The organism is Marmoricola sp. OAE513 (assembly GCF_040546585.1).
Lineage (GTDB): Bacteria > Actinomycetota > Actinomycetes > Propionibacteriales > Nocardioidaceae > Marmoricola.
In genome coordinates this window covers 1,906,769-2,137,454 of the sequence record NZ_JBEPOC010000001.1, presented here as the reverse complement: position 1 = coordinate 2,137,454, position 230,686 = coordinate 1,906,769, and the positions used below count along the sequence as shown (strand labels likewise).

Sequence of the window (230,686 nt, the reverse complement as noted above, 5' to 3'; positions counted from 1 at the left end):
GTGTCCGGCGGCGACGTGACCGGGCCACCGGTGGGCGGGGTACCGGATGCCGTGGCGGTGTTCCTCACCGCAGCGGCGTCGACGTCCTGGCTCGTGATCGTGTAGCTGGACGCGGTGCACGTCATCGACTCGCCAGCCACCAACGTGGTCTTCGGGCACGTCACCGCCACGGTCGGGCCGGCCGGTGCGACGAAGGTGTCCTGGATGCTGACGGCCGTCAGGGTGACGTCGCCGACGTTCTTCACGTCGAAGGTGTAGGCGATCTTGTCGCCGGCATCGGTCTTGCCGTTGTCGTTCACGTCGGTGATCGACGCGACCTTCTTGTCGACGGTCAGTGACGGGGTCTGCGCGACCGGCGTGGTCGTGGTGTCGGGCGGCGTGGTGATCGGCGTGCCGGACGGGGGCGTGCCCGTCGCGGTGGCCGAGTTCTTCACCGCACCGGCTCCGACGTCGGCAGACGTCACGGTGTACGCCGACGACGTGCAGGTCATCGACTCACCGGCGGCGAGGGTCCCCTTCGGGCAGGTGACCGTCACGGCAGGGCCGGCCGGCGCCACCAAGACGTCGGACACGGAGATCCCCGTGAGGCTCACGTTGCCCGCGTTGGTCACGTCGAAGGTGTAGCTGATCTTGTCGCCCGCGTCGGTCCTCCCGTTGAGGTTCAGGTCGCTGACCGAGGCGACCTTCTTGTCGACCGTCAGGACAGCGCTCTGGACGACGGGCGTGGTCGTGGTGTCCGGCGGGGTGCTGATCGGCGTACCGGTCGGCGGGGTGCCCGTCGCGGTCGCCGAGTTCTTGACCGCGCCGGCGTTCACGTCGGCAGCAGTCACCGTGTAGGCGGTGGCGGTGCACGTCATCGACTCACCGGCGGCGAGCGTCCCCTTCGGGCAGGTGACCGTCACGGCAGGACCGGCCGGCGCCACCAGGACGTCGGACACGGAGATCCCCGTGAGGCTCACGTTCCCCGCGTTGGTCACGTCGAAGGCGTAGGTGATCTTGTCGCCCGCGTCGGTCTTCCCGTTGCCGTTGACGTCCGCGATCGAGGCGACCTTCTTGTCGACCGTCAGGGCAGCGCTCTGGACGACGGGCGTGGTCGTGGTGTCGGGCGGCGTTGTCACCGGGGATCCCGTCGGCGGAGTGCCCGTTGCGGTCGCCGCGTTCTTCACCGCACCGGCGTCGACGTCAGCTGCGGTCACGACGTACGGGGTGGCCGCACACGTCATCGACTCACCGGCCGCCAAGACCGATTTCGGGCACGCCAGCGTCAAGGCCGGGCCGGCCGGGGAGACGAAGGTGTCCTGGACACTCACCGACGTGAGGGTCACGTTGCCGGTGTTCTTCACGTCGAAGACGTAGCTGATCCGGTCCCCGGCGTCGGTCTTCCCGTTGCCGTTCGCGTCAGCGATCGACGCGACCTTCTTGTCGACCGTCAGCGACGGCGCCTGGTCGACCGTCGTGCTCGTGGTGTCCGGTGGCGTGGTGATCGGCGTGCCGGTCGGCGGGGTACCGGTTGCGGTCGCCGAGTTCTTCACCGTCGACGCATCGGCGTCCGCGGAGGTGATCGTGTACGGGCTCGCGGTGCAGGTCATCGACTCACCCGCGACCAGCGTGGACTTCGGGCAGGTCACCGCGACAGCGGGACCGGCCGGGGAGACGAACGTGTCAAGCACGCCCACCGACGTGAGGGTCACGTCGCCGGTGTTCTTCACGTCAAAGACGTAGTTGATCCTGTCCCCGACGTCGTTCTTCCCGTTGCCGTTGGCATCCGTGATCGACGCGACCTTCTTGTCGATCGTGAGCGACGAGCCCTGTGCCAACGGCGTGGTCGTCGTGTCCGGCGGCGAGGTGATCGGCGTACCCGACGGCGGAGTCCCGGTCGCCGTCGCCGAGTTCTTCACCGCACCGGCGTCGACGTCCGATCCCGTGACCGTGTACGGGCTCGCCGTGCAGGTCATCGACTCACCCGCGACCAGCGTGGACTTCGGGCAGGTCACGCTCACGGCGGGGCCGGCGGGAGCGACCAGGACGTCGACGACCGCGACCGCGGTCAGCGTGCTGTCGCCGGCGTTCTTGACGTCGAAGGCGTAGCTGATCTTGTCACCGACATCCGTCTTCCCGTTGCCGTTGACGTCCGTGATCGACGCGACCTTCTTGTCGATGGTCAGCGACGAGCTCTGCGCCAGAGGCGTGGAGGTGGTGTCCTCCGGGGTCGTCACGACGGGACCTGACGGGGGCGTGCCCGCCGCGGTCGCCCCGTTGTCGACCTTGCCGTTCGAGACGTCGGACGAGGTGACGGTGTAGGCCGAGGAGGTGCAGGTCATCGACTCACCGGCGGCCAGCGTGGTCTTGGGACAGGTCACCGAGACGGCGGGACCCGCGGGCGCGACCAGGGTGTCGTTCACGGTGACACCGGTCAGGGTGACATCACCCTGGTTCTTCAGGTCGAACAGGTAGACGATCTTGTCGCCCGCGTCGTTCTTGCCGTTGCCGTTCACGTCGGTGACCGACCCGACCTTCTTGTCGAGGGTCAGGAGCGGGCTCTGGACCAGCGGGGTCGTGGTCGTGTCCGGAGCCGTCGTGATCGGCGTACCGGTCGGCGGGGTGCCCGTCGCGGTCGCCGAGTTCTTCACCGCACCGGCGTCAACGTCCGCGGCGGTCACGACGTACGGGGTGGCCGCGCAGGTCATCGACTCGCCGGCAGCCAGCGTGGTCTTCGGGCAGACGACCGTCACCCGAGGCCCGGCCGGGGCGACGAGGACGTCGTCGACGGTGACCGCGGAGAGTGCGGTGTCGCCGGTGTTCTTCACGTCGAACGCGAAGCTGATGCGGTCTCCCGCGTCGTTCTTCCCGTTGCCGTTGACGTCCGTGATCGACGCGACCCGCTTGTCGAGGGTCAACGCAGAAGTCTGGACCAGCGGCGTGGTCGTCGAGTCCGGCGGCGTCGTCACGGGGGTGCCGTTCGGCGGAGTGCCGGTCGCGGTCGCGGAGTTCTTGACTGATCCGACGCTCACGTCACCCGCGGTCACCGTGTACGGCGACGCGGTGCAGGTCATCGACCCACCCGGCGCAAGCGACGTCTGGGGGCACGTCACCGTGACGGCCGGACCGGCCGGGGCGACGAGGACGTCGGCGACACCCACGGACGTGAGGGTCACGTCGCCCGCGTTCTTCACGTCGAAGACGTAGTTGATCCTGTCACCGGCATCGGTCTTCCCGTTGCCGTTGACGTCCGTGATCGACGCGACCTTCTTGTCGATGGTCAGCGAGGGCGACTGAACCAGGGGCGTGGTCGTCGTGTCGGGACCCGTCGTGACCGGCATACCGGACGGGGGCGTGCCCGTGGCGGTAGCGGAGTTCTTGACCGCACCGGCGTCGACGTCGGCGCCGGTGACGGTGTACGCCGAGGCGGTGCACGTCATCAGCTCGCCGAGGGCGAGGGTCGTCTTCGGGCAGGTGACCGAGACGGCCGGTCCTGCCGGAGCCACCAGCACATCGGTCACGGCCACGCTGCTGAGCGCGACGTTGCCGACGTTCTGCACGTCGAAGGAGTAGGTGATCCTGTCCCCGGCGTCGGTCCTGCCGTTGCCGTTGACGTCCGTGATCGACGCGACCTTCTTGTCGATGGTCAGCGAGGGCGACTGGACCAGCGGCGTGGTCGTCGAGTCCGGAGCGGTCGTGATCGGCGAACCCGTCGGGGGCGTACCCGTGGCGGTGGCGGAGTTCTTCACCGCACCGGCGGCGACGTCTGCCGTGGTCGCGACGTACCCGGAAGCCGTGCAGGTCATCGACTCACCCGGGACCAAGGCGGTCTTCGGGCAGCTGACCGCGACGGCAGGAGCTGCCGGCGCGACGAGCACGTCGGTGACGCCGACGGAGGTGAGGGTCACGTCGCCGGTGTTCTTCACGTCGAAGGCGTAGCTGATCCTGTCGCCGGCATCGTTCTTGCCGTTGCCGTTCAGGTCGGTCACCGAGGCGACGCGCTTGTCGAGCGTCAGCGCTGGCGCCTGGGCGAGCGGGGTGCTCGTGGTGTCCGGCGCCGTGGTGATCGGCGAACCCGTCGGCGGCGTGCCGGTGGCGGTGGCCGCGTTGTCGACCTTGCCGTTCGTCACGTCCGCAGCGGTGATGACGTAGGCGGACGCCGAGCACGTCATCGACTCACCCGCAGCCAGCGTGGTCTTCGGGCACGTCACCGTGACAGCAGGACCAGCCGGAGACACGAGCGTGTCCGTCACCGAGATGCCCGACAGGGTCACCGTGCCAGCGTTGCTCACGTCGAACGTGTAGTTGATCTTGTCGCCCGCGTCGGTCTTTCCGTTGCCGTTGACGTCCGTGATCGACGCGACCTTCTTGTCCAGGGTCAGCGACGAGGACTGCGCCAGCGGCGTCGTGGTCGTGTCAGGAGCCGTCGTGATCGGCGCACCGGACGGCGGCGTGCCCGTCGCAGTCGCCGAGTTCTTCACGGCTCCGGCGTCGACGTCGGCGGCAGTGACGACGTAGGCGGATGCCGTGCAGGTCATCGTCTCCCCCGCAGCCAGGGTCGCCTTCGGGCAGGTCACCGTGACAGCAGGACCGGCCGGTGCGACCAGGACATCCGCCACAGATACACCGGTCAGGGTCACGTCCCCTGCGTTCTCGACGTCGAAGACGTAGTTGATCCGGTCGCCGGCGTCGGTCTTACCGTTGCCGTTCACGTCCGTGATCGACGCGACCTTCTTGTCGATCGTCAGCGAGGGCGACTGCACCAGCGGCGTGGTCGTCGTGTCCGGAGCAGTGGTGATCGGCGCACCGGACGGCGGGTTGCCCGTGGCGGTCGCGGAGTTCTTCACAGCGCCCGCACCGATGTCCGAGGACGTCACGACGTAGGCGGTAGCGGTGCAGGACATCGTCTCTCCTGCGACCAACGTGGTCTTGGGACAGGTGACGGTCACGGCCGGAGCTGCCGGGGCGACCAGGATGTCCGTGACGCTGACCGAGGTGAGAGTGACGTCGCCGGTGTTCTTCACGTCGAAGATGTAGTTGAGCTTGTCGCCGGCGTCAGTCTTGCCGTTGCCGTTCGCGTCCGTGATCGATGCGACCTTCTTGTCGATCGCGAGGCCGGGCGACTGGGTCAGCGGGGTGGTCGTGGTGTCCGGCGGCGTCGTGATCGGTGCGCCGGTCGGCGGAGTACCGGTGGCGGTCGCGGAGTTCTTCACCGTCGTCGCGTCGACGTCGGCTGCGGTGATCGTGTACGCCGACGCCGTGCAGGTCATCAGCTCGCCGGCCGCCAGGGTGGTCTTCGGGCAGGTCACCGTGACCTCCGGGCCAGCGGGGGCGACCAAGGTGTCAGTCACGTTGACCGAGGTCAGAGTGACGTCGCCCGCGTTCTTGACATCGAAGACGTAGTTGATCTTGTCGCCCGCGTCGTTCTTGCCGTTGCCGTTCACGTCCGTGATCGAGGCGACCTTCTTGTCGATCGTCAGCGACGGGCTCTGCACCAGCGGGGTCGTCGTGGTGTCCGGAGGCGTCGTCACCGGCCCACCGGTCGGCGGCGTGCCGGTCGCTGTGGCCGAGTTCTTCACGGCGCCGGCGCCGACATCGGCAAGGGTCACGAGGTAGGAGCTGGCAGTGCAGGTCATCGACTCACCCGCGGTCAGCGTCGTCTTCGGGCAGGTCACCGTGACCTCCGGGCCAGCCGGGGCGACCAGGGTGTCCGTGACGCTGACCGAGGTCAGGGTCACGTCACCGGTGTTCTTCACATCGAAGACCCAGTTGATCCGGTCGCCGGCGTCGTTCTTGCCGTTGCCGTTCAGGTCCGTGATCGACGCGACCTTCTTGTCCAAGCTCAGGGCAGGCGACTGCACCAGCGGCGTGGACGTGGTGTCCGGTGGCGTCGTGACCGGACCACCGGTCGGCGGCGTACCGGTAGCGGTCGCTGAGTTGTCGACCTTGCCGTTCCCGACGTCGGCGCCGGTGATCACGTACGCCGAGGCGGTGCAGGTCATCGACTCACCGGCGACCAGCGTGGTCTTGGGACACGTCACCGTGACCTCCGGACCAGCGGGAGCAACCAGGGTGTCCGCGACGCTCACCGACGTGAGGGTCACGTCGCCCGCGTTCTTCACGTCGAAGACGTAGTTGATCCGGTCCCCGGCGTCGTTCTTGCCGTTGCCGTTCAGGTCCGTGATCGACGCGACCTTCTTGTCGATCGTCAGCGACGGGCTCTGCACCAGCGGCGTCGTGGTCGTGTCAGGAGCCGTCGTCACCGGCCCACCGGTCGGCGGCGTGCCGGTCGCGGTGGCCGAGTTCTTGACCGCTCCAGCATTCACGTCGCTGGAGGTCACCGTGTACGGCGACGCCGTGCAGGTCATCAGCTCTCCGACGGTCAACGCCGTCTTCGGGCAGGTGACCGAGACAGCAGGACCGGCCGGTGCCACCAGCACATCGGTGACCGAGACAGCCGTGAGCGGGACGTCGCCGACGTTCTTCACGTCGAAGGCGTAGGTGATCCGGTCCCCGGCGTCGTTCTTGCCGTTGCCGTTGACGTCCGTGATCGAGGAGACCTTCTTGTCGATCGTCAGCGAGGGGCTCTGCACCAACGGAGTGGTCGTCGCATCCGGCGGCGTGGTGATCGGGCCGCCCGCAGGCGGGGTACCCGTGGCGGTCGCAGAGTTCTTGACCGCTCCGGCGGTGACGTCGTTGCCGGTCACCGTGTACGGCGAGGCGGTGCAGGTCATGGTCTCACCCGGGGCCAACGCCGTCTTCGGACAGGTCACCGAGACCTCCGGACCAGCAGGGGCGACCAGGGTGTCGGTGACACCGACACTGGTCAGGGTCACGTTTCCGGTGTTGGTGACGTCGAAGACGTAGCTGATGCGGTCACCGGCGTCGTTCCGGCCGTTGCCGTTCAGGTCCGTCACGGACGCGACCCTCTTGTCGATCGTCAGCGCAGCGCCTTGGACGAGCGGGGTGGTCGTCGTGTCCGGCGGCGTCGTGACCGGGGTCCCGGACGGCGGTGTGCCCGTCGCCGTGGCGGAGTTCTTCACCGCGCCTGCGTCGACGTCGGCACCCGTCACCGTGTACCCCGACGCGGTGCAGGTCATCAGCTCTCCGACGGCCAGCGTGGCCTTCGGGCAGGAGACGGTGATGGCAGGGTTGGCGGGAGCGACCAGGACGTCGCTCACGGACACGGAGGTCAGCGGTACGTCCCCGGTGTTCTTCACGTCGAAGACCCAGTTGATGCGGTCGCCGGCGTCGTTCTTACCGTTCCCGTTCAGGTCCGTGATCGAGGCGACCTTCTTGTCGATCGTCAGCGCCGGCGACTGCACCAGCGGGGTCGTTGTCGTGTCCGGAGGCGTGCTGATCGGGCCACCGGACGGCGGGGTACCGGTGGCGGTCGCGGAGTTCTTCACCGCGCCGGCTGTGACGTCGGCCGAGGTAGCGGTGTACGCCGTCGCGGTGCACGTCATCAGCTCGCCGGCCACGAGTGTGGTCTTCGGGCAGGTGACCGTGACCTCCGGCGCGGCGGGGGCGGTGAGGACGTCCGTCACCGAGACGCCGGTCAAGGTCACGTCACCGGTGTTCTTCACATCGAAGACCCAGTTCACCCGGTCGCCCGCGTCGTTGCGACCGTTGCCGTTCACGTCGGTCACCGAGGCGACCCGCTTGTCCAGCGTCAGCGCAGGCGTTTGGACCAGAGGCGTGGACGTGGCGTCCGGGGGCGTCGTGAGACCCGCGCCGGACGGGGACGTCCCCGAAGCGGTGGCGGAGTTCTTGACTGCCCCCGACCCGACGTCCGCAGCCGTCACCGTGTACGCGGTCGCCGTGCAGGTCATCGACTCGCCGGCGACCAAGGTGGTCTTCGGGCAGGTGACCGTGATCGCCGGGCCCGCTGGCGCCACGAAGGCGTCCGTCACGGAGACACCGGTCAGGGTCACGTCGCCGGTGTTCTTCACGTCAAAGGCGTAGGTGATCTTGTCGCCGGCATCGTTGCGGCCGTTGCCGTTCACGTCGGTCACCGAGGCGACCCGCTTGTCGAGCGTGAGCGCAGGGCTCTGCGCAACAGGCGTGTGGGTCGTGTCCGGCGGCGTAGTGACGACAGGGCCACTGGGCGGCGTGCCGGACGCGGTCGCGGTGTTGTCGACCTGGGCAACGCCGAGGTCCGCCGTGGTGATCGTGTACGGCGCGGCGGTGCACGTCATCGACTCACCGGCGACCAGCGTGGTCTTCGGGCAGGTGATCGTCAGGGCAGGACCCGCCGGGGCGACGAACGTGTCGAGCACGCCGACCGAGGTCAGGGTCACGTCTCCCGCGTTCTTGAGGTCGAAGGCGTAATTGATCTTGTCGCCTACGTCGGTCTTGCCGTTGCCGTTCACGTCGGTGATCGAGGCGACCTTCTTGTCCAGGGTCAGGGAAGGACTCTGGGTCAGCGGCGTCGTCGTCGTGTCAGGGGGCGTCGTGATCGCCGTGCCGGACGGGGGCGTGCCCTTCGCCGTGGCGGAGTTCTTCACCGCTCCGGTGTTCAGGTCGGCAGACGTCACGGTGTAGGTGGACGCCGTGCAGGTCATCAGCTCACCGACGGCGAGCGAGGTCTTCGGACACGTGACCGAGACCTCAGGTCCGGCGGGCGCGACGAGCACGTCGGTGACGGAAACCGCGGTCAGCGCGACGTCACCCGTGTTCTTCACGTCGAACACGTAGGCGATCCGGTCACCGGTGTCGGTCCTGCCGTTGCCGTTCGCGTCGGTGACCGACGCGACCTTCTTGTCGATCGTCAGCGCCGGTGTCTGCGTGATCGGGGTGTGCGTCGTGTCCGGCGGGGTCGTGATCGCGGCGCCCGTGGGCGGGGTGCCGGTGGCCGTCGCCGCGTTGTCGACCTGGGCGACTCCGACGTCCGCAGCGGTGATCGTGTAGACCGCCGCCGTGCAGGTCATCAGCTCCCCGGCGACCAGCGTGGTCTTCGGGCAGGTGATGCTCAGCGCCGGGGCGGCCGGCGCCACGAACGTGTCGGACACATTGACCGAGGTCAGCGTGACGTCGCCGGCATTCTTCACGTCGAAGGTGTAGGTGATCCGGTCGCCCGCGTCCGTGCGCCCGTTGCCGTTGACGTCGGTGACCGACGCGACCTTCTTGTCGATGGTCAGGGCAGGGCTCTGCGCCAGGGGCGTCGTGGTCGTGTCCGGACCCGTGGTCACGGGAGAGCCGACCGGCGGCGTCCCGGTGGCGGTCGCGGAGTTCCGGACCGACCCGGCGTTCATGTCGGCCGCGGTGACGGTGTAGGCGGACGCCGTGCAGGTCATCTGCTCGCCCGGGACCAGGGTCGTCTTCGGGCAGGTCACGGTCACCGCCGGACCGGCGGGGGCGACGAGGGTGTCCGCGACGCTCACCGAGGTGAGCGTGACGTTCCCCGTGTTCTTCACGTCGAACGCGTAGTTGATCTTGTCGCCGGTGTCGGTGCGCGAGTTCGTGTTCGCGTCGCTGATCGAGGCCACGCGCTTGTCGATGGTGAGTGCGGGGGACGGCGGTGTCGGCGGCGGGACGCACGCGGCGTTGTCCGTACTGACGCCTTGCTCCTGGGTACCTGACAACGCAGCGGAGTTGTAGAGACCCGTGCCGGACCCGGCACACGCGGTCGCCTGGACCAGGTCGGTGTATCGGAAGGTCGTGGTCACGGTGTAGGTGTGGGTCACGCCGGCCGCGATCGACGTCGACGAAGGAACGATGGTGAAGGTGTACGGCGAGCTCGCCGGGAACGGACTGGCCGTCCCCGCGGCCGCAGCACCGCTGCCGCTGCTGCTCCAGCTCGCGGCCGTGGGCTTGAGGTTCGCGGCGAAGGCCGGCGTGTCGGTCAGGCCGGTGTAGGTACCCGTGGCGTTGCCGCTGTTGGTCACCTTGACGTCGTGCGTGACCTGGTAGTTGCCGTTCGCATCGGGCCCGGTGACCGTCCCTGCCGTCTTGGAGACGTTGAGCACGGGAGCAGGCAGCGCGCTGTTGCTGAGCGTGCAGGTGATATCCGCACCTGCGACCGGAGTCAGCGTCAGCGAGCCCGAGAATGCGGCACCGTTGGGGAGACCCGTCTGCAGGCCCTTGGAGTCGGTACAGGTGATCGTCGCGCCGTACGCGGGCAGACTGGTGGTGCCGGAGGCAGCCTCGGTGAGGAAGTACGGGGTGCCGGCGGTGGCGACGTAGGCGCCTGTGGTTCCGGTGCCGGAGGTGACCGTGGAGCCGGAACCAGCGGTCGTCGCGTTCGTCGCAGAGCTCACCACCGTGCCGGTGGCCGACCCCGTGCGGATCTGCATGGTGAACTCGTCGGTGTCGGCCTTGCGCGCGGTGCCGAGCGTCTTCACGAGCGTGATCCGCGGAGCGCGCACGACCAGGGTTGCCGGGGTCGGCGGCAACAGGTTCGTGTCCACGTTGCTGGGGCCGTTGGTGTAGGTCCCCTCGGCCGCCGCAGTCACGTCCACGGTGATGGTGCACGACGTCTGACCTGCGGGAATGTCGCCTCCGACGACGTTGATGGTGCTGGATCCGGCGGCTGCGGTGGCGCTGTACGCGACGCTTCCTGCTGCTGCGTTGTTCTTGCAGGTGCCGCCCAGGTTCGGCGCTGCGGCGACGACCAGACCGGAGGGCAGGTTGTCAGTGATCGTCCAGTCGTTCTTGGCCTGCAGATCAGTGGTGTTGGTGACGGTGATCGTCAGGGTCGATTTGCCACCAGGGCCGATCAGCGCCGGACTGAAGGACTTGTCGACGGTCGGGGTGACGTCGACGATCTGGGGGAGGTCGAACGAGACATCGTTGCCGCTGCCCGACGTGGTGTTGTTGTAGAGCTGGAAACCGAGGTTCGCCGTGCCGGTCAGGGGCATCCGGATGGCACCGGACTGAAGCTTCGCCACCTGGGTCTCCCCGATCAGCTGGCCTCCCGGGAAGGTGCACGGGTCGAGCGGGGTCTCGTTCGCGCCCGTCCCCAACGTGTCCGCAACCCCGTTCACGAGCAGCGAGAACGTCATCTTCGCGTGAGCCGCGAAGCAGTTGACCTCCGCAAAGTAAGCGGAAATCGCGTAGTAGTGGCCAGGCTGAGCGACGATCGTGGAGCTGGTCTTCAGCTCGTATCCCGCGGCGATGGTGCCCGAGGCCTTGTTCGTGTACTCGGTGAGCACCTGGTTGCTAGCCGCCTGAGCAGCCGTCATCCCCTGCGCCGTGCCGAGTGCGGCCGCCATCGCCTGCAGCTGCTGCCAACCGGCCGGCTGGTTGTTGTTGCACCCTGCGTCCTGGGCTGTCGTGGGCCTCGGGGTCGAGGAGTTCATCACCCAGCCGTTGCACTGCCCACCGGCCGGCAGGTACGGGGTGTCCGCGGTGTAGAGCATCCCGGAGGTGCCCACGTAGCTGGTGAGCGGAATCCCCGAGCTCGTGGCGCTCTGGTTGGAGAAGTCTTCGGAGAAGAGCGGGACGCCCGCCGCGGGAACGCCCGCGGCCACCGGCGTCGTCCGGTCCGCGGTGACCGACTGCGGCGTGGTGAAGGCGACCAGCGCCATCGCGACCACGGCAAGCGCCAGGCCCGAGTTCGTGAACCGGGTGACGAGGGCACGTCCACCAGAGCTTCGTCGAGTGCGGAGCATCATTTCTCGTGACTTCCTTCGGGCCTTGGGGGGCCCGGCGCGTCGAGGTGCCTCGGGCACGCACCAACCCCGGATGGCACGCCACGAGTCACCCTTTGCCGGGCTCTCGCGCAGAAAGACCGGAAGCAGGGTGCTCCGATTACGGGACGTGGGAAGAAAAGTTCACGTCCGGCTGTGGCCCTGGCCACACCGCGGAAGATCCCGAGGGATCAGGAGCGCCGCGAGGTCCGGGCCAGGTAGGCGAGGCCGCGCGGGGAGAGCTCGTAGCCGACCGGGTGGCTGATGGTGAGGCCCATGCCCTTGAGCTTGCGCACGTCGATCTTGAACGGCGCGGTCTCCCGACCCTCGATCTCCGCGAGGTCCGGGGCGCGGCGCTGCGGGTTCTGCGCGATCAGCTCGAGCGTGCGCATCGTCCAGGTGCCGAAGCCGGACGCCTTGTCCAGACGCCCCAACCGTGCGTCGATGGCGGCGACGTCCTCGTCGGAGAGCTCCGCGTTCTCCCGGAGCGCGATCCGCGGGTCCGGGCCGGCGTACTCGAGCTCGATCCGGTACGTCGTCCACGTCTCGTCACCTGCCAGCCGCCTGCGCACGGCGTCCGGGTCGGGGTGTCCCGCGCGGGCGGCGTCGATCCGGGTGATCTTCTCGGGGCGGATCGCCCGGACGGCGACCACCCGGATCACCCCCGCCGAGGTCTTGAACGAGTGGCCCGGCTTCACGGCCTGCTTCCTCCAGCGGCGGAACGCCAGCGTGAGGGTGCCGTCGGCGACGCCCTGAGCGACCTTGGGCGGGAGCAGCATCAGTGCTTGCGTCGTCGGTAGAGGGCGTAGCCGATACCCGCGGCGGCCAGACCACCAGCGATCAGGCCGGGGGTGTTGCGCAGGTTCTTGTACTCCTCCGACACCGTCGGCCAGACCGTCTGGTCCAGCAGCATCCCGGCGTGCTCCGGGGTCGCCTGCAGGTCGGTCACCGGGATCGGTTCGCCGAACACGATCCGCACCTTGCGGGGCAGGGGCCACTTCCGCTTCTCGGTGCCGGTCATCGCGGTCGGGATGATCACCGCACCGGTCTCGATCGCCAGGCGGGTCGCGCCGCGCTTGGGGTTGCCGAGCTTTTCCGGGTCCGAGACCCGGGTGCCCTCGGGAAACAGCGCCAAGACGTCGCCGCGGCGCAGAATCTCGCGCGAGGTCTCCAGGGCTTCCTGGTCCGAGGCACCGCGCAGCACCGGGAACGCCCCCAGCGCCAGGAAGAGGCGGCCTTTCCAGCCCGTGAACAGCTCGGCCTTGCCCATGAAGTGGAGCCGGCGCTTGACCACGGCGGCGAGGAAGAACGAGTCCCAGAAGCTCTTGTGGTTCGGGGCGATCACGACCGGGCCGGTCTTCGGGATGTTCTCGACGCCCTTGGCCTGCAGGCCGAAGAAGATCCGGAGGACCGGGACCAGGATCAGGCGGACGATGAAGTAGGCGACCGGGTTGCTGCCCTTCTCGCGGGCGATCTGGTGCGCTTCCTCGTGGGTGCGGGGCATGGGCTGATCCTGTCAGAGGACAGCCCCCGCGTCAGTCCGCGGACCTGCTGGCCCTGAGCGCCTGCCAGCCCCAGCGACCGAGGACAGCGGCGATCACGAAGTTCACGACGATGAGGATCGAGTGCGCGACGTAGTAGCCGGTCTTCTCGTTGTCGGAGTCGATGAGGGCCTTGATGAACCGCGTGTAGGTCAGCACGTTCCAGACGGCGACGGCGAGCAGGACCAGGGCGTGCTTGCGTTCGAACTTCACGCTGGCAAGCGTACGGCGGTCAGCACTGCGCCTTCCACGTCGCCTCCGCGCCCGCGTGGCCCACCCGGGCCGTCTGGACCAGGACGGTCCCCGCGGACAGCACGGAGAGGATGGCGAGGGCAGCCACGAGCGGCTTGCTCACGTCTCCCTTGCGGTGCAGGAAGTAACCCACGATCGCCAGCACCGCGAGGGGGATCACCAGCCAGATCAACCAGTCGGCGAGATGCTCGTGGTTCTCGATGGCGTCGTGGAGCCCCTTGCACGTCGGACCAGGGTCGACCTTGTCCTTGAGCTCATCGCCCGACGCGGTGGTGAGCGGGACCAGGACCACGGCGAGGACCGCGAGAATGACCGGACCGGGTCCGAACCAGGCGCGGAAGCGCGGGAGGACCGAGGCCAGGGCAACGGTCAGTGCCGCGAGCGGCAGCACGACCACGGTCGCGTGGATGATGAGCGCGTGGACCGGGAGGCCCTGGAACGTGTCGAGCATCGGTCCTCCTGGAGGGTGCAGTCCGGTTGAACCCGAAACTACTCCCTCCGACCGCGAGGATCGATCATCCTTCGGTACTAGTACCTACGCGGTGCGCTTCTTCACGATGATCTTCGCGCCGTGCTTCGGGACCGAGGTGATGTTGCGGACCTTCGCCTCTTCCTTCGTCCCCGGTGGCAGCGTGACGTCGTACGTCGAGAGCACCTCGCGCAGGACCGCGACGCCCTCCATCAGCGAGAAACCTGCGCCGATGCACCGGCGGACGCCCCCTCCGAACGGGATCCAGGTGTTCGTCGCCACCTCGCCCTCGAGGAACCGCTCAGGTCGGAAGGTCAGGTGGTCGGGGTGGTTCGCCTCGGACTCGTGGGCCAGGATGATCGAGGCCGCGACGTTCGCCCCGGCGGGCAGGTCGACACCACCGATCGTGGCGGGTTCCATGAGGTGGCGGACCACCATCGGGATCACCGGGTGCAGCCGCATGGCCTCCTTGAGCACCGCCTCGAGGTAGTCGTTGTCCCCCGCCGTGGCGGCGTCCCGTGCCCTGCGCTCCTGGACAGGGTCCTTGCCGATCTCGTGCAGTGCCCACGCCAGGGCGGTTGCGGTGGTCTCGTGGCCGGCGAGGAGCAGGGTGACCAGCTGGTCGCGCAGCTCCTCGTCCGTCAGGCCGGAGTCGGTGGGGTTGTCCTCGTCGCGGACCAGGAGGAGCCTCGACAGCACGTCGGTGCGGTGCTCGAGATCGCTGGCTGCACGGCGCTCCGCGATCTCGGCGTAGATCACCAGGTCGAGGGCCGCCTGGTTCTCGAAGGCACGGCGCATCATCGGGAGTCGCTGAAGCCGGGGGAAGCCCCAGCCCAGGAAGACCGCCGGGCTGACGTTGACCGTCCTGTTCACCAGCGGCCGCATCTCGGCGAGCCGGGCCTCGTCGGTCACGCCGAAGACGACCTGCAGGATGACTTCGAGGGTCAGCGCGTTCATCCGTTCCAAGGACTCGAACGCCGTCCCCTCGGTCCACGTACCGACCTCGGTCTTCGCGAGCCCGTCGATCATCGACTCGTAACCGCGCAGTGCGGCCCCGTTGAAAGCGGGCATCAGCAGCTTGCGGGCGCGCTTGTGCTGCGAGGAGTCCTGGAGCAGCAGCGAGTGCTCCCCCATCACCGGCCCGAGGATGGCGTTGCCCTTGCCGGCGTGGAAGACCTCCGGGTCCCCCGCGAAGATCTCCCGCACGTGCTCGGGACGGTGGAAGAAGACCATCCAGCGACCCTCGGGCAGGATCTTGATCGAGAACACGTCGCCGTACCTGCGGTGCAGCCGCGGCAGCCAGGTGTGCCGGTACCGCATCAGCATGACGCTCTGCAGCAGGCCCGGGTAGCGAGGGCCCGGAGGCACGTCCTCACCGGTGACCTTGGCGGAGGGGCTCGGACCGAGCGGGCGCATCTTCTCGAAGCGTGCCTCGGTGCGGGGGTCGATCTGGATCGTCATGTCACGGTTCCCTTCGGTCCGCCCATGCTAGGTCGACCGACCGGTCGGGAGTACCTACCCAGGTAGGAGCTTCAGAGCAGGCCCTTGCGCTGCGCGATCGCAGCAGCCTCGGTGCGGGTACTGGCGCCGAGCTTGCCGAGGATGTTGGAGACGTGCACGCTCACCGTCTTGGTGGCGATGAAGAGCTGCTTGCCGATGTCGCCGTTCGACCGGCCCAGCGCCACCAGGGCGAGGATCTCCGACTCCCGCGCGGTGAGCGCCTCGTTGGCCGACGAGGCCCGGGACCGCGGAGTCGTGCCGAGCGTGCGCAGCTCGGCCAGCAGCGGCTCCAGCCCGAGCGCGGTGGCATCCTCGCGGGCCGCGTCGGCCACGACACGCGCCTGCGACGCATCGCCCGCGGCCTGGAGGACGGCGGCCAGCCTGGTCCGCGTGCGGGCCACCTCGGAGCGGTGCCCGAGCTCGACGAAGCGGTCGACGGCTCTCTGCCACGCCTCGACCAGCTCGGCCTCGCCCGGCGGGTCGATGCCGAGCAACCAGCGCAGCCGCAGACCCTCGGCCGACAGCCGCGCTGCCCAGGCGATGCCCTCCGGGCCCCAGTGGGTCGCTTCCTCGGCCTGCAGGGTCAGGGTGCGCCGGCTGCCCTCGAGGATCCGGTCGGCCTCGGCAGCGATCCGTTCGCGGTCGGCCGTCGGGACGTTCACGATGCAGCACGCGAGCGCGCCCAGGGTGATCGCCCCGAGCCGGACGCGGGCGTGGAAGAACTCGCGCCACAGCGAGGTGACCGTCTCCACGATCCGGTCGTGCTCGGCGATGATCGCGTCGACGTCGCTGTCGAGCGCGTGGAACTCGATGGCCGCCGGGCCGGCGGTGATCGCGATCAGCGGGTCCTTGCGCCAGTGCGCCTCGATCTGCGGCAGCAGCGCCACGGCGGACCGGTCACCCCGGGCCGCCTTCACCGTCACGCCGACAGCCGCGAGCAGTGTCTCCGGAACGGCGGGGGGCGCCTGGCCGGTGACGTCGGCGAGGCGGAGCGCCAGGTCGTAGTCGCCGACGATCGCGGCGATCTGGGCGTGCAGGAACCTGCTGTCGAACGCGAACGGGGCCCACGGCTGTCCCAGCCCGAGGCCGACCGCGTAGGCCTGGTCGAACTTCTCGACCGACTCGGCGAAGGCGCCCCGGTCCTGGTACCACCGCCCGAGCAGGAACAGCGAGCGCAGCTCGGCACTGGCGGCACCGGTCTCCTGGGCGCGGCGTACGGCTTCTTCCAGGCCCGAGCGCACGTCTTCCGAACCGCGGGCTCCCAGGGCGGCCAGGGTGGTGATCACCTCGGTCGCCAACCGCGGCAGGTCCTGGGTCTCGGCCAGCGTCAGGGCCTCGGCACCGACCTCGCGGGCCTGCTCGGTGTTGTCGTTGAAGGCGTGCGCCCGGGCGTGCGCGGCGAGGACCGTGGCCCGCAGCCTGGACGGTTCGTCGGGCACCAGGCTCAACGCCTGCTCGGTGAACTCGAGCGGGTTCAGCTTGGTCTCGTCGACCATCACCGCGGTCGCCATCGCGACCAGGAGGCGACCGCGCTGCTCCGAGGGCCAGTCGTCGGCGAGGCCCTCGAGCACCTCGCGCACGACGGAGAACGCGCGGCCCGGGCGGCCCGACGCGATCAGGGCGTCCGACACGCGGTGCCCGAGGTACCCGAGGTCGACCACGACCTCGGTGCGCGAGGCCGGGTCGGCCAGCAGCTCCAGCGCGGTCTGGAAGTGGTCGGCGGCCTCGTCGGGACCGCCCACGGACATCGCCTCGTCGCCGGCCCGGATGCTGGCGCCGACCGCGGTCGCCAGGTCGTGGGCCGCGCGGGCGTGCCGGGCGAGCTCGGCAGCCGTGCCGCTGGACCGGACGTCCCGAGGCCAGTGCCTCGACGTACGCGGCGTGCATCCGGACCCGCTCGCCCGGCAGCAGGTCGCCGTACACGGCCTCGGCGAGCAGCGCGTGCCGGAAGCGGTAGAAGTCGTTGCTGGTGGGCACCAGGATGTTGAGCTCGACGGCCTCGCGCAGCGAGGTCTCGAGGTCGGAGGCGGACACTCCGGCCACCTCGGCGAGCAGCGCGTGGGAGACCCGACGGCCGGAGACGGACGCGGCCCGCACCACCTGGTGCGCCACCTCGCTGAGACGGTCCAGACGGACCAGCAGCAGGTCGGCCAGGTCCTCGGGCACCGAGCTGCCCGACATGGAGGTCGCGCCGACGAGCTCCTCGACGAAGAACGCATTGCCCTCGGCGCGCGCCACGATGCTGGCGACGTCCGCCTCGCGCAGCGGTTCGGGGTGCAGCTGCTTGACCAGCGTCCGCACGTCGCCGGGACCGAGCGGCTCGAGCTGCATCCGGCCGACCCCGGGCATCCGGCCCCACTCGGCAGCGGCGCTGCGCAGCGGGTGCCGTCGGTGCAGGTCGTCGGCCCGGTACGACGCGACGATCGCGACCGGGTTCTCGAACGGGCGGGAGAACAGGAAGCGGATCAGGTCGCGGGTGGAGGTGTCGGCCCAGTGGACGTCCTCGAGCACCAGCAGCAGCGGGGCGGAGGACGCGACCCGGTCGAGCAGTCCGTGCACCGCGTCGAACAGGTCACCCCGTCCGACCGACGCCGAGGCGTCCTGCTCCGAGCCCTGCATCGTCCGACGTCCGGGCTGGAGGGCCCGCAGCACCGGGCGCTCGCCGGCGGCCTCCTCGAGCAGGTCGGGGACCTGGGTCGCGAGCCGGCCCATCACCTCGGAGAACGGCAGGTAGGGCAGCGCGCTGTCGCCGAAGTCGAGGCAGTGCCCGGCGACCACCTGCCAACCCTCGGAGAACGCGACGTCGCGCAGCTCGGTGAGGATCCTGGTCTTGCCGACGCCCGCGTCCCCGGACAGCAGCACCGCGCGGTGGACCGCAGCGGAACGCCCGACGCCGAGGACGGAGGCGAGCTCGTCCAGCTCGGTCTCGCGACCGATCAGCGCCGGGACGTCGTCGGCGTACTCAGGGAGAGGCACGCCACCCATGATGACGGGTGCGACCGACAGCGTCGCCCCGTTATCGCGGACGGCGTCCGGAAAGGACAGGGTCTCGACAGGCACCAACGAGGAGCAGCCCCGCGGTGATGCCAGGCGAAACCCCGCCCCGTCAGGACGCAAGGCCCGGTCGGTCCTGGGTGTCGATCTGGTTGCGGGTCTCCGAGCGGGCGGCACGCCGGCCACGCAGGGGACGCCAGTCGCGGCGCAGCACCTCGCGGCGGTAGTTGGTCTCGGCCCGGTACAGGTCCTGGTTGAACATGATGTTTCTCCTTGTCCGCGGGCACGGCGCCCGATTCGATGTCTTGAGGTTCGTCCTCTGAGGTAGGGCGGGACATCGGGCAGGTGCCTTATTTCCGGTTCAGGCGGCCCGAGGACGTACTTAGGCACCCGCGACGGCGTTGACGGGAGCCCGCTCCCGACGGGAGGCTCTCGCCATGTCCGTGGTGCGCCGTACGTCCGTCGCCGCCCTCTCCGCTGCAGTCCTGGTCCTCGGCGGCTGCGGCGGCGACGACCAAGGGCCAGCGTCCTCCACCCGGGCCACGGGGGCGTCGGCGAGCAGCCAGCCTCCCGGTACGCCGACCGGCCCGGCCGCCTCCGCAGACGCCGACCCGAGCGCAGGCGCGAGCACCAGCGGCGAGCCGACGACATCGGTCGGCAGGGACTGCAGCGCGATACAGGGGATCCCGGACGGCACCTGGGAGGGCCCGCTCACCATGGACGTGCGCGGATCCGGTGGCGGATCCAGCGGCACGTCCGGTTTCGCGGACTCGAAGGGTGCCGGCACGCTCCGCGTCGTCGTCGCTCGCGGGAGGGTCACCGACGGGACCTGGACGCTGACCTGGAAGTCGGAGGGCCACGCCGACACCGGTCGGGCCGCGGCGAGCATCAAGCTGACCGGGAACGTGCGGGGCAGCGTGAAGGGCCCGGCCACCAAGCCGGTGCTGCGGGCGTCCTGGAAGGTCGACGGCACCGTGGAGGTGACCAAGCCGCAGAAGTACAGCGCTCCGGTCAACGAGTCGGGCGAGGACTCCGAGACCATGAAGATCGTCTCGGCCGACTGCGACGAGGTCACCGGGACGTTCCTGCCGTCGTTCAACAGCAAGGACGCGGCAGCGACCTTCACCGGCACGGCGGAGTGGAAGGGCACCCCTGCCGGCTGACGCCGGTCAGCCGGTGGTGAGGCCCCGGCACTGGTACTTCCGGCCCTCGACCGGCTTCCACGCGCTGCCGCTCCACTGGATGAAGCGCCAGCAGTCAGAGATCTTCTTCGAACCGACGTGCATAGGGGCGTGCATCCCGTTCGAGGTCCAGTTGTCGACCTTTCTCATCGCGGCGATCAACGAGGCGCGGCTCAGCTTGCCGCCCAGCTTGGTGGCCTGCTCGGCGAAGAGGCGGGCGGACGACCAGGCGAACAGGCCGAAGAAGGTCGGCTTTGCTCCGGGAGCGACCTGCTGCAGGTACTGGATGTAGAGCTTGATCTCCGGGTTGGAGGCCGCCTCCTCGAACGGGGTGAAGTTCAGGAAGACGTAGGTGCCCTTCGCGGCGTCGCCGGCGAGCTTCGGGTACTCGTCGTTGTACGCCGACGGGTCGAGCAGGAACACCTTCGGCTTGAAGTTGTTCTGGACGAACGCCTGGGCCAGCTTGGCGAACTGGGGCGACGCGGCGATGAACTGCACCGACTGCACCCCGGCCGACTTCATCTGCTGCACGTACGGCGAGTAGTTGAACTCGGCAACGTCGATGCCCTTGACGGTGGCGAACTTGATGCCGCGCTTGGCCTCGTGCTTGGCCTGGCTCTGGCCGTTCGAGGCTGCGGCGCCGATGTTGATGTACAGCATCCCGCCTCCCTTGCCGCCGGTGCGCCGGATGATGAAGTCTGGGACCGCGTTCTGGAACGCGTCCGGTCCGGCAGGTTGCGCCCCGAAGCAGGTCTTGCAGTTGCCGCGCTCGACGGTGGTCGCGATCGCCCGGATGTCCGGGATCCCGCAGCCCTCCGCGGTCTTGGCGCCGCCGGAGTCGAAGGACGACATGGACCCGACCATGGCGAAGTCGTTGTCGCAGCCCTTGGTGTAGCCCTGCTGGTCGCCACCGCCGTCGGTGCGGCTGTCGTAGAGGTCGAGCTGCAGCTTGCGGCCGCAGATGTTGCCCCCCGAGGCGTTGAAGTACGCGACGTACGCGCGGGTCGCCTGCTGGGCTGCGGTGAAGAGTCCGGGCACCGGCCCGCTGATGTCGGAGGAGTTGCCGATCTTCACGACGCTGTTGGTCATGCCGGGCCCGTTCTTGAAGCCGGCACAAGAGACTCCCTTGATTCCCGGAGGCGGCTGCTGGCCCGGCCCGGGCGCAGGGTTCTGCCCCGGAGGCACGGGGTCTCCGCTGGAGTTCGTCGGCTGCTCGCCCGGGCTGGTCGGGTCCGCACCCGGGGCGATCGGGTTGCCGTTCGGTGCCGTCGGATCGGCTCCCGGGACGACGGCGTCGCCGCCCTGCCCACCCTGACCGGGATTGTTCACCGACTGGGCCCGGGCTGCCGTCTTCGCGTCCACCGTGCTGCCTCCGCAGCCGGCGAGGATCGCGAGGACGACGGCGACCAGCGCCGCCGCGACCGCGCTACGAGCGAACCCGACCGTCACACCTTTGTGAGCCATGTCCGCGAACGTAACAGCGCAGAGGCGCTATGTCAGTAGTGACGAAACTATGGTCCCGCGCCGGTGCGGCCGGTGTAGACCATCGCCCGTCGCTACCCTCCACGTGTGGAGTTCCAGCAGGTCGTCGACCGCCGCCAGATGGTCCGCGACTACACCGACGTGCCGGTCGACCCGGCCCTGGTGGATCGCGCACTTCGCAACGCCACCCGGGCACCGAACGCAGGCTTCACCCAGGGCTGGGGGTTCCTCGTCCTCGACACCCCCGAGGACGTGCGCCGCTGGTGGGCGACCACAGCCGGCCCTGAAGCACTCGCCGCCCCTGACGCCTGGTTGCGCGGGATGATGCGGGCGCCGGTGGTCATCGTGCCGTGCTCGAGCCGAGCCGCCTACCTGACCCGGTACGCCGAGGTCGACAAGGCGTCGTCCGCCCGTCTCGCAGTGGTCGAGGGTGAAGCACCGTGGTCGGTGCCGTACTGGCACATGGACGCCGCGATGGCGTCCCTGCTGATCCTGCAGACCGCCGTCGACGCCGGCCTCGGTGGCTGCTTCTCCGGGATCCCGGTCCCGAAGCTGGAGGCCGTCCGCCGGGAGTTCTCGATCGCCGAGGAGTTCGAGCCGATCGGCGTGATCACCCTGGGCCACCCTGCCGGCGAAGCGCGTACGGGCTCGCCCACGCGCCGCGCGCGGAAGCCGCAGACCGAGGTGGTCCACCGCGGTTCCTGGATCTGACACCGATCCCCTGGGCGACCTCTTACGCTGGACCCATGACGACGACCACCGTGAGCAACCAGCGGCGTGCTGCCCTGGTCGTTCTCGTGGTGGCGACGACGATCGCCCTCGTCTGGACCTTCTGGCCCCAGGGCGAGCGCAAGTCGCCCGCTGCGAAGCCTCCGCCTGCCCAGGCCGTCTTGCCCGGGACGGTGCTGAAGTCCTCGGAGTGCGGGAACCAGGCGGACAAGCCGTTCCGCCCGACTCGGATCACCGTGAGCGGAGTCGGCAAGAACTCGCAGGTGCTGGCCCTCGGACGCGACGGCAACAACGTTCCGCGTGCTCCCTCGCTCAGCTCGGCCGGCAAGACCCAGTACGGCTGGGACGACCCGGCCCAGGCGACGAACTTCAGCGACACCCTCAAGCCGGCGGGGGCGCTCCCGGGCAGCGCGAAGGGCAACGTCCTTCTCAACGCCCACACCTGGCCCGACGGCTCCGCCCTGGGCAACCGACTGATGGAGCACCTCAAGGTCGGGGACAAGATCGTGCTCGGCGGCAAGCATGCCGAGCTCTGCTACCGGGTCACCAAGAAGATCGTCATCAAGGCTGCCGACGGCTCCGCGGAGTACTACCAGCAGGACGGTCCGCCGCAGCTCGCACTGATCGTCTGCTCGCCGCCGAGGATCGGTCCGGGCAACTGGGTGCACCGGACCATCTGGTTCGCCTCACCGATGGCGGCCTGACCGCGCTTCGGCCCGCTCGCTGCGCGCGAGCCGCATCACGATGATGCCGAGCAGGATCAGCCCGACCCCCGCGAACGGGACCCAGAGCGGGAAGCTTGTGCCCGTGCCGGGGAGGACGGATCCCGGACCGGCACCGGCCTGACCGCCACCGTCGTCGGGGTTCGCGCTCCCGGGCACCGGAGCGCTGCTCGGCGACGTGCTGGGTGCGTCGGCGGTCGGGACCGTCGAGGCCGTGATGCTGGGTTGGGCGCTGGGCTCGAGCGTCGGCGTCGGGTCGGTGGTCGAGGTCGGCTCGCCCGTGGGGGTCGGCTCGTCCGTTGGGGTCGGGTCCGCCGTGGGAGTCGGGGTCGGCCCGTCCGTCGGCGTCGGGGTCGGGGTCGGTGTCGGCTCGTCCGTCGGCGTCGGCGTAGGCGTCGGGTCCACCGTGGGAGTCGGGGTGGGCTCGAGCGTCGGCGTAGGCGTCGGCGTAGGCGTAGGCGTCGGGGTGGGGTCGAGCGTCGGGGTCGGCGTCGGGGTCGGGTCCACCGTGGGAGTCGGGGTCGGCGTCGGGTCCGGAGTGGTGTCGGCAGTGATCACGAAGACCAACGGCACCGGTTCGCCCGTGACGGTCGGTGCCAGGTTCTCCCGGTCGACGACCCCGTGCGTCAGGTCCTCCCCGGCGACCGCCGGCGCGACGTACGTCGCCGTGACGCTGTGGCTGCTCCCGAGGGTCGTCCCGCCGGCCAGGGCCCCGAGCTGCGCGTCGTAGGCGACCGGGAACCCGTCGAACGCGGCCGGAAGTGCGCCGACGGGCTCGTCGGTGACGCCGTCGGAACGAACCAGCGAGATCGTGACCGGGACCGACTCCGAGGTCGCGACCGGGACCCGGCCCTGGGAGTCCAGGGTTTTCCCGGTGGCCGCCACGGCGACGCGGATCCAGTGCGCAGCAGTGAACGACCCGATCGCTTCGTTGCAGTACGAGGACGTCCCGCTGGGTCCGTCCTGGCAGCCCCACCAGTCGTCCTCGGCAGAGACGACCGCGTTCGTCGAGTTGGCCAGGCCGACCCCGTTGCCGAAGATCCGGTTCTCGCGCAGATCGAACGACCCCGGCCGAGCCGTCCCCTCAGGCGCCACCGTCACACCGGTCTGCCAGCCGACGAGGTCGTTGCCCATAGCCATCACCGCGCCGACGCCACCGCGTACAGCGATCCCGGCGACCCCGGTGCCGTCCGAGCGGAGCTCGTTGCCGAGGATCGAGATCTGGCCGGCGTACTGGCCCTTGACCGGGACGACCGAGATTCCGGTCCCGGTCGCCGTGACCACGTTGTCCGCGACCCAGGAGCTCACCACGGCTCCCGCGATACTGATGCCCGTGCTGGTCGCCGCCCCCGTGCCGCTGATCGTGTTCCCGGTGACGACCGCTGATCCGATCCTCGTCGCGACGGCACCGTCCACGGAGTTCGTCGAGACCAGGATGCCGAAGTCGCCCGCACCGACGTCGGTGATCGTGTTGCCGGTGATCGTCACGTCGGCGTAGCCGCCCATCGCGGCCAGCGCCGCGTTGTAGTCGATGTTCTTGACCGCGACGAGGCGTCCCTTGCTGGTGTTGTCGCGGACGACGACGCGGTTCGTGATCTGGTTCGGCGTGTACTCGTTGAGGAAGACCACGGCCGAGATGCCGCTGCTGCCCTCGGTCAGCACGTTGCGCTCGATGGTCACGTCGCCGCGGTACCCGTCGATGCCGACGCCGTTGTAGTAGGTCGAGGAGATCGTGGAGTCGGAGATCGTCAGCGGCGGCGCCGTCCGGTCGCCCAGCGTCGCGGAGTAGCCGGCGTCGGCGTACACGCCGTAGCTGGGTCGGCTCGGATCCCCGGTGCCCTGGATGTCCATCCGGGTCAGGGTGATCGAGCTGATTCCGGTCGTCACCTGCTTGATCCCGATGGAGATCCCGAAGTAGGTCGTCGCGGTCGTGTTCTTCGACGGGTTGGTCACCGTCAGGTCGGAGATGGCGATGGCGCCGACGCCCTTGGCCGCGGCGCCGGGGAGGATCCGGAAGACTCCCGGCGTCGACCCGACACTGCCCCCGCCACCGTCGAGGATCGTCTGACCAGCTCCCGCGCCGACGATGGTGATCGGCTTGTCGAGGACCACCCCGAAGGTGCTGTAGGTGCCGGCGGCGATCTGGACCGTGTCCCCGGGAGCAGCTGCCGCGACCGCGGGCGCGACCGCCGTGAAGGCACACCCGCTCGGGCACACCTGGAGGGTGGCTGCCGCGCTCGCCCGGTCCGAACCGATGACGGCGACGCTGACGACCACCAACCACGCTGCTGCAAGAGCTCGTGAGTTCCGCATCCGACCTCCGAAGATCCCGAGGCACAGAAAGCGCCCTGGGCCAAGACGCGACCCGGATCGACGGATCACGCGCCCGCACCCTCTATCCATTATTCGAGACAAATCGTCTCGTGATTTGGACGCCGTGGATCAGCAGATCTACGGTTCCAGGGTGTCCGCGCGCCCGCACCCCTGGCTGATGCTGGCACTCTCCACGTTGGGTCAGTCGGCGTCCTCGGCGGCAGTGAACGGCCCGGCGTTCCTGATCCCCGCGCTCCACGACGGCGGGCTCAGCCTCGGAGAGGCCGGCTGGATCGCCGCTGCGCCGATCGCCGGAAGCATGCTCACGCTCGTCCTTTGGGGCGCCGTGGTCGACGCCATCGGCGAGCGCTTCGTCCTCGTGTCCAGCCTGAGCCTGACCGCGGCTTCCCTCGGTGCGGCAGCCGCTCTGCACGACTCGACGGTGCTGCTCGGGCTCCTGCTCCTGGTCGCGGGGGCTGCTGCGGCCGGCACGTCCTCAGCCAGCGGCCGCGTCGTGGTCGGCTGGTTCCCCCCTCGCCGCCGCGGCACGGCGATGGGCGTGCGCCAGATGGCCCAGCCGGTCGGGGTCGGGCTGGCGGCGGTCGCCGTACCGGTCGTCGCTGCGCAGTCCGGCGTCGGCGCGGCTCTGGTGCTGCCGACGGCTTTCGCCGCCGCCACGGCACTGGCCTGCGCTCTCTGGGTCCTGGACCCGCCGCGTCCGCAGCGACCGACCGACGTCGCGGCGTCCAACCCCTACCGGGGGAGCAGCTACCTGAACCGGATCCACGCCGTCTCGATGCTGCTGGTGATCCCGCAGTTCACGGTGTGGAGCTTCATGCTCGTCTGGCTCCAGGTCGGCCGTGAGTGGAGCCCCGGCGCCGCCGGTGGTCTGGTCGCCGTGGCGCAGGTCCTCGGGGCCGTCGGACGCATCGCCGCCGGGAACCTCTCGGACCGGGTCGGCTCCCGCACCCGTCCGCTGCGCTGGGTCGCCGTCGCCGCCGGACTGACGATGGTCTCGGTCGGCGTGACGATCCGTGCCGACTGGGCGGTCGCCGTCCCGCTGATCGTGCTGGCGTCGATGATCACCGTCGCCGACAACGGGCTCGCCTTCACCGCGGTCGCCGAGCGCGCTGGCCCGTTCTGGTCCGGCCGGGCCCTCGGGTTGCAGAACACCGGGCAGTACCTGACCGCCGCAGCCGTGCCTCCGGTGATCGGGCTCCTGATCCCGCTGTGGGGCTACGGTCTGGCTTTCGGCCTGACCGGCCTCTTCCCGCTGCTGGCTGCGCCGCTGGTACCCCGCGACGAGACCGAGATCGGGACCTGACCGCGGCACGTCCGGCACACTGAGCCCATGGACGGCCCCGACGAGCGGCGCAAGCTGCGGACCCGCGCCCGGACGCTGCTCACGGTGGACGAGACCGTCGAGAGCATCGGGCAGACCACCGAGGACCTCGGCCTCGCCCTGGCCGAGTTCAACCAGGCGCTCCACCGCTTCAACAACTCCCTCGACCGGTTCTCCGCAGCGGCCGACGAGCTCAGCACGGTGGCTGCCCGCCTCGACCGGATCGTCGACAAGATCGATCCGTTGCTGTCCGTGGTGACCGCGCCGCTGGGCCTGGCCAGACGGGTGCTGTCACCTCACGGGCGCTGACCCACGAGATCGACCAGCGCTCGGACATCCTTCCCCCGGCCCCCGTGGAGCCCTAGCCTACGTATCCGTAGGCCACGTGACCCGGGCCGCACACCACTCGTTGAGCCACCGACCCGTACTCCTCCCCCGGTGCCGATCAAGGGACAGAACCCTCATGCACGGAACTTTCCGGCTCGCAGCCGTCCGCCTCTCCGTCGTCGCGGCGGTCGCTGTCGCCCTCGTCGTGGCCACCGTGATCTACAACGGGACCGGAGGGCCGACGGGTAACGGCGCCGACAGCATGAAGAAGGCGTACGCCGCCGCTGCCGCCAACAACGCCGCCGCCAAGGCCGGCGACACCACGCTCTACAACGCCGACGGAACGCACTCCCACGACCCGGGGGCCCCGGCGCACGACGACAACGACCCGAAGACCAAGAACTCCGTCTCGCGCTCCGCTCCGACGACCGACAACGACTCCTCGGACCCGACCACTCCCGCCCAGGCTGCTCGCAGCATCGGCGCCGCCGCTGACCAGCGCAACCAGAAGGAGCCCAAGCTCCGCAACGTGTCGGTCGACCCGGCCCAGCCGAGCATCCCGACGAACCGCTACAACCTGTTCAACGCCTGCTACGGCCTGAAGTCGATCACGACCGGCCGCTGGCTCAACGGCCTCACGTTCACGGCCTCGAAGATGAGTGGCGGTTCGGCGATCTTCTTCAAGCCGACCTCGCTCGGCCACTACATGCTCTACACCAAGGCCGGCACCTACCTCGCCGGCGGGAAGGTGCAGGCCCGCTTCGGCACCGCTCCCGGGCCGAAGGTGAACTGGACGGTCACGCAGTCCGGTCCGGGTTCGTTCCGGCTCTTCCTCCCCGGTTCGGGTTACCTGCAGGTTCCCACTTCTGCGGGCGCGATCGCGACGTTCGTCGACTCCCCCAACGACCGGACCCAGTTCCAGCCGTTCCGCCGTACGGGGTGCAAGCCCTTCCCGGAGATCGGGACCGGGGTCTACGGCAAGCCCGCCGCCGGGACCACCGGCATCCAGGAGACCCGCGGCACCGTCGACGCGCACACCCACGGCATGGCCTTCGAGTTCCTCGGTGGCGAGCTGCACTGCGGTCGCCCGTGGTCCCCGTGGGGCGTCACGGTCGCCCTCAAGGGCTGCGAGAACCTCAACGCGGTCACCAGCGGTGCCGTCGAGTCGTTCTTCTCCGGCGAGGCCGGTTCCGACCCGGTGGGTTGGCCCACGTTCAAGAGCTGGCCGGCGCCGGACGCGCTCACCCACGAGGGCACCTACTACAAGTGGATGGAGCGGTCCTGGCAGGCCGGGCAGCGGGTTCTGGTCAACCTGCTGGTCGAGAACAACCAGCTCTGCACGATCTACCCGATCAAGCGCAACTCCTGCGACGACATGACCTCGATCCGGCTGCAGGCCAAGGACATGCACCTGCTGGAGAACTACATCGACGCGCAGCACGGTGGTCCCGGCAAAGGCTGGTACCGGATCGTCACCAACCCGGTGCAGGCACGCAAGGTCGTCAACGCCGGCAAGCTCGCCGTGGTGATGGGCATCGAGACCTCGGTGCTGTTCGGCTGCCACCGCTACCTGGGCAAGGCCACCTGCACGAAGGCCTCCATCGAGAAGCAGCTCACCGAGGTGCGCAAGATGGGTGTCACCCAGATGGAGCTGGTCAACAAGTTCGACAACGCGCTCGCGGGCGTCGCCGGCGACGAGGGCACCACCGGCAACCTGGTCAACGCCGCCAACATCCTGGAGACCGGGTCGGCCTGGAAGATGACCACCTGCAAGCCGAACGACCCCGAGGTGCACGACCGCGACCAGAACCTCGACATCCTGCCGAACCAGGACGCCCTGTTCGGTGCCCTCAAGGCGGCCCTGCCGCAGAGCGTGATCGACGCGCTGCCGGCGGTCCCGGTGTACCCGGCCAAGCACCACTGCAACACCCTCGGCCTGACCGAGCTCGGCGCGGAGACGATCAAGGGCATGGCGAAGCGGAACATGCTCTTCGACCCCGACCACATGAGCGTCAAGGCCCGCAAGCAGTCGCTCGACCTCGTCGAGACGATGCGCTACCCCGGCGTGGTGTCCAGCCACTCGTGGTCGACACCGGACGCCTACCCGCGGATCTACGACGAGAAGGGCTTCATCACGCCGTACGCCGGCGACAGCGAGGGCTTCGTCGAGAAGTGGAAGCGCCACCTGACCTGGGTGAACCCGAAGACCTACTGGGGGTTCGGCTACGGCGCGGACATCAACGGTCTCGGCGCGCAGGGTGCGGCTCGCGGTGCGGACGTGAAGAACCCGGTGAAGTACCCGTTCACCGGACTCGGCGGCGTGAAGGTCTACAAGCAGGTCAGCGGCAAGCGGACCTACGACATCAACAAGGACGGCGTCGCGCACTACGGCATGTACCCGGACTGGCTCCAGGACCTGAAGATGATCGCCGGGCCGAGCATCGTCAAGGACATGTACCGCGGATCCGAGGCCTACCTGCAGACATGGGAGCGGGCGTACGGCGTCAAGACCGACGCGTGCACCAGCCCCTCGCACAAGCACTCGCTGAAGTTCATCAAGGCCAAGGTCAAGAAGGGCGCGAGCTGGTGGAAGGTCGTCAAGACCGTCGGCCAGCCGCACCGACGGCTGGGGTCGAAGTACACGTACTGCACCAAGAACGGCAAGGTGACCGTGAAGTTCACCAAGGCCGGCACGGTGTCGACGATCAGGAAGTCCTGACCCTCGCGCGCGAGTCCAACCCCACCGAAACCGCAGGTCAGTAAGGGTTACCTAAGGTGTAACTCCAAGTTACTCGAAGGTAGCGTTTCTCACACACGCTTCGCGTGCGGCGCGTGATGCAGGGCAATAGTCTGTGCCCGACGCCGTACCTGACCTGACTTGCGCGAACGACCCGGCCTGCACGCCGGAGGGTTGGAGTGACTTCCCTTGGACACCAAGCTCACGCTCATCCTGGGCCTGATCCTCAACATCGCGATCTTGCCGTTCGCGCTGAAGCGGGTGCTGTTCCTGGTCCGGCTCATCACCGGCGGCCAGCCGGCGCCCGACCGCATCGCCGGTGTCACCGGCCGCGTCAGCGCCGCCCTGAAGAACCAGCTGGTCGAGGTCCTCGGGCAGAAGAAGCTGCTCAAGTGGTCGATCCCGGGCATCGCGCACTCGTTCGTCATGTACGCGTTCCTGATCCTCGGCACCGTGTACGTCGAGGCCTACGGGATCCTGCTCTCGACCGACGAGAAGTGGAAGATCCCGCTCGTCGGCGACTGGTGGATCCTCGGCTTCGGCCAGGACATGATCGGTGTCCTCTGCCTCGTCGGTCTGCTGACGTTCTCGCTCATCCGGTACAAGAACCAGCCCGCGAAGCTCGGCCGCAAGTCCCGGTTCAAGGGTTCGCACACCGGTGGCGCCTGGGTCGTCCTCATCATGATCTTCAACGTCATCTGGACGATGTTCCTGTTCCGCGGGGCCGCAGCCGCCGCCGGCAACCTGCCCTACGGCAACGAGGCCTTCTTCTCGCACGCCATCGGCGACGTGATCAACTCGATCGGCCTGCACCACGGGGACACCGGCCTGGAGATCCTCGAGGGCGTCGGCCTGCTGCTGCACATCGGCATCATGCTGGTGTTCCTCATCATCGTGCTGAACTCCAAGCACCTGCACATCTTCGTCGCGCCGATCAACATCATGTTCAAGCGGCCCGACAGCCCCGTCGCGCTCGGTGCCGTCAAGGAGATGATCTCCCACGGCAAGCCGATCACCCTCGAGGACGTCGAGGACATGGACGAGGACACCGTCCTCGGCATCGGTTCCATCGAGGACTTCTCGTGGAAGGGTCTGCTCGACATGGCCAGCTGCACCGAGTGCGGCCGCTGCCAGTCCCAGTGCCCGGCGTGGAACACCGAGAAGCCGCTCTCTCCGAAGATGCTGATCATGAACTCGCGCGACCACGCGTTCGCGAAGGCCCCGTACCTGATGGCTGACGAGGCGACCCGCGAGGCCATGACCCCCGAGCAGCTGACCGAGTACGAGGTCGACCGCCCGCTCGTCGGCGTCTCCGAGGGTGAGTACGCGTGGCACCCCGAGGGCGGCGCGATCATCGACAACGACGTTCTGTGGTCCTGCACCAACTGCGGCGCGTGCGTCAACCAGTGCCCGGTCGACATCGAGCACGTCGACCACATCGTCGACATGCGTCGCTACCAGGTACTCGTCGAGGCGAACTTCCCGGCTGAGCTCAACGGACTTTTCAAGGGTCTGGAGAACAAGGGCAACCCCTGGAACATGAACCCGAACGCCCGGATGGAATGGGCCCAGGGTCTCGACTTCGACGTCAAGGTCGTCGGCGAGGACGTCCAGGACCTGACCGAGGTTGACTGGCTGTTCTGGGTCGGCTGCGCCGGTGCCTACGAGGACCGCGCGAAGAAGACCACCCGCGCGGTCGCCGAGCTGCTCGACATGGCCGGCGTCTCGTTCGCCGTCCTCGGCAACGGCGAGACCTGCACGGGTGACTCCGCACGCCGCGCCGGTAACGAGTTCGTCTTCCAGGCGCTCGCCCAGCAGAACATCGAGACCTTCAACGAGCACAAGGTCAAGAAGGTCGTCTCGACCTGTGCGCACTGCTTCAACACGCTCAAGAACGAGTACAAGCAGTTCGGTATCGAGCTCGAGGTCGTCCACCACACCCAGCTGCTCAACCGCCTGGTGCGCGAGAAGAAGCTGACCCCGGTCGCGGCCCCCGGCCCGACCCGCAAGATCACCTACCACGACCCCTGCTTCCTGGGTCGCCACAACCAGGTCTACTCGCCGCCGCGCGAGCTGCTCCAGGTCATCCCCGGCTCCGAGGTCGTGGAGATGCCGCGGAACTCCGAGCGGTCCTTCTGCTGCGGTGCCGGTGGCGCCCGGATGTGGATGGAGGAGACGATCGGCGAGCGGATCAACGTGAACCGGACCGTCGAAGCCGTCGGGACCGGCGCCGACCAGATCGCCGTCGGCTGCCCGTTCTGCCGCACCATGCTCGAGGACGGCCTGACCAGCGAGCAGGACGCCGGCCGCGCCGGCGAGGAGGTCGAGGTCCTCGACGTCGCCCAGCTGCTGCTGGCCTCGGTCAAGGGCGAGGGCAAGAAGGTCAAGGAGGCCAAGCCGAAGGCGAAGGTCACCACCCCGGCATCTCCGGCCGAGGCGACGCCGGAGACGGCGGCCGAGGTCGAGGCGAAGGCTCCGGCTGCTCCGGCAGGCGGCGGTTCGCTGTTCGATGCCGCTCCGGCTGCGCCTGCCGAGTCGAAGCCGGCTGCATCCGGCGGTTCACTCTTCGACACCCCGGCTCCGGCTGCCGACAAGCCTGCTGAGACGCCGGCAGCCAAGGCCGACCTCGGCGGCGGGTCGCTCTTCGACACGCCGGCGCCCGAGCCGGCCAAGCCCGCGGAGGAGAAGCCGGCGGCAAAGGCCGACCTCGGTGGCGGCTCGCTGTTCGACGTGGCTCCGACCGAGGCGGCTCCCGCTGCTGAGGCTCCGAAGGCTGCGCCCGCCGAGGAACCGAAGGCCGAGGCTGCTCCGGCACCGGAGGCCGACCTCGGTGGTGGCGGCTCGCTGTTCGACATCGTCGCGGAGAAGAAGGCGGAGGCGGCCGCTCCCGCAGCAGCTGCCGAGGAGCCCAAGGCTGAGGCGCCTGCGCCGGCAGCTGAGGCTCCGAAGGCTGAGGCACCCAAGGTCGACCTCAACGCCGGCTCGCTCTTCGACATCCCGGCCGCTGAGCCGGCTGCACCGGCCGCTCCAGCTGCCCCTGTTGCCGAGGAAGCACCGGCCGCGGAGCCCGAGGCTGCCGAGCCGGAGGCCGCTGCGGAGCCCGAGGCTGCCGAGCCCGCGACTGCTGCCGAGCCCGAGGCCGAGAAGGCGCCCGAGCCGGAGAAGCCGAAGAGCTCGGGCGAGGCCAACCAGCCGAAGACCGATGTGAACATCAACGAGGCTGGATCGCTCTTCGACCTCTGACCTGGGCTGAAAGTGCAGGTCAAGCACGCCGACCCGGGCTGAATGTGCAGATACATCTCCACATTCAGCCCGGGTCGGCGCTTTCGGCATTGCTACGGTTCCGTAACTTCGCGTCGTGAGCTCTCGTTGATCTCGCGACACACCGGGAGGAATCACTTGATGCGCCGTTCACTCACCCGTCTGACCGCTGCCTCGGTCGCCGTCCTGACCCTGACCGCCGGCACGGTCGCTGCGGTCGCCGTCGTCGACCACGGGGTCGAGGACGCCCGAACGACGTCGACGTCCACGACGACGCGCTCCGCGTCCGCCCCCGCGCAGGGGACCGTCGAGCGCGGCAACGCCTCGGCAAGGAAGAGCGAGAAGGCCGGCGCCGCCCGTACGACGAAGGTCGCCCGCGCCGCCGCCTGGAAGCCGCGCCCCGAGCAGTACCCCAAGACCGTCACGGTGCCCGAGCTCGCCATCCCGATGGACGACGGCGTCGTTCTGCGCGGCGACCTGATCCTGCCGGCCGATGCGAACGGCAAGGCGATCAACAAGAAGTTCCCGGTGGTCACCACGATCACGGCGTACAACAAGGGCGTCCAGCAGTACGCCGGCGGCCTGGCCGGCGGAAACCCGACGTACCTGGTCAAGCGCGGGTATGCGCAGCTGACCGTCGACGCCCGCGGCACCGGCACCTCCGGTGGTCGCTGGTGCGCGTTCTGCACCCGCGAGGACGTCGACTTCACCGCGGTGATGCAGTGGGCGCACGAGCAGTCCTGGAGCAACGGCAGCACGGCCATGGCGGGGCCGTCGTACATGGGCATCGCCCAGATGTTCGCCGCCGCAGGCCGCCCGGACGGCCTGAAGGCGATCTTCCCGCAGGTCCCCGCTGCCGACGTCTACCGCGACGTGGTCGCTTCCGGAGGACAGCTCGACGTCGGCTTCATCCCGCTCTGGCTAGGCCTGGTCACCGCGACCGGCGTGATCCCGCCGTTCACCAGCGCGCCGAAGGACGCCAGTCCGCTGGTCAACCTGGTCGACCACCTCGTCGGCGCCGGCACCTTCACGGTGCCACTGATCCTGAAGGCCTTCACCGGCGGCGAGCCGGCGTACGACGGACCGTTCTACAAGCAGCGCTCGCCGATCAACGTGGCCGGCAAGATCACCGTGCCCACGTTCTTCGTGAGTGGCGAGTACGACCTGTTCCAGCGCGGAACGCCGCTGCTCTTCGAGAACCTCCAGAAGCGCGGTGTCCCGACCAAGATGATCATCGGACCCTGGAACCACCTGCAGGCATCCGGCGGCGAGGAGGTCGGCAAGGCCGGGCTCGGCACCCTGTCGGAGCTCAAGCTGCGCTGGTTCGACCACTACGTGAAGGGCATCGCCGACCCGGCGCTGGACACCGACATCCCGCCGATCACGTACTTCGAGCAGGGCACGAGCGCCTGGCGCACGGCGAAGACCTGGGTCGGCGACCGCAAGGCCGCCAGCTACCGGTTGAGCGGTACGTCCACGACGGGCGGTACCGAGGGCGGACTCACGCAGGGCGCGGTGACCGCGGGCAGCTCGTCGGTGTACCCGATCCCGGTCGCCGGCCTGTGCACCCGGTCGACCGACCAGTGGACCGCGGGCGCGCTCAGCGCCGGCGGCTTCCAGAACCCGTGCCTGACCGACAACGCACTGAACGACAAGGCCGGCGCGGTCTTCCGGACAGCACCGCTCAGCAAGCCTGTCGCCCTCCAGGGTCCGGTGAACGCCCGCCTGTACGTCTCGAGCAACAGCGGAGACGGCATGCTCTCGGTCGCCCTCGAGGACGAGGCCCCCGACGGCACCGTGTCGCGCCTGACCGGCGGGTGGCAGGTCATCTCGCACCGCGCACTGGACAAGTCGCGGTCGCGCTACCTCGACGGCAAGCTGATCCAGCCGTACCACCCGTTCACCAGGGCGGCGCAGGTGAAGCTGGCCAAGGGCCAGGTCGCCCCGGTCGACGTCGAGCTGTTCCCGACGGGCGCGAAGCTGCTGCCGGGCCACCGGCTGCGCATCGCCGTGCAGGCGTTCGACGTGCCGCACCTGGCTCCCGTCCTGCCGGACCTGCTGAGCACGCTGACCGTCATCACGGTTCACAACTCGGCGAAGTACCCCTCCGAGATCACCATCCCGGGTCGGAAGGACTGACCCGACGCACTTGTCACGAAGGGCCCGTCGAGAGGTGTCTCGGCGGGCCCTCGTGCGTGGTGACGCCATGCTGGCATTGACATGACGTCATTGTGATGTCACAGTGATGTCATGGACATCAGCCCGTACGTCGACCGCCTCCGCCAGGACCTGACCGCCAGCGCCGCTGCCGGGGATGAGCAGATCCAGGCCGCCGCCGAGCGCCTGGCGCTCGCGCTGGACCCGAGCATGCGGCTCAGCCTCATGGAGGTCCTCTCGCAGGCAGCCGCCGAGATCACCAGCGAGATGCGCAGCGGTTCGGTCGACGTCCGGCTCGCCGGCCGTGACCTGGAGTTCGTCGTCGAGCACCCTGCTCCTGAGCCGGTCGCTCCTGCCGCACCGACCGCCGGGGACGAGGAGGACGACGAGGCCGAGGTCGCGACCGCGCGGATCTCGCTACGACTCCCTGAGAGCGTGAAGGCGAGGGCCGAGGAGCTGGCCGCCAAGCACGGCAGCTCGCTGAACACCTGGATCGTCAACGTGCTGCGCCAGGCGACGCGTGAGAACGCCATCACCGTCGACATCGACCTGTCCAGCGTCCCGTTCGGGCCTGACGGCTTCAGCGGCAAGAACCGTGCCACCAAGCGCATGACCGGCTGGGTCTGACCCAGGACCAGAGGAGAGAGAACCATGAAGAAGCAGTTCCCCACCCCCGCCCCCACGTCCCTGTACGTCGAGCTCGGCGCCGGCCTGCTCACCGCGGAGGCGACCGACACCGCGGAGACCACGGTCGAGGTCTCCGGACCCCGGGCGGAGGAGTTCAAGGTCGGGCGGACCGGGGACAAGATCTCGGTCGTCGCCCCCCACGGCCGCTTCTTCGGCCGCGACGCGCACACCGTGCGGGTGATCGTCCCCACCGGCAGCGAGCTGATCACCAAGGTCGGCTCGGCCGACACCGTGACCCACGGCGCTCTCGGCCTGGTGGCGCTGAAGACAGGTTCCGGGGACATCGAGCTCGACCAGGCCAGCGGACCGGTCGTCATCGAGTCGGGATCCGGCGACATCAAGGGCGCCGAGCTCGCCGGCGAGGTGCGGATCAAGTCCGGCTCGGGCGACATCGACCTCGGTGTGCTCCACGGGAAGACCGGTATCTCGACCGGGTCCGGCGACGTCGTCCTCGGCACCGTCCGGGCGCGCACGATCATCAAGACCGGCTCCGGCGACCTCAAGGTGGGTCGCGCCGAGGCCGAGGTGAACCTGACCACGGCGTCGGGTGACCTGACGATCGCCGCGGCGCCCCGGGGGAAGGTCACCGCACGGAACGTCTCCGGCGACGTGCGGGTCGGCATTCCTGTCGGTACACCGGTGTGGACTGACATCAACACGGTGTCGGGCTCGCTGAAGAACCGACTCACCAGTGTCGGCAAGCCTGCCGAGGGCCAGGACTACGTCGAGCTCCGGGCGACCACCGTCAGCGGTGACGTCCTGCTCGAGCACGTCTGAGAAACCGCGAACGAGACGACAGATGGGAGTCAGCGATGTGGCAGACGATCAACGGCACCGAGATGGCGAACGTGATCATCACCGAGCGGGTGCGCAAGGCAGCACGACGCCACCACGCCAAGCGGGTCCAGCGCCACGACTGATCCGGCTCTCGCTGACCCGGATCGGCCCGTTCGCCTGGCTGTGACCCGTTGGATGAGCCTGTCGAAACCCGGCGAGGCTCCGACAGGATCGGCCGACGATCAGATCTTCGTGCGGTGGAAGTTCGCGTACGAGCGCGAGGCCGTCGGACCACGCTGGCCCTGGTAGCGCGAGCCGTACTTCTCCGACCCGTACGGGTGCTCGGCCGGCGAGGACAGCCGGAAGAAGCACAGCTGCCCGATCTTCATCCCGGGGTAGAGCTTGATCGGCAAGGTGGCGACGTTCGCCAGCTCCAGCGTCACGTGGCCGCTGAAACCGGGGTCGACGAAACCGGCGGTCGCGTGCGTGAGCAGGCCGAGACGGCCGAGGGAGGACTTGCCCTCGACCCGCGCGGCGATGTCGTCGGGCAGCGTGCAGACCTCGTAGGTGGAGCCGAGCACGAACTCGCCCGGGTGCAGGATGAACGGGTCGTCGCCGTCCGGCTCGACCTCGCGGGTCAGGTCGGCCTGCTCCACCGCAGGGTCGATGTGCGGGTACTTGTGGTTGTCGAAGACCCGGAAGAACCGGTCCAGGCGGATGTCGACGCTCGACGGCTGGATCATGGCCGGGTCGTAGGGCTCGACGGCGATCCGCTGGGCGTCGATTTCGGCGAGGATGTCGCGGTCGGAGAGCAGCACGCGAGCACGATACCGCCACCGGGCGGTCGCGCAGGAGGACGTCCGGGGCAGAATCGGGCCCATGCCGTTCCACCGTTACGTCGCTCTCGGCGACTCCTTCACCGAAGGGGTCGGCGACCGCGACCCCGCCCGCCCCAACGGTCTGCGCGGCTGGGCCGACCGGGTCGCGGAGGTCCTCGCCGCACAGCCCGGCGCCGAGGACTTCGGCTACGCCAACCTCGCGATCCGGGGCCGCAAGCTCAAGCCGATCATCGCCGAGCAGGTCGAGCCCGCGCTCGCCCTCTCCCCCGACCTCATCAGCATCCACGCCGGCGCCAACGACGTGCTGCGTCCCAAGGTCGACCTCGACGACCTCGCGGCGGCGTACGACGAGGCGGTCGGGCGCCTGACCGCCTCCGGCGCCACCGTCGTGCTCTTCACGATCTTCGACCCGGGGGGATCCGGCATCTACGCCGCGATGCGCGGACGGATGGCGATCTTCAACGAGTGGGTCCGGGAGATCAGCGACCGGCACGGGACCACGCTGGTGGACATGTGGCGGATGCGGGACGGCGACCACGCCGAGGTCTTCGACACCGACCGGATGCACCTCAACGCGTTCGGCCACCAGTACATCGCGTTCGCGGTCCTCGAGGCGCTCGGCGTCGAGCACTCCACCGAGCGGCTTCCCCGGCCGACCCTGCCCGAGCTGACCGCCCGGGAGCGCTTCGCCGCCAACGCCACCTGGACCCGGGAGTTCCTCGGTCCCTGGGTGCACCGCCGCCTGACCGGCCGGTCCTCCGGCGACACGATCGAGGTCAAGCGGCCGACGCTCGCCCCGATCGACCCTGCTTGAGGGCACTACGCACAACGCGAGCGGGACGGACGCTCTCGCATCCGTCCCGCTCGTCGCGGTTCGAGACTCAGGGAGCCTTGGTGCTGATGATGTCGATGACGAAGACCAGCGTCTGGCCGACCAGGTTCTCCTGGTTGATCGCGCCATCGCCGTAGCCGTACTTCGGCGGCATGGTGACGATGACGCGGCTGCCGACCTTCTGGCCCGCGATCGCAGCGCCGAAGCCCTGGACGACGCCGGTGACAGCGAAGCTCGCCGGGGCCTTGGAGTAGCTCTCGTCGAAGACCTTCTTGGTGTTCCAGCTGACGCCGTAGTAGTTCACGCTGACGGTGTCACCCGCGCCGACGACGGCGCCGTTGCCCTTCTTGAGGACCTTCAGCTGCAGCTTGGTCGACGGCTTGCCGGTCAGGGTGACCTTGGGGGTCTTGCCCTTGAAGGTGACCTTGGGCGCGTTCGGCCACGCGGCCGGGGTGAGCGGCTTGACCGCGTCGACGATGTCGGTCACGACGACCATCGAGTCGTCGGCCTCGATCTCGAGGTCGGCGTTGCCGGAGTCGCCGTACAGGTCCTTGGCCGGGAAGGAGGTGACCACGCGCGACCCGATCGGGACGCAGTCGAAGCCGGCGTCCAGGCTGAGCGGCAGGGTGACGTCACCGACGCTGAGCTTGGCGTTCTCGGAGCTGAGCTTCTTGCCGGTGCGTCCGTTGTACGCCGTCAGCACGACGTTGAGCGAGTCGCCCTTCTTGCTGGTCGCCTTCTTGCCGGTGGTGACGACGGTGCGCTCGAGCTTCTTGGTCGAGAAACCCTTCTCGAAGTTGACCTTCGGGTCGACCTTGCCGAAGGCGCCGGAGACCTTGATCTCGCCGCTCTTGCCGCCGGTGGCCACCTTGCAGGGATCCTCGCTGCCAGCAGGCTTGTCGGTCGCGCCGTCGGTAGGCGTCGCGGTTGCGCCGTCGGACGCCGAGGCGGACGCATCGTCCTTGGCCTTGCTGTCCTTGTCCTTGTCGCCGCCTCCGCAGCCGGTCAGGATCAGGGCCGCGACGGCCACAGCCAGGACCGGGGCAGTCCGCCGCCGGGTGAGAGAACGCAACATGCTCAAGACTCATTTCGAAGAAGACAGGGCAGACCCCGGCACGGGGTCCCGGGACAGTCTGCCAAGTCGCCGCAACGTTCGGGCGGCGAACCCGCTTCGCGAGACCAACTCACAGCAAACTCCCAGTCGCCGCCGCGCTCGTGCCGTGAGGTCGGCTACGATCAGTCCTCGTCGCTGGTTCGCCAGGGGCATGCGGATGTAGCTCAGCTGGTAGAGCGCGACCTTCCCAAGGTCGATGTCGCGAGTTCGAATCTCGTCATCCGCTCCATTTCCCCACCAACCTCCCGGATCCGGGCCTAGCCTGGATCGGCGCGTGCGTGAGGGACGCACGCCTCGTCTCGTGGGAGAAACGCATGCGTACTCGACTTCTCGCTGCCCTGGTCGCCGTCGCGGCCCTGCTCGGCACGGCGTTGGTGACCTTGCCGACCGGTACGGCGGAAGCGGCGCCTCCCGCAGGCTGGCCCACGGGAGGTAACGACTGGCACCTCTGCAACGGCTCCACGTACACCCGGTACTGCGTCGTCAGTGCGCAACGCAACGGCGTCGACGTCACGCCGTACGACACCCCTGTCGGCAACATGCTCAAGCCCTGGGTGCGCGGCTTCTCCGTGGGCCACGGGGTCGGCTTCGGCGTCGACCTCTACAGCTCGGGATCGGCGAGCGACAGCGACCTCGGCAACAACACTGACCTGTACAAGCTGGTCGTCAATGTCGGCGAAGTCCGACCGAGGGAGATGGACGGCACCTTCCGCGACGCGTCGTTCTTGATCGGTCGCTACCCCAGTGGCGACTGGAACTTCACCATCACCTTCCGTCCGTCGTCCCGTCACACCAACAGCTCGATCACCTGCACGCTGGGAAGCTGCGGCGACGACTCGACCAAGGCGACGTTCGATCGTGTCGGCTGGGCCGCCGGCGCTGTTGAGGATCTCTCCGGCTACCCGGCTCGCGAAGCGATCAACCGCACCGGATCGATCCGGGCGACCAGCGCGCAGTACGAGAACACCATGTACGACCCGGACACCGACTCGATCATCGTCGACCTCTCGAACCCGCACCGGAAGGGCAACGGCGACGTCATCACGGACGGCACGTACGAGGCGTTCCTGCCGAACGCGTACCTGGTCAACGAGATGAGCATCCCGGACCCGTCGACCGTTTCGCTCGCGTCGTTCGCGATCACGAAGCCGGGCAGCTCCGCGGCGACGTTCTCCCTCGTGCGCGAGACCCGCGGCATCCGGATCAAGATCGCGAACATCAGCTACTCGGCTCCGCGCTTCAAGTTCCGGACCAAGCCGACCAAGCCCGGCAAGCCGCGCCCGTACAAGGTCGTGAAGACCTCCAGGACCACCGCCAAGGTGAAGTTCTCCGCACCGCTGGCCAACGGCAACGCCAAGATCGACAAGTACCAGGCGCGCTGCCACAAGGCCGGCAAGCCGTGGCACTACAAGATCGGCAAGGGCAGTCCGCTCAAGGTCACCGGCCTGAAGTCCGGCAAGGTCTCCTGCCAGGTCCGCGCGCACAACGCCAAGGGCTGGAGCAAGTACTCGGCGTCGGTGAAGAGCTGAGCCTCAGGCCCTCAGGACGAACCTCAGCTCGTCCTCACCCGCCTCGTCACAGGTGAAGCCGGCCTTCTCCAGGACGCGGATCGAGCCGACGTTGTGCGCCGCCACGAACGCGTGCAACGGCCGGCTCGCGACCTCGGCGACGAACGACCTGAGTGCCGAGGTCGCGACCCCGCGGCCCCAGTGATCACGTCCGACCCAGTAGCCGACGAGGTGCAGGTCCTCGTCGATCCAGCTGCCGATGTTCCCCGCGACCTCGCCGTCGACCACGATCGCACGCGTCACCAGTGTCGGGTCGGCCAGCAGCTTCGCCCAGTGCGCGTCGAACTGCGCGCGGTCGCGGCTCGGAAACCCTGCCATGGCGGCCGCCTCCGGGTCTGCCTGGTCGTCGAAGAGGATGTCGAGGTCGTCCGACTCGACGCGGCGCAGGAGAACTCGGTTCTTCAAGGACGCGATCAGTACCTCGACGCGACGACGGATCTCGTCGCGGATCGGGCGCACCGACTCGAGGCCCTGGCCGGCCGGGTCGTCGAGCTGCCAGTCCTCGTAACGCTTGCCGGGGAAGAAGGGGCACTCGTCCCCGCAGCCCATGGTGATCACGACGTCAGCCTTCTGGACGGCGGATTCCGTGAGCACCTTGGGTTGTTCACCTGCGATGTCGATGCCCTCCTCGGCCATGGCTGCGACGGCCACCGGATTGATCTGGTCGGCAGGCTGCGAGCCGGCCGAGTAGACGTCGACGCGGTCTCCGGCAAGGTGCTGAAGAAACCCTGCTGCCATCTGGGAGCGGCCGGCGTTGTGGACGCACACGAACAGGACGGACGGGCGGTTCTGGGCAGTCACGGGGTCTCCTGCGGCAGGGCGGGGTGGGAGTAGAGGAAGCGAACAGCGAGGTAGGCCAGCACTCCACCGCCCACCTGCGCCAGGACGAACCCGGGCACCGAGCCAGGACTGATGCCGGCAAAGGTGTCGGAGAACATCCGGGCGACGGTGACTGCCGGGTTGGCGAAGCTCGTCGAGCTGGTGAACCAGTACGCCGCGGCGATGTACCCACCGACGGCGAAGGCGGTCGTCTCGGTGCGTCCGGAGCGCACGCTGCCGAAGACGACCAGGAGAAGTCCGAAGGTCGCGACGACCTCGCCGAGCCAGAGGTGGCCACCGGTCCTGTCGTGTCCGGAGATGCTGATCGCGTCGAGGTCGAACATGACGTTGGCCACCAGGGCCCCGAGGAACCCTCCCGCGAGCTGAGCGACGACCAGCACCCCGGCGTCCCGGATCCGGACCAGTCCGAAGCCCACCTCGACCAGCGTGACGATCGGGTTGAACGCGGCGGAGACAGGCTGGAGCGCCAGGATCAGGGCGATCAGCGCGGCGCCGGTGATCAGGCTGTTCTCGAGGAGCTGCAACCCGACGTCGTCAGGCGACAGGCGGCTCGCCGCGATCCCGGATCCGATGACCGCCGCCACGAGGAACGCCGTACCGAGAAGCTCGGAGGCCGCTCGACGCCCCAGCGTCACGGGGCCACGCCGCCCAGGAGGTTCGCCAGGTCCGCGAGCGCCGCGGGACGGATCCGGTAGTAGACCCAGACCCCGCGCTTGCTGCGATCCAGCAGACCCACCTCGTGGAGCACCTTGAGGTGGTGGCTGATCGTGGGCTGGGACAGGTCGAAGGCCTCCTGCAGGTCGCACACACAGGCCTCGCCGTCCTGGTGAGATGCGACCAGGGACAGCAACCTGAGGCGCACCGGGTCGGCGAGCGCCTTGAGCAGCGGTGAGATGCGGAGAGCAGCGTCCGCGGACAGGGGCTCGCGGGTCACAGGAGAGCAGCACGCCACCGCCTCGACCGGGGTCAGCGACAGGACAGACTTCGACATATATCTATGTTGACACACGTCTATGTCTTCCTGCATCCTCGTCCAGACATTGACAGTTATCTATCTCTAGGAGTTCCCATGTCCCGCCTTCAGCTCGCCCTCAACGTCGACGACCTCGACACCGCGGTCGCCTTCTACTCGACCTTGTTCGCGACCGAGCCCGCGAAGACCAGGCCCGGCTACGCGAACTTCGCGATCGCCGAACCACCCCTGAAGCTGGTCCTCATCCAGAACGGCGGTCACGGCGGCACCCTCAACCACCTCGGCGTGGAGGTGGAGGACGTCGAGCGCGTCGACGCGGAGCTCGAGCGGCTCACCGCTGCCGGTCTCGCCTCCACCGAGGAGCGCGACACCACCTGCTGCTACGCGAAGCAGGACAAGTTCTGGGTCGAGAACACCCCGAGCGGCGAGCGCTGGGAGGTCTACGCCGTCCTGGAGGACTCCGAGACCTTCGGGGGCGGCCGGACGAGCTCGCAGGACACGTGCTGCGGGAGCGCAGTGTCCGAGGAGCTGCACGCCGACGCGGCGGCCTGCTGCTGACCCTGGTCCGGCTGTCGGCCGCCGCCGACCGCCGGACTACCCTCGGCGAGGTGACCGAGTTCCAAGGCTTCCCCGAGGCAGCGCTCGACTTCTACGACGACCTGGAGATGGACAACACCAAGTCGTTCTGGGAGGCGCACAAGGCGATCTACGCCGAGTCGGTGAAGGCCCCGATGGTCGCGCTGACGACCGCGCTGGAGAAGGACTTCGGGAAGGCCAAGGTGTTCCGCCCGTTCCGCGACGTCCGCTTCGCGAAGGACAAGACGCCGTACAAGGTGCACCAGGGGGCCTTCGTCCCCGCCGGCCCGGCGTGCGGCTGGTACGTCGAGATCTCCGCCCGCGGCGTACGCACCGGGGCGGGTTTCTACGACGCCAGCGGCTCGGACCTCGCCCGGATCCGCACGTCCATCGACGTCGAGGCGACCGGCAAGCAGCTCGAGCAGATCCTCGCCAAGCTGCGGAAGGCCGGCTTCACCGTCGGCGGGCAGCAGCTCAAGACGACCCCTCGCGGGTACGACGCCGACCACCCTCGGATCGACCTGCTCCGTCACAAGTCGTTGACGGTCGGGAAGGACTACGGCTTCGAGCCGGTCATCCACTCGGCCGACCTGGTGAGGGCCGTTCGGGCGGACTGGAAGGCGAGCAGGCCGCTGGTCGACTGGGTCGCCGAACGTCTCGGTGACTAGTACGTTGCGGGACATGACCCTCGTGGCCGTGAACGGCATCCAGCTCAGCATCTCGGACTCCGGCGCCCCGGCGGGCAAGCCGGACGCGCCCGTGCTGGTGCTGGGCCACGGACTGCTGTTCGGCACCTCGATGTGGCGCCACCAGGTCGAGGCCCTCCGGGACACCTACCGCTGCATCGCGGTGGACTGGCGCGGTCAGGGAGCGACCCCCGCGACCGCGGACGGCTACGACATGGACACGCTGTACGCCGACCTGGTCGCCCTGATCGAGCTCCTCGACGTCGGCCCGGTGCACTACGCCGGGCTCTCGATGGGCGGCTTCGTCGGCCAGCGCCTCGCCGCACGCCGTCCCGACCTGGTCCGCTCGCTGATCCTCATCGACACCAGCGCCGGTCCCGAGGACCCCGAGAAGATCAAGAAGTACCGGCTGATGGCCGGTGTCTACGGCCTCTTCGGCATGAAGCCGCTGCTGAGCCAGGTCGCGCCGATCATGTTCAGCCAGGCGTTCCTGGACACCGACGAGGGCAAGTCCACCGTGGCCACCTGGACGGCCGAGCTGGCCACCCAGCAGCGCAAGGGCGTGAAGCAGGCGATCCGCGGCGTCACCGACCGGCTGCCGATCACCGACGAGGTCGGTTCGATCACCGCACCGACGCTCGTCATCGTCGGGACCGAGGACCTCGCCACGCCGGTCGCGAAGGCCCAGGCCATCGCCTCGGCGATCAAGAACTCCCGGCTCGACATCCTCACCGGGGTCGGTCACGTGAGCACGCTCGAGGACCCGGCCCGTGTCAACGCGCTGATGACGGAGTTCCTGGCGGCCCACTAGGTGCTTGCGTCGCCACGTCTCGGCAAGCTCGACGACCGGGACAGTCGGCGACCGGGACCGTCGCCGAAAGGGACAGTCGCCGACCGGGGCGAGTGGGGCACCTCACGCCCGCCGTACGCCGGACACACCCTCCGCGTTCACCCGCCGTCCACCTGCCCGGACCACGCTCGTGGCATGACACGACGCAAGGTCATCTGGCACATCGGCCCCGCCGACCCCGGGACGGCGTTCCTCGCCGACGCCCTGCAGGGGCGTTCGCTCGAGCTCGCCGAGCGGGGTGTCTCCGTGCCCACCGGCGCCTGGCACGAGATCGAGGACCAGATCTGGAAGCACAAGGGCGTCTCGCTCGTCAGCACGCCGGACATCTCTCGCGCCGACGCCGACAAGATCGCGCTGCACCTGACCGGTCTGCGTGACCTCGAGGTACACCTGGTCCTGCTCGTCCGCGACCTCCCCACGCAGGTGTACGCCGCCTGGCAGGCCGGTCTCGCGCACGGCAGCACCACCCCGCTGAAGAAGTACACCGCGCGACTCACCGATCCGTCCCGTGAGCACTGGCAGGCCGAGGAGTTCTGGGCCGGTCACGACCTCGGCCGGATCCTCCAGGGCTGGACCCGCGCGATCCATGCCGAGCGGGTGCACGTGATCTCCGTGGACCAGGACCCCGACGCCAGCTGGACCGCGCTCCTCGGCGCCGCCGGCGTCACCGACCTACCCCGCCCCGAGGCGTTCACCGCCCCGGCCCTGCGCGCCGAGCTCGACCCCGAGTGGGTCCTCGACGTCACCACCGCGTGGGCCAAGCTGATCGCCGACCGCGGTTTCGACCTGCAGGGTTCGGTCATCAACGCGAGCGCTGCCTCAGCCGGCGTCGGCGCAGGTCGCAGCGACCAGCTCGAGGCAGTGGCCGAGCTGCTCACCCGCGCGACCGCCGAGGTCGAGCGGCTCACCGCCGAGGTCGTCGAGCTCCGCGCCGCCAACGAACGGCTCGACGCCAAGAGGCTCAAGCACAAGCGCCGGGTCGAGCGCCTGAGGGCGGACCTGAGTTCCCCCAGCTGATGTCGGTGCCCCGTTCTGGCACTGGTCGGTCTCAGATCGTTCAGCAAACCTCTGAACTCCCCTGATCCCCTTGCGCACAGGGGATTTGGCCTTCGTCACACGACCTGCCGTTCCGCTTGCACGCCTGCTTCCCTAAGCGCATACTTGTTGTTACCGGTCGGTAGCAAAGTCGGCCGTGGCAGGCCCCGTCACGAGGGCACGAGACTGAAAAGGGTGGGTCAGTGAGCCACTACAAGAGCAACATGCGGGACATCGAGTTCAACCTCTTCGAGGTGCTCAAGCGCGACGAGGTCCTCGGACAGGGCCCCTTCGAGGCTGTCGACAGCGAGACCGCCCGCACGATCCTGGCCGAGATGGACCGGATGTCCCGCGAGGACCTGGCCGCGTCGTACGAGGACTCCGACCGCAACCCGCCGGTGTTCGACCCCAAGACGAACGCGGCGCCGCTGCCCGACGCCTTCAAGAAGTCCTACAAGGCCTACATGGACTCCGAGTTCTGGCGCCTGCAGATCAACGAGGACCTCGGCGGCACGCCGGGCCCCTCCACCCTGAACTGGGCCATGGGCGAGCTGATCCTCGGCTCGAACGCCCCGATCTGGATGTACGCCGCGGGCCCGAGCTTCGCCGGCGTGGTGTGGAACAACGGCACCGACCGCGATAAGAAGATCGCCCAGTTCATGGTCGACAAGCAGTGGGGCGCCACCATGGTGCTGACCGAGCCGGACGCCGGCTCCGACGTCGGCGCGGGTCGGTCCAAGGCCACGCTGAACGACGACGGCACCTGGAACATCACCGGCGTGAAGCGCTTCATCACCTCGGCGACCAACGACATGACCGAGAACGTCATCCACCTCGTCCTCGCCCGCCCGGCGGGCATCGAGGGCGTCGGCGGCCCGGGCACCAAGGGCCTGAGCATGTTCATCGTTCCCGAGTGGAAGTTCGACCTCGAGACCGGCGAGCTGACCGGCGAGCGCAACGGCGCCTACGTCACCAACGTCGAGCACAAGATGGGCATCAAGGTCTCCAACACCTGCGAGGTGACCTTCGGTGACTCCTCCGTCGGTGGCGGCGAGGCCGCCCAGGGCTGGCTCGTCGGTGAGGTGCACAACGGCATCGCGCAGATGTTCCAGGTCATCGAGAACGCCCGGATGATGGTCGGCACCAAGGCCATCGCGACCCTCTCGACCGGTTACCTGAACGCGCTGGAGTACGCGAAGAGCCGCGAGCAGGGCGCCGACCTGACCGAGTCGGCCAACAAGGCGGCCCCGCGGGTCACCATCACCCACCACCCCGACGTCCGCCGGTCCCTGATGACCCAGAAGGCGTTCTCCGAGGCGATGCGTGCGCTGGTGCTCTACACCGCGTCGTACCAGGACCGGATCCAGATCGCCGAGCACAACGGCGAGCGCGACGAGCTCGCCGAGAAGGTCAACGACCTGCTGCTGCCGATCGTCAAGGGCTACGGCTCGGAGCGCTCCTGGGTGCTGCTGGGCACCGAGTCGCTGCAGACCCTGGGTGGCTCCGGCTTCCTCCAGGAGTACCCGATCGAGCAGTACGTGCGCGACGCCAAGATCGACACGCTGTACGAGGGCACCACGGCGATCCAGGGCCAGGACTTCTTCTTCCGGAAGATCGTCAAGGACCAGGCGAAGGCGCTGACCCACATCAACAACGAGATCGACGCCTTCATCAAGAGCGAGGCCGGCAACGGTCGCCTCAAGGTGGAGCGCGAGCTGCTCGCGAAGGCTCTCGAGGACGCCGGCGCGCTGACCACCGGCATGATCGGCACCCTGATGAGCGCCGACGAGTCCGCCGAGGGTGGCGACATCAAGAACATCTACAAGGTCGGTCTCAACACCACCCGCCTGCTGATGGTCCTCGGTGACGTCGTCTGCGCCTGGCTGCTGCTCCGCGGCGCCGAGGTCGCGCTGGAGAAGCTCGGTGGCGAGGTCTCCGCTGCGGACAAGGCGTTCTACGAGGGCAAGGTCGCCGCTGCGCAGTTCTTCGCGCGCCAGCAGCTGCCGAAGCTCACCGCCGAGGTCGCGATCGCCGAGGCGACCGACCTGTCGCTGATGGAGCTGGACGAGGCCAGCTTCTGACATCTCGGCAGGCTCGATGACCGGGCTTGCTCAGACGGCCGCTTCACCCGCAAGGGTGGGGCGGCCGTCGTCGTTCTCCGAGGGAAGGACCGGCAGCAGCTGGGGTCTCTTGGCACCCGGTCCCTGCCCGCGGCCGCGCACCTGCTTGACCAGGAAGGGGCCGACGAAGCTGGCCACCCACCAGGCGTCGCGGCGTACGACGCCCAGACCGCGCGGGACCGCCCCGGTGACCTGCGCCCAGGAGTGGTCGCTACCCGGGAGGCCGAAGAGCTCGCAGGCACCTGCGGCGATCCGCTCGTGCCCGAGCGCGCTGCCGTGGATCCGGTCGTGACTCCACATCCCTGGATCCGCAGCCAGGTCGAGGCTGAATAGGTCGAGCACGTCGACGTCGTGGCGCGCGGCTGCCTCACCGACGCGGTCGTTCAGCTCGGCTTCGCGCGGTCGCAGCCAGCCCATCACCGGGAGCATCAGCGCGACGTCGGGGAAGCCGACGGTGAAGACTCGGCAGCCGGTCGCGCGCAGAGCGGCGAACGAGGCCTCGATCTGCGCTGCGGTGGCGGCGAGGTCGAAGTCGTGGCGGAGCAGGTCGTTCATCCCGACGCAGACCGACGCCAGGTCGGGTTCGAGCGCCAGCGCTGCCGGCACCTGGACGTCGAGCACGTGCTTCGCGCGACATCCGCCGACCGCGAGGTTGGCGTAGGTCAGGCCCGGACTGGTGGTCTCGGCGAGCCGTTCGGCGAACCGGTCGGCCCACCCCCGCCAGCGGCCGTCGGGCCCCACATCGTTGCAACCCTCGGTCTGCGAGTCGCCGAGAGCGACGAACCGCTCGTACTGCCCTGCCATGCCTCCGAACGTAACCGCGGACTGCGACTCCCGCACGCGATTTCGGTGTCCTAGGCTGCCGCCATGAGTGATGCCTCCCGCCTGTCCGAGCTCGTCGAGACCTGGCGCACCGCCATCGCCGAGTTCGTCGCGCTGGCCCGTGACGTCCCGGAGGACCAGTGGCACCTGCCGACCGACCTCGAGGGCTGGAGCGTCAAGGACAACGTCGCGCACACGGCCCACCTCGAGGGCGTCCTGGCCGGCGGCCCCGAGGAGACCCTCGCGGTCGAGGAGGCCCCGCACATCAAGGACCTCGGCGGTCTCTACACCGAGCAGGGCGTGCTCGCCCGCCGGGAGCGGAGCATGGCCGAGCTCACCGAGGAGATCGAGACGGCCGCCGCCACCCGGTACGCCGAGCTGCAGGCCGACCCGCCCACCGACGGCAAGGCGTCACCACCTCGCACCCCCGGCGGCATCGGGTGGAACAACGACACGTTGCTCTCCAACCGCCCCCTCGACATCTGGATGCACAACCAGGACATCCGCCGCGCCATCGGCGTACCGGGCGACTACGACACCGTGACCGCACGGCACACGCTCGCCAAGTTCGGCGGCGCCCTGCCGATGGTGCTCGGCAAGCGGGTCGCGCCGCCGGTCGGCACCAGCGTCCGGATCCGGATCACCGACGCGGACGCAACCTGGACCGCCGTGATCGGCGAGGACGGTCGCGCCGCGCTGGTCGAGGGCGTCGACTCGCCGACCGTGGCGATCTCGCTGACCGCCGAGGAGTTCGTCGTGCTCTCCGGTGGACGCCGCGGGATCGAGGCGACCAACCCGTCCTTCGAGGGCGACGAGGCCCTCGGTCGCGCCGTGCTCAGCAGCTTCACCGTCACGCCGTGAGTCCGCGTCGTACCGGCGCGCCCGGTTGGACCCTGGAGGACATGCCGGACCTGACCGGCACCCGCGCCCTGGTGACCGGAGTGACCGCCGGGCTCGGCACCAGCACCGCGCTCGAGCTCGCGCGCGCCGGGGCCGAGGTCGTCCTGGTGGCTCGTTCGCAGGCCAAGCTGGACGCGACCTCCGCCGACATCGCCGCGGCGGTGCCAGGGGCCCGGTTGTCCCCGGTCATCGTGGACCTCGCCGACCTCTCCTCGGTACGCCGCGGCGCGGCCGAGGCGGCAGCGCTCGGTCCGCTCGACCTGCTGGTCAACAACGCCGGCGTGATGGCGCTGCCCTACGCGCGCACGGTCGACGGTTTCGAGATGCAGCTGGGCACCAACCACCTCGGACCGTTCCTGCTCACCGGCCTGCTGCTCCCGCAGCTGGTCGCCTCCGGCGGGGGGCGTGTGGTCACCGTCGGCTCGCAGGCACACCGGATCGCCCGCCGGGTCCCGCTCGACGACCCCCGGGTCTCCGCCCGCCGCTACTCCCGCTGGGGCGCCTACGGCGAGTCCAAGCTCGCGAACCTTCTGTTCGCCCTCGAGCTCGAGCGCCGGCTGAGCGCTGCCGGCCTCCCGGTCACCTCGTTGGCCGCCCACCCCGGGTACTCGGCGACCGAGCTGATGGGCAAGTCCGGAGGCTTCCAGGGAGCGGTCATGGTCACCGCGACCAGGTTCCTGGGCCAGGCAGCCGAGCTCGGTGCGCTGCCGACGCTGATGGCGGCGACCGCGGACCTCCCGGGCGGAACCTACGTGGGCCCTGCAGGGTGGGGCCAGATGGCCGGGCTGCCGACGGTGGTCAGGCCGCGGAGGAAGTTCGTCGGTGACCCGGCTGCTCTCTCGGCGTTGTGGGAACTGAGCGAGATGGCCACCGGCATCCGCTATCCGTGATGTGCTGCAGCTGACGGGGGTCGCACGTAGGGTCGCAAGTCCCTTCTGAGACCGAGGCGGTTGGATCCTTGCTGCACCAGGGAACGCGGTGGGTGATGCGCGTGACCCGCCTGCGTGCGTGCAGCGACGACGTCGGCCGCAGCGAGTTCGTCGGGTCGTTCGAACGCCGACGTCTGACCGCCTCAGCGAGTCGCCTGAGCCGCTGGGAGTACGGCCAGTCAGGCAGCTCCTACCGGTTGCTGCGCGCCTACGAGGACGGCGCCGGCCTGCCGCCGTTCCTGCTGTTCGCGCTCAACGACCGGCAGCGGCGTGCGACCGAGGACGCGTTCTCCCCGACGCCGACCTTCGACGTGACCGAGGGTATCGGTGCCGACGACATCTACCTGATCCTCGACCGGGTCGTGCTGGGGCGCGAGGTGACCGGCTCGGAGTGGTACGCGCTGGCTGCCTTCGCCTCCAGCAACGGCTACTTCTACCTCTCGCCCGCGAACACCCGCCTGATCGCCCGGCGACTGCTCGTCGAGCTGGCGCGCTCGATCGGACCCGGTTACATCCTCCGGTTCGAGGCGATGCACCTGCTGGCCTCGATGCCTCGCGTCGACGTCGCCCTCATCGAGGAGTTCATGGCACTGGTCGCCGCGGACAGCACCGGGATGATCGGCGACGCCGTCAGCCTGGTCCTCCGACCGGCACCCGCAGTCGCACGCGCCCTGGCCCAACAGCTGCGAGACTCCGGAACCGCGGCCGCGCAGCAGAGTGCGGCCTGGATCGAGGACGTCCTCCGCGACCGGAGCGCGCGCCCCGATCCCGCGGTGAAGCGGTCCGAGCTGATCGCCCGCCGCGACCAGATCTGCAGCGATCTTCCTGCCTGGGCCTCCGCGAAGCTCGAGGACGAGATCACCAAGCCCTTGGTCGACACCGCCCTCGGCGGACGGTCCCGCTTGCAGCGGCACGAGGCGTCCTTGCTGCTCATGGTCGCCGGCGTCCAGGAGACGGTCGAGGCGGCGCTCCTCGACGTGTTCGAGGTCGAGAAGGATCCCCTCTGGCGGATGCGGCTGGCGAACCTGCACGAGTACCTCATCCCCCCGGGGGATCCCGGCCGGCTGGAGGCGCTGGCACTGGCCGAGCAGCACCCCGAGGTACGCCGTGCGCTGTGGAACTCCCGCGGCCACTCGCCGGAGTCGATCGAGCCGAGCGAGGAGCTCCTCGACCAGCTCGGAGACCCGGAAGCCCGGGGCAGCGTCACGGTCGCCCTCGGGCTCAGCGGGTCGGTCGACGAGAACCTGCTCGCGCGCTCCGAGGTGGCCGCCGTACGGCCGGTGCTGGAGTGGTGGCAGGAGCAGGGGCCCGCCCTGAATTCCTGAACTGTCCGGTTTTCAAAATTATCGGGGTCGTGAAAAAGCCTTTCCACCCCCTGCGGACGCCTGCATGACTGGCCCGAGCACCACCATTCCCCCCAGTCACAGGAGTGCCATGAAACTCGGAAACCAGGCACGGAGTCTCCGTCGCCGCCTCGCTGCAGGAACCGTGACCAGTGCGGTGGTCACCGGCTTGCTGCTGGTCGCACAACCAGCACCCGCCACGGCCGCATCGATCACCGTCAACCCCGGCGACATCCGCGGAGACGAGAGCACCTACGCCGGTTGGCACCAGGGCTACGCCGACGCCGAGCTCAACGCCGCGATCACGGCGGGGGGCCTGTCGCTGCGCGGGAAGTCCCAGATCATCAACGGCTACGCGAACAACGACAACGCGAACCTGGCCATCGGCGGCGTGAACGCCAACGTGAGCGCCCTGATCGGCACGACGTACAACGTGACCGCGGGCGCCGCGCACTTCCAGCTGCCGCTCTTCGTCGACACCGACGACAGCGACGCCACGGCCGGCGTCTTCACGACCCTGCGCCCGGAGGCGGCGCACAGCGGGAACGCGCCGATCGCGGGCACGGACTCGTGGATCTCCTCGAAGACGATCGGCACGATCACGGCGAACACGCCGACCTCGTTGAACACGATCATCGCGGCGGTCAACGCGCACAAGTCGAAGACGTTGGCGTTCGGTGTCCTCACCGACACCGGCGGCTCCGCGACGGTGCAGGGCATCACCTTCAACGGCGACACCTACACCTTCGCCGCGACGCCGACCACGCAGGTCGCGGTGGACAACAGCGACCTGCAGCCCGAGGAGACCCCGTCGAACTACGTCGACTGGCACCAGGGTTACGCCAACGCGACCGCGCGCGCCCAGGTCACCAGCAACGGTCTCGTGCTGGCCGGCAAGTCGCAGGTCATCAAGGGCTTCAGCAACAACTCCGACACCCTGAACGCCGTGAACGCGAACCTCCAGTTCGTGCTGCCGGAGGCCAGCTACACCGTTGCCGCCGGCTCGGACCCGGTGTTCTTCCAGGTGCCGGTCAAGTTCGACGACGGCAGCGGCCTGAAGTTCACCACGTTGCGCAACAACGGCGCCGGCGCGGGCAAGAACACGTTCACGCTCAACGACAACTGGCAGTCGAGCAAGGCGCTGGACGGGATCCCGGCCAACACCGACGCCAAGCTCAGCGACATCATCGCCGCCCTCGGTGACTACAAGGTCATCGCGGTCGGCGTGCTGACCAACCCGGGCACCTCCGGCACGGTCAGCAACATCACCTTCGGCACCCGGAGCTACAACTTCTCCGACACCCCCGCCGCAGGCACCACGTCGCTGGTCAAGGTCCGTGACATCGCCCCCGACGAGAGCACGTACGCCGGGTGGCACCAGGGCGCCGTCGGCGGCAACGCGACCGCTGCCACCGACTCGAACGTGCTGAACCTCGGCGCGACCAAGTCGCAGGTGATCAAGGGCTACGCGAACAACTCGAGCACCCTGGACGCCCGCAACGTGAACCTCACCGACGCGCTCACCTCGGCGTCGTACACGGTGACCGCGGGCACGGCGTACTTCCAGGTGCCGCTGTTCGTCGAGGACCCGAACTCCGGCAGCACCGTGTTCACCACGCTGCGCCCGGCGAACTCCGCCGCGGTCGGCGCGACCCAGCGGGTCGACGTCGGACAGCAGTGGGTCAGCAGCAAGGCCGTCGGCGACCTGTCGGCCAACACGCCGTACCTGCTGGGCGACATCCTGTCGTCGTTCAAGACCTACAAGGTGCTGGCGTTCGGCGTCTTCTCCGACACCGGCGGCAACGGCCAGGTCACCGACATCACCTGGGACGGCGTCCGGTACACCTTCACGGGCAACCGCTCGCCGATCGCGCTGAGCACGAACCGGACCTCGCCGGCCGGTCGCGCGTACACGCTCACCCTGCCGGGCAGCGACCCGGACGGTGACGCGGTCACGTACTCGACCAGCGCTCCCGGAGCCGTCGTCAACGGCGCGGTGATGACCTACGCACCGCCGTCCGGTTTCGTCGGGAAGGTCAACCTGGTCTACACGGTGACCGACAGCCTCGGCGCCTCGAAGAACGGCACCGTGTCGATCACCGTGGTCCCGGTCAAGACGACCCTCAAGATCTCGTCGAAGACCTACAAGAGCACGGACAAGACGTTCATCCGCGTCACGCCCTCTGCTCCGGGCGGCCTCGTCAACGGAGCCACCGTCGACATCCGGCGCAAGGGCAAGGCCGTCGCCAGCGGCAAGATCGTCAACGGCACGGTGCGGATCAAGGTCGGCAAGGACCTGCCGAAGGGCACCCGCACCTACGGCGTCTACTACCGGGGCACGAAGACGACGACGCCGGTCCGGGTCGTCGCCACGGTGAAGATCAAGTAGCAGCCAACCTCCTCCCCCGTGAGGGCCCGGTCCGCATCGCGGGCCGGGCCTCGTGGTGTCAGTAGGGTGCTGAGGGTGACCGAGTCCTCGCTGCTGCGCCCCATCACGCCGGGCGACCACGCCCTGGTGCTCGACCTCAACGAGACCAACGTCGAGCTGCTCGCGCCGCTGGACGAACCTCGTCTGGTCGAGCTCGTCGCTGCCGCCGAGACCGCCGCCGTCATCTCCCACGAGGGGCGCGACGTCGGCTTCGTGATCACCTTCGCCGACGGCGCCGGGATCGACGGACCGAACTTCGAGTGGTTCTCAGCGCGCCACCCCGGCTTCCTCTACCTCGACCGGATCGTCCTCGACGCCTCGGCGCGACGGACCGGCATCGGGTCGCGGGTCTACGACGAGCTCGAGGCGCGTGCCGCCGAGCGCGGCCCGGTGCTGTGCCTGGAGGTGAACATCGAGCCCCCGAACGACGCGTCGCTCGCGTTCCACCGGGCCCGCGGTTTCGTCGAGGTCGGGCAGCAGGAGGCCAACGGGCACGTGGTCAGCCTGATGGAGAAGCGGGTCGGACCTCCCGGGTCATGAAGATGCTGTTCGGGTCGAGCACGTAGTCGGCGAACGGCCCGCACTCGACGAAGCCGTGGCGCGCGTAGAGCCGCCGGGCCGGCGCGAAGTAGTCCTCGGCCCCGGTCTCGAGGTTGAGCCGGTCGTACCCGCGCTCGCCGGCGACCCGGACCAGCTCGGCGAGCAGCGTGGCCGCGACACCTCGACCGCGGGCCGCCGCCGTGGTGCGCATCGACTTGATCTCGGCCTCGGTCACGCTGTGCTCCTTGAGAGCGCCGCACCCGAGCAGGACGCCGTCGTCGTCGCGCACCGACCAGAAGGTCACCGCGGGCACCTGGAGCCCGGCGACGTCGAGGGCGTGCACGCTCTCGGCGGGCGACGTCGCGAACATGTCCGCGAGGTGCTCGGCGAGCAGGGCGGAGATGTCGTCGCGCGCGGGGTCCTCGACACTGATCAGCACGGGTCCATCCTCCCAAGCCGCGCCGATGATCGTCACTTCGTTCCTCGACGCTGCTCGCACCGCCGCCATCCGAGCAAGCTCGTCTGCGACTCCACTGGGGCGCGTACCCTCGGCCCATGCCCCGCCTCAGCGCCCGCGACCTGATCGGACTCGTCCTCGACGAGGGGTCCTGGACGACGTGGGACACCCCGCCCGAGTACGGCGAGATCAACGAGACCTACCGCGCGGATCTGGCCTCCGCCCGCGAGAAGTCCGGGGTCGACGAGTCGGTGATCACCGGCGAGGGCACCATCCGCGGACGCCGGGTCGCGGTGATCGCGTGCGAGTTCGGCTTCCTCGCCGGGTCCATCGGGCAGGCATCGGCCACCCGCCTGGTCGCCGGCATCACCCGGGCGACCGCCGAGGGCATCCCCCTGCTCGCTGCACCGGTCAGCGGCGGCACCCGGATGCAGGAGGGCACCCCCGCCTTCGTGCACATGATCCGGATCTCGGCCGCCGTCTCGGCGCACAAGAGCAGCGGCCTGCCGTACCTCGTCTACCTCCGCAACCCCACGACCGGCGGAGTGATGGCCTCGTGGGGTTCTCTCGGCCACGTCACCATCGCCGAGCCGAAGGCCCTCGTCGGCTTCCTCGGTCCACGGGTCTTCGAAGCCCTCTACGGCAAGCCGTTCCCCGAGGACGTGCAGACCTCGGAGAACCTCTACGCCCACGGGATCATCGACGGTGTCGTCGAGCCGTGGGAGATCTCCGACCTGCTCGACCGGACGCTGTCGATCCTGCTGTCCCGGCCGGCGGCGCCGGACGAGCCCGCCCCGGACGAGGAGATCGACGAGGTGGACACCTGGGACGCGGTGGTGCGCTCCCGGCGACCGGACCGGCCCGGCGTACGACGCCTGCTGCGGTACGCCGCCACCGACGTGGTCCCGCTCAACGGCACCGGCCAGGGGGAGGCCGACCCGGGACTGATGATCGCGCTGGCGCGCTTCGGTGACGCCCCGTGCGTGCTGCTCGGCCAGGACCGCCGCGGCCAGACCACCGACCGCCCGATGGGTCCCGGCGCCCTGCGCGAGGCCCGCCGCGGGATGCGGCTGGCCGTCGAGCTCGGCATCCCGCTGCTCACGGTGATCGACACCCCGGGCGCAGCGCTGAGTCCCGAGGCCGAGGAGGGCGGGCTCGCCGGCGAGATCGCCCGCAGCCTCGCCGACCTCGTCACGCTCGAGACCCCGACGCTGTGCCTGATGCTCGGCCAGGGCAACGGCGGTGGAGCGCTCGCTCTGCTGCCGGCCGACCGGGTCGTCGCAGCCCAGCACGCCTGGCTGTCCCCGCTGCCACCGGAGGGCGCGAGCGCGATCGTGCACCGCGACACCGTGCACGCCCCGGAGATGGCGCGCGCTCAGCGGATCCGAGCGGTGGACCTGCGGGCCGCCGGCGTCGTCGACCGGATGATCCCCGAGAACCCGGACGCGGCTGAGGAGGCCGAGGCGTTCTGCAAGCGCGTCGGCGCGGTCCTGGAGCACGAGCTCTCCGCGTTGGCGCACTCCGACGTCACCTCGCTCGTCGCCGTACGGTCGCTGCGCTTCGCCACTCCGCCGCCCAGCTGACCCTTTCGGTCAGCACCTAGACACTAGAACCTGTTTCAGTTTCACTAGGCGCGTGAGTACCTACGTGATCAGCGGCGCCGCCTCCGGGATCGGCGCGGCGACCAAGAACCGGCTCGAGCGCGACGGACACCGGGTGATCGGCATCGACCTGCGCAACGCGGACGTCGAGGCCGACCTGAGCACGCCGGCGGGTCGCGTGGAGGCGGTCCGCCAGGTGACCGAGCTGTCGCCGGACGGCATCGACGGCCTGGTGCCGTGTGCCGGGATCGCCGGCTTCACCGGCACGGACCCAGCGCTGCTGATTTCGGTCAACTACTTCGGAGCGGTCGCGCTGGCCGCGGGGCTCAAGCCGTTGCTCGACCTGCGCGACGCCGGATCGGTCGTCCTGATCGCGTCGAACTCGGTGACGTGCCAGCCGGGCTGGGCCGCCGACGACATCGTCGCCGCGCTCCTCGCCGATGACGAGGACACCGCCCGGCGTCTGGCGACCGAGCACGAGGCGGTGAACCTGTACCCGGTCTCGAAGTTCGCGCTCGCCAGCTGGGCCCGCAGGGAGTCCGTCAAGCCGGAGTGGGGCGGCCGCGGGATCCGGATCAACTCCATCGCGCCGGGACTGATCGCCACCCCGATGACCGACGAGCTGCGCAAGGACCCCGTGTTCGGCCCGTTCGCCGACGTCTACCCGAACGCGATGGGCCGGCCGGGCAGGGCCGAGGAGGTCGCCGCACTGATCGCCTTCCTGCTCTCGCCCGACTCGAGCCTGATCATCGGCACCATGATCCTGGTCGACGGCGGCACCGACGCGATCCTCAACGTCGTCCCGCCCCGCAGCGACGAGCGGACGACGTTCCCGTCCTGACACCGTTGTAACAACAGGCTTTGTTAAAAGGAGCCTCCGGGCCCGTACCCTCGGGCCGTTCCAGCCGTTGGAGATGACATGAACCGCCCTCGCCTCGCCGCTGTCGCCCTGCTCGCCTCGATCGCGGTGCTGGTGCCCGCACAGATCGGCGCTGCCAACGGCCAGCTGCCGATCCCGGCGTTGCCGACGGACTTCCTCACCCAGCCCTTCACCGGCACCGCGGTCACCGCCAACCCGCTCCCGCACGAGGCGATCAAGCAGAACCCGCACCTCGCCGCCAACGGCACCAACTCGATGCACAACGACGCCTACGCCTCGGACGCCTACGAGGGACTGGGGCCGCTGGGGCACAAGCTCAAGGCACGGTCCGCCTGGTACGGCGTGTCCGAGTGCGCAACCGTCGCGTTCGACTCCCGCGGCCGGATGGTCGGCCTCTGCGGGGATCTGGGCGGATTCAAGATGCGGCTGATCAACCCGACCAAGCTGACCACGATCGGGTCCGACCTCACGACCTCGAAGCGCAACCTGCTCACCCTGCAGAACCCCTTCACCGACATCTGCGGCGGCACCTACTTCTCGCTCGACGACAACGACGTGGCCTACGTGCTGACGATCGACAAGCAGGTGTGGAAGGTCCGCGTCGACGAGGCCGGTTTCACCAAGCTCGGCAGCTTCGACGCGTCCCCCAAGATGGCTGCTGACGACTGCATGGTCGCCACGCTGCCCGACTGGGACGGCAACATCTTCTACGTCACCCAGAAGGGCCAGGTCGGCGTCATCAACCCGGAGACTGGTTCGATCAAGACCATGCAGTTCCCGGCCGGCGAGGGCATCTACAACTCGATCTCCGGCGACGAGTCCGGCGCGATCTACATCGTGACCGACCACAAGCTGTACGCCGTCGAAGCCGACGCCTCCGGGCAGCCACGCACCCGGTGGGAAGCCGCCTACGACCGGGGCACCCAGCAGAAGTCCGGCCAGCTCTCGCAGGGTTCGGGTACCACTGTGACGGTGATCGGCGACGACCTGGTCGCGATCACCGACAACGCCGAGCCGCGGATGAACGTGCTGTTCTACAAGCGCGACGGCGCCAACCCGGGACAGCTGCTCTGCAAGGTCCCGGTCTTCGGGGCCGGCGCCTCGGACACCGAGAACAGCCTCATCTACGCCGGAGGCCTGCCGAACGGGCCGCGATCGGTGATCGTCGAGAACAACTACGGCTACGAAGGTGTCCAGAGCACCATGTTCGGCGCCACCTCGACCGGCGGTGTCGCCAAGGTCTCGATCAACCCCGACAACTCGTGCCAGGTCGACTGGACCAACCCGATCGTCTCGCCGACCCCGGTCCCGAAGGTGTCGCTGGCAGCAGGTCTGCTCTACGTCTACGCCAAGCCGAAGTCGAACTTCCTGGACGACTCCTGGTACTTCACGGCCATCGACGTCCGCACCGGTGCGACGAAGTGGCAGCAGCGCACGGGCAACGGCATCCAGTGGAACAACCACTACGCCGCGATCTACCTCGGCCCCGACGGGACGGCGTACATGCCGACCCTGACCGGGATGATCAGCTTCAAGGACTCGTGACACCGCACACCAGCGCGTGACCTGCCCCGCCCTCCGTCGTTGGAGGTATGGCGGCGGGACACCTGCACCGTGACCCGTCGGAGAAGCGTGGGGATTCCGGTCCTCCGCGTTCAGCACCTGGTTCGGGGGAACAGGGCGCCGTTCGCGGAGGGCCGGTTCACGCTTTTCCGAGTTGTGTGCCTCAGCGCGTCGTCCGCGACGCGCTGAGGCACACAACTCTCCCGGGCCTAGAAGAGCAGCGCGGCGGCCGGGTCCTCCATCATCGAGGCGACGTCGGCGAGGAACCTCGACCCGCTCTCGCCGTCCACGTGCCGGTGGTCGAAGGACAGCGTCAGCGTGCACACGTCACGCACCTCGATCGACTCGTTGCCGTCGCCGTCGGTGACGACCCAGGGCTGCCGCTTCGTCGCACCGAAGCAGAGGATCGCCGACTCCCCCGGGTTGATGATCGGGGTGCCCCCGTCGATGCCGAAGACGCCGACGTTGGTGATCGTGAAGGTGCCGCCGGCCATCTCGGCCGGCTGCGTCTTCCCCTCGCGGGCGACGGTGGTCAGGTCGCCGAGCGCGCCGGCCAGCTCGAGGAGCGAGAGCGAGTCGGCGTCCTTGATGTTGGGCACCACCAGACCACGGGGCGTGGCCGCCGCGATGCCGAGGTTCACGTAGCTCTTGAACACGACCTCCTGCGCGGCGTCGTCCCAGGTCGAGTTGATCACCGGCGTACGGCGCATCGCGCGGATGCAGGCGGCCGCCAGGATCAGCAGCGGCGAGACCTTGATGTCGGCGAACTCGCGGCGCCCGCGCAGCCGTTCGACAAACTGGCTGGTCCGCGTGACGTCGAGGGTCACCCACTCCGTGACGTGCGGTGCGGTGAAGGCGGACGCCACCATCGCGGCGCCCATCATCTTGCGGACACCCTTGATGGGTTCGCGGTACTCCCGGTCACCCGTCGCCGTGGGGCCCCCACTCGTCGAGCGGCCCCCGGTCGTCGAGCCCGTCGGGACGTCCTGAGCCGCCACGCCCACCGCCGCCTCCACGTCCGACCGCGACACCGAGCCGCCGGGTCCCGTCGCGCGGCAGGTCGTCAGGTCGACGCCCAGGTCGCGGGCGAGCTTGCGGACCGGGGGTTTGGCGAGCACGTGGACGGGGGTGTGTGCGCGGGAGGCGGGCGTCTCGACAGGCTCGACGACCGAGGGGGCGGCCACCGTGGTCGCCGAGGCCGCCAGGCGCTTCCTCCGTACGGCGCCACGCTCGGCCTTGTTGCGGCCGACCAGAGACTCGCCCTCGACCCGGCCGGTGGCGGCAGGGTTCGACAGGTCGAGCGTCTCGGCAGGCTCGCCGACCGGGGAGCCAGGCTCGACGACCGGGGAGCCAGGCTCGACGACCGGGGAGGCGACCCCGTCGTTGATCCTGATGATCGGCGTCCCGACCTCGACGGTCATGCCCTCCTCGACCAGCAGCGCCTCCACGACGCCGGCGTACGGGGAGGGAAGCTCGACCAAGGACTTGGCCGTCTCGATCTCCACGACGATGTCGTTGATCTTGATCTCGTCGCCGACCTGGACCTTCCAGGTGACGATCTCGGCCTCGGTGAGACCCTCGCCCACGTCGGGCAGCAGGTAGTCGCTCATCCTCGGTCCTCGCTTCGCTCGTTCACGTCAGCTCCTCAGAACTCGAAGGTGCGGTCGACGGCGTCGAGGATCCGGTCCAGGTCGGGCAGGTAGTCCTCCTCGATCCGCGACGGCGGGTACGGGGTGTCGTAGCTGCCGACCCGGAGCACGGGTGCCTCCAGCGAGTAGAAGCACGACTCGGCCAGCCGGGCAGCGATCTCCGCCCCCATGCCGAGGTTGCGGTGCGCCTCGTGCGCGACCACGGCGCGACCGGTGCGACGGATCGACTCCTCGGCCGGACCGAGGTCCAACGGGGAGAGCGACCGCAGGTCGATGACCTCGATCGAGCGCCCTTCGAGCGCGGCCGCCTCGGCGACCTTCAAGCAGGTCTTCACCATCGGTCCGTAGGCGAGCAGCGTCAGGTCCGAACCCGGCCGCGCGACCGTCGAGGTGAACAGCGGCGCGATGTCGGACATCTCGGCTCCCTCATTCACCTCGACCTTGTCGGCGTGGTACTGCCGCTTGGGCTCGAGGAAGATCACCGGGTCGTCCGAGGCGATCGCCTGCTGGATCATGAAGTAGCCGTCCACCGGGTTCGAGCAGGTGACGACCTTGAGGCCCGGCGTGTGCGCGAACTGCGCCTCCGGTGACTCCGAGTGGTGCTCGACCGCGCCGATGCCGCCGCCGTACGGGATCCGGATGACCAGCGGCATCGTGACCATCCCGCGGGTGCGGAAGTGCATCTTCGCGACCTGGCTGACGATCTGGTCGTACGCCGGGTAGACGAACCCGTCGAACTGGATCTCGCAGACCGGCCGGTAGCCGCGCATCGCCATGCCGACCGCGGTGCCGATGATCCCGGACTCGGCCAGCGGGCTGTCGAGCACGCGGTCCTCGCCGAAGTCCTTCTGCAACCCGTCGGTGATCCGGAAGACTCCGCCGAGCCTGCCGACGTCCTCCCCCATCAGCAGAACCTTGTCGTCCTTCTCCATGGCGGCGCGCAGTCCGGCGTTCAACGCCTTCGCCAACGTCATCCTCGTCATGCCACGACCTCCGCGAACGAGTCGCGGTAGGCCACGAAGTCCGCCCGCTGCCGGGCGAGCTCCGGGGTCTGCTCGGCGTACACGTGGTCGAACATCCCGACGGGGTCAGGATCCGGCAGCGCCTTGCACCCCTCTCGCAACCGGTGGCCCAGCTCGTCGGCCTCCTCGTCGACGTCGGCGAACCACTCCGGAGCAGCCAGGCCGTTGCGGCTCAGGTACACCCGCACCCGCGCGATCGGGTCCTTCAGCTTCCAGTGCTCGACGTCGTCGCTCGTGCGGTAGCGCGTCGGGTCGTCGGTCGTCGTGTGCGCTCCCATCCGGTAGGTGAACGCCTCGATCAGCATGGGCCCCTCACCGTCGCGGGCCCGCTGCAGCGCAGCCCGGGTGACCGCATTGACCGCGAGCACGTCGTTGCCGTCGACCCGGACACCCGGGAACCCGAAGCCGCTGGCCCGCTGGTAGAGCGGGATCCGGCTCTGCCGTTCGCTGCCCGCCGAGATCGCCCACTGGTTGTTCTGGCAGAGGAAGACCACCGGCGCGTTGTACGACGCCGCGAAGACCATCGCCTCGCTGACGTCACCCTGGGAGGACGCACCGTCACCGAAGTAGACGCCGACGGCGGTGTCGCGCTCCGGGTCGCCCGTGCCGACCAGGCCATCGCGCTGCACCCCCATCGCGTAGCCGGTGGCGTGCAGCGTCTGCGCGCCGATCACCACGGTGTAGTTGGCGAAGTTGTACTCGGCCGGGTCCCAGCCGCCGTGCTCGCTGCCGCGCCACAGGGTGAGCACCTGGAGCGGGTCGAGACCGCGGCACCAGGCGACGCCGTGCTCGCGGTAGGTCGGGAAGACGAAGTCCTGCGGCGCGAACGCGCGACCGGACCCGATCTGCGCCGCCTCCTGACCGAGCAGCTGGGCCCACAGCCCGAGCTCGCCGTGCCGCTGCAGCGCAGTCGACTCGGTGTCGATCCGGCGGGTCAGGAGCATGTCGCGGTAGAACCCGCGGATCACCTCCGCCTCGTCGGTACCGTCCGGCACCGCGAAGGCGTAGTCCGGGTGATCGACGCGTTCGCCCTCGGGCGTCAGCAGCTGGACGAGGTCAGGCTCGGGGTGCACAGGGTCGTTCAGGCCCATTCGACTTCTCCTGAGGATCAGCGACGACCGGGGTTTCCGCTCGACGCGTCGGCAGTTCTGGTCCGGATGCCCCGTACATCGGTGGCGCACGAGGTGTGATCCAGACCACGTGTCCCCCTCACCGTAACCGGGCCGGGTGCCGGGAGACGAACCAACCCGTCGGTAACCTTTCTTCTGTCTACCTACTGTCGCCCCGCCGGGAATTCACGTGCGTGCCGACGACCCGGTGCGGCATGGTGATCCGGTGACCGCGACCCCGACCGTGCCTGCGCGAGCAGCCGCAGCAGCCGGGCTGGTCATCACCGCGCTGGTGATCGTGTACGTGGTCTGGGGTTCGACGTACCTGGCGATCCGGGTGGTCGTCGAGGAGGCGCCGCCGCTGACCGGCATGGGCGCGCGCTACCTCGTCGCGGCGGTCCTGCTCGGACTGCTGCTGGCGCTGCTCGGGCGCGGGCAGGGCGGCTGGCGACGACTTCTGGTCACCCGGCGCCAGCTCCTGGGGTGCGCCACCCTCGGCCTGCTGCTCCCGGTCCTGGGCAACGGTCTCGTGTCCGTCGGCGAGGACGAAGGAGCCCCGTCCGGCGTCACGGCCCTGCTGATCGCGATCGCCCCGCTGGTCATCGCGGTGCTGCGGTTCTCCGCCGGCGATCGCCCCCGTCCGTTGAGCGTGCTGGGCATCGTCCTCGGGATGGCCGGCCTCTGCTACCTGGTGTTGGCCGGGCGTGCCGGGGCGGCTGACGAGCACGTGCCGTTCTTCGCTGCCTGCATCGTGCTGTTCGCCAGCATGTGCTGGGCGTTCGGCTCCTGGGTCCAGCCGAAGCTCCCGCTGCCCGAGGACGCGTTCGTGATGACCGTCCACGAGATGTGGACCGGCGGCGCGATCCTCCTCGTCGCGGGGCTGGTGCGCGGCGAACGTCCCGACCCGTTCAGCTACTCGGCCGACACCTGGCTGGCCTGGGGCTACCTGGTGGTGTTCGGGTCGATGGTCGCGTTCTCGGCGTACGTCTGGCTCCTCGGCAACGCCCCGATCTCGCTGGTCGCGACCTACGCCTACGTGAACCCCGTGGTCGCGGTGGTCCTGGGATACCTGATCCTCGACGAGCCGGTCACCGGTGCGATCCTGGTCGGCGGAGCGGTGATCGTCGTGGCGGTGGCGATCGTCATCACGGCGGAGCGGGTGCGCACCCCCACCGAGGCGAACGCCTGACCCGATCGGACTATGTCCGGTTTAGCCATTTCGGCATTCTTTCGCATGATCTGGTCCGTTAGTCCCTTTCCGGACTACCCTGAACGCAGGGGCCGCCGCATCGGGGGATGTGCGGTGGTGGGAAAGAGGGAACCGATGAACGTGCTGTCGGTCGGTGCGGGCTCGCTCGCGCACGGCGTGCACTACGCCGTCCTGGTGATCGGCCTGCTGGGCCTGGGAGTGCTCCTGGGGCCGCAGCTGGTCGGAGGACGGCGGCTCCAGCCACCCCGCGACGAGCACGAGGGTCGCGTCGCCGAGCTGCACCGTCAGATCGCTTCCGGTTCGCTCGGCGTCGCCACGGTGGCGCCGCCGCTGGTCTTCTCGACCGTGCGCCGAGCGACCGGCGCCGCACTGCTGCCGATCGCCGTGATCAGCTCGACGGCCGCGTCCGGCGTGCACGCCGCGATGGGGCCGGCGCACTTCCGCGAGCTCCCGCTCTTCGGTCTGTTCTTCGCCTTCTCGGCGATCGCGCAGATCCTCTGGTCCGTCGCCGTCGTGCTGACGCCGTCGCGCAGGCTGCTTCTCGTCGGCCTGGTCGGCAACGCCGCCGTCGTCGCGCTCTGGGCCGCGACCCGCACCGTCGGGCTTCCGCTCGGTCTGATGCCGACCCCTGAGGCTCTCGGTCCCTGGGACCTGGCCTGCGCCGGCTGGGAGATCGCTGTCGTCGTCGCGTGCGTCCGGATGCTCCGGCTCGGCCGCGCGGTCGACCTGCGGTTGTCTTCCTTCGACTTCTGGCCCCGCTCGGCGTGCGCCTGGATGATCGCCTCCTCGGTCCTCCTCGGGGCCCTCACGGTGAGCGGGGCCGGAGCATGACGTCCTGGCAGATCGGTATGGCCTGCAACGCCGTCATCATGGTCGCGTACTTCCTGATCACCCTCGCGATCGTCGTCCCGCTGGCGAAGAGCCACCAGCTGCGGACCAACCCGCTCGGCGCCGCCACCGGCGCGATCTTCTTCACCTGCTCGGTCCACCACGGTGCGCACGCCCTGCACATGCTGCTCCCGACCTTCGGGATCAGCGACACCCAGGGACTCGCGATGCGGACGGCCTGGGGCTGGCCGCTGGCGATCTGGGACGTCGTCGGCGCGCTCACCGCGATGTACTACTGGACCCTGCGCCGCAACTACTCCTCGCTGATGCACGGCGCCCAGCTCTTCGACGACCTGCGCCAGCGCGAGCGTCAGGCCCTCGAGCTCAACGACACCGTGCTGCAGGGACTGGTCGTCGCCAAGATGGCCCTCGACCTCAACCAGCCGGGCCGCTCTCAGGAGGCGCTGACGTCCTCCATCGCCGCAGCGAGCCGGATCATCACCGACCTCCTCGGGTCCGCCGAGAGCGGGCACGGCCTCGTCCGCAGTGCTCCTGCCGCTCTCGACATCCCTGAGCCGACCACCTCACCTGCAGAAACGAGCACCCGCGAATGACCTCCGAGATGGTGCAGACCGACACGCTGCGCGTCGTGATCGTCGACGACACCGCCGACCTCCGCGAGCTGCTGCGCTTCGCCCTGATCCGGGGCGGCATGACCGTGGTCGGCGAGGCCGGCGACGGCCAGGCCGGCATCGAGATGGTTCGCGAGACCGTCCCGGACATCGTGCTGCTCGACCTCTCGATGCCGGTGATGGACGGGCTCGAGGCGTTGCCGCACATCCGCGCGCTCGCCCCGGAGGCACGCATCATCGTGCTGTCGGGCTTCGAGGCCGCGCAGATGGCCGAGCGCGCCATGGCGACCGGTGCCGACGGCTACCTGCAGAAGGGCACCTCGCTGGGGCGCATCCTCGACACCATCCGCGACATCGTCGACGGCCGCCCGATCGGGCCAGTCCCCGTCGACACCTCGACGCGCATCTCGTTGGCGCCCACGACGTCGCGGCCCCGTGTCGCGCCGGCGCCGGTGGTCGAGCCGTCCGCGCTGGACGCCTTGTCCCTGGCACCGTTCGGTGTCATCGAGGTACGCGCTGAGCCGCCGTACCGGCTGGTCTCCATCAACGAGGCCGCCCGCGCGATCATCGACGCCGAGGCCCGGGTCGGCGAACCCCTGCACAGCATCAACCCGGAGATCGCCGCTGCGATCGTCAACACCAGGCTGACCGGTGACGTCGAGTTCGAGGCGACCCTGCACGACAGCCCGATCCAGGTCACCCTGCGGCACAGCGCGACGTCGCTGCTGCTCTACCTCCAGGAGATCGGCGAGGCGCTCGGTCAGGTGCGCAACGCGATCGCCACGACCGCGCACGAGATCCGCGGTCCGGTCGCCGTGCTCTGCGCGATCACCGAGACGCTCCTCGAGGACGACCTCGAGCAGGTGCACGTCGACCGCATGCTGCACTCGATCTCACGGCAGGCCCGCCTGCTCGACGGCATCACGGGCGACCTGCTGGTGGCCGCCCAGGTCCAGCGCGGCACCTTGCGCATCGACAGCCAGGACATCGACCCGGCCGTCGTCGTCGAGGCGGTGATCGAGGACCAGCCGCTGCACACCTCCCTCGTCGAGGTCAGCGATCGGCGCTGGATCCGCGCCGACCCGCTGCGGCTCCAGCAGATGCTCGGCAACCTCATCTCCAACGCCCACAAGTACGGCGAGCCACCGGTCCGCATCCGGATCCGGCCGAGCACCGAGCACGACTGCCTGGTCTGCATCGACGTCGAGGACCAGGGCAGCGGCGTGCCGGAGGAGTTCCGGCCGCACCTGTTCCGCGAGTTCTCCCGTGCCGGTGGCACCGCCAAGGTCGGCACCGGCCTGGGCCTGCACGTCGTGCAGACGCTCGCGCAGGGGCAGGGCGGACTGATCTCCTACGCACCCGGGCGCAGCGGCGGGTCGGTCTTCACGCTGAGCCTCCCCGAGGCGCTGCACCGCAACGACGAGCGCTGAGGCGACGAGCTGCCAAGCAGACGAACGCGCCGCGTGCCCGGGAGCTCCCACTCCCGGGCACGCGCCTTTCCGAAGCCGCGTTGGAGCGTTTCAGTGACGGCCGTGCACCATGGGGGGGTTGGCACTGACCGCCCGATCCAACGTCTGGGGGCTAGCTTCGGCGTCTGTGGTGCTCCCTCCCCTGGCGTCGCGGCTGCTGCTTGGGGTCACTAGATTGCAGGCGACCGGTCCGGCGCAAGAGGCGGCCTGCCCGGGCCTGCTGCTGGCCTAGCCCGGCCAGCCGCCCGGGTGACACCCGAAATCACCCGCAACCGGGACTCGCCCCGCCAAATCGCCCTCCCCGGCACGCCCCTAGAGTGGTCGGGTGACCCGTCGCAGCCCCACTCTCGGAGTCGGGCTGGTCGTCCTCGGGGCGACGCTGTTCACGGTCAACGCGGGCGTCTCGCGGGTGGCCCTGCGTGCCGGTGTCGACGCCGCGATGCTGACCTCGATCCGGGCGACCTTCACCTTCCTGATCCTGCTCGTCGTCGCCCTGGTGTTCCGCCGCAGCTCGCTGCAGCGTCCTACCGGCCGACTGCTCGTCCTCGTCCTCGCGCACGGCCTGGTCGGGGTCGCCGCACTGCAGTGGACCTACTTCGTGGCCATCGACCGGTTGCCCGTCGGGATGGCTCTGCTGCTCGAGTACCAGGCACCGATCCTCGTCGCGCTGTACGCGCGGGTGGTCCTGCGCGAGCAGGTCAGCAGGTCGCTCTGGGTGGGTCTCGTGCTCGCGGTCGGCGGTCTGGCCGCAGCGACGGAGGTCTGGCAGGGAGCAAAGTTCGACGGGCTCGGCGTGCTCGCCGGGCTCGCGGCTGCGGCGTGCTTCGCGGCGTACTTCGTGATCGGCGAGACGGCGATGTCCGGCGACGGCCCGAGGCTCGAGCCGCTCCAGCTGATCCTGTGGTCGTTCGGTGTCGCCACGGTCGCGCTCAACGTGGTCGTGCCGCTGACCGGGTTCGACACCGGCTCGCTGGGCGACCGGGTCTCGCTGCTCGGTCGTCTCGACGGCGGGCACCTGCCGTTGTGGGTGGTGCTGGGGTGGGTCGTGGTGATGGGCACGGTCATCCCGTTCTTCGCCGAGCTGTTCGCCCTCGGGTTCGTGCGGGCCACGACCGTCACGGTGATCGCGATGCTGGAGCCGATCGGCGTCTCCGCGCTCGGCTGGGCCTGGTTCGGGGAGTCCCTCGGCGTGGTCGCGGTCATCGGCTGCGTCGCCGTCGTGGCCGGCATCCTGGTCGCGCAGGCCGCCCGCAACGCCGACCCGGAGCACGTCCACGAAGCACCGCCGGCACTGACCTGACCTCCGGCCTGATCGCTAGGGTGAGGTCATGACGAAGTTCGTGATCTGGCTCATCGCCAACGCCCTCGCCGTCGGTGCGGCCGTCTGGCTCTTCGACGGGATCAGCCTCGCCGGGGCGGACACCGACACCGACAAGATCGTCTCCCTGGTCATCGTCGGCGCGATCTTCGGAGCGATCACCGGGTTCGTGCGCCCGGTCGTCAACCTGCTCGCCCTGCCCTTGATCGTGCTCACCCTGGGCCTGATGCTGTTCGTGACCAACGGGCTGATGCTGCTCCTGACCAGCAAGGTCGCCGACACCTTCGGGCTGCACTTCCACGTGGACGGCTTCTGGACCGCGGTCTTCGGCGCCATCGTGATCTCGATCGCCGGCGTCATCGTGAACGCGATCCTCCCCGAGACCAGCTGACCCGTTGAAGATCGCCGTCGTCTGCCTCGGCAACATCTGCCGCTCCCCCACCGCCGACGTCGTCCTGAACGCTCGCCTCGCCGAGGCCGGGCTCGACGACCGGGTCACCGTCGAGAGCTGCGGCACCGGTGGCTGGCACGTCGGCGAACCGATGGATTCCCGGACCGCCGCCGTGCTCACCGATGCCGGGTACGACGCGAGCCGGCACCGGGCGCGGCAGTTCGGGCCGTCGTGGTTCGACCACGACCTGATCCTGGTGATGGACTCCAGCAACGAGGCGGACGTCCTCGACCAGCTGCCGACCGGGCTCCACGACCGGGTGCACCTGTTCCGCGAGTGGGATCCCGAGGTCGTTCCGGGCGGCGCGGTGCCCGACGTGCCGGATCCCTGGTACGGCGGTACCCAGGGCTTCCGCGAGGTCCTCGCGACGGTGGAGCGGACCTCCGACGCACTGGTCGCCGAGCTCGAAGCCCGCCTGGGCGACTGAGTCAATCCCCGCCCCAGGGCTGGTCACGTCACCAGCCGAGGGCAAGGATGACCGTATGACCCGGATGAGGACGGTCGCAGAGCGCGCCGAGCAGCTGCTCGGAGCCGCGGTCGTGTCCACCTCCCCGGTCGCCGGCGGCGACACCTGTACGTCGACACGCCTCCGCCTGAGCGACGGCCGCTCGGCCCTGATGAAGACCCGGGCGCACGCACCCGTCGGCTTCTTCGAGTCCGAGGCCCGCAGCCTGGAGTGGCTGGCCGAGGCCGGGGCCGCTCCGGTTGCTGAGGTGCTCGGCGTCCAGGAGGACTGCCTGATCCTCGGCTGGATCGAGCCGACCAGGCCGTCCCCGGAGGCGGCGACCGAGTTCGGACGTGCGCTCGCCGCCCTGCACTCCTCAGTGGTCGCAGAGTTCGGCGCCGAGGCCGACGGCTTCATCGGCGTGCTGCCGCTGCCCAACAAGCCGGCCCCGACGTGGCCGGAGTTCTTCGCCGTCCGCCGGATCCTGCCGTACCTGCGGCTGTGCACCGACCGCGGCCAGATCTCTCCGGAGGACGCGAAAGCCGTCGACGGCGTCGTCCGCCGGATCGTCGACCTCGCCGGCCCGAGCGAGGAGCCGGTGCGCCTCCACGGCGACCTCTGGTCCGGCAACCTCGTCTGGAACGTCGAGCGGCACGCGGTGCTCATCGACCCGTGCGCGTACGGCGGTCACCGCGAGACCGACCTCGCCATGCTCGCGCTCTTCGGGATGCCCCAGCAGGCGCGCGTGCTGGCGGCGTACGAGGAGGCGAACCCGCTGGCCGACGGCTGGCAGGAGCGGCAACCGCTGCACCAGCTGTTCCCGCTGCTCGTCCACGCGGCCCTGTTCGGCGGCCGGTACGGCGGGCTGGCCGGCGACGCCGCGCGCAAGCTCCTCTGAGCCGTCGACCCCGAGTCTCAGCGCACTCTCAGCGGCTAGTGGCACTCTTGAGCCGTGAGTACTGACGCGAAGCCGCACGTCCTCGTCGTCGACGACGACCGCGCGGTCCGGGAGTCCCTGCGACGCTCGTTGGAGTTCAACGGCTACACCGTCTCGATGGCAGCCGACGGTGCCGAAGCGCTCGCCGGCATCAGCAGCATCAACCCGGACGCCGTCGTGATGGACGTGATGATGCCGCGGCTCGACGGCATCGAGACCACCAAAGCCCTGCGCTCGGTCGGCAACCACGTCCCGATCCTCGTGCTCACCGCCCGCGACGCCGTCGGCGACCGGGTCGAGGGCTTGGACGCCGGAGCTGACGACTACCTGACCAAGCCGTTCGCGCTCGACGAGCTGCTCGCGCGCCTGCGGGCGCTGCTCCGACGCGTCTCCACCGAGACCACCGAGCCCGACGAGCGCCTCGAGTTCGCGGACCTGACGATGGACCTGGCCTCGCGCGAGGTCGTCCGCGGCGGACGCTCGATGACCCTGACCCGGACCGAGTTCACCCTGCTCGAGCTGTTCCTGCGCCGACCGCGCCGCGTCCTCGAGCGCTCCTTCATCCTCGAGGAGGTCTGGGGTTTCGACTTCCCGACCACCGCGAACAGCCTCGAGGTCTACATCGGCTACCTGCGCCGCAAGACCGAGGCGGAGAACGAGCCGCGTCTCCTGCACACGGTGCGCGGGGTCGGCTACGTCCTGCGTGAAGAACCGACGTGAGCCCAGGAACGGACGCCGCGTGAGCAACGGCGACAAGACCACGGGCAGCGCCTGGACCGGCCTGCACTACCGGCGCTCGCTGGCCAGCAGGGTCACGTTGCTGACCACGGTCGCCGTGGGCTTCGCGGTCAGCGTGGTGGCGTTCGCGGCGTACGCGACCGTGCGCACGCAGACGATCAATTCGCTCGACGAGTCGCTGCGCTCACGGGCCAACCAGGCGGCTTCGCGCGACACCCTCGACGTGCTCGCCGAGCAGCGGATCCCGTCCTGGGCGCTCGGCGCCGCCGACGTGAAGATCATCTTCATCAACGCGAGCACCAACCCGGCGTTCCTGCAGAGCGCGGACACCAGCGACACCTTCGGCCTGGGCCGCACCGAGATCCGCGTCGCCCGCGGCCTGGAGGAGGACTCCGCGCGAACCGTGTACGCCGCGGGCGAGCGCTGGCGGGTGGTCGCGGTGAACGCCGGCGAGGACCAGGCCCTCGTGCTGGCGCAGTCGTTGGAGTCGACCGACCGGATGCTCGACCGGCTGGGTCTGGTGATGCTGCTCTTCGGCATCGCCGGCATGATCATCGCCGGCCTCGCCGGCTGGGCGGTGGCCCGCAACGGTCTGCGGCCCGTACGACGCCTGACCGCCTCCGTCGAGGCGATCGCGCGCACCCAGCGTCTCGAGCCGATCCCGATCGAGGGCAGCGACGAGGTCGCCCGGTTGGCGTCTGCCTTCAACGAGATGCTGCGCGCGCTCGCGGCTTCGCAGCACCGGCAACGACAGCTGGTCGCCGACGCCGGTCACGAGCTGCGGACGCCGCTGACGTCGCTGCGGACCAACCTCGACCTGCTGGTGCAGGCTGACGCGCAGGCAGGACTGTCGGCGGAGAGCCGGGCCGAGCTGCTCGACGACGTGCGTGGCCAGATCAACGAGATGACCACGCTCATCGGCGACCTCGTCGAGCTCGCCCGCGAGGAACCGGTCACCCCGACGGTCGAACCGGTCGAGCTCACCGCGGTGGTCCAGCAGGCGATCACCCGGGTACGCCGCCGCGCCGACATCGAATTCAACGTCCGGATGGCGCCCTGGTGGGTGACCGGCGACGCCGACGCGCTGGAGCGTGCGGTCACCAACCTGCTCGACAACGCGGCGAAGTGGAGCCCCGCCGGCGGGACCGTCACGGTCACGCTGCACGAGGGCACCCTCATGGTCGGCGACGAGGGCCCCGGCATCGCTCTGCAGGACCTGCCGCACGTCTTCGAACGCTTCTACCGCTCGACCGAGTCGCGCTCGATGCCCGGCTCGGGACTGGGTCTGTCGATCGTCCGGTCGGTGGCCGAACGGCACGGCGGCATCGTCCGCGCTGGCACCGGGCCGGGCGGCGGAGCCGGGTTCTGGTTCAGCGTCCCGGGCAGCTCGGTGCCCCCCACTGACAACGACCGGGAAGTCTTGGTCGGGTCGTAGGGACCTCAAAGCGTGCTCTCAGGATCGCTGGGCACGATCGAGGCATGACGGATCAGAACACCCCCGAAGGCAGCGAGAACCACTCCCCGGCTGGGAACGCCGACGGATCGGGTTGGTCCGTCTCGCCACCGCCCCCGGCTGAGACCACGTCGAACCTGTTCGACAAGTTCACCCAGCCGCTGCCGCCGTACCAACAGCCCGTCTCCACCGCGACTGCGACCGCACCCGCACGTCGTACCGGAGGCATCGCGGCGTCGGTCCTGGCGGGTGCTCTGCTGATCGGCGGAGCGGCCGGGGTCGGTGGCTCCGCCTGGTACAACGCGTGGCAGGGCGACGACCCGGTGGTCAACGTCGGCGCCTCGGCGTCCGACCCGGTCAAGGCCACGAACGCGGCCAACCTCCCGGCCGGCTCGGTGGAGAAGGTGGCCGCCTCGGTGCTCCCGTCGGTGGTCAAGATCAACGTCACCGCGCGGTCCGGATCGGGATCCGGCTCAGGGGTCGTCCTGGACGAGGACGGCACCATCCTCACCAACAACCACGTGGTCTCGCTCGCCGGTGACGGCGGCTCGATCACCGTGAACTTCAACGACGGCAAGACCGTCAAGGCCAAGGTTCTCGGCACCGACCCCGTCACCGACATGGCGGTCATCAAGGCCGAGGGCGTCTCCGACCTCACTCCGGCCAAGATCGGGAAGTCCAGCGCGCTGCAGGTCGGCCAGGCGGTCGTGGCCGTCGGGTCGCCGTACGGGTTGAACGCCACGGTGACCACCGGCATCGTCTCGGCGCTCAACCGGCCCGTGTCGGTGCAGACCGAGGAGCAGCAGACGCCGAGCAACCCGTTCGGCTTCGGACAGGAACAGCAGCAGTCGTCCGGCGCGGACAGCACCACCTACCCCGCGATCCAGACCGACGCGGCGATCAACCCCGGTAACTCGGGTGGTCCGCTGGTCGACATGAGCGGCCAGGTCGTCGGCATCAACTCCTCGATCCGCACCGGCGACTCGACGGGGTCGAGCTCGGGCGGTTCGATCGGTCTCGGCTTCTCGATCCCGATCGACGAGGTGCTGCCGGTCGTCAACCAGATCATCAAGGGCGAGGACCCGACCCACGCGCGGCTCGCGATCACCGTCTCCGACGTCGAGTCCTCGACGCTGGCCCAGGGCGCGCTGGTCCGCAGCATCGAGAAGGACGGCGCCGCCGACAAGGCCGGCCTCAAGGCAGGTGACGTGATCACCAAGGTCAACAGCGACCTGATCGACGGCTCCGAGTCGCTGATCGCCACCATCCGTGGGCACCGACCCGGCGAGGCCGTCGAGCTGACGGTCCTGCGGGGCGGCAAGACCCAGAAGATCACCGCCACGCTTGGCTCCGACGCCGACTCGGCGCAGAGCTGACCCGGTCGTTCGTTTCTGGACGTTCGACCTCACGCCGGTCGTCATGTCAGGACGCCTCTCCCACCCCCTGGGGGCGTCCTGGCGGGACGGCCGGCGTTCGGCGTTCCAGGCGCCGTGCGTTCTAGGCGCGCAGCACCTTCTCCATCGCCTTGCCCTTCGCGAGCTCGTCGACGAGCTTGTCGAGGTACCGGATCTTCTGCATCAACGGGTCCTCGACGTCCTCGACGCGGATCCCGCAGACGGTGCCGGCGATCAGCGCGACGTTCGGGTTGAGCGTCGCGGCGTCGAAGAACTCCTCGAAGGTGGTCCCTGCGTCGAGGTGCTGATCGAGCGCCTCCTGGTCGAAGCCGGTGAGCCAGGTGATCACCTGGTCGAGCTCAGCCTTCGTGCGGCCCTTCTTCTCGACCTTGGCCACGTAGTGCGGGTAGACCGAGGCGACGCTCGTGGAGAAGATCCGGTGCACGCCGTCAGCGTAGGCCATGATTGCCGGTCGCCGGGCCGGGTACCTGAGGCCCGGTCGAGGTCGGACCAAGCCGGGGTTCTACCGCGCCCAGGGAGGCGATCAGGGTGACCAGCGTGAACCGAGCCCGTGACGGCCTGGCTGCCGCCGGCGGCAGCGTCCTGTCAGGTGCGGTGGCCGTCCTCGGCGCCGCCACCGGCAGGATCAAACCGTTCCATCCGCATGGGCAACTGCACGCGGCTCGGCTCGTCCGACGTGGCTCCCCCCGGGGCGGGACGCCTTCGGGCGTCGCCTGGATCGACGAGGTCGGGGAGGATGAGGCTGTGGTGCGCCTCTCGGGCGGCGTCGGCCTTCCGCAGGGCTGGCCCGACATCCACGGCCTGGCCCTGGCCACCGGGAACGGAGCCGCGCGTGCAGACGTCCTGCTCGCCGGGACAGGCACCGGCACGGTGACCCGGCACGTGCTGCTTCCGACCCGGCGGGCGTCGGCGCACACGCTCACGACGTTGCTGCCCTACCGGGCTCCGACCGGACCGCTGTACCTCGGAGCCGAACCGCAGGGCGAGGACTTCACGTTGACCTGGGCCAGGTCGAACGGTCCGTGGCACGCGTTCGCCCGCCTCGAGGTCGGCGACGTGCTCACGTCGGGGGACACGATCACCTTCGACCCGGTCCTGCACGTGCCTCAGGGACTCGCGCAGTACGGCTGGGTGCGCTCGCTGCGGGAACCGGCGTACGCCGTGGCGCGGCTGCGCTCAGGACGCTCCGTCGCCGAGAGCTGACCTTCAGCCGAGGTAGTAGTCGGGAGGCATCTGCCGAGTGGACGGCGCGGGCGCGTCGCTCCGTGTCGTGGTCAGGTCGTCGGCGTCGCTGTCGCGGGTCATCTGCACTCCGGTGAGGAGGAGGAGCGACGCTGGTTCTGAACGCCGGCGACGGCTTCTTACCCTCGGCGGTGAGAACCATGCGCGGGCTCGCGTACGTCGCCGTAGGGGACGGGAAAGCTCGGGTGAAACACTTCGCGTGGTCCCGACATGGAGAGGGTATGAACTCGATGACCTTGTCCCCGTCGGAGCGCGAGCAGCGCTTCCGGGCGCTGTACGGCGCGTCGTACGCCGACCTCCTCCGCTTCGTGCGCAGACGGGTGCACCCGACGCACGCGGAAGATGTCGTCGGTGACGTCATGCTCGTCGCGTGGCGTCGGCTGGACGACGTGCCCGACCAGATCTCGGACGCCCGTGCCTGGCTCTTCGGCGTCGCCCGCAAGACGCTCCAGAACACGCGGCGTCGTGAGGACAGGCACGATGCCGTCGCGGTACGCCTCGCCGAGCTCCGGTACGACGACGCCCACGGCGACCACCCGGACCTGGTCGCGTTCCGGAGCGACATCGCCGCGGCCTGGCCCGCGCTGAGCGCGAAGGAGCAGGAAGCGATCGCGCTCTCCGCCCTGGACGGACTCAGCGCGCCCGAAGCGGGGGCCGTGCTCGGCATCTCGGCCACGGCTTTCCGGATCCGACTCTCCCGCGCCCGCCGCGCTCTGCGACGGCACGTCGGGACGACCACCTCCAGCTCTTCCGCCCCCGGCAATCCCGCCTCCGAGAGGACCCTTCCATGAGCAAGCACGACACCGAAGCGGTTACCGCAGCGCTGCGCAGTCTCGACCCCGCGGCCACGGCCCAGCTCTCCAGCGAGGAGCGCCTGAGGGCCGAGGAGACCTTCACCCGGATCGTGGCGACGCCGCACGACCAGCCGGTCGCGTCCGAACCGGCTCGTCCTCGACGGCGCCGTGCCCACCTGCTCGTAGCAGGAGCGCTCGCCGGCGCTGCCGGGATCGCCGCCCCAGTGCTCCTCAGCGGAGGTACCGCCTACGGTTCCTGGACGAAGACACCCACGACGCTCGACGCCTCCGAGGCGGCCGAAGCCGCCGCCACCTGCCGGTCGGTCCAGGACCTGCCGAACCGCGGAGAACGTGTCGCCGTGGCCGAGCGACGCGGTGGGTGGACCTACGTCGTCCTCAACGGTGCGACCACCGAGACGGTGTGCCTGATGCCGCAGGACCTCATCGGCAAGGATCCGGCTGATCGCAGCCAGTTCTTCGGCAGCCACGACACCGACAGGCCGGCGCCCCCGTCCGTCGAGGCGGACGGGATCGAGGAGACCGGCAGCATCCAGGGAAGCACCGACGAGGGCTGGTTCGTCTCGGTCGAGGGCTACGTCGGCGCGGACGTCACCGGCGTCACGGTGCACACGTCGTCGGGACTCGAGATCGAGGCCTCGGTGACCGACGGCCGGTACGCCGCGTGGTGGCCGTCGGAGGAGCAGAGCTCGGAGAACCCCGCCGAGACCTGGACGTACACCGTGCACCTGACCGACGGGACCATCCGAAAGGTCGGCTGACCTGGGGACAACCAGATCGGAGAACCAGATCGGCCGTACGCCCGGACATCGCGTCCGGGCGTACGGCCGGTACTTCTCAGCGCTCGATCAGCACTTTCGGATCTTGGAGATCTTGATCGGCCCGCCGTTGCCGGCGTTCATCCCTCCGACGCCGCCCTGGAGCGAGTAGCCGCCGGTCTTGGGGACCTTGACCGCGCCGACCTTGGAGTACTTACCCTTCGCGATCATCGCGGAGCGCCAGGTGTCGGTCGGCATGTCCTTACCGGCCTGGATGACGAACAGCGAGCCCATGTGCTTGCCGCTCGCGACCTTGCGGGTGTCGAGGCGTCCGTAGACCTTCCACGCGTCGCCCTTGTCGACCTTGCACACGCCGAGCTTGGCCTTCTCGAACTTCTGGACGACGGTGAAGTGCTTCTTCTTCGCCTTCGCGGCGTCGGCGTGCGTGCTGGAAGCCGTGGCGGCGGTCGGTGCGAGGACGGCCAGGACTGCAGCCGATCCGACGATCGCCGTGGTGAGGTTCTTCAAGTGCTCCTCCTGAGCATCTGTGACCCTGATGGTCGGTGAGCGTCGAGCGTAAGCGCGACGACGTCTCCATATGCCCGAATCGGGTGAATCGGACATCGGACAGCGCGCACGTCGGGGATCAGTTGCTGAAGCTGACACCGCTCAGCTGCTCCGAGGCCACCCACATCCGCTTCGCGGCGTCCTGGTCCTCGAGCGGCTTGTACAGCTTCTGCTCCGCCGGCTTCCCGGCCGAGGTTCCCCAGGCCGGAGGGGCCGTAGAACCGACCGCCCACGGCCTCCGGGGAGGTGGCGGCGTACAGGGCGGCCATGCCTGCCGACTCCACGGTCCCCACCACCCCGAGCTTCGACATCAGGCGGACGACGCGGCGTGCGCCGGTGTCGCGGGAGCGGCCGAGCTCCGGCCGAGCAGCCAGCAGGTTCGTCGGCGCAACACCCGGGTGCGCGATGTTGCTGGTGATGCCCCAGCCCTCGGCCAGGCTGCGCCGGTGCAGCTCGAGGCCGAACAGGCCCAGCGCGATCTTGGACTGGCGGTAGGCCTTCATGCCGTCGTACTCGCGGCTCCAGGACAGGTCGTCCCACCGGATCTCCCCGCGGGCAGCGGCCACGCTGAGCTGGGAGGTGACGCGCGCGTTGCCCGCACGCAGGCTCGGAAGCAGGTGCGCGACGAGCGCGAAGTGGCCGACGTGGTTGGTCGCGAGCTGCACCTCGAACCCGTCGACGCTCGTCTGACGCTCGGGCGGCGTCATCAGCCCTGCGTTGTTGAGCAGCACGTGGATCGGCTCGCCCTCGTCGTTCAGGGTCTTGCCCAGCTCAGCGACCGACGTGAGCGAGGAGAGGTCGAGGTCGCGGAGAGAGACAGTCGCGTCGGGGTGCACGCGGCGGATGGCAGCGACGGCGGCGGCGCCCTTGGTGCGGTTGCGCACCGGCAGGATCACCTCGGCACCCGCGCCGGCGAGGTGCGTCGCCATCACGAGTCCCATCCCGTCGCTGGCTCCGGTGATGACCGTGCGCTTGCCGGTGAGCTCGGGGATCTTCATGTCAGGCTCCTTGCCGTCGGTTCGTGGTTGCACGACGAGTCTGCGCAGAGGAACAGATGCCGATCCACGGTCGGTCGATCCAGGGATCGGCGGTCCCTGGATGGCAGCGCCGGGGCCTGCGAGGGTGGGGTCCTCACGAAAGGAGGCGCGGTGGTCGACCGAGCAGAGCTGGCAGGTTTCCTTCGCGGCCGACGCGAAGCGCTGCAGCCCGAGGACGTGGGTCTCCCCCGCGGGCAGCGTCGGCGCACCAGCGGCTTGCGGCGCGAGGAGGTGGCGGTGCTGTGCCACATGTCCACCGACTACTACTCCCGCCTCGAGCAGGAGCGCGGACCCCAGCCGTCCCAGCAGATGATCGCGTCCATCGCGCAGGGGCTGCACCTGAGCCTGGACGAGCGTGACCATCTCTTCCGGCTCGCCGGCCACCACCCACCGAGCCGCGGGGCGGACAGCGAGCACGTGAGCCCTGGGATGCTTCGGATCCTGGACCGACTGAGCGACACGCCCGCTGAGATCGTCACCGAGCTCGGCGAGACCCTGCGGCAGACCCCGATGGGCGTCGCCCTCGTCGGCGACCTGTCCGTGCACCGCGGGCCGGCCCGCAGCATCGGCTTCCGCTGGTTCACCCAACCGGAGACCCGGAACCTCTACGTCCCCGAGGAGCGGGAGTTCCTCTCCCGGATGTTCGCCTCCGGCCTGCGCGAGCTCGCCACCCGGCGGGGACCCGGCTCCCGGGCAGCCGACTTCGCCGCCCGCCTGCGGAAGGAGAGCGCCGAGTTCGAGGCCCTGTGGCAGCTCCACGAGGTCGGCATCCGACCGAGAGAGGTGAAACGTTTCCAGCACCCGCTGCTGGGTGTTCTCGAGCTGAGCTGCCAGACCTTGCAGGACCCCGAGCAGGCGCACCTGCTGCTGGTCTACACGGCGGTGCCGGGCAGTGAGACCTACGAGAAGCTGCAGCTGCTGTCGGTGGTGGGCGCTCCCTGAGAACGCGCACCACCCCGGGACCGGACGCCCCGGGTGCACCCGCCCCGGTCACCCGTCCCGGTCCTGCCCGCGTGCCAACCTGCTGCGGCGGTCCTCCTCCCTCTTGGAGTAGGTCGCCGCCCGGATGGCCTCGTCCGACTCCAGCCCGCTGCCGAGGGTTCCGCGCCCGCGCTCGTCCAAGACGCGTTCCCGACGTCGGTTTGGTCCCCGCTCCTGGAACGCGCTGCCGGCCTGGACGGCACCGGGTGGTCGTCCTGGTGCGACGGCCACGCCGCACACCGGTTCGCCGCGGCCCTCCAGCCCGACGTCGTGGAGTCGGGCGGGCGACGAGGCACGGGGACACGATGACGGGGACGCGATGACGGGGACAGCAGTGGTCACCCTCGCCCACGGTCGGCACGACCACCTGATCCGCCAGATCCGGTCGCTCGCCCTCGGCCGTCGACGCCCCGACCTGCACGTGGTGGTCGCCGTTGCCGACACGCAGATCCGAAACCTCCCGGAGCTGTGCAGGCACAGCGTCGTCGTCCTCGACACGGCCACGGACCCACGGGGCCTCCCGCTGGCCGCCGCGCGCAACCTGGGCCTGCGCGCCGCGACGGACGCGGGGTGCGACGTCCTGATCGCCCTGGACGTCGACTGCCTGGCCGGTCCTACCCTGGTGAACGGCTATGCCGACATCGTCCGTGCGCGTCCCGACGCGGTGTGGTCCGGTCCGGTCACCTACCTGCCGCCTCCCGGCCCCGAGGGGTACCCGTTGCAGGATCTGGGTTCGCTCGACTCCCCCCACCCGACACGCCCCGCACCCGAACCCGGGGAGTACCTGGAGAACGCTGATCCCTGCCTTTTCTGGTCCTTGTCCTTCGCGCTGTCGGCGGACGCGTTCGACCGGTCGGGCGGCTTCGATGAGGCGTACGTCGGCTACGGCGCCGAGGACACGGACTTCGCCCAACGGGCAACCAGGGCCGGGCTCGGACTGGGCTGGGTCGGATCGGCCCGCGCCTACCACCAGCACCACCCCGTCAGCGCTCCCCCCGTCGAGCACCTGGACGACATCCTCCGCAACGCCCGGCTCTACCACGATCGATGGGGCACGTGGCCGATGCACGGCTGGCTGGTGCAGTTCGAGCGGTGCGGACTCGTGCGGCGTACCGAGCAGGGCTGGAGCCGGGTCTGATCGCGTACCGCGAGGACCCCTAGAGAGCCGCCCGCACCCGAGCCGCCTTCCACAGCGTCTCGGCGTACTCCTCGTCGACATCGGAGTGCACGGTGATGCCGCCGCCGGTGCCGAGCCTCCACGGGCCTTCGGCACCTCGGTAGAGCGACCGGATCACCACGCCCAGGTCAGCACGGCCGTCGCCCGAGATCCACCCGAAGGCGCCGGCGTAGATGCCGCGCGGCGCGGTCTCGACCTCGTCGATGATCTCCATGGTGCGCAGCTTCGGGGCGCCGGTCATCGAGCCGGCGGGGAACATCGCGCGCAACGCGTCGACCGTTCCGACGTCGTCACGCAGGCGACCGGTCACGGTGGAGACGAGCTGGTGCACGCTGGGGTAGGACTCGACCTCCATCAGGTGCGGGACCTGGACGGTTCCCGGCTCGCAGACCATCGACAGGTCGTTGCGCAGCAGGTCGGTGATCATCAGGTTCTCGGCCCTGAACTTCGCATCGGTGGCCAGGCGCTCGCGCAAGGCCGCGTCCTCGGCTGGCGTGGCGCCGCGCGGGGTGGTGCCCTTGATCGGGCGGGTCTCGACCCGGCGGTGCCGGTCGATCGTCGCGAAGCGTTCAGGAGAGGCCGACAGCAGCCAGACGTCGCCGTGCCGCAGGACGCCGGCGTACGGAGCGGGGTTGGAGGACCGCAGCCGCCGGTACACCTCGACCGGGTCCCGGTCGGAGGCCTGCTCGACGCGGTAGGTCAGGTTCACCTCGTAGGAGTTGCCGGCGTGGAGGTGCTCCTGGACGACCGCGAACGCGTCGGCGTACGTCGGCGGGGTCGGGTCCTCCGCATCGTGCAGGTCACCGGGAGCGGGCGCGGGAACGCGCCCCTCCTCGACCCGCACGGTCCGTGCGCGCATCCAGATCGCGTCGGGCAGACCCGGGGCGCTTCGGGCGGGCAGGTCGGCGCGGGCGGCGTACCCGAAGTAGCCGACCCAGCTCGTGCCGGCATCACCGTCGAGCCGCTCCTGCAGGGCGGCGAAGATGTCGTCGCCCACGACCTTGCCGCTCGGGTGCTCGACGACCTCACGGCGTGCGGCGTCGTAGACCAGGGACAGGTCATCGGGTTCGAGCCAGCCCATGATCGAGCGCTCGCCGGACCACGGCTGCGACCCGCCGCCGTCGAGCCAGAAGCAACGCTCGTGCTCGGCGGCGATCCGGGCGAACTCGTCGGCGGCACTCACGGTGCACCCAGGAAGTTCGCGACGAGCCGGGCGCCGTGCTGCGACAGGACCGACTCGGGGTGGAACTGGACTCCGTGCAACGGCAGGGTCCGGTGCCGCACGCCCATCACCACACCACCGGCGTGGGCCGTGACGACCAGCTCGTCGGGCAACCTCGTCGCGGCGAGCGAGTGGTAGCGGACGGCCTCGAACCTGGCGGGCAGTCCCGCGAAGACCGCGACGCCGTCGTGCTCGACGACCGCCACCTCGCCGTGCGCCGGAGCGATGCGCTCGACGGTTCCCCCGAAGGAGGTCACCAGCGCCTGCATGCCGAGGCACACGCCCAGAACGGGGTTGCCGAGCTCGAAGATCGCGCGACCCAGAGCGAAGTCGGCCGGGTCGGCAGGATGACCGGGCCCGGGCGAGAGCACGACGTGGGTGTACGCCGCCGCGCGCTCGAGCACGCCTGGTTGGTCGTGCTCGACGACGTCGGGGAGAGCGCCGGTCACGCCGGCGATGAGGTGCACCAGGTTCCAGGTGTAGGAGTCGTGGTGGTCGACGACGAGGACGTTGGCGTTCATGTCACCGGGTTTCGAGGCACCCGCTAGCGCGGCTGCACCTCAACCAACCTGTCCGACCTGACCCGTGCCGACGACGTCGAGGAGGAGACGCTGCAGCAGGGCGACGCCGTTCTCGGTGAGGATCGACTCGGCGTGGAACTGCACGCCGCGGAAGTGCGGGCCGGCGACCAGGTGGACATCACCGGTGGCCGGGTCCGTCTCGACGCGGACGCCCTCGGGGAGCGGGTCGCCCTCGTGCACCCGACCGACGAAGGTGTTGTAGAAACCGACGACCTCGTCGCGACCTCCGACCGACACCGTCGACTGCGTGCCCTGGAAGACGATGTCCTTGAAGGCCAACGGAATTCCGAGGCGGTGGCAGAGGACCTGGTGACCGAGGCACACCGCGAGGAACGGCTTCCCGCTCTCCAGCAGTCCGTCGACCGCGCCGCGGAAGGTGGCGATCTTGGCGCTCGCCTCGTCCCGGGGGTCGCCCGGTCCAGGGCCGACCACCGCCATGTCGTAGGCGTCGAACGCACCCGGGACGAAGTCCTCGTGCCGGATGATCGTCGGCTTCATGCCGAGCACCGCGAACACGTGGTGCAGCATGTTCGCGAAGTCGTCCTCGCCGTGCAGGATCGCGACCGAGCGGCCGACCAGCTCCGGGGCCGGCGCAGCACCGCCCTGGTCGGTCAGCCAGAACTTGGAGAGCCGCTGGTTGCGGGAGTTCAGCGCGATCAGCACGTCCTCGTCGGTGGTCAGGTCCTGGATGGCGGCCGGCGCTCCGGCGGCCGCAGCCGGCACCAGGCCGAACGCGGAGAGGATGCCGCTGGCCTTGGCCATCGTCTCGGCCACCTCCGAGCGCGGGTCGGAGTCGCGCACGAGCGTGGCGCCGGCGGTGACCTTGAGCGCGCCGGTCGCGGAGACGTCCGCCGTGCGGATCAGGATCGGGGAGTCGGCCGTCTGCGCACCGTTCTCGTCGCGGCCGATCAGCGCCAGCGCTCCGGCGTAGTAGCCGCGGCCCTCGGGCTCGTACTGCTTGATCAGCTTGCAGGCGTTCTCGACCGGGGCACCGGTGACGGTCGCCGCGAACATCGAGTCGCGCAGCACGTCGCGCACGTCGCGGTGGGTGCGACCGGCGAGCAGGTACTCCGTGTGCACGAGGTGCGTCATCGGCTTGAGGAACGGGCCGAGAACCTGACCGCCCTCGTGGCAGATGTCGCACATCATCTTGAGCTCCTCGTCGACGACCATGAAGAGCTCGTAGATCTCCTTCTCGTCAGCGAGGAACTCCAGCAGCTTCTCCTTGCGCTGCTCGGGCTCCAGGCCGCGGAGCCGGAAGGTGCCGGAGATCGGGTTCATCCGGACGTCGCCGCCCTGGACGCTGACGTGCCGCTCCGGTGAGGCGCCGATGAGGAAGCGCTCGCCGGTCCAGAAGCAGTAGGTCCAGTAGGCGCCGCGCTCGTTCTCGAGCAACCGGCGCAGCACGGTCAACGCCTTGGCCGCACCTGTTTCCGGGCCCCAGTCCTCGAGCTGCGCGCGGTAGTGCCGACCGACCACGAGGTTGGCGCCCTCCCCGTTGCCGATCTCGTCGGCGATGATCTGCTCGACGACGGCGGCGTACGCCTCGTCGTCGGTCTCGAAGCCGCCGCGGTCGGCGAAGCCGATGTCCTCGTCGGGCAGCGCCGCCAGCAGGTCGGCCAGCGGCACCTCGACCTCGGACTCGATCGCCACGACCGCCAGCGGAGCGCCGTCGTCGTGCACCTCGAAGCCGCGCTCGGCGACCTGGCGGAACGGCACCGCGACGAGAGCGTCGTACCGACGTCCAGGCTCGGCGGGGCCGTCCCCGACGGGAACGTCCGCGAGCTTCTCAGCCGCCACCAGCGGGCCGCCGACCAGCGTGACCGTCGCACTGTCGCGTACCCGGATGACCGCCCACGCCTGCTGCCCCGTCACCTGCTCGAGGGCGGCCCGGGCATCAGGGCGGGCGGAGGGCTGGGTCGCGGTCATGGCCAGACGCTACCAACGCCGCGCGGCACCCTCAGAGGGGTTTTGCCGCGGCGAGACGCGCCGGGGTGTCGTCGTCGACCGCGGCGAAGAACCCGCCCACCGCGTCGACCATGTGGCCGAACGACTCCGCGGCGAACAGGACCTGCTGGTAGTGGGTGATGTCGTAGTCGATCGTCGCCATCTGGGCGAAGTCGAGCGGTCGGATCTCCATCGAGCGGAACTCCTCGATCTCGCCGTACGACGACAGGATCCCCGCGCCGTACGCGCGCAGCTCGTCGCCCTCCCGGAGCACCCCGAACTCGATGGTGAACCAGAAGACGTCGGCGACGGCCTTGAGCGCCTCGGGTGTGCTGACCCGTCGGGCAGCCGCCCCCGCGAGCCGGTTGAGCTCGGCCACCTGCGGGTCGGCGAGCAGGTTCCCGTGGCCCATCACCTCGTGCAGGATGTCCGGCTCCGGCGTGTACAGCGGTGCCGCGTGGTGGCGCAGGTACTGGGTCGAGTGGAACACGCCGTCCTCGAGCGAGCCGTAGAACTCCTCGAGCGGCACGATGCCCGGCGCCGGCACGTAGCGGAACCCCGTCAGCGGCTGCAGGCCGGCCGACACCTCGTCGAGCTGCGGCACCCGGTCGCGCGGCAGGTCGAGCGCCTGGACGGCGTCGCGGAACGGCGTGCAGGCGTACTTCTCGTGCAGCGGCTCGAGGTGCTCGCAGACGGTGCGCCACACCTCGTGCTCGATGTCGGTGTAGTCGATCCGCGGCGTGGAGGCCGCCGGGTCCCACGCCAGCGCTGCGGCCGCGATCGCGTTGCGTCGGCGCTGGTACTCCGGGTCGTCCAACCCGGGGTGCCCCTCGACGAGGTGGACGGTGACCTCACCGTTCTCGTCGGTGGTCACGGGTGAGTAGAGCTGAGCTTCCTCGAACATGGCGCCTCCTGTCCGACGAGCACAGCATCGGGACCCGGACACGGCAACGTGTGTACCCACGGATGGGCAACGTGCGCAGATGTGCCAGTCGAGGGGATCCTCAACTAGGCAATCTGATCAGTCAGGACCGTCGGTACGCCGGCGCCCGCCGGCTCGGCAGCGGTTCGTTGCTCGCCAGCAGCGGCAGCATCCGCGGGGCGATCAGCACGGAGAGCACCATCACGCTGGTCGACCGCACCACCGAGGACGCCTGGTCGATCCGGACCAGGGTCGCCTGCAGCTCGGGGTGCGAGCGGGTAGCGACCCGGCAGAGCACGTCGTACGAGCCCGTGGTCACGTACGCCTCGAGCACCTGCGGGATGTCGGCGAGGTCGCGCGTCACCTCGTCGAGGGCACCTTGCGAGATCTCGAGCGTCACGTACGCCTGCACCTCGTACCCGGCGGCCGCAACGTCGAGGCTCGGCTCCCAGTCGGCGATGACACCCGCCTCGGTCATCCGCCGGAGGCGGCTGGCGACGGTGGCGCGGGCGACCTTGGTCTGCCGGGAGAGCTCGAGGTCGCCGGCACGCGGGTGCTCGGCGAGCGCGGAGAGCAGGGCGATGTCGATCTCGTCGAGCGCGGTGGCCTCAGGCATGGCACTTGCTTACCAGATTGTGCAGTTCTCACGCAGCATCAGCGCGAGATCTGCACACCTTGACCACCATCAGATGCACATGTTGCCGCCGTTACAACCGCGGTGCTGTGCTGCAGCCATGGCACTCGCAGACACCCTGACCAACGAGGAACGGCTCGCAGAGCTGGACCTGGCCACCCTCCAGCAGCTCGTCGGACTTGTCGAGTACGACGACGCGCAGGACCCGTTCCCCGTCACCGGCTGGGACGCGGTGGTGTGGGTCGTCGGCAACGCGACGCAGACGGCGCACTTCTTCGTCTCCGCCTTCGGCATGAACCTCGTCGCCTACTCAGGCCCGGAGACCGGTAACCGCGACCACGTCGCGTACGTGCTCACCAGCGGGGCGGTGCGCTTCGTCATCAAGGGCGGGGTGGACCCGCGCAGCACCCTGCTCGACCACCACCGCAAGCACGGCGACGGCGTCGTCGACATCGCGCTCGAGGTCCCCGACGTCGACCGCTGCATCGCACACGCCCGGTCCGTCGGGGCGACGGTGCTGGAGGAACCGCACGACGTCACCGACGAGCACGGCACCGTGCGCATCGGCGCCCTCGCGACGTACGGCGACACCCGGCACACCCTGGTCGACCGCAGCCGGTACGACGGTCCGTACCTGCCCGGGTACGTGGCTCGCACCTCGACGTTCGAGAAGCGCGACGGCGCGCCCAAGCGACTGTTCCAGGCGCTCGACCACGTCGTCGGCAACGTCGAGCTCGGCAAGATGGACGACTGGGTCGAGTTCTACAACAAGGTCATGGGCTTCACGAACATGGCCGAGTTCGTCGGCGACGACATCGCCACGGACTACTCGGCGCTGATGTCGAAGGTCGTCGCGAACGGCAACCACCGGGTGAAGTTCCCGCTCAACGAGCCGGCCATCGCGAAGAAGAAGTCGCAGATCGACGAGTACCTCGAGTTCTACGACGGCCCCGGCGCGCAGCACCTGGCACTCGCCACCAGCGACATCCTCGCCACCGTCGACGCCCTGCGGGCGGAGGGCATCGAGTTCCTCAGCACCCCGGACTCGTACTACGAGGACCCTGAGCTGCGCGCGCGCATCGGCGAGGTCCGGGTGCCCGTCTCCGAGCTGCAGAAGCGCGGCATCCTCGTCGACCGCGACGAGGACGGCTACCTGCTGCAGATCTTCACCAAGCCGCTCGGCGACCGTCCGACGGTGTTCTTCGAGCTCATCGAGCGGCACGGCTCGCTCGGCTTCGGGAAGGGCAACTTCAAGGCGCTCTTCGAAGCGATCGAGCGCGAGCAGGAAGCGCGCGGGAACCTTGACGTAGTCGAGAATGGGCGCAGCTGATGGCGCACTACCAGCGCGTCGGGAACGTCCCGCCGAAGCGCCACACCCAGCACCGCGCCGCGCTCGAGAACGGGGCCGGCGGCGACCTCTACTACGAGGAGCTGATGGGCGAGGAGGGCTTCTCCTCGGACTCCTCGCTGCTGTACCACCGCCACGTCCCCTCGGCGATCGTCGAGGCGCGCGTCTGGGAACTGCCCGACCAGGCCACCGTCCCGAACCACCCGCTGGTCCCGCTGCACCTGAAGCTGCACGACCTCTGGAACGACGACGACTGGCGCGACAACGACGCGGTCACCGGTCGGCGTCTCGTGCTCGGCAACGGCGACGTCCGGATCAGCTACGCCGTGGTCGGGGCCACCTCGCCGTACTACCGCAACGGCATCGGTGACGAGTGCGTGTTCGTCGAGTCCGGCACCGCCGTGGTCGAGACGGTCTTCGGCTCGCTCGAGGTCGGCAGCGGTGACTACGTGATCCTGCCGCGGGCGACGACGCACCGGTGGGTGCCGACCGGGGATGTCGCACTGCGGCTCTACGCGATCGAGGGCAACAGCCACATCGCGCCGCCGAAGCGGTACCTGTCGAGGTACGGACAGCTGCTCGAGCACGCGCCGTACTGCGAGCGGGACCTGCGGGTGCCGACCTCCCCGGTCCTCGAGCCTGCCGAGACGCCGACCGACGGGGAGACCGAGGTCTACATCAAGCACCGCGGCAACGGTCCCGGCGGACTGGCGGGCACGGTCCACGTCGTCCCGCAGCACCCCTTCGACGTCGTCGGGTGGGACGGCTGCCTCTACCCGTACGCGTTCAACGTCGCCGACTTCGAGCCGATCACCGGCCGCGTGCACCAGCCGCCGCCGGTGCACCAGGTCTTCGAGGGGCACAACTTCGTGATCTGCAACTTCGTCCCGCGCAAGGTCGACTACCACCCGCTGTCGATCCCGGTGCCGTACTACCACTCCAACGTCGACTCCGACGAGGTCATGTTCTACGTCGACGGCGACTACGAGGCCCGCAAGGGATCGGGCATCGGCAAGGGCTCGATCAGCCTGCACCCCGGTGGCCACAGCCACGGGCCGCAGCCAGGCGCGTACGAGAAGTCGATCGGCGTCGAGTCCTTCGACGAGCTCGCCGTCATGGTCGACACCTTCCGGCCGCTGGAGATCGGCGAGGCGGGCCGCGCCGTCGACGACGGCGTCTACCTGACGTCCTGGACGAGGGGGAACCAGTGAACGACGCAGCACTCTTCGGCCTGACCAACCTCCCGTACGGCGTGTACTCGCTGCCCGGGACCGCGCCGCGGGTGGCGACCCGGCTCGGCGACGACGTCGTGGACCTCGCGCTGCTGCTCGACGACGACGTGTTCGCCCGCCCCAGCCTGAACGCGTTCATGGCACAGGGGCGCCGCCGCTGGGACGAGGTCCGTACGGCGATCCGGTCCGCGCTGGCCGACGGCCTGCCCGCCGACGGCGTCCACCCGATCGCGGACGTCACGATGCACCTGCCGTTCGAGGTCGCCGACTACGTCGACTTCTACGCCTCCGAGCACCACGCCTCGAACCTCGGCCGACTGTTCCGACCCGACAGCCCGGACCCGCTGATGCCGAACTGGCGGCACCTGCCGGTGAGCTACACCGGCCGCTCGGGATCGGTCGTCGTCTCCGGCACCGACGTGGTGCGCCCGTGCGGACAGCGCCTGCCGGCTGGTGAGAGCGCGCCCACCTTCGGACCGTCGGCCCGCCTCGACATCGAGGCAGAGCTCGGCTTCGTCGTCGGCACCGGCAACGCGATGGGGTCGACGATCACCACCGACGACGTCGAGGACCACCTGTTCGGCGTCGCGCTCTTCAACGACTGGTCGGCCCGCGACATCCAGGCCTGGGAGTACGTGCCGCTCGGCCCGCACCTCGGCAAGTCGTTCGCCTCGACGCTGGGCGCGTGGATCACCCCGCTGGCTGCGCTCGACGCTGCGCGGATCGACGTACCGGGCCAGGTCCCGGCGCCGCAGGGGTACCTGGCGATGGACCCGCCGTGGGGCCTGGACATCGGCCTGGAGGTCTGGCTCAACGGCGAGCTGATCAGCTCGCCGCCGTATGCGACGACGTACTGGTCGCCCGCGCAGATGCTCGCCCACCTGACCGCGAACGGGGCGCCGACCCGAACGGGTGACCTGTTCGCCTCCGGCACCGTGTCCGGCCCCGAGCTCGACGAGGTCGGCTCGCTGATCGAGCGCGGCAAGGGCTTCCTCGAGGACGGCGACGAGGTCGTCCTGCGCGCCACCGCACCCGGAGCGAACGGCACCCGGATCGGGCTCGGCGAGGCTGCCGGGCGTATTCGAAAGGCACACGCATGACCACCACGATCGAACGCACCTCGATGAAGGACCTGCTGGTCCGCTACGAGAGTAAGGCACCCGAGATCGTCTTCGAGTGGAACGACGCGGAGACCGAGGCACGGGGCTGGGTGGTCATCAACTCGCTGCGCGGCGGCGCCGCAGGAGGTGGCACGCGGATGCGGCGCGGCCTGGACCGCAGCGAGGTCGAGGCGCTGGCCAAGACCATGGAGGTGAAGTTCACCGTCTCCGGGCCGGCGATCGGCGGCGCCAAGTCCGGCATCGACTTCGACCCCGCCGACCCGCGTCGCGCCGGCGTGCTGGAGCGGTGGTTCAAGGCGGTCACCCCGCTGCTCAAGGCGTACTACGGCACCGGCGGCGACCTCAACGTCGACGAGCTGCACGACGTCATCCCGCTGACCGAGCGCTACGGCCTCTGGCACCCGCAGCAGGGCATCGTCAACGGGCACTTCGCCGCCGACGAGCGGGAGCTGGTGCAGCGGGTCGGGATGCTGCGCCTCGGCGTCTCCAAGGTGGTCGAGGACCCGCGCTACACCCCGGACCGGGAGGCGAAGTACACGATCGCCGACCTGGTCACCGGGTGGGGCGTCGCGGAGTCGGTCGTGCACCACTACGGCATCTACCAGCCGACGGGGAGCGTGCGGGGCAAGCGCGTGGTCGTCCAGGGCTGGGGCAACGTCGGATCCGCGGCGGCGTACTACCTGGCCCAGGCCGGGGCCGTCGTCGTCGGGATCATCGATCGCGACGGTGGCCTGCTCGCGCCCCAGGGCCTCACGCCCGAGGAGGTGCACGGGTTGTTCCTCGGCAAGGTCGGCAACACCTTGGTCTCCCCCGACCTGCTGCCGTTCGACGTCGTCGAGGAGCAGGTCTGGGACCTGGGCGCGGAGATCTTCCTGCCGTGCGCGGCCTCGCGGCTGGTCAGCCACCAGCAGGTAGAGCGGCTCGTCGCCGGTGGCCTGGAGCTGATCTCGGCCGGCGCCAACGTGCCGTTCGCCGATCCCGAGATCTTCTACGGTCCGACCTACGAGTACGCCGACCAGAACGTTGCGGTGATCCCGGACTTCATCGCGAACTGCGGCATGGCCCGGGCGTTCACGCTGCTCATGGGCGGCATCGGCGAGGTGAGCGACGAGGTCATCCTCGGCGACGTCTCGCGCACGATCCGCGTCGCGCTGGAGAAGTGCCACGAGCGGTCCGCAGCGCCGACCGGACTGGCGGCGACCGCACTGACGCTGGCGCTCGACCAGCTGGTCTGAATTTCCGTCGCGGGGGCGGTCGGGCCTGGGCAGAATCAACCCATGACCGACCGCACCCGGATCCGCCGGCTCCCCGAGAAGGCGGCCACCGAGCTCGAGGACCTGTGGGCCGTGCTCGACTCAGCCCGGGTCGCGCACGTCGCCTTCGTCGCCGACGGCCGACCACTGAACATCCCGACGGCGTACGCGCGCGACGGGGACCGGCTGCTGCTGCACGGCTCCACCGGCAGTCGCCTGTTCCGGACGCTGGCCGCCGGGATCGAGGTGTGCGCGACGGTGACCATCCTCGACGGCATGGTGCTCGCGCGGTCGGCGCTGGAGTCCTCGATGCACTACCGCTCGGCGATGGTCTTCGGGAAGCCGGAGACCGTGGCTGCCGAGGACAAGACCGCGGCGCTCGAAGCGATGTCGGAGGCGTGGATGCCGGGGCGCTGGCCCGGCCTGCGACAGCCGACCACCAAGGAGCTCGCCGGCACGATGGTGCTCGCGCTGCCGCTGACCGAGTGGTCGGTGAAGATCAGCGATAAGGACGTCGAGGACCTGCCCGAGGACCTCGACCACCCGGTCTGGGCGGGCACGCTCCCGATCCTCACGACGTACGGCGACCCCGTCCCGGCCGACGACCTCCGCCAGGACATCGCGGTCCCGGACTACCTGGCGGGGTGGACGCCGTGAGAGCGCTTCACCGCGCTGCCTGAGCGGTGACCGCTCGCCGCACCTCGGTCACCCCGGAGACCATCAGGCCGTCGGCGCCCTTGCCGAGGGCGACGTTCGCCGCCCGCGCGTCGGGGACCACGTGCGCGATCACCGGCTTGCCGAGGGACCGGATCTTCTTCCACACCTGCGGGCTCGCCCGGTAGGACATCCCGAGCAGATCAGCGTCCTCGTGGTGGTGCAGGAAGTCGTCGTCCTGGCCGAACGCACGCCAGGTGGTGTAGCCGCGCTCGCGCGCCTTGGGCAACCACGGCGAGGCACCTGCCCGCCAGGCCTGCTTCGCCACGACCGTCCGGGTGGCATCACCGGGCAGCGCGTCGAGGATGTCGAGCAGCTCGTCGACGTGGTCGCCGGCGCGTTTCGGGTCGAGGAAGAGGATCGCCTTGCCGTAGTAGGCGTCCAGGAACTCCCCGAGCGTCAGGTACCGCTGGTGCCCCGGCGTCCCGGCGTCGGATGCGGCCGCGAGGATACGGTGCTCGTCGATCTCCGCCCACGTGCTGTCCTCGACAGCGACGTCGCCGACCCCGGAGGTGCGGTCGAGGTCGCTGTCGTGCAGGCCGAACCAGGTGCCGTCCGCGCTGCGCGCCAACGTGATCTCGAGCGCCTGGTAGCCGGCCTCGAGCGCTCGGTCGTAGGCGTAGCGGCTCATCTCGGGAAAGTCTGCCGAGCCACCGCGATGGGCGATGCGGCCGTCCTTCTCCAACCAGGACTTGATCTGGGGTGGCAGCGGCCGGGACTCCGTCGACGTCGACGTCCGTACGTCGATGCTGCAGCCGACGGTGAGGATCGCGAGCACCACCACGCCCGCGATCCTGACCGACCAGTCCTTCAGCTCCATTCTTCGAGCCTGCCCCACGCCCGGTAAAGACCGTGCTCGCAGGGGGTTAAGAACGTCCTAACGCGGCTTCTCCCGCCAGCTGCGCTCGAACGGCAACCGCCACGCGTGCGGGGCGATCAGCTGGTGGATCGCGTTCGGCCCCCAGGAACCGGCCGAGTACGTGCGCACCGGCGGCGGGTCGTCGAGCAGCGGCTGGGACTTCTCCCAGAGCGTCTCGACGCCGTCCGCCGTGGTGAACAGCGTGTGGTCGCCCCGCATCGCGTCGTAGATCAGCCGTTCGTAGGCCTCGAGGACCGAGGAGCTGCTGTCGGTCTCGTTCGTGGCGAACTGCATCGAGAGCTTCTCGAGCTTCATACCCGGCCCCGGGCGCTTGCCGTAGAAGGAGAGCGACATCTTCGACTGGTCGGCGAGGTCGAAGGTCAGGTGGTCGGGACCGTGGGTGCCGGCGTTCGAGCCCGCGGGGAACATCGTCAGCGGCGGCTCCTTGAACGCGATCGAGATGATCCGGGCACCCTCGGCCATCTTCTTGCCGGTGCGCAGGAAGAACGGCACGCCCGCCCAGCGCCAGTTGTCGATCTCGACCTTGAGCGCGATGAACGTCTCGGTGTCGGAGTCGTCGGCGACGGCCTCCTTGCCGCGGTAGCCGGCGTACTGGCCCCGGACGACGTTGCTCGGCTCCAGCGGGCGCATCGAGCGGAACACCTTGTTCTTCTCGTCGCTGATCGGCCCGGGCGCGAGCGAGGTCGGCGGCTCCATCGCCATGAACGCCAGCACCTGCATCAGGTGGGTGACGACCATGTCGCGGTACGCACCGGTCGACTCGTAGAACGCGGTCCGCCCCTCTAGCCCGAGCATCTCGGGGACGTCGATCTGCACGTGGTCGATAAAGTTGCGGTTCCAGATCGGTTCGAACAGACCGTTGGCGAACCGGAACGCCAGGATGTTCTGCGCGGCCTCCTTGCCGAGGAAGTGGTCGATCCGGAAGACCTGGCTCTCGTCGAAGACCTGGTGCACCCGGTCGTTGAGCAGCTTCGCGGAGACCAGGTCGGTACCGAACGGCTTCTCCATGATGATCCGCGAGCGCTCGACCAGGCCGGCCTCGTCGAGCTGGCGGATCACGTCGAGCGCGGCCTTCGGCGGCACGCTCAGGTAGTGCAGCCGACGGATGTCGGTGGCGATGATGCCGACCGCCGTGGCCAGCTGCGCCTCGGCCCACGACACCGTCTCGGCGAGGGTCTCGGGCCCCGAGGACTGCGGGACGTAGGTGAGCATCGGGGCGAACCGGTCCCACCGGGCGTCGGTCAGGTCGCCCTTGCCGAACTCCTCGCAGGCGTCACGCGCGAACTTCACGAACCGCTCGGTGTCGAGCTCCTCCAGCGAGGTCCCGATGATGCGCGCGTCCCGCAGAAGACCGGCCTCGAACAACCGGAGCAGGCCGGGCAGGAGCTTGCGTCGAGCGAGGTCCCCGGTGGCCCCGAACAGGACGATGACGTGCGGGTGGTCCATGTCTCGAGGCTACTCCGACGTTGTTGCCACCCCGTTAACGCCGACCCGGCAAGGATGTGCACCTGTTGGGCGCCGACCCGGCAGGGATGTGCAGGTGCTGGGTGGCGAGCCGGCATGGATGTGCAGGTGCACCCGCACATCCATGCCGGGTCGGCGGGAGAGACCTGCACATTGGTGCCGGGTCGGCGGGAGAGACCTGCACATTGGTGCCGGGTCAGGAGGAGGAGACGGTGACCATCTGCTGGGTGGCGCGGGTGTAGACGACGTACAGGGTCGCCGTACCGGTGGGCGACTCCGACTCGATCTCGGCGGGCTCGACCACGACGATGCCGTCGAACTCCAGGCCCTTGGTGTCGAGGCCGGTGAGCACGACGACGCGAGCGTCCTCGCCCTCGGTCATGCCGTCGACCTCGGACCATCCGGCGACCCACCTGCTGACCTCGGCCCGGCGCGCCACCGGGACGACGATGCCCACCGTGCCGTTGACCGCGCCGACCAGATCGGCGAGCGCACGCCGGGTCGCGCCCTCGAGGTCGGCGTCGACGACCTCGCTCGGCTCGACGCCGGTCGAGCGGACCGCGTTCGGCAGGTCGGCGTCCAGGCCGACGCGCTCGGCGTACCGAGCGGCGAAGGCGTAGATCTCCGAGGAGTTGCGGTAGTTCGTGGAGAGGTGGAACTCGTGCTGCGCCTTCGTCCCGAGCGCTTCGGCGCGGGCCTTGGTGGCCTCGGCGGGCACCGGCCACGAGGACTGCGCAGGGTCGCCGACGATCGTCCAGGTGGCGGTGCGTCCGCGGCGCCCGACCATGCGCCACTGCATCGGCGTCAGGTCCTGGGCCTCGTCGATGAGCACGTGGGCGTAGCCGTCGTCCTCGACCCGGTTCGTCGGCGGGCTCCAGGTGCGCTGGCCGCCCCACTCCTTCTCGGTCGCCAGGGTCAGCTCGGAGAGCGACGAGTCGGCCAGCTCCAGCGGGTCCTCCTCGGCGTCGTTGACCAGCGGCGGATCGCCGAGCAGGTAGCGCAGCTCGTCGACCAGCGGGATGTCGTCGACCGAGAGGTCCTCGCCCCAGGACTTCGCGAGCAGGCGCACGGCCTCGTCGTCCAGCACGCCCTCGGCGACGCGGGTCAGCACGTCGTGGTCACCCAGCCAGCCGAGCACGGTGGCGGCGTCGAGCACCGGCCACCAGGATGCGGCGAAGTCGAGGAACGCGTCGCTGGTGCGCATCTCGTCGGCGAAGTCCTCCTTGGTGCGCTCGCGCGCACGCTCGGACTTCACCTGACGCCAGAGGTGGTCGATCAGGGTCGAGGCGACCTTGGTGGTCGACCGGTTGCGCGGGCCCATCGAGAGCAGCTGACGTCGCACCTGCCCGAGCTCGCGCGGCCCGAGGTGGAGCACGTCGTCGCGGTAGAACACCCGGAACTCACGGGGCCCGCCGGGCACGGACTGGCGCGAGGTACGGCGCAGCAGCTCGGCCATCTCGACGGCGCCCTTGACCTCGGCGACCCGGGGGTCGTCGCGCCGGGTGGCCTTGAGACCGTCGACGACGTCACCGAGCGAGCGCAGCGCCACCGCGGTCTCGCCGAGGGACGGGAGCACGCGCTCGATGTAGCGCATGAAGACCCCGGAGGGACCGACCACCAGGACGCCGCCGGTCTCGTAGCGTCGCCGATCGCCGTACAGGAGGAACGCGGCGCGGTGCAGCGCGACGACTGTCTTGCCGGTGCCCGGGCCGCCGGTGATGAGCACGACGCCCTTCTCCGGAGCGCGGATCGCCTTGTCCTGCTCGGCCTGGATGGTGGCGACGATCGAGTGCATCGACCGGTCACGCGCGCGGGAGAGCTGCGCCATCAGCGCGCCCTCGCCGACGATCGGCAGGTCCTTCGACGACTCCGCGTCGGCCTCGGGATCGAGCAGGTCGTCCTCGACGCCGACGACGGTCTCACCGAGGCTGCGCAGGATCCGTCGGCGGATCACGCCCTTCGGCTCGGCCGGGGTTGCTTGGTAGAACACAGCCGACGCGGGGGCCCGCCAGTCGATCAGCAGGATGTCGTGGTTGTTGTCGCGCAACCCGATCCGGCCGACGTAGCGCGGCTCCGGGTCGACCTCGTCACGCATGTCGAGACGCCCGAAGACGAGGCCTTCGTGGGCCGCGTCCAACGTCGCGATCCTCTTCGCCGCCTGGAAGAGCATGGCGTCACGCTCGACCAGGCCGCCCTCGTGACCGAGCTGACCCCGGGCGCGACCTTCCGCCGCGAGCTGTTCGGCCGACCGGGCCGAGTCCGCCAGCTGGCGGTAGACCGTGTCGACGAATTCCTGCTCGCGCGCGATCTCGCGAGCGGCGACGTCTTCGTTCAACTTCGGTCCTTGTCAGAGCGGAACGGGGATCGATCACTCTACCGGGCAGTTGTTGCGCGTTTGGGGGAGATCCCACAATCCAGCCATCAGGCCAGGTCGTGGATGAAGTCTCCCAGCTGCGTGAGGTTGCGGCACTCGACCATGTTCAGGATCTTCGCGTACTCCTGCGCAGCGGAGTCGCCGGTGTTCCAGTGCCGGGGCGACTCCGGGTTGAGCCACCAGGTGTTCCGGGCCTCGTGGACCATGTCCTTGATCACCGGCATCGCGAGGTCGGAGTAGTTCGAGCGGGCGTCGCCGAGGATGAGCAGGTTCGTCTTCGGACCGAGCGCGTCGCCGTGCAGCTCCTGGAAGCGGGTGAACGCGCGGCCGTAGTTCGTCCGGCCCCACAGGCTGGCGTACTGCGCACTCGCAGCCAGCGACGCCATCGTCTCGATCGGGTCGGCGCCGGGGTGGAAGCGGTCGCTGACCTCGTGGATCTCGTCGACGAACGTGAACGCGCGCACCCGGTTGAACTGCTCGCGCAGCGCGAAGACCAGCATCAGGGTGAAGTTGGCGAAGTTCGCCACCGACCCGCTGACGTCGCAGAGCACGACCAGGTCGGTGCGGCTGGGTCGGCGCGGCTTGTGGTGGGTCTCCAGCGGCACGCCCCCCGAGGAGATCGACGCCCGGACGGTACGCCGGAAGTCGAGCTGACCACGTTGCCGCGACGCCTTGTGCTTGTTGATCCGGGTGGCCAGTCGGCGCGCGAGCGGGCCGATCTCGCGGCGCATCGCCTCGAGGTCGCTCTTGCGGGCGGAGGTGAAGTCGATCTGGTCGATGCTCTTGCGCACGGTGTACTTGGCGACGTGCTCGGGGCCGCGGACCTCGGCCGCGCGGCGGCGTACCTCCGCGTCGACCATCGCCTCGAAGGCGTCGACCTGCGCCTGCACCAGCGTACGCATCGTCGGGTCGGTGTCGAGGTCGGCCATGAGTCCCTGGAGGACGCGCTCGACGAGCTCGTACGGAGACACCCGGTTCATCACGTTGTACGACGACCAGCGCTGCTCGCCCGGGCCGCGCCCGCGGATCAGGCCGAACCGCTGGACGGCGTCGCGGGCCAGCATCTGCAGCGCGTCCGGGTCGCCCATGCCGAGGGCGTTGACCAGGGCGTCGCGGAACTCGGCGAGGTCGGCGGGCCCGTCGCCGGCTCCGGTCATCGAGCTTGCCGAGATGTCTTCCGGCGTCTCGGCAAGCTCGACGACCGACTCGTCCGTCACCCGCGTGGGGTCACCGACCAGCGCCGGGAAGTAGAGGTCGAAGACGTGGTCGAAGCCGGCTCGGTGCGGCTGCTTCTTGACCAGGGTGGCGGCGTACGCGGCGCGGACCAGCTCGCGGTCGTCGAGGCCGAGGGTCAACACGGCGTCCGCGGCGTCGAGGCCTTCGGACAGCGAGACCGGGAGACCTGCCGTGCGCAGAGCCTCCAGGAACGCGATGTGCCGGTCGAGCAGCGCCATGCTCAGGCCAGGCGGAGCTTGAGCTCGCGGACTGCCCGGTCGATGTCGCTGGTGTGCTTGAGCACCACGCCGAGCGTGGCGTCGATGGTGGCCGGGTCGAGCGTGCCGGTGCCGAGGGCCACGAGCGTGCGCGCCCAGTCGACCGACTCGGCGATCGACGGCGCCTTGCGCAGCTCGAGCGCACGCAGCCGGGTGACGGTGTCGACGATCTGGCGAGCCAGCTTGTCCTCGATGCCCGGGACCTGGCCCACGAGGATCGCGTGCTCGCGCTCGGCGTCCGGGTAGTCGATGTGCAGGTAGAGACAGCGGCGACGGACCGCCTCGGACAGCTCGCGGGTCGCGTTCGAGGTGAGCAGCACCATCGGACGACGAACGGCCGAGATGGTGCCGAGCTCGGGGATCGTCACCTGGAAGTCGCTGAGCACCTCGAGCAGCAGTCCCTCGACCTCGACGTCGGTCTTGTCGACCTCGTCGATGAGCAGGACCGTCGAGGTCTCCTTGCGGATCGCGGTCAGCAGCGGCCGAGAGAGCAGGAACTCCTCGGCGAAGATGTCGTCGTGCGTCTCGGACCAGCTCTGGTCGCCGTTGGCGGCCTGGATGCGCAGCAGCTGCTTCTTGTAGTTCCACTCGTACAGCGCGCGGGCCTCGTCGAGACCCTCGTAGCACTGCAGCCGGATCAGCTCGGAGCCCGTCGCCTTGGCGATCGCCTTCGCGAGCTCGGTCTTGCCGACCCCGGCCGGCCCCTCCACCAGCAGCGGCTTCTCGAGCGCTCCCGCCAGGTAGGTCGTCGTCGCCGTCGCCGGGTCGGCCAGGTAGCCCGCAGCAGCGAGCAGCTTCTCGGCATCCGCCGCGGAGTCGAACCAAGTCACCGGCTCATCATGCCCTGCGGTCGCCGTCCCGTCCGTGGCGCGGGTCACCTATTCGTTCGCTGGTCCCACCGGGTGCGTGGTTGCATGGCCGGGTGGAGTACGGCGTACTCGGCGCGCTCCGCGTGACCGACGGGACTGCGGTGCTGACCCCGCGCGGGCAGCGGCCACGGGACCTCCTGGCGATGCTGCTCCTGCGGCACCCGAACGCGGTCGACGCCTCGGTGCTTCTCGAAGGCGTCTGGGGAGACGATGCAGCCGAGCTCGCGCCCGCCGTCGTCCACACCGTCGTGGCCCGGTTGCGACGCAGCCTCGGCGAGGACCAGGTCGAGACCTCCGAGGTCGGCTACCGGCTCCGACCCGGCACCGCCGTCGACGCCGTCGCCTTCGCCGACCTGGTGCGCAGCGCTCGCGCGCTCGAACCGGCGCAGGCCTCCGAGAGCATCGAGGTGCTGCGCACCGCGCTCGCCCTCTGGCGCGGGGACCGGGCTTTCGACGACGTCAGCGACCACCTCGTCACCGCCGAGCGGCAGCGCCTCGACGCCCTGCGCGCCACTGCTGTCGAGAGTCTCGCCGAGTCGTTGCTGACGCTGCCCGACCCGACCGGCTGGGTCGAGGCCAACGAGCGGGCCGAGGCTCTGATCGCCGTCGACCCGCTGCGCGAGCGCCCCTACGAGCTCGTGATGCTGAGCGCGTACCGGGCCGGCCGTCAGGCCGACGCACTCTCCACCTACACGCGGTTGCGCACCGCCCTGCGCGACGAGCTCGGCATCGACCCCGGACCGGGCGCCGTGGACCTGCAGCGCCGGATCCTCGAGCAGGACCCCGCGCTCGGCGGCGAGGTGCGTCGCGTCTGGACCGAGCCGGCGACCGCACCGGAGCGCGGCCTGACGGGCGCGGCGACCGCCGGTGCCGACGTACCGCTGCTCTTCGGTCGCGACGACGAGGTGGCTGCGCTGACGGAGTTCGTCGCAACGGGGCACGGTGCGTTGGTGATCACCGGACCACCGGGAATCGGCAAGACGGCCCTGTGGGAATCGGGTCGGGCGCAGGCGCCACGCGACCAGGTCGTGCAGGCCCGTCCCGGCGAGGAGGAGGTGCGCTACTCCTTCTCGGTGCTGGCCGACCTGCTCGACGGGGTCGACCTCGACCGGCTCACCGAGCTGCCCGAGCGGCAGCGCGAGGCGCTCAGCGGGGCGCTCGTGCGTACCGACGGGACGAGCGAGCCCGACATGCACGCCATTGCTCTCGGTCTCGCCGCCGCGCTCGACGAGCTCGCGCGCGAGGCTCCCCTGCTCGTCGCCGTCGACGACGTGCAGTGGATGGACGCCGAGTCGGCGGAGGCGCTGACCTTCGCCTCCCGCCGCGTCGACCGCAATCGGGTCAGGTTCCTGCTGGCCCGCCGCGACGGGCACGACCGCACCGCCCTCGAGCAGGCCTTCCCGGCAGCCGTACGGCGTGACGTCGTGGTCGCACCGCTGGACGCCGACGCGACCGCCCAGCTGCTGCGGTCCTTGGAGGTGCAGGCCCCGGCCCGCGTGGTCCGCCTGGTGCACGAGCAGTCCGGTGGGAACGCGCTGTTCATCCACGAGCTCGCCCAGGTGCTGCGCGAGCGCGGCCTGCCGGAGAAGGGTCAGCCGCTCGGCGTCCCGACGGATGTCGAGGAGCTGCTCGGCCTCCAGGTCGACGAGGTCCCCTCCGACGAGCGCACCGCAGCGCTTGCCGTCGCGCTGGAGAAGAACCTCACCGAGGACGTCCTGAGCACCCTGACCAGCCGCGAGACCGTCGCCGCGACCGTACGGCGCCGCCTCCTCGTCGTGGACTCGACCACCGGTCGCGTCCGGTTCCGACACCCCCTCATCGCCGCGCTCGCCCGTGACCGGAGCACCCCCGCCCAACGCCGGTCGCTGCACCGGTGGTTGGCCGACCAGGTCACCAACCCGGACAGCCGCGCCCGCCACCTCGGCCTCGGCCACGACCAGCCCGACGAGGACCGCGCCGCCGAGCTCGCGCACGCCGCCGGCCAGGCGCTGAGCCGGCGCGCGTTCGAGACCGCGGTCGAGCTGACCCGGCTGGCGCTCGAGCAGACGCCCAGCGACTCCCCCGATCGGCCGCAGCGGATCGTGAACCACGCACAGGCCCTGGCCGTCGCGGGGTGGACGCAGCACCTCACCGACTTCCTGCTCCCGAAGATCGACGAGCTGCCCGTCGGGCCACGCGGGCACGCCTGGCTGATGCTGACCAGCGGGGTCGTGGAGACGCTGGACCGGGTCGACGAGCTGGCCTCGTTGGCGTTGCGGGACAGCGGCGAGGACATGGTCCTGCGCGCCCAGGCGCTCTCGCTCCGGGCCTCGTACGCCGCCGCCGCCCGGGTGACCGACCTGGAGGAGGCAGTCCGCTGGGGCGAGGAGGCCCGCCGGCTCGATCCGTCCGCGACGGCCGGCGTCGCCTGGGTACGCGCCGTCACCGGCGCGGCGATCGACCTCGACGAACCCGATGACTCCGAGGTCTCTGCCCTGCGCACGGCCACGGCCAGCGGGATCAGCAGCGCCCGCGCCATGCAGCACAGCTGGCGCGGCGAGCTCGCCCAGGCCCGCGAGATCCTCGTGCGCGAGATCAACGGTGCGGACCGCGAGGGGCGCGGCCTCGACACGTCCGAGCTCCAGCTGCACCTGGTCGAGGTGCACGTGCGCGCCGGCGACCTCACGACCGCCGAGGCGATGCTGGGCCTCTGGGGAGAGGTCAACGAGAACGTCCACGAGTCCGCCGACAACGAGCGGATGCGTGCCCTGATCGCGGCGCTTCGTGGGGACCCGGAGGCGGCCGAGCGGCTGGCCGAGGTGGCGCTCGTCGAGGCGGACCGGTTGTCGGTGCGGTGGGCCCGCCTCGAAGCCCTGCGTGCCCGCGGCCTCGGTGCCCAGTTCGCCGGGCGGCTGGACGACGCCGCGCGCGACCTCGGCGCCGTGTGGTCCTGGTGCGAGGACGAGGGCGTAGCAGACCCGGGCACCTTCCCGGTGGTCGGCGACCTCGTCTCGGCACTGGTCAGCCTCGACCGGGTCACCGAGGCCGAGGCGGTGCTCGCGCGGCTCGCCACCCTGAGCGTCGACCAGCAGCACCCGTGGGGCACCGCCACCACGACTCGCTGCCAGGCCCTGGTAGGACGAGCAGCGGGCGAGCTCGACAGCGCCGAGGCCTCGGCACTGCTCCGGGTGGCCGCCGAGGAGTACTCCCGCCTCGGCATGGTGGGCGACCACGCCCGCACGCTGCTCGAGCTCGCCGACTGCCTCCGGGTCAGCGGCGAGCTGGAGCAGAGGACCGAAGCCCTCGTCGCCGCCGCGGACGTCTTCGAGTCCAGCGGCGCCACCGGCTGGGCCGAGCGCACCCGGGCGCTGCTGGCCGGCTAGCTCAGCCGGCGACCTCGCCCTCGGCCGGCAGTGCCGCGGACAGGTAGGTCGCGAGAAGGTCCTCGATGGTCTTCTCCATCGACTCCGAGAGCGTGCCGACCACCGCACCCATGGCGAGCTCGCGGAACCGGGTGAGCGTCGCGACCAGCTCGCTGATCTCGGCGACGCTCGGATCGGCGACGTTGAGGAACCGGTCCCCGACCTGGCGGACGGCCTCGTTGACCAGTGCGCGGGCGATGTCGTCGACGGCCATCGCGACCTCGCTGTGCAGCTTCACCAGCGCCTCGGCCGGCATCCCGAAGCCGCGCATCTCCGCGAAGGAGCGCAGCAGCTCGGGGCGGCGTACGAGCGCCTTGGCGCCCTTGACCTCGACCAGGCCGACGTCGATGTAACGCTGCAGGGCGTTTTTGTCGACGGTGAGCGCGCGGACCTCGGCCAGCGTCATCGTCACCGGAGCGTCCTCGAGCCGCGGCGGCACCAGCGCGCGCTCCAGGCCGAGCACGTCGGCGAGGTCGCGACCGCTCTCCCAGGCGGTGAGCATCTCGGTGATGTGCCCGCTGGTGTAGCCGCGCTCCAGCATCGAGGTGATGATCTTCAACCGGGACAGGTGGCTGTCGTCGAAGATCGCCACCCGGCCCTCCCGCCGCGGCGGGTGCAGCAGCCCGCGTTCCTGGTAAGCCCGGATGTTGCGCACGGTGACGTTGCTGGCCTGCGCCAGGTCGTCGATCCGGTACGTCGTCCCCTGCTGCGGCTGCCGGGTGCGGCCCAGCGACAGCAGCTGGCGCACCGCGGCGTCGACGGTTCCCTTGGGGTCCCGGGCGAGCTGACGCTGACCACGGCGCAAGGACTCCAGGACGGTCTCGACGGCGCGCAGGTTGAGCGACGGCGCTGCCACTAGACGGCCGCCAGCGTGCGGTCCGCGGGGATGTTCCACAGCCTCCGGGCAGCGTTCGAGGCGACGTCGTAGTCGCGGATCCGGAAGTCCTGCATCTGACGAAGATACTGGCTCGCGAACCCTGGATACATCGAGGCGTTGAAGCCGTCCTTGGTCAGGTACCAGCTCGTGCAGCCGGACATCCAGGTCGTGCTGCGCAGCCGCTTCTGCATCGAGACGTTGTAGCCGTCCTGGACGTCCTTCTTCACGTCGATCCAGCGCAGGTCCTGCTCCACGACCGCCCGGATGCCGGCCACGGCGTACTCGATCTGCCCTTGGGCGTAGACGAGCAGCGAGTTGTGTCCCGGCCCCGAGTTCGGGCCGCAGGTGAAGAACAGGTTCGGGTACCCGTGCGCGCTCGCGCTCTTGTACGCCTCCGGGTGCCCGGACCACTCCTCCTGGAGCGACTGGCCGTCCAGCCCGAAGATCGGGTACGGCGGCCCCTCGAGGTGCACGTCGTACCCGGTCGCGAAGACGATCGCGTCGACCTCGTGCTGCAGCGCGTCGGCCGTCTGGATCCCACGCGGCGTGATCTTGGCGATCGGCCAGGTGATCAGCTTGCAGTTGTCCTGCTGCAGCGCTGGGTAGTAGTCGCTGGACATCAGCATCCGCTTGCAGCCGGCCCGGAAGTCCGGCGTCAACTGGCGACGGAGCCACCTGTCCTTCACGGTCATCCGGAGGTGCAGCCTGCCGGCCTGCTGGATCAGCGTGGTGACCGGGGTGTCCCACACCAGCCCGGTCGCGGCCGCTTCGTGGGCGAAGAAGAGCGCGCTGCGCGTGACCTGCTGGACCAGCGGAAGCTTCTCGAAGACCGCCTTCGCGAGCTCCGGGGTCTCCAGGTCCACGCGCGGCATCACCCAACCGGGTGTGCGCTGGAAGACCTTCACCGAGCCGGCCACCTTCACCAGCTCGGGGATGATCTGGACCGCGCTCGCGCCGGTGCCGATCACTGCGATGTTCTTGCCCGCGAAGTCGTAGTCGTGGTCCCACCGCGCGCTGAGCACCTTGGTGCCCTGGTAGTCCTCGATGCCGGCGATCTTCGGCAGGCTCGCGTCCGAGAGCGGGCCCGAGGCGACCACGACCGTGCGGGCGTAGAGCTTCTTGCGCCCGCAGCTGACCTCCCAGCGCGCCTCGGCCTTGTCGAAGACCAGCTTGGTCACCTCGGTGTTGAAGCGGATGTCCTTGACCAGGTCGAACCGATCGGCGAGCTCCTCGATGTGCGCGAGGATCTCCGCGCTCGGCGAGTACGCGCGCGACCAGCCGGGGTTCTTCGCGAACGAGAACGAGTAGAGCTGCGAGGGGATGTCACAGGCCGCGCCCGGGTACGTCGCGTCCCGCCAGGTGCCGCCGACACGGTCCGCGCGTTCGAGGATGACGAGGTCGTCGACGCCCGCCTCGCGCAGCTTGATCGCCGTACCGAGGCCGATGAAGCCCGCACCGATGATGACGGTGGTGTGGACGTGGGGACTGCGCTTGGGTCGTCGCGTCTCGACAGGCTCGACGACCGGTCGTCGAGCCTGTCGAGACGTCGAAACCGTGGTCGTGCTCATGCGGCGTTCATCCCCTTCTTCACCGTGCGCGTCACCGGCTCGTAGGTCAGCTCCTTGAACCAGGTCGGGATCGGGCGGAACAGCGCCTTCGGGTAGTACTCCGACAGCGTCACCATCGAGTTCGCCAGCAGGTGGTACGGGTGCTGGGGGTTGACCACCATCTTCGCGTGCTGGCGGATGACCTGGAACAGCGGAACGCGGTGCGTGAACTCGCCGCGGTTGCCGAGCTTCTCGAACCGCTCCATGGCGCGGTAGAGCTTCTCGGGCTGCAGCCCCATGTCCATGATGTTGTTGCGGATCCGGTTGAGGAGCGGCAGGTACATCAGGGCGCCGATGATGAGCGCGGGCGTCGCGACGTTTGACACGAAGTCGATCGCCAGCTTGCGTGCCGTCGCGTGCCCGATCATGTCGAGGACGGCGAAGTCGACGGCGATGTGCCGGGACTCGTCGTTGTTGATCTTCTCGAAGACCTGGTGGCACACCGGGTCGTGCACCTCCTCGAGCAGGAACTTCAGCAGCGCTCCGTCGAGGGCCACCTCGAGCATCGGGATCACCGTGCCGAGCACCGAGAGCGGCATGTCGTCGGCGTACGTGTCGAGCCACTCGATCGCCATCCGGATGTTGACGTTCGGCTCCGGGATCTCGCCGTCCTCGAGCATGCCCCAGCGCTTGAGCAGGGCGAGCTCGGCGTTCGCGTGCCGCTGCTCCTCGGCGTGGAAGTACCGGTAGATCTCCGCGATGGTCGGGTTCGGAGCCTTCTTCGCCATTGCGGCGAAGCCCCGGGCACCGACGTTCTCGATCCAGCAGAGGTCAGCCATGAACGCCTTCAGCTTGGGCCGGAACTCGTCGCTGATCGTCTCCGCGCCCGGTGCCTCCCAGTCGATGTCGGCGAGGGCCCACTGCTTGTCCTTGATCTTCTGCAGCATGTCTTCCATGTTCAGCGCGGGCTGGACGGTGGTGGCCATGTCAGTGCTCCTTCTCGGTGGTGCGCGTCTCGGCCAGCTCGACGACCGGGCCGGTGTCGGGCAGGGAGTCGTCGCTGATCGGGCCGAAGCGCTCGAGCAGGCCGGCGACGCGGGTGTAGGTCTGCGGCAGGGTGCGCTTGATCTGCCAGCCGATCTTGGCGTCGATCTGAGGCATCACGTACAGCCCGCCGCGGTCGTGGGTGTCGAGGCAGACCCGGGCGACCTTGGCCGGCGACATCCCGAACTGCATCAGCTTGCTGGCCGCCTCGGACGCCTTGGCGTTGATGCGGCCGGAGGTGACGATGTTGGTCTTCACGAACGTCGGGCACAGCACCGTGACGTTCACCCCGGTCCCGGACAGCTCCGCCGCCAAGGTCTCGCTGAGCGACAGCACCCCTGCCTTGCTGACGTTGTACGCCGCCATCCGTGGGGCGGCCCCGAAGCTCGCAGCTGACGCGACGTTGATGATGCCGCCGCGCTGCCCGTCCAACGCCTGTTGCCGCAGCAACGGGGCGAACACGTGGCACCCGTGGATGGGACCCCAGAGGTTGATGTCGAGGGTCCAGTGCCAGTCCTCGATGGGGGCGTCCCCGACGACGTTGCCGCCGGCTCCGACGCCGGCGTTGTTGATCACCAGCGTGGGCACGCCCTCGAACCAGCGGCAGGCCTCGGCCGCGAGGTCCTGGACGCTGTCCAGCTTCGAGACGTCGCAGTGGACGGCGACCGCGGTGCCGCCCTGGTCCTCGATGGCGGTGACGGTGCGCTGGGCACCGACCATGTCGATGTCGCTGACGACGACCTGGCCGCCGCGCCGACCGAGCTCGACCGCGAACGCCTGGCCGATGCCGCTGGCGGCTCCGGTGACGATTGCCCGGGCGTTCCGGCTGATCTTCGTCACAGCGCGAGCCTCCGAACGCCCGAGCTTGCTCGAGGCTGAGGAGGCGAAGCGCTGTTGACGAGCGTAGCGAGGATCATGCGGTGTCTCCTTCTCGTGCGTGCGCCGCGTTCTCGCGGCGGTCCTCGGCGGCCTGGTGAGCAGCGACGACGAAGCGCGCCGCGCGCCGCAGGGCTTGGTCGGCCTCCGGCACCATCCGGGCCGCGGCCTGAAACACGTGCATCTGGCCGGGCCAGATCTCGAGTCGGACGTCGGTGCCGGACGCGGCGAGCATGTCGGCGATGTGGTGGGCGTCGGCGGCGAGGAACTCCGCCCCTCCCGCCTGGATGAGCGTCGGCGGCAGCACCTCGCCGTCCTCGACGACGTGCGTCAGGCGCGGGTGCAGCGGGTCGGTGTCGCGCAGGTAGTGCGCCAGCAGCTTCCGGACACCGGCGGCGGAGATCATCGCGTCCGGGATCGCCTTCTCGCGCTCGGCCATGAGGTCGCAGGTGACGTCGGCCAGCGGCGAGAGCAGCACCATGCCGGCCGGCAGCTGGCGCCCCTCGCGCACCAGCCGCAGGCAGAGGTCGAGCGCCAGGTGCCCGCCGGCGGAGTCGCCGGCGACGACGACCTGGTCGGGCGTCCAACCCTGCGCGAGCAGCCAGTCGTAGGCGTTCTCGATGTCCTCGGGCGCCGCCGGGAAGGGGTGCTCGGGGGCGAGCCGGTACTCGACGCTGAAAACCGTCGTCCGGCTCTGGCTCGCGAGGCGGCTGACCAGGGGACGGTGCGTCTTCGTCGAGCAGAGGTTGTAGCCGCTGCCGTGGATGTAGAACACGACCGCACCCGGGCGCGGGGTCGTGGGCTTGAGCCACTCCCCCTGGACCCGGCCGAACGCCTGCGTGGTCGAGTCGACCGCGGTCATGGTGACGTCGGTTGCGGAGACCGCGGCACCGGCCATCAAGCCGGCCAGCACCCGGCGGGTGACCCGGACACCGAGCTCGCCCTCAGGAACGATGTGCTCGAGCGGCCGGACAGTCAGATTGGTCGCCCAGTGGGCGAGGCGGGCACGCGCCGAGGGCGGGTGCGGGGTGAAGCGGGTGAGAGTCTGCACCCCCTGATGACACCACCAACTGTGCCATTGGTCAATGGTCAGGTTGCCAGGAGTCTGCTCGCCGCCTCGCCGAGCTCACCGGCGTCGGCCGCGGCGCGGATCGTCGCCTGGTTCGCCTTCGACAGCCGGTCGAAGCGTGCGAACAGGCGCTGCTGGGCGGTGTCGCTGAGCCGCTCGAACGCCACCTGCGCCCGGTCCCAGTCCGCCGTCCCGGCGACCTCGGCGAACAGGCCGTCGAGGGTCTTGTCGGGGAGGGTCTCGACGACTCCGTCGATCGCGTCGCTCCACTCGAGCAGCGGCACGATCTCGAGCAGGTCGTGCGCGGACGCCACCCCGAGGGCGGCGTGCAGCATGTCCGGGGTGACGACCCCGACGAACCGCGCCATGCCGGCGTACTCGCCGCGCGCGAAGAGCTCGTCGGCGATCCCCTCGACCGTCTTCACGGGCACTGCGGCGACGATCGGACCCATCCGGCTCGGGTCGAGCGCGAGGGCGAGCTCGGCGAGCTCGACGGCGCTCAACGACGTGGCGATCTCGGTGACCTTCCGGTGCGGCAGGTTCGCGATCACGCGGTCCAGGTTGTCGTTCCACTCCAGCAGCGGGACGACCGCGAGCAGGTCCTGCGGTGTCGCGACCTCGAACGCCGCGAACAGGGCGTCGACGGTGACGGTTCCGACGAACTCTGCCATCGTCGCGTACTCCTTGCGACCGAAGAGCTCCTTGGCCACCTTGCCGATCGGCTCGGGCGGCAGCTGCTGGACGACCGGCTTGGAGCGCACCGGGTCGAGCGCGAGCGCGATCTCGGCGAGGTACCTGATCGACACCCGCCCGATCAGGTCGCGGGCCTTGGCGGGGTCGAGCATCTCCGAGACCCGGGCCGCCATCACCGGCGGCAGGAACTTCTCGGCGAGCACCCCGGCGACCGGCCCCGGGATCGTCTTGGACAGACCGGCGACCCGGGCGAACTGGCGCTGACCGTCGGCGAAGAGCGTCCCGCTGATCTGGTCGTGCAGGATCCGCAGGTCGGCGGCCGGGACGTCGTCGAGACCCTCGATCTCCGTCGCGTCCACCCGCAGCAGCCGGGCGATGCGCCCGATCTGGGGGCCCGCGGTGGTCATCCGAGCAATGCCTTCTTGACGATGCCGCGCACCGCGAAGGGCACGCCGGCGATGGCCTTCTGCACCGACGCCTCGGTATCGGACTCGAGCCGGCGCTTGGCCTCGGCGACCTGCGCGGCCAGGCGCTGCTGCACCTCGGGGGGCAGCGCGGCAACCGACGCGGGCGGCGCAGCGCCCAGCACCGCGGTCAGGTCGGCATCCGGCTCCAAGGGTCCCCCGTTCGTGCCACTGAGTGGTGGCAGCGTTGCCGAGGAACGCGTGGCCGTCAAGGACCAGCGCACAGGCACTCGCCAGGAAATCACTCCGGGCCGTCCGTCACCTCACCAGTGACGAACGGCCCGGAACGGGAGGGGATGCCGGTCAGTCGACCGGGCGCAGCTCGTCGGCGTACGACAGGGAGATGCGCCGCAGGACGCCGTCTTCGTTCACGGCGTACTGGCCCATCCGCCACAGCGGCGGCGAGTAGGCGTGCACGGAGACCGAGCCGTGCACGGCGCCGCTCAACCGGTGGATGTGGTCGGCACCGAAGGAGAACACCTCGCCCTCGGGGATCCGCTTCTCACGCGCCCCGTGCAGCAGGGTCAGGTTGCTCTCGACCAGCTCGCCCGCCACCACGGCGACCGCGCCCTGGGACACGTCGTGGTCGTGCCATCCGGTGTCGTTCTCCGGCGTCCAGCACAGCAGCCAGACGTCGACGTGGGCGTCGCGGTGCAGCGACACGTACACGCGTTCCTCCGAGTCGAACGCGACCAGGTGTCCCCACGAACCGGGATCCGCAGCGATGGAGCTGACCAGCTCCTCGAGCTCCTCGCGGCTCAGGTCCCTGCCACCGGGCAGGACCTGGAGCGCCGAGGGCTCGAGCGTTGCCGTCACGACGCCACCGCCCACGTCAGGTCGCTCGCCGGCGTCGGCGCCAGCAGACGCTGCGGGTTGCGGACCCGAAGCGCGAGAGTGGCCGCGTCGCCGAGGAACTCCCGGACCGGGTCGCCGTACGGGCGGTCGCTGCCGAGGACCAGGGCGTCGATGCCGAGCACCCGGGTGAGGGCGTCGAGGGCCCGCGGACCGTAGCCGGAGCTGTCCACGAAGACCTTCGGGGCGATCGGCTTGTCGACGCCGCCGCGCTGGATCTGGCGCTCCTGGTGCAACGGCGCCAGACCGGCGCCGGCCGCGAAGACCAACCGCAGGTCGCCGAAGAGACTGATGCCTCCGAATGCCTGCCAACCCCACCAGGCGGCGCTCATCTGCGCGGTGTACCCGACCGTCGGGCGCCACCACCCCGGCACGGGCTCGCGCGGCTTGCTCGCCTCGGCGCCCGGGTGGATCAGCACCGGCTTGCCGGCGACCTCGGCCGCGAGCAGCAGGGCTCCGATCCGCTCCCAACCGACGGGCGTGGAGACCAGGGTCGCCGGGATCTGGAGACCGACGAACTTGTCGTCCGCGAGCAGCGTGTGCAGCGCGCCGATGTCCGGGTCGGTCGACGGGACCGAGGCCCACGCCTTGAAGTGGTCCGGGAGCTCGCGGACCCCGCGGTGCCAGGCGTCGATCAGCAGGCCGGCCTGGGGACGCGGGAGGTCCTCGATCCCCAGCGGAGCAGAGAGGCTGAGGCACGCCGTGCCGACCTCCGATTCGTGGTCCGCGGCGATGCGCCGCTCGACGTCATGTGCTCCTGGGTCGATCTCGTACGGCGCTTCGCCGGCGGTGTACAACGTCCAGCCGCGCAGGTACGGAACCTGCGTGCGGGCGCGCAACCGGTCGACGAACTCGTCGGTCCACAGGTGTTGGTGGACGTCGATCGCGCGGTGGTTGTTCTGGGGCATGTGACTCAGCCTCCTCTCTTAATGTAGTAAGTGAGTAGACTTTATCAGACATGGTCCAGCGTCAAGCCCCTGTGCCCATCTGCTGGGCGACCACACGTTCCTCGGGGGTCCCGGCCGCGAGGCCGGCAGCGACGGAGGCCCGGTCCTCCTCCGAACGGTTCTGGCTGAGCTTGGCCTTGGCCTCGACCCGCTCGACGCGCAGCTCGATGCCGACGATCGCGCGGAGCTGTCCGTCGACGAACTTCTCGGGGGCGTCCGCCACTGTCCACGGCTCGGGACGAACCTGTTCGTGACGGTCGGTCAACGAGGTGACGGCGCGGCGTACGAACTCGGGGTCGTCGTGCAGGTGGACCCGGCCGAGGAGGTGCACGGTGGAGTAGTTCCAGGTCGGCACCACCCGGCCGTGCTCGGTCTTGCCGGCGTACCAGGACGGCGTGACGTAGGCCTGCGCCCCGGTGCACACCATCAGTGCCGGCGCGCCGTCGACGATCTCGCGCCAGTGGTCGTTGGCCCGCGCGATGTGGGCGATCACGGTGTCGCCTTCCCAGAGGACCGGCAGCAGCGTGGCGCGCGGGTAACCGTCGGCACCTACGGTCACGAGCTCGGCGGAGCCGACGCCGGCGACCATCGCGCGGACGTCCTCCTCGTGCTCGACGACGTTGGCGCGGGGTACGTACATCGCGCCAGATTAGTGCTGCACGAGGGTCGACCGCCTACGGTTATCCGACGACCCGCACGCAGCCGAGAGGAGCAGCTCCATGACCAGCACGATGCACCGAGCCGCCCGCGCGCTCGCCGTCGCGGCGCTGCTGCTGTCCGCGGCCCTCGTCGCCGGTTGCGGTGACGACGAGACGAAGGTCCCCCGGCTGGCGATGCCCGACTTGGTCGGCAAGAGCATCGGCGACGCCGAGACGCAGACGTACGACGCCCTGCACACCTCGCTGATCTACTACGACCTGTCGCCGGCGAACCGAGCCAGCGCGAACGACTGGGTGATCGTCGCGACCTCTCCCGAGGCCGGCAAGCGGACCCCGAAGTTCGAGAAGGTCTACGCCTGGGCGCTGAAGAAGTCCGAGTACGACTGGTTCAGGAAGAACCCGTCGATGCCGAAGCTCCCGAACGGCGCCAGTGCCGCGAAGCTGCTCGGCAAGGGCGGTCTCCTGGAGCCCGTGGCTGACCTGGTGAAGGTCCGCTACCAGCCGGGCAAGGCGCCGAAGAAGGCCGAGGCAGATCCGGCGGACACAGCTGCGTTCGTGCCAGACCGCGGCCTGCACCCGGACCTCTCGGCCGAGCCCGTGGCCGAGTTCGGCCTGCGCAACGGCCTGCGTGTAGCGCCGACCCGCGGCACGGTGGCAGTCGGGGCTCTCCCGCCGACCGGGGCGCTGAGGATCGGCCAGTTCCTGGTGCTGCTGGTGGTCGAGAAGCCTCCGGCGAAGCCGAAGAAGCCGGAGACACCCGACTTCGACGTGCCCGTCATCGAGACACCGGACATTGACACCGGCGGTGGATCCGGCGGCTCCGGCGGTCCCGGCGGCGGCATGCTCGGCGGCGGCATCGACATCCCTGGCTGCCCGAAGCAGATCTGCGGCTGAGACCGGTGCGCGCTCGGGTCGTCGTTCCGCTCGTGCTTGCTTCGGCGCTGCTCGCAGGGTGCAGCGACGACAGCCCGCCGCGTTCGGCCCCGCCGCCGAGCCCGTCGCCGACCGCGACCGCGCCGTCCCCCACGCCGAGCGCCACCCCCGCCCCGCGCGAGGTCTCCGTTCTCGGCCTCGCTACCCAGCAGCTCACCGGCAGTGACCTGAAGCTGGGCAAGGTCCGCGAGCGCACGGCGACCTACACGTCGTACGACGTCACCTACCGGAGCCGGTCGACCACGACCGCGGGCACCAGCGACACCTTCCGGATCTCGGGAGTGCTGAACGTGCCGCAGGGCACGGGTCCGTTCCCGGCGGTCGTCCTGGCCCACGGCTACATCGACCCGGCCGTCTACGTCCGCGGCCAGGGCATGACCCGCGAGCGCGGCTACCTCGCGGCGCGCGGGTACGTCGCCCTGCACGTGGACTACCGCAACCACGCCGAGTCCGGCGACGACCCGGACCTCAACGTGCACATGCGCTTGGGCTACACCGCCGACGTGATCAACGCGGCGAAGGCGCTGACGTCCTCGAAGCGCGTGCCGGTCGACGCCGACCGGGTCTACCTCTTCGGCCGCTCAATGGGTGGCGGCGTCGGCATGAAGGCCCTCGAGGTCGCACCCGGGCTGTTCCGCGGCGCGGCCCTGTGGGCGTCGGTCTCCTCGCTGGAGTCGGAGAACTGGAACCGTTTCACCCGCAACCCGACCAACCGTCAGGCGGCGCTGAACGGCCAGGTCGTACGCCGCAACGGCACCCCGCAGCAGAACCCCGCCTTCTGGCGTGACAACTCAGCACGCCCGTTCTTCGACCGGATCACCGAGCCGGTGCTGCTCGTGCACGGCCGCAACGACGACACCTGTCCTCCGCGCTGGGCGCGCGCCACGAAGCGCGCGATGGACGCCGCCGGGGTCGACGCCCAGCTCGCCTGGTACGACGACGGGCACCCCTTCGGGTCGGCGTTCAATGCCGCGATGGACCGGACGGTCGGGTTCTTCGCGAACGCCGGTCGGTAGCGTGACCGCGTTCGTCCGTTGTCACCTCACTCAGGAATCCGGCCGCAACGACCTGCGTGGCGCCATCACCGTGCACCAGCACGGAAGCCCCGCCCGGTTTCCCGGACGGGGCTTCGCTGGCGGTGACGGAGGGATTTGAACCCTCGGTGGGCTTGCACCCACAAACGCTTTCGAGGCGTTCTCCTTAGGCCGCTCGGACACGTCACCGCCGAGAACGTTACCGGAGGTGAGCGCCGGTGCCGAAATCGCCCTCGTCGACCGGTCGAGCCTGCGATGCAACGTGGTTGCAACGTTGCCGGGCGCACGCTCGGGCAAGCCTGCGGGGACCTACGACCCTGGTGAACTCACCCATGACGATGTCTACTGAGGACATGACCACACGCTCGCCCCAGGGGCAGATGCGTGCAGAAGTCGCGGACTCCTGGCACCTCTCTGCTGCTGCCGGTGTGTCCGCGGACAAGGTCGAGGCCCCGATCACGCTCGCCGAGGACGCCCTGCGCGACCACCGCGCCGCCCACCCGCTGGCCCAGGTCTTCCCGCTGCTCGACGACGTGCTCGGTCAGGCGGCCCGCGACTGCGACGCGATCATGGCGGTCTCCGACGCCGAGGGGCAGCTGCTCTGGGTGTGCGGCACTCCGGTCGCCCTGCGCCGGGCGGAGAAGATCGGCTTCGTCGAGGGCAGCAACTGGGACGAGCGGCTGGCCGGCACGAACGCTCCGGGGCTGGCGCTGCGCCTCGACCGCCCCGCCCAGGTACGCCGCGCCGAGCACTTCCGCCGTTCGGTGCAGAACTGGAGCTGCGCGGCGACGCCGATCCACGACCCGACCTCGACGAGCCTGCTCGGCGTCCTCGACATCACCGGCAACGACGACATCGCAGTCCCGCAGACCCTCGCGATGGTGCGGGCCGCCGCCCGGATGGCCGAGGCCGAGCTCGCCCGGGAGAAGCTCAGCCGCAGCTCGTACGCCGAGACCGCCCCGGGCGCGCTGCACCTGGTCATCGAGTCCCTGGGCCGCAACGACTCGCTGCTCACGGTCGACGACGGCCGCGGGCACCGCAACCAGCTGCGACTCTCGCCGCGGCACAGCGAGATCCTGCTGCTGCTCGCCTCGGCTCCCCGCGGCCTGTCGGGCGACGAGCTCGCCGTCCTGGTCTACGAGGACGACGGGGCCTCCTCGACGCTGCGCGCCGAGCTCAACCGGCTGCGCAGCCTGCTCGGGGACGACGTGCTGGACTCCCGCCCGTACCGGTTGGCTGGTTCGGTGACCGCAGACTGGTTGGCGCTGGAGGCGCACCTGGTCGCGGGCGACGTCCGGGCGGCGATGCGGGCCTATCGCGGACCGATCCTGCCGAGGTCGACGGCACCGGGCGTCGTGCGGCTGCGCGAGCAGCTGCACATGAGCCTGCGCGAGGCCGTGCGCACCAGCGGCCAGGCCGACCTGATGTCCACCTGGACCCGGTCGAGCTGGGGCAGCGAGGACTACGAGATCTGGCAGGCCCAGCGGGACTGCGTCGGAGCCGGGTCACCGATGCTGGCGCTCATCGACGGGCAGCTGGCCCGGCTGGACCGCGAGCTGATCTGACGCCTCGTGACGCAGGCCGCGTTTGGTTGTCGGTGGCCCCGGCGAGGATCGACCCATGGCCATCGCACGCTTCCCCTCGCTCGTCATCGACTGCCCCGACCCCGCCGTGCTCGCGGACTTCTACGGGACGATGCTCGGCTGGCCGACGACCCGGACCGATGCTGACGGCGGTTGGGCCGAGGTTCGCGCCGACTACGGTCAGGTGATCTCGTTCCAGCGGGTCGACGACTACACCCCGCCGGCGTGGCCCGGTCAGGCCAAGCCCCAGCAGACCCACCTCGACGTGCTGGTGGACGACCTCGACGAGGGCGAGGCAGCCGTTCTCGGGCTCGGCGCGACCAAGGCGGAGCACCAGCCGGGCGAGCGGTTCCGGGTCTTCCTCGACCCTGCCGGTCACCCGTTCTGCCTCTGCCTGGACTGAGGCCCAGCGGACGCAACGTCGCCGCAACGTCGTGATTCCTACGGTGTGAGCCACACCACTTCTCACTTCTTCAGGAGTCAACGATGACTGTCTACGCACCTCCGGGAACCGCCGACTCGCTGGTCGCCGTCAAGCCCCGCTACGACCACTTCATCGGTGGCGAGTGGGTGGCCCCGGCCTCTGGCAGCTACTTCGAGAACATCAGCCCGGTCAACGGCAAGCCGTTCACCGAGATCGCCCGCGGTACCGAGGCCGACATCGAGAGGGCGCTGGACGCCGCGCACGCTGCGGCACCTGCCTGGGGTCGTACCAGCCCGGCCGAGCGCGCCAACATCCTCAACAAGATCGCCGACCGGATCGAGGAGAACCTCGAGCTCCTTGCCGTCGCCGAGACCTGGGACAACGGCAAGCCGGTCCGCGAGACCAAGGCTGCCGACCTCCCGCTGGCGGTCGACCACTTCCGTTACTTCGCCGGCGCGATCCGCGCCCAGGAGGGTGGCATCAGCGAGATCGACGCCGAGACCTACGCGTACCACTTCCACGAGCCGCTCGGCGTCGTCGCGCAGATCATCCCGTGGAACTTCCCGATCCTGATGGCGACCTGGAAGCTCGCCCCGGCGCTGGCCGCCGGCAACGCCGTGGTGATCAAGCCCGCCGAGCAGACCCCGTGGTCGCTGCTGGTGCTCTTCGAGCTGATCGGTGACCTGCTGCCCGCCGGCGTGGTCAACATCGTCAACGGCTTCGGCGTCGAGGCCGGCAAGCCGCTGGCCTCCTCCAGCCGGATCGCCAAGGTCGCGTTCACCGGCGAGACCACGACCGGCCGGCTGATCATGCAGTACGCCAGCCAGAACCTGATCCCGGTCACCCTCGAGCTCGGCGGCAAGAGCCCGAACATCTTCTTCGAGGACGTCGCTGCCAGCAATGACGCGTTCTACGACAAGGCTCTCGAGGGCTTCGCGATGTTCGCCCTCAACCAGGGCGAGGTCTGCACGTGTCCGTCGCGGGCGCTGGTGCAGGACTCGATCTACAGCGACTTCGTCAGCGACGCCGTCACGCGCCGTGGAGAAGATCATCCAGGGCAACCCGCTGGACGACAACACGATGATCGGCGCGCAGGCGTCCAACGACCAGCTCGAGAAGATCCTGTCCTACCTCGACATCGGCCGTGCCGAGGGCGCCCGGGTCCTGACCGGCGGCGAGCGCAACGTCCTCGAGGGTGACCTGGCCGAGGGCTACTACGTGAAGCCGACGATCTTCGAGGGCGACAACTCGATGCGGATCTTCCAGGAGGAGATCTTCGGCCCGGTCGTCGCACTCACCGGTTTCAACGGCGAGGACGACGCGCTCAAGATCGCCAACGACACCCTCTACGGCCTCGGTGCCGGTGTCTGGTCGCGCGACGCCGGCCTCGCCTTCCGGATGGGTCGTGGCATCCAGGCCGGCCGGGTCTGGACGAACTGCTACCACGCCTACCCGGCGCACGCGGCGTTCGGCGGCTACAAGCAGTCCGGCATCGGCCGCGAGAACCACAAGATGATGCTCGACCACTACCAGCAGACGAAGAACCTGCTCGTCTCCTACAGCCCGGACAAGCTCGGGTTCTTCTGATGTCGATCTCCACCAAGCGGGTGGAGGTCACCGACGAGGCGGCGGAGCTCCTCCGCCGCCTCGTCGGCCAGTACGGCCCGCTCATGTTCCACCAGTCCGGCGGCTGCTGCGACGGGTCTTCCCCGATGTGCTTCCCCGCCGGCGACTTCATCACCAGTGAGGCCGACGTCCACCTGGCCGAGCTCGATGTCGGCACGGAGGCGCCGATCCCCTTCTGGATGTCGAGGGCACAGTTCGCCTACTGGTCGCACACCCACCTGACCGTGGATGTCGTCCCGGGGAGAGGTTCGGGCTTCTCGGTCGAGGCACCCGAGGGCGTCCGCTTCCTGATCCGGTCACGGCTCTTCACCGACGAGGAAGCCGAAGCACTCGACCCCTGACCCGGGCCTGGGCCCGGGCACGGGTCAGGAGTACGGCGAGCCGCAGTCCTGACACTCGAACCGGGGTTCGAGGGTCCCGAGCTCATGGTGAAGCGCGTCCCGAATGACCCACAGGTGATGGTGGTGGGCGTCGTCCGCCGGGACGACCCGCAGGTGCCGCGCCCCGGGGGCGACCTCCGTCAGCAGCGGAGCGACCTCCGGCGAAGTCGCGTCGAGTGCGAGCGTCACACCACTCGCCGCCGCTCGACGGGCACGTCCTCCACCACGACCTCGCGACGGTAGCGGTCGCGCACCGCGAAGGAGAGCGCGATGGCCAGGACACCGGCAATGATCAGGATGGCGCCCAGCGCGCCGTCGTTGATGAAGTTCAGGTCGACGGTGATCACGTCGAAGGCAAGGATGGCCCCGAGAACCAGGAGCACGATTCCAAGTCCGATGTACATGTCTTCTCCTTCGTAGGCCGCGGCCCGAGCCGACGTGGGTGGATCAGCACGCCGGTTGTTCCCGCTGGCCCGCCCGCCCAAACAGTCGAGTAGCGGTAGCGATTTGAGGCCGCGTTTTGTCACCGCCGGCAGGTGTGATCCGAGCAACCTCGTCGACTTCGGCTGGCTCGCGGGTTTGGTGACCGGGCCAGCGGGAATGCTGGCTGAGACTTATCAGAGGTCCTCTCTTCCCGCCTGCTTTGGTCCGTGGAAACTCGTGTCGACAGGGCTTACGTGCGACCTGCGCGGTCTGGACTGCCGCCTCCGCGCCGCCTGACAACAGCTCGACCCTGCACGGCGTCGAGCGCCACTTCTCCGCGAGGACACCGCCATGTCACCCACCCAGAATCGACGCGCGCCGGAAGGCAGCCCGAACATCCCTCCGCTCCGCCGCGTCGCCGCCACCGCGCGCGACCTGCTCAGCGAGCGCTCCACCGACTCGACCCTGGAGCGGATCCTGCTCCTCGCGGTCGAGGTCATCCCGGGAGCCGCCGACTCCTCGATCAGCCTGCGTCATCGCGACGGGTCCATCGAAACACCCGCCGCGACGAGCGAGCGAGGCGCCCACGCCGACCGGCTCCAGTACGAGACCGGCGTCGGCCCCTGCCTGTCAGCCCTCAACGAGCACGAGATCGTCTCGGCGCCCGACCTCAGCAGCGACGACCGGTGGGGCTCCTGGGCACCGAGGACCAGCGTGGAAACCGGGGCCAGGAGCATGCTGTGCTTCCGGCTCTTCACGAACGAGAAGGTCCTCGGCGCCCTCAACCTCTACGCCAACCAGCCCCACGCCTTCACCACCGACGACGTCGATCTGGGCAGAGCCTTCGCCGCCCAAGCAGCCGTCGCACTCGCCCGCGCCTCCCAGATCGGAAACCTCGAGGCCGCCCTCGACAGCCGCTCGCGGATCGGGGAAGCCGTTGGCATCCTCATGGAGCGCTTCGACCTCACCTCGGACAGAGGGTTCGAGGTGCTCGCCCGGTACAGCCAGAACGGCAACCGAAAGCTGCGCGACGTCGCGACCGAGCTCGTCGAGACCCGGCACCTGCCCCACGAGCTCGAGCCTCCCGCCCCGCACTGAACCCGGACTACTTGTCGAGCAGGATCGCCACCTCGGGCACCGGTGCTCGCGACGTGCGGAACTGGTTGATCGGATGCGCGCTGTCTGCGTACCCGAACGAGATGCCGACGACGACCTGCCGGTTCCCCGGGATGCCGAAGTGGTCGTGCAGGAACGGAGAGTACCCGGCGAGCGCCGCCTGCGGAGCCGCGGCGAGCCCGAGCGCCTGGGCGCCGAGCAGGAAGTTGCTCACCCACAGCCCGCAGTCGACCGCGCCGTAGATCCCGAGATCGACCTCGGTCGTGACGATCGCGACGTGCGGGGCGTCGAAGAGCTCGAAGTTCCGAAGCATCTGCCTCAGCCGCGCCTCGCCGTCGTCCTTGCTGATCCCGACGCTGTCGTAGAGCTGGAAGCCGCACTCGCGCCGACGTGCCTGGTAGTCGCCGGAGTACGCCGCCGGGAACGCGATGTCGGGCTCCTGCGGACGCACGAGCAGGTGCTCGGCGAGCGCCTTCTTGAACCGGGCTGTTGCCTCACCGCTGGTGACGACCACCTGCCACGGCTGGGTGTTGCACCACGACGGCGTCCGCTGCGCCAGCTCGAGCAGGCTCACGATGTCGGCAGCCGGCACCTCGTCCGGCAGGAACTGCCGGCACGTGTAGCGGTCGTCGAGCAGGCTCTTCAGGACGTCGAACGGGTCAGTCACCGGGGCTCCTCGAAGGTGGTCTCATTTTAGAACTTGAGGCTAAAGCACGGAGTTTCAAAATGGAACTGCTGCCGTAGGATCGGGCCCATGCGCTACGAGGAGCACGCCGACGAGTTCTGCTCGATCACCCGACCTCTGGTGGTTCTCGGCGACCGGTGGACGCTTCTGCTGCTCAAGCACGCCTTTGCCGGCGTACGCCGCTTCAACGCTTTCCAGACCTCCCTCGGCATCTCGCGCAGTCGCCTCCAGAACAGGCTCGACCGGCTCGTCGAGCACGAGATCCTGGTGAAGCAGAAGGCCGAGGACGGTGCGCACGAGGAGTACCGGCTGACCGAGAAGGGCATGGACCTCTACCCCGTGCTGATGGCGTTGCGCGACTGGGGCGACGCCTACATGGCTCCCGACGGTCCGCCGGTGCACTACCGGCACCACGACTGCTCCGGAGAGGCGCGCGTGCAGCTCGCGTGCGACCACTGCGACAAGCCGATGACCGCGCGCGACGTCACGCCCGAGGTCGGGCCGGGGCTGGCTGTGCTGGGGCTGGAGATGAACACGCCCGCGCTGGGGTGAGGGCGGCGGGCACGGCACCCCGTCTCGGCAGGCTCGACGACCGAGCCACCACTCTCGACAGGCTCGACGACCGGGTCAGCGGTGCTGGGCGAAGAACTCTGTCAGCAGCGCGGTCGACTCCTCGGCCAGCACCCCGGCGATCACCTCGGGGCGGTGGTTGAGCCGGCGGTCCCGGACGACGTCCCAGAGACTCCCGGCCGCACCGGCCTTGTCGTCGTACGCACCGAAGACCAGGCGGTCGACGCGGGCGAGCACGATCGCGCCCGCGCACATCGTGCACGGCTCGAGCGTGACCACGAGCGTGCAGCCCTCCAGCCGCCACTCGCCGCGCGCGGCAGCGGCCTCGCGCAGGGCGACGACCTCGGCGTGACCGGTCGGGTCGGCGTCCCGCTCGCGCACGTTGACGCCGGTGCCGATGATCGTGCCTGCGGGATCGAGGACGACGGCACCGATCGGCACGTCACCGGAGGCGGACGCCGTACGGGCGTGCTCCAGCGCTTGCCGCATGGCGGCGTCCCAGTCGCCGGCAACCATCAGTCGTCGAGGAACTCGTCGAACTCGTCGCCGAAGCCGACGACCTCGGCGATCTCGGCGAGCACGTCCTCAGGGAGGAGGTCGAAGTCGTCGAGCAGCTCGCCCATGTCGGCCGCCGACAGACCGAGGTCCGCGAGGATCGCGAGATCACCGGCCGGCGCCTGCTCCTCCTCGTCGACCTCCACGTGCACGCCGAGGTGGTCGACCACGGAACGCGCCAGTGCCCAGTCCGGAGCCGCTGTCGCGTCGGAGAGCAGGACCCGGACGAGGGTGCCCTGCGCACGGACCAGGATCACGAAGTCCTCGTCGATGGCTATCAGCGCCAGCGCTCCGCTCTCGCCCGGGTAGCGCCGGAGCTCGCGGGCGATGGCGTCGACGTCGTCGAGGGCGTGGACCGGCAGCTCGGCCAGGTTCCAGGTGCTGTCGTCGAGGTAGGCGACGACGGCGAAGTCGATCGCACTGATCTCCGCGTCGGTCACGTCGGACATGTCACCCACCTCCGTTCGTCTGCTCGCGCTGCACGGTCACCACTGATGGTTGCAGACGCAGAGCCGGGAGGCGAGGACGATTCGGACTGCGTAACCTTCCTTTCATGCGCCTGCACGTCGTCGATCACCCCCTGGTCTCCCACAAGCTCACGACGCTGCGTGACGAACGCACCGCGTCCCCGGAGTTCCGCCGCCTGACCGACGAGCTGGTCACGCTGCTCGCCTACGAGGCCACCCGGGACGTGCGCGTCGAGGACGTCACCGTCCAGACTCCTGTCGCTCCGGCACACGGCGTGATCCTCAGTCGGCCGCGTCCACTGGTCGTCCCGATCCTGCGCGCCGGACTCGGCATGCTCGACGGGATGATGCGTCTGGTGCCGAGCGCCGAGGTCGGGTTCCTCGGCATGGTGCGCAACGAGGAGACCCTCGAGGCCTCCACGTACGCCGAGCGGCTGCCCGAGGACCTGACCGGTCGTCAGTGCTACGTCCTCGACCCCATGCTGGCCACCGGGGGCACCCTGGCCGCCGCACTCGACTTCCTCGTCGACCGGGGCGCTGACCACATCACCGCCATCTGCCTGCTCGCCGCACCCGAGGGCGTGGAGAACCTCAGGAAGGGCATCGAGCACCTGGACATCCCGATCACCGTGGTCACCGCCGCCTTGGACGAGAAGCTCAACGAGAAGGGGTACATCGTTCCCGGTCTCGGTGACGCTGGTGACCGGCTGTACGGCCTGGCCCAGTAAGACCGTCAACCCGTCCTGACCCGGCTGCCCGCGACGACCTCGTCGGCGGCGTCCGGGGCGAACCCCGCCCCGGGCGAGGTCATCAGCGCGACCAGGTTGGCCACGTTCTCGGCGTACAGCTGGGAGGCGAGGGTCGGCAGCTGCCGGGCCACGTCGACGTCGCTCCACACGGTGACGCCCGCGATCTTGGAGGTGCTACCCGGTTCGGCTCCGGCGACGTTGCCGCCGGCGATGTCGACGACGACCGAGCCGGGTCGCATCGCCGCGACCATCTCGGTCGTGACCAGCACCGGCGCCGTCCGGCCCGGGACCACGGCGGTCGTGATCACGACGTCGGCCGCAGCGACGTACGGCTCCAGCAACCGTTGCTGCTCGGCCGCCCGCTCGGGCGTCATCTCGCGGGCGTAGCCCGCCGCACCCTCGAGCACGGGCAGCCCGAGGTCGACCGGGGTCGCCCCGAGCGAGGCGATCTCCTCCGCCGAGGAGCTTCGGACGTCGTACCCGCTGACGTTCGCGCCGAGACGACGGGCGGTCGCGATCGCCTGGAGACCGGCCACGCCCGCGCCGAGCACAAGCACCTCGGCCGCGGGCACCGTGCCGGCGGCGGTGACCGCCTGCGGGAAGAACCGAGGTAGCAGCTCGGCCGCGACCACGACAGCGCGGTAGCCCGCGACCAGTGACTGGGAGGTGAGCGCGTCCATCGGCTGCGCCCGGGACAGGCGCGGCACCTGGTCGAGCGCGAACGCGGTCGGAGCGGAGGTGGCCCGGAGGGTGATCGCCGCAGCACCGGCCTTGAGCCCGGTGACGATCTCGGGCGGCAACGCCTGGACACCCAGCACCAGGTCCGCTGACGCCACCGCGCCGCCATCGACGACGGCACCGGCCTCGACGTAGCGCTCGTCGGTGAATCCGGCGAGGACGCCCGCACCCGGCTCGACAGCGACGTCGTAGCCGAGCGTGAGGTAGCGCAGGACCAGGTCGGGCACGACCGCGACCCGGGTCTCCGGGCTGCGCTCAGCGACGACCGCGATCCTCATACGAGGACGGTAGTGCAGCAGGTCGCGTGGTCCGGTCAGCCCGGGTTGGCGCCGACCAGCGACCCGATGCCGTAGGTCACCAGCATCGCGAGGAGTCCTCCGACGACGTTGCGGATGATCGCGCGGCGGACGTCGGCCTCGGCGAACCGCGCCGAGGCGAACCCGGTCAGCGCCAACGCCACGGCTACGGCGACGACGGTGGCCCAGGCGCGCAGCGCCGGGCCGAAGACCATGATCGTGAGCAGCGGTAGCGCCGCCCCGAGGGTGAAGGCGATCAACGAGGCGGACGCCGCCTGCCACGGGCTGGTGAGCTCGTCGGGGTCGATGTTGAGCTCGGCATCCGCGTGCGCGGCGAGGGCGTCGTGGGCGGTGAGCTGCTCGGCGACCTGGATGGCCAGGTCGTCCGAGAGTCCCTTGTCGCGGTAGATGCCGGCGAGCTCGGCGAGCTCGTCCTCCGGGTCGTCGAGGAGCTCCTGCGCCTCCTTGGCGAGAAGCGCCTCCTCGGTGTCGCGCTGCGTGCTGACCGAGACGTACTCTCCCGCCGCCATGCTGAGCGCGCCCGCGACCAGCCCGGCCGATCCGGCGATGAAGATCGTGTGCCGGTCGGTGGTCGCGCCCGCGACACCCATCACCAGGCCCGCAACCGACACGATGCCGTCGTTCGCGCCGAGCACGGCGGCGCGCAGCCAGTTCAGCAGCGCCGAGGTGTCCTCGTGGTGCGGCTCGTGGTCGTGGGGCCCGATCTCCGCGTCGGCGGGCAGCTCGCCGGGAGGGGTCTCTGCAGTGGTCACCGGGTCAAGGAACCACGCGCGGGTGCGCGCCCGCAACGAAGGCAGTACTGGCTCACCCGTGGGGTGGCTGCCTACGCCGCCTTCGGTCGGACCTTCCAGTCCATCCGGTAGCGGGTGCGGAAGTCTCCAGCATCCACGCCGGTCACCGAGACCCGCACCCGGCAGTGCTCACCCGCGACCACGACCTTGCAGACCGAGGACGCTCCTGGCTTGCCGACGAGGTAGGAGCAGGTCGCAAGCACCGGCCCACCGCGGACACGACGGGACACCCAGGTCGTGACGTCGTCGGCCAGGTGTCGGCCGTCGACGCCGAACTCGGCGATTGCGTCATCCAGCTCGACGTGCAGCGTGCCGTAGCCCTCAGTGCTGGTGACGGTCACCGTCCCCGGCACCCGGACGCGACGACCGTCGCTGAGTTCGGAGGTCTTCACGCAACGCACCGAGGCGTCCACCTCCCACTCCAGGTCCGGGCAGTCAACGGCTCCGGTCGCCATCTCCGCGTGCTCGGCCTCGAGCTGCTTCTCGGCGAGCTCGCCGACGCGCGCGCCCGGGAGGAAGTCGATCCTCGGAGCGTCGGACTCGGCGCTCTGCGGTTCCTCCGTCGAGCCGCACCCGGCCGCCGTCAGGACGACGGCGAGCACGAGCACCAGGGCCGCGCGCACTCACGCACCTGCCTGCAGGGTGGCCGTCAGCTCCCCGACCCACGCCGGCACGAGCTCGCTGGCCAGGCCCTGCCGGGAGACGCGGAAGTCGCTGTTCGCGGCACGCTCGAGGTTGAGCTCGAGGGTGTCCGCGCCGCCCGCGGCGGCATAGTCGACGAACCCGGCGGCCGGGTAGACGACGCCGGAGGTTCCGATCGAGACGAAGAGGTCACAGCTGAACAGGGCCAGGTGGATGGTGTCCATCTCGTACGGCATCTCGCCGAACCAGACCACGTCCGGTCGCAACGCGTGTGCTCCGCACGCGGGGCAGGGCGGCTCGTCGAGCAGGGTCCCGAGCCACGGAGTCCGCTGGTCGCAGGCTGTGCACCAGGCCGCGCGCAGCTCGCCGTGCATGTGCAGGACCCGCTTCGAGCCGCCGCGCTCGTGCAGGTCGTCGATGTTCTGGGTGACCAGGAGCAGGTCGTCGCCGAGCACCTGCTCGAGCTCGGCCAGCGCCCGGTGCGCAGCGTTCGGCTGGACCCGTGCGAGCGAGGCGCGGCGCGCATCGTAGAACCGTTGCACCAACGCGCGGTCAGCATCGAAGGCTTCGGGCGTCGCGACGTCCTCGGGTCGGTGGCCCTCCCACAAGCCGTCCTCGCCGCGGAAGGTGGGGACGCCGCTCTCCGCAGAGATACCGGCTCCCGTGAGGACGACGACCTTCACGAGAGCTCGGAGAGGAACGACGCGGGGATCACTCCCGAAGGTTATCCCGCGACCGGTCGCCGACTCCGTCCGGCGAGCAGACCGAGCGCACCGGCCGAGATGCAGGCCAGCGCGACTGCGGCGGTGAACCACGGGAAGATCGCGTCCAGGCCCCACTGCGTGGCTGCCCAGCCCGCCAGGATCGTCGGCACCGCCATCGCGCCGTACGCCAGTACGTAGTACGCCGACATCACCTCACCACGCTGGCCGGCCGGGACGACACTGCCCAGGTGTCGCAGGGAACCGCCGAAGGCGAGGCCGAACGACAGCCCCATGAACACCGCCGACGCCGCGACCAGCCAGGCCTGGCCGCTGTCGAGCGCGAGCAGGCTCGCGACCAGGGCCGCGGCCGTCGCGAAGTCACCGACGATCGCTGCGGTCCGCGGCACGAGCCGTCCTCCGAAGGCTTGGCTCACCGCAGCGGCACCCGCCATCGCCGCCACCACTACGCCACCGAAGACGACGCTGTGGATGCCGGTGCGCAGGCCGGCGAACGACGGGAAGAGCGAGAGGTAGACACCGAGCACCGACCACGACGCCATCACCCCGAGGACGGCGAACCGGAAGTCGTCCTTGATCTCGGCAGGCACGCTCGGGCGCGCGATCCGGATCGGCTCGATCGTGGGGGCGAGGTGCGTCTCAGCCATCAGCAGCAGGTTGAGCAGGAGCAGCAGCACGACCAGACCGATCACGGCGTACGGCGTGACCATCGGGTCCGGACCGAACTGCGCGAGCAACGAGGCCGACAGGATCGTGATCGCGATGCCGACGTTGAACATGATCCCGGTCAGGTGGCCCGTCCGGGCGCCGTCGTCGGGCCGCAGGTCGAGCAGTGCCGCGCTGCCGACGACGACCGTGGCGCCGACGGCGGCGCCGTGCAGCACCCGCGCCACGAACAGGGCCGCGATGCCGTGCGCGGTCATGAAGACGATCAGTCCGACGATCATGGCCAGGGCCGCCGCGATCAGGATCGGCTTGCGCCCCAGGCGGTCCGAGGCCTTGCCGGCCACGAGCACCGAACCCAGCGCCGCCACGGCGTACGCCGCGAACACGAGCGTGGTGGTCAGCGGAGCGAGGTGCCACTCCTCGGCGTAGATCCCGTAGAGCGGGGCGGGCGCGCCGGAGACCCCGAGCGCGACGGCGAGCAGCGCGATCAGCAGCGGGTAGGAGCTGATCACCGGCTCCCGGCGCCGACCGGTGGCCGGCGGAATCGTGAGGGTGCTCGCGCTGTTGTTCATGGTGACTCTCCTGCCGCTGAGTTCGATGATCGTCGAACGTGACAGGAGGTGTAAGTTCGATCCTGATCAAACTATTCCGGAGGTCCTGATGCCGACGACGTACGAGCTCCCCGCGGTGCTGCCCGTCGGCACCGTGCACCAGGTCCTGACCGCCCTGGCCGACCCGGTCCGTCTGGAGATGGTGCGGCGGATGGCAGCCGAGGGCGCACCCGTCGCCTGCGGGCTCCTCTACGAGGGCATCAGCAAGTCCACCGCGAGCCACCACTTCAAGATCCTGCGCGAGGCGGGCATCACCGAGCGCGTCGTGATCGCCGGCCAGACCCACCAGAAGCTGCGCCTCGAGGAGCTCGAGACGAGCCTGCCGGGTGTGGTCAGCTCGGTCGTCGCGGCCCCTCGCTGACCGGAGCTGTCCGGACCAGGCGGCTATCCTCCCCGGCATGAGCGATCCCGGGATTCCCCCCGACCAGCCGGACCTGAGCCAGCCTGACGCGCCTGACGCGCCTGAGCCCGCCGCGCCGGCGCCGGCGGCGCGCAGGAGGTCCTGGGTGCGCCCGGTGGCAGTGACGCTCGGTCTGCTGCTCGTCCTGGTCGGCGGCGGCAGCGTCGTCCTCAACGCGGTCAAGGACGACGATCCGAAGATCAGCTACCCGAAGAAGTGGGACTCGCGGATCCTGCCCTACGTCAAGATCGTGGAGAAGGAACGCGGGCTGACGTTCAAGCACCCGGTGAAGGTGAAATTCCTCAGCGCGAAAGAGTTCGAGAAGACCGTCCGCTCGGACAAGAAGGACCTCGACAAGGACGAGAAGAAGGAGATCGAGCAGACCACCGCTCTCTTCCGGGCGTTCGGCCTGATCGACGGGTCGGTCGACCTGTTCGACGCGTTCAACGACGCCCAGGGCTCCGGGACGTTGGCGTACTACTCGTTCAAGGACAAGGCGGTGACGGTGCGCGGCTCGAAGCTGACCCTCGCTGTGCGCGCCACCCTCGTGCACGAGCTCACCCACGTCCTGCAGGACCAGCGTTTCGACGTGGGCGACCGACTGACCGCGCTGCGCAAGAAGGCCGAGAAGGGGACGCCGACGACGGCCGCCGACGCACTGGACGCGATCGTCGAGGGTGATGCCGAGCGCACCGCCGAGCTGTACCGGGCCTCCCTCAGCAGCAAGCAGCGTGCTGCCCTGGAGAAGGCCGAGAACGCCGACCAGAAGGACGCCTCGTCGAAGCTGGACAAGCTGCCGGGCGTCGTCGTGACGTTGCTCAGCGCTCCCTACGCGCTGGGCCAGGCACTCACCGAGGCGGTCGCGAGCGAGGACAAGAAGGACGTTGACGACCTGCTGCGCGACCCGCCCACCGACGACTCGGTCCTGCTCGACCCGCTGACCGCGATCGGCGGTACCCAGAAGGCGCAGTCCGTCGCGATCCCAAAGGTCCCCGGTGGCAACAAGAAGTTCGACAGCGGCCAGATGGGCGCGCTGATCACCTACCTGATCCTGGCCCAGCGGATCCCGTTGCGCGACGCGCTCGCCGCAGCCGACGGGTGGGACGGTGACGCCTACGTTGCCTACGACACCGAGCTCGGCGCCTGCGCGGAGGTCGAGTACGCAACCGACAGCACCGAGGCGGGCACGCGCCTGCGCAAGGCCTTCACGCGCTGGGTCCTGGCCGCCCCCGGAGAGCCCGGAAGCATCGGCGGCAAGGGTGACCGCGTGAGCTTCACGTCCTGCGACCCCGGCAAGAAGGTCAAGGTCGCCAAGGACGCCGCCTCCGACGCCCTCCAGCTGGTCGCCACCCGGGGCTACCTCGGCGTCGGCATCATGAAGGCCGGTGTGCCGGCCAAGGGTGCTCAGTGCGTCGCGCAGGGGATGGTGCAGCGGTACTCGCTGGCGAACCTGAACGACCCGACGTTCGGGGCGAACGACAAGACGGTGATCGCGAAGATCCGCGAGCTGAGCCAGGCCTGCGCTAAGCAGCTGGGCTAGTGGCTCAGTAGTACCAGGGGTACGGCGACCAGTCCGGGTCGCGCTTCTCCAGGAACTGGTCGCGACCCTCCTGCGCCTCGTCGGTCATGTACGCGAGTCGGGTGGTCTCGCCGGCGAAGAGCTGCTGGCCGACCAGGCCGTCGTCGATGAGGTTGAAGGAGTACTTGAGCATCCGCTGCGCGGTCGGGCTCTTGCCGTTGATCAGGCGACCCCACTCCAGCGCGGTCTTCTCCAGCTCGGCGTGCGGGACGGCCTTGTTGACGGTGCCCATCCGGACGCCGTCCTCGGCGCTGTACTCCTGGGCCAGGAAGAAGATCTCACGCGCGAACTTCTGGCCGACCTGGCGGGCCAGGTACGCCGACCCGAAGCCGCCGTCGAAGGACCCCACGTCAGCATCGGTCTGCTTGAAGCGACCGTGCTCGAGGCTCGCCAGGGTGAGGTCGCTGACCACGTGCAGCGAGTGACCGCCACCGGCGGCCCAGCCGTTGACGACACTGATGACGACCTTGGGCATGAACCGGATCAGCCGCTGGCACTCGAGGATGTGCAGCCGGGCGAGCTTGGCCTTGTCGATCGTGCTCGGCTCCTCGGCACCGGTCTCGCCCGAGGTGATGGTCTTGTCCTCGTACTGGTAGCCGGCCTTGCCGCGGATCCGCTGGTCGCCTCCGGTGCAGAACGCGTGCTTGCCGTTCTTGGCGCTCGGTCCGTTGCCGGTGAGCAGGACACATCCGACGTCCGCGGACATCCGGGCGTGGTCGAGGACGCGGAGCAGCTCGTCGACGGTGTTCGGCCGAAAAGCGTTGAGCACGTCGGGGCGGTCGAACGCGATCCGGACCGTCCCGTGCGCCTTCGCCCGGTGGTAGGTGAGGTCGGTCAGGTCCTCGAAACCCGGGACCGCGTCCCAGTCCTCCGGGTCGAAGATGTCGCTGACGCCGTCGATTGCACTCATGGGGGCAGGCTATCGGCCGCCGAGCGGGCACAGATGTCCCGCCCAGGCCCGCCGAGCGGGCCGGGATGTCCCGCCGCCGTACGGCGAGCGGGCGCAGATGTCCCACCTAGACCCGCCGAGAGGACTGGGATGTCCCGCCGCCGTACGGCGAGCGGGCGCAGATGCCCAGGTCTCGAAAAGCGACCCGGGACATGTGCGCCACCTCGGTGGACCTGGGCGAGACATCTGTGCCCGGTCGGGAATGTTGGGTAGGGGTCAGGGCATTGACCCGGTATGACACTCCAAGGAACGTACGTCCCCAGCAAGGCTGACTGGGTCCGCGAACAGGTCGAGGCGTTCGAGGCCTCCAACGGCGCCGAGGCGAACACGCTCCAGGGCGGACCGCACCCGATCGTCGTCATCACCTCGGTCGGCGCCAAGTCCGGCAACCTCCGCAAGAACCCGGTGATGCGGGTCGAGCGGGACGGCAAGTACGTCGCGATCGCCTCCAAGGGCGGCGCCGACGAGCAGCCCGAGTGGTACTACAACTTCGTCGCCCACCCCGAGGTCGACCTGCAGGACGGGCCGGTCAAGAAGACCTACTCGGTCCGCCTCCTCGAAGGTGACGAGCGGGCTGACTGGTGGGAGCACGCCGTGAACACCTGGTCGACCTACGCGTCGTACCAGGAGAAGACGGAGCGGGAGATCCCGGTCTTCCTCCTGGAGCCGAAGGACTGAGCGGTTGGGTCACCGCATCTCGGCAGGCTCGATGACCGGGGCTGCTCGGTGACCGGGGCTGCTCGACGACCCTGCTAGGCGTTGCGGCGCAGGCTGCCCGCCATCGCGACCAGGTGAGCCAGTCTTGCGATCTCGGAGTCGAGGAACTCTGGGCCGCCGCGACGGCCCACGACGACCAGCTCGTCGGCGGTGACCGGAGAGGCTGCGACGACGAGGTCGGACCACGCGTCGGGAACGTCGATGTTGGAGGCCTTCTCGAGGTTCTCCGGCCACACCACACCGCCGGGGACCACGGTGGGGGCGGACGGCGTGCCGTGCACGATCACGCCGCTGTCGCCCTCACGGGTCAGGTGCATGCCCCAGTCGACGCGAAACACCTCGGGCACGGCATCGACGAGCTTCTCCACGGCGGTCGCCGGGTCCTGGGTCATCGACTCGACCGCCTCGAGATCGAGGAACAGGTTGCCGCCCGCGGCGTACCGGGAGATCCAGAGGACGCGGACGCCGTCGAGAGCAGTACAGGCAGAGACGATGCTGTCCGGCATCACGCCGTGGTCGGGGGTGATGAAGACGTCGTCGATGGCGACGCCGTCGTCCTTGCCGACGATCTCGATCGCTTCGATGTTGGCCCCGGACGCACCGATCGCGCTCGCCAGACGACCCAGCGAACCGGGGACGTCGGGGAGCTCGACACGGAGCAGGTAGGACATGTCTCGACCCTAACCAACGTGCGTTTCCGCGGGGTTACCCGTCTCAGCGCACCAGCTTGAGGTTGAAGTCCGCCGTCCCCAGGGCGCCCATGAGCCTCACCCAGAGTGGGAGCCACATCTGCTTCGCAGATGGAGCCGACTCGTTGGTTGGTGATGCCGGAGCGCCAGCGGAGGCGTCAGCAAGCAACGAGTCGGTGAACGCGGCACCGTGCAGACCCCGCCGGGATCGCCGAGCCGGTCCCGATGACGGCGATCCTCATGGCTCGAACAATAGGCTCGGAAGATGACCTCCGTGCTCTGGTTCCGACGCGACCTGCGGCTCGCCGACCACCCGGCGCTGACCGCCGCAGCAGCGAGCGGTGACGTCGTCGGCCTGTTCGTCATCGACCCGGTGCTCTGGGAACGCTCCGGGCCCGCGCGCCGCGCGTGGGTGGCGGCGTCGATCCGCGCACTGGCCGATGCCACTGACGGAGCACTCGTTCTCCGCGTCGGCGACCCGGCGGTGGTCCTCCCGGAGGTCGTCGAGTCGGTGGGCGCGACGACGGTGCACGTCACCGGCGAGGTCACGCCGTACGGGCGTCGGCGCGATGCGCGCGTCGCAGCGGCGCTGACCGAGGTCGGTGCGACCGGCCACCCCAGCGGCACGCCGTACGCCGTCGACCCGGGGACGGTGCGCACCCAGCAGGGCGGGCCGTTCCAGGTCTTCACGCCGTTCTCCCGCGCCTGGCGTGATCACGGGTGGCCCGACCCGCTTCCCGCACCGAACGTCGAGTGGCGCCGGATGCGCAACGACGCCGAGGCGACGAAGCTCATCACCGACGCGATCAGGGATGCCCCGGAGGCGATGCCGGAGGCCGGAGAGCACGCTGCCCGCACGCAGTGGGACCGGTTCCGCGCCGATGCGCTCGAGGACTACGACACCGCACGCGACCTGCCCGCCGTCGAGGGCACCTCGCGCCTCTCGCCGTACCTCAAGATCGGCGCGATCCACCCGCGCCAGCTGCTCGCCGACGTCGGGAAGACCAGCCGGTACGCGACCGAGATCGCGTGGCGCGACTTCTACGCCGACGTGCTCTGGAACCGTCCGGAGACCGCGTGGTCGGACCTGCGCCCGCTGGCGATCCCGTACGACGACCCGGCCGACGACCTCGAGGCCTGGCGCACCGGGACCACCGGCTTCCCGATCGTCGATGCCGGCATGCGCCAGCTCGCAGCGGAGGGCTGGATGCACAACCGGGTCCGGATGATCACGGCGAGCTTCCTGACCAAGGACCTGCACGCGTGGTGGCCGACCGGCGCGCGCTTCTTCCTCGACCAGCTGATCGACGGCGACGTGGCCTCGAACAACCACGGCTGGCAGTGGGTCGCCGGCACGGGCACCGACGCGTCGCCGTACTTCCGGGTCTTCAACCCGATCACGCAGGGCAAGAAGTTCGACGCCGACGGCGACTACGTACGCCGGTGGGTCCCCGAGCTCGCGCACCTCCCGGGCAGCGCCGTGCACGAACCGTGGAAGCACCCGCTCGGGTACGAGGGCGACTACCCCCGGCCCATCGTCGACCACGCAGTCGAGCGCCAGGTCACCCTCGACCGGTACGCCGCCCGCGAGCGCTGACGCCCTCGATCCGGGTCGCCACCGTCGCTGCGAAGTCGCTGCAGCGTGTCCGGGCGCTCAACGCACCGTGAAGGACCTGCTCGCCCCGGAGCCGTTGACCGTCGAGGAGCCGGCGTAGGCGAAGACGACCTTGTAACCGCCCTTCGCCTTCACCTTCTTGAAGACTGCGGTCGCCTTGCCTCCGGCGAGCGTCGCGGTAACGGTCCTGACCTTCCTGGTCCCCTTGAACAGCGCCGCGGTGACCTTGCCGGTCGGGACCAGACCGCTCGTGGCGCTGACCTTCGCGCCGGCCGTCACCTTCTTCTTGGCCTTGGAGTACCTGACCGACGGTGACACCTTGCTCGGCGACTTGGCGAACGCGACCTTGTCGACCTGCTTGCTGTTCGACGGCATGTGGCAGTCGAGGTTGGAAAAGGCACCGGCGCTCGACCCGTTCGCCTTGGTGAACTTCAGGGTCACCTCGAGATCGCCCGGCAGGTAGGTCGTGGAACCGGCGGCACGCGGCGCCAGGCGCGGGAGGGCCGCCAAGGCGGTGACCTCGACCGGTCCGGACGGATCAGCCGGCATGGACCGTTTCACGATCTTCTGGGAGACCGACATCGGGGCGCCGTTCACCGTCAGGTTCGAGACGATCGTTCCCTCGACCCATTCCGCGTCGAGGGACGACGCCGCCAGCTTGGCCAGGTCCTTCGGGATCTTCGCCAAGGTCTTCAGCGTGGGGGTGTACCCGGTGCCGAGGTAGACCGTGGACGGCGCATTGGTTCCCGCGCCGACCTCGAAAGCGGTCGGGCCCACCGGGAGCGGCAGGTCGCACGAGTAGGTGAGGTATCCCGTGTCCGCGTGCACCACCGCGGGAGCGACCAGCCCTCCGGAGACGAGTGCTGCGACGAGAAGACGACGGACCGTGACGACGCGCATGGTGATCTCCTAGCGGTGGCCCCCCACAGGCTGTTGGAGGGAACCTACCGACGTTTGATCAACTGCTCAATACCTCGCGGGACGTGTCGTGACGTCACTTCTTGGTGACGGACCTCGACCCGGTCGAGCCGAGAACGGCCGCGTTGCCGCCGTACGTCCAGACGACCTTCCAGGTGACCGCACTCGCGCGCTTCTTCACGCCGGTGAAGACTGCGGTCGCCCTGCCCTTCGACAGGGAGACCGACTTGCTCGCGACCTTCTTGGCACCTCGGTAGAGCGTCGCGGTGGCAGCGCCCGTCGGCACCACGCCGCTGGTCGCACTGAGGGTCACGTTCGAGACGACCTTCTTGGTCGACGCCTTGCGCGCGATGCTCGCAGCGACCCTCGTCGGTGACTTCTGGAGCGTGGCGGTTCCGATCGTCTGGTTCGGCGAGGTCGTGGTGCACTGCGCGTCCACGCTGCCCACGTCGTCGCCCGCCCGCGCCTGCGCTTTGGTGCGGTTGTAGCCGGTGAGGCTCAGCTGCACGACAGGCGTGCTGGTGCTGGCGAGCGTCTTGTAGGTGACCTTCTTGCCGAGGCTCCCGGTGACGGCCGGCAGCGACGTGGTGATGGTCGCGGTGAAGGCCTTCGCCGTCTGCGGGATGTCGGTCCGTGGGAACACGAACGGCACCGCCTTGGAGACCCCGCCGATGCTCAGCGTGTAGCTGCCGGTCGCCGACGCCGACTTCACTCCGAAGAGCGCCGCGAGGCCGACGATGTTGGACGGGATCGTCGCCTTGATGGTCAGCTTCGGGCCCTTGGCCGCCGACACGTACGCCGCGCCTCCGATCTCGACGCTGAAGTTCAGGTCCAGCTCCTGGTCGAGCCCGTCCGCCTTGCAGTGGTGCGGCGCCGAGACGGCGGTCGCGTCAGCAGGGGTGACCGTGAGTCCAGCGATCGCCGTCACGAATCCGAGGACGAGCAGGATCGAGAGGACGAGCGAGTAGCGGCGACGCCGGGTCAGGTTCATGGTGAGAACTCTGCACGTACTGGCGCTTTATAACAAGGGTTTGTACTACGAGTTTAGGTTCGATCTCGCCGATCTCGGTCCGTCAGCTGCCGAAGTCGCCGAAGGGGGCGAGCAGGTCGGTCGGCGTCTTGTCCGATCCCTCGTAGTACCGCACCAGCACGGTGATGCCATCGGTGATCGGCAGCTTGGTCGGCCCGAACGTGCCGGTGAAGGTCTCGGTCTGGCCGGCGGCGATCTCCGCCCGGTCGTCCGGCCCGAGGCGGGCTCCCTCCTTGCAGCTCTGTGCCCTCGCCAGCGGGGTGATCTGGAGGTCCTTGTTCGCCTTGGCGAAGGTCAGGCCGGTGGGATCGATCGCTCCTGAGGGCTGCACGTTGGTACCGAACCGCACCTCAGGCACCGGCGCCGCCTTCTTGCCCTTGTTCTTGATCTTGATCGTGAAGTGCAGGTTCGTCATCGCGGGCGACGACGGAGCGGCGACGCAGGTGTCCGGTGAACCGACGGCGACCAGGTCGGTGAGCGTCTCGACCGAGATCTCGTACCGGGAGCCGTCCGCCGTCTTCCACTCGTTGCCGTACGACGCGTTCGCCGTCCCGGGCACGTCGGCCTTGGTCTCAGGCTTCTCCTCGTCGCCGGTGACGGCGAGACGCGCGGCGAGTGCGAGGGCGAGCACGACCACCCCGAGCACGAGCATCCCGGGGGTCGTTCGGGCCCAGCCCAGGAAGCCGGCCAGCGGGCCCGGTGACCCCGTGGCCCTGCCACGCGCCCGACGTCCAGGAGAGGCTGCTCGCTCGGGACGGGCGGCGCGGCGGGGTGCGGCGCGACGCCGCCCGGGCTTGTTCGGTTCGTTCGTCACAGGTGAGTCTCCGGGGTGCAGCCGGGTTCAAGGGAGGTAGCCGACAGTACGCGATCGGGACCGCCCACAAGGGCGGTCCCGATCGATTCGATGCTGCGCGGACTCAGCCTCCGAAGAAGCCCAGCGCCGGTGCTGCCTGACCCGCGATGATGGCGAACTTGCCACCGACCACGATCGAGCCACCGCTCGTCCGGCTGAGCGCGTAGACCGTCCCGTTCGGGTCCGGCTTGAAGCTCAGCGCGGAGTCGCTGCCGGCATCCAGCGCCGCCAGGTTGGACCGCGACGCCCCGCCCGCGTGGCCGAAGTCACCGCCGACGAACACCTGGCTCCCGATCAGGTAGACGGCGTTGACCGTGCCGTCCACACCCGGGTTCCAGGCACCGGCCGTACCCGTGGCGGAGTCGACAATCGCGACGTGGTCGCGGGCGTCGGAGCCGACGTGGGTGAAGGCGCCACCGAGGTAGGTACCGGCGCTGTTGACCGCGATCGCGTTGACCGCACCGTCAGCGTCCGGGTCGAACCCGGTCGCGCTGCCGGTGGGGTCAATCGCTGCCGCGTTGTTCCGGGTCGCTCCGCCTGCGTGGGCGAACGAGCCACCGACGTAGACGTTGCCTCCGGAGACGGCCAGTGCCTTGACGGCACCGTCCGTGCCCGGGTTCCACGAGGTGGCGCTGCCGGAGGTGGCGTCGATCGCTGCCAGGCTGGCCCGCGCCGAGCCGCCCGCGTTGGCGAAGGTCCCGCCCACGTAGACGTTCGACCCGTCGGCCGCGACGGCGTTGACCGACGCGTCCGCTCCGGGGTTCCACGACGTGGCGGTGCCCGTGCTGCCGTCGATCGCAGCAAGCCGGTTCCGAGCCGCACCACCGGCGTTGGTGAAGTCACCACCGGCGTAGACGGTGCCACCGTTGAACGCCAGGGCCCGCACGGTGTCGTTGGCGCTCGGGTTCCAGCTGGTCACGCCCGAGTTCGGGTCGAACTCCGCCAGGTTGTTCCGGGTCTTCCCACCCAGGACGACGAAGTCACCGCCGACGGTCACGTTGCCGGCTGCGTCACGGGACACGGACCGGACCGTGCGGCCGGCGTTCGGGTCCCAGTTGCTGTCGACCGCCGGCAGCGTGGCCGAGGTCAGCGCACCGATGTTGATCTTGGCCAGGCGGTGCCGGACCAGGGTCGTCGCGCCACCTGCGCCGGTGTTGATCGTGGTGAACCCACCACCGACGAGCAGCGTGCTGGACGTGGCGTTGCCGTACCAGCTCAGGCTGGTGACCCGGACCGTTCGGGTTCGGCAACCAGGTCTGCATCGGGCCGGAGTTGTTGTTGTTGCCGGCGCTCGTGTTGCCACCCAGAACCGTGCAGGCCACCTCGGCCAGGTTCTTGGTCGCCACCCCGTTCACGCTGGTGAAGTCACCACCGATGTAGATCGAGATGTTGGAGATGCCGCTCCCGGTTCCCGGGGCGATCGCGTTGACCGTCTGCGCGCCACCGGCGATGTTCGGCGCCCAGCCGAGCAGCGTCGGGGACGCACCGGACTCGCCGACCAGGAGCGCGTTGTTCCGGGTCGCCGTGTTCGTCGGACTGGCGTTGTTCACGACCCGGAAGTTGCGGTCGAAGCGGCCACCCACGGCGACGAAGCCGGAGGAGAGCCAGGCCACCGTGTTCACCGTGGCGTTCGGGTCGGCACAGGCCGAGGTGCCGGACGGCACCCCGATGCAGACGCCGGCACTCCAGTTGGTCCGGGGCGCCGAGGCCAGCTGCGGACCGTTGAAGGTCAGCGTGGCCGAACCCAGCAGCGCCGCCTGGGTGCCGCCGGCCTGACTGAACTGACCGCCGAAGTACACGGTGCTCGACGCGTTCACGCTGAGCGACTTCACGACGCCGTTCGGGTCTCCACCGGCGAGGTAGACCGGGTTGGCCGTGTTCGCCGGATCGATGAACATCAGGTTGCTGTGACCGCCGTAGCTGAAGTCACCGCCCACTGCGAGGACCTTGCTCGTCGCGCCGGACGCCCGGGTGAGGGCGCGCACGGTGCCGGTCAGGCCGCTGTAGCAGTAGTTCTGGTCCACCGAACCGTCGGAGGAGATGTGCGCCAGCGACGGGCACTGGACCCCCTTGACCTGGGTGAACGACCCACCGAGGAAGTACCCGCCCGCGCCGTCCGACACGGTGGCCAGGACGCCACCGTTGGCTGCACCCGCCGTGGCCGAGGCCAGGCTCACGTTCGATCCGGTGCCACTGTCGGAGATCAGGCCCGAACCGCCGGTCGGCGCACCGACCGTGTCGAAGGAGCCACCGACGTACGTCGTGGTGCCGGAGCCCGGGGTGGTCGCCTTCACCTCACCGTCGGGGATCTGGGTCACGTTCTTCGCGGACAGGTCGTTGAACAGCACCACACCGGTGGTGCCGCTCGCCTTGGCGGTGTCGCCGTTCAGGCCGTGACCGGTGACGACCACGCGAACGGTGCCGCCGTCGTCGGTCGGGTGCACGAGCTGGTACGTCGCGCCGGTGGCCCCGGCGATGTCGGCACAGTTGTCGCCGGCCGCGTCGCAGAGCTGCCACTGGTAGGTGAACGGGCTCGTCGTGTAGTCCCAGGTACCCGCGGTGGCGGACAGGTTGTCACCCGTCGCGACCGAGGCGCCCACGGCGTTGGCAGGGCCGTTCTTGATGCCCGGCGCGGTGTTGTTCACCGGAGCCGGCGGGATGAAGACCGGAGCGCTGTAGTTGACCGGAGTGCTGCCGCCGATGTTGCTGGCGGTGACGCCGACCCGGATCTGCAGACCCTTGTCCGCTGCCTGGAGCACGTACGTCGCGTTCGTCGCACCGGCGATGTCGGCACAGTTGTTTCCGGCCGCGTCGCACCGCTGCCACTGGTAGGCGAACGTCGCCGCACCGTTGTTGTACGTGCCGTTCGTGGTCGTGGTCGCCACGCCCACCTTGCGGTTCGCACCGATCACCGGGGCGGTCGCGATCGTCGGCGGCGGCGGCAGCGTCACCACGGCGGTCTGCGCCGAGGTGGCCGTGGCCGAGCCGTCGAGGTTCGTGCCGGTCACCGCGACCCGGATGGTCTTGCCGAGGTCGGCCGCCACCTGGGTGTACGTCGAGGCGGTCTCACCCGCGATCGGAGCACAGCTGGCACCCGCGGCGTTGCAGCGCTGCCACGCGTAGGTGAACGTCGGAGCGTTCGGCGCGGCCGGCGTCCAGGTGCCGTTGTTCGCGGTGAGGGTGGCCTGCTGGTAGGCCTGGCCCGTGATCGCGGGGGCGACCGTGTTGACCGGCGGGATCGAGCAGATCACCGGCTGCAGGTTGTACGTGCCGAGCGGCGACAGCGAGCTGTAGCCGACGGCCGTGCCTGCGGGGCAGGTGATGGTGCCGGTCTTGGAGTCGATCGGGGTACCAGTGAGCAGACCGAAGGTCGACGTGTTGTGGTACGTCGCACGACGGTTGTTCGCGGAGAAACCGGTCGGCAGCGTGTAGTTCGGCAGACCCGTCAGGGCCAGGACCGAGCCACCCGCGATGCAGCCCTCGGCCGGCGCACCGGCGGAGTCGAGGGCGAGGCGACCCGAGCCGACCGTGGCGGTCGACGGGGTGGCGCTGCCGTTGAACGACGTACCCAGGATGTGGGAAGTCGCACCGAGGGCGGCGACGCCGGTGCAGGTGTTGACCGCAGCTCCCCCGATGGCCACGTTCTGCTCGGCCAGGGTCTTGGAGCTCGCGGTGAAGGACGTCGAGAACTTGTCGGTCGACGCGGAGTTCGGCGAGCAGGTGCCGTCCGTGATCGAGAGGCAGGTGCTGAACGTCTTGGGCGCCGTGGTGGAACCGAGGTTCGGCGTCTCGGTGGCCGCGGCGTCGCGACCGGCCGAGCCACCCAGCGTGATGCTGGTGCCGAGCGCGAAGGCGTGGCTGTAGGAGTCCGACTCGGTCGGGGCCGAGTAATTCACCTTCACACCGGCCGAGGCGATCGGGCCGTCGACGTGCGTGGTCGCCGGGACGTTCTCGAACCGGTCCCGGATCGCGATGCCCGAGCAGGCACCGATGCAGACCTCGTTGGTGACGATCGGCTTCGGGGCGTCGGTCAGCAACGGCGGGAACGTCGGCAGGTCACCGGTGGTGAGGTTCAGCGCGGCCAGCGAGACCGGCGGGATCACCAGGTTCTTGCCACGGTGCACCGAGTAGGTGTTGTCGATGTTCAGGCCACCACCGCTGGCGGTGTCGATCGTCGCGGCCGAGGTGTAGATGACCGGCGCGGTCGACTCGGTGGTGTTGTAGCCGAAGTTGATGACGTTGAGCAGGCCACCGCTGATCTGCACCGGCAGGACCGGCTTGGCGAGCGGCATCTTGGTGATCGACTGGGTGACCTTGATGCCCGAGATCGAGGTGCCGGAACCGGTGAGCGCGAAGCTCGTGGTGCCGCAGAGGTCGAACAGGCCGTCGTTGTCGACGTCGATCGGGGTCGGGACGTTCATCAGCGCCTTGGTGGTGGTGACGATGGGGGTCGTCGAGCCGGGCGCGGTGTAGCTGGTCGTCCAGTTGTACTTGAGCAGCAGCAGGAGAGCGCTGGCGATCGGGCCGGCGGTCGGGATGCTGTTCACGGACGCGAGCGTCTGGTCGTACAGGTTCGAGTACGAGTCACGCAGGAGCTTGTTGGTGTTCTGGTCGGTCTGCTGGATCACCGGGGCGGCAGCGGTCCACAGGCGCGTGGTGTCCACGCCGACGCCGGGGATCAGCGACGACGGCACCGCGAGCAGACCGCAGACGGGGGTGACGATGTTCTGCGCGACCTGCAGGCCGGTGGTCAGTGCCAGCGGGAGCAGACCGGCGACCTCTCCGGTGGCCTGGCTCTGGATGTCGGTGACGTTGGCGAGAAGCTCGTCCTGAGCACCCTCGAGGTCGAGCGCCGCGGCGGCAGCGATCGTGTTCTCGGCGCGGGTCTTCAGGTTGTTGATCGCCGTCATCGAGGCCTCGGTGGCCTTCGCCTGGACGACAGGAGCAGCGACGGCCGCTCCGCCCTTCAGGCCGTTGAGCAGCGAGGTGAGGCTGGTGCCGGCCTGGGTCAGTCCGCCGAGCAGGTTGGTCACGCCTCCGACGCCCGAGGGGTTGGTCCCTCCGAGGTCGACCGTCTTGTTCGGCGTGACGTCGGTGCCGGTGTTGTCCTCGACGTGGACGGTCACTGCCGTGGTCGGGTTGCCCGCGCTCGGGATCGGCAGCACGACGCCGAGGAGCGCGAGAGCCGGGGAGGCGATGCCGAGCGCACCGACCAGGACCCCGACGAAGATGGCGAGCCGCAGGCGCGAGCGACGAGCTCGGCGCGTACCGGCAGAGTGTTCGGACATGCGTGTTACCCCCGTGGTTCCCCTGTCCCCCACCGAGCGGTGGGAGCCAGCGAATAGTTCACCCGCCCGGAGACGAGCGTCAACGGAATCCGTTAGAACCACCCGGCAGGACTACGAGGCGCAATTCGGACGTCGTTCGGGTCGGGTTTCCCCCTGCTTGCCTGCCCGGGTCGGCCGCGCGACCCGGGAACTGACAGAAAGCCCTGTCCCACGCGGGAAACGCCTGGTCGGCGCCGATTTCACTGCTGTCCGGTTTGTGACTGACGACGCTGTTGGTGCTGCGGTTACGAGTGTGACACGCGCGGTCTAGTCCGGATTACGAGCCTGAAGACCCCCGCAATCCGGAGATTGCGGGGGTCTTCAGAAGAGTTGCGCAGGTGCTCGATCAGAAGCCGAGGTCGCGACCGATGAGCTCCTTCATGATCTCGTTCGAGCCGGCCCAGATCTTGGTGACCCGCGCGTCGCGCCAGGCACGTGCGACCCGGTACTCGTTCATGTAGCCGTAGCCGCCGTGCAGCTGGACGCAGTGGTCGAGCACCTCGTTCTGGACCTGCGAGGTCCACCACTTGGCCTTGGCCGCGTCGATCGGCGTGAGCTTGCCCTGCGTGTGCGCCATCACGCACTGGTCGAGGTGCGCCTCGGTGACCTCGATCTTGGTGACGAGCTCCGCGATGAGGAACTTGTTCCACTGGAAGTTGCCGATCGACTGCCCGAACGCCTTGCGGTCGTGGGCGTACTGGATGGTCTCGAGCAGGATCTGCTTCGCGTGCGCGACGTTGGCGATCGCGCAGTTGAGCCGCTCCTGCGGTAGGAACTGCATCATCGAGATGAAGCCGGTGTCGAGCGGCCCGATCAGGTCGTCGTTGCTGACCCGCACGTTGGTGAAGGAGAGCTCGGCCGTGTCGGACTCGGGCTGGCCGACCTTGTCGAGCTTGCGACCGAGCGCGTAGCCCTCCTTGGTGGTGTCGACGCCGAACAGCGAGATGCCCTTGGCCTTCTTCTCCGGGCTGGTGCGGGCCGCGACCACGACGAGGTCCGCGCTGAAGCCGTTGGTGATGAAGGTCTTCGACCCGTTGATGATCCAGTCGTCGCCGTCGCGGACCGCGGTGGTCTTCAGGTTGGCGAGGTCGGAGCCGACGCTGGGCTCGGTCATGCCGATGGCGCCGAGGATCTCGCCGGCGGCGTAGCCCGGGAGCCAGCGCTTCTTCTGCTCGTCGTTGGTCAGGTGCACCAGGTACGGCGCGACGATGTCGGCGTGGATGCCGGTGCAGGAGGCGAGCGCCATGTTGACCTTGGCCATCTCCTCGGCGAGCACCGCGTTGAACCGGTAGTCGCCGGCCTCCGATCCGCCGTACTCCTCGGGGATCTCCAGGCCGAGGAACCCCTGCTTGCCGGCGCCGAGCCAGAACTCGCGCGGCAGGGCGTGCGCCTCGGCGTACTCCTCGACGTGCGGGGTCACCTCGCGGTCGAGGAACTCCTTGACGGAGGCCCGGAATGCTTCGTGGTCGTCTTCGTAGATGGTGCGTTCCATGGGCTCATCCTAGGCGGGATCTACTCGTCGGTAATGAGGCGTGGGACACGGTCGTATCGTCGTGGTGTGAGATCGAGGTCGGTCGCTGTCGTTCTGGTCGCTGCTGCCGCCGTGGCCGTCGCCGGGTGTGGCTCCTCGAGGGCGGAGCAGCCGAGAGACTCCGTTCCGTCGGTGGGCGTGACGACGCCGGCCGCCCCATCGAGCACGCCGACGAGCACACCGTCGAAGGCTCCGCGACCCGAGGTCGGCACCGTCCCGCCGCCGTGGCTCGGGACCCGTGTCCTGGAGAGGACCGCCGACGGGTTCGGGGTGCAGCAGCCGACACCGAAGGCACTGCGCAACCGTCGCTTCACGTTGCCCGACACGACGGATCCTCTTCCTGGCAAGGGATTCGTGTCCCGCGTCGACTCGCCCGCCCCGGCGTCGGTGATCGCGCGCTCGACCTGGGCGCCGGGGTGCCCGGTGGCCGCCACCGATCTCGCCTGGGTCCGGTTGGCCTTCTGGGGGTTCGACGACCAGCGGCACTTCGGCGAGCTGCTGGCGAACGCAGACGCCGCCGAAGACCTGGTCTCCGTCTTCCGCTCGTTGTACGAGGCCCGGTTCCCCATCGAGGAGATGCGGATCACCACCAAGGCGGAACAGACCGCCGCGCCCACGGGCGACGGCAACGACACCGGGTCGTTCAACTGCCGCCCGGTGCGGGGTGCGACGACGTACAGCCAGCACGCCTACGGACTCGCGGTCGACGTGAACCCGTTCCAGAACCCTTACGAGAAAGGGGATCTGGTCCTTCCGGAGCTTGCAGGCGCCTACACGGATCGATCGTGGAAGCGGCCCGGGATGGTCCTGCCGGGAGGTCCGGTGGTGCGTGCCTTCGACTCGATCGGGTGGACCTGGGGTGGGACGTGGCGGACCCTGAAGGACCTGCAGCACTTCAGCGCGAACGGCGGGTGACCTACCGGCCGAGCGCGGTCGCCAGCCGGCTCCGCAGACCTGAGGCTCGTTGCACCTTGAGCGCGATGGCCGCGCGCAGGGCGTCCTCGGTGCCGATGATCGTCACCTCGTCCTTGGCCCGCGTCACCGCGGTGTAGAGCAGCTCGCGGGTGAGCAGCCGGGAACCGTCGGCCGGAAGCACGACCGTCACCGACTCGGCCTCGGAGCCCTGGCTCTTGTGGACCGTCATCGCGAACACCGTCTCCAGTCCGGTGACCCTCGTCGGGGCGAACAGGCGGACGACGTTCTCGACCCGGAGCGCGACGCGCAGACGCCGGTCGGGCATCTGGACGACGACCCCGATGTCGCCGTTGGAGATCCCGAGGCCGCGGTCGTTCGAGGTCACCAGGACCTGGCGTCCGGCGTACCACTCCTCGCGCCGGAGGATCTCGTCACGGTCGACCAGCAGCTGCTCGATCTGCTGGTTCCAGCCGGCCACACCCCAGGGACCGACACGGTGCGCGCAGAGCAGGCGGTGCCTGTCCAGGGCTGCGAACAGCCGGGGGCCCGAGGTGGCCTCGTCGTAGTCCAGCGCGAGCTCGGTGACGGTGGACGCGGCCTGCACCAGCTCTTCACGGACGTCGTCCATCGCCGGACCCAGCGGGTCGACCAACCTGACTTGCGCGACGGCCCCGTCGGTCAGCAGGGCAACAGCTCGCTCGACGGACTCGGCGTTGTCGCCGTCGCGCAACGACTGGGCGAGCTCGTCGAGCGGGTGCAGGTCGCCTTCCTCCGCGTCGGGGTCCTGGGCGATGCGGTGGTTGACCGTGAGCTTGGCGACCGGCGACTTCTCCGCGGGCAGCTCGTCGAAACCCTCGACGAGGTCCTTGAGCACCGCGCCGGCCTCGACCGAGGCGAGCTGGTTGGGGTCGCCGACGAGGATCAGCCGGGTGTCGTCGCGGACCGCCTCGAAGAGTCGTGCCATCTGCGAGAGCGACACCATCGAGACCTCGTCGACGACGATCACGTCGTACGGCAGCGGGTTGGTGCGGTGGTGCTTGAAGCGGGTGCCGCTGTCCGGGCGCCAGCCGAGCAGGCGGTGCAGCGTGGTCGCTCGGAGACCGTCGAGGTGAGCACGGTCCGCAGGTTCGAGCAGCTGAGCGGCGTACGCGACCGACTCCCCCAGGCGAGCCGACGCCTTGCCGGTCGGGGCGGCCAGCGCGATCCGCGGAGCGCGCGGTTTGCCGCGTGCATCGCGGGCGGCGAACTGCTCGGCCAGCAGGACGAGCATGCGCGCCACCGAGGCCGTCTTGCCGGTACCGGGTCCGCCGGTCAGGATCGTCGTCCACTGCTCGGCGGCCTTGCGGGAGGCGACCTTCTGCTCGGCGTACTTCTCCTCGGGGAAGAGCCGGTCCAGCGATGCGCCGAGCAGCGGCACGTCCACCTCGGGAGCGCGCTGCCCGAGTCGCTGCAGCAGGTCGCGGAGGACCTGGTCCTCCTCACGCCAGTGCCGGTCGAGGTAGAGCAGGCGACCGTCGGGGTCCTCGACCAGGTGCAGCACCGTGCCCGGCGGTCGATCGGGCTGACCGGCGATCGCGATGCCGGCGACGAGCGGGCTCCCGGCTACCTTCGCCACCCACGGGCCCACCTCCGGCCACGGCACCGGGTCGTCGAGCTCGAGCGGCTGCGCGGCGATGGTGTCGAGGTTGACGCAGACCGCGCCGAGGCGGGCGCCACGGACGGCGAGCGCTACCGCGAGCAGGACGTCCTGGTCGGCCTCGCCCGCCAGCGCACCGAGACGGTCGGCGACGTGCACGTCGGCCGCCTCCAGGACGCCCGCGCGGTTGAACACCGCGAGCAGGCCGGTGGCCCGGTGCGCGATTCCGCGCGCGACGAGCCCAGCGGGCTCGGTGCTCCGGACCTCGGTCATCGCGCGGCCTCCCCGTCGAGGATGTCGGACAGCGCGATCACCAGGGCCACGGGGGGTCGCCACGAGAACACTCCGCACGGGACGCCGTCGACCTCCGGCGTCGCCGCGCCGACCATGCCGCGGACGTAGAGGTAGAGCACGCCACCGAGATGCGTCTCCGGGTCGTAGCCGGGCTGGCGCCAGCGCAGGTAGCGGTGCAGGACGACCGAGTAGAGCAGCGACTGCAACGGGTAGTGCGAGTGCAGCATCGAGGCGGTGACCTTCTCCGGGGTGTAGTCCCAGGCGGTCTGCGGCCGGCCGCGCTCACCGAGCGTGTTGGTCTTGTAGTCGACCACGACGAAGCGCGGGGTCGCCGCACCGGGCACCCGCAGCACGACGTCGATCGAACCGCTGAGGTAGCCGCGCAGGACCTGGTCCCCCAGGCCCGGAGCCTCGAGCTTGTCGGCGTACGCGCGCATCGGGTCCTCGGCGGGAAGGTGGGTGCGCAGCGCGGCCGCGAACGCCTTCAGCGGCAGTCCGCGCTCGCCGACGCCCGCGTCGCCGTGGGCCATCGGGATCTCGAAGTCGAGCTCGCACAGCCGGTCCTCGCGACCGATCGCGGTGAGCGGCAGCCCGTCGACGAGCGGTCCCAACGAGGTGTGCTGCATCGGCAGCAGCGCGTCCGCGAGCTCCTCGCTCGTCGCCGGGACCGACCACCACCGGCGCTCGTCCTCGACCTTGGCGAGAAGCTCGGCGCGCAGGTCGACCGCCTTCGGATCGGCGTGCTCGAGCACGGCGTGGACCAGGGAACCGAAGGTCGCGCTGCCGGCCATCGCACTCATCGGAGAGATCATCGTCTCGTCGATCTCGACGTCGGCCTCGACGACCGCGACGGTGTCCTCGACCGGCTCGTCCTCGTCTGTCGTGCCCTCGGTCTCCGGCTCGCTCTGCAGCGGTCGGGCGGCGAGCTCCTCGGCACGGATCAGGCCGCTGTACGACGTGCGCCGCCACTCGGTGTCCACCCCGCGCCCGAACGTTCGCGCAGCCAGCTCGGTCGGCGCCTCGGCCAGGCTGACCCGGGTCCGGTCGATCTTGCTCTCCTCGACCCGGAAGGCGCCCAGTGCCGCCCACCGGGTGAGCACCTCGTCGGCCTCGTCGTCGGTCGTGCCGAACGCGGCGCGGTCGGGGACGGCGGAGTCCTCGGGGCCTCGCCCGAAGAGCAGGCGGGTCAGGGCCCCGTTCGGTCCGTTGTACGTCGGCGCCCACCAGGTGACGACCTGCGCGCGCGCCCGGGTGAGGGCGACGTACGCGAGCCGGAGCTCCTCCTGGGCTTCTTCCGCGCGCGCGAGCGCCTTGGCCCGTGGGCTGTCTGCGACGTCGAGGCAGGGCAGGTCCCCTTCGTGGTACGCGTGCACCGTCGGCCAGTCGCGCACCGGGCGGTCGAAGAGCTGCGGCAGGTAGACGACCGGGTACTCCAGCCCCTTCGAGCCGTGGATCGTCACGAACTGGACCGCCTTCGCGTCGACGTCCAGCCGTCGCCGACGGGCGTCGTTGCGGTTGCCCTCGGCGATCGCGTCGCGCAGCCAGCCGAGCAGGCCGGTCACGCCGAGCCCCTGCTCCTGGGACGCCGCGTGCAGCAGCTGCCCGACGTGGTTGAGGTCGGTCAGCAGGCGCTCGCCGCCCTCGGTCGCGAGCACCCGCGGCGCCATCCCGGCGGCGTGCGCGGCACCGGAGACGGCGGCGACCCCACGGGAGCGCAGCAGCTCGAGCCAGCTGCGCACGCGCTCGGCAAGCTGGTCGGTGCGCTCGTCGTCGGCGAGGACGAGCTCGTCGGGAGTCAGGCCGAGGAAGGGGGTCAGCGCGGCCGCGCGGATGCGACCGGAGAGCTGCGGCTTCTCCATCGCCTCGAGCAGCCGGAGCCAGTGCTGCGCCGCGGCACTGGTCATCACGCTCTCCGCGGCACTGATCACCGACGGGATCCCGCGCTTGGCGAGCTCTGCCTGGATCCGGGGGGCGTCGTCCTTCACCGAGTGCAGCAGGACCGCGATGTCACCGGGGTCGAGCGGCCGCCCGTCGAGCAGCACGCCCTCGGCGAGCTGGCGCGCGACGTCGCCGGCCAGGTCGGCTGCGATCCGGTCGCGCACCTTGCCGATGTTGATCGTGCCGGACTTGGTCAGCGTGAAGCCGTCGCGGCGTACCTGGCGCAGGCGCACGCCTCCCCCGGTCGACAGCGAGGACCGCTGCCGGTCGGCCGCGACCTCGTGCACCCGGATCCGCTCGTCACCGAGCTGCGCACCCTTCATGAGGACCTGGAGCGCCTCGACCACCGGGGCGTCGCTGCGGTAGTTGGTGCCGAGGGTCTGCACCGTGGCGTCCCGCACCGCCCGCAGGTACGTCGGGGTGTCACCCCCGCGGAACGCGTAGATGGCCTGCTTCGGGTCACCGATCAGCACGAGCCGGGTGCTGGTCGTGAAGGCGTGCCGGAGCACGTCCCACTGGACCGGGTCGGTGTCCTGGAACTCGTCGACCAGGACGACGTCCCAGCGGGCGCGCATCCGCAGGGCCGCGGCGGTCACCGGGTTCTCCTCGGTCGGCGCCAGGGCCTTCGCCAGGCGCGACAACATGTCGTCGAAGGTGAAGATGCCCGCGCGACGCTTGCGGGTCTCGATCTCGGCACGGACGCCCTCGGCGAACGCGACCAGGGCAGCTGCCTCCGGGCTGGCGTCCTCGACGGGCCGCAGCGCGGAGTGGCTGCTCTCGACCCCGCGACGAGCGGCATGACCAGCAGCCTTGTAGGTGACCGGAGGGTCGGTCGCACTGTCGGCGTACAGGCCCAGGAACAGGTCGTCGACCACCTCGTCGCGCAGGTCGGTGATGTCGTCGCGCAAGGTCTCCGAGGAGTCGGAGTCCCCGGCCACACCGAGCGAGCGGAGGACGGCGTGGCAGAACTCGTGGGTGGTCGCGATCGTCGCCGCGTCGTAGTTCGTGATCGCGTCGAGCAGACGTCGGCGGCGTTCGGCGATCTCGGCGTCGCTCAGCGACGACCCGTCCGGAGCGCGGGTGAGGATCGCGACGTCGTCGGCCGCGGCCCGGGCCACGTCGGGGTCGGCGAGCACCTCGGCGGTGTGCACGAAGCGTTCGCGGACCCGGTCACGCAGCTCCTGGGTCGCTGCCCGGCTGAAGGTGATCACCAGCAGCTTGTCGAGCGGCGCGATGTCCTCGGCGACGAACCGGGTCGCCAGCGCCGCGACCGCGTAGGTCTTGCCCGTACCCGCGCTCGCCTCGAGCACGGTGGTGCCGATGCCGGGCAGCTCTCCGGCCAGGTCGAAGGTGCGGGTGCTCTGGTCGGACGTCATCACTCCACCTCCGCCTGCAGAGCAGCGGACCAGGCCCGGACGGCGATCTCGTCGAGCAGCGGGCCGACCTCGCCCTGCTCGGCGAGGACCTCGTCCAGCGAGGGCTTGCGCCCCCAGGCGGCGAGCATCTCGCTGCTGCCGTTCTCCCGTCGCCACTTGTCGCCGAGGTCGCGCTGGACCATCCAGGCAGGCTTGCTGGACCCGGCCGCGCGAGCCGCCGACCGCGAGGTCTCGGCGGCGTACGGCAGCACCCGGGTCAGCGCGAGGTCGTAGAAGCCGACGAGGTCGGCGAGTGCCTGGCCAGGATCGACCGGCGTCCCGTAGGTCGCTCGCACGGGCTCGTCGCCCTCCTCGGCACGACCGATGACCCGGGCGACCCAGGGACCGCTGTGGGCAGCCGACAGGGCGACCAGGCTGATCCAGGCGTCGAGCCGGTGCTTCGCGCTGAGCCGGGAGAACGTCGCGCGGACCAGGCGGGACCCGTAGAGGTCGTTGACGGTGCCGACCAGACGGCGACCGTCAGGGAGCGCGAGGTCGATGTCGATCGCACGCGCCTTCTCCGACTGGGTGGCGGAGGCGAACTGCTCGGTCAGCGGTGCTGCCGCGGTGGCGAGCTGGTGGGTCTGGCGCCAACCGAACCGACCCGGCGGCATGGTGCCCCGTCGCCACTCCGCCTGCATCGCATCACCGGGGGCACGGCCGGCGACCATCTCGGCGAGCATCCGATCACCCACCTGCCAGCGGGAGAGACCGCCGAGCTCGACAGGCATCGAGTCGGAGACCTCGTCCTCCTCGCGCGGGAGGTCGATGCCCAGCCGGAAGCGCAGGAACCCGCGCACCGGGTTGGAGACGACGCTGATCAGGTCGGTGAGCTCGATCGTCTCCAACGGTGCCGGACCGGCGTCGAGGTCGGCCGGCAGCGGGGCCGGCTGCCGCTCGCCCGCCGCGGCCCGGGCAGCGCGCGCCGCATCGGGGTCGAAGGAGAACGGAGCACCACCGTCGGCGACCAGGTACTCGGGGTGGAAGGACTGCGACCGGTGCTTGCGCACGACGGTGTCGGTCCCGGTGCGGTCGACGACGTCGAGGAACTCGCGCAACGGGATCGACGGCGGCCTCTCCAGCCCGGAGGACTCGCTGAAGCCGGTGTAGGTGATCACCAGGGTGTCGGTCGCGGCCATGACCGCGTCGAGGAACAGCTGCCGGTCCTCGCTGCGGGCGTCGCGCTCGCCGACCCGCGGCAGGCGCGCCAGGACGTCGTCGCCGTCGGAAGCGCCGCCGCGCGGGAACACGCCGTCGTCCAGACCGAGCAAGCACACCACCCGGTGCGGGACCGAACGCATCGGCGTCATCGTGCAGACCGTCAGCGTGCCGGTGCGGAAGTTCGCGCGGGTCGGCCGACCCGCGAGCTGGGAGCCGAGCAGCGACCGCACGTCGGGGAGCCGCAGGGTCAGGTTGCCCGAGGTCGCCTGCGCCTCGGCGGACACGGCCAGACCGGCGAGCTCGCGGCGGACCTGCGCGAGCTGCCACTCGTCACCGTGCGGCACGTCCGCCAGAAGCTCGACGCCGTCGGCGAGCACGGACATCCAGTGCTCGACGTCGTGCTCGCCGGTGAGGTCGGCGGTGAGCGCCGCCAACCGGTCGATCGCCTCGGCGAACCGACCGGCCAGGCTGATGTCGGTGGTCGAGACGTCGTCGAGCGGCAGGGTCGGTCCCAGCCACATCGCGGAGTCGTCGGAGAGCGCGACGCCGGTGAGGATCCGGTCGAGCCCGAAGCGCCAGGTGTTCTGCGAGAAACCGGCGAGGCCGTAGCGCTCGCGGTCCTCGGCGTTCCAGGCCCAGCGGATACCGGAGCGGGTGACCCACTCCGTCATCGTCTCCAGGTCGGACTCGCTGAACCCGAAGCGCCGGCGTACGGGATCGGTGGCGAGCAGGTCGAGCACCCGGCTGGCCTCGGCCCGGCCGTCGGCGAGGTCGACCAGGCGGGACAGCACGGCGAGCAGCGGGTTGGTCTGCTGCGCCGAGCGGTCTGCGAGCATCACCCGGAGCTGGTTGCCCGGGTGTCCGCCCGCGACCGCATCACCGAGGCCGAAGGCGCCGCTGATGAGCGGTGCGTACTCGTCGATGTCCGGGCACATCACCAGGATGTCGCGGGGCTCGAGCGTCGGGTCGTCGGCGAGGAGACCGAGCAGGACCTCGCGGAGCACCTCGACCTGGCGGGCCGGACCGTGGCAGGCGTGCACCTGGACCGACCGGTCGGAGACGTCGCGGCGCTCGGGAGCGCGGTCGGCCGCGATGTCGGACTGCACGTGCCCGAGGAGCGTGGCCGGACGTGCCGGCGACTCCAGCACGTGCTCGGTCACCGCCCCGGCCGCGACCAGGGTCGCCTCGGTCTCACGGATGTCGCGACCCATCGCCGCGAGCAGGGGGTGCCGGATGTCGACGTGGCTGCGGTCCTCACGGCGCCAGCCACCGGACGTCCGGCCGCGCAGCTCCTCCCACAGCGGGGCTGAGGGGTGCGGCAACCAGAGGTGGACGTCCCGGTCGCGACCGAGGGCAGCGAGCAGGGAAGCCTCGGTGGCGGCGATCCGGGTGTGGCCGAACAGGGAGATGCGCGCAGGCAGGTCGAGCGCGAGCGAGCCGGACTCGAGGTCCGCGACGACACGGGCGTGCCGCACCACCGGGCTCGGCCCACCGACGGCAGCGACCGTGCGACGCCAGAGCTCCGGCTGCCAGGCGAGGTCGTCGGGCAGGGTCGTGCCACCGCCGTCTCCTGTGCCACCGGCCTCCCAGTCGGCCAGGAGCGCGGGGCGCTGCACGGCGTACGACGCGAACAGGCCGGCGAGCCGGCGGGAGACGGCGAGGCGGCGCCCGCGGCGCAGGTCACCCTCCTCGCCGGCGACGCCGTGGCCGAGGTGATCGCCGAGCACGCGCGCCCAGGGCTCGCCGACCGCGGCGTCGATCACGCGCAGCAGCGGCCACATCAGGGCGTCGGTCGACCAGGGGTCCTCGTCGCGGGTGCCGAGCACCTCGGCGATCAGCGACCCCGGGGACCGGAAGTCGACACCGGCGCACACACCGTCCTCGCCGGCCGGGCCGTGGCCGAGCTGGTGGGACAGCCGCTGGGAGAGCCAGCGCTCGACACCGCGCGCCGGAACGATGACGAGCTCCTTGGCGAACGGGTCCGGCAACGGGGTGCGCAGCAGGTCGGCCAGACCTGTGACGAGCAGGTCGGACCGCTCGCCTCGGTGCACCAGGAACGCCACGTGCGGAGCCTAACGAGCGCCCGAGCTTGCTCGAGGCCGAGTGGGCGACAGCACGATGACGAGCGAAGCGAGGATCACGGGTTCAACCTAGTGGGAGGGGGCGACACGTACGGCCCCGGTCGTCGAGCCTGCCGAGATGCCACCGGTCGCACCGACTGCGCAGACCTCACCACGTCTCGGCAAGCTCGACGACCGGGCTAGGACGACCGGGCTAGGCGAACGGGTTGGGCGTGGCCCCCGGGAGCTTGGCGAGCAGCTCCTGCGCCTGGCCCAGCAGCTTGTGCTCGACCAGCACCTCGTACCGGGTCGCGACCACCGCGGTCACCGAGGAGAAGTCGCGCTGACCCCGCGTCGCGAGGTAACCGAGCAGCGACCAGATCGTGCCGAACGCCGCACCCATGAGTGCCGTCGAGGCGAGCATCGCGAACACGTTGTCGTTGTCGCCGAAGAAGGAAAGGATCAGCCCGACGAAGAGTCCGAGCCACAGACCGGACATCGCACCGAGGCCGGCGACCCGACCGTTGGTCAACCGACCGGTGATGCGCTCGATCTGCTTGAGGTCGGTGCCGACGATCATGCAGTTCTGCACCGGGAACTGGTTGTCCGACAGGAAGTCGACCGACTTCTGCGCCGCGGCGTAGTCGTCGTACACCGCGAGCGACTGCGGGAACTCGAGGCTCAGGAGCTTCTGCGAACGGGGCTGCTGGAGGTTTGCCATACCTCCATCATGCTCCTGCCGTGGGCGCGCTCAGGCGCCGGTCGAGCCGCCGGCGACCTCGTAGGACCACAGCTCGCTGGCGACACCGACGGGACCCTGTCCGTCGCCGTGCCCGTGACCGTGCCCGTGGCCCGCACCGTCGCCGTGCCCGTGGCCCGCACCGGCTGCGCCCGCCGTACCGCGGTGACCCTCGCCGAAGGCCGCCGAGGTCAGCCAGGCCTGGAACGACTCCTCGTCACGCCACCGCGTGACGACCAACCACTGGGTGCGCTCGTCGGTCGGCTTGAGGAGCTCGAAGCCCTCGAAGCCCTCCTGCCCGTCGACCGCACCGGCACGCGCTGCGAACCGGCGGGCGAGCTCGTCGCCGCTGTCGGCGGGAACGGTGATGGCGTTGATCTTGATGATGCTCATGGCGCCAATCTACTGACCGTTCAGCAGGCTCTCGAAGTCGCCCATCGCGGCCAGGTCGCGGTCGAACTGGTCGAGCCTGCTCGCGTGCGGGCGTGCGGCCACGAGCGCTGCGAGCTCGGCCGCGGCGCGGTCGACCCGGCCTCGCAGGCCCGCGCCGTCCCCGGCGAAGTCGTCGGTCGCGGCGAACACCGCGGTCGGGACGACGACCGCGTGCAGGTAGCTGAACAACGGCCGCAGCGCGTGCTCGAGCACGAGGCTGTGCCGCGGCGTACCGGCGGTGGCGGCGACGAGCACCGGGGTGCCGTCCAGGGCGCCCGTCTCGAGGACGTCGAAGAACGTCTTGAACAGTCCGCTGTAGGACGCGCTGAAGACCGGCGTCACGGCGATCACCGCGTCCGCCTCGACCACGAGCTTCTGCGCGGCCGCCAGCTCGCCGGTCGCGAAACCCGTGAGGAGGTGGTCGGTCAGGGCGTGCGCGAGCGGGCGCAGCTCGACGTGCTCGACCGTGACCTCCTCCTTCGACGCCGCGACCGTCGCGGCGGCGAGGAGGTCGGCCAGGAGTCGGGTGCTCGACGGGTCGGACAGCCCGGCGCTGATGACGACGAGGTGGCGGGTCACTGGAGGCTCCCTTCGGGCGTCTCGGCAAGCTCGACGACCGGGGCGGCGTCGGCGACCGGGGCGGCGTCGACCACCGGGGCCGACTCGTGCTTGCGGAGCTCGGCGACGACCTCGCCCAGCAGGTCGAGCTGACGCAGGACGGCGTCCAGCGGCAGGCCGGCGTGGTCGACCAGGAACAGCTGCCGGTTGTAGTTGCCGGCGTACTCCTTGAACCCGAGCGTCTTCTCCACCGCCTGCTCCACGGACCCGACGGTCAGCGGGGTCTGCTCGGTGAACTCCTCCAGTGACGGGCCGTGGCCGTAGACCGGGGCGTTGTCGAAGTACGGGCGGAACTCCTTGACGGCGTCCTGGCTGTTGCGTGCCAGGTACACCTGGCCCCCGAGCCCCACGATCGCGTCCTCGGCCTTGCCGTGGCCGTAGTGCTCGAAGCGGGAGCGGTACAGCGCGATCATCCGGGCGGTGTGCTCGGCCGGCCAGAAGATGTGGTTGGAGAAGAACCCGTCGCCGTAGTACGCCGCCTGCTCGGCGATCTCCGGGCTGCGGATCGAACCGTGCCAGACGAACGGCGGGGTACCGTCCAGCGGGCGCGGGGTCGAGGTGAACGCCTGCAGCGGCGTGCGGAACCTGCCCTGCCAGTCGACGTTCTCCTCGCGCCACAGCTTGTGCAGCAGCGCGTAGTTCTCGATCGCCAGGTTGATGCCCTCGCGGATGTCCTTGCCGAACCACGGGTAGACCGGGCCGGTGTTGCCGCGGCCGAGCATGAGGTCCATGCGGCCGTCGGTGAGGTGCTGCAGGTAGGCGTAGTCCTGCGCGAGCCGCACCGGGTCGTTGGTGGTGATCAGCGTGGTCGAGGTGGAGAGCTTGATCCGCTCGGTCTTCGCAGCGATGTGCGCCAGCAGGACCGGCGGGTTCGCGGGCGCCGCGAACGGCGGGTTGTGGTGCTCGCCGGTGGCGAAGACGTCCAGGCCGATCTCCTCGGCCTTCTGGGCGATCGCGACGGTGGCCTTGATGCGCTCGTGCTCGCTCGGCGTACGACCCGTGGTCGGGTCGGTGGTCACATCGCCGACGGTGAAGATGCCGTACTCCATCAGATCCTCCTCGGTCCTGGATGACGATCCAGGTAGTTGATCATTCAACAAACGGGTGCGGATGTCCATTCCCGCGGCAGGGACGAGCCGTAACCGGGGTCGGTTCGGGATCGTTGAGGCGTTCATGCGCCGCTTCTCACGTCGACTCGTCCTGCTGCTCGCCCTCGCGACCGCAGCCGTGACGGTCGTCTCGCTCGGATCCGCTGCCCCGTCGAACGCGGACCTGCTCTACAAGGTCCAGACGCTGCACTTCAAGGTGCCGGTCGGGCACGACGGCAAGTACTGCGACATCGTCGGCGACGTCTACAAGCCGATCCTCGCCAGCGGCAGGAACAAGGTCCCGGCGGTGATGGCCACCAACGGGTTCGGGGGCTCGAAGGACGACCAGGCTCAGTTCGGCAGGGGTTTCGCTCAGCGCGGGTACGGCTTCCTCTCCTACTCCGGTCTGGGCTTCGGCGGATCCGGCTGCAAGATCACCCTCGACGACCCGGACTACGACGGCCTGGCCGGTTCGGTGCTGATCAGCTACCTCGGCGGGGGCGACCACATCGCGTACCTCGACGCCAAGCACACCAAGCCGGCCCCGCCGGTCGACTGGATCCAGCGCGACAAGTACGACCACAACGGCGACAAGCGGACCGCCGATCCGCGTGTCGGCATGGTCGGCGGCTCGTACGGCGGCCAGATCCAGTTCGCGATCGCGTCGCGCGACGCGCGCCTGGACGCGATCGTCCCGATCATCACCTGGAACGACCTCACCTACTCGCTGGGGCCGAACAACACCTCCCAGGTCGGCATCGGCACCAGGACCCGCACCCCCGGTGCCACCAAGCTGACCTGGGGACTCGGCTTCTCCGCCCTGGGCATCGTGAACGGTCTGCAGCACGCGCCGGAAGACCCGACCCGGCTGCTCCCCTGCCCGAACTTCGCCGACTTCGTGTGCCCGGCGCTGGTGCACGCCGGCACCCTCGGCTACTTCGACGACGCCTCGGCCAAGGCACTGCGGCACGCATCGGTCGGCAGCTACATCTCCCGGATCAAGATCCCGACCCTGGTCATCCAGGGTGAGAACGACACCCTGTTCAACCTCAACGAAGGCATTGCCAACTACTCCGAGCTGCAGCGTCGCGGCGTCGAGACCAAGATGATCTGGCAGTCCTGGGGACACTCCCAGGGCACCCCGGCTCCGGGCGAGTTCAGCCGCGACAACCTGAACCCGGTCACCCAGTACGAGACCGGCCGGATCTTCAGCTGGTTCGAGAAGTACCTGCGCGGTCGCGACGTCGACACCGGCCCGGAGTTCGCCTACTTCCGCGACTGGGTGAAGTACAGCGGCAACGCCAAGCCGGCCTACGCGACCTCGTCGACGTTCCCGGTCGGCAGCCAGAAGCCGTTCTACCTGTCCGGCAAGAACCTGGTGAGCTCGGCCGTCGGCCTGACCCGGGCGAGCCAGGCGATCATCACCGCACCGGCCGGCGTACCGACCAACCTGAGCACGCTCGACGCCATCGGCTTCTTCGCCAAGGCTCCGGCGCTCGAGGGCGACCTGCCCGGCACGACAGCCACCTGGGACACGGCGGCACTGACCCGCAGCGTCGCGGTCGCCGGTACGCCGAAGCTCACCCTGAAGGTCGACTCCCCCATCGCGGCCGCCACCCAGGCGATCGGTCCGGCCGGCCAGCTGGTGCTCTTCGTCCGCGTCCAGGACGTCGGCCCCGACGGCAAGGCCACCGACATCAACATCCTCAACGCCCCGGTCCGTGTCGCGGACGTGACCAAGCCGTTCAACGTCAAGCTGCCCGCGTTCGTGCACCAGTTCGGCACCGGCCACCGGATCCGGTTGGTCGTCTCGTCGAGCTCGGTGAACTACCGCGGCGGTCTGCTCTCCAACGTCGTCACCATCCCGTCCGGCAGCAGCAGCCAGGTGCTGACCCTGCCGGTCGTCGGTTGATCAGTCGCAGCAACAGGGGGAACGATGCACAGGTTCAGGACTCACGTATCCCGTAGCGCTCCCAGAAGCGGCGGAGCGGGCCGGGTGCCCACCAGTTCCATCTGCCAAGCAACTTCATCGTCGCGGGAACGAGCAGCGCTCGGACAATCGTCGCGTCGACCAGCAGCGCGACCAGCATGCCGACGCCGATCATCTTCATGAACACGATGCCGCTGGTCGAGAACCCGCCGATGACCACGGCGAGCAGCAGAGCAGCCGAGGTGATGATCCGACCGGTCTTCTGAACCCCGACCGCCACCGCGTCGGTGTTCCTCTCGGACGGTGACATGCCGGAGCCGGCCGTCCTGTCCCACTGCTCGCGCACCCGACTCAGCAGGAAGACCTCGTAGTCCATCGACAGTCCGACCAGGATCGCCAGCATGAAGATCGGCTGGGTCGCGTCGAGGAAGCCGGTCGAGCTGTAGTCGAGGAATCCCTCGAGCCGGCCGTCGGCGAAGATCCAGGTGATCACGCCGAAGGACGCGCTGATCGAGAGCAGGTTCATCAGCACCGCCTTGACCGGCAGCACCACCGAGCCGAACGCGAGGAACAGCAGCACCATCATCACCGCGATGATGATGCCGGCCATCCAGGGCAGGTGCGCCTTGATCGAGGCCAGCAGGTCGACCGTGTCGGCACTCAGACCACCGATGAGAACTTTGTCGCCCCCGGGGCCGGGCACGTCGCGCAGGTCCTCGACGATGTCGAGGGACTTCTGGTCCTGGCTGTTGCCCGCCCAGGTCGCACGGAGCAGGGTCTTGCCGTTCTCCTGGGCGAGCACCGTGGCGTCGACGTCGACAGCCGCCGTCGCCTTGCTGATGTAGGCGGTCACCTCGTCCTGGTCGGTCGTGTCGAGCAGGACGTTGGCCGAGGACTTCTCACCCACGAACTTGTCGTTGATCTCCTCCGCAGCGATGTGCGCCGGGTGGTCCGGCGGCAGCACCCGGTAGTCGACCGAACCCCACTTCACGCCGAGGAACGGCGAGGCGACCAGGAGCAGCAGGCCGACGATCGCGACCATCACGATGACCGGACGCTTCATGACGGCGTGGGCGAGGCGGGCCCAGGCGCCGTGCTCGGTGTCGGTGCTGACGGGCTTGTTCTTCTTCCACGGCATCCGGCCCTTGTCGATCCGCCGACCCAGCAGGACCAGCACCGCCGGGAGGATCGTCAGCGCGGTGACGACGCCGATCAGCGTCGCCGCGATGCCGCCGTACCCGAGGCTGCGCAGGAAGTTCTGCGGGAAGACGAGCAGGGCTGACATCGCGGCAGCGACGGTGAAGCCGGAGAACAGGACGGTGCGCCCCGCCGTACCGAGGGTGATCCGCATGGCCTTCTTCGGCGCCTCGTCGTCGTCCTCGGGGAGCCCGGCGAGCTCCTCACGGAAGCGGCTGATGATGAACAGCGCGTAGTCGATCGCCAGACCCATGCCGAGCAGGGAGATGACGTTGATCGAGAAGATCGAGACCTCGCCGAAGTTGGTGATCAGCCGGACGATGCCGAGCGCACCGAGCACCGAGATCGCGCCGACCATCACCGGCATCGCAGCGGCTACGAGGCTGCCGAAGATCAGCAACGACAGGATGAGCACGATCGGCAGCGTGATCAGCTCGGCCCGCGCGAGGTCCTCGCTGACGGTTTCGTTGACGCCCGTGTAGACGGCCCAGGGTCCGGCGATGTGCAGGCTGAGCCCGTCGTCGACCTCCTTCTCCAGGATGGGCAGGATCAGCTCGTTGTTGTCGCTCTGGTCGTCCTGGCCGTCGCCGGCCAGGGAGATCAGCACCTGGACGGCATGACCACCGTCACCCACCAGCCCGGCGTCCTTCCCGGCCGGCATCCACGGTGTGAGCACCGAGGTCACCGCGGACTCCGGGATCCGCTCCAGTCGGGCGTCGACCGCGGCGCTGAACGCCGGGTCGTCCGCCGTCAGGGTCTTGCTCTGGTAGAGCAGCACCACGTCGACGTTCTTGTTTCCGAACGCTTCCTGCTCCTGGACCAGCTCCTTGGCCGCATCGCTGGCCGGGTCGTCGAAGCCGCCCTTGCCGAGGGAGTCGAAGACACCGAGCCCGTAGCCGGCGGCGGCGATCGTGACGACGATCCCGGTGACCAGCACAGCGCGGGCTCGGTGGAGGAGGACCTGGGTCCAGCGGTTCAGCATGACAACTCCTGCGAGTCGAGTACGTCCGGTGATCGCGCGGGCCCGGTGTCAGGCCTGCCGAGATCTGTTTACAGCGTTAACTGTAAACGGTGTAAACTACGATTCGTCAAGTCAGATTGCTGTGACCCCCGTCGCGGACCCGAAGGAGCCTCGTGCCGACCAATCGCGAGCAGGCGCACGCCGCGACCACGGCGCGCATCGTCACCGCCGCGCGCACGCTGCTGGCCTCGCGCTCCGAGGTGACGCTGCGTGCGGTGGCCCGCGAGATCGGCATGACCGCGCCGGGCCTCTACCGGTACGCCGCCAGCCACGAGGACCTCATCCTCATGGTCGCGCTCGCGATCGACGCCGACGTGGCGAACCGCATCAAGGTCGTGGCCGACCAGCAACCGGCCGACGATCCGGCTGCGCGCCTGGTCGCCGCGGCGGTCGAGTTCCGGCAGTGGGCGTTGGGCAACCGCGAGGAGTTCGCGCTCGTCTTCACCAACGTGGACGTCGAGTGCCTGGACGACCTCAACGACGACTCGTCCACCGGCGTGCTGTTCTCCGAGCTGCTGTTCGCGCTCTGGGTCGAGAAGCAGTTCCCCATCCCGCGGCTCGACGACCTGGACCCGGGTCTCGCCGAGATCCTCCGCGACCCGCAGACGCCGGCCGACGTGACCGGCGTACCGGACGAGCTCCGGGGTCTGATCTGGGTGCTCGAGCGGTCGTGGTCCCGGCTCTACGGCACCGTGACGCTCGAGGTGTTCCGCCACGTCGATCCGCGCCTGGTCGAGCAGGCGCACCTGTTCCGCGCGATGATCGAGGACCAGGCCGGACCGCTGGGACTGGTCGAGGACCTGCCGCGGTTGCGCGACCTGATCACGCGGCTGCTGTCGGCCTAGCGGCCGTTGGCTCTACCTGCTCTGGCTCTACCTGCTCTGGAACAGCCCCATCAGGTTGCCCTCGACGTCCTTGAAGTACGCCGCGTAGCCGATGTCACCGACCTCCTGGCGCCCGAGGATCGCGGACCCGCCGAGCGACTCGATCGTGGCGAGCGCCTCGTCGATGTCGTCCACGTCGATGGTGATCACCGGACGGTCCGTCGGCGACTCCCGCTTGAGCATCCCGCCGCCGATGTAGCCGTTCTCGGTCGGCCGACCGGTGCCCTTGTCGGTGGGGCCTGACTGCACGATCGAGTAGTGCGCCTCGGGGAAGTCGAGGATGCGCCAGCCGAAAGCATCGGCGTAGAACTTCTGCGCGCGGTCCTTGTCGTCGTAAGGGATCTCGAAGTGCACGACACGTCCAGTCATGGGGGCATCGTACTGGGCCCGCAGTCGTGTGCCTCAGCGCGTCACCGGTGACGCGCTCGGGCACACAACCCCTACCCGATCGCCTTCGCCGCAGCCCGGCCCGCGGTCCGCCCGCTGAAGATGCAGCCGCCGAGGAAGGTCCCCTCGAGCGCGTTGTAGCCGTGGACGCCGCCACCACCGAAACCGGCGACCTCGCCGGCGGCGTACACGCCGGGGAGGGGCTCGCCGTCGGGGCGGAGCACGCGGGCGTCGAGGTCGGTGTGCAGGCCACCGAGGGTCTTGCGGGTGAGGATGTTGAGCCGCACCGCGATGAGCGGACCGTTCTTCGGGTCGTTGAACTTGTGCGGCGACGCCACCCGGATCAGCTTGTCCCCCCGGTAGCTGCGGTGGCCGCGCAGGTAGGTGATCTGGATGTCCTTGGTGTACTCGTTGTCGAGCTCGCGGTCGCGCTCGGTGATGGTCTTGGTGAGCCCCTCGACGGTGATCAGGTCGTCGCCGGACACCTTGTTCATGCCGGCGACGAGGTCGGTGATGTTGTCCGCGACGACGAAGTCCTCGCCGTGCTGCTTGAACGCCTCGACCGGTCCGGGTGCACCCGCCTTCACCCGCGACAGCAGGAGCTTGATGTCCTTGTTGGTCAGGTCGGGGTTCTGCTCGGAACCCGACAGCGCGAACTCCTTCTCGATCACCTTCTGGGTCAGCACGAACCACGAGTAGTCGTAGCCGGTGCGCATGATCGCGCCGAGGGTGCCGAGGGTGTCGAAGCCCGGCAGGTACGGCGCCCCGAACCGCTCGCCGGTGGCCGACAGCCAGAGCGACGAAGGCCCCGGCAGGATCCGGATGCCGTGGTTCTCCCAGATCGGGTCCCAGTTGCGCAGGCCCTCGGTGTAGTGCCACATCCGGTCCGGGTTGATGATCTCGGCGCCGGCCGCCTCGGTGATGAACTGCATCCGCCCGTCCACGTGCGCGGGGACGCCGGCCACCATGAACTTGGGCGGCTCGCCGAGGCGGTCGACCGGCCACTGCTTGCGGACCTGGTCGTGGTTGCCGCCGATGCCGCCGGACGTGACGATCACGGCCTGGGCGGAGTAGGTGAAGTCGCCGATCTCGGTGCGGTTGGATGCACGTCCGCGCTCCATGTCGTCGTCGGCGAGCAGCGCTCCGGTCACGCCGGTGCAGGTGCCGTCGGTCATGACCAGGTCGTCGACCCGGTGCCGGTGGCAGATCTCGACGAGGCCCTTGGCGACGGCCTCGCGCACGCGCCGCTCGAACGGGGCGACCACGCCGGGGCCGGTGCCCCAGGTCAGGTGGAACCGCGGGACCGAGTTGCCGTGCCCGCCGGCGAGACCGCCGCCGCGCTCGGCCCAGCCCACGACCGGGAAGACCCGCAGGCCCTGGTCGTAGAGCCACTGGCGCTTCTCCCCGGCGGCGAACCCGACGTACGCCTCGGCCCACTTGCGCGGCCAGTGGTCGGACTCGCGGTCGAACTGGGCGCTGCCCATCCAGTCCTGGAGGGCGAGGTCGTAGGAGTCCTTGATCCCCATCCGTCGCTGCTCGGGGGTGTCGACGAGGAACAGCCCGCCGAGCGACCAGAACGCCTGACCACCCAGGCTCTGCGCCGGCTCCTGGTCGAGCAGGAGCACCTTCTTGCCCGCGTCGGCGAGCTCGGCGGTGGCGACGAGACCGGCGAGACCGGCCCCGACGACGATGACGTCGGCATCAGTAGGCATGCAAGGGAGGCTACCCAGTGGCCCGACCCGCCGCTGCACGTCCGCCTAGTCTGGGTGGCATGGCAGAGCCCTCCGCGACCCTGCGCGATCCTGCGCACCGGGTCTCGCCGCGAGCCCCGTACCTCTGGCTGCTCGGCGCCTCGTTCCGATCGCTGTTCGTCGCCGGTGTGGGCGTCCTCGCCGTCCTCGCCTGGGGCGCCTCGATCCCGACGTGGGCCTGGATCGCGTACGTCGTCGCGGCGGTCGCCTACACCCTGGTGATGCCTCAGTTCCGCTACCGGGTCCACCGCTGGGAGACCACCGAGACGGCCGTGTACACCCAGCGCGGTTGGCTCTCGCGCGAACGCCGGATCGCGCCGATGTCGCGGGTGCAGACGGTCGACTTCCAGCAGACCGTCGTGGCGCGGCTTTTCGGCCTCGCGAGCGTCACGGTCACCACCGCCTCCGCCGCCGGCCCGCTGCAGATCGAGGACCTCGACGCCGACGTCGCCCAACGCCTGGTCGACGACCTGACCCGGCGAGCGGAAGCCGATCGGGGCGACGCCACTTGAGCACGCCGAGCTCCGAGCCGCCGCCGGGGCAGCCGCCGGGGCCGCAGACCGGGCCGGAGACCGAGCTGGAGCACGACGCCGTCTGGCGCCGGCTCGACCTCCGGATGCTGCTGGTGCACCCGGTCAACGAGGTGATCCGGTTCCTGCCGTTCCTCGTCGGCGTCTTCCTGCTCGGCTCCGGCGGCGAGGATGGCGGCCCGTGGCACTACCTGGGCGTCGCGGTCCCGATCGCCATCGGTCTGTTCCGGTTCTTCAGCACCCGGTTCCGGATCACGTCGGGTCAGATCGAGCTGCGTCGCGGCATCCTCGGGCGCAGCGTGCTCACCGCCCCGCTCGACCGGGTCCGCACCGTCGAGCTGACGGCGTCCCCGATCCACCGGGTGCTCCAGCTGGAGAAGGTGGTGATCGGGACCGGCAGCGCCGGGAGCGGCTCATCGGGCGGCCTGACCCTGGACGCGCTCGGGAACGCCGAGGCGCACCGGCTGCGTGCCGAGCTGCTCGACCGCGCCGGGAGCACTGTCCCGGCAGAGCCCGGAGAGATCGCGTCCGTCGCCCCCGGCGAGGTCCTGCTCCGCTTCGACCCGGGTTGGGCCCGGTACGCGCCCCTGACCACCTCGGGCCTGCTCGTCGCGCTGGCCGCCGTGGGCGCCGCCGCCGGGCCCTTCTTCGGCAACAACCTCGAGGTCCGCGTTGCGAACTCCTCGGCCGTCGACCAGGTGCGCGAGGTCGCGCTGCCGCTGCTCCTGGGCGCCGGACTGGTCGGTCTCCTCGTCATCGCCTCGGTGCTCGGCATCCTGGGTTACCTGCTCGGGAACTGGGACTTCACGCTCACCCGCAACAGCACCCAGCGGACCTTCGACGTACGTCGCGGGGCGCTGACCACCCGCGCCACCACCATCGACCTCGACCGCCTGCGCGGTGTCGAGGTGCACGAGCCGCTCGGCCTGCGCCTGGCGGGAGGAGGTCGGCTCAACGCGGTCGTCACCGGCTTCGGGCGGCGTACGGCGGAGAGCAAGTCACCGCTCGTCCCGGCTGCTCCGCAGCAGGTCGTCCACGGCGTCGCCGAGCTCGTGCTCGAGGAGCGGTCACCCCTGGAGGTGCCGCTGAGCCAGCACGGTCCGGCCGCGCGTCGCCGGCGCTACCTCCGCGCGGTCGTGCCCGGGCTCGTCGTCGTGGCGGTGCTGGTGCTCGCTGCCGCAGCGGGCGACTGGCCCTGGCCGCTCGCCGTGCTCTCCCTCGCGCTGCCGGTGGCGGGCGCGTTCCTGGCGCGCGACCGGTACCGCCGTCTCGGCCACGCGCTCACGCCCGGTTACGTGGTGGTCCGCTGGGGATCGCTGCGCGGTCGGCGCGACGCGTTGGCCCGCACCGGGATCATCGGCTGGAACATCACCCAGACGTTCTTCCAGCGCCGCGCGGGCCTGGTCAGCCTGACGGCCACGACCGCAGCAGGGCAGCAGTCCTACGAGATCCTCGACGTGCCCGAGGACGTGGCGGTCGCGTTCGCTGCGGAGGCCGTGCCCGGCCTGGTCGAGCAGTTCCTGACCCGGCAGGAAAGTGCACCTCCAGCCCGCTGACCTGGCAGCAATGTGCAGCACGCTGCGCACATTGCTGCCAGGTCAGCGGGGTCTATCTGCACATTGCTGCCGGGTCGGCGTCAGATCAGCTTCTTGAACACCGGCATCGGGGCGTGCTTCATCACGACGCCGAGCGGTGCCCACGGCAACGCCGGTACGGCGGCCGAGCCGACCTCGCGCTCGATGGCCGACACCATCGCCTTCACGCCCTTCTGGGTGCTCGCCATGAGCGGTGTCGACTGCTCGACCTTTTCGTTCATCTCCGAGGCGATGTAGCCCGGGTAGAGCACCGTGACCTTGATCGGCTTGCCGTACAGCTCGGCGCGCAGGCCCTCGGCGAGGTGGGCGACGCCGGCCTTCGTGGCGGCGTACGTCGTCAGCGTCTTGGGCATGCCGCGCACGGCCGACATCGAGCTGATCATCACGAAGTGACCGGCGTTCTGCTCGCGGAAGATCTCCATGGCCGCCTCGGACTGGCAGAGCGCCGCGACGAAGTTCGTCATCGCGGTCTCGCGGTTGGCGTCGTACCGACCGGTGCCGAGCGGCGCACCTTTCCCGAGGCCGGCATTGATGATGATCTTGTCGATCGTGCCGAAGTCGGTCTTGAACGCGCGGAACACCTCGAAGACCTGGTCGTCGTTCGTCACGTCCAGCGCGCGCAGCTCGACGCGGCGGTCGGGGTCCGCAGCGAGGATCTCGCTCTTGAGGGCCTCGAGCTTCTCGGTGCGCCGGGCGCACAGCGCCAGGTCGTACCCCTTCGCGGCGAACTGCCGGGCCATCTCGGCGCCGAGTCCGCTGCTCGCGCCGGTGATCAGGATGGTCTTGCTCATGGGGATTCCTTTCGGCTCACCGCGTCTCGACAGGCTCGACGACCGGTCAGCGGTAGGTCACGGCGCCGGCGACGGCGTCGAGGTGGGACTGGTCGTTGTAGGTCAGCAGGTTCAAGCCGGTCGAGCCGGAGACCACCCGGGTCAGTGCCGAGTTCACCGTCATCCGGTTGAGACGGCCCCACAACCCCCGCAGCTGCGTGTCCAAGGAGCCGGGATCGGCGAGCACCTCGGCCACCGCGAGCCCGATCGGACCGCCGGAGGTGAACACGGCGACGGTTCCGACCGTGGCCAGCTCGACGGTCCGCTCGAGAGCGTCGTGCACGCGAGCCGCGAAGTCGGCGAAGGTCTCGTCGTATGGGCGGTCCACGCCGGCCATCCACGCCTCGGTCGCCTCCTCGAAGAGACGCTGGAACTCGGCCTTGGTCGGCTCGGGCCCGTACTCGTGCGGGTGCATGGCGAGGACGGACAGGAAGTCGAACTCGTCCCACCCGGCGTCGATGCTCGGCTCGGCCGACCAGCCGGCGGCGGCTGCACAGGTCTCGGCGGTCTCCCGGTGCCGGCGCATGGTGCCGTGCACGACAGCGTCGACGCCGATCCCGCGAGCGCCGAGCGCCTCGCCGAGCAGGCGCGACTGCTCGAAGCCGAGCGGCGAGAGCGCGTCGTAGTTCTCCGCTCCGAAGGACGCCTGGCCGTGCCGGACGAGAAGGATCTGGCCCACCTAGATCGTCCCCGCGATGACCCGGAGGCAGCGGTCCTCGTAGTAGTGCACCGCCTGGCCGAACATCGCGTACATCTCGTTGGTGGTCTGGCCGTGGAAGTAGCGGTAGTAGATCTGCTGGGCGATCACGGCGAAGCGGAACAGTCCGTAGACCTCGTAGAACTTCCACTGCTCGGCGTCGACGGAGTAACCCATCTGGTCGCAGTAGTACTCCACGAACTCCGCGCGGGTGAACATCCCCGGCACGTTGCTCGGCTGCCGTCGTACGAGCTGGAAGCCCTCGTCGTCGTCGGCCTGCACCCAGTAGGCGAGCGTGCCCCCGAGGTCCATCAACGGATCGCCGAGGGTGGCCATCTCCCAGTCGAGGACGCCGATGACCGTGCTCGGGTCCGACTTGTCGAGGATCACGTTGTCGAACCGGAAGTCGTTGTGGATCACGCAGTTGGCGACATCGGCCGGCATCCGCTCGGCGAGCCAGTCCATCACCTTCTCGAACCCGGGAGCGTCGTCGGTGACCGCGTTGCGGTAGCGCCCGGACCAGCCGGTGATCTGGCGCTCGACGTACCCGGTGCCCTTGCCCATCGCCGCGATCTCCGGGATCGACGTGTCGACCCGGTGCAGCTTGATCAGGGTGTCGACGAAGGTGCGGCACAGCGCCCGGACCTGGTCGGGATCCAGGCTCTCCAGCTCGGGGGGAAGGTCCCGGCGAGGGATCAGTCCGTCGACGCGCTGCATCACGTAGAACTCCGAGCCGATCACTGACTCGTCGTCGCAGAACGCGACCATGTCCGGGACCAGACCGAACGGCCCCTTGAGCGCGGACTGGATCCGGAACTCGCGGCCCATGTCGTGCGCCCCGGCAGCCTTCTTGCCCGCTGGCGGCCGTCGCAGGATCAGGTCCTGGTCAGCAGTCCGCAACGAGTAGGTGAGGTTCGAGGCGCCACCGCCGAACTGCTGGATCTCGACGTCGCCGACGAGGTGGACGCCATGACCGGCCAACCAGGTGCGGACGGCGTCCAGGTCGAACGCGTCCTCCTCGCGGACGGAGCTGGCGCCCTCGATCTCACTCATGTCACTCCATCGCGTTCAGTCGGGCGGCCTGCTTGCGCATGATCGCGTTGTACCCCTCGCGGTCGGCGACCTTCAACCCGTACGCCGCCTGCGCAGCCTCGTCCGGGAGGATCAGCTCGTCGCCGTTGTCGAGCCCCGCGAGCACCGCGGCCGCGATGTCGTCAGCGCTGACCGGCGAGTTCGCCACGAGGGCGCCGATCACCGAGCCGACCGCGACATCGGTGCCCTGCATGTTCTCGATCAGCGGGGTCCGGAAGTACGACGGGCAGACCACGGCGACCTTGATCCCGTACTCGGCGAGCTCGTGGCTCATGGTCTCGGAGAACGCGACGACCGCAGCCTTCACAGCGTTGTAGGAGCCCATCCCGGCGGGGTGCACCAGTCCGGCGAGCGAGGCGGTGTTCACGATCGTGCCCGACCCCTGCCGCTTCATCATCGGGACGAAGGCACGGGTGCCGCGGACCACTCCGAAGAGGTTGATCTCGGTGATCCACTGCCACTCGTCGAGGCCGGCGACGTCGATGCGGCCGCCGCCGGCGACACCGGCGTTGTTGAAGAGCAGGTCGACTCCGCCCCACTCGCGGTCCGCCCAGGCAACGGCGTCCGACCAGTCCTGGTCCGAACGGACGTCCAGCGTCAGGTAACCGACCCCGTCGATCGGCTCGTCGGGCAGGTTGACGTCGGCGCTGAGGACCTGGGCGCCCCGGGCCACCAGGGCGCGGCAGAGCGCAGCTCCCAGCCCCGACGCGCCACCCGTCACGACGGCGCGGGTCGGTACCTGGCCGGGCTCGACCCGCGGAGAGGTCGAGGCGACCGGGACGTTCGCCTCGTCGGTGCGCTCGGACATCAGAGGTACTTGCTGATCTCGATGCGCGCGACGACGCCGCGGTGGACCTCGTCCGGCCCGTCGGCCAGACGCAGCGCGCGGGCGTTGGTCCACATCGCCGAGAGCGGGAAGTCCTGCGACATGCCGCCACCACCGTGCAGCTGGATCGCCATGTCGATCACCTGCTGCGCGACGTTGGGGACGATGACCTTGATCTGGCTGACTTCCGACAGCGCGTTCATCGGGCCGCCGACGTCGAGCTTCCAGGCGGCGTTGAGGACGAGAAGCCGGGCCTGGTCGATGGCGATACGCGCGTCCGCGATCCGCTCCGGGTTGCCGCCGAGCTTGATCAGGGGCTTGCCGAACGCGGTGCGGGACATCCCGCGCTTGATCGCCAGCTCGAGCGCGACCTCGGCCTGGCCGAGCAGCCGCATGCAGTGGTGGATCCGGCCGGGGCCGAGACGGCCCTGGGCGATCTCGAAGGCCCGACCCTCCCCGAGCAGGATGTTCGCCTTCGGCACCCGCACGTTGTCGAAGGAGACCTGGCCGTGGCCGACCGGCTCGTCGAAGACGTTGTTGGTCGACAGCATCCGGTCGATGGTCACGCCCGGGCTGTCGAGCGGGACGAGCACCATCGTGTGCCGGTGGTGGCGGTCGGCGTCGGGGTCCGCGAGGCCCATGAAGATCATGATCTTGCAGTCGGGGTGACCGACGCCGGTGGAGAACCACTTGGTGCCGTTGATGAGCACCTCGTCGCCGTCCACGATCGCGGTCGCGGCCATGTTGGTGGCGTCCGAGGACGCGACCCCGGGCTCGGTCATGCCGAAGGCCGAGCGGATCTGACCGTCGAGCAACGGCTCGAGCCACTCCTTCTTCTGCTCCTCGGTGCCGTACTTGAGCAGCACCTCCATGTTGCCGGTGTCCGGGGCGTTGCAGTTGAAGACGTACGGCGCCAGGAAGGTCGCGCGGCCCATCAGCTCGGCGAGTGGCGCGTAGTCGGAGTTGCTCAGCCCGGCGCCCCCGTGGGTGCCGAACTGCTCGGCGTACGGCTGGTCGTGACCGACGGGGAGGAAGAGGTTCCACAGACCCTGGGCGCGGGCCTTGGCGCGGAGCTCGCCCATGATCGGGGACTCTGCCCACGTGCCCGCGGCGCGGGCCTCGGCGACGTCGCGGTGGTAGGCGTCCTGCACCGGTTCGATCTCGTCGGTGACGAAGGCCGAGACCAGCTCGGCGAGTTCAGCGGCGCGCGGGGAGAGCGAGAAGTCCATGACGCTGACAGTAGCGCTGTCACAGTGGTGAGGAAACAGCCGGGCGTCGCTAGCTCGCTGCGTCCGGTGCGGCGAAAGGCAGCGTCCGAGGTCACCACGTCTCGACAAGCTCGACGACCGGGGGACGTCGCTGGCGCTAGTCGCAGGCGCTCTCCGTGCGGACCCCGTTGGGGGCGGCAACCATGCCGGGCGTGTGGTTGAGGACCACGTCGCCGTCCTGACCCTTGGCGGTGATCATCTCGACGGTCACGTTGGTCTGCTCGCCCGGGCTCAGCGTCACCGGGAGGAAGGCGACCTGGTGGCCGAAGTGCTGGTCGGCGGTGACCGACGAGTCCTTGCCGTCGACGCTCATCGAGGTGATCGTGCCGCCGTACGAGCCGTAGATCCGCAGGTTGAACGCGATCCGACCCTGCTTGGCGAACTCGCCGGTGCCCAGGACGTACGGGCCGAGCGGCTTGAAGTTCTTCGGCATCGTCGACTTGAACGCGATGCTCGCGCGCAGTCCCTGCGAGCCGTTCTCGCGGCACTCCACCGCCGTCACCGAGGTCCGGTACTGGAGGTAGTAGTCCATCTTCCCGGCGGTCGCGTCGTTGATGTACATCCCGACGACCGGGGTACTGCCAGTGTCGCGGGTCAGTCCGCCGCTGATCGCTGTCCCGGCCAGGCGCGCCTGCTCCTCGGGCCGGTTCGACCAGAGCATCACCCGGTGCTCGCTGGTGCTCGTGCCGAGGCCCTTGACGGCTGTCTGCTGGCTGCCCTGGCCGGACATCACGGCGTTGAAGATCGTCTTCGCGGCGGCCTTGAAGAAGTCGTCCTGGCCGGTCGGGTCCTGGGTCTGCACGTAGACCTGGTTGAGCAGCTGCGGCACGACGGTCGCCGCGGTCAGCGTCTTGCCCGCCACCTGCACCGGTCCGGTTCCGGCCAGCATGTACGCCAGCGCGACCGGGTCGACGGAGACGACGCCGTCCACGTCCACCCCGATCTTGCGCTTGACCATCACCCGGGCGACCTGGGCAGCCTGCGAGAAGTCCGGGGTGAAGTTGAGGTCGCGGGCGTCCTGCGCCATTGTGCTGTACATCCGCTTGGTGTCCTCGGGGAGCTTCACGACCGGGGCGGGGAAGGGGTTGAGGTCGCCGGCCGACCCCTGCCAGCCCATCGTCAACCGACCGCCCTCCGCGTGCAGGATCGCGAGCGACCCGGGAAGCCCCCCGGTCGAGCGCAGCTCGGCCGGGTTCTGGATCATCAGCAGGTAGTCGCGGGGCCCGGACTCGCCGAGCATCTGCGGCAGCAGGTCGAAGGCGGTAGCGGTGGCGGTGGAGGCCGAGCGGGCGTCGCCGAACTGGTCCTGCAGCTTGCCGACCATGTCGTTGAAGGGGAACAGCAGGGACCCGGCCCGGATGTCGTCGAGGTCCTTGCCGGCTTTCTCGATCGCCGCGGCGGCGCGGTCGACCTCAGGGGTGAGCTTCTTGACCTCGGCGAGGTTGATCCTGCCGTCGAACGGCTTGAAGGTGCCCTTGTCCAACGCCTCGGTGAGCTTGAGCGCGACCGGGGCATTGACCGAGGTGGCTGTGTCGAGCACCTCCGAGACCGTCTGGACCGCGCCGATGTTCCGCCCGAAGTACGGGATGTGACGCCCGAGGTCCCACAGCGGTCCCCCGGTCCGGGCGTGCGCCCGGTGCGCGTTCTCGCGCAGATCGGCCAGCGCTGAGCTGGCCGCGGCGAAGTCGCCCGCCTCGATCAGCGTCTTCACGCGGTCGGCGTCCTTGCGCGCCTCGAGCAGCGCGCGCGAGGCGGTGATGGCCTGCCAGGCGAACAGCACCACCAGGAAGAACGCGATCAGCACCAGGCCGATCACCACCTGTCGGCGGGAGATGTCCAGCTTCTGCGAGAGCGCCACAGAGGGAAGGTTAGACGGTGTGCCCCGGAAGCTCGGCGTGCTCCGCGCGACGACGAGCCACGATGGCGACGGTCGCACCCGACAGCAGCAGCCCGAGACCACCGAGCAGGACGGCTCGGTCCGGACCGCCGGTGTTCGCGAGCGACGCACCGTTCTCGCTCGGAGCAGCCGCTCCGCTGGCCTTCGGAAGCACCGTGATCGTCCGGCTGTCCTCCCAGGTCTTCGCAGCCGTCGACACCGAGCGACCGGAACCGCCGGCGTTGTCGTAGCTGCAGACGCCGGTCAGCGGAACCTTGGTGATCGAGGTGACCTCGGGGGCGGTGAACTTGGTGGCGAAGTCGGTGCCGCTGGAGGCCCGGCTGTCACCGTTCCAGTCCACCTCCCAGACACAGTCCACGTTGGACGCGGCCGTGGCGGTGAACGAGTCACCGGCGTAGATGACCTGGTGGTCGCTCGAGAGGCTGATCTGAACGTCGGGATAAGCCTGAGCGGTGGGGGAAAGCGCGAGCGAGGCCCAGATCGCGGCAATGGCCACGCCCAGGGCAAAGGCGAACTTCTTCATGATCGGACTCCCAGAACGAACGACATGAGGCCCGAAGACTCCCCCCGGATTCTTCGGTGGCTACAGGGGCTCAACGAGAGGAAGTGGGCAAAGTTACGGACGGGACGAAATTTCTCCGACCCGCCCCGGAACGTCGCGACTCTCCGGCGCTCGGGGCGGTGTATGCGGCAGGGTGGGGCCACCGCGCGCCGCGTCGGCACGCCCGCTCACCACGGAGATCCCATGAAGAACGCCGTCCTGGCCGGCCTCGGTGTCCTGCTCCTCGTCACCGCGGCCTGCGGCGGTGACCCCGCCCCGTCGGAGACCGAGGACGGCAAGCGGATCGTCGCGTCCGTGTCCGCGGCGCTCATCGCCCCGGACCAGGGAGTCGGGTCCCGCGACGCCCGGTGCATCGCCCGACGGTTCGTCGACGACTTCGGCGTGAAGAAGCTGGTCTCCTCCGGGGTCGTCGGCAAGGACTTCGCCTACGACTCCTCGAAGCTCACCAGCGGTGACTCCGCCGCGATCGCCGACGGACTCGCCGCCGCACGGGGCCGGTGCCTGGAGGTGAGGGTCGCCGCCTCGATGGCGAAGGTGATCGGGACCGAGGGCGGACTGGTCAGCGACAAGAAGGCAGGCTGCGTGGCCCGGGACTTCACCCGCGCGGTCGGCCTGGAGAAGCTCATCGCCGGCCAGGTCGTCGACACCAAGCTCGGGTACGTCTCCAACGGCGCTCTGCAGGACCCCGCGAACGCCACGGCGTACGCGAAGGCGCTCTCCTCCTGCCTGGGTGAGAAGAAGGTGAGCGCGGCCGCGCAGAAGGCTGTCGAGGCGGCGTTCGAGGCAGGCAACGGCGGACCGACGACGACCAACGTGAGCTGCCTGGTCGGTGACTTCATGGACCGGGTCGGCGTCGGCGGCCTGTTCGCCAACCAGCTCGTGACCGACACGGGGGTCTTCAACACCGCAGGCGCCCGGTACGACGAGAAGTCGGCGACCGCGCTGGCCGACGCGATGCTCGGCTGCGTGGACGCCCTGAAGTCGGAGGCGGACGCGGCGGTGGCCTCGGACCCGGAGCTGGATGCCACGAAGCTCGAGGCCTGCCTGAAGAAGAACATCACGCCCGTCTACCTGCGGGACTACTTCCTGGTGAACCAGCTGCTCGGCAAGGACCAGAAGGCCCAGCACGCGGCAGCCGTGATCCAGAACCGCGCGAAGGCGTGCCAGCAGGAGCAGAAGTAGCAGGCGCGACCGGGGTCAGCTGGCGACGACCGCGATCACCCGGGACCGGGTTTCCGGGACCGCCCACGCCCGCGCCGTGCCCAGCAGCCGGTACGCCGACCAGCACCCGAACGGCACCGCGAGCAGGAGCGGCAACCGCCAGTCGGGGCTGAGCGCGCTCAGCGAGAACACCAGCCCGACCAGGGTGGTGCGCAAAGCGAGCCGCGAGCTGTAGCTCGCCATCACCACCGGCGGGGCCGGGGTGGCCCGCGCACTGCGGAGGTCGACGGCGTACGGGCTGGCGACCGACCAGTGCAGCGCAGAGGCGACCACCTGGGCGGAGACGACCACCGTCGCGGCGAGCACGGCGGCGAGCTCGGAGGACGTCGGCACCCCGGCGCGCACTCCGGCCAGCACGATCGTCAGCGCAGCTGCCACGACCAGGACCTCGAACAGCACGACGACCTTGGCGGCGAACGCGATCCTCGGGTCGGCCGGCAGCGAGTCGCGCCACAGCGCACCGCGTCCGTCGAGGCACCACGCGTTGACCCCGAACAGCAGCGCGCCACCGGAGGCCACCAGGCCCGGCAGGATGGTGACCAGGTGCCACTCGAGCGCGCCGGCCAGCGCCACCGCCCCGGGCATCAGCCCGAGGACGAGCAGACCGCGGCGCAGCGGCACCGCCCTCCAGATCGAGGCGCGGTCGATCCGCACCATGGCGACCAGGTCCGAGGTCGGGTTGGCGAGCGCGCGCCGGTGGCCCGACTCGAGCCGGACCTCCTCACGCATCGGCCGGAGCAGGGCCCAGCGCGCCGGGACGAGACCGGCCAGGACGACCCCGGCGCCGAGGGCCAGGAGCGCGAGCATCCCGAAGGTCCACGCGCCCCAGTCGCCGCCGCTGGCGCGGCCGGCGAGCAGGTAGATCCGGACCGTCGGGCTGTGGTCGAGCAGGGACGTCAGCCGGTCTGTCAGCACCAGGGCCCCCAGGCCGCCGCCCGCGAGGGCGACCAGGGCCCGCGCGGTGGCGATCCCGTGCACCCCACGGCGGATGCCCTCGAACGTCCACCCGACCAGCTGGCCGATCGCGGTGGCGACGACGATCCAGACCAGGACCGGAAGCGTGCTGAGCAGCAGGTTGTCCGGGCCGAGCACGTAGGACGTCGTGCCGAGCAGGGTCCAGGCCTGCAGCAGCCACGCGATGTTGAGCGGGGCGAGCAGCAGGGCTCCAAGGTGCTCGGTGACGGCCGAGACCGGGAACGCGACGAGCTGGTCCCGCGGGACGACCTCGCGTCCGCCGCCGGAGCCGATCGCTGCGAGCGCCGCCAGGACCGCGAAGCTCAGGTACAACGTGGGCAGCACCGCGACGAGGTCGCCGACGTGGTTGGCCTCGAGCGGTTCGCGGAGGTACGCCGGAACGACGATCGAGGCGACGGTGAGAGCGGCGACCAGACCCCCGCCGAGACGGAGCCGGCGGCCGGACTCCACGCTCATCCCCGTGCGCCGGAACTGCAGCAGCGCCTGCAGGTCACGGGCCCCTGCGACGAGGGGGCGCGGGTCAGTCCAGGAGCGAGCGGTAGGCACTGGCGCCGGCCTCCCCGGTGAGTGCGTGGGCGGCCATCTCGGCGACGGCCGATCCGCCGCGCAGGACGAGGGCCTCCTCGCAGACGTCGACAGCGAGGTCGCGCAGGTGGGTCGAGATCAGGACGGCGGCACCGCGGGACTTCGCCTCGGTGACGACCTTCTGGGTGGCCTCGACCCCGAGCGGGTCGACACCGTCGAAAGGCTCGTCGAGGAGCAGGACGCCAGGCTGGTGGAACGCGGCCAGCACGACCGAGAGCCGCCGACCCATGCCGTGGCTGAACCCCCCGGTGACCCGGTGTGCGACACCGGCGAGCTCGAACTGGTCGAGCAGGTCGCGCGCACCGTCCTCCCAGTCGGTCAACCGACGCAGGCGCGCAGCGAGCTGGAGGTGCTCCCACGGTGTCGCCCGCGGGACCAGACCGCCGACATCGGGGCAGTAGCCCGTCGAGCGCTTGGCCCTCAGCGGGTCGGTCCGGACGTCGACGCCGTCGACCTCGACGGTCCCCTCGGTCGGAGGGATCACCCCGGCCAGCACGCGCATGGTCGTCGACTTGCCGGCGCCGTTGCGGCCGAGCAGGGCCGTGGCCTGCCCGCCGTACGCCGCGATGTCGATCCCGCGGACTGCTTCGACGGTGCCGAAGCGCACCCACAGGCCGCTGATCCGGATCCGCTCATTTCTGACCATTCAGACATTCTGCCCTGCGGCCCGCTGACCTGGCAGCAAAGTGCACGTAAAAGCAGCCGACCTGGCAGCGAAGTGCACGTGCACTTTGCTGCCAGGTCAGCGTTCGTGATCAGGCGGGGAAGGACTCGCCCTTCTCCGCCATCTCGACCAGACGGGCGGTCGGCCGGAACCGCTCGCCGTACTTGTCGGCCAGTTCGTTGGCACGGGCGATGTAGCCGGTGATGCCCTTGCCGCCCTTGCCCTCGTAGCCGGTGATGAACTGGGCGGCACCACCGGTCAGCGCCGGGAAGCCGATGCCCATGATCGAGCCGATGTTCGCGGCGGCGGCAGACTCGATGACGCCCTCCTCGAAGCACTTGGCCGTCTCGAGGGTCTCGATGAAGAGGTACCGGTCCTTCAGGTCCTCGATGTCGGCCGGCTCGGGGTTGGACGGGAAGACTTCAGCGAGACCGGGCCACAGGTCGGCGCGCTCACCCTTCTCGTCGTAGTCGTAGAACCCGGCACCGCGGATGCGCGCCGGACGACCGATCTCGATCATCTTCTCGATGACCGCGACGCCCGGGTGGACCACGTAGTCCGGACCGGCCGCGTCCGCGGTCGCCTTGTTGATCTTGGCCATCAGCTCCATGTTGAGCTCGTCGGTGAGCTGCAGGGTCCCGACGGGGTAGCCGGCCTGCGTGGCTGCGCGCTCGACGGACATCGGGTGGACACCCTCACCGAGCATGGCCAGACCCTCGAGCACCATCGTGCCGATGACGCGCGAGGTGTAGAAGCCGCGCGAGTCGTTCACGACGATCGGGGTCTTGCGGATCGCGGAGACCACGTCGAGCGCCTGGGCGACCGCGACGTCGGAGGTCTTCGCACCCTTGATGATCTCGACGAGCGGCATCTTGTCGACCGGCGAGAAGAAGTGCAGGCCGATGAAGTCGGCCGGACGGCTGACACCCTCGGCGAGCTCGGTGATCGGCAGCGTCGAGGTGTTGGAGCACAGCAGCGCGTCAGCGTTGATGTGCGGCTCGATCTCGGCGAAGACCTTGGCCTTGAGCGCCGGGTCCTCGAAGACGGCCTCGATGACCAGGTCGGCGCCGGCAGCGTCGGCCGGATCGGCGGTCGGGGTGATCAGGCCGAGGATCTCGGCCTTCTTCTCCTCGGTCATCTTGCCGCGCGAGACGGCCTTGGAGAGCAGCTTGTCGGAGTACGACTTGCCCTTCTCGGCGGCCTCGACGGAGATGTCCTTGAGCACGACCTGGATGCCCGCACGTGCAGCGGAGTACGCGATGCCGGCGCCCATCATGCCGGCGCCGAGGACCACGGCCTTGGTCGGCTTGTACGTCGGCACGTCCTTCGGCCGCAGCGACCCGCCGGAGATGGCGGACAGGTCGAAGAAGAACGACTGGATCATGTTCTTCGCGTTCTGACCGGTCACCAGGCTGGTGAAGTACCGCGACTCGATCTTGCTGGCGGTCTCGAAGTCGACCTGCGCACCCTCGATGGCCGAGGCCATGATCGCGCGCGGCGCCGGGTACATCGCGCCCTTGGTCTGCTTGCGAAGCAGCGCCGGGAACGCCGGGAGGAAGCCGGCCAGGGCCGGGCTCGACGGCGTACCGCCGGGCATCTTGTAGCCCTTGCGGTCCCACGGCTGGGTGGCCGCGTCGGGGTTGTCCTTGTTCTCCAGGATCCACTTCTTGGCGGCCGGGACGAGCTCGTCCTGGGTGGCGACCAGCTCGTCGACCAGGCCCTTGTCCTTGGCCGCGGCCGGCTTGAAGCGCGGACCCTGCAGCAGGATGCTCATCAGACCGTCCTGGATGCCGAACATCCGGGTGATCCGGGTGACGCCGCCGCCACCGGGGAGCAGACCGAGGGTCACCTCGGGCAGGCCGAGGTCGATCTTCTTGTCGTCCACCACGATGCGGCGGTGACAGGCCAGCGCGATCTCGAGGCCACCGCCGAGGGCGGCACCGTTGATCGCAGCGACGACCGGCTTGCCGAAGAGCTCCAGCTTGCGGAGGTCCTCCTTGATGCCCTGGCTCATGGCGTAGAGCACCTCGGCGTCGTCCGGGGTGGCCGACATCATGCTCTTCAGGTTGCCGCCGGCGAAGAAGGTCTTCTTCGCGGACGTGATGACGACGCCGGTGACGTCGTCCTTCTCGGCGTACAGGCGGTCGATGGCCTCGACCATCGACTCCTTGTACAGCTCGTTCATGGTGTTGGCGGACGCGGTCGGGTCGTCGAGGGTGAGGGTGACGATCCCGTCCGAGTCGCGCTCGTACTTCACAGCAGATTCAGTCATGGGTATTTCCTTCTACGTTCAGGGGTCTCGGCAAGCTCGACCACCGGGGTGGGAGAACTCAGACGAGTTCGACGATGGTCGCGATGCCCATGCCGCCACCGACGCAGAGGGTGGCGAGGCCACGCTTCTGGTCGCGGCGCTCGAGCTCGTCGATCAGGATGCCGAGGATCATCGCGCCGGTCGCACCCAGCGGGTGACCCATCGCGATAGAGCCACCGTTGACGTTGGTGATCTCGTCGGTGATGCCCATGTCCCGCATGAAGCGCATGGCGACGGCCGCGAACGCCTCGTTGATCTCGAAGAGGTCGATGTCCTTGACCTCGAGGCCGGCCTTGGCCAGCGCCTTGCGGGCGGCCGGAGCCGGACCGGTCAGCATGATCGTCGGGTCGGCGCCGGAGACGGCCGTGGAGATGATCCGCGCCCGCGGGGTCAGGCCGAGGTCGACACCGACCTGCTCGGTGCCGAGCGCGACCAGGGCCGCACCGTCGACGATGCCCGAGGAGTTACCGGCGTGGTGGACGTGGTTGATCTTCTCGACCCAGTGGTACTTCTCTAGGGCGACGTCGTCGAAGCCCGCGTCGTTGCCGATGCCGGCGAACGACGGGTTCAGCTTCTGCATGCCCTCGACGCTCGACTCGGGCTTGATGAACTCGTCGCGGTCCAGGATGGTCACACCGTTGCGGTCCTTGACCGGGATGACGGACTTGTCGAACAGGCCGTTGGCCCACGCCTTGGCGGCACGGTGGTTGGACTCGACGGCGAACGTGTCGACGTCCTCGCGGCTCCAGCCCTCGAGGGTGGCGATCAGGTCAGCACCGATGCCCTGCGGCACGAAGCCGGCGGCGAACGCGGTGGCCGGGTCGGACGCCCAGGCGCCACCGTCGGAGCCCATCGGGACGCGGGACATCGACTCGACACCACCGGCGAGGATCAGGTCCTCGAAACCGGAGCGGACACGGCCGGCGGCCTGGTTGACGGCCTCCAGGCCGGACGCGCAGAAGCGGTTCAGCTGGACGCCGGCGACGGTGTCGGGCAGGCCCGCAGCGAGCGCGGCGGTCTTGGCGATGTCGCCACCCTGGTCGCCGATCGGGGACACCACGCCGAGCACGACGTCGTCGATCCGGTTGGTGTCCAAGCTCGGGTTGCGCTCCTGCAGAGCGTCGATCAGACCTACGACGAGGTCGACGGGCTTCGTCCCGTGGAGCGAACCGTCCTTCTTGCCCTTACCGCGCGGCGTGCGGATGGCGTCGTAAACAAAAGCTTCAGGCTGTGCCATGACCGTCCCAACTAGTCGTTGAATGGGGTGGAGCGTGATCCGAGCGCGCCGGAGAGGCGGCCGCGCCGTCTCCCATTGTGACAGTAGAACTGTCAACGTCAATGGGCAGGTTGCTGTGGGCCACGTCACGGGTGCTTGCCGCCGCTCCACAAGGCCGCTGAGCTCAGTTGAACGCGTCGATGCCTGTGACGCAGGCGGGGAGGCCCAGCTTCTGCGCGGGATCAAGCACCACCGCCGGGAACCGGTCGCCGTCGTGGCCGCGCGCCTCAACGGCGTCGCGGAAGGCATCGAGCCAGGCGCCGACCTCGGCTGATCGACGGTCCGGCGGAGTCAGCCGCTCCAGCTTCCTCAGCAACCGACCCGGTTCCTCGCCGGCCTCCTGGATCGCCGTGTCGACGCCGTACTCGTCCTCGACGGCGTCAGCCGCATCGCGGTCGGACTGGATCTCCGCCATCCGCTTGATCGAGGCCTGGCACGCCCGGGACGCATCCGAGCGGAAGTCGTCGAGAGGCTGGGTCTTGTCGCAGCCGGTCAGCACGAGCAGCGCGACGACGGGAACGACGATCAGGCGGCACACCCCACGACCGTAGTCGTCCTTCGGGCCAGCACACCGGCACCTGAGGAGGAGGCGACCCGGTTGTCCCAGCCGGGAGACTGTGCGCATGCCGAAGAGTCGATCACGCCTGACCCGCCGCGGGATCGTCCTGCTGGCGGCGCTCCCGCTGCTGGTCGCACTCGTCGTCGTGGTGGTCGCGCGGCAGCTCGGCGAGTCCGACTGCACCGTCGAGGTCGGCACGCGGTCGGTGGATCTCGACCAGGACCAGGCGGAGCGCGCGTCGCTCGCCGTCGCGAAGGTCGTGCGGGCATCAGGGTCGGCGCGCAGCGCGGCGAAGGCGGTCACCTCGAGCACCGGACTCGTCGGTCCGGCGGCTACCGTCGTCGGCGGCGCGCTCAGCGGGCGGGACCGCGGAGCGCTGTTCTGCCGGTACGGCGGGGGCGGCTCGGAGTCCGACAAGCTCAATGTCGCGGGTCTCACTCACCGCGCCGCGGCGGTCCGCACCGACATGGCGAAGCACTTCGGTTCGCTCCCGCTCGGCGGCTTCGCCCCGGGTGGCGTGAACAGCGGCCACATGGTCGGCTCCGCGCACTACGAGGGGCGTGCGATCGACGCGTTCTTCCGACCGATCACCAAGGCCAACAAGCAGGACGGCTGGGCGCTCGCGCAGTACCTGGTCGCGAACGCAGACCGGCTCGCGCTCGCGACCGTCATCTTCGACGGCCAGATCTGGACCGCTCGTCGGGCCGGCCAGGGATGGCGCCCGTACGCCGTCAGCCACCGGAACCGGTCGACGAAGACCATCAAGATCCTCGAGCACCGCGACCACGTGCACGTCGACGTGGCCGACTGACCGGCGTAGGTTCGAGCCGTGCTCAAGTGGATCGCCGCCTCCGTCGGGGCCGTCGCCCTGGCTGCAGGGCTGCTGCTCTTCGAGCCGTGGCGCGCGTTCACCAGCAGCGAGGTCGACGAGGCGGCGCCGATGAGCGAGCGGCTACCCGCCACCGCGGCGCCCTCGGCAACGGGCAGCCCGGCGACCGCTCCACGGCAGGACCGCGTCCTGTCGACGGGCGAGTTCGTCGATGCCGAGCACGGCACCGACGGCACCGCGAAGGTCCTCGAGCTCGCGGACGGTCGTCGCTTCCTGCGCCTCGAGGGGCTCTCCACCTCCGACGGCCCTGACCTGCACGTCTGGCTCTCCGACGGGAAGCCCGGCGGGTCGTGGGGCAAGTACGACGATGACGAGTACCTGCGCCTCGGCAAGCTCAAGGCCACGAACGGCAACCAGAACTACCGGATCCCCGACGGCGCCGACCTGAGTCGCTACCGCTCAGCGGTGATCTGGTGCGACCGGTTCAACGTCGCCTTCGGGACCGCGCCGGTCCGCGTGGCCCAGGACGGTCCGACCGGGGCCAGCTGATCCGGCGAAGAACCTGACCCTGGCGCGTAACGAAAGCGGGCTCCGCATCGTCTGCTCTCCGGACCGTTTCAGGGGAGGCACCGATGCGCAGCACCACCACGGTCGCGGCCGTGCTGGTGGTTCTCGTGCTCCAGTCCTGCGGGAGCAGTGACGCGGGCCGCCCTACGGTGGACGACATCATCGCCGCGATGCCCCGGTACGGCGACGGCACCCGCGCCTACGCGCGGTGCATGGCGGAGGCGCTGCACGCGTCGGCGCTGAGCGACGAGACCTTGAGGGCGATGATCGCGGACGAGGACTACGAACCGCCTGTCGCCCAGCGCACGACCGTGCGCGCGGTCAGCGGTCAAGCCTTGTCGGCGTGCTCGCACGAGCTCGTCGACAACAGCCCCGTTCGTTGACGCGGAGGCCGTCAGCCCTTCTGGAAGAGCACCCGGTACGCGTTCGAGTATCCGTGCTTGCTCGCGTACGACGCGGTGGCCTTGTCGATCACCCCGGCCGCGAGGTACAGCGGGATCGAGACCAGCACGCCCACCTTGTGCCACAGGTTGCGGAGCTTGCTCGGCGGCCCTGACTTCCACGGCACATCGGTGTTGCCGAACCAACGCTCCGACCACATCGCCACCGCGCCGAGGACGTCGATCGGCCAGTGCGGCTCCTCGGTCTGTCGCTCGACGGTCCTGAGACCGACCTCCTCCGCAGCCCGGCAGAGGTTGTCGATCGGCATCAGGTTCAGGTGCTGCGGCTGCAACCACGGAACCCAGTACTTGCCGAGCACCCGGCCCCACCGGCTCTCCGGGTTCGGGAGCTCGATGACCAGGTGACCACCCGGGAGCAGAACCTCGGCCGCTGCAGCGAGCTCGACCTTCGGGTCCAGGGTGTGCTCCATGTAGTGAAACATGCTGATCGCATCGTAGGTCTCGCTCAGCTCAGCGACCATCTCCGGGAAGATGCCGGTGTGCGCCTGCGAGACCCAGCCGTTCGCCTTGGCGATCTCCGCGCCCTCGCTCATGTCGAGCCCGTGGAAGTCCGTCTCCGGCAGCACCGCCGCTGCCTCGCGGCAGAAGTGACCGTGGCCGGTCCCGACGTCGAGCCAGCGGGTGGGCCGCGCGTGCTTGGCGACGAGCTCAGCCCGGTTCGCGCAGACCTCCGTTGTTCGCCTCGAAGGTCGCGGCCATCCGTTCCTCGCCGAGGCCGTCGTACAGGTCGCGGTAGTAGAAGTCGAGCCCTTCGCTGTTCAGGCGTGGGTTCTGGAACGTGTGGTGGCAGTCCTGGCACTCGTCGAGCACGAAGGTGCCGGGCTTGTGCTGGACCAGGTCCGGAGTCTTCAGGCGCTGCTTGAGCCTCGCTCCCCCGCACCAGGGGCACTCCGTCCTGCGCGGCTCGAGAAACCTGTCGGTCCCCCCGGCGAGGTCGGCGAGGTACTGCGGCCGAAGGGTCGCGACGGCGTCGGGCCCAGCGGGGGAGACGGAATTCATGGCGTCAGTTTAGGGGCGCCCCGCTGTCGTGGCGCCGCAATGGTCAGGCTGCAGCCTTGTTGCGCGCAGCCTGACGATCGCGTGCCTCGATCGCGCGGCGCACCTTCGCCCCGCCCGTCGTCATCTTGTACAGCTTGGCGAGCTGCTTCGGCGCGTTGGCCGGCGTGGTCTCCGCGAGCCAGCCGTTGGGCAGCGAGAGCCGGACGATCTTGTGCCAGGCCGAGTACACCTGCTTCGGCAGCGACCCGGACGTGTAGGTCAGCTCGTACTTCTCGAAGAGCGCCTGGACCTTCGGAGCGATCTCGGCGTACCGGTTGCTCGGCAGGTCCGGGAAGAGGTGGTGCTCGATCTGGAAGCTCAGGTTGCCCGTCATCAGGTGCATCGCCGGACCGCCGGAGATGTTGGCGGAGCCGAGCATCTGTCGCAGGTACCACTCGCCGCGGGTCTCGCCCTCGATCGAGGCCTTCTCGAAGGTCTCGACGCCCTCGGGGAAGTGGCCGCACATGATCACCGAGTGCGTCCACAGGTTGCGCACGACGTTGGCGGTGAAGTTCGCCGCCAACGTGGGCAGGAACGACCCGGTGGGAATCGACAGCGCCGGGTGCACGACGTAGTCCTTGGTGGCCTGCTGACGGATCTTCGCCCATGTCTGCTTGGCCTTGGCCTTGAACTCCGGGCTGCGCTTCTCCTTCGGAACCGCCAGGTTCTTGCCGAGCTCGAGGTCGTACGCCGCGATGCCGTACTCGAAGAAGCAGGCGTTCACGAAGTTCCACAGCGGCTGCGCCAGGTAGAACGGGATCCAGCGCTGGTCCTCGTCGACGCGCATGATGCCGTAGCCGAGGTCGTTGTCCTTGCCGACGACGTTCGTGTAGGTGTGGTGCAGCTCGTTGTGCCCGTGCTTCCACTGCTCGGCCGGGCTGGCGTTGTCCCACTCCCAGGTCGTCGAGTGGATCTTGGGGTCACGCATCCAGTCCCACTGGCCGTGCATGATGTTGTGCCCGATCTCCATGTTCTCGAGGATCTTGGCGATGCTCAGGCCGGTGGTGCCCGCGAGCCAGGCCGGCGGGAAGATCGAGAACAGCAGCAGCGCACGGCTGCCCGCCTCGAGACCGCGCTGGGTCTTGATGACCTTGCGGATGTACGCCGCGTCGGCGGCACCGCGGCTGTCCAGGACGTCCTGGCGGATGGCGTCGAGCTCGATGCCGATCTGCTCGATGTCCGCCTCGGTGAGGTGGGCGATCGGGTTGTCGGGCTTCTTCTGGATCGTGGTCATTTCTTGCCTCCCAAGGTGCACGGCCCGGCGGCCGCGGTGATGCAGGTCTGGATCGGGACGCCGCCGGCGGCCGAGCTGATCGGGTCGGCGGTGGTGATGGCGCCGTTGCGCAGGTCGCGCACGGCCCCTTCCTCGAGCGGGACGACACAGCCGAAGCAGACGCCCATCCGGCAGCCGCTCGGCATGAGGACGCCGGCGGCCTCGGCGACGTCGAGGAGCGGGGTGGCACCGTCGGCCTCGACGGTGACGTCGCCGATGGTGAGCGTCCCGCCGTCACCGGCGTCGATGAAGGACGACCGGAACTGCTCGGTGAACAGGGTCAGTCCCGCCGCCTCGTGGTGCGCAGTGATCGCGTCGAGCAGCCCGCCCGGCCCGCAGGCGTACGTCGTCCGCTCGGCCAGGTCGGGCACGAGCTCACTGAGCTCGGCGACGTCGAGGACGCCGTGCTGGTCGTCGTACCGGGCAACGAGGCGGATCGCGCCGTGGGCACCGAGCTCGCGGAGGTTGTCGAGGAAGATCGACTCCGGCTCGCTCGGTGCGACGTGGACCACGACGATGTCGAGGCCCGCGCTGCGCGGCAGGTCGACGACACCCGAGTCGGTCACCGGGAACAGGTTGCGCAGCATGCCGACGACGGGGGTGACACCCGAACCCGCGGTGACGAACAGCAGCCGCGTGGTGGTGGCCAGGTCGAGGACGAAGTCGCCCGCGGCCTGCTCGAGGTGCACCAGGGTCCCCGGGACAGCCTGGTGCACGAGGTGGTTGCTGACCTTGCCGTCGGGCACGGCCTTCACGGTGATCGAGATGTGCCCGTCGGCACGGGGACCGTGGGTCAGGGAGTACGCGCGCCACTCGCGGACGCCGTCGACGTCGAGGCCGATGCGGACGTACTGACCGGGGACGTGACCCGCCCAGTCCGCTCCCGGCTTGAGGACGATGGTCGCCGCGTCGCGGGTCTCCGGCTGGACGGCGACGATGCGCGCTCGCAGCTCCGTCCCGGAACGCAGCGGCGCGACCAGGTCGAGGTAGTCGGCCGGCACCAGCGGGGTGGTCGCGGCCTCGGCGAGGCGCGTCAGCCGGTGGCGCAGCGAACGCTGCGGCGCTGCCGGAGTCATCAGTGCTGGGGTCATGGCTCAAGCCTGACTGCCGAGCGGATCAAATGCATGACCTCATCACGTGAATCGACCGCTACTCTTTGTTCGTAACGAACAAAGAAGGGGTGTTCTGGTGAGCGCAGCGCGCGACGAGATGGCCCTGCGCCTGCCTGCCGAGGTCGCCCAGCAGATGCGGCGCGACATGGCCGGGGTCGCCGAGCAGACCATCGGCGCGGTGATCACCGAGGTGCCGAGCTACCGGGACCCGTTCAAGGGCCAGATGGGCCGCAACATCGAGACCGCGGTCAAGGTCGCGCTCGACGGGTTCCTCGACCTGGCCTCCCGCGCCGAGGGCATCGATGCCGGCGAGCAGATCGAGGCCGTCCTCGAAGCGGCGTACGCGCTCGGGCGCGGCGAGGCGCGCAGCGGTCGGACGATGGACGCGCTCGCCCAGGCCTATCGCGTCGGCGCCCGCGTCGCTTGGCGCGAGATGAGTGCCGCCGCGGTGAACAGCGGCCTGGAGGCGACCCAGCTCGCCCGTCTCGCCGAGCTCGTGTTCGCCTACATCGACGAGCTCTCCGACGCGAGCGTCAGCGGGCACGCCGACGAGCTGGCCACCTCGGGCCGCCTGCGTCAGAGGCGCCTCGACCGGCTCGCCGTGCGCCTCGTCGAGGGATCTCCCGAGGCCGACCTGGTCGCCGCGGCGGAGCGTGCCGACTGGGACCCGCCGAAGCTGCTCACTGCCGTCACGCTCCCTGATGCCAAGTTCCGGTCGCTGCGCGGCCAGCTCGACGCTCGCGCCCTGCACGTGCCCGACGAGACCGCGGCGCAGGACCTCGGACCCGGGTTCACCGTGGTGCTGGTCCCCGTCGGCACCGGCCGTGCGCGGGCGTCGATGCTCCGGGTCATCGAGGGCGCGGACGCGATCATCGGACCGCCACGGCCGTGGTCGCAGGTGCGGGCGTCGTACTCACGCGTGGTGCAGACCCACCGCCTCGGCCTGGCCGGCGACACCGATGACCACCTCGCTGACCTCGTGGTCGGCGCGGACGCCGAGGCACGCGTCGACCTGCGCACCAAGGTTCTCGAACCGCTCGGCGAGCAGAGCGAGGCCTCGCGCACGAAGCTGACCGAGACGTTGCGAGCATGGCTGCTGCACCAGGGCCGGCGCGACGACATCGCGGCAGCGCTGTTCGTGCATCCGCAGACGGTGCGCTACCGCATGGGTCAACTGCGCGACCTGTACGGCGACCGGCTCACCGATCCGGACTTCGTCAGGGAGGCGACGATCGCTCTGGGGTGAGCGTGGCCTGCGCCTTGCGTGCGACCAGGAGCGCAGCGCCCGACGCCAGCAGCAGCCACACCGTCGCAACCGCGAAGACCGGGAGCTCGAGCAGCACGCCGTACACGTCGCGCCAGTTCAGGGCCCACACACCGAAGAGCCCCGCGCTGACGATCGCTACCGTCAGCGGCTGCAGGTCCCGGAAGCGCGGGAAGAGTGCCGCGAGTCCGATCGGGATCATTCCCAGCGCCATCGCGTAGTACGGCAGCGTCAGGCCGAACGCGACCCCGAAGGAACCGCCACCCTCGAGCTCGTCGATAGCGGCGGCGTCCGACGGCGAGTAGCGCAGCCCGTAGCCGAGGACGAGCCACCCGGCGACGAGCAGGATGCCGGCGCATGCACGCGACGCGTACTCGGCGCGGGTGCTTCGTGACCCGGGCTTCACGGCTGCCCGTGGGCCAGGAAGTCGGCAGCGTTGCGACGCAGCCGGAGCTTCCGCAGCTCCGAGGCGACCATCAGGACCGCGACAACGCCACCGCCGACGAGAGCATCACCGACCACGGCAGCCTGACCAGTCACCCACCACGCCACGGCCAGCGCCGAGAGGTAGCCGAGCAGGACCAGCACGTAGTCCCGGCCTTTCATCGCGGCGTACTTCTCCATCACACGGTCGTGCTCGGCCCGGGCGTCCACCACGGCAGCCTACGCCCGATACGAGCGCTTTGTCGGTTTCCGACCTAGGTCAGGACGAGAAGACCGAGCACGCACAGCACGCTGATCACCAGCGCAGCCAGCCAGCTGCCGGTCGCCCAGACGACGAAGCCGAAGACGACCACGAGGACCAGCGCCAGCAGGGCGACGATGATCCAGGCCGTGCGGAAGTCGTCGTCGTACTTCAGCCCGGTGCGCCAGCCCATGGGGTCAGTCTGCCCCACACCGGTCCTGGCTCAGCCGACCTCGGGCTGGACCGCGGCGCCGCTCTCGATGAGGGCGTCGACGTTCTCGATGCCCCAGGCCGCCAGGGCGTCACGGGTGTGCTGACCGGCTCCTGCAGCCGGGGGCAGCGACAGGCTCGCCCCGGTGCGCGAGAACCGCGGCGCGGGCTGCGGCTGGATGAAGCCCTCGTGCTCGACGAAGACCTCGCGGCTCTTCATGTGCGGGTGCTCGAACGCCTCGGTCAGCGGGATGATCGGCGCGACGCAGGCGTCGGTGCCGTCGAAGACCGCACACCACTCGGCCTGCGTCTTCTCCTTGAACTTGGCGGTGAAGACGTCGCGCAGCTCGTCGACCTTGTCGAAGTCCCAGCGGTCCGGCGCGGTCGCCCGCACGTCCAGGAGGTCCAGGAGGATCTCGTAGAACTGCGGCTCGAGAGCACCGACCGACATGTGCTTGCCGTCGGCGGTCTCGTAGATGTCGTAGTACGGCGCGTAGCCGTCGAGGAGGTTCGCGGCGCGCTCCTCCTTGTAGTTGCCGCCGGCGAGGAAGGCAGCGGTCATCGCGTTGAGGTTCGCGGTGCCGTCGACGATCGCGGCGTCGACGACCTGTCCCTTGCCCGAGACCTTCGACTCGAGCAGCGCGGCGAGGATGCCGACCACCAGGTACATCGAGCCGCCACCGAAGTCGCCGACCAGGTTGGTCGGGAACTGCGGACGGTCCTTGGTCTGCCCGAGGCCGAAGAGGGTGCCCGTGATGGCGATGTAGTTCATGTCGTGACCCGCGGCGTGGGCCCACTCACCCGTCTGACCCCAGCCCGTCATCCGGCCGTAGACGAGCTTCGGGTTGCGCTCCCAGCACGCGTCGGGACCGATGCCCATCCGCTCGGTGACGCCCGGACGCATGCCCTCGACGAGAACGTCCGCGTCCTCGACGAGCTTGAGCACGGTCTCGACGGCGGCAGGGTCCTTGAGGTTGAGCGCGACGCTGGGACGACCGCGGTTGAGGAAGTCGTGGCTGCCGCCGGTCAGCGCCTGGCCGCCGGGGCGCTCGATGCGGATCACGTCCGCGCCGAGGTCGGCCAGGATCATGCACGCGTGCGGGCTCGGGCCGATGCCGGCGATCTCGACGACCTTGACGCCCTTGAGCGGCCCCGTGCCCTGTCCCAGTTCAACTCCAGTCATGCGGCTGATCATGACAGATTTACTGTCACGGTTGTCCAGGGGTCCCGACGATCGTCGTTCCGGCGTACGGCGCGTGGCTGCGGTTGATCGCGGCTATCGTTGCGGCGTCAGCCGGCTCCGCCCGCCGGCTTCTCCCCCTGGCTAGGAGCATTGGTGACCCCCTGCGATTGCTGCGGATCCTCCGACTGGAACCCGCTGTTCGTCGAGAACGGCATCCAACTCGGCAAGTGCCCGCACTGCGACCTGCACTCCATCGAGCACATCCCGGACGCCGACGCGCGGATGACGGAGATGGAGGAGGGCCACTACGCCGGCGACCTGGAGGTGCTCGACGCCGAGAGCCAGATGACCATGGAGAAGGTGATGGCGTCGATGTTCCAGCGGTACGTCGACATCGCGAAGCCCCTGGTCCCCGGCGGTACCTGGCTCGACATCGGCTGCGGCGCGGGCCTGCTCATCGGGCTGGCCCAGAAGGCCGGGTACACCGGCGAGGGGCTGGAGCTGAACGCGGCCCGCCGCGAGGCGGCCATCAAGCAGACCGGGGTCACCGTGCACTCCGAACCGGTCGAGCTGCTGAAGCTGCCCGACGACAGCTACGACGTGATCTCCCTGATCAACGTCTTCTCGCACCTGACCTCGCCGACCGAGACGCTCGCCGAGCTGCGCCGGATCCTGAAGCCGGGCGGCGTCCTGGTCATGGCGACCGGCGAGATGACCGACGGCGTGCAGAAGTCCCACGTCTTCAACTGGAACCTCGGCGACCACCTGTACTTCCTCGGCGACCGCACCATCGACGTCTACGCGAAGAATCTCGGGTACGACGTCGTGGAGCACCGCCGCGCCTGGCTGCCCGACGAGATGTTCTCCAAGGAGTGGCTGACGGTGAAGGGCCGGTCGAGCGCGAAGAACGCGATCAAGACCGCGGTGCGGATCACCCCCGGCGGACTGAGGCTGCTGCGTGCGGTGATGCTGCGCCGGCAGGCCGACAGCAAGGCGCACTCCGGCGTCTTCGCGCTGCGCCCCTCTGCAGGCTGAGCCTTCGCTCAACCGACGGTAGGCGGAAGCACCCGCCGCAGGAACTCCCGGGTGCGCTCCTCGCGCGGCGCCGAGAAGATCTGCGACGGAGGGCCCTGCTCGAGGATCCGCCCCTGGTGCAGGAAGCACACCTGCGTCGCGACGTCGCGCGCGAACGCCATCTCGTGCGTGGCCAGGATCATCGTCATGCCCGCTTGCGCCTCGGCCCGGACGATCTCGAGCACCTCACCCACGAGCTCGGGGTCCAGCGCCGCAGTGATCTCGTCGAGCAGCAGCAGCTTCGGTTCGGTGCACAGCGCCCGGACCAGGGCGACCCGCTGCTGCTGACCGCCGGAGAGCTGGTCGGGATAGGACTTTTCCTTGTCGGCCAGCCCGAAGCGTGCCAGGAGGTGCCGTGCGCGCTCCTCTGCCACCTTCTTGCTGATCCCACCGACGCGGACCGGGGCCAAGGTGCAGTTCGCCAGCACCGAGAGGTGCGGGAAGAGGTTGTAGGCCTGGAAGACCATGCCGACGTCACGGCGTACCGACCGGGGGTCGACGCGGGGGTCGGAGATCTCGTTGCCCTCGAAGAGGATCGCACCGTCGTCGATCTCCTCGAGCAGGTTCAGGCATCGCAGCAGCGTGGACTTTCCCGACCCCGACGAACCGATCAGGCAGATCACGTCGTGCTTGTGCACCGTCAGGTCGATGTCGTGCAGGACGACGTTCGTGCCGTAGGACTTGCGGAGGCTCTGCACCTCGAGCAGGACGTCGTTCATCGGCCTCGCTCCCGTCGCAGGGCCCGTCGGCCGAGGAAGTCGGTGAACCTCGCGAGCGGGACCGTCAGCGCCAGGAAGAACAGACCGGTGACCAGCAGCGGGGTGTAGTTGAAGTTGTAGTTGCCGTAGTCCTGCGCGGCGAAGAGGGCCTCGAAGACACCGACCGAGGCGACCAGCGAGGTGTCCTTCTGAAGCGACACGAAGTCGTTGAGCAGCGGCGGTGCGACCCGGCGCAGCGCCTGGGGCAGGACGACGTACCGGGTCGTCTGTGCTCGACCCAGGCCGAGCGCCTCCGCACTCGAGATCTGCGAGGGGTGGATCGAGTCGATACCGGCGCGGATCACCTCGGCGACGTACGCGCCGTAGCAGAGCACCAGCGCGAAGATGCCGAGCGTGGTGACGTCGGTCGGCACTCCCTCGATCCCGAGAGCCGGGATCCCGATGCACGCGATGAACACGACCAGCAGCGTCGGCAGCCCGCGGAACACGTCGGTGTAGATCACCGCGACGATGCGCAGCGGCGTCAGCCAGGGCGTGACGGTGTTGCGCGTGACCGCGACGAGCGTGCCGACCACGAGGATGATCACCTCGCCGATCACGAACATCTTGACGTTGATCCAGAAGCCCTTCGCGATGTCGGGGAAGGCCTCCTTGGCGTGGTGCCAGGACAGGAAAAGCTCCTTGAACCGCTCCCACCCGGGGGAGGTCCCCACGATCGTCGCCACCGCGATCGCGGCCAGCACCGTGATGCCGGCCGCGATCAGGAACTGCTTGCGCCGCAGGCCGCGGCGTACCTGCTGACGTTCCAGCTCACGTGGGCTCGGCGCCCACGCGTCGGTCACCGAGGACTACTTCAGGACGGGCACGTCGACCGTCTCGGAGAGCCACTGCTTCTCCAGACCAGCCAGGGTGCCGTCGGACTTCAGCGACTCCAGCGCCTGGTTCACGCAGCCGGTCAGCTCGGAGCCCTTGCCCAGCAGCAGACCGAACTCCTCCTGCGTGCCGGTCGTCGGCTGGAACTGGCCCAGGATCGAGGAGTCCTCGATCTCGGCGGCGGTGATGTAGAACGCCGTCGGCAGGTCGGCGACGATCGCGTCGACCTGGCCGTTGAGCAGCGCCTGCTTCGCGACGTTGGTGTCCTTGAAGACGACCGGGGCCGTCTTCGGCTTGATCTCGTCGCGGATCGCGGTCAGCGACGTCGTACCGGTCTGGGCGCCGAGCTTGAGGTCGGCGAGGTCGGCCAGGGAGCCGGCCTCCACCTTGTCCTTGTTCAGCACGATGACGGCCTGCGCGGCGGAGTAGTAGCCGTCGGAGAAGTCGACGACCTTCTGGCGCTCGGGCGTGATCGAGATCTGGTTGATGTCGAAGTCGAACTTCTTCGGGCCCGGCGCGTAGGAGTTGTTGAACGGCACCTTGGTCCAGACGACGTCGCCCTTCTCGAAGCCGAGCTTGTCGGCGACGGCGTAGGCGACAGCGGACTCGAAGCCCTTGCCGTTGGTCGGGTCATTGTCGGTGAACCACGGCTCGTACGCCGGGGAGTCGGTCCCGATGGTCAGCTTGCCGGCCGTAGTCAGCGGCAGGTCGGCGACGTCGCAGGAGGACGACGAGGAGGTCGCCTTCTTGTCGTTGCCGTCGTCCTTGACGTCACCGCACGCGGTGATGGAGAGGGCGAGCAGGACGGGCAGGGCTACAAGGGCAGGCTTCAGGCGCATGCAGGGATCGTAGGCGCGGCGCGGCCGACGAGCCAATGTAGACCTATCTAGTGGACTTGTCGTAGATCACTCTGCAACCAGTTGCATAGACAATGCAACGAGTTGCACACTCCTGACGTGGCTCTCGAACACGCACTCCTGGTCGCCCTCAGTGAACGTCCTGCTGCAGGGCTCGAGCTGACACGCCGGTTCGACCGCTCGATCGGGTTCTTCTGGAGCGCGACGCACCAGCAGATCTACAAGGTCCTGCGTCGGATGGAGACCGACGGCTGGGTGACGGCCAAGACGGTCCCGCAGACCGGCGGGCCGGACAAGCGCGAGTACACGGTGACTCCCGCGGGCACCCGGGCGCTGGCCGACTGGATATCGACGACCACCCCGCGCGCCGGTTTCCGCAGCGAGATCGCGGTCAAGATGCGGGCGGCGTCGTACGGCGACCGGGAGGCGCTCAACGCCAACCTGCGTGAGCTCGTCGCGGACCACCAGGTCCGGCTCACCCACTACGAGGGGATGGTCGCGCGCGACTACCCCGAACCGACCCGGCTGACCGGGCAGGACCTCGACACCTACCTGGTGCTGCGCGGCGGCATCCTCCAGGAGACCTTCTGGATCGCCTGGCTCAACGAATACCTGGAGGCAACGGCATGACGTACGAGCACCTTCTCTCCCCGCTGCGGATCGGCGACCTGACCCTGCGCAACCGCGCGGTGATGGGCTCGATGCACACCGGACTGGAGGACTTCGTCTGGGACATGCCCAAGCTCGCGGCGTACTACGCGGAGCGGGCGGCCGGCGGCGTCGGCCTGATCATCACCGGCGGGTACGCGCCCAACAAGCGCGGATGGCTCAAGCCGTTCGCCAGCGAGATGACCAACCGGCTGCAGGCGCACCGGCACGTCCAGGTGACCGACGCGGTGCACGAGGCCGGCGGCGCGATCGCGATGCAGATCCTGCACGCCGGCCGCTACTCCTACGTGCCGTGGTCGGTCTCGGCCTCCGCGAAGAAGGCGCCGATCAACCAGTTCAAGCCGAGCGCGCTGTCGACCAAGGGCGTCGACCAGACCGCCTCGGACTTCGCGAAGGCGGCCGGCCTGGCTCAGAAGGCCGGGTACGACGCGGTCGAGATCATGGGGTCCGAGGGCTACCTGATCAACCAGTTCCTGGCCGAGCGCACCAACGAGCGCACCGACGAGTGGGGCGGTACGCCGACGCGGCGGATGCGCTTCCCGGTCGAGATCGTGCGGCGTACGCGGGAGACCGTCGGTGCCGACTTCCCGATCATCTACCGGATCTCGCTGCTCGACCTCGTCGAGGGCGGTCAGACGTGGGACGAGGTCATCGAGCTCGCGCTGCTGCTCGAGGACGCCGGTGCGACCGTGCTCAACACCGGCATCGGCTGGCACGAGGCGCGAGTGCCGACGATCATCACGCAGGTCCCGCGCGGGGCGTGGACCTGGGCGACCGCGCGCCTGAAGAAGGAGGTGGCGATCCCGGTCTGCGCGTCGAACCGGATCAACACCCCCGAGCTCGCCGAGCAGGTGCTGCTCAACGGCGAGGCCGACCTGGTCTCGATGGCGCGGCCGCTGCTCGCCGACCCGGAGTTCATGAACAAGGTAGCCGCCGAGCGGACCGACGAGATCAACACCTGCATCGCCTGCAACCAGGCATGCCTGGACCACGTGTTCCAGAACAAGAAGGCGTCCTGCCTGGTCAACCCGCGGGCCTGCCACGAGACCGAGATCGTGCTGACCCCGACGGTGCGACCGCGCGAGGTCGCCGTCGTCGGCGCCGGCCCGGCGGGCCTGTCCGCCGCGGTCTCGCTCGCGGAGACCGGCAACAAGGTGACGTTGTTCGAGAAGAACCAGCACCTCGGCGGGCAGTTCCGCCTCGCGATGCAGGTGCCCGGCAAGGAGGACTTCGCCGAGACGCTGCGGTACTTCACCCGCCGGCTCGAGGTGCTCGGCGTCGACGTACGGCTGGGGACCGAGGCGTCGGTCGCGGCGCTGTCCGGCTTCGACGAGGTCGTGATCGCGACCGGCGTCGCGCCCCGGGTGCCGGTCATCGCCGGCATCGACCACCCCAAGGCGGTGCTCTACTCCCAGGTGCTCGACGGTTCGGTCGTGCCCGGCAAGAAGGTCGCCGTGATCGGCGCGGGTGGCATCGGCGTGGACGTGTCGGTCTTCCTCACCCACACCGAGGAGACGCTCGAGGAGTGGCTGGAGCACTGGGGCGTCCTGGACCCCGAGGACCCCGAGAGCATGTACAGCCGCGGTGGCCTGACGCTGCCCGAGCCGCGCCGCGCTGCGCGCGAGGTCACGCTCATCCAGCGCAAGACGTCGATGATCGGCAAGGACCTCGGCAAGACGTCCGGGTGGGCGCACCGCTCGGTGCTCAAGCAGTCCGGCGTGACCCAGATCAGCGGCGCGACGTACGACCTGATCGACGACGCGGGTCTGCACCTGACCGTGGACGGCCGGACCCAGGTGCTCGACGTGGACCACGTGGTGATCTGCGCCGGCCAGGAGTCCGTGCGCGACCTGTACGACGAGCTGGTGGCCGCCTTCGATGCTGGTCGAGCCCAGTCGAGACCTCGCATCATCGGCGGCGCCGACGTGGCCGCCGAGCTGGACGCGAAGCGGGCCATCGAGCAGGGCGTCCGGCTCGCCGCTCGTTAGGGACGACGCCTAACGTGGAGGCATGGCCGAGACCCAGCGTGAACCGGTACCCCGCGTCGACACAGGCGAGCTCGACACCGCGCTGGCGTTCCTGGACTTCGCGCGGCACTGCCTGATCAAGAAGCTCGAAGGTCTCGACGAGGAGCAGCTGCGGCGTCGTCTGGTGGACTCGGAGACGAACCTGCTCGGGTTGGTCCAGCACTGCGCCGCCGGGGAACGCTGGTGGTTCGCGCACCACCTCGGTGGCGATCCGTCGTACGCCGAGACGGACTTCACGATGCTGGTCCCGGAGGATCGCACTGCGGAGGAGGTCATCGCCGACTTCCACGCCGCGGTCGCCGAGAGCGACCGACACATCGCGGCGGCAGGTTCACCCGAGGCGCTGACCGCCCTGCATGTCGACGGTCAACCCAAGACGTTGCGCTGGGTGCTGGCGCACACGACCAGCGAGCTCATCCGGCACGTCGGCCATGCCGACATCCTGCGCGAGCAGGTGGACGGCACGACCGGCCGCTGAGCAAGTTGTGTGCCTGAGCGCGTCATCGGTGACGCGCCCAGGCCCACAACTACGCGTGCTCCGTGTCCGGCTCGTGGTCACGGTGCGAGACCGGCTCGACCTGGAACGTCGGGTGGTCGATGCCGAAGTGCTCGTGCACGCACTCGGTGAGGTCGTCCAGGATGCAGCCGACGCCGCGGCCGGCGAGCGCCTCGTCGGTGACCGTCACGTGGGCCGACAGCGCCGGCATGCCCGACGTGATCGTCCAGGCATGCAGGTCGTGGACGTCGACGACGCCGTCGACGCCGCAGAGGTGACGGCGTACGTCCTCGATGTCGAGGCCCGCGGGAGTCGCCTCCAGGAGCACGCCGAGCGCCTCGCGCAGCAGCGCCCACGCACGCGGAAGCACGAGCACCGCGATCACGAGCGAGGCGATCGAGTCGGCCCGGAGGAAGTCGGTGGTCAGCACGAGGATGCCGGCGACGATCGCAGCGACCGATCCGAACGCGTCGCTGAGGACCTCGAGGTAGGCGCCCCGCATGTTGAGCGAGGAGTCCTTGCGCCGGGTCAGCAGCGCGACCGAGACCAGGTTGGCCACCAGGCCGATGACCGCGAAGACCAGCAGCTGGCCGGCGTCGACGTCGACCGGGTCCACCAGTCGACGCGCACCGGCGTACGCGAGGTAGCCGCAGAGCCCGAGCAGCACCAGGGCGTTGAGGACCGCGGCCAGGATCTCCACGCGGTGGTACCCGAAGGTCCGCTGCGGGCTGGCCGGCCGGGCGGCGATCAGCGACGCCGACAATGCGATCACGATGCCGGCGGCGTCGGTGAGCATGTGGCCTGCGTCGGCGAGCAGAGCCAGCGATCCGCTGATCCAGGCGCCGATCGCCTCGACGACGACCACGGTCGAGGTGAGGGCGAGCACGAAGAGCAGACGCTTGCGGTCCTCCGCACGTCCGCTCGCGTGGGAGTGTCCGTGGTCGTGACCGGCACCCATGGGAGCAGCCTAGGCAGCCGAACCCGGCCGGGGCGTCCTGCCACAGTCGGAAAGCGGGAGGATGGCGGGGTGAGCATCGACGTACGACGAGGAGCAGACCGGTTCGTGACCGCGGCCGAGGGTCGGACGACGCGGCACTCCTTCTCGTTCGGGCCTCACTACGATCCGCGCAACCTCGGGTTCGCCGCGATGGTCGCGCACAACGACGAGAACCTCCCGCCCGGCACCGGGTACGCCGACCACCCGCACTCCGACCTGGAGATCGTCACCTGGGTGATCGAGGGCGCGCTCCGGCACCGCGACGACGTAGGGCGCGACGGAGTGCTCGAAGCGGGGTCGGTGCAACGCGTCAGCGCCGGCAGCGGCATCGTCCACTCCGAGGTCACCGAGCCCGGCGTCCGCACGCGGTTCCTGCAGACCTGGCTGCGGCCGGACGACCCCGGTGTCGTGCCGTCGTACGCGCGGGACGTGCTCCCTCTGGCCGGCGGGCTGACCGAGGTGGTCGGCCACGACCGACTGGGAATCGGTGTCGCAGGCGCTCGGCTCTACCTCGCGGACGCCACCGACCGCCTGGCCCTGCCCGAGGCTCCGCAGCTGCACGTCTACGTCGTCGGCGGCGAGATGCGCCTCGGCGATCATGTCCTGCAGGACGGTGACGCTGCCCGGCTCACCGATCAGGGTGGACGGGTGCTGGAGGTCGAACGGCCCGGCTCCGTGGCAGTCTGGGCCTTCGGACGAAACTGACAGCAAGGAGACCTCGGTGAAGCTCCCCTGGAAGCGCGACTCGACCTCGGACCAGGACGTCGACGTCCTGCTGGCCGAGGCGCACGCCGCCACTCCGCCTTCCGGCCCGTTCCGGATGACCGTCGCCGACGTCTTCCGGATCACCGGGCGCGGCACCGTCGCGACCGGGACCGTGGAGTCCGGGTCCGTCGCGGTGAAGCAGGACGTGCGGGTCGTCCGCGACGGCTCGATACTCGGTTCGACCACCGTCACCGGCGTGGAGATGTTCCGCAAGAAGGTCGACGTCGCCAGCGCGGGCGAGAACGTGGGACTGCTCGTGAGCGGTGACGTCGGCGACAGCCTCGCGCCGGGCGACGTGCTGGAGTCCTGACGCGGGTCAGTCCGTCGTCGTGGAAGCGCCGATCCCAGCACGGTCCTCGGCCGGCACGTGCTCCTCGATGAAGCGTCGCGCCATCCGGGTGGACGGGTGCACGAGCACCGCAGCGAGCACGATGATCCCGGCGATCACCAACCAGCCGCCCGCTCCCCAGCTCATCGCCAGGAAGGTGAACACCGCCGGAGCCCAGACCTTCCCGAGGGTCATGCTGAGCTCCGCGGCACCCTGGTAGGCGCCGCGCTGGCGCGGGTCCATCAGCTCAGCCTCCAGGGCCCAGCTCGCTGCCGACAGGTAGAGCTCGGCGCCGGTGACCGTGACGTGGCCGAGCCAGACCAGGGCGATCGTCAGCCAGCCGATCGTGTCGTGAGTGGCCAGGGTGATCAGGCAGGAGACGACGAAGAAGGTCGTCGAGATCCGGACCGCACGCAGCGCGGTCGGAAGGTTCTGCACCCCGCGAGCGGCAGCCATCGGCAGGAAGATGCACATCACCGTGTTGGTACCGAAGAGGAACGCCAGCAGCACCCGCGGCGCATCGGTCTCCTCGACGAGCCACAGCGGGATGACGATGTTCAGCAGGACCTGGTTGGTCCAGAAGACGCCGATGAAGAAGGTGGTCAGCATCCAGCCGGGGTTGCGCAGCGGGCCAGGGCCGGGCACCTTCGCCCGCCGCTCCTCCGGCGTGCGGTCGTCGTGGGAGGCGCGGGGCAGTCGCAGGATCGCGAGACCGTTGACGACGAATGCGGTCGCGGTGAACCAGGGCAGGGCGTGCAGCACGTCGTTGGAGTGGAACGCGAGGGCGATGCCGCCGAGCAGCGAGCCGAGGGTGAAGCCCACGTTCAGCGCCGAGTACATGTACGCGCGGGAGCGGACACGCTCGTCAGCCGGCAGCACGTCCAACGTGTACGCGCCGTGCGAGGCCTGACCGAGCGCTCCCGCGACCTCGACGGCGATCGCCATCACGACGTACCCCTGGAAGCTGTCGATGAACGGCCACACCAGGAACCCGGCCGACTGCGCGAAGGCGCTCATCGCCCAGGTGCGCCGAGGGCCGATCCGGTCGACCAGCCGGCCCATGGGCCACGCGGCGACGAAGGCCGCCAGGCCGGCGAGAGTCAGGCCCAGGCCGACCTGCGCCGCGCTGAGTCCGACGATCTGGGTGAAGAACACCGCCGACCCGGTCATGAAGGTGCCCTCGCCGAGTGCGAACAGCAGCGACTGCACCGAGAGCCGACCAGCGAGGGCCGAGGGCGGTCGGGCGTGACGGAGCAGTGCGGTGAGCATCAGCGCTCACTCTGCCTCGGACGAGCCTCCGGGGCACCTCGATTTACGGGCCGAGGTGGGTCGAGCTCTACTTGGTCGCCTCCACGGCGAGCTGCGCGCCGCCCTCGTGCGTGCGGACGTCGATGCCGTCGAACTCGGGGTGCTTGCTGCGACCGGCCTCGGTCTGGACGACATCGGTGAAGCCGGCCGCCTCGAGCTCCGCCTTGAGCGTCTCGAAGTCGAACAGGTAACCGGTGTGGTGGCCGAACTCGGCGATCGGGATCCGGGTCAGGTCGGTCGGGTGCTCCACGACCAGACCCATCGCGCGGTAGTGCTTGGCCGGCGGGCTGTCCAGGGCGGCGGCGCCGGAGAGGTACAGCTCGACGTGCGCGCGCAGGTCCGGGGTGACCAGCCGGATCACGCCGCCGGGCTGCAGCGCCTTGTACGCCTCCCGGAAGAACGCGCGGTTCATGTCGAGCGTGATGTGCTCGATCACGTTGTCGGAGTAGACGTGCGAGACCTCGCCGGGCCCGAAGGGCCACGGGGCGGTCGCGTCGAGGTAGTTGCGCACGGTCGGGCCGACGTTGGTGACCACCCAACCCTCACGCGGCGTGACGCCTCCGATCTCCAGCTTCACCGGTCGCTCGGCCTTGGCGTAGACCGCTCGGCCGCGCGCTTTGGCGAGTGGAGTGTTCAACGCGAGGACGATGGGCCGGGCGACGGCCTTGACACGAGGATGCACGGGACAAACCCTACTGGGATCGGGGACCAATCGTGCCGAACCGGAGAAACCTGGTCACCCGGTTCGGCACCGCGGGCTAGAACCTGCCGCTCGCGTCCGGCATCAGGTCGTTGCGGAGGAAGAAGCCGTCGCACTGGAGCATCCGACCGGTTCGCGGGTCGGCGAAACCGCCTTCCAGCGCGAAGATCCCGAAGCCCGCGTTCTCCATCCGGGCCACCAGGTCGCCGAACAGCTGCGCGCCGTCGTACAGGGGGACCATCGACAGCTCGAGCTGGACCGCGGCGAACGACGCGAGCAGCTCACCCGCCCCGTCGAGCACCTGGCTCTCGTACCCCTGCGTGTCGATCTTGAGCAAGGTGGTCGCTGCGTCGACCCTCTCGCTCGCGACGATGTCGGCGATCGTGACGAGAGGGACCTTCTCGGCCCGGACGTACTCCGATCCAGGAGCGGCCAGGGAGTGTGCGTCCGTCATGGGCAGCACCGAGGAGGAGTAGGAGTTCGCCGACACGTTGATCTCGATCTCCCCCGGCTCGCTGCCTACCGCGGTGTTCAGGGCGGTCCACCCGGCGTCGCCCGAAGCACGCTTGGCCAGCAGCGGAAAGGCGTCGCTCAACGGCTCGCAAGAGATGATCCGGCCCCGGTACCCACTGGCGCGCAGGGAGGCGCCGTACTGACCGATGTTCCCGCCGATGTCGAGAACCGTGCCGAGCTCGAGCCACTTCATCGCGGTGGCGATCTGCACCGAGAACGGATTCCGCACCAGGTCGAGGTTCCGCTTCTGGAGCGCCGAGTGGAGCATCACCTTCGCCTGATCGACGATGCGACCGGATCGCTTGCCGGGGCTACTCACAGTTGTTCTCCTCGATCGAGCGGAATTCCGAAAACTATCACCGGGCCGACCGCCCGGTTCCGCGCGCGACGCGACCGTGCTCGTCGACCCCGAGGATGGTCATCACGAACTGGTCCGCGGTCGCCATCGGGATGTTCGACTGGTCCGGGGTGGCACTCTCGCCCCGCAAGATCCGGCTGATGCCGGCTCCGATCCCGGCTGCCGAGAACTCGGTGGCCTCGCCCCCGTTGGTAGCGGCCACCTCGCGCGCCCGGACCGTCGACCCGGCAGTCACGACCGGGACGCCGGCGGCGAGAGCCTTGCCCTGGATCCCGCTCGGGCCGTTGTTGGTCATGATCAGCGCGACCGCGTCGACGCTCGCCACGAACCGGTCGAGCTCGTCGTTGGACAGGAACGCGTCGCGCTTCACGATCCGCGCCTTCTGGTCCTCGGGAAGCGCGTCGTACCAGGCGCGGACGACGTCGTCGAAGCCCCCGGCCAGCACCAGGTCCGCGTCGGCGCCGGACGCCAGGATCGCCTCCCAGGTGAGCTGGGGGTTCTTGCGCTCGCCGACGTTTCCGAAGATGCCCACGAGGTGGCGGGCGGACGGAAGCCCGAGGTCCGCTCGCAGCTCCGCTCGGTCCCGGGAGTGGTACGCGTTGATGGCGGGGTCACGGGCTCGCTTGACCAACCACCCGGGGGCGGTGTCCTCGCGTCCGGCGAAGCCGGCGACCCGGTGCAGCGAGCCGCGCGCCATCGCGACCAGCGCGAGGGTGCCCTTCGTGGTGCGCAGCTTCCAGCCGACACGGTCGGTCAGGCGCAGACGTGCCGGGTAGCGGGTGAGCATGAAGACGACGCGTGGCTTCTTCTCCAGCGTACGCAGCGCCTTGGGTGCCAGCAGCCACCACTTCTTGAGGCTCTGGTCCGCGTCCATCAGCACGACGGTCCCGACGTCCTCGCGGCTGCAGACCTCGATGATCGCGTCGACGATCTCGCGGGTCGGCCGGGACGAAGCCGCTGAACCGCTCCTCGGTGCGCAGCTCGCGAGCGCCGAGCTGCTCGCGGTAGTTCTCGGTCTCCCGCGCACCGACGCTGGTGAGCAGAACGGCATCGCCCGACCGCCGCACGACCTCGAGCACGTGCGACACGGCCTCGAAGCGGTGACCGCGGGAGTCGGGCTCGACGATCAGGGTGAGGCTCATCGGACGACCGTCCCGGCACGGCTCTCGACACGGCGACCGAGCTGCTCGTGCAGGTTCTGCGCCCAGATCTTGGGGGTGAGACGACTGGCCAACGCCCGTGACCCGTCCGACATCGACTTGAGCCGCTCGTCGCTCATCGAGCTCATCCGGACCATCGCGGAGACCAGCTCGGCCTTGTCGTCGGCAGCGAACGCCCACCCGTTGAAGCCGTCCTGCAGCAGGTGGGGCACGGCGCCGACGCCGTCGGAGCAGATGATCGGGAGGCCTGCGATCGCGGCCTCGTGGACCACGACGCCGTACCACTCGATGTGGCTGGGCAGGATGAAGCCGGAGCACTCGTGCATCAGGTCGACGAGGTCGGCCGGCTGGACGAACCCGCGCCAGTCGATGCCGTCGCGGTCCTTGAAGTGGTCGCGCTCGGGGCCGTCACCGGCGACGACGAGCTCCCACGGGTCGTCGACGACCGTGCGGTACTCGGCGTACGCCTCGGCGAGCAGGACGGGGGCCTTGTGCCAGATCAGCCGACCGGTGAAGAGGAAGCGCTTGCGGCCGGCGATCTCGGCCTGCTCCCGAGCGCCCCGTTCGAACAGATCGGTGTCGGCGGAGTTGGCGCCGCGGATGATCTGCTTGCCCTCGAATCCGATCCGCCGCGCGAAGAGCTCAGACCGCTCGCCGGGAACCCAGACCGCGTCGAAGAGCGGCTTCACGTAGAACGGGCTGGCGACGACCCCGAGGTACTGCTTCCAGCGGCCGTGCCAGAAGTTGCTGCTGAACATCACCCGCACTGCGCGGTTCCTGAACGCCTTCATCACCGCCCGGTAGCCCTTGCCGTCCCACGACCACATGATGATGACGTCGGGCTCGAAGTCCTCGATCAGCGGAACGAGGACGTCGGGGGGCGGGCTGCCCTGGGTCGACTCCCCGTTGTCGGTGGTGTCGGTGCGATCCCAGACGTGGCGCTGCACCGAGCCGGTGAAGGTCGACTTGTCGAACGCCGCGTACTTCATCGACGACGGGTGCACGAGCAGCAGCTCGTTGCCGAGCGCGGCCAGCTCGCTGAAGCACTTGTCCTGGTACGCCGTCAGGCCGGTCATCAGCACGGCGATGCGCACAGGTCAGTCCTTCGGAGGTCGCGGTGGAGGTCGGGAAACGGTAGCAACCCCGCCTCCTCCGCGACTCACGAACTAAGGGATGAGTACTCCAGGGTTCAGGACACCCGTCGGGTCGATGCGCTCCTTGACGGCGCGCAGCATCTCGACGCCGACCGGGCCGATCTCCTCGGCGAGCCAGGGCTTGTGGTCCTGACCGACCGCGTGGTGGTGGGTGATCGAGGCGCCGTTGTGCACCATCGCGTCCGAGGCGGCCCGCTTCGCGACGTCCCACTGCGGGAGCGGCTGGTCCGAGGCCTTGGTGGCGACGGTGAAGTACAGCGACGCACCGGTCTCGTAGACGTGCGAGATGTGGCAGAGCACCAGGGTCGCCTCGCCGAGCGCGGCGACCAGGGCGTCCTTGACGCTCGTGTAGACGTGGTCGAGGTTCGACCAGAACGTGACGGTCTCCATCGTCTCGACCAGGACCCCGACGTCGAGCAGCGAGTCGCGCAGGTACGGACCGTGGAAGCGACCCTCGGACCAGGCCTGGCCGCTGTCGGGTCCCTGGTGCTCACCACCGAGTCCGGTGAGCAGCGCCGTCACCGCCAGCCTCTTGGCCTCGACGGTCTCGGGTGTGCCCTCGTAGCCGGTGATCATCAGGCAGCCACCCGAGCTTTCACCACCCACCTCGGCGGGCTTGGCCAGGTTGATCGCGGTCTCGTTCTCGTCCGAGAGACGCAGCACGGTCGGGAGCATCCCGGACTGCGCGAGGGTGCGCATCGCGGCCGCGCCCTCGGCGAACGACCCCCAGCGCCACGCCTCGTAGGTCTTCACCTCGGGCAGCGGACGGACCCGCACGCGGACCGCCGTGACCACGCCGAACGCGCCCTCGGAACCCATCACGAGCTCGCGCAGGTCCGGGCCGGCGGCGTTGGCCGGAGAGTTGCCGAGCTCGAGGGTGCCCTGCGGGGTGGCAACCTTGAGGCCGACCACCAACGAGTCGAACCGGCCGTAACCGGCCGAGGACTGGCCCGAGGAGCGGGTGACGGCGAAGCCACCGATCGAGGCGTACTGGAAGGACTGCGGGAAGTGGCCGAGCGTGAGGCCCTCGGCCGCCAGCAGCGCCTCGGCGGCCGGTCCGCGCAGGCCCGGCTCGAGCACCGCGGTCATCGAGGTGCGGTCGACCTCGACCAGCTTGTCGAAGCGCTTCAGGTCGAGGCTGATGACGCCGGCGAAGCCGTCGCGACGAGCCGCGAGACCACCGACGACCGATGTACCGCCACCGAAGGGGACCACAGCAACGTGCTTCGCCACGGCCCAGTCGATGATCGCAACGACCTCGTCGTGGGTGCCGGGCCGTACGACGGCGTCCGGGGAGTCGGTGCCGTCACCGGCGCGCAGCTTGAGCAGGTCGGGCGTGGACTTGCCGCGGGTGCGGTGCAGGCGGGACTCGTGGTCGGTGAGCACGTGCTCGGCCCCGACGATCTCGGCCAGCTCGGCGACCAGGGCGCTGTCGAGCGGGTCGGAGAGCCGGACGTCCTCGGCGGGGACAGCCGGGGTGTCGCTGGTGCCGATGAAGGTGTCGACCAGCGCGAACGCGCTCTCGGCCAGCGGGCCGGCGTGCTCCGGGTCCCCCCAGCGCGACCAGTGCATCTCGGCGGACGTCGGGTCGGAGATCGGGCTCGGGTGAGTGTTCATGTGTTACAGTGTTACACATGTCGTCACAGCGTCACAACCCTGACTCGCCGAAGTCTTCCGAGGACCTCGCACTGGACGCCGCGCGCGCGTCCATCCTGGACGTCGGCTGGAGCCGCACGACGCTGACCGACGTTGCCCGTCGGGCCGGTCTCTCCCGGATGACCCTCTACCGGCGCTGGCCGCAGATGTCCGCGCTCCTCGGCGACCTGATGACCCGCGAGTGGGTCACCCTCGTCGACATCGACGTGAGCACGACAAGTCACCGCGAACGCCTCGTCCGCGGAATCGTCGGTACCGTCCGGGCGCTGCGTGCCAACGAGCTCTTCACCCGGATCGTCGAGCTCGACCCGGAGATGCTCCTGCCCTACCTGCTCGAGCGTCGCGGCCGGTCGCAGGAGCTGGTGCTCGACGTCCTCGCCGCCGAGATCACCTCCGGCCAGGCGGCCGGCGAGATCCGCACAGGCGAACCGCACGTGCTCGCTCGTGCGCTGCTGCTGGCCGCGCACGGCTTCACGCTCTCGACCCAGACCATGGTCGGCGTCGACGCGTCCGACGACGACTTCGCGGCCGAGCTGGCCGCCCTGGTGGAGAGGTACCTGGCCCCGTGAGCGACATGGCAACGACCCCCGCCACCGGGAAGATCACCGCGGGCAGTACCGGCATCCCGGAGAGCACCGACGTGCTCGTCATCGGCCTCGGCGTCACCGGCGCCGGCGTCGCCCTCGATGCGGCCAGCCGCGGACTCGACGTTGTCGCCGTCGACGCGTTCGACGTCGCCTGGGGCACCTCCCGGTACTCCTCCAAGCTGGTGCACGGCGGTCTCCGCTACCTCGCCAAGGGTCAGGTCGCGATCGCCCACGAGAGCGCTGTCGAGCGCGGCATTCTGATGGAGACGACCGCTCCGCACCTGGTGCACCCGCTGCCGATGATGATCCCGCTGACCAGCGAGGTCTCCGGCTTCCAGGCCTTCCTCGCCCGTCGCGGCGTCGGCGCCGGCGACCTCCTGCGCAAGGTCGCTCGGACCAGCCGCACCACGCTGCCCAAGCCGCGCACGATCAACGCCACCGAGGCCCGCGCCCTGGCCGGCGTGATCCGGCGCGACACCCGCGGCGGCGTCCTGTCGTGGGACGGCCAGCTCGAGGACGACGCCCGCCTCGTCGTCAGCATCGCCCGTACGGCGGTCGCCCACGGAGCCCGCGTGCACACCCGCACCCGGGTCCTCGAGGTCACCGGGACCGGAGCTCTGCTGCGCGACGAGCTGACCGGCGAGGAGCGGCGCATCTCCGCGAGGACCGTCATCAGCGCGACCGGCGTCTGGGCCGGTCACCTCGTCCCCGGCATCACCCTCAAGCCGAGCCGCGGCACCCACGTGGTGCTGCGCGCGAGCAGCCTGCCGAGCGTCCGCTGCGCGATCATGGCGCCGGTGCCCGGGTCCTCGAACCGGTTCGTGTTCGCGCTCCCCCAGCCCGACGGAAACATCTACCTCGGCCTGACCGACGAGGAGGTCGAGGGCGAGATCCCCGACGTGCCCGAGGTGCCCGAGGAGGACGTCACCTTCCTGCTCGACGTGATCTCCCGGGTGCTGGAGAAGCCGCTGACGCGCGACGACGTCGTCGGCGCGTACGCCGGCCTCCGTCCGCTGCTCAAGAGCGAGGGGTCGACCGCCGACCTGTCCCGCAAGCACGCGGTGCTGACCTCGGAGACCGGCGTGATCACGATCGTCGGCGGGAAGCTGACCACCTACCGGCGGATGGCGCAGGACGCCGTCGACGCCGCGGTGAAGCAGAACGACCTCCGTGCCGGTCCGTGCCGGACCAAGGCGTTGCCGCTGCTGGGCGCGGCGGATGCGACCACGCTCGCCCGGCTCGACGCACCCGCTCGCCTCGTGCGCCGCTTCGGCACCGAGGCACCCGCGGTGCTGGCGAACGCGCTGAGCGTGGGACTCAGCGAGGAAGAAGCGCTGGCGTCGGTGAGCGCGACGATCCCGGTGACGATGGCCGAGCTCGTCTTCGCGATCACCCACGAGGGCGCCGCCGACGTCGACGACCTGCTGGACCGGCGTACGAAGATCGGCCTGGTGCCGGTGGACCGCGAGGTCGCCCTGCCGTTCGCGCAGCGCGCGTTCGAGCTGGTGACGGCACACACCGCGCGCCCGTAGGGACGTCTCGGCAGGCTCGACGACCGGGCGTCTCGCTCGTCGAGCTTGCCGAGACGAGGTGCCGAACCCGCAGACCTCAGAGGCTGGGGCGCACCAGACCGTTGTCGTAGGCGTAGACGATCGCGGCCGGGCGGTCGCGCAGGTCGAGCTTGGTGAAGATCCGGCCGACGTGGCTCTTCACGGTCAGCTCGGAGATGAAGAGGTCCTCGGCGATCTCGGTGTTGGAGCGTCCGCCGCCCATCAGGCAGAGCACCTCGAGCTCGCGGGTTGTCAGCACGTCGTGCTCGTTGGGCGCCGCCTCGGTCGCGGGCGCGCTCTGCCGGTAGCTCGACAGCACCCGACCGGTCACTGCCGGATCGAGCCAGGAGTCCCCGGCGGCGACGGCACGTACGGCCCGGATCAGGTCGTCGGCCGAGGAGTCCTTGAGCAGGAACCCGGCTGCTCCGGCGCGCAGCGCCCCGGAGAGCATCTCGTCGTCGTCGAAGGTCGTCAGCACCAGGACGGGCGGCGCGTCGCACCGGGCCGCGAGCGCGCGGGTCGCCGTGATCCCGTCGACCTCGCGCATCCGCAGGTCCATGACGACGACGTCGACGCCGTCCGCGGCGTCGAGCACTGCGGGGAGCTCGGAGCCGTCACCGCACTCGGCGACGATCTCGAACCCGTCGCGCTTGCGCAGGATGCGTCGCAGACCCGAGCGCACCAGCTCCTGGTCGTCGACGAGGACGACCCGGGTCTCACCGCCCTCGGTCACCATGCCAACCGTCCGTGGCGGTGGGCCGTGCGCAGCGGGCAGGACAGCAGGCCGTTGCGCTCCCGGAGCGGCACCCGGAGGTCGACCAGCCAGTCGGTCGCGACCTGCGCGGCGTCCAGCGTCGCACCCAGCTGCTCGGCCCGCGCCCTCATCCCGGCCAGACCGGACCCGGTGCCGTCGCTGAGGACCTTGCCCGGCAGCGCGTTGCGCACGACCAGGCGCGCCTCGCGGCTGGTGACCGAGAGCTGCACGTGCGCGGTGCTCGCGGGGGCGTGCTTGGCGATGTTGGCCAGCGACTCCTGGGCGATCCGGTAGAGGCCGAGGCCGGTGGCCTGCGTCAGCCGCTTCGGGTCTCCGGACTCGGCGTACTCCACCGCCAGACCGGCGCGCTCCATCTGGGCGACGAGGTCGGCGATGTTCGACCCGTTCGGCAGTGCCTGGGTCTCCGCCGGGCCGTCGGCCAGGGTGCTCACGGTCTGGCGGATGTCGGCCATCGCCTGCCGACCGACACGTTCGGCATCGGCCAGGGCGTCGTCGATCTCGGTGACCGTCTCGGTGTCCCCGGTGCCGTCGAGGTCGCCGAGGGCGTGCCGGGCCCCGGTGATCTGGAGCAGGGTGACGCTGAGCGAGTGCGCGACCAGGTCGTGGATCTCTCGCGCGATCCGCTCCCGCTCGGCAAGCGTCGCTCGGGCGTACTCACCCTCGCGCGCGGCTCGCTCGGCGCTCAGCGCTCGCATCTGCCACAGCAGCATGTAGCCGACGACGAAGCCCAGCGGTACGTCGACGAGATGGACCGGCGTCCCGTCCAGGCCCGGGCCGGTCGCGACCGCGAGGATCATGGCCAGCGAGGCGCCACCGATGATCAGGCCGTTGCGCACGCCGTCCCGGGCGACCACCTCGGCGGTGATGAGGGCGAGCAGGGCGGGAGCGACGTCGAGTGCGGTCCCGGCGGGGACCGGGTTCCACAGCAGCAGCGCGGCAGCGCCGAGCCCGGCGACGGTCTCGAAGGTGTGCGACAGGTGCCGGTTGAAACCGATCATCCAGACGCCGGGCAGCACGACGAGCAGCAGTGCCAGCGTCTCCGGCTGCACCGGCCAGAGCGCGTCGCGCAGGCTCAGCGCGATGCCGACCGCACCGACCTGCCCGAGGATCGCCACCACCGGGATCCACCACGGGTAGGCGAGTCCGTGCGCCTCGATGTGCTCCTCGATCCGGGTACGCAGCCAGCTCGGCCGCGTGTCCGCGGGCTCGGCTGCGAAGGGGTCGTGAGGGCGCACGGAACCAGAGTATTCAGCCCCAGGGGTCCTCGGCATCACTCCGCGGTGGTGTCCGGTCGCGTGCGGGCTCCTACCAGGGTCGTAGTCCGAATGGGTACCCCAGCGCGATGGTTGCAGCAGCGCGCGTCCGTAGTTTCGTCGTACCGAACGCACACGACAGAGGGTGATCCCCATGAGCTGGACCCAGACCCACCGCCGCTGGCAGGCACTGCAGGAGATCGAGGCACTGGCCAACGCCGGCTGCACCGACCTCCCCTGGAACACCGAGTACGCCGAGATCTTCGGCGACCGCGAGGCACTCGCCGACGTCCTGCGCTACCGGGTCCGGCTGACCCGGGACACGCAGCTCGACAGCCACCTCGCCGAGGCGGTGCTCGAGGAGCAGCGCCGCCGGCTGGAGGCCCGCCAGGCAGCAGTCCTGACGATGCTGCGGCGCTTCGACGCCGGCGACGCGTCGTACGCTCAGGTCGTGCGCGAGCAGACCGTCCTCCCCGGCCCGGTCACCGCGGCGTGACCTCGGTCCCGCGCGCCGCCGCTGCCTGGACGCTGGCGCACGGCATCCAGCGTGCGGGCCTCAAGTACGCCGCTCGCAAGGGACAGGTCACCGCACAGCTCGCGATCGACCCCGTCACGATGGCGGACCCGTTCGCGGCGTACGAGCGGTTGCGCGGGAGCACGATCGACCGCGGTCCGGTCGTCAACGCGACCGTGGACCACGCCACGGCGAACCAGATCCTCCGCAGCGACGACTTCGGCACCGGCGCCGGCAAGGCCGAGCTGCCGCGTCCCCTGCAGAAGCTCTTCGACCTGGTGGCCGATCCGTACACGCTGAGCCCGGTCGACCCTCCCTCGCTGCTCGCGACCGACCCTCCCGAGCACACCGCTCACCGCAAGCTCGTCTCCGGTGCCTTCACGGCGCGCAAGGTGATGCGCCTCAACGAGCGCGTCGAGGAGGTCGCCAGCGAGCTGCTCGACAAGATCGTCGCCGAGGGCGGCTCGACCTTCGACCTCGTCGACCGGTACGCCGCACGTCTTCCCGTCGCGGTGATCGCCGAGCTCCTCGGCATCCCTGACGACGAGCACGACCAGTTGCTCGCTTGGGGCAACCGCGCCGCGGTCACGCTCGACCCGGGACTGACGTTCCGGCAGTACCGGTCTGCGGCCGACGCGCTGCGCGAGATGCACCACTGGTTCGAGGCCCACGTCGAACGGCTGCGCCGCAAGCCCGGTGAGGACCTGCTCAGCGGCCTGGCCCAGATGACCGGCGACGACGCGATGTCGCCGCTGGAGCTGCGCGCCGTCGGACTGCTCGTCCTCGGCGCCGGGTTCGAGACGACGGTCAACCTGATCGGCAACGCGGTCGTCGACCTCAGCGCCCACCCCGACCAGCGTGCGATGGCGCTCGAGGAACCCGACCGCTGGGGCAACGTGGTCGAGGAGGTCCTGCGCTGGGACTCCCCGGTACAGCTGACGATGCGTGCCGTCGTCCGGGACACCGAGGTGGGCGGCGAGCAGCTGCGCGCAGGCGAGGCGGTGCTCGTGCTGCTGGGCGGCGCGAACCGTGACCCGAAGGTGTTCGAGAATCCGGCGCGCTTCGACGTGACCCGCGCCAACGCCGATCAGCACCTGGCGTTCTCGGCGGGGGCGCACTTCTGCCTGGGAGCGAGCCTGGCCCGGCTCGAGGCGACGACCGCGCTGCGGCTGCTCTACAACCGCTTCCCCGATCTCGAGGTCGCCGGCACCCCGGTTCGCCGGGGCACTCGGGTGCTGCGCGGGTACGAGCACGTGCCGATCTCGACCAGGGCTTCCGTGGCGACCTGAGCCGTCTCCCCACCTTTTCAAAGGGCCTTTCTGGGTCGATTTGTTCGGATATTCTGGGTCGGTGCGGAAACTGGGGCTCGTCGCGGGCGTGGGGGTTGCCTGGCTGGTGACCTTCATCGTCATGGGCGGAAACGGGCTGCCCTCGATCGACTTCTCCGCGGAACCGTCCTCGACCGTGTCCCCCGGACCCCAGGCCGGACCCAACGGCCCGGCGGAGACCGCGACTCCGATCGGCCCGAACTCGAACCCGACGGCGACCGCCACGAGCCAGGCCGGCAGCGCCGCGCTCAAGGCCGAGGCGCTGGCCAGCGTCGCCCCGCTCGGCGGTGCCACCCTGGCTGCCCGACCGAAACCGCGCCGGATGCCGCCGCCGGTCGCCGACTTCCGGATGGCGAGCTTCAACGTGCTCGGCTCCTCGCACACCCGCGGCAAGACCAAGCGGCCGCAGAAGAGGTCCGGCGTCGCGCGGATGGCGCAAGGCACCCGGTACGTCGTGGACAACAAGATCTCGCTCGTCGGCTTCCAGGAGCTGCAGCCCGACCAGCGGCGGACGTTCCTCAACGGGACCGGCGGCAGGTACGGCCTGTACCCCGGCGGCAGCAGCCTGGACGGCGACAACTCGATCGCGTGGCGCAAGGACACCTGGGACCTGGTGAAGGCCCAGGGCATCGCGATCCCCTACTTCGGCGGCCACACCCGGGACATGCCGCTGCTGCTCCTGCGGCACAAGGCCAGCGGGATCACCATCTACATCCACAACGTGCACAACCCGGCGGACACCAAGGAGTACGGCCGCCAGGGTCGTTGGCGTGCTGCCGCGACCGCCCGTGAGGCGAGCCTGCTGCGCGACCTGAAGGACGACGGCTACCCGGTCTTCATGACCGGCGACATGAACGAGAAGCAGTCCTGGTTCTGCTCGGTCGCCGGCCCCGGGGACATGCGCGCCGCGGCGGGCGGCGAGGGGGCCCGCAACGGCTGCAGCGTCGCCGGCGGCTACCGGATCGACTGGGTGATCGGCTCCCACGACGTGCAGTGGACCGGCTACACCGAGGACAAGAGCGGCGCGGTGAAGTCGATGACCGACCACCCGATCATCATCGCGGACGTGCGGATCAACAGCCGGGACTTCCCCAAGTCGGTCACGCGCCCCTAGGGCTGGACCGCCGCCTGAGCCGCCGGTGGACCGCCACGGACCGGAAACAGCGATTTGGGTCTCCGATCTGTCACTCGACCCTCGAAAACCCGCGCCGTTGCTGGGTCCACCCACGCCGACCGCAATTTTGCCACGTTCGAGATGCGCGCTGCGGGGTATCACTCCTGCACCCCGAAACCCGGGAATGAACAACTCGAAGATGGAGGAGCTCTCATGCCCAGCCTGCTCTGGATCCTTGCCGTTCTGCTCATCGTCGGAGGCGTCGTCACCCTCATCCAGGGTTCGCTGCTCTTCGGCATCCTGCTCATCGTCGCCGGGCTGCTGATCGGTCCTGGTGGAGTCTCCGTCTTCAACGGCCGCGGCACGCGAGCCTGACCCTCCTCTTCCCCGAAAGGAAGCACCCATGGCTATCGGAACCGGAATCGTCCTCCTTGTCGCCGGCCTGATCCTGGCCCTCGACGTGATCCAGGTCGACCTCGACTTCATCGACGACGGTGCCCTCGGCACGATCCTCATCGTCGCCGGCGTTCTCGCGATCGTCCTCTCGCTGATCGTGAACGCGCAGCGCTCGCGCCACACGGTCGTGGAGGACCGCGTGGTCGACGATCGCCGGGTGCGCTGAACCCAGCTCCTGAACGACACCCCCACCGGTCTCCGGTGGGGGTGTCGTCGTTGGTGACCCTTGCCTCGGGGGCTCCGGTCCCGACTTAATGAGTCCATGAGCGACAGCCGTCCGACGCGGAGGTTCCGAGGGTCCTTCCTGCACCCGGACGCCGTCCGGCTGCTGGCCTTCATCGTGTCGGTCATGGTGCTGTTCCTCGCTGCTCGCCAGGGCCAGTCCCAGGCCGTCATGTACGCCGCGTTCGGCGGCTTCCTTGTCGTTGCCACCTTCTGGGTCCACGGCCTCGACATCAACTGGGTCGAGCTCCGAGCCGACTTCCGCAACAAGTGGCTGCTGCTCGGAGCACTGGCTCTGCCGGTCGTGACCTCGGTAGCGATCGGTCTGCGCCTGGAGTCGTTGCGGTCGACGCTGACCCTGGGTGTTTTGATCTCGACGTACGTGGCGGCCGGGCTCGGCATCCGCAAGCTGCGCTGGATCGTCCTGCAGGGCGACGGAGCCTCCGACGCCCGGCCCTTCGACCGCGCCGTCAACGCGGTCCTGCGGGTCGCCTTCCGGTGGCAGGTCCTGCTCGCCACGGTCGTCCTCGCCTACGGGTCGCTCTGGTTGCTCGGCCGGGCACCGACGTGGGTCGCCGTGCTGGCGCTGGGTCTCACCGTCGCACCCGTGCCGGCTCTGCTCGGCGTCATCTCCGAACGCCGCATCATGGCGTTGACCCGGGACACCGCGGGCCCGCGACTCCGCTGGTGGATCGGTGGCGGCGCAGCCGTGGTGGCTCTCAGCGTGGCGATCGGCCTGATCAGCCTCAGTCAGACGCGCTACCTGCTCGCGCTCGTCGTCGTGGTTGCTCTCCTCACCTGGGCCATCACGGTCGGCAGCCTCGCCGACATTGCGGCCGCTCTCGCCGTCCTCGCGCTGATGGGCGTCACGCCCGGGTCGCAGGAGGTCAAGCCCGAGGTGTTGTCGGTCAAGGCATCGACTCCGAAGTCCGGGCCCGAACCCGTGATCGTCTCCTTGGGCGACTCCTACAGCTCGGGCGAGGGCGCAGCGCGCTACCTGGACGAGACCAACGTCGCCGGTGGCAACCAGTGCCGGCGAGCCGCGACCGCCTGGCCGGTCCTGGTGGCCCAGTCGCTCGGAGCACACCGTCTGGTCTTCCGCGCGTGCTCCGGAGCTCGGGCCCGGAACCTCGTCGGCCAGCCCCAGGACGACGAGCAGTACGCCGGAGAGGGCATCCAGGTCACGCGCGCCCTCGACGAGGTACGCGCGGCCGACCCCTGGCTGAACCCGTCCCTGGTCGTCCTGAGCATCGGCGGGAACGACGCCGGGTTCCGGCAGATCGGTTCCTCGTGCCTGTCACTGGGCAGCTGCAACGACGACGAGGTGACCCAGTACTTCTTCGGCAACCTGGCCGACGTGGAGTCGGCGCTGCGCGCGACCTACCTCGCCATCGCCGACGAGTTTCCCGCCTCGCCGATCGCGGTGATGCCCTACCCCGACGCGTTCGCCACCGACGCCGGATGCGCCCGGGCACCCGTGGAGTCGGGTGACATCCGGTTCGTCCGCCGTTTCACCGCTCGGCTGGACGGGCTCATCGAGAAGGTCGCCACCGAGACCGGCGTCTATTACGTCGGACCGATGCGTACCGCCTTGGCCGACTCCCACCTCGCTCTCTGCGACGACTCCGGGACTCCCGGGCTGAACTTCCTCGACCTCCGCGGGGTCGGCGGTGCGGCGCAGAACCGGTTCAACCCCGGCAACTGGATCCACAACAGCCTTCACCCGAACGAGCGCGGTCACGCCGCACTGGCCACCGCCTTCACCGGGTGGCTCTCGGCGCAGACGCGCGACGCCGGCAGCGAGAAGGAGATCTCCGGCCTCGGTGCGCTTCTCCCCCCGGCGGCCAAGCGTCAGGCGGACGGTGTCGAGGACCCGCCCGCGAACGTCCCCGTGCCGACGAAGAAGTCGACGACCCTGTGCTTCGAGCAGGACGGCGGGGACTGCGGACCCAAGGCAGATGCCTGGGCGCTGCGGCGGCTCGCACCGGGCGCGACTCTTCCGTTGATCCTCCTGCTCGTGTGCGCCGGCGGGGCCTGGGCGCTGTCGATCGGCGTGAGCGCGGCGCGGTTCCGGCGGAGGTACGGACCGGCGGCGAGCTAACTCGTTCGGCGTTGCGCTCCACGGGCCCGCGTTTCAAGCCCCCCGCAGTGGGTAAATGCCCGATGCTCACCCCTCCCCCGACCAGTGGTCAGCCCAGATCACCCGTCACGCGAAGCCCCTGCGCACCCCAGGAGATCTCTGTGCCCACTTCCTTCCGACGTCGCGTCCTCGCCGCCACCTCCGTCCTGGTCCTCACCACGTGGGGAAGCACCGCGACAGCGTTCGCAGACTCCGACAAGGGCAACAACGGCAACGGCGCCAAGGGTTCCCACGGCACCAGCACAGCCCCGGGCCAGACGAAGAACCACCCGACCAAGAAGAACGGCAACGGCACCAGCACATCCCCCGGACAGACGAAGAACCACCCTCCGAAGAAGAACGGCAACAGCGGCTCCCACGGCCCGGCCACCGCGCCGGGTCAGAACAAGGGCGGCCCCGGGGCCGGGACCGCGAACGGAGATCCCGCGGGCAACAACGGCACCATCAAGATCACCCCGATCGGCGAGCGGGACGACATCCCGGACAACAACCCGCACGTGACCTGCGGGTTCCAGATCGAGTGGTACGGCTTCGACCAGGGCGACTACTACTCGCAGGTCTCCTTCGAGATGCAGGCTCCGACCGGGGACGCGACCATCACGCCGAACGGTCCGAGCTCCGTCTTCGTCGGCGGCGACCCCGCGAGCGGAGCAGGAACTGCCACTGGTCTCGATGCCCGAACTACCTATCTGCCGACCTTCACGGGCACCCCGCACCCCAAGCAGGGGTTCCACGTGAAGGTGACCGTCGCGACCCCGTTCTCCCAAGGCAACGACAGCAAGTCGAAGGTGTTCTGGGTGCAGCCGTGCGCCGGCACGACGCCCCCGGTCGTCACGCCCCCCGCCGTGGACACCCCGGACACCGACACGCCCACTGGTCCCAACGTCGAACCCGTTGTCGACGTGCCCGATGTGGTTGCTGGGCCGACGCGGGGCGTCGAGGCACGCGTGCCGACGGAGATCGACGCGGGCCAGGACGGTACGTCGGTCCTCGACCGGATCCGCTCCCCGCTGCCGCTGCTGATCGCAGCCGTGGCACTCGGCGGCGTCCTGCTCTGGTCGCGGCACCGCGCCCGTGTCGTCAACTAGGCCCGCGAGGCGGCGTGGAGCAGCACCGCTGATCGCGGGGGTGGTCGTGGTCATCGCCGCGGTGGCCGCGTACTACCTGCAGACTCCACAGGAGGCCGTCGGCGACGTCCGACGGAATCCCGCGGGGGCAACGCAGCCGACTCCTCCTCGCACCGCCGTACCTGCGGCTCCCGAGCCGGGCATGCCGACGCGCGTGGTCATCCCGACCCTGGAGGTGGATGCACCGGTGGTGCCGATCAAGGCCGCAGGGCGGGCCCTTGTCCCGCCCGGCGACCCGCAGCAGCTCGGATGGTGGGCCGACGGCGCCCGCCCGGGTGCAGCTCGGGGTAGCGCCTTGGTGACCGGCCACACGGTGCACACCGGCGGCGGTGCCCTGGACCACCTCGATCAGCTGAGCCGCGGTGACCTGGTCCTGGTCAGGACTTCGCGCGGCTGGATCGAGTACGTCGTCCGCGGTGTCGAGATCTTCAGCAAGGGCATCACCGCCCAGCGGGCCCAACAGCTGTTCAGCCAGACCAGCCGGGGCCGCCTGGTGCTGACCACCTGCACCGACTGGGACGGGGTGCGCTACCTCAGCAACACGGTGGTCACCGCCACCCCGGCGTCCCGATAGGTCGTTCAACCGCGCGGCCGTCGGGCGGATGGTCCGAGACCGCCCGGTCAGGACGGACCACCAGCACGAGCCCGTGCACGCTCAGTCAGCCGCCGGGACCACGACCACCTTTCCCTGGAGGGCGCCCGCTGCTGCGTCGGCGTGCACGCTCGCCAGGTCGCTCAACGGGACCCGCCGTGCGATGTCGACGGTGAGCTCACCGGCATCCACGCGCGCCACCAGGTCCGCGAGCTGGTCGTGGTCACTCCTCACGTACAGGTCGATCCCGCGCACTCCGCGATCGGCGTCGCTCGGGGCGGGCATCCACACCGTCGTGCTGACCACCACACCGCCGTCGCGGACCCGGTCCGCCAAGGCCGCGAATCCGTCGGGGTCGATGGGAGCCAGGTTCAGCAGCACGTCGACCGGCTCGGTCAGAGACGCGGCGACCTCAGCAGCGGTGTAGTCGATGATCTCGTCGGCTCCCTGCTTCGTCACCAGGGCGCGAGTGCCGGGACTCGCCGTGGCGATGACGTGAGCGCCGGCAGCCTTGGCCAGCTGGACGGCGTAGCCCCCGACCGGACCGCTCGCGCCGTTGACCAGGATCCGCTGACCCGACTCGAGCCGGGCGTGCTCGAACAGCGCCTGCAGAGCGGTCAGACCGACCAGCGGCAGGGCCGCGGCGTCGGCGAGCGGGATGCTCCTCGGAGCGAGGGCCAACGCAGTGGCGTCTGCGACGACGTACTCGGCGGCAGCGCCGTCGTCCACGAAGGGCAGGAAGCCGACGACCCGGTCGCCCTCGCTCAGCGCGGTGACACCGTCACCGAGTGCGGCGACGGTCCCGGCGACGTCCAGTCCGGGGATGTGCGGCAGCGTCAGCGGCATCGGGCCCTGCATCAGTCCCGCGCGGATGTTGCCCTCGACGTTGTTGAACGTCGTCCCTGCGACTCGGACCAGCACCTGGCCGTCGCCCGGCGTGGGGACCGGAACGTCCTCGTAGCCCAGGACGTCGGGTCCGCCGTACTCGTGGAATCGGATGGCTTTCATGGTGAACCTCTTTCATCGTCAATGTGCTTCGAACTTGAAGCACATTGACGACGCTAGCACTGCTTCACATTCGAAGCAACTGTTTCGAATGTGAAGCACCCGATACGATGCCTTCATGGCCTCCACCCCGTCCTCCCTGTCCGCCGTCCAGCTCCGTGCGTACTTCGCCCTCACCGAGGTGGCCGGACTCCTGAAGCACGCGGTCGAGCAGCAGCTGCGCGATGTCGGGGACCTCAGCTGGGTCCAGTTCCAGCTGCTGGCCCGGCTCGGCCTCGACTCGGCGACGGGCAGCGAGCGGATGACCGACCTGGCTGACGGTGTCGTCTACAGCCGCAGCGGCCTGACCTACCAGGCGGGTCTGCTCGAGAAGGCCGGCCTGGTCACCCGGGCGCCCTCGGCCGACGACGACCGCGGAGTGACGGTCAGCATCACCGGCGCGGGCCGGGACCGTCTGGCCACCGTGATGCCTGGCCACGTCGAGGTCATCCGTCGTCAGCTCTTCGAACCGCTGTCAGCGAAGGACACCGACGCGCTCGCCGACCTGCTGGTCCCCGTTCGCGATCACATGCGCGCAGCACCACCGCGCTCCGCGACGCCGCGACGCCGCCGGGAGTCCTGAGACGCGAGCAGGCACACCTGCCGGTGCCGCGCGACGGTACGGATACTCAGCTTTCCGAGAAACAGGGTGCAAGACTCCTCGCGTGAGCACCCCTCAGTCCCCCGCCGCCGCCGCAGTGGAGGACCGCCTGTTCGCAGCCCTCGCGGTGCTGCGGGTGATCGTGCTCGCCAACGCGGTCGGCCTGAACATCTACCGGTACGAGACGTTCGAGGGGCACCTCGACGCGGCCGTGTGCGTCGCGGTGATGATCGTGTGGAGCGGCATCGCGACCTGGGCCTACCGCTCGCCGCGGCGCCGCACGGCTCCCCTGCTGGTGGTCGACCTGGCGCTCGCGGTCGGGCTCCTCCTGGCCACCTACTGGATCAAGGGGCCTGAGTTCCGCACGACGATGCCGAGCTCGTGGATCGTGGCGGCGCTGCTCGCGTGGGCGATCCACTACCGGCTGCGCGGCGGACTCGTCGCGGGTGTCGTGCTCGCGGCTGCCGACCTCTCGCTGCGCGCGGACCTGCGCAACTCCGACTACGGCAACGCCTTCCTGCTCATCCTCTCCGGCACGATCGTCGGCTACCTGTGTGCGTCGCTCCAGCAGATGGCGGTCGAGCGCGAGGTCGCCGAGCGGGCCGCCGCCGCGGCGGAGGAGCGTGCCCGGCTGGCGCGCGTGGTGCACGACGGGGTGCTGCAGGTGCTCGCCCTGGTCCAGCGTCGCGGGCGCGAGCTCGGGGGTGCCGCCGCGGAGCTCGGCGAGCTCGCCGGCGAGCAGGAGCGCGAGCTGCGACGGTTGATCCGGGTCCAGGACTCGACGACGGGGACCGCCAGCACCGTCGACCTGACCTCCGAGCTCGCCAAGCTCGAGGCTTTGCCGGGGGTGACCGTGTCGACACCCGGCGTTCCGGTCCTGCTCCGGGGGGCCGTCGCGAGCGAGCTCGTCGCGGCGGTGCGCGCCTGCCTCGACAACGTCCAACGGCACGTCGGCGAGGGTGCACCGGCGTGGGTGCTGCTGCAGGCATCCCCGACCAGCGTGGAGGTCTCGGTGCGCGACGACGGACCCGGCATCCCCGCCGGACGGTTGGCAGCAGCGGCCGAGGACGGGCGACTCGGGGTCGCCGAATCGATTCAGGGGCGGATCGCCGCTCTGGGCGGGACAGCAGAGCTGAGCACCGGGTCGTTCGGCACGGAGTGGGAGTTCACCGTCCCGCGGACCTTAGGGTCGGCGACATGAGCGAGTCCGAGGAGACGCCGATCCGGGTGATGGTGGTCGACGACCACCCGATGTGGCGCGACGCGGTCGAGCGTGACCTCGTCCAGGCCGGCCTCGAGGTCGTCGCCGTCGCGAGCAACGGCCGCGAGGCGGTCGCTCGGTTCCCCGCGGTCCGTCCGGACGTGATGGTGCTCGACCTCCAAATCCCGGCGCCCAACGGCATCGAGGTCACTGCCGAGGTCGCGCGCCAGTGCCCGGACACGAAGGTGCTCGTCCTGTCGGCCTCCGGCGAGCAGGCCGACGTGCTGGCGGCGGTCAAGGCGGGAGCGACCGGCTACCTGGTGAAGTCCGCGTCGCGCGAGGAGCTGCTCGCCGCCGTACGGACCGTCGCCCACGGCGACCCGGTCTTCACCCCGGGCCTGGCCGGCCTGGTGCTCGGCGAGTTCCAGAGGATCTCCGACGAGCCGGCCGCCGAGACCGGTGAACGGCTGACCGACCGTGAGACCGAGGTGCTCAAGATGGTCGCGAAGGGACTTTCCTACCGGCAGATCGCCGAGCGCCTCGTGATCTCGCACCGCACCGTCCAGAACCACGTGCAGAGCACGCTGCGGAAGCTGCAGATGCACAACCGGGTCGAGCTGACGCGGTACGCGATCGAGCGCGGGCTGGACGAGGACTGACCGCTAGCGAGCAGCCCGCAGGAAGTCCGCGAGCACCGGGCCCGCCGTCTGCGAACCCGACTCCCCGATGTCGACGAATACCGCGACCGCCAGGTCACCCTGGGCGCCGACCATCCAGGTGTGGGTCTGCAGCGGAGTCTTGCTACCGAACTCGGCGGTGCCCGTCTTCGCGATGATGTCGGGCGGCTGCAGTGCCGAGAGGAACCGACCCGAGCCGTCGGTGACCACCGCGTGCATGAGCGCCCGCAGGCTCGTGGCCTCCTCCGACGTCAGCGGTTTGGCCGGAGAAGCTGTCGCTTTGTCGACACCAGCAACGAGGTTCGGCACGACCGTCGAGCCGTGCACCACGCTCGCCACCACGGTCGCCATCGCCATCGGTGACGCCAGCACCTTGCCCTGACCGATCAGGTCGGCGGCAGCCTCGGTCTCGCTGGCGGGAGCCGGCACCTGCCCGAAGTAAGCCGGGAACCCGATGTCGTGATCCTCGCCGAACCCGAGCGACGCGGCAGCGTCGGCCAGCGCCGTCCCCTTGATCTTGCCGCGCGAGGAGATGAACGCGGTGTTGCAGGAGTTGGCGACCGCGTCACGCAGGGTGATCTTCCCGATCCGGTTGGAGGGGTAGTCGGAGTAGTTCTTGAACTGCTTGCCGTTCACGGTCTCCCGCGCCGGGCAGCTCACCGACGTCGTCGGCTTCATGCCGAAGCGCAGCAGTGCCAACGAGCTGATGATCTTGAAGGTCGAGCCCGGGGCGTACTGCCCGAAGGTGGCGGTGTTGTAGCCCTTCGACCCGGGGCCGCTGGCCGCCACCAGCACCTCGCCCGTCGAGGGCTTGATCGCTACCAGCGCGCTGGCCGGCCCGTACCTGTCGAGCAGGTCCTGCGCCTTCGACTGGAGCTTGCGGTCCAGCGACAGCTGGAGGTTCGTGCCGTCCACCGGCTCCTGGGTGAACAGCACCCGGGGACTCACGACTCCGGTGTTGCCGTTCTTCTGCGCGGGTTCCTGAGCGGTGACCTTGAAGCCTCGGGTGCCGGCGAGCTCACGGTCGTAACGGAGCTGGAGGCCCGAGAGCCCGGTGTCGTCGCCGATCGCGAGACGGCCGTCGCTCTTCTTGATCAGGTCCGCGGTCGCGGGTCCGACGGTGCCGAGCAGCGCCGCGGCGAACTCCTTGGACGGCGCCAGCGGCAGCTTGTCGGCGATCGAGCGCGCCCCGGGGATGTCGTCCAGGGCGGCCAGCGTCGACTGCTTGACGTCGTTCTCGCGCTGCACGATCGCCTGGACGAACGCCTTGGGCCCGGCCTTCGACACCTGCTTCACGAAGGGCTCCGGGGTGACGTCGAGCAGCGCGGCCAGACGTCGGGCGGCAGCAGGCAGATCGGCGCCCGGGTTCTTCTCAGCCGCCTGCGCCTTGTCGATACCAAACCGTATGACGTCGCGGGGCTCGACGATCGGCTCGCCGTTGGCGCCGACGATGTTGCCGCGAGTCGCCTTCAGGCCGGTCACGGCGATGGTCTCGCCGTCCTTGAGGGAGGCCTCGAGGACCGTCGGCTTCCAGACGACCTGCCAGGTCGAGCCCTTCTTGGTCAGCGCCACGGTCGTGCTGTGCTTCCAGCCCGACAGGTCCCAGGAGAGCTCGGTCGTCGCCTTGCTCCCGTCCACCTCGACCTCGCCCGCCTCGACCTTCGGCCCGAGCCGTTGCAGCGGCTTCGCCAGGGAGGTGTACGCCGCAGCGGCGGTGGTCGTCGTGAACGCCGTCTCCTTGACGTCGCCCTTCGTCAGCGCGACGGCGAACGCGTCGGCCGCCTTCTGGGCGCCCTTCTCGTCCTCGCTCGGCCCGCCGCACCCGGCGACGAGCAGCACCAGCGCCACGGGGACGGAGAACAGGGACGTACGCCGGAGCCGAGAAGTCATGCCCCGATACGACCAGACGGTCGGGCCGCGTTCAAGGTGGATCCCCCGCAGGCATAGCCTCCTTCAATGCAGATCAGGGGGCTCTTCGCGGACACCACTCCGCTGAGGAATGCGCACTTCCGACGCCTCTGGACCGCGAACATCATCACCGTCGTCGGCGCGCAGCTGACCGTCGTCGCGGTGCCTGCGCAGATCTACGCGGAGACGGGGTCCTCGGCGTACGTCGGGCTGACGGGTCTCTTCGGCCTGGTCCCGTTGATCGTCTTCGGCCTCTGGGGCGGAGCGCTCGCCGACGTGATGGACCGCCGCACCCTGCTGATCATCACCACTGGCGGCCTGATCGCGACCAGCGCTGCGTTCTGGGCCCAGGCCGCGGCGGGAGCCGGCAACGTCTGGCTGCTGCTCGGGCTGTTCGCGGTGCAGCAGGCGTTCTTCGCGGTCAATCAGCCAACCCGCAGCGCGATCCTACCCAAGCTGCTCACCCCGGCTGAGCTTCCTGCAGCGAACTCCCTCAACATGACGGTGCTCCAGGCCGGCGCCATCGCCGGTCCGCTGGTGGGCGGCGTGCTGATCCCGGTCGTCGGTTTCTCCTGGCTGTACCTGATCGACACCTTCACCTTGTTCGCCACGTTGAGCGCCGTGGTCAGCCTGCCGGCGCTCCCCGTCGAGGGTGCGGTCGGAACAGCCGGCCTCCGGTCGGTCCTCGACGGCCTCGGCTACCTCCGGGGACACCCGGTGCTGCTGATGTCCTTCGTGGTCGACCTGATCGCGATGATCTTCGGCATGCCCCGGGCGTTGTTCCCGGAGATCGCGCACCTCGACTTCGGCGGACCGTCCGAAGGTGGTCTCGCCTTCGCGCTGCTGTTCGCGGCGATCCCGCTCGGAGCCGTCCTCGGTGGCGTGTTCTCCGGGTGGGTCTCCCGCGTCGAGCGGCAGGGCTTCGCGGTGGTCGCCTCGATCGTCGTCTGGGGTCTGGCGATCGCCGGCTTCGGTGGTGCCGTCGCCCTGGCCGACACCGGGGCACGCAACGTCATGCTCGCGCTCGCCGTGCTGATGCTGGTTGTCGCCGGCGCTGCCGACATGGCTTCGGCTGCGTTCCGGATGAGCATGCTGCAGGCCTCGGCGTCCGACGCCGTGCGCGGCCGGTTGCAGGGGGTGTTCATCGTGGTGGTTGCCGGCGGTCCGCGGATCGCCGACGTCGCGCACGGCGGAGCTGCGGCCGTGGTCGGGACGGCGACCGCCGCTGCCGGCGGTGGACTGCTGGTCGTGGTGCTCGTGGTCGTCGCGGCGTTCGCGGTGCCGACGTTCATCCGGTACCGATTGGCGCCGTCGCCGGATCAACCGGTCTAGTTCGTGCACCGAGAAGTACCGGAACGGATTACGGTGGGGTCTTCCCGTTTCTGAACCTGAAGGACCTCCCGTGCGCTCCCACCTCCGGCTGCTCCTGGCCATCCTCCTCGCGACCACCGTCGCCCTCGGCCTCACGGTCACCTCGGCCCAAGCCGCTGGCATCCCCAAGGTCTCGAAGGTCTCCAGCGCCGGGCAGGACTGGTACAACGCGAAGCTCAAGATCCGCTGGAAGGCCGTGTCCGGCGCGACGTACCAGGTCCGCTGGGCAGCCTCGAAGTCCGGCCTCGGGCGCGCGACCCCGATCACGGCAACGTCCTCCTCGACGAGCACCTCGACGCTGAGCAACCGCTGCGTGGCCTGGTACGTGCAGGTGCGCGCGCTCAAGGCCGGCAAGGTCGGCGCCTGGTCGAAGGCGAAGAAGCTGAAGTTCAAGAACAAGGCCCCGGCCGTCGCGAAGACGAGCACCGGCGGTCAGACGAGCACGACCGCCGCCAAGGTGAGCTGGAGCTACACGTCGTACGCCGCCAAGTACCGGCTGCGCTGGTCGGCGGCGCCGTACGGGCTGTGGAAGGGGTACGACAAGTACACGTCCTGGTTCGGCAAGACCGCGCGCAGCGTCTCGATCAACCTGCCGAAGACCCCAGCCGCCAAGGACCGGTTCCTGAGCCCGGCGTACGGCAACCCGATCTTCGGACAGCTGCAGACCAACAACGGCTGCACCCGGACCACGCGCCAGACCCCGTTCTTCCCGGTCTTCTCCAAGCCGCGGGACCCGGGCACCTCGGCGACCGGGTACGGCTTCGCGATCGGCTCGTACAACGTCGAGCTGTTCCCGACGTCGGCGAAGAACGCCACCAAGATCAACAACCTGGCCGACAACATCGCGGCCCGCAACCTCGACGCGGTGCTCCTGCAGGAGGCCACCTTCACGACCGCGTCCAACATCGCGAGCCGACTCGCCTCGGGTGAGGGTCAGAGCGGCTGGAAGGTCGTGACCGCGGGTGACGACGGGTACGTCGGGCAGCAGATCCTGTACCGGTCCAGCAAGTTCACGGTGGCCGGCAGCGGTCTGGTCGGGCAGCGGAAGGACTCCAGCCTCACCACGCCGCTGCTGACCCCGTGGGCCCGCCTCACCCCGGTGGCTCCTGCCACTGGTTCGCAGGACGTCCTGGTCGTCTCGGCACATCTCGAGTCGTCCTCGAGCACGAGCATCCCGACCAAGAAGAAGTCCGCCCACGACCAGTCGGCGGCACTGCTGCGCGAGCTCGCCGCGAAGGCGCCCACGGGCATCCCGACGATCGTCGGCGGCGACCTGCTCGGCAGCTTCGGCGCGTACTGCGACGAGAACAGCGAGCCGGCCTGCGTCGGCGAGGGTCAGCCGACCTTCGTCCGTGCGGGCTACTGGGACGCGCAGAGCGCGGTGACCAAGGTCGGTCTGAAGTACTCGACGGTCAACAAGCACGCCACCAAGCCGGCGGTCTCGAAGGTGGGCGTCGGTGGTCGTGCCGACTATCTCCTGTTCAAGGGCTTCACCGGGATCCGGCGCTACGAGAACGTGAACCGGGTCTACGGCAAGGCCACCAGCGCGTACCAGTCGGACCACAACCTGATCACGGCGAGCGTGTACGTGCCGTTCCTGTCGACTCCCTGACGGAGCCGCAGCAGTCCCTGCGCTGGGTCACCGCGTCTCGGCAGGCTCGACGACCGAGCGAACCCCCGGTCACCACGTCTCGGCAAGCTCGACGACCGAACGACCCCGGCCACCGCGTCTCGGCAGGCTCGACGACCGGGGGCAAGCTCGACGACGGGGCAGGCTCGGCGAGCGTCTACTCGCTGACGGTGACGCTGCTGATCTTGTCCGCTGCGATCTGGGCCGGGGTGAAGGCGAAGCTCACCCACTGCTGGTCGCTGAACATCTGCGTCTGGTCGCTCGACCACGGCGAGTTCGGGTTGTCCGACTGGCCGTAGGTCAGGATCGTCTTCGCATCGACCCCGCCACCCGGGAGGAACGAGATCGCCTGGATGTGCGAGGACCCGTAGGTGATCGGCTTGAGGTACCCGGTGTTGGCGAGCACCCCCCGCGACGCGAGCGCGTTGGCGTTGCCGGCCTGATCGCCGTTACCACCGCCGAGCGGGATCGCCGGAGCACCTCGGTCGCCGGCGACCTGGACCTCGCCCCAGGTCGCGTCGACCGGGATGTTGTTGGTGCGCAGGTAGGCGATCGCCTGAGCCATGGCGCGGATGACCTTCGGGTCAGCTGTCTTGGGAGTGTTCGGGGTGTCGACCGGGTTGGCTCGCGAGAACCCGACGCTCCACGGGCCGCTCGAGAGCAGACCGTTCTTCGGCAGCCGGGTCACGAACTGCTCGAAGATCGCGTACCCGCGACTCTCCTTGTTCGACGTCTTGTCCCAGGCAGCGAGCACCGGGCAGGCGTCACCGCCGTTCGCGGCGAGGCAGACCTTGACGAGGTTGTCGGTGCCGAACACCTCGGCCGCCATCACCCGGTTCTCGTGCTCGAAACCTCGCAGCTGGGTCGGGCTGATCTTGCCGACCTTGAGGGCGTCGATCACGTAGTGGTCGACCATCCGGGTCCGCATCGTCCGGACGCACTGCTCGCACCCGATGATCCGGGCGAAGCCCTCGAGCTTCTCGTCCGGGTTCGGCAGCCAATAGGAGTCGTTGGCGTTCATCACCCAGTCGCGGCGGACCGTGGACGGCAGGTTCTTCGACCCGAAGATGCCCGGGCGCTCGGCGTCGGCGTCCGCGCCCCACTTGCACAAGCTGTCGGCGAACGTGCCGTCCAGAGCCGGCAGACCGGCCAGCTGCTGGAGCACCCTCCCGATCGGGGTCATGCACTTGTTGGCCAGGTTGTTCGACACGTTCGGGACGACCGAGTGGTCGGCGTACAGCACGTCACCGTTGCGGTCGGCCGCGGTCGTGTTCACCCACGGCATGCCGCCGGCAGCGTCCTGACGCTCGAGCAGGTCTCGGACGTCACTCGCACCGCCCATCTCCAAGAAAGTGTCGATGGTGCGCAGCTGCTCGCCGTTGGCGTCGCGGATCGCGAAGAAGCTGAGCGGCGTCCAGCCCATGAGCTGGCTCGGTGAGTCGATGACGTAGCCCTGCGGGGTTCGGTAGAACGTCGTGCTCCGGCTGCCGAGGGTGCCATCGCTCTTCTTGATCGTCACCGTGACGTTGCGCTTCTCGACCTGCTTCAGGAGCCCGTTCGCCGAGAGGTAGGTGAACGGCGAGAGGACCGTGCGGTACTCGTACGGCGCGAACCGGTACGCCGTCGAGACCGTGTGGCTCCACGCGACGTTGTTGTTCCACCCGATGTTGACCACCGGCGAACCGATCAGGCTTCCGCCGGCGACGTCGTACTGGCCGGGGATGGTGAGCTGCTGCTGGCTGAACCGGAACCTCCCGTTCCACGGGAAGTGCGGGTTGCCCAGCAGCATGCCGGACCCGGTGGTGCTGGCCTCCGCGCCGATGGCGGTCGCGTTCGATCCGAAGTTCTCGTCGGTCTTGAGCGACTCGGTGAGCTCGTCGGCGTCGGGGAGCTCGGGCGGCACGATGCCGAACGTCGCCAGACCGGGCAGGCCAGGGTCACCCAGCGAGGGCGGCGTCGCGCCGACGATCTCCTTCAGGAAGTTGCCGGTCGAGGCGATGATGTTGGCCAGGTAGACGCCGTACCAGACGTCCAGGGCGGTGGCGTTCGGTTGGATCCAGGCCGCGTTCTTGCACGCCGGGTCGGTGATGCTCGAGGCACCGCCACTGTCGCGCAGGTACTTGTTCACCCCGGCGGCGTAGCCGGCGACCATCTGCTTGGCCTTCGCACTCGGACCGGCTTTCGGGTCAGCCAGGATGCCCTCGACGACCTTCCGGTTGTGGAGATCGGCGACGAGCGCATCGATCTGGAAGTTGGTGCCGTTGATGGCGACCCCGTCGTCGAACTTGGCGTCCGGACCGAGGTACTTCGAGCGCTCTCCGCGCCCGGTCAGCACGACGTCGGCGAGAGCACAGATCGAGGTCTCGGCCGCGGCGTACCCGGAGCCGTAGCCCAGGGAGCCCCAGTCGTTCGCGGTGATGTGCGGGATGCCGTGCTCGGTGCGGGTGACCGTCGCGGAGTACGTCGGCGGGGCCGCCGTCGCCGTCGAGGTCGCGGAACCGTTGATCGCGATCAACGAGACGGTCAGTGCGGCTGCGGCGGCACAGGCCAGCCGACGGGTGTGTGAGGTCACCATGTCCCCTCAACTGAAACTGAGGGGTTCCGGTTACGGGTCGGTAACCAGGTTGCGGCTACGTGAGCCTCAGCGGCCCTTCCACTGCGGCTCGCGCTTCTCGGCGAAGGCGATCGGACCCTCCATGGCGTCCTCGCTGGAGAAGACCCGCATCATCGCTGCGTCGCTGTCGGCCCAGGCGTCCTTCTCCGAGGCGATGGCACCGTCGCGCAGGCCGAGCGCGACCTGCTTGCTGCCCTGCACCGACAACGGTGCGTTGGCGGCGATCTTCTGCGCCAGCGCCACGGCAGCGGAGAGCACCTGGCCGGCCGGGACGACCTCGTTGACCAGACCCCACCGGAGCGCCGTCGCTGCATCGATCGGGTCGCCGGTGAGCAGCAGGTGCATGGCGACCTTCTGCGGGATCTGGGCGGGGAGCCGGATGACACCGCCGGCGGCGGCGATCAGCCCGCGCTTCACCTCGGGCAGCCCGAACCTCGCCGTGTCGGCAGCGACGGCGAGGTCGCTGGCCAGGACGAGCTCGGTCCCCCCGCCCAGTGCGGTGCCGTTCACGGCAGCGATCACCGGCTTGGCGATCGGGTGCTGCACCATGCCGGCAAACCCCCACGCCTCGGTGCCGACCGGGTTCAGGCTCTCGCCGCGCGAGATCGCCTTGAGGTCGGCGCCCGCGCAGAAGGACTGGTCGCCGGCACCGGTGAGGACCACCGCACGGATCTCGATGTCGGTGTGCGCCAGCTCGAGGGCGTCGCCCAGGCCCTGGGTCAGCTCGCCGTTGACCGCGTTGCGGGCCTCGGGGCGGTTCAGGGTGATGACGAGGACGTGCCCGTCGCGCTCGGTGAGGACAGCACTCATGACTTCTCGATTCTCTCCAGGACGACGACGTGCACGGTATCGCCCACCTCCTTGCCGATCTTGACCCGGATCGCCGACTTCACGGGGAGCTTGTGGTTGCCGTCCCCCAGGGCCATGAAGGAGCTCTCGAACGGCTCGCCGTCGACGGTCCCGCGGACCTTGACCAGGCCGCGCGTCCCGAAGAACTCCGCCGACTCCGGCCAGACGACGTACGACCACCCGCCGGGCTTGTCGCTCTTCACGACCTCGGCGTCGAACTCGACCAGCGGCTCAGTCAACGGAGGAGTCCTCGTCGACCTGATCGACGAACGCACCGACCAGCGCGGCGAACTCCTCGGCCTTCTCCACCTGCGGCATGTGCCCGGCGTCGACGAACAGGTGCGTGCGCGCCTTCGGCAGCGCGGCGGCCGCGGCCTCGAAGTGCTTCGGCGGCAGGATCCGGTCGTCGTCACCCCAGACGACGAAGACAGGGATGCCGGTGGCGGCGAACCGACGAAGCAGCTCCCGGCGCCACCCGTTGCGCACCCCGACGACCGGGGCGCCGAGCGTGGCGGCCGTGCCGAGGAACGTGCCGCGGAAGTCGGCCTGCTTGGCCAGCTTCCCGGCGTGCCGGAACTGCTCGGTCGTGGCGAGGGTTCGGTCGTAGAAGAGGTCACGGATCGTCTCGGCCCCGGCTTCGCGGGCTTTCGCCCCGAACCGTCCGGCGAGCCCGGGCAGGGCGGCAAGGGCGCCGTACGTCATGGGCAGGGGCGAGATGTTGACCTCGCTGCCGAACCCGACGCTGTTCACCAGGGTCACGCTCGCGACCCGGCCGGGGTGGTCGACGGCCAGCGTCATCGCGACGCCCCCGCCCAGCGAGTTGCCCATCACGTGCACCGGAGCCTCGATGCCGAGAGCGTCCAGCAGCCCGACCATCGCCCTGCCGAAGGCGGGCAGCCCTGGGCGCTCGCGCCCCCTGCGGCTGTAGCCGAAGCCGGGCAGGTCCGTGCTGATCACGCGGCGATCAACCGCAAGCAGGTCCTGAGCCTCGTTCCAGTCCTCCAGGCTGCGGGCGATCCCGTGGATCAGGAGGATCGGGACACCGTCCTCCGGTCCGCTGACCCGGACCCGCAGCGGCACGCCCCCGACGTCGACCGTCGTCGCATCGGGGTGCGGGAAAGGACCGCTCACAGCGCGAGCCTCCGAGCGCTGCCGACGAGCGAAGCGAGGATCACGCCGACGCCTTCACCTCGGTGTCCGCGCCCCGACGGGCCGGGGTGAACTTCAGCGTCTTGTGCAGGTCGCGGCGCATCGTGGTGGCCGAGTCGAGCAGGTAGTTCTGGCGCACCCGCCACGCTCCCGTGTGACCCTGCTGCGGCAGGTCCCCGAGAGCGCGCTGCACGTAGCCCGACGCGATGTCCAGCAGCGGGCGACCCTGGAGCTCGATCTCCGGCACCGGGATGACCGACTCGGCGCCGACCTTGTCCATCTCGTTGATGACCTTGCAGACCAGCCGCGAGGTGAGGTCACCGCGCAACGTCCAGGACGCGTTCGTGTAGCCGACGCAGAGCGCGAAGTTCGGCAGGCCGGTGAGCATGCAGCCCTGCCAGACGAAGTTCTCGTGCAGGTCCACCTTCTCGCCGTCGACGGTCGGCACGATGCCGCCGAAGAGCTGGATCTTCAGGCCGGTCGCCGGGACGACGATGTCGGCCTCGAGCACCTTGCCGCTCTTCAGCCTGATCCCCTCGGGGACGAAGGTGTCGATGTGGTCGGTCACGACGTCGACCTTGCCGCGGCGGATCGCCTTGAACAGGTCGGCGTTCGGGACGGCGCAGACGCGCTGGTCCCACGGGTTGTACGTCGGCGTGAAGTGCTCCTTCACCATGGCCTCGTCCTGGAGCACCTTGGTCGTCATGCCGAGCAGGACCTTGCTCGCGAGCTTCGGTGCGCGCTGGCAGAACTGGTAGACGCCCATCTGGTAGGCGATGTTCTTCGTGCGCACGATCTTGTGGGCCACCGGCGCCGGGAGCGTCGCGCGCAGGGTGTCGGCGATCTTGTCCTTCTGCGGGACCACGCCGATCCAGGTGGGGCTGCGCTGCAGCATCGTGACGTGGCCGGCGTCCTCGGACATCGACGGGACCAGCGTCACCGCGGTCGCGCCGGATCCGATGATGACGACCTTCTTGCCGGTGTAGTCGAGCTGCTCGGGCCAGAACTGCGGCTTGACCACGAGGCCGTTGAAGTCCTCGATGCCCGGGAAGACCGGCTCGTGACCCTGCTCGTAGTCGTAGTAGCCGGAGCAGGCGTAGAGGAACGAGGCGGTCAGCGTGCGCTTGACCTTCTTGGCGCTGCTGCTGTCCTCGACGTGGACCGTCCACAATGCGTCCGCCGAGGACCAGTTCGCGCTGACCACCCGGGTGCGGAACTTGATCTTCTCGTCAATGCCGAACTCGGCGGCCGTCGCCTTGATGTAGCTGAGGATCGACGGACCGTCGGCGATCGCGTTTTCGTCGCTCCACGGCTTGAACGGGAAGCTCAGCGTGAACATGTCGGAGTCCGACCGGATGCCGGGGTAGCGGAACAGGTCCCAGGTGCCGCCGATCGAGTCGCGGGCCTCGAGGATCGCGTAGGTCTTGTCGGGGCACTCGGTCTGGAGCCGGTAGCCCGCGCCGATACCGGACAGGCCGGCGCCGACGACGAGGACGTCGTAGTCAGGGGTGCTCATGCGTTGCTCTCTTCCGCGGCGACTGGGTTCCGCCATCGAGACTAGCCGTCGGGACCCCGGTTCGTAACTGTGAGTTACGTCTTATTGACGAAAGTTCAGTAAGACTCAGCGACGTCGTGCGCGATTGCAGAGGCCCTGTCCGTTGGTCGCCGCGTAGCAGCCCGGCACGTCCCAGGTAGGCGGTGGCTGGTTGACCGCGGAGCGCTGGCTGTACGTCGTCCGGGCGAGCGTCCTGCCCTTGCCGTCGATGTTCTTGAACGTCACGCAGCGCGAGGTCGCCCGCTTCGAGGTCCGCCACGCGTAGGCCACGTGCTTTCCCTTGCGGGGATGGCTGAGTCGCACGTGCACGACGTTGCCGACGAGGTTGTCGGCGCAGACCACGAGGTTGACTGCTTTCCTGGTCACGGTCAGCGACGAGCTCGGACGGCCCACGAAGGTCTTGGCCTCCCGGGAGCCGAACGGCAGCACCGCGTAGCGCTCGACCTCGTGCCCGCCCAGCTTCAGCACGTCGTACCGGGCGGGGAGGGAGAGGTGCAGGTGCGGGCCGGTCCACGACGTCGCGCAGGTCGACTTCACGTACGACGTCGCGAGCCTGCCCAGCCGCTGCCCTTTCGCGACCGTCCCCTTGACCAGGGTGCTGCCGGTCGCGAGGTGGGAGTACCCGACGACCCCCAGGCCGGGTGAGTCGACGAACACCGAGGTCTGGGTCGGGGACACGCAGGTCTTCACGATCCGACCGGCCGCGACGGCGTACACGTCCAGCGGTGAGCCGTAGATCGGGGAGAGGTCGATCGACGTACCGGCCGGGACGATCCCGCCTCCCAGCGCGCCGCCGTGCCACATCTGCCCGACCTGCCAGGTGCCCGAACCCGGGGCCCCGACGGACAGCGAGGTGGCCGAGCGGGCACCGGGGACCACGAGAAACACCGCGGCCAGCGCCAGGGCCGTGGCCACGACCGTGCGCACGACCGTGTGGTGCGGGAGCCTCCCGAGCCGGATGGTCACGGTCCTACGCCGTGGTCACGGCTTCCTGGGTGTGGGCGGGCAGGACGCACGCGGCGTCGAGTCCGAGCACGCGGTTCAGCCGACCGAAGGCGATCCACGACCCGAGGCACATGCTCAGCTCGACGACCTCGTTCTGCGAGTAGTGCGCGAACATCCGCTGCCAGAACTCGTCATCGAGGTTGTGGTGGTCGGTGGCGAAGCGGAAGGCGTACTCGGCCGCGAGCCGGCTGCGCTCGCTCAGCACGGTGGAGGTCGCGTAGTTGCGCACCTCGTCGTCGAAACCGGCCTCGACGGTCACGCCGTCGCGGTCGGTGCGCCAGTCCTGGCAGAAGATGCAGCCGTTGACCTCGGCGATCATCAGCCGCGCGGCCTCGAACTCGTGCAGCGACAGGGTGCTGTCGGCGTACACGGCGCCGGAGAACTTCACCGCCGCCATGCCGATCTTGGGCACCATCTCGCCCCAGACGTAGGAGATCGGGTCCTTGCCCTCGGGTACGTCGACCAGCATGCGGTGCCTCTCTGGGGTCCCCTGCGAGTTCCGGTTCTGCGCAGTTCCCCCAGTGTGCCTCCCAAGCAGTTGCTTGGTAAGGGACTCGGCTGATTTTTCTCGTCCCCGTCCGCGGCGTACCGTGGAGGTATGTCCCTCCAGGAGCCGGCTCGCAAGGTGCCCAAGCACCTGATCGACCCTGCCACCCTGGCGGACCACCGCGCACTGTCGAAGCAGCGCCAGCAGGACCGCGCGCAGGACCTCGAGAAGCTCGCCAGGGTCAAGCAGTGGGTCACCTCGGCGCTGGTCGTCACGACGATGTTCCACCTGTCGGTCGGCCTGATCATCGCCGCGATCTTCATCGACGAGGACCGCACCGATGCCCGCATCGGTCTGAACGTCATCGCCGCGATCCTGCTCGTCGCCGGCATCGCCGGCGCTCGGGCGATCCACGGCAAGAAGCCGGTCAGCCTCTGGCTCGCCCTCGGCCTGGTCATGCCGGCCGTGGGGTTGTTCCTCACCTTCCGCTGAGCGCTCGTCGAGCCTGCTAACTGGTCGTCGAGCCTGCTGACCGGTCGTCGAGCCTGCTGACCGGTCGTCGAGCCTGCTGACCGGTCGTCGAGCTTGCCGAGACGTGGGGGCCCGGGCTCAGACCTCACCCCATCTCGGCAGGCTCGATGACCGGGCACCTCGACCAGGGCTCAGGCCGGTCTCAAGCGCGCAGCGAAGAACGCCAGGATCTCGTCGCGCGCCTGCACCGTCGGCTGACCCTCCTCGTCGATCAGGTGGGCGGTGACGACGCTGTGCGGGGTCTGCACGATCTCGGCGAAGAACGGCGGTGGCGCCGGGGAGGCAGCGGTGTCGGGGAGGACCATGCCGGTGAAGCGATCGCCCAGCGCCGCCTGGTACGCCGCGAACCGCTCGGCCCGGCAGTGCCGGTCGCCCTCGAACCGGTACGCGAGGACGGCGAGATCGTCCCGCTCGATCCGGGCAGCGA

202 protein-coding genes, 2 tRNA genes and 4 pseudogenes (2 of these 208 cut by a window edge) are annotated in these 230,686 nt (G+C 69.7%); 93 read left to right on the top strand and 115 right to left on the bottom strand.

The genetic code is table 11. The features are described 5' to 3' along the window. The 9 genes and pseudogenes from ABIE44_RS10720 to ABIE44_RS10680 form a co-directional block, all read right to left on the bottom strand. Positions 1-11,594, bottom strand: the 5' portion of a protein-coding gene (locus tag ABIE44_RS10720) for a CLIPPER-2 domain-containing protein (protein WP_209718303.1). Its footprint begins 2,824 nt before the window's first position; the window shows 11,594 of its 14,418 coding nt (coding positions 1-11,594); it begins with the start codon at positions 11,592-11,594; the stop codon falls past the left edge of the window. Positions 11,595-11,800: 206 nt separating this feature from the next. Beyond that, positions 11,801-12,388, bottom strand: a complete 588-nt coding sequence (locus ABIE44_RS10715) for an ASCH domain-containing protein (RefSeq protein ID WP_209718306.1) — start codon at positions 12,386-12,388, stop codon at positions 11,801-11,803. Beyond that, positions 12,388-13,113 (bottom strand): lysophospholipid acyltransferase family protein, encoded by a 726-nt coding sequence (locus ABIE44_RS10710; protein WP_209718310.1) that lies wholly within the window; start codon positions 13,111-13,113, stop codon positions 12,388-12,390. The genes ABIE44_RS10715 and ABIE44_RS10710 overlap by 1 nt, the downstream gene beginning before the upstream one ends. A 31-nt stretch (positions 13,114-13,144) precedes the next feature. Further along, positions 13,145-13,363, bottom strand: coding sequence for an SCO4848 family membrane protein (locus ABIE44_RS10705; protein ID WP_209718313.1), 219 nt, complete (start codon positions 13,361-13,363; stop codon positions 13,145-13,147). Between the two features lie 19 nt (positions 13,364-13,382). After that, positions 13,383-13,853 carry a DUF2231 domain-containing protein gene (locus ABIE44_RS10700; protein ID WP_209718316.1) on the bottom strand — a complete coding sequence of 157 codons (471 nt, stop codon included), beginning with the start codon at positions 13,851-13,853 and terminating at the stop codon, positions 13,383-13,385. Positions 13,854-13,937: 84 nt separating this feature from the next. Beyond that, positions 13,938-15,332 carry a cytochrome P450 gene (locus ABIE44_RS10695; RefSeq protein ID WP_354437994.1) on the bottom strand — a complete coding sequence of 465 codons (1,395 nt, stop codon included), beginning with the start codon at positions 15,330-15,332 and terminating at the stop codon, positions 13,938-13,940. A gap of 71 nt (positions 15,333-15,403) precedes the next feature. Next, positions 15,404-17,113 (bottom strand): LuxR C-terminal-related transcriptional regulator, encoded by a 1,710-nt coding sequence (locus ABIE44_RS10690; RefSeq protein ID WP_354437993.1) that lies wholly within the window; start codon positions 17,111-17,113, stop codon positions 15,404-15,406. A gap of 736 nt (positions 17,114-17,849) precedes the next feature. Further along, positions 17,850-18,356, bottom strand: a pseudogene (locus ABIE44_RS10685) (ATP-binding protein); the annotation flags it as partial. Between the two features lie 121 nt (positions 18,357-18,477). Further along, the gene (locus tag ABIE44_RS10680) at positions 18,478-18,627 is read right to left on the bottom strand and encodes a hypothetical protein (protein WP_209718321.1); all 150 of its coding nucleotides are present in this window, start codon (positions 18,625-18,627) and stop codon (positions 18,478-18,480) included. A gap of 175 nt (positions 18,628-18,802) precedes the next feature. Here ABIE44_RS10680 and ABIE44_RS10675 point away from each other — a divergent pair, with 175 nt between their 5' ends. Beyond that, positions 18,803-19,528: a hypothetical protein gene (locus tag ABIE44_RS10675; RefSeq protein ID WP_209718324.1), complete on the top strand. Its 726-nt coding sequence runs from the start codon at positions 18,803-18,805 to the stop codon at positions 19,526-19,528. Between the two features lie 6 nt (positions 19,529-19,534). Here the strand turns inward: ABIE44_RS10675 and ABIE44_RS10670 are convergent, their stop codons facing one another. Then, on the bottom strand, positions 19,535-21,010 hold the full coding sequence (locus tag ABIE44_RS10670; protein WP_209718328.1) for an ABC transporter substrate-binding protein: 1,476 nt from the start codon (positions 21,008-21,010) through the stop codon (positions 19,535-19,537). Between the two features lie 105 nt (positions 21,011-21,115). Here ABIE44_RS10670 and ABIE44_RS10665 point away from each other — a divergent pair, with 105 nt between their 5' ends. Continuing rightward, positions 21,116-21,739, top strand: coding sequence for a nitroreductase family protein (locus ABIE44_RS10665; protein ID WP_209718331.1), 624 nt, complete (start codon positions 21,116-21,118; stop codon positions 21,737-21,739). Positions 21,740-21,774: 35 nt separating this feature from the next. Further along, a complete protein-coding gene (locus ABIE44_RS10660; RefSeq protein ID WP_209718334.1) occupies positions 21,775-22,461 on the top strand; it encodes a class F sortase in 687 nt (228 codons plus the stop codon). Here the strand turns inward: ABIE44_RS10660 and ABIE44_RS10655 are convergent. Then, positions 22,444-24,792 (bottom strand): right-handed parallel beta-helix repeat-containing protein, encoded by a 2,349-nt coding sequence (locus tag ABIE44_RS10655; protein WP_209718337.1) that lies wholly within the window; start codon positions 24,790-24,792, stop codon positions 22,444-22,446. The two genes, ABIE44_RS10660 and ABIE44_RS10655, sit on opposite strands and share 18 nt — an antisense overlap. A 151-nt stretch (positions 24,793-24,943) precedes the next feature. Between ABIE44_RS10655 and ABIE44_RS10650 the strand changes: the two genes are divergently transcribed. The 7 genes from ABIE44_RS10650 to ABIE44_RS10620 all read left to right on the top strand — a co-directional run bounded on the left by ABIE44_RS10650 (position 24,944) and on the right by ABIE44_RS10620 (position 36,080). Continuing rightward, on the top strand, positions 24,944-26,116 hold the full coding sequence (locus ABIE44_RS10650; RefSeq protein WP_354437992.1) for an MFS transporter: 1,173 nt from the start codon (positions 24,944-24,946) through the stop codon (positions 26,114-26,116). A gap of 27 nt (positions 26,117-26,143) precedes the next feature. Beyond that, entirely contained in the window at positions 26,144-26,443 is a 300-nt protein-coding gene (locus ABIE44_RS10645) for a hypothetical protein (protein WP_209718340.1), read from the top strand. 154 nt (positions 26,444-26,597) lie between these two features. Continuing rightward, positions 26,598-29,180 (top strand): hypothetical protein, encoded by a 2,583-nt coding sequence (locus tag ABIE44_RS10640; RefSeq protein WP_209718342.1) that lies wholly within the window; start codon positions 26,598-26,600, stop codon positions 29,178-29,180. 207 nt (positions 29,181-29,387) lie between these two features. Continuing rightward, complete coding sequence (locus ABIE44_RS10635; protein WP_209718345.1) at positions 29,388-32,441, top strand: heterodisulfide reductase-related iron-sulfur binding cluster; 3,054 nt, start codon at positions 29,388-29,390, stop codon at positions 32,439-32,441. A 159-nt stretch (positions 32,442-32,600) separates the two neighbouring features. Then, positions 32,601-34,598 carry a CocE/NonD family hydrolase gene (locus ABIE44_RS10630; protein ID WP_209718350.1) on the top strand — a complete coding sequence of 666 codons (1,998 nt, stop codon included), beginning with the start codon at positions 32,601-32,603 and terminating at the stop codon, positions 34,596-34,598. Between the two features lie 111 nt (positions 34,599-34,709). Further along, the gene (locus ABIE44_RS10625; protein ID WP_354437991.1) at positions 34,710-35,243 is read left to right on the top strand and encodes a toxin-antitoxin system HicB family antitoxin; all 534 of its coding nucleotides are present in this window, start codon (positions 34,710-34,712) and stop codon (positions 35,241-35,243) included. A 24-nt stretch (positions 35,244-35,267) separates the two neighbouring features. Further along, the gene (locus ABIE44_RS10620) at positions 35,268-36,080 is read left to right on the top strand and encodes a DUF4097 family beta strand repeat-containing protein (protein WP_209718353.1); all 813 of its coding nucleotides are present in this window, start codon (positions 35,268-35,270) and stop codon (positions 36,078-36,080) included. A 242-nt stretch (positions 36,081-36,322) separates the two neighbouring features. Here the strand turns inward: ABIE44_RS10620 and dcd are convergent, their stop codons facing one another. Then, a complete protein-coding gene (dcd, locus tag ABIE44_RS10615) occupies positions 36,323-36,898 on the bottom strand; it encodes a dCTP deaminase (protein WP_209718356.1) in 576 nt (191 codons plus the stop codon). A gap of 61 nt (positions 36,899-36,959) precedes the next feature. Between dcd and ABIE44_RS10610 the strand changes: the two genes are divergently transcribed. Beyond that, positions 36,960-37,733: an SGNH/GDSL hydrolase family protein gene (locus tag ABIE44_RS10610; protein ID WP_209718359.1), complete on the top strand. Its 774-nt coding sequence runs from the start codon at positions 36,960-36,962 to the stop codon at positions 37,731-37,733. A 67-nt stretch (positions 37,734-37,800) separates the two neighbouring features. On the opposite strand, the gene ABIE44_RS10605 is transcribed toward ABIE44_RS10610, so the two are convergent. Continuing rightward, a complete protein-coding gene (locus tag ABIE44_RS10605) occupies positions 37,801-38,826 on the bottom strand; it encodes an FKBP-type peptidyl-prolyl cis-trans isomerase (protein ID WP_209718361.1) in 1,026 nt (341 codons plus the stop codon). Between the two features lie 192 nt (positions 38,827-39,018). Here ABIE44_RS10605 and ABIE44_RS10600 point away from each other — a divergent pair. Beyond that, positions 39,019-39,094 (top strand) — tRNA-Gly (locus ABIE44_RS10600). An 85-nt stretch (positions 39,095-39,179) separates the two neighbouring features. Then, positions 39,180-40,394 carry a fibronectin type III domain-containing protein gene (locus ABIE44_RS10595; protein ID WP_209718363.1) on the top strand — a complete coding sequence of 405 codons (1,215 nt, stop codon included), beginning with the start codon at positions 39,180-39,182 and terminating at the stop codon, positions 40,392-40,394. 3 nt (positions 40,395-40,397) lie between these two features. Here ABIE44_RS10595 and ABIE44_RS10590 read toward each other — a convergent pair whose 3' ends face one another. The 4 genes and pseudogenes from ABIE44_RS10590 to ABIE44_RS10575 form a co-directional block, all read right to left on the bottom strand. Continuing rightward, positions 40,398-40,838 carry a GNAT family N-acetyltransferase gene (locus ABIE44_RS10590; protein WP_502912759.1) on the bottom strand — a complete coding sequence of 147 codons (441 nt, stop codon included), beginning with the start codon at positions 40,836-40,838 and terminating at the stop codon, positions 40,398-40,400. Beyond that, positions 40,836-41,234 (bottom strand): annotated as a pseudogene (locus tag ABIE44_RS10585) (arsenate reductase ArsC); the annotation flags it as partial. The gene ABIE44_RS10590 and the pseudogene ABIE44_RS10585, both read right to left, overlap by 3 nt. After that, on the bottom strand, positions 41,231-41,908 hold the full coding sequence (locus tag ABIE44_RS10580; protein WP_209718369.1) for an aquaporin: 678 nt from the start codon (positions 41,906-41,908) through the stop codon (positions 41,231-41,233). The gene ABIE44_RS10580 and the pseudogene ABIE44_RS10585, both read right to left, overlap by 4 nt. Then, the gene (locus ABIE44_RS10575) at positions 41,905-42,264 is read right to left on the bottom strand and encodes a metalloregulator ArsR/SmtB family transcription factor (protein WP_209718372.1); all 360 of its coding nucleotides are present in this window, start codon (positions 42,262-42,264) and stop codon (positions 41,905-41,907) included. Before ABIE44_RS10575 ends, ABIE44_RS10580 begins: the two co-directional genes overlap by 4 nt. Positions 42,265-42,342: 78 nt before the next feature. Between ABIE44_RS10575 and ABIE44_RS10570 the strand changes: the two genes are divergently transcribed. From ABIE44_RS10570 to ABIE44_RS10550, 5 genes are all read left to right on the top strand, one after another. Next, entirely contained in the window at positions 42,343-42,804 is a 462-nt protein-coding gene (locus tag ABIE44_RS10570) for an ArsI/CadI family heavy metal resistance metalloenzyme (RefSeq protein WP_209718375.1), read from the top strand. A gap of 50 nt (positions 42,805-42,854) precedes the next feature. Continuing rightward, on the top strand, positions 42,855-43,490 hold the full coding sequence (locus ABIE44_RS10565; protein WP_209718378.1) for a DUF2461 domain-containing protein: 636 nt from the start codon (positions 42,855-42,857) through the stop codon (positions 43,488-43,490). Between the two features lie 13 nt (positions 43,491-43,503). Beyond that, positions 43,504-44,319: an alpha/beta fold hydrolase gene (locus ABIE44_RS10560; RefSeq protein WP_209718381.1), complete on the top strand. Its 816-nt coding sequence runs from the start codon at positions 43,504-43,506 to the stop codon at positions 44,317-44,319. Positions 44,320-44,493: 174 nt separating this feature from the next. Further along, positions 44,494-45,375 carry a hypothetical protein gene (locus ABIE44_RS10555; protein WP_209718383.1) on the top strand — a complete coding sequence of 294 codons (882 nt, stop codon included), beginning with the start codon at positions 44,494-44,496 and terminating at the stop codon, positions 45,373-45,375. A 221-nt stretch (positions 45,376-45,596) separates the two neighbouring features. Continuing rightward, on the top strand, positions 45,597-47,474 hold the full coding sequence (locus ABIE44_RS10550) for an acyl-CoA dehydrogenase (protein ID WP_209718386.1): 1,878 nt from the start codon (positions 45,597-45,599) through the stop codon (positions 47,472-47,474). Positions 47,475-47,504: 30 nt separating this feature from the next. On the opposite strand, the gene ABIE44_RS10545 is transcribed toward ABIE44_RS10550, so the two are convergent. Next, positions 47,505-48,317, bottom strand: coding sequence for an SGNH/GDSL hydrolase family protein (locus tag ABIE44_RS10545; RefSeq protein WP_209718389.1), 813 nt, complete (start codon positions 48,315-48,317; stop codon positions 47,505-47,507). A gap of 63 nt (positions 48,318-48,380) precedes the next feature. On the opposite strand from ABIE44_RS10545, the gene ABIE44_RS10540 reads away from it, so the two are divergent. From ABIE44_RS10540 to ABIE44_RS10520, 5 genes are all read left to right on the top strand, one after another. Next, on the top strand, positions 48,381-49,196 hold the full coding sequence (locus ABIE44_RS10540; RefSeq protein ID WP_209718392.1) for a maleylpyruvate isomerase family mycothiol-dependent enzyme: 816 nt from the start codon (positions 48,381-48,383) through the stop codon (positions 49,194-49,196). After that, entirely contained in the window at positions 49,193-50,125 is a 933-nt protein-coding gene (locus ABIE44_RS10535; protein WP_354437990.1) for an oxidoreductase, read from the top strand. Before ABIE44_RS10540 ends, ABIE44_RS10535 begins: the two co-directional genes overlap by 4 nt. Positions 50,126-50,220: 95 nt before the next feature. Continuing rightward, a complete protein-coding gene (locus ABIE44_RS10530) occupies positions 50,221-51,489 on the top strand; it encodes a hypothetical protein (RefSeq protein ID WP_209718395.1) in 1,269 nt (422 codons plus the stop codon). Between the two features lie 109 nt (positions 51,490-51,598). Continuing rightward, complete coding sequence (locus ABIE44_RS10525) at positions 51,599-53,896, top strand: Ig-like domain-containing protein (protein WP_209718398.1); 2,298 nt, start codon at positions 51,599-51,601, stop codon at positions 53,894-53,896. Between the two features lie 75 nt (positions 53,897-53,971). After that, positions 53,972-54,475, top strand: coding sequence for a GNAT family N-acetyltransferase (locus ABIE44_RS10520; RefSeq protein ID WP_209718401.1), 504 nt, complete (start codon positions 53,972-53,974; stop codon positions 54,473-54,475). On the opposite strand, the gene ABIE44_RS10515 is transcribed toward ABIE44_RS10520, so the two are convergent. Next, positions 54,435-54,914 carry a GNAT family N-acetyltransferase gene (locus ABIE44_RS10515; protein ID WP_354437989.1) on the bottom strand — a complete coding sequence of 160 codons (480 nt, stop codon included), beginning with the start codon at positions 54,912-54,914 and terminating at the stop codon, positions 54,435-54,437. The two genes, ABIE44_RS10520 and ABIE44_RS10515, sit on opposite strands and share 41 nt — an antisense overlap. Positions 54,915-55,030: 116 nt before the next feature. On the opposite strand from ABIE44_RS10515, the gene ABIE44_RS10510 reads away from it, so the two are divergent. The 3 genes from ABIE44_RS10510 to ABIE44_RS10500 all read left to right on the top strand — a co-directional run bounded on the left by ABIE44_RS10510 (position 55,031) and on the right by ABIE44_RS10500 (position 58,958). Beyond that, positions 55,031-56,515: a carboxyl transferase domain-containing protein gene (locus ABIE44_RS10510; protein WP_209718407.1), complete on the top strand. Its 1,485-nt coding sequence runs from the start codon at positions 55,031-55,033 to the stop codon at positions 56,513-56,515. Positions 56,516-56,567: 52 nt separating this feature from the next. Further along, complete coding sequence (locus tag ABIE44_RS10505) at positions 56,568-57,374, top strand: SDR family oxidoreductase (RefSeq protein ID WP_354437988.1); 807 nt, start codon at positions 56,568-56,570, stop codon at positions 57,372-57,374. Positions 57,375-57,452: 78 nt separating this feature from the next. Beyond that, positions 57,453-58,958: a PQQ-binding-like beta-propeller repeat protein gene (locus ABIE44_RS10500; RefSeq protein WP_209718410.1), complete on the top strand. Its 1,506-nt coding sequence runs from the start codon at positions 57,453-57,455 to the stop codon at positions 58,956-58,958. Positions 58,959-59,185: 227 nt separating this feature from the next. Here the strand turns inward: ABIE44_RS10500 and ABIE44_RS10495 are convergent, their stop codons facing one another. The 3 genes from ABIE44_RS10495 to pdhA are packed head-to-tail and all read right to left on the bottom strand — an operon-like array spanning position 59,186 to position 62,738. After that, entirely contained in the window at positions 59,186-60,586 is a 1,401-nt protein-coding gene (locus ABIE44_RS10495) for a dihydrolipoamide acetyltransferase family protein (RefSeq protein ID WP_209718413.1), read from the bottom strand. Between the two features lie 35 nt (positions 60,587-60,621). After that, a complete protein-coding gene (locus ABIE44_RS10490; protein WP_209718417.1) occupies positions 60,622-61,608 on the bottom strand; it encodes an alpha-ketoacid dehydrogenase subunit beta in 987 nt (328 codons plus the stop codon). After that, positions 61,605-62,738 carry a pyruvate dehydrogenase (acetyl-transferring) E1 component subunit alpha gene (pdhA, locus tag ABIE44_RS10485; RefSeq protein WP_209718420.1) on the bottom strand — a complete coding sequence of 378 codons (1,134 nt, stop codon included), beginning with the start codon at positions 62,736-62,738 and terminating at the stop codon, positions 61,605-61,607. Before pdhA ends, ABIE44_RS10490 begins: the two co-directional genes overlap by 4 nt. A gap of 244 nt (positions 62,739-62,982) precedes the next feature. Between pdhA and ABIE44_RS10480 the strand changes: the two genes are divergently transcribed. The 11 genes from ABIE44_RS10480 (at position 62,983) to ABIE44_RS10430 (ending at position 73,613) form a co-directional block, all read left to right on the top strand. Further along, complete coding sequence (locus tag ABIE44_RS10480) at positions 62,983-63,945, top strand: EamA family transporter (RefSeq protein ID WP_209718423.1); 963 nt, start codon at positions 62,983-62,985, stop codon at positions 63,943-63,945. A 135-nt stretch (positions 63,946-64,080) separates the two neighbouring features. After that, positions 64,081-64,797: a hypothetical protein gene (locus tag ABIE44_RS10475; protein ID WP_209718425.1), complete on the top strand. Its 717-nt coding sequence runs from the start codon at positions 64,081-64,083 to the stop codon at positions 64,795-64,797. Further along, on the top strand, positions 64,794-65,408 hold the full coding sequence (locus tag ABIE44_RS10470) for a hypothetical protein (RefSeq protein ID WP_209718441.1): 615 nt from the start codon (positions 64,794-64,796) through the stop codon (positions 65,406-65,408). The genes ABIE44_RS10475 and ABIE44_RS10470 overlap by 4 nt, the downstream gene beginning before the upstream one ends. Continuing rightward, positions 65,405-66,856 carry a response regulator gene (locus tag ABIE44_RS10465; RefSeq protein WP_209718444.1) on the top strand — a complete coding sequence of 484 codons (1,452 nt, stop codon included), beginning with the start codon at positions 65,405-65,407 and terminating at the stop codon, positions 66,854-66,856. Before ABIE44_RS10470 ends, ABIE44_RS10465 begins: the two co-directional genes overlap by 4 nt. Positions 66,857-67,220: 364 nt before the next feature. After that, positions 67,221-68,195 carry an EamA family transporter gene (locus tag ABIE44_RS10460; RefSeq protein WP_209718448.1) on the top strand — a complete coding sequence of 325 codons (975 nt, stop codon included), beginning with the start codon at positions 67,221-67,223 and terminating at the stop codon, positions 68,193-68,195. Between the two features lie 28 nt (positions 68,196-68,223). Then, positions 68,224-68,604, top strand: coding sequence for a phage holin family protein (locus ABIE44_RS10455; protein ID WP_209718450.1), 381 nt, complete (start codon positions 68,224-68,226; stop codon positions 68,602-68,604). A gap of 4 nt (positions 68,605-68,608) precedes the next feature. Then, positions 68,609-69,091: a low molecular weight protein-tyrosine-phosphatase gene (locus tag ABIE44_RS10450; protein ID WP_209718453.1), complete on the top strand. Its 483-nt coding sequence runs from the start codon at positions 68,609-68,611 to the stop codon at positions 69,089-69,091. Between the two features lie 55 nt (positions 69,092-69,146). Then, on the top strand, positions 69,147-70,007 hold the full coding sequence (locus tag ABIE44_RS10445) for a fructosamine kinase family protein (RefSeq protein WP_209718456.1): 861 nt from the start codon (positions 69,147-69,149) through the stop codon (positions 70,005-70,007). A gap of 54 nt (positions 70,008-70,061) precedes the next feature. After that, positions 70,062-70,766: a response regulator transcription factor gene (locus ABIE44_RS10440; RefSeq protein WP_209718460.1), complete on the top strand. Its 705-nt coding sequence runs from the start codon at positions 70,062-70,064 to the stop codon at positions 70,764-70,766. 19 nt (positions 70,767-70,785) lie between these two features. Next, positions 70,786-72,219: a sensor histidine kinase gene (locus ABIE44_RS10435; protein ID WP_354437987.1), complete on the top strand. Its 1,434-nt coding sequence runs from the start codon at positions 70,786-70,788 to the stop codon at positions 72,217-72,219. A 44-nt stretch (positions 72,220-72,263) separates the two neighbouring features. Further along, entirely contained in the window at positions 72,264-73,613 is a 1,350-nt protein-coding gene (locus ABIE44_RS10430) for a S1C family serine protease (protein WP_209718462.1), read from the top strand. Positions 73,614-73,734: 121 nt separating this feature from the next. Here ABIE44_RS10430 and ABIE44_RS10425 read toward each other — a convergent pair whose 3' ends face one another. Then, on the bottom strand, positions 73,735-74,094 hold the full coding sequence (locus ABIE44_RS10425) for a DUF2200 domain-containing protein (protein WP_209718465.1): 360 nt from the start codon (positions 74,092-74,094) through the stop codon (positions 73,735-73,737). A gap of 95 nt (positions 74,095-74,189) precedes the next feature. Here ABIE44_RS10425 and ABIE44_RS10420 point away from each other — a divergent pair, with 95 nt between their 5' ends. The 3 genes from ABIE44_RS10420 to ABIE44_RS10410 all read left to right on the top strand — a co-directional run bounded on the left by ABIE44_RS10420 (position 74,190) and on the right by ABIE44_RS10410 (position 76,467). After that, the gene (locus ABIE44_RS10420) at positions 74,190-74,855 is read left to right on the top strand and encodes a hypothetical protein (RefSeq protein WP_209718468.1); all 666 of its coding nucleotides are present in this window, start codon (positions 74,190-74,192) and stop codon (positions 74,853-74,855) included. 260 nt (positions 74,856-75,115) lie between these two features. Beyond that, positions 75,116-75,685, top strand: coding sequence for an RNA polymerase sigma factor (locus ABIE44_RS10415; protein ID WP_209718471.1), 570 nt, complete (start codon positions 75,116-75,118; stop codon positions 75,683-75,685). After that, complete coding sequence (locus tag ABIE44_RS10410; protein ID WP_209718474.1) at positions 75,682-76,467, top strand: hypothetical protein; 786 nt, start codon at positions 75,682-75,684, stop codon at positions 76,465-76,467. The genes ABIE44_RS10415 and ABIE44_RS10410 overlap by 4 nt, the downstream gene beginning before the upstream one ends. 87 nt (positions 76,468-76,554) lie before the next feature. Here the strand turns inward: ABIE44_RS10410 and ABIE44_RS10405 are convergent, their stop codons facing one another. Next, positions 76,555-76,992 (bottom strand): hypothetical protein, encoded by a 438-nt coding sequence (locus ABIE44_RS10405; RefSeq protein ID WP_209718477.1) that lies wholly within the window; start codon positions 76,990-76,992, stop codon positions 76,555-76,557. Beyond that, the gene (locus tag ABIE44_RS10400) at positions 76,989-78,029 is read right to left on the bottom strand and encodes an SDR family oxidoreductase (RefSeq protein ID WP_354437986.1); all 1,041 of its coding nucleotides are present in this window, start codon (positions 78,027-78,029) and stop codon (positions 76,989-76,991) included. Before ABIE44_RS10400 ends, ABIE44_RS10405 begins: the two co-directional genes overlap by 4 nt. Positions 78,030-78,179: 150 nt before the next feature. On the opposite strand from ABIE44_RS10400, the gene ABIE44_RS10395 reads away from it, so the two are divergent. Both ABIE44_RS10395 and ABIE44_RS10390 read left to right on the top strand, forming a co-directional pair. After that, on the top strand, positions 78,180-79,010 hold the full coding sequence (locus ABIE44_RS10395; protein ID WP_209718485.1) for a helix-turn-helix transcriptional regulator: 831 nt from the start codon (positions 78,180-78,182) through the stop codon (positions 79,008-79,010). Positions 79,011-79,368: 358 nt separating this feature from the next. Then, the gene (locus tag ABIE44_RS10390) at positions 79,369-80,187 is read left to right on the top strand and encodes a glycosyltransferase family 2 protein (RefSeq protein WP_209718487.1); all 819 of its coding nucleotides are present in this window, start codon (positions 79,369-79,371) and stop codon (positions 80,185-80,187) included. 19 nt (positions 80,188-80,206) lie between these two features. Here the strand turns inward: ABIE44_RS10390 and pabB are convergent, their stop codons facing one another. The 5 genes from pabB to ABIE44_RS10365 form a co-directional block, all read right to left on the bottom strand. Next, complete coding sequence (gene pabB, locus ABIE44_RS10385) at positions 80,207-81,409, bottom strand: aminodeoxychorismate synthase component I (protein WP_209718490.1); 1,203 nt, start codon at positions 81,407-81,409, stop codon at positions 80,207-80,209. Then, positions 81,406-81,969 carry an anthranilate synthase component II gene (locus ABIE44_RS10380; RefSeq protein ID WP_209718493.1) on the bottom strand — a complete coding sequence of 188 codons (564 nt, stop codon included), beginning with the start codon at positions 81,967-81,969 and terminating at the stop codon, positions 81,406-81,408. The genes pabB and ABIE44_RS10380 overlap by 4 nt, the downstream gene beginning before the upstream one ends. A 39-nt stretch (positions 81,970-82,008) precedes the next feature. Continuing rightward, positions 82,009-83,958, bottom strand: a complete 1,950-nt coding sequence (locus ABIE44_RS10375) for an anthranilate synthase family protein (protein ID WP_209718496.1) — start codon at positions 83,956-83,958, stop codon at positions 82,009-82,011. 31 nt (positions 83,959-83,989) lie between these two features. Further along, the gene (locus tag ABIE44_RS10370; RefSeq protein ID WP_209718499.1) at positions 83,990-84,880 is read right to left on the bottom strand and encodes a phenylalanine 4-monooxygenase; all 891 of its coding nucleotides are present in this window, start codon (positions 84,878-84,880) and stop codon (positions 83,990-83,992) included. A 121-nt stretch (positions 84,881-85,001) separates the two neighbouring features. After that, a complete protein-coding gene (locus tag ABIE44_RS10365; RefSeq protein WP_209718502.1) occupies positions 85,002-85,514 on the bottom strand; it encodes an Lrp/AsnC family transcriptional regulator in 513 nt (170 codons plus the stop codon). 118 nt (positions 85,515-85,632) lie between these two features. On the opposite strand from ABIE44_RS10365, the gene hppD reads away from it, so the two are divergent. The 5 genes from hppD to ABIE44_RS10340 are packed head-to-tail and all read left to right on the top strand — an operon-like array spanning position 85,633 to position 91,143. Further along, positions 85,633-86,862 (top strand): 4-hydroxyphenylpyruvate dioxygenase, encoded by a 1,230-nt coding sequence (hppD, locus tag ABIE44_RS10360; protein WP_209718505.1) that lies wholly within the window; start codon positions 85,633-85,635, stop codon positions 86,860-86,862. Beyond that, entirely contained in the window at positions 86,862-88,091 is a 1,230-nt protein-coding gene (locus tag ABIE44_RS10355) for a homogentisate 1,2-dioxygenase (protein ID WP_209718507.1), read from the top strand. The genes hppD and ABIE44_RS10355 overlap by 1 nt, the downstream gene beginning before the upstream one ends. Continuing rightward, positions 88,088-89,212 carry a fumarylacetoacetate hydrolase family protein gene (locus tag ABIE44_RS10350; protein ID WP_209718522.1) on the top strand — a complete coding sequence of 375 codons (1,125 nt, stop codon included), beginning with the start codon at positions 88,088-88,090 and terminating at the stop codon, positions 89,210-89,212. The genes ABIE44_RS10355 and ABIE44_RS10350 overlap by 4 nt, the downstream gene beginning before the upstream one ends. Beyond that, positions 89,209-90,468 carry a Glu/Leu/Phe/Val dehydrogenase dimerization domain-containing protein gene (locus ABIE44_RS10345; RefSeq protein WP_209718525.1) on the top strand — a complete coding sequence of 420 codons (1,260 nt, stop codon included), beginning with the start codon at positions 89,209-89,211 and terminating at the stop codon, positions 90,466-90,468. Before ABIE44_RS10350 ends, ABIE44_RS10345 begins: the two co-directional genes overlap by 4 nt. 42 nt (positions 90,469-90,510) lie before the next feature. Beyond that, entirely contained in the window at positions 90,511-91,143 is a 633-nt protein-coding gene (locus ABIE44_RS10340; RefSeq protein WP_209718528.1) for a pyridoxamine 5'-phosphate oxidase family protein, read from the top strand. A gap of 7 nt (positions 91,144-91,150) precedes the next feature. On the opposite strand, the gene ABIE44_RS10335 is transcribed toward ABIE44_RS10340, so the two are convergent. The 5 genes from ABIE44_RS10335 to ABIE44_RS10315 all read right to left on the bottom strand — a co-directional run bounded on the left by ABIE44_RS10335 (position 91,151) and on the right by ABIE44_RS10315 (position 98,241). Further along, positions 91,151-92,020, bottom strand: a complete 870-nt coding sequence (locus ABIE44_RS10335; protein ID WP_209718531.1) for a glycerophosphodiester phosphodiesterase — start codon at positions 92,018-92,020, stop codon at positions 91,151-91,153. A 57-nt stretch (positions 92,021-92,077) separates the two neighbouring features. Next, positions 92,078-93,526, bottom strand: a complete 1,449-nt coding sequence (zwf, locus tag ABIE44_RS10330; RefSeq protein ID WP_209718534.1) for a glucose-6-phosphate dehydrogenase — start codon at positions 93,524-93,526, stop codon at positions 92,078-92,080. A 214-nt stretch (positions 93,527-93,740) separates the two neighbouring features. Beyond that, positions 93,741-95,879 (bottom strand): HelD family protein, encoded by a 2,139-nt coding sequence (locus ABIE44_RS10325; protein WP_209718537.1) that lies wholly within the window; start codon positions 95,877-95,879, stop codon positions 93,741-93,743. Between the two features lie 86 nt (positions 95,880-95,965). Continuing rightward, on the bottom strand, positions 95,966-97,372 hold the full coding sequence (locus ABIE44_RS10320; protein ID WP_209718540.1) for a VWA domain-containing protein: 1,407 nt from the start codon (positions 97,370-97,372) through the stop codon (positions 95,966-95,968). Positions 97,373-97,374: 2 nt separating this feature from the next. Then, on the bottom strand, positions 97,375-98,241 hold the full coding sequence (locus ABIE44_RS10315) for an AAA family ATPase (protein WP_209718542.1): 867 nt from the start codon (positions 98,239-98,241) through the stop codon (positions 97,375-97,377). A gap of 92 nt (positions 98,242-98,333) precedes the next feature. Between ABIE44_RS10315 and ABIE44_RS10310 the strand changes: the two genes are divergently transcribed. Next, a complete protein-coding gene (locus ABIE44_RS10310; protein ID WP_209718544.1) occupies positions 98,334-101,642 on the top strand; it encodes an ATP-binding protein in 3,309 nt (1,102 codons plus the stop codon). Between the two features lies 1 nt (position 101,643). Here the strand turns inward: ABIE44_RS10310 and ABIE44_RS10305 are convergent, their stop codons facing one another. The 10 genes from ABIE44_RS10305 to ABIE44_RS10260 form a co-directional block, all read right to left on the bottom strand. Then, complete coding sequence (locus ABIE44_RS10305) at positions 101,644-102,537, bottom strand: MerR family transcriptional regulator (protein WP_209718547.1); 894 nt, start codon at positions 102,535-102,537, stop codon at positions 101,644-101,646. Further along, entirely contained in the window at positions 102,537-104,126 is a 1,590-nt protein-coding gene (locus ABIE44_RS10300; protein WP_209718550.1) for a flavin-containing monooxygenase, read from the bottom strand. Before ABIE44_RS10300 ends, ABIE44_RS10305 begins: the two co-directional genes overlap by 1 nt. Further along, on the bottom strand, positions 104,123-105,091 hold the full coding sequence (locus ABIE44_RS10295) for a ferritin-like domain-containing protein (RefSeq protein ID WP_209718552.1): 969 nt from the start codon (positions 105,089-105,091) through the stop codon (positions 104,123-104,125). The genes ABIE44_RS10300 and ABIE44_RS10295 overlap by 4 nt, the downstream gene beginning before the upstream one ends. Position 105,092: 1 nt before the next feature. Further along, positions 105,093-105,989 (bottom strand): SDR family NAD(P)-dependent oxidoreductase, encoded by an 897-nt coding sequence (locus tag ABIE44_RS10290; protein WP_209718554.1) that lies wholly within the window; start codon positions 105,987-105,989, stop codon positions 105,093-105,095. 73 nt (positions 105,990-106,062) lie between these two features. Continuing rightward, on the bottom strand, positions 106,063-107,076 hold the full coding sequence (locus ABIE44_RS10285; RefSeq protein WP_209718556.1) for an alpha/beta hydrolase: 1,014 nt from the start codon (positions 107,074-107,076) through the stop codon (positions 106,063-106,065). A gap of 38 nt (positions 107,077-107,114) precedes the next feature. Then, the gene (locus tag ABIE44_RS10280) at positions 107,115-108,194 is read right to left on the bottom strand and encodes a hypothetical protein (protein ID WP_209718558.1); all 1,080 of its coding nucleotides are present in this window, start codon (positions 108,192-108,194) and stop codon (positions 107,115-107,117) included. Beyond that, on the bottom strand, positions 108,191-108,403 hold the full coding sequence (locus ABIE44_RS10275) for a hypothetical protein (RefSeq protein ID WP_209718559.1): 213 nt from the start codon (positions 108,401-108,403) through the stop codon (positions 108,191-108,193). The genes ABIE44_RS10280 and ABIE44_RS10275 overlap by 4 nt, the downstream gene beginning before the upstream one ends. Positions 108,404-108,554: 151 nt before the next feature. Further along, on the bottom strand, positions 108,555-109,067 hold the full coding sequence (locus ABIE44_RS10270; protein WP_354437985.1) for a cysteine dioxygenase: 513 nt from the start codon (positions 109,065-109,067) through the stop codon (positions 108,555-108,557). Next, positions 109,064-110,011: an amidohydrolase family protein gene (locus ABIE44_RS10265; RefSeq protein WP_209718563.1), complete on the bottom strand. Its 948-nt coding sequence runs from the start codon at positions 110,009-110,011 to the stop codon at positions 109,064-109,066. Before ABIE44_RS10265 ends, ABIE44_RS10270 begins: the two co-directional genes overlap by 4 nt. A 61-nt stretch (positions 110,012-110,072) precedes the next feature. Further along, positions 110,073-110,690 (bottom strand): FMN-binding negative transcriptional regulator, encoded by a 618-nt coding sequence (locus tag ABIE44_RS10260; protein WP_209718565.1) that lies wholly within the window; start codon positions 110,688-110,690, stop codon positions 110,073-110,075. A 79-nt stretch (positions 110,691-110,769) separates the two neighbouring features. Between ABIE44_RS10260 and ABIE44_RS10255 the strand changes: the two genes are divergently transcribed. Together ABIE44_RS10255 and ABIE44_RS10250 are read left to right on the top strand one after the other, a co-directional pair. After that, complete coding sequence (locus ABIE44_RS10255; RefSeq protein WP_209718567.1) at positions 110,770-111,603, top strand: PASTA domain-containing protein; 834 nt, start codon at positions 110,770-110,772, stop codon at positions 111,601-111,603. Between the two features lie 5 nt (positions 111,604-111,608). Beyond that, positions 111,609-112,658: an alpha/beta hydrolase family protein gene (locus ABIE44_RS10250; RefSeq protein WP_354437984.1), complete on the top strand. Its 1,050-nt coding sequence runs from the start codon at positions 111,609-111,611 to the stop codon at positions 112,656-112,658. A gap of 117 nt (positions 112,659-112,775) precedes the next feature. Here ABIE44_RS10250 and ABIE44_RS10245 read toward each other — a convergent pair. Continuing rightward, positions 112,776-112,865, bottom strand: a tRNA-Ser gene (locus ABIE44_RS10245). Between the two features lie 164 nt (positions 112,866-113,029). Between ABIE44_RS10245 and ABIE44_RS10240 the strand changes: the two genes are divergently transcribed. The 4 genes and pseudogenes from ABIE44_RS10240 (at position 113,030) to ABIE44_RS10225 (ending at position 116,650) form a co-directional block, all read left to right on the top strand. Next, complete coding sequence (locus ABIE44_RS10240) at positions 113,030-114,241, top strand: GAF domain-containing protein (protein WP_209718569.1); 1,212 nt, start codon at positions 113,030-113,032, stop codon at positions 114,239-114,241. A gap of 55 nt (positions 114,242-114,296) precedes the next feature. Then, the gene (locus ABIE44_RS10235) at positions 114,297-114,662 is read left to right on the top strand and encodes a VOC family protein (protein ID WP_209718571.1); all 366 of its coding nucleotides are present in this window, start codon (positions 114,297-114,299) and stop codon (positions 114,660-114,662) included. Between the two features lie 83 nt (positions 114,663-114,745). Continuing rightward, positions 114,746-116,270, top strand: a pseudogene (gene adh / locus ABIE44_RS10230) (aldehyde dehydrogenase). Then, a complete protein-coding gene (locus ABIE44_RS10225) occupies positions 116,270-116,650 on the top strand; it encodes a DUF779 domain-containing protein (protein WP_209718574.1) in 381 nt (126 codons plus the stop codon). Before adh ends, ABIE44_RS10225 begins: the two are co-directional and overlap by 1 nt. A 224-nt stretch (positions 116,651-116,874) precedes the next feature. On the opposite strand, the gene ABIE44_RS10220 is transcribed toward ABIE44_RS10225, so the two are convergent. Beyond that, positions 116,875-117,093, bottom strand: a complete 219-nt coding sequence (locus ABIE44_RS10220; RefSeq protein ID WP_209718576.1) for a hypothetical protein — start codon at positions 117,091-117,093, stop codon at positions 116,875-116,877. A gap of 370 nt (positions 117,094-117,463) precedes the next feature. On the opposite strand from ABIE44_RS10220, the gene ABIE44_RS10215 reads away from it, so the two are divergent. Then, the gene (locus ABIE44_RS10215; protein WP_209718578.1) at positions 117,464-118,210 is read left to right on the top strand and encodes a GAF and ANTAR domain-containing protein; all 747 of its coding nucleotides are present in this window, start codon (positions 117,464-117,466) and stop codon (positions 118,208-118,210) included. 7 nt (positions 118,211-118,217) lie between these two features. Here ABIE44_RS10215 and ABIE44_RS10210 read toward each other — a convergent pair whose 3' ends face one another. Continuing rightward, a complete protein-coding gene (locus ABIE44_RS10210; protein WP_354437983.1) occupies positions 118,218-118,895 on the bottom strand; it encodes a nitroreductase family protein in 678 nt (225 codons plus the stop codon). A gap of 87 nt (positions 118,896-118,982) precedes the next feature. Here ABIE44_RS10210 and ABIE44_RS10205 point away from each other — a divergent pair, with 87 nt between their 5' ends. After that, positions 118,983-119,465, top strand: a complete 483-nt coding sequence (locus tag ABIE44_RS10205; RefSeq protein WP_209718580.1) for a winged helix-turn-helix transcriptional regulator — start codon at positions 118,983-118,985, stop codon at positions 119,463-119,465. A 75-nt stretch (positions 119,466-119,540) separates the two neighbouring features. Here ABIE44_RS10205 and tadA read toward each other — a convergent pair whose 3' ends face one another. Together tadA and ABIE44_RS10195 are read right to left on the bottom strand one after the other, a co-directional pair. Further along, on the bottom strand, positions 119,541-119,999 hold the full coding sequence (gene tadA / locus ABIE44_RS10200; RefSeq protein WP_354437982.1) for a tRNA adenosine(34) deaminase TadA: 459 nt from the start codon (positions 119,997-119,999) through the stop codon (positions 119,541-119,543). Then, on the bottom strand, positions 119,999-120,487 hold the full coding sequence (locus ABIE44_RS10195) for a tRNA adenosine deaminase-associated protein (RefSeq protein ID WP_209718582.1): 489 nt from the start codon (positions 120,485-120,487) through the stop codon (positions 119,999-120,001). The genes tadA and ABIE44_RS10195 overlap by 1 nt, the downstream gene beginning before the upstream one ends. Before the next feature lie 104 nt (positions 120,488-120,591). Here ABIE44_RS10195 and upp point away from each other — a divergent pair, with 104 nt between their 5' ends. Next, on the top strand, positions 120,592-121,233 hold the full coding sequence (gene upp / locus ABIE44_RS10190) for a uracil phosphoribosyltransferase (protein ID WP_209718585.1): 642 nt from the start codon (positions 120,592-120,594) through the stop codon (positions 121,231-121,233). A 5-nt stretch (positions 121,234-121,238) separates the two neighbouring features. Here upp and ABIE44_RS10185 read toward each other — a convergent pair whose 3' ends face one another. From ABIE44_RS10185 to ABIE44_RS10165, 5 genes are all read right to left on the bottom strand, one after another. Next, the gene (locus ABIE44_RS10185) at positions 121,239-122,270 is read right to left on the bottom strand and encodes a Rossmann-fold NAD(P)-binding domain-containing protein (protein WP_209718589.1); all 1,032 of its coding nucleotides are present in this window, start codon (positions 122,268-122,270) and stop codon (positions 121,239-121,241) included. 35 nt (positions 122,271-122,305) lie between these two features. Further along, positions 122,306-123,061, bottom strand: coding sequence for a VIT1/CCC1 transporter family protein (locus tag ABIE44_RS10180; RefSeq protein WP_209718591.1), 756 nt, complete (start codon positions 123,059-123,061; stop codon positions 122,306-122,308). A gap of 71 nt (positions 123,062-123,132) precedes the next feature. Next, on the bottom strand, positions 123,133-123,723 hold the full coding sequence (locus ABIE44_RS10175; RefSeq protein ID WP_209718594.1) for a hypothetical protein: 591 nt from the start codon (positions 123,721-123,723) through the stop codon (positions 123,133-123,135). Further along, the gene (locus tag ABIE44_RS10170; protein ID WP_354437981.1) at positions 123,724-124,425 is read right to left on the bottom strand and encodes an NAD-dependent deacylase; all 702 of its coding nucleotides are present in this window, start codon (positions 124,423-124,425) and stop codon (positions 123,724-123,726) included. 41 nt (positions 124,426-124,466) lie between these two features. Beyond that, positions 124,467-125,702 (bottom strand): MFS transporter, encoded by a 1,236-nt coding sequence (locus tag ABIE44_RS10165; RefSeq protein WP_209718597.1) that lies wholly within the window; start codon positions 125,700-125,702, stop codon positions 124,467-124,469. A gap of 88 nt (positions 125,703-125,790) precedes the next feature. On the opposite strand from ABIE44_RS10165, the gene ABIE44_RS10160 reads away from it, so the two are divergent. Together ABIE44_RS10160 and ABIE44_RS10155 are read left to right on the top strand one after the other, a co-directional pair. Further along, positions 125,791-126,102, top strand: a complete 312-nt coding sequence (locus ABIE44_RS10160; RefSeq protein WP_209718600.1) for a helix-turn-helix domain-containing protein — start codon at positions 125,791-125,793, stop codon at positions 126,100-126,102. A 37-nt stretch (positions 126,103-126,139) separates the two neighbouring features. Further along, positions 126,140-127,681, top strand: coding sequence for a hypothetical protein (locus ABIE44_RS10155; RefSeq protein ID WP_209718603.1), 1,542 nt, complete (start codon positions 126,140-126,142; stop codon positions 127,679-127,681). 4 nt (positions 127,682-127,685) lie between these two features. Here ABIE44_RS10155 and ABIE44_RS10150 read toward each other — a convergent pair whose 3' ends face one another. Beyond that, positions 127,686-128,630 (bottom strand): 1,4-dihydroxy-2-naphthoyl-CoA synthase, encoded by a 945-nt coding sequence (locus ABIE44_RS10150; protein WP_209718606.1) that lies wholly within the window; start codon positions 128,628-128,630, stop codon positions 127,686-127,688. Between the two features lie 273 nt (positions 128,631-128,903). On the opposite strand from ABIE44_RS10150, the gene ABIE44_RS10145 reads away from it, so the two are divergent. After that, complete coding sequence (locus ABIE44_RS10145; RefSeq protein ID WP_209718609.1) at positions 128,904-129,347, top strand: nitroreductase family deazaflavin-dependent oxidoreductase; 444 nt, start codon at positions 128,904-128,906, stop codon at positions 129,345-129,347. Between the two features lie 74 nt (positions 129,348-129,421). Here ABIE44_RS10145 and ABIE44_RS10140 read toward each other — a convergent pair whose 3' ends face one another. Next, positions 129,422-130,057, bottom strand: a complete 636-nt coding sequence (locus tag ABIE44_RS10140) for an ACT domain-containing protein (protein ID WP_209718611.1) — start codon at positions 130,055-130,057, stop codon at positions 129,422-129,424. Positions 130,058-130,340: 283 nt separating this feature from the next. Here ABIE44_RS10140 and ABIE44_RS10135 point away from each other — a divergent pair, with 283 nt between their 5' ends. Next, positions 130,341-131,672 carry a cryptochrome/photolyase family protein gene (locus ABIE44_RS10135; protein WP_209718615.1) on the top strand — a complete coding sequence of 444 codons (1,332 nt, stop codon included), beginning with the start codon at positions 130,341-130,343 and terminating at the stop codon, positions 131,670-131,672. Positions 131,673-131,729: 57 nt separating this feature from the next. On the opposite strand, the gene ABIE44_RS10130 is transcribed toward ABIE44_RS10135, so the two are convergent. From ABIE44_RS10130 to ABIE44_RS10105, 6 genes are all read right to left on the bottom strand, one after another. After that, positions 131,730-132,590: a hypothetical protein gene (locus ABIE44_RS10130; protein ID WP_209718620.1), complete on the bottom strand. Its 861-nt coding sequence runs from the start codon at positions 132,588-132,590 to the stop codon at positions 131,730-131,732. Positions 132,591-132,684: 94 nt separating this feature from the next. Beyond that, positions 132,685-133,599, bottom strand: a complete 915-nt coding sequence (locus tag ABIE44_RS10125; RefSeq protein WP_209718623.1) for a hypothetical protein — start codon at positions 133,597-133,599, stop codon at positions 132,685-132,687. A gap of 82 nt (positions 133,600-133,681) precedes the next feature. After that, positions 133,682-134,452, bottom strand: coding sequence for a hypothetical protein (locus ABIE44_RS10120; RefSeq protein ID WP_209718626.1), 771 nt, complete (start codon positions 134,450-134,452; stop codon positions 133,682-133,684). A 103-nt stretch (positions 134,453-134,555) separates the two neighbouring features. After that, positions 134,556-135,512 (bottom strand): hypothetical protein, encoded by a 957-nt coding sequence (locus ABIE44_RS10115; protein ID WP_354437980.1) that lies wholly within the window; start codon positions 135,510-135,512, stop codon positions 134,556-134,558. Further along, positions 135,502-139,779 (bottom strand): hypothetical protein, encoded by a 4,278-nt coding sequence (locus ABIE44_RS10110; RefSeq protein WP_354437979.1) that lies wholly within the window; start codon positions 139,777-139,779, stop codon positions 135,502-135,504. The genes ABIE44_RS10115 and ABIE44_RS10110 overlap by 11 nt, the downstream gene beginning before the upstream one ends. A gap of 385 nt (positions 139,780-140,164) precedes the next feature. Next, on the bottom strand, positions 140,165-141,310 hold the full coding sequence (locus ABIE44_RS10105) for an acyl-CoA dehydrogenase family protein (RefSeq protein ID WP_209718631.1): 1,146 nt from the start codon (positions 141,308-141,310) through the stop codon (positions 140,165-140,167). Positions 141,311-141,487: 177 nt separating this feature from the next. Here ABIE44_RS10105 and ABIE44_RS10100 point away from each other — a divergent pair, with 177 nt between their 5' ends. Next, the gene (locus ABIE44_RS10100; protein ID WP_354437978.1) at positions 141,488-142,264 is read left to right on the top strand and encodes a M15 family metallopeptidase; all 777 of its coding nucleotides are present in this window, start codon (positions 141,488-141,490) and stop codon (positions 142,262-142,264) included. 1 nt (position 142,265) lies between these two features. On the opposite strand, the gene recD is transcribed toward ABIE44_RS10100, so the two are convergent. The 7 genes from recD to ABIE44_RS10065 all read right to left on the bottom strand — a co-directional run bounded on the left by recD (position 142,266) and on the right by ABIE44_RS10065 (position 153,606). Beyond that, positions 142,266-144,173 carry an exodeoxyribonuclease V subunit alpha gene (gene recD / locus ABIE44_RS10095; protein WP_209718637.1) on the bottom strand — a complete coding sequence of 636 codons (1,908 nt, stop codon included), beginning with the start codon at positions 144,171-144,173 and terminating at the stop codon, positions 142,266-142,268. Beyond that, positions 144,170-147,508: a UvrD-helicase domain-containing protein gene (locus ABIE44_RS10090; protein ID WP_209718640.1), complete on the bottom strand. Its 3,339-nt coding sequence runs from the start codon at positions 147,506-147,508 to the stop codon at positions 144,170-144,172. Before ABIE44_RS10090 ends, recD begins: the two co-directional genes overlap by 4 nt. Beyond that, positions 147,508-150,771 carry an exodeoxyribonuclease V subunit gamma gene (gene recC / locus ABIE44_RS10085; RefSeq protein WP_209718643.1) on the bottom strand — a complete coding sequence of 1,088 codons (3,264 nt, stop codon included), beginning with the start codon at positions 150,769-150,771 and terminating at the stop codon, positions 147,508-147,510. The genes ABIE44_RS10090 and recC overlap by 1 nt, the downstream gene beginning before the upstream one ends. A gap of 211 nt (positions 150,772-150,982) precedes the next feature. Beyond that, entirely contained in the window at positions 150,983-151,489 is a 507-nt protein-coding gene (locus ABIE44_RS10080; RefSeq protein WP_209718646.1) for a YflT domain-containing protein, read from the bottom strand. Positions 151,490-151,519: 30 nt separating this feature from the next. Continuing rightward, positions 151,520-151,900 (bottom strand): antibiotic biosynthesis monooxygenase family protein, encoded by a 381-nt coding sequence (locus tag ABIE44_RS10075; RefSeq protein ID WP_354437977.1) that lies wholly within the window; start codon positions 151,898-151,900, stop codon positions 151,520-151,522. A 9-nt stretch (positions 151,901-151,909) separates the two neighbouring features. Continuing rightward, a complete protein-coding gene (locus tag ABIE44_RS10070; protein WP_209718649.1) occupies positions 151,910-152,518 on the bottom strand; it encodes a CE1759 family FMN reductase in 609 nt (202 codons plus the stop codon). Continuing rightward, positions 152,515-153,606: a CE1758 family FMN-dependent luciferase-like monooxygenase gene (locus tag ABIE44_RS10065; protein ID WP_209718652.1), complete on the bottom strand. Its 1,092-nt coding sequence runs from the start codon at positions 153,604-153,606 to the stop codon at positions 152,515-152,517. Before ABIE44_RS10065 ends, ABIE44_RS10070 begins: the two co-directional genes overlap by 4 nt. A gap of 124 nt (positions 153,607-153,730) precedes the next feature. Between ABIE44_RS10065 and ABIE44_RS10060 the strand changes: the two genes are divergently transcribed. Further along, complete coding sequence (locus ABIE44_RS10060) at positions 153,731-155,557, top strand: CocE/NonD family hydrolase (RefSeq protein WP_209718655.1); 1,827 nt, start codon at positions 153,731-153,733, stop codon at positions 155,555-155,557. A gap of 34 nt (positions 155,558-155,591) precedes the next feature. Here the strand turns inward: ABIE44_RS10060 and ABIE44_RS10055 are convergent, their stop codons facing one another. After that, the gene (locus tag ABIE44_RS10055; RefSeq protein ID WP_209718658.1) at positions 155,592-157,754 is read right to left on the bottom strand and encodes an MMPL family transporter; all 2,163 of its coding nucleotides are present in this window, start codon (positions 157,752-157,754) and stop codon (positions 155,592-155,594) included. Between the two features lie 152 nt (positions 157,755-157,906). Between ABIE44_RS10055 and ABIE44_RS10050 the strand changes: the two genes are divergently transcribed. Next, on the top strand, positions 157,907-158,638 hold the full coding sequence (locus ABIE44_RS10050) for a TetR/AcrR family transcriptional regulator (RefSeq protein ID WP_209718661.1): 732 nt from the start codon (positions 157,907-157,909) through the stop codon (positions 158,636-158,638). Between the two features lie 27 nt (positions 158,639-158,665). On the opposite strand, the gene ABIE44_RS10045 is transcribed toward ABIE44_RS10050, so the two are convergent. Continuing rightward, on the bottom strand, positions 158,666-159,046 hold the full coding sequence (locus tag ABIE44_RS10045) for a VOC family protein (protein ID WP_209718666.1): 381 nt from the start codon (positions 159,044-159,046) through the stop codon (positions 158,666-158,668). A 71-nt stretch (positions 159,047-159,117) separates the two neighbouring features. Beyond that, a complete protein-coding gene (locus tag ABIE44_RS10040) occupies positions 159,118-160,776 on the bottom strand; it encodes an FAD-binding dehydrogenase (protein WP_209718669.1) in 1,659 nt (552 codons plus the stop codon). Positions 160,777-160,835: 59 nt separating this feature from the next. On the opposite strand from ABIE44_RS10040, the gene ABIE44_RS10035 reads away from it, so the two are divergent. Together ABIE44_RS10035 and ABIE44_RS10030 are read left to right on the top strand one after the other, a co-directional pair. Then, complete coding sequence (locus ABIE44_RS10035) at positions 160,836-161,327, top strand: PH domain-containing protein (RefSeq protein ID WP_209718672.1); 492 nt, start codon at positions 160,836-160,838, stop codon at positions 161,325-161,327. Beyond that, positions 161,324-162,901: a PH domain-containing protein gene (locus tag ABIE44_RS10030; RefSeq protein WP_209718675.1), complete on the top strand. Its 1,578-nt coding sequence runs from the start codon at positions 161,324-161,326 to the stop codon at positions 162,899-162,901. Before ABIE44_RS10035 ends, ABIE44_RS10030 begins: the two co-directional genes overlap by 4 nt. 80 nt (positions 162,902-162,981) lie before the next feature. Here the strand turns inward: ABIE44_RS10030 and ABIE44_RS10025 are convergent, their stop codons facing one another. The 7 genes from ABIE44_RS10025 to ABIE44_RS09995 all read right to left on the bottom strand — a co-directional run bounded on the left by ABIE44_RS10025 (position 162,982) and on the right by ABIE44_RS09995 (position 170,073). After that, positions 162,982-163,731, bottom strand: coding sequence for an SDR family oxidoreductase (locus tag ABIE44_RS10025; RefSeq protein WP_209718678.1), 750 nt, complete (start codon positions 163,729-163,731; stop codon positions 162,982-162,984). A 46-nt stretch (positions 163,732-163,777) separates the two neighbouring features. Further along, on the bottom strand, positions 163,778-164,449 hold the full coding sequence (locus ABIE44_RS10020) for a histidine phosphatase family protein (protein WP_209718681.1): 672 nt from the start codon (positions 164,447-164,449) through the stop codon (positions 163,778-163,780). Continuing rightward, positions 164,450-165,520: a phosphotransferase family protein gene (locus ABIE44_RS10015; RefSeq protein WP_209718684.1), complete on the bottom strand. Its 1,071-nt coding sequence runs from the start codon at positions 165,518-165,520 to the stop codon at positions 164,450-164,452. A gap of 1 nt (position 165,521) precedes the next feature. Further along, positions 165,522-166,367, bottom strand: coding sequence for an SDR family NAD(P)-dependent oxidoreductase (locus ABIE44_RS10010; protein ID WP_209718688.1), 846 nt, complete (start codon positions 166,365-166,367; stop codon positions 165,522-165,524). Further along, complete coding sequence (locus ABIE44_RS10005) at positions 166,367-167,614, bottom strand: acyl-CoA dehydrogenase family protein (protein ID WP_209718691.1); 1,248 nt, start codon at positions 167,612-167,614, stop codon at positions 166,367-166,369. Before ABIE44_RS10005 ends, ABIE44_RS10010 begins: the two co-directional genes overlap by 1 nt. 136 nt (positions 167,615-167,750) lie before the next feature. Continuing rightward, positions 167,751-169,511, bottom strand: coding sequence for a DUF4012 domain-containing protein (locus tag ABIE44_RS10000; protein WP_209718694.1), 1,761 nt, complete (start codon positions 169,509-169,511; stop codon positions 167,751-167,753). 10 nt (positions 169,512-169,521) lie between these two features. Further along, positions 169,522-170,073, bottom strand: a complete 552-nt coding sequence (locus ABIE44_RS09995; protein WP_209718697.1) for a hypothetical protein — start codon at positions 170,071-170,073, stop codon at positions 169,522-169,524. Between the two features lie 222 nt (positions 170,074-170,295). Here ABIE44_RS09995 and ABIE44_RS09990 point away from each other — a divergent pair, with 222 nt between their 5' ends. Further along, the gene (locus ABIE44_RS09990) at positions 170,296-171,294 is read left to right on the top strand and encodes a hypothetical protein (protein WP_209718726.1); all 999 of its coding nucleotides are present in this window, start codon (positions 170,296-170,298) and stop codon (positions 171,292-171,294) included. Positions 171,295-171,309: 15 nt separating this feature from the next. Here ABIE44_RS09990 and ABIE44_RS09985 read toward each other — a convergent pair whose 3' ends face one another. From ABIE44_RS09985 to ABIE44_RS09965, 5 genes are all read right to left on the bottom strand, one after another. Then, positions 171,310-172,854 (bottom strand): hypothetical protein, encoded by a 1,545-nt coding sequence (locus ABIE44_RS09985; RefSeq protein ID WP_209718729.1) that lies wholly within the window; start codon positions 172,852-172,854, stop codon positions 171,310-171,312. Next, the gene (locus tag ABIE44_RS09980; protein ID WP_209718733.1) at positions 172,829-173,539 is read right to left on the bottom strand and encodes an ABC transporter ATP-binding protein; all 711 of its coding nucleotides are present in this window, start codon (positions 173,537-173,539) and stop codon (positions 172,829-172,831) included. The genes ABIE44_RS09985 and ABIE44_RS09980 overlap by 26 nt, the downstream gene beginning before the upstream one ends. Positions 173,540-173,648: 109 nt before the next feature. After that, entirely contained in the window at positions 173,649-175,829 is a 2,181-nt protein-coding gene (locus ABIE44_RS09975) for a 3-hydroxyacyl-CoA dehydrogenase NAD-binding domain-containing protein (protein WP_209718736.1), read from the bottom strand. Positions 175,830-175,887: 58 nt separating this feature from the next. Further along, complete coding sequence (locus ABIE44_RS09970; protein WP_209718741.1) at positions 175,888-177,105, bottom strand: acetyl-CoA C-acetyltransferase; 1,218 nt, start codon at positions 177,103-177,105, stop codon at positions 175,888-175,890. Positions 177,106-177,268: 163 nt separating this feature from the next. Then, positions 177,269-177,682: a hypothetical protein gene (locus ABIE44_RS09965; protein WP_209718744.1), complete on the bottom strand. Its 414-nt coding sequence runs from the start codon at positions 177,680-177,682 to the stop codon at positions 177,269-177,271. Positions 177,683-177,767: 85 nt separating this feature from the next. Here ABIE44_RS09965 and ABIE44_RS09960 point away from each other — a divergent pair, with 85 nt between their 5' ends. The 3 genes from ABIE44_RS09960 (at position 177,768) to ABIE44_RS09950 (ending at position 179,482) form a co-directional block, all read left to right on the top strand. Then, a complete protein-coding gene (locus ABIE44_RS09960; RefSeq protein WP_209718747.1) occupies positions 177,768-178,514 on the top strand; it encodes a VldE C-terminal domain-containing protein in 747 nt (248 codons plus the stop codon). 18 nt (positions 178,515-178,532) lie between these two features. Beyond that, the gene (locus ABIE44_RS09955; RefSeq protein ID WP_209718749.1) at positions 178,533-179,081 is read left to right on the top strand and encodes a DM13 domain-containing protein; all 549 of its coding nucleotides are present in this window, start codon (positions 178,533-178,535) and stop codon (positions 179,079-179,081) included. Positions 179,082-179,164: 83 nt separating this feature from the next. After that, positions 179,165-179,482 carry a hypothetical protein gene (locus ABIE44_RS09950; RefSeq protein ID WP_209718753.1) on the top strand — a complete coding sequence of 106 codons (318 nt, stop codon included), beginning with the start codon at positions 179,165-179,167 and terminating at the stop codon, positions 179,480-179,482. A gap of 11 nt (positions 179,483-179,493) precedes the next feature. Here the strand turns inward: ABIE44_RS09950 and ABIE44_RS09945 are convergent. The 4 genes and pseudogenes from ABIE44_RS09945 to ABIE44_RS09930 all read right to left on the bottom strand — a co-directional run. Beyond that, positions 179,494-180,183, bottom strand: a pseudogene (locus ABIE44_RS09945) (class I SAM-dependent methyltransferase); the annotation flags it as partial. 25 nt (positions 180,184-180,208) lie between these two features. Beyond that, positions 180,209-180,559: a hypothetical protein gene (locus ABIE44_RS09940; RefSeq protein ID WP_354437976.1), complete on the bottom strand. Its 351-nt coding sequence runs from the start codon at positions 180,557-180,559 to the stop codon at positions 180,209-180,211. Between the two features lie 43 nt (positions 180,560-180,602). Next, a complete protein-coding gene (locus tag ABIE44_RS09935; protein ID WP_209718759.1) occupies positions 180,603-181,832 on the bottom strand; it encodes a fatty acid desaturase family protein in 1,230 nt (409 codons plus the stop codon). Beyond that, complete coding sequence (locus ABIE44_RS09930; protein ID WP_209718762.1) at positions 181,829-182,962, bottom strand: ferredoxin reductase; 1,134 nt, start codon at positions 182,960-182,962, stop codon at positions 181,829-181,831. The genes ABIE44_RS09935 and ABIE44_RS09930 overlap by 4 nt, the downstream gene beginning before the upstream one ends. Positions 182,963-183,059: 97 nt before the next feature. Here ABIE44_RS09930 and ABIE44_RS09925 point away from each other — a divergent pair, with 97 nt between their 5' ends. Beyond that, positions 183,060-184,229 (top strand): PucR family transcriptional regulator, encoded by a 1,170-nt coding sequence (locus ABIE44_RS09925; protein WP_354437975.1) that lies wholly within the window; start codon positions 183,060-183,062, stop codon positions 184,227-184,229. Here the strand turns inward: ABIE44_RS09925 and ABIE44_RS09920 are convergent. Genes ABIE44_RS09920 through ABIE44_RS09905 form a run of 4 tightly spaced genes read right to left on the bottom strand, consistent with a single transcriptional unit; the run spans position 184,201 to position 186,325 of the window. After that, positions 184,201-184,653: a hypothetical protein gene (locus tag ABIE44_RS09920; RefSeq protein WP_209718765.1), complete on the bottom strand. Its 453-nt coding sequence runs from the start codon at positions 184,651-184,653 to the stop codon at positions 184,201-184,203. The two genes, ABIE44_RS09925 and ABIE44_RS09920, sit on opposite strands and share 29 nt — an antisense overlap. Then, entirely contained in the window at positions 184,650-184,901 is a 252-nt protein-coding gene (locus tag ABIE44_RS09915; protein ID WP_354437974.1) for a hypothetical protein, read from the bottom strand. The genes ABIE44_RS09920 and ABIE44_RS09915 overlap by 4 nt, the downstream gene beginning before the upstream one ends. A 44-nt stretch (positions 184,902-184,945) precedes the next feature. Then, a complete protein-coding gene (locus ABIE44_RS09910; RefSeq protein WP_209718771.1) occupies positions 184,946-185,125 on the bottom strand; it encodes a hypothetical protein in 180 nt (59 codons plus the stop codon). A 30-nt stretch (positions 185,126-185,155) separates the two neighbouring features. Beyond that, on the bottom strand, positions 185,156-186,325 hold the full coding sequence (locus tag ABIE44_RS09905; protein ID WP_209718774.1) for a CaiB/BaiF CoA transferase family protein: 1,170 nt from the start codon (positions 186,323-186,325) through the stop codon (positions 185,156-185,158). A 153-nt stretch (positions 186,326-186,478) separates the two neighbouring features. Between ABIE44_RS09905 and ABIE44_RS09900 the strand changes: the two genes are divergently transcribed. Next, positions 186,479-187,360: a class I SAM-dependent methyltransferase gene (locus tag ABIE44_RS09900; RefSeq protein ID WP_209718777.1), complete on the top strand. Its 882-nt coding sequence runs from the start codon at positions 186,479-186,481 to the stop codon at positions 187,358-187,360. Between the two features lie 8 nt (positions 187,361-187,368). On the opposite strand, the gene ABIE44_RS09895 is transcribed toward ABIE44_RS09900, so the two are convergent. Genes ABIE44_RS09895 through ABIE44_RS09885 form a run of 3 tightly spaced genes read right to left on the bottom strand, consistent with a single transcriptional unit; the run spans position 187,369 to position 189,830 of the window. Next, a complete protein-coding gene (locus ABIE44_RS09895) occupies positions 187,369-188,118 on the bottom strand; it encodes an amino acid ABC transporter ATP-binding protein (protein ID WP_354437973.1) in 750 nt (249 codons plus the stop codon). Beyond that, positions 188,115-188,960: an amino acid ABC transporter permease gene (locus ABIE44_RS09890; protein WP_354437972.1), complete on the bottom strand. Its 846-nt coding sequence runs from the start codon at positions 188,958-188,960 to the stop codon at positions 188,115-188,117. Before ABIE44_RS09890 ends, ABIE44_RS09895 begins: the two co-directional genes overlap by 4 nt. Before the next feature lie 6 nt (positions 188,961-188,966). Continuing rightward, a complete protein-coding gene (locus tag ABIE44_RS09885) occupies positions 188,967-189,830 on the bottom strand; it encodes an ABC transporter substrate-binding protein (protein ID WP_209718779.1) in 864 nt (287 codons plus the stop codon). 117 nt (positions 189,831-189,947) lie between these two features. Between ABIE44_RS09885 and ABIE44_RS09880 the strand changes: the two genes are divergently transcribed. The 3 genes from ABIE44_RS09880 to ABIE44_RS09870 are packed head-to-tail and all read left to right on the top strand — an operon-like array spanning position 189,948 to position 193,022. Further along, positions 189,948-190,478, top strand: a complete 531-nt coding sequence (locus ABIE44_RS09880) for a PadR family transcriptional regulator (RefSeq protein WP_209718782.1) — start codon at positions 189,948-189,950, stop codon at positions 190,476-190,478. Continuing rightward, entirely contained in the window at positions 190,475-192,505 is a 2,031-nt protein-coding gene (locus tag ABIE44_RS09875) for an FAD-dependent oxidoreductase (RefSeq protein WP_209718785.1), read from the top strand. The genes ABIE44_RS09880 and ABIE44_RS09875 overlap by 4 nt, the downstream gene beginning before the upstream one ends. Positions 192,506-192,527: 22 nt before the next feature. Further along, positions 192,528-193,022, top strand: a complete 495-nt coding sequence (locus ABIE44_RS09870) for a DinB family protein (protein ID WP_209718788.1) — start codon at positions 192,528-192,530, stop codon at positions 193,020-193,022. A gap of 49 nt (positions 193,023-193,071) precedes the next feature. On the opposite strand, the gene ABIE44_RS09865 is transcribed toward ABIE44_RS09870, so the two are convergent. After that, positions 193,072-193,998 carry a cation diffusion facilitator family transporter gene (locus ABIE44_RS09865; RefSeq protein WP_209718791.1) on the bottom strand — a complete coding sequence of 309 codons (927 nt, stop codon included), beginning with the start codon at positions 193,996-193,998 and terminating at the stop codon, positions 193,072-193,074. 69 nt (positions 193,999-194,067) lie between these two features. On the opposite strand from ABIE44_RS09865, the gene ABIE44_RS09860 reads away from it, so the two are divergent. Together ABIE44_RS09860 and ABIE44_RS09855 are read left to right on the top strand one after the other, a co-directional pair. Continuing rightward, entirely contained in the window at positions 194,068-194,742 is a 675-nt protein-coding gene (locus tag ABIE44_RS09860; RefSeq protein ID WP_209718794.1) for a pirin family protein, read from the top strand. A 16-nt stretch (positions 194,743-194,758) separates the two neighbouring features. Further along, a complete protein-coding gene (locus ABIE44_RS09855; protein WP_502912730.1) occupies positions 194,759-195,112 on the top strand; it encodes an EF-Tu/IF-2/RF-3 family GTPase in 354 nt (117 codons plus the stop codon). A 6-nt stretch (positions 195,113-195,118) separates the two neighbouring features. Here ABIE44_RS09855 and ABIE44_RS09850 read toward each other — a convergent pair whose 3' ends face one another. From ABIE44_RS09850 to ABIE44_RS09825, 6 genes are all read right to left on the bottom strand, one after another. Continuing rightward, the gene (locus tag ABIE44_RS09850) at positions 195,119-196,399 is read right to left on the bottom strand and encodes an MFS transporter (protein WP_354437971.1); all 1,281 of its coding nucleotides are present in this window, start codon (positions 196,397-196,399) and stop codon (positions 195,119-195,121) included. 67 nt (positions 196,400-196,466) lie between these two features. After that, positions 196,467-197,120 carry a class I SAM-dependent methyltransferase gene (locus ABIE44_RS09845; RefSeq protein WP_209718799.1) on the bottom strand — a complete coding sequence of 218 codons (654 nt, stop codon included), beginning with the start codon at positions 197,118-197,120 and terminating at the stop codon, positions 196,467-196,469. A gap of 76 nt (positions 197,121-197,196) precedes the next feature. Then, positions 197,197-197,970, bottom strand: a complete 774-nt coding sequence (locus ABIE44_RS09840; RefSeq protein WP_209718802.1) for an FkbM family methyltransferase — start codon at positions 197,968-197,970, stop codon at positions 197,197-197,199. Positions 197,971-198,007: 37 nt separating this feature from the next. After that, the gene (locus tag ABIE44_RS09835) at positions 198,008-198,883 is read right to left on the bottom strand and encodes a glycosyltransferase family protein (protein WP_354437970.1); all 876 of its coding nucleotides are present in this window, start codon (positions 198,881-198,883) and stop codon (positions 198,008-198,010) included. A gap of 264 nt (positions 198,884-199,147) precedes the next feature. Further along, positions 199,148-200,263, bottom strand: coding sequence for a glycosyltransferase family 4 protein (locus ABIE44_RS09830; protein WP_209718808.1), 1,116 nt, complete (start codon positions 200,261-200,263; stop codon positions 199,148-199,150). Positions 200,264-200,335: 72 nt separating this feature from the next. Continuing rightward, positions 200,336-201,940, bottom strand: coding sequence for an FAD-binding oxidoreductase (locus ABIE44_RS09825; RefSeq protein ID WP_354437969.1), 1,605 nt, complete (start codon positions 201,938-201,940; stop codon positions 200,336-200,338). 17 nt (positions 201,941-201,957) lie between these two features. Between ABIE44_RS09825 and ABIE44_RS09820 the strand changes: the two genes are divergently transcribed. Together ABIE44_RS09820 and ABIE44_RS09815 are read left to right on the top strand one after the other, a co-directional pair. Continuing rightward, complete coding sequence (locus ABIE44_RS09820; RefSeq protein ID WP_209718811.1) at positions 201,958-202,548, top strand: TetR/AcrR family transcriptional regulator; 591 nt, start codon at positions 201,958-201,960, stop codon at positions 202,546-202,548. Positions 202,549-202,553: 5 nt separating this feature from the next. Further along, entirely contained in the window at positions 202,554-204,098 is a 1,545-nt protein-coding gene (locus ABIE44_RS09815) for a glycerol-3-phosphate dehydrogenase/oxidase (protein WP_209718814.1), read from the top strand. A 76-nt stretch (positions 204,099-204,174) separates the two neighbouring features. Here ABIE44_RS09815 and ABIE44_RS09810 read toward each other — a convergent pair whose 3' ends face one another. Both ABIE44_RS09810 and ABIE44_RS09805 read right to left on the bottom strand, forming a co-directional pair. Next, complete coding sequence (locus ABIE44_RS09810) at positions 204,175-204,852, bottom strand: response regulator transcription factor (RefSeq protein ID WP_209718817.1); 678 nt, start codon at positions 204,850-204,852, stop codon at positions 204,175-204,177. After that, positions 204,846-206,126 (bottom strand): sensor histidine kinase, encoded by a 1,281-nt coding sequence (locus tag ABIE44_RS09805; protein ID WP_209718820.1) that lies wholly within the window; start codon positions 206,124-206,126, stop codon positions 204,846-204,848. Before ABIE44_RS09805 ends, ABIE44_RS09810 begins: the two co-directional genes overlap by 7 nt. A gap of 172 nt (positions 206,127-206,298) precedes the next feature. On the opposite strand from ABIE44_RS09805, the gene ABIE44_RS09800 reads away from it, so the two are divergent. From ABIE44_RS09800 to ABIE44_RS09765, 8 genes are all read left to right on the top strand, one after another. Further along, positions 206,299-206,640: a hypothetical protein gene (locus ABIE44_RS09800; RefSeq protein ID WP_209718823.1), complete on the top strand. Its 342-nt coding sequence runs from the start codon at positions 206,299-206,301 to the stop codon at positions 206,638-206,640. Beyond that, the gene (locus ABIE44_RS09795) at positions 206,637-207,947 is read left to right on the top strand and encodes a cytochrome P450 (RefSeq protein ID WP_209718826.1); all 1,311 of its coding nucleotides are present in this window, start codon (positions 206,637-206,639) and stop codon (positions 207,945-207,947) included. Before ABIE44_RS09800 ends, ABIE44_RS09795 begins: the two co-directional genes overlap by 4 nt. A gap of 61 nt (positions 207,948-208,008) precedes the next feature. Then, the gene (locus ABIE44_RS09790) at positions 208,009-209,100 is read left to right on the top strand and encodes an endonuclease/exonuclease/phosphatase family protein (RefSeq protein WP_209718829.1); all 1,092 of its coding nucleotides are present in this window, start codon (positions 208,009-208,011) and stop codon (positions 209,098-209,100) included. A gap of 213 nt (positions 209,101-209,313) precedes the next feature. Beyond that, entirely contained in the window at positions 209,314-209,475 is a 162-nt protein-coding gene (locus ABIE44_RS09785; RefSeq protein WP_209718832.1) for a GPGG-motif small membrane protein, read from the top strand. Positions 209,476-209,503: 28 nt separating this feature from the next. Then, positions 209,504-209,722 carry a hypothetical protein gene (locus tag ABIE44_RS09780; protein WP_209718835.1) on the top strand — a complete coding sequence of 73 codons (219 nt, stop codon included), beginning with the start codon at positions 209,504-209,506 and terminating at the stop codon, positions 209,720-209,722. Between the two features lie 96 nt (positions 209,723-209,818). Then, complete coding sequence (locus ABIE44_RS09775; protein ID WP_209718837.1) at positions 209,819-211,879, top strand: SGNH/GDSL hydrolase family protein; 2,061 nt, start codon at positions 209,819-209,821, stop codon at positions 211,877-211,879. A 140-nt stretch (positions 211,880-212,019) separates the two neighbouring features. Further along, positions 212,020-213,006: a hypothetical protein gene (locus ABIE44_RS09770; protein WP_209718840.1), complete on the top strand. Its 987-nt coding sequence runs from the start codon at positions 212,020-212,022 to the stop codon at positions 213,004-213,006. A 181-nt stretch (positions 213,007-213,187) separates the two neighbouring features. Continuing rightward, positions 213,188-213,619, top strand: coding sequence for a class F sortase (locus tag ABIE44_RS09765; protein WP_209718843.1), 432 nt, complete (start codon positions 213,188-213,190; stop codon positions 213,617-213,619). Positions 213,620-213,700: 81 nt separating this feature from the next. Here the strand turns inward: ABIE44_RS09765 and ABIE44_RS09760 are convergent, their stop codons facing one another. Further along, positions 213,701-214,645, bottom strand: a complete 945-nt coding sequence (locus tag ABIE44_RS09760) for an NADP-dependent oxidoreductase (protein WP_209718846.1) — start codon at positions 214,643-214,645, stop codon at positions 213,701-213,703. Between the two features lie 115 nt (positions 214,646-214,760). Between ABIE44_RS09760 and ABIE44_RS09755 the strand changes: the two genes are divergently transcribed. From ABIE44_RS09755 to ABIE44_RS09745, 3 genes are all read left to right on the top strand, one after another. Beyond that, complete coding sequence (locus tag ABIE44_RS09755; protein WP_209718849.1) at positions 214,761-215,264, top strand: MarR family winged helix-turn-helix transcriptional regulator; 504 nt, start codon at positions 214,761-214,763, stop codon at positions 215,262-215,264. An 82-nt stretch (positions 215,265-215,346) separates the two neighbouring features. Beyond that, positions 215,347-216,483, top strand: coding sequence for a MacS family sensor histidine kinase (gene macS / locus ABIE44_RS09750; RefSeq protein WP_209718852.1), 1,137 nt, complete (start codon positions 215,347-215,349; stop codon positions 216,481-216,483). Further along, complete coding sequence (locus ABIE44_RS09745; protein WP_209718855.1) at positions 216,480-217,142, top strand: response regulator; 663 nt, start codon at positions 216,480-216,482, stop codon at positions 217,140-217,142. Before macS ends, ABIE44_RS09745 begins: the two co-directional genes overlap by 4 nt. Positions 217,143-217,145: 3 nt before the next feature. Here the strand turns inward: ABIE44_RS09745 and ABIE44_RS09740 are convergent, their stop codons facing one another. Next, positions 217,146-219,050, bottom strand: coding sequence for a penicillin-binding transpeptidase domain-containing protein (locus ABIE44_RS09740; RefSeq protein WP_209718858.1), 1,905 nt, complete (start codon positions 219,048-219,050; stop codon positions 217,146-217,148). Between the two features lie 66 nt (positions 219,051-219,116). Here ABIE44_RS09740 and ABIE44_RS09735 point away from each other — a divergent pair, with 66 nt between their 5' ends. Both ABIE44_RS09735 and ABIE44_RS09730 read left to right on the top strand, forming a co-directional pair. After that, positions 219,117-220,400, top strand: coding sequence for an MFS transporter (locus ABIE44_RS09735; RefSeq protein WP_209718861.1), 1,284 nt, complete (start codon positions 219,117-219,119; stop codon positions 220,398-220,400). Between the two features lie 70 nt (positions 220,401-220,470). After that, a complete protein-coding gene (locus ABIE44_RS09730; protein WP_209718864.1) occupies positions 220,471-222,051 on the top strand; it encodes an endonuclease/exonuclease/phosphatase family protein in 1,581 nt (526 codons plus the stop codon). 175 nt (positions 222,052-222,226) lie between these two features. Here ABIE44_RS09730 and ABIE44_RS09725 read toward each other — a convergent pair whose 3' ends face one another. The 7 genes from ABIE44_RS09725 to ABIE44_RS09695 all read right to left on the bottom strand — a co-directional run bounded on the left by ABIE44_RS09725 (position 222,227) and on the right by ABIE44_RS09695 (position 229,710). Further along, positions 222,227-224,641, bottom strand: a complete 2,415-nt coding sequence (locus ABIE44_RS09725; protein ID WP_354437968.1) for a penicillin acylase family protein — start codon at positions 224,639-224,641, stop codon at positions 222,227-222,229. 69 nt (positions 224,642-224,710) lie between these two features. Beyond that, positions 224,711-225,493 carry a crotonase/enoyl-CoA hydratase family protein gene (locus ABIE44_RS09720; protein WP_209718870.1) on the bottom strand — a complete coding sequence of 261 codons (783 nt, stop codon included), beginning with the start codon at positions 225,491-225,493 and terminating at the stop codon, positions 224,711-224,713. After that, positions 225,490-225,771 (bottom strand): DUF1905 domain-containing protein, encoded by a 282-nt coding sequence (locus ABIE44_RS09715; RefSeq protein WP_209718873.1) that lies wholly within the window; start codon positions 225,769-225,771, stop codon positions 225,490-225,492. Before ABIE44_RS09715 ends, ABIE44_RS09720 begins: the two co-directional genes overlap by 4 nt. Beyond that, a complete protein-coding gene (locus tag ABIE44_RS09710) occupies positions 225,764-226,663 on the bottom strand; it encodes an alpha/beta fold hydrolase (protein WP_209718875.1) in 900 nt (299 codons plus the stop codon). The genes ABIE44_RS09715 and ABIE44_RS09710 overlap by 8 nt, the downstream gene beginning before the upstream one ends. A gap of 40 nt (positions 226,664-226,703) precedes the next feature. Further along, positions 226,704-228,197, bottom strand: coding sequence for a flavin-containing monooxygenase (locus tag ABIE44_RS09705; RefSeq protein WP_209718878.1), 1,494 nt, complete (start codon positions 228,195-228,197; stop codon positions 226,704-226,706). Positions 228,198-228,302: 105 nt separating this feature from the next. Further along, positions 228,303-229,202 (bottom strand): M23 family metallopeptidase, encoded by a 900-nt coding sequence (locus ABIE44_RS09700; protein WP_209718879.1) that lies wholly within the window; start codon positions 229,200-229,202, stop codon positions 228,303-228,305. 4 nt (positions 229,203-229,206) lie between these two features. Then, positions 229,207-229,710 carry a carboxymuconolactone decarboxylase family protein gene (locus ABIE44_RS09695; RefSeq protein WP_209718882.1) on the bottom strand — a complete coding sequence of 168 codons (504 nt, stop codon included), beginning with the start codon at positions 229,708-229,710 and terminating at the stop codon, positions 229,207-229,209. A gap of 129 nt (positions 229,711-229,839) precedes the next feature. On the opposite strand from ABIE44_RS09695, the gene ABIE44_RS09690 reads away from it, so the two are divergent. Then, a complete protein-coding gene (locus ABIE44_RS09690; protein WP_209718885.1) occupies positions 229,840-230,220 on the top strand; it encodes a hypothetical protein in 381 nt (126 codons plus the stop codon). 170 nt (positions 230,221-230,390) lie between these two features. Here the strand turns inward: ABIE44_RS09690 and ABIE44_RS09685 are convergent, their stop codons facing one another. Continuing rightward, on the bottom strand, positions 230,391-230,686 hold the 3' portion of the coding sequence (locus tag ABIE44_RS09685; RefSeq protein WP_209718889.1) for a dienelactone hydrolase family protein. It continues 514 nt past the right edge of the window; 296 of the gene's 810 nt are visible here — the last part of the coding sequence; the start codon falls outside the window, past its right edge — the gene reads right to left on this strand; its stop codon occupies positions 230,391-230,393.

Bases quoted from the DNA above. Each gene is read 5' to 3' on its own strand.
- ABIE44_RS10715 (WP_209718306.1), bottom strand. From the start codon at position 12,388: ATGCTGCTCCCGCCCAAGGTCGCTCAGGGCGTCGCCGACGGCACCCTC.
- ABIE44_RS10710 (WP_209718310.1), bottom strand. From the start codon at position 13,113: ATGCCCCGCACCCACGAGGAAGCGCACCAGATCGCCCGCGAGAAGGGC.
- ABIE44_RS10700 (WP_209718316.1), bottom strand. From the start codon at position 13,853: ATGCTCGACACGTTCCAGGGCCTCCCGGTCCACGCGCTCATCATCCAC.
- ABIE44_RS10695 (WP_354437994.1), bottom strand. From the start codon at position 15,332: ATGACGATCCAGATCGACCCCCGCACCGAGGCACGCTTCGAGAAGATG.
- ABIE44_RS10680 (WP_209718321.1), bottom strand. From the start codon at position 18,627: ATGTTCAACCAGGACCTGTACCGGGCCGAGACCAACTACCGCCGCGAG.
- ABIE44_RS10675 (WP_209718324.1), top strand. From the start codon at position 18,803: ATGTCCGTGGTGCGCCGTACGTCCGTCGCCGCCCTCTCCGCTGCAGTC.
- ABIE44_RS10670 (WP_209718328.1), bottom strand. From the start codon at position 21,010: ATGGCTCACAAAGGTGTGACGGTCGGGTTCGCTCGTAGCGCGGTCGCG.
- ABIE44_RS10660 (WP_209718334.1), top strand. From the start codon at position 21,775: ATGACGACGACCACCGTGAGCAACCAGCGGCGTGCTGCCCTGGTCGTT.
- ABIE44_RS10655 (WP_209718337.1), bottom strand. From the start codon at position 24,792: ATGCGGAACTCACGAGCTCTTGCAGCAGCGTGGTTGGTGGTCGTCAGC.
- ABIE44_RS10645 (WP_209718340.1), top strand. From the start codon at position 26,144: ATGGACGGCCCCGACGAGCGGCGCAAGCTGCGGACCCGCGCCCGGACG.
- ABIE44_RS10640 (WP_209718342.1), top strand. From the start codon at position 26,598: ATGCACGGAACTTTCCGGCTCGCAGCCGTCCGCCTCTCCGTCGTCGCG.
- ABIE44_RS10630 (WP_209718350.1), top strand. From the start codon at position 32,601: ATGCGCCGTTCACTCACCCGTCTGACCGCTGCCTCGGTCGCCGTCCTG.
- ABIE44_RS10625 (WP_354437991.1), top strand. From the start codon at position 34,710: ATGGACATCAGCCCGTACGTCGACCGCCTCCGCCAGGACCTGACCGCC.
- ABIE44_RS10620 (WP_209718353.1), top strand. From the start codon at position 35,268: ATGAAGAAGCAGTTCCCCACCCCCGCCCCCACGTCCCTGTACGTCGAG.
- ABIE44_RS10610 (WP_209718359.1), top strand. From the start codon at position 36,960: ATGCCGTTCCACCGTTACGTCGCTCTCGGCGACTCCTTCACCGAAGGG.
- ABIE44_RS10605 (WP_209718361.1), bottom strand. From the start codon at position 38,826: ATGTTGCGTTCTCTCACCCGGCGGCGGACTGCCCCGGTCCTGGCTGTG.
- ABIE44_RS10595 (WP_209718363.1), top strand. From the start codon at position 39,180: ATGCGTACTCGACTTCTCGCTGCCCTGGTCGCCGTCGCGGCCCTGCTC.
- ABIE44_RS10575 (WP_209718372.1), bottom strand. From the start codon at position 42,264: ATGTCGAAGTCTGTCCTGTCGCTGACCCCGGTCGAGGCGGTGGCGTGC.
- ABIE44_RS10570 (WP_209718375.1), top strand. From the start codon at position 42,343: ATGTCCCGCCTTCAGCTCGCCCTCAACGTCGACGACCTCGACACCGCG.
- ABIE44_RS10560 (WP_209718381.1), top strand. From the start codon at position 43,504: ATGACCCTCGTGGCCGTGAACGGCATCCAGCTCAGCATCTCGGACTCC.
- ABIE44_RS10555 (WP_209718383.1), top strand. From the start codon at position 44,494: ATGACACGACGCAAGGTCATCTGGCACATCGGCCCCGCCGACCCCGGG.
- ABIE44_RS10545 (WP_209718389.1), bottom strand. From the start codon at position 48,317: ATGGCAGGGCAGTACGAGCGGTTCGTCGCTCTCGGCGACTCGCAGACC.
- ABIE44_RS10540 (WP_209718392.1), top strand. From the start codon at position 48,381: ATGAGTGATGCCTCCCGCCTGTCCGAGCTCGTCGAGACCTGGCGCACC.
- ABIE44_RS10530 (WP_209718395.1), top strand. From the start codon at position 50,221: ATGCGCGTGACCCGCCTGCGTGCGTGCAGCGACGACGTCGGCCGCAGC.
- ABIE44_RS10525 (WP_209718398.1), top strand. From the start codon at position 51,599: ATGAAACTCGGAAACCAGGCACGGAGTCTCCGTCGCCGCCTCGCTGCA.
- ABIE44_RS10510 (WP_209718407.1), top strand. From the start codon at position 55,031: ATGCCCCGCCTCAGCGCCCGCGACCTGATCGGACTCGTCCTCGACGAG.
- ABIE44_RS10500 (WP_209718410.1), top strand. From the start codon at position 57,453: ATGAACCGCCCTCGCCTCGCCGCTGTCGCCCTGCTCGCCTCGATCGCG.
- ABIE44_RS10495 (WP_209718413.1), bottom strand. From the start codon at position 60,586: ATGAGCGACTACCTGCTGCCCGACGTGGGCGAGGGTCTCACCGAGGCC.
- ABIE44_RS10490 (WP_209718417.1), bottom strand. From the start codon at position 61,608: ATGACGAGGATGACGTTGGCGAAGGCGTTGAACGCCGGACTGCGCGCC.
- pdhA (WP_209718420.1), bottom strand. From the start codon at position 62,738: ATGGGCCTGAACGACCCTGTGCACCCCGAGCCTGACCTCGTCCAGCTG.
- ABIE44_RS10475 (WP_209718425.1), top strand. From the start codon at position 64,081: ATGAACGTGCTGTCGGTCGGTGCGGGCTCGCTCGCGCACGGCGTGCAC.
- ABIE44_RS10470 (WP_209718441.1), top strand. From the start codon at position 64,794: ATGACGTCCTGGCAGATCGGTATGGCCTGCAACGCCGTCATCATGGTC.
- ABIE44_RS10465 (WP_209718444.1), top strand. From the start codon at position 65,405: ATGACCTCCGAGATGGTGCAGACCGACACGCTGCGCGTCGTGATCGTC.
- ABIE44_RS10455 (WP_209718450.1), top strand. From the start codon at position 68,224: ATGACGAAGTTCGTGATCTGGCTCATCGCCAACGCCCTCGCCGTCGGT.
- ABIE44_RS10445 (WP_209718456.1), top strand. From the start codon at position 69,147: ATGACCCGGATGAGGACGGTCGCAGAGCGCGCCGAGCAGCTGCTCGGA.
- ABIE44_RS10430 (WP_209718462.1), top strand. From the start codon at position 72,264: ATGACGGATCAGAACACCCCCGAAGGCAGCGAGAACCACTCCCCGGCT.
- ABIE44_RS10425 (WP_209718465.1), bottom strand. From the start codon at position 74,094: ATGGCCTACGCTGACGGCGTGCACCGGATCTTCTCCACGAGCGTCGCC.
- ABIE44_RS10415 (WP_209718471.1), top strand. From the start codon at position 75,116: ATGAACTCGATGACCTTGTCCCCGTCGGAGCGCGAGCAGCGCTTCCGG.
- ABIE44_RS10410 (WP_209718474.1), top strand. From the start codon at position 75,682: ATGAGCAAGCACGACACCGAAGCGGTTACCGCAGCGCTGCGCAGTCTC.
- ABIE44_RS10400 (WP_354437986.1), bottom strand. From the start codon at position 78,029: ATGAAGATCCCCGAGCTCACCGGCAAGCGCACGGTCATCACCGGAGCC.
- ABIE44_RS10390 (WP_209718487.1), top strand. From the start codon at position 79,369: ATGACGGGGACAGCAGTGGTCACCCTCGCCCACGGTCGGCACGACCAC.
- ABIE44_RS10380 (WP_209718493.1), bottom strand. From the start codon at position 81,969: ATGAACGCCAACGTCCTCGTCGTCGACCACCACGACTCCTACACCTGG.
- ABIE44_RS10375 (WP_209718496.1), bottom strand. From the start codon at position 83,958: ATGACCGCGACCCAGCCCTCCGCCCGCCCTGATGCCCGGGCCGCCCTC.
- ABIE44_RS10370 (WP_209718499.1), bottom strand. From the start codon at position 84,880: ATGTTCGAGGAAGCTCAGCTCTACTCACCCGTGACCACCGACGAGAAC.
- ABIE44_RS10365 (WP_209718502.1), bottom strand. From the start codon at position 85,514: ATGCCTGAGGCCACCGCGCTCGACGAGATCGACATCGCCCTGCTCTCC.
- hppD (WP_209718505.1), top strand. From the start codon at position 85,633: ATGGCACTCGCAGACACCCTGACCAACGAGGAACGGCTCGCAGAGCTG.
- ABIE44_RS10355 (WP_209718507.1), top strand. From the start codon at position 86,862: ATGGCGCACTACCAGCGCGTCGGGAACGTCCCGCCGAAGCGCCACACC.
- ABIE44_RS10345 (WP_209718525.1), top strand. From the start codon at position 89,209: ATGACCACCACGATCGAACGCACCTCGATGAAGGACCTGCTGGTCCGC.
- ABIE44_RS10340 (WP_209718528.1), top strand. From the start codon at position 90,511: ATGACCGACCGCACCCGGATCCGCCGGCTCCCCGAGAAGGCGGCCACC.
- ABIE44_RS10335 (WP_209718531.1), bottom strand. From the start codon at position 92,020: ATGGAGCTGAAGGACTGGTCGGTCAGGATCGCGGGCGTGGTGGTGCTC.
- zwf (WP_209718534.1), bottom strand. From the start codon at position 93,526: ATGGACCACCCGCACGTCATCGTCCTGTTCGGGGCCACCGGGGACCTC.
- ABIE44_RS10320 (WP_209718540.1), bottom strand. From the start codon at position 97,372: ATGGCGCTGCTCGACCGGCACATCGCGTTCCTGGAGGCTCTGCGCACG.
- ABIE44_RS10300 (WP_209718550.1), bottom strand. From the start codon at position 104,126: ATGAGCACGACCACGGTTTCGACGTCTCGACAGGCTCGACGACCGGTC.
- ABIE44_RS10295 (WP_209718552.1), bottom strand. From the start codon at position 105,091: ATGGCCACCACCGTCCAGCCCGCGCTGAACATGGAAGACATGCTGCAG.
- ABIE44_RS10280 (WP_209718558.1), bottom strand. From the start codon at position 108,194: ATGACCACCGCGGGCCCCCAGATCGGGCGCATCGCCCGGCTGCTGCGG.
- ABIE44_RS10265 (WP_209718563.1), bottom strand. From the start codon at position 110,011: ATGCCCCAGAACAACCACCGCGCGATCGACGTCCACCAACACCTGTGG.
- ABIE44_RS10260 (WP_209718565.1), bottom strand. From the start codon at position 110,690: ATGTACGTACCCCGCGCCAACGTCGTCGAGCACGAGGAGGACGTCCGC.
- ABIE44_RS10255 (WP_209718567.1), top strand. From the start codon at position 110,770: ATGACCAGCACGATGCACCGAGCCGCCCGCGCGCTCGCCGTCGCGGCG.
- ABIE44_RS10240 (WP_209718569.1), top strand. From the start codon at position 113,030: ATGACCACACGCTCGCCCCAGGGGCAGATGCGTGCAGAAGTCGCGGAC.
- ABIE44_RS10235 (WP_209718571.1), top strand. From the start codon at position 114,297: ATGGCCATCGCACGCTTCCCCTCGCTCGTCATCGACTGCCCCGACCCC.
- ABIE44_RS10225 (WP_209718574.1), top strand. From the start codon at position 116,270: ATGTCGATCTCCACCAAGCGGGTGGAGGTCACCGACGAGGCGGCGGAG.
- ABIE44_RS10220 (WP_209718576.1), bottom strand. From the start codon at position 117,093: ATGTACATCGGACTTGGAATCGTGCTCCTGGTTCTCGGGGCCATCCTT.
- ABIE44_RS10215 (WP_209718578.1), top strand. From the start codon at position 117,464: ATGTCACCCACCCAGAATCGACGCGCGCCGGAAGGCAGCCCGAACATC.
- ABIE44_RS10205 (WP_209718580.1), top strand. From the start codon at position 118,983: ATGCGCTACGAGGAGCACGCCGACGAGTTCTGCTCGATCACCCGACCT.
- tadA (WP_354437982.1), bottom strand. From the start codon at position 119,999: ATGGTTGCCGGCGACTGGGACGCCGCCATGCGGCAAGCGCTGGAGCAC.
- ABIE44_RS10195 (WP_209718582.1), bottom strand. From the start codon at position 120,487: ATGTCCGACGTGACCGACGCGGAGATCAGTGCGATCGACTTCGCCGTC.
- upp (WP_209718585.1), top strand. From the start codon at position 120,592: ATGCGCCTGCACGTCGTCGATCACCCCCTGGTCTCCCACAAGCTCACG.
- ABIE44_RS10185 (WP_209718589.1), bottom strand. From the start codon at position 122,270: ATGAGGATCGCGGTCGTCGCTGAGCGCAGCCCGGAGACCCGGGTCGCG.
- ABIE44_RS10165 (WP_209718597.1), bottom strand. From the start codon at position 125,702: ATGAACAACAGCGCGAGCACCCTCACGATTCCGCCGGCCACCGGTCGG.
- ABIE44_RS10160 (WP_209718600.1), top strand. From the start codon at position 125,791: ATGCCGACGACGTACGAGCTCCCCGCGGTGCTGCCCGTCGGCACCGTG.
- ABIE44_RS10155 (WP_209718603.1), top strand. From the start codon at position 126,140: ATGAGCGATCCCGGGATTCCCCCCGACCAGCCGGACCTGAGCCAGCCT.
- ABIE44_RS10150 (WP_209718606.1), bottom strand. From the start codon at position 128,630: ATGAGTGCAATCGACGGCGTCAGCGACATCTTCGACCCGGAGGACTGG.
- ABIE44_RS10145 (WP_209718609.1), top strand. From the start codon at position 128,904: ATGACACTCCAAGGAACGTACGTCCCCAGCAAGGCTGACTGGGTCCGC.
- ABIE44_RS10140 (WP_209718611.1), bottom strand. From the start codon at position 130,057: ATGTCCTACCTGCTCCGTGTCGAGCTCCCCGACGTCCCCGGTTCGCTG.
- ABIE44_RS10135 (WP_209718615.1), top strand. From the start codon at position 130,341: ATGACCTCCGTGCTCTGGTTCCGACGCGACCTGCGGCTCGCCGACCAC.
- ABIE44_RS10130 (WP_209718620.1), bottom strand. From the start codon at position 132,590: ATGCGCGTCGTCACGGTCCGTCGTCTTCTCGTCGCAGCACTCGTCTCC.
- ABIE44_RS10125 (WP_209718623.1), bottom strand. From the start codon at position 133,599: ATGAACCTGACCCGGCGTCGCCGCTACTCGCTCGTCCTCTCGATCCTG.
- ABIE44_RS10110 (WP_354437979.1), bottom strand. From the start codon at position 139,779: ATGTCCGAACACTCTGCCGGTACGCGCCGAGCTCGTCGCTCGCGCCTG.
- ABIE44_RS10105 (WP_209718631.1), bottom strand. From the start codon at position 141,310: ATGGAACGCACCATCTACGAAGACGACCACGAAGCATTCCGGGCCTCC.
- recD (WP_209718637.1), bottom strand. From the start codon at position 144,173: ATGACCGAGGTCCGGAGCACCGAGCCCGCTGGGCTCGTCGCGCGCGGA.
- ABIE44_RS10090 (WP_209718640.1), bottom strand. From the start codon at position 147,508: ATGACGTCCGACCAGAGCACCCGCACCTTCGACCTGGCCGGAGAGCTG.
- ABIE44_RS10080 (WP_209718646.1), bottom strand. From the start codon at position 151,489: ATGGCAAACCTCCAGCAGCCCCGTTCGCAGAAGCTCCTGAGCCTCGAG.
- ABIE44_RS10075 (WP_354437977.1), bottom strand. From the start codon at position 151,900: ATGAGCATCATCAAGATCAACGCCATCACCGTTCCCGCCGACAGCGGC.
- ABIE44_RS10065 (WP_209718652.1), bottom strand. From the start codon at position 153,606: ATGGAGTACGGCATCTTCACCGTCGGCGATGTGACCACCGACCCGACC.
- ABIE44_RS10060 (WP_209718655.1), top strand. From the start codon at position 153,731: ATGCGCCGCTTCTCACGTCGACTCGTCCTGCTGCTCGCCCTCGCGACC.
- ABIE44_RS10055 (WP_209718658.1), bottom strand. From the start codon at position 157,754: ATGCTGAACCGCTGGACCCAGGTCCTCCTCCACCGAGCCCGCGCTGTG.
- ABIE44_RS10045 (WP_209718666.1), bottom strand. From the start codon at position 159,046: ATGACTGGACGTGTCGTGCACTTCGAGATCCCTTACGACGACAAGGAC.
- ABIE44_RS10040 (WP_209718669.1), bottom strand. From the start codon at position 160,776: ATGCCTACTGATGCCGACGTCATCGTCGTCGGGGCCGGTCTCGCCGGT.
- ABIE44_RS10035 (WP_209718672.1), top strand. From the start codon at position 160,836: ATGGCAGAGCCCTCCGCGACCCTGCGCGATCCTGCGCACCGGGTCTCG.
- ABIE44_RS10025 (WP_209718678.1), bottom strand. From the start codon at position 163,731: ATGAGCAAGACCATCCTGATCACCGGCGCGAGCAGCGGACTCGGCGCC.
- ABIE44_RS10015 (WP_209718684.1), bottom strand. From the start codon at position 165,520: ATGAGTGAGATCGAGGGCGCCAGCTCCGTCCGCGAGGAGGACGCGTTC.
- ABIE44_RS10010 (WP_209718688.1), bottom strand. From the start codon at position 166,367: ATGTCCGAGCGCACCGACGAGGCGAACGTCCCGGTCGCCTCGACCTCT.
- ABIE44_RS10005 (WP_209718691.1), bottom strand. From the start codon at position 167,614: ATGGACTTCTCGCTCTCCCCGCGCGCCGCTGAACTCGCCGAGCTGGTC.
- ABIE44_RS09995 (WP_209718697.1), bottom strand. From the start codon at position 170,073: ATGAAGAAGTTCGCCTTTGCCCTGGGCGTGGCCATTGCCGCGATCTGG.
- ABIE44_RS09990 (WP_209718726.1), top strand. From the start codon at position 170,296: ATGAAGAACGCCGTCCTGGCCGGCCTCGGTGTCCTGCTCCTCGTCACC.
- ABIE44_RS09980 (WP_209718733.1), bottom strand. From the start codon at position 173,539: ATGGTCAGAAATGAGCGGATCCGGATCAGCGGCCTGTGGGTGCGCTTC.
- ABIE44_RS09975 (WP_209718736.1), bottom strand. From the start codon at position 175,829: ATGACTGAATCTGCTGTGAAGTACGAGCGCGACTCGGACGGGATCGTC.
- ABIE44_RS09970 (WP_209718741.1), bottom strand. From the start codon at position 177,105: ATGGCACAGCCTGAAGCTTTTGTTTACGACGCCATCCGCACGCCGCGC.
- ABIE44_RS09960 (WP_209718747.1), top strand. From the start codon at position 177,768: ATGCCGAAGAGTCGATCACGCCTGACCCGCCGCGGGATCGTCCTGCTG.
- ABIE44_RS09950 (WP_209718753.1), top strand. From the start codon at position 179,165: ATGCGCAGCACCACCACGGTCGCGGCCGTGCTGGTGGTTCTCGTGCTC.
- ABIE44_RS09940 (WP_354437976.1), bottom strand. From the start codon at position 180,559: ATGAATTCCGTCTCCCCCGCTGGGCCCGACGCCGTCGCGACCCTTCGG.
- ABIE44_RS09935 (WP_209718759.1), bottom strand. From the start codon at position 181,832: ATGACCACGATCCAGAAGAAGCCCGACAACCCGATCGCCCACCTCACC.
- ABIE44_RS09930 (WP_209718762.1), bottom strand. From the start codon at position 182,962: ATGACCCCAGCACTGATGACTCCGGCAGCGCCGCAGCGTTCGCTGCGC.
- ABIE44_RS09910 (WP_209718771.1), bottom strand. From the start codon at position 185,125: ATGGGCTGGCGCACCGGGCTGAAGTACGACGACGACTTCCGCACGGCC.
- ABIE44_RS09905 (WP_209718774.1), bottom strand. From the start codon at position 186,325: ATGACTGGAGTTGAACTGGGACAGGGCACGGGGCCGCTCAAGGGCGTC.
- ABIE44_RS09895 (WP_354437973.1), bottom strand. From the start codon at position 188,118: ATGAACGACGTCCTGCTCGAGGTGCAGAGCCTCCGCAAGTCCTACGGC.
- ABIE44_RS09885 (WP_209718779.1), bottom strand. From the start codon at position 189,830: ATGCGCCTGAAGCCTGCCCTTGTAGCCCTGCCCGTCCTGCTCGCCCTC.
- ABIE44_RS09875 (WP_209718785.1), top strand. From the start codon at position 190,475: ATGACGTACGAGCACCTTCTCTCCCCGCTGCGGATCGGCGACCTGACC.
- ABIE44_RS09870 (WP_209718788.1), top strand. From the start codon at position 192,528: ATGGCCGAGACCCAGCGTGAACCGGTACCCCGCGTCGACACAGGCGAG.
- ABIE44_RS09865 (WP_209718791.1), bottom strand. From the start codon at position 193,998: ATGGGTGCCGGTCACGACCACGGACACTCCCACGCGAGCGGACGTGCG.
- ABIE44_RS09850 (WP_354437971.1), bottom strand. From the start codon at position 196,399: ATGCTCACCGCACTGCTCCGTCACGCCCGACCGCCCTCGGCCCTCGCT.
- ABIE44_RS09835 (WP_354437970.1), bottom strand. From the start codon at position 198,883: ATGGACGCGGACCAGAGCCTCAAGAAGTGGTGGCTGCTGGCACCCAAG.
- ABIE44_RS09825 (WP_354437969.1), bottom strand. From the start codon at position 201,940: ATGAACACTCACCCGAGCCCGATCTCCGACCCGACGTCCGCCGAGATG.
- ABIE44_RS09820 (WP_209718811.1), top strand. From the start codon at position 201,958: ATGTCGTCACAGCGTCACAACCCTGACTCGCCGAAGTCTTCCGAGGAC.
- ABIE44_RS09815 (WP_209718814.1), top strand. From the start codon at position 202,554: ATGGCAACGACCCCCGCCACCGGGAAGATCACCGCGGGCAGTACCGGC.
- ABIE44_RS09810 (WP_209718817.1), bottom strand. From the start codon at position 204,852: ATGGTGACCGAGGGCGGTGAGACCCGGGTCGTCCTCGTCGACGACCAG.
- ABIE44_RS09800 (WP_209718823.1), top strand. From the start codon at position 206,299: ATGAGCTGGACCCAGACCCACCGCCGCTGGCAGGCACTGCAGGAGATC.
- ABIE44_RS09785 (WP_209718832.1), top strand. From the start codon at position 209,314: ATGCCCAGCCTGCTCTGGATCCTTGCCGTTCTGCTCATCGTCGGAGGC.
- ABIE44_RS09780 (WP_209718835.1), top strand. From the start codon at position 209,504: ATGGCTATCGGAACCGGAATCGTCCTCCTTGTCGCCGGCCTGATCCTG.
- ABIE44_RS09775 (WP_209718837.1), top strand. From the start codon at position 209,819: ATGAGCGACAGCCGTCCGACGCGGAGGTTCCGAGGGTCCTTCCTGCAC.
- ABIE44_RS09765 (WP_209718843.1), top strand. From the start codon at position 213,188: ATGCCGACGCGCGTGGTCATCCCGACCCTGGAGGTGGATGCACCGGTG.
- ABIE44_RS09760 (WP_209718846.1), bottom strand. From the start codon at position 214,645: ATGAAAGCCATCCGATTCCACGAGTACGGCGGACCCGACGTCCTGGGC.
- ABIE44_RS09755 (WP_209718849.1), top strand. From the start codon at position 214,761: ATGGCCTCCACCCCGTCCTCCCTGTCCGCCGTCCAGCTCCGTGCGTAC.
- ABIE44_RS09745 (WP_209718855.1), top strand. From the start codon at position 216,480: ATGAGCGAGTCCGAGGAGACGCCGATCCGGGTGATGGTGGTCGACGAC.
- ABIE44_RS09740 (WP_209718858.1), bottom strand. From the start codon at position 219,050: ATGACTTCTCGGCTCCGGCGTACGTCCCTGTTCTCCGTCCCCGTGGCG.
- ABIE44_RS09735 (WP_209718861.1), top strand. From the start codon at position 219,117: ATGCAGATCAGGGGGCTCTTCGCGGACACCACTCCGCTGAGGAATGCG.
- ABIE44_RS09720 (WP_209718870.1), bottom strand. From the start codon at position 225,493: ATGAGTGCTGTCCTCACCGAGCGCGACGGGCACGTCCTCGTCATCACC.
- ABIE44_RS09705 (WP_209718878.1), bottom strand. From the start codon at position 228,197: ATGAGCACCCCTGACTACGACGTCCTCGTCGTCGGCGCCGGCCTGTCC.
- ABIE44_RS09695 (WP_209718882.1), bottom strand. From the start codon at position 229,710: ATGCTGGTCGACGTACCCGAGGGCAAGGACCCGATCTCCTACGTCTGG.
- ABIE44_RS09690 (WP_209718885.1), top strand. From the start codon at position 229,840: ATGTCCCTCCAGGAGCCGGCTCGCAAGGTGCCCAAGCACCTGATCGAC.